This window comes from Erwinia aphidicola, assembly GCF_014773485.1.
Lineage (GTDB): Bacteria > Pseudomonadota > Gammaproteobacteria > Enterobacterales > Enterobacteriaceae > Erwinia > Erwinia aphidicola.
The window spans coordinates 115,343-346,028 of the sequence record NZ_JACXBP010000003.1 but is presented as its reverse complement, the minus strand read 5'-3'; the positions used below and the strand labels follow the sequence as shown (position 1 = coordinate 346,028).

At 57.6% G+C, this 230,686-nt stretch carries 180 protein-coding genes, 1 tRNA gene, 2 pseudogenes and 2 riboswitches (2 of these 185 cut by a window edge); of the genes and pseudogenes, 93 read left to right on the top strand and 90 right to left on the bottom strand.

Features of this window, described 5'->3' with window-relative positions; genetic code table 11:
• A protein-coding gene (locus ID864_RS08830; RefSeq protein ID WP_191149794.1) for a sugar ABC transporter ATP-binding protein crosses the window boundary here: on the bottom strand, positions 1-913 show its 5' portion. 587 nt of this gene lie to the left of the window's left edge; only the first 913 of its 1,500 coding nucleotides appear in the window; it begins with the start codon at positions 911-913; its stop codon lies beyond the left edge, outside the window.
• Positions 914-964: 51 nt separating this feature from the next.
• Positions 965-1,951 (bottom strand): autoinducer 2 ABC transporter substrate-binding protein, encoded by a 987-nt coding sequence (locus tag ID864_RS08825; protein ID WP_048915407.1) that lies wholly within the window; start codon positions 1,949-1,951, stop codon positions 965-967.
• A 541-nt stretch (positions 1,952-2,492) separates the two neighbouring features.
• Here ID864_RS08825 and ID864_RS08820 point away from each other — a divergent pair.
• Positions 2,493-3,686, top strand: a complete 1,194-nt coding sequence (locus tag ID864_RS08820) for an MFS transporter (protein ID WP_191149730.1) — start codon at positions 2,493-2,495, stop codon at positions 3,684-3,686.
• Here the strand turns inward: ID864_RS08820 and pdxR (ID864_RS08815) are convergent.
• Entirely contained in the window at positions 3,646-5,094 is a 1,449-nt protein-coding gene (gene pdxR, locus ID864_RS08815; protein ID WP_191149729.1) for a MocR-like pyridoxine biosynthesis transcription factor PdxR, read from the bottom strand. The two genes, ID864_RS08820 and pdxR (ID864_RS08815), sit on opposite strands and share 41 nt — an antisense overlap.
• A gap of 88 nt (positions 5,095-5,182) precedes the next feature.
• Between pdxR (ID864_RS08815) and ID864_RS08810 the strand changes: the two genes are divergently transcribed.
• Together ID864_RS08810 and ID864_RS08805 are read left to right on the top strand one after the other, a co-directional pair.
• A complete protein-coding gene (locus tag ID864_RS08810; RefSeq protein ID WP_191149728.1) occupies positions 5,183-5,635 on the top strand; it encodes a rhodanese-like domain-containing protein in 453 nt (150 codons plus the stop codon).
• Positions 5,636-5,756: 121 nt separating this feature from the next.
• Positions 5,757-7,205, top strand: coding sequence for a sugar porter family MFS transporter (locus tag ID864_RS08805; RefSeq protein ID WP_048915410.1), 1,449 nt, complete (start codon positions 5,757-5,759; stop codon positions 7,203-7,205).
• A gap of 48 nt (positions 7,206-7,253) precedes the next feature.
• Here the strand turns inward: ID864_RS08805 and flk are convergent, their stop codons facing one another.
• The 6 genes from flk to ID864_RS08775 all read right to left on the bottom strand — a co-directional run bounded on the left by flk (position 7,254) and on the right by ID864_RS08775 (position 14,839).
• The gene (gene flk, locus ID864_RS08800) at positions 7,254-8,291 is read right to left on the bottom strand and encodes a flagella biosynthesis regulator Flk (RefSeq protein WP_048915411.1); all 1,038 of its coding nucleotides are present in this window, start codon (positions 8,289-8,291) and stop codon (positions 7,254-7,256) included.
• Positions 8,292-8,436: 145 nt separating this feature from the next.
• Entirely contained in the window at positions 8,437-9,462 is a 1,026-nt protein-coding gene (locus ID864_RS08795; protein WP_191149727.1) for a fimbrial protein, read from the bottom strand.
• A gap of 12 nt (positions 9,463-9,474) precedes the next feature.
• Positions 9,475-12,030 carry a fimbria/pilus outer membrane usher protein gene (locus tag ID864_RS08790; protein ID WP_191149726.1) on the bottom strand — a complete coding sequence of 852 codons (2,556 nt, stop codon included), beginning with the start codon at positions 12,028-12,030 and terminating at the stop codon, positions 9,475-9,477.
• A 28-nt stretch (positions 12,031-12,058) separates the two neighbouring features.
• A complete protein-coding gene (locus ID864_RS08785; RefSeq protein ID WP_053110528.1) occupies positions 12,059-12,811 on the bottom strand; it encodes a fimbrial biogenesis chaperone in 753 nt (250 codons plus the stop codon).
• 64 nt (positions 12,812-12,875) lie between these two features.
• Positions 12,876-13,406 carry a fimbrial protein gene (locus tag ID864_RS08780; RefSeq protein ID WP_191149725.1) on the bottom strand — a complete coding sequence of 177 codons (531 nt, stop codon included), beginning with the start codon at positions 13,404-13,406 and terminating at the stop codon, positions 12,876-12,878.
• A 539-nt stretch (positions 13,407-13,945) separates the two neighbouring features.
• Positions 13,946-14,839, bottom strand: coding sequence for a DMT family transporter (locus ID864_RS08775; RefSeq protein ID WP_191149724.1), 894 nt, complete (start codon positions 14,837-14,839; stop codon positions 13,946-13,948).
• A 99-nt stretch (positions 14,840-14,938) separates the two neighbouring features.
• Here ID864_RS08775 and ID864_RS08770 point away from each other — a divergent pair, with 99 nt between their 5' ends.
• From ID864_RS08770 to hisP, 15 genes are all read left to right on the top strand, one after another.
• Complete coding sequence (locus tag ID864_RS08770) at positions 14,939-15,715, top strand: AraC family transcriptional regulator (protein ID WP_191149793.1); 777 nt, start codon at positions 14,939-14,941, stop codon at positions 15,713-15,715.
• Between the two features lie 104 nt (positions 15,716-15,819).
• Positions 15,820-16,947 (top strand): 4-phosphoerythronate dehydrogenase PdxB, encoded by a 1,128-nt coding sequence (pdxB, locus tag ID864_RS08765; RefSeq protein ID WP_048915415.1) that lies wholly within the window; start codon positions 15,820-15,822, stop codon positions 16,945-16,947.
• A gap of 115 nt (positions 16,948-17,062) precedes the next feature.
• The gene (locus tag ID864_RS08760) at positions 17,063-18,073 is read left to right on the top strand and encodes an aspartate-semialdehyde dehydrogenase (RefSeq protein WP_099753362.1); all 1,011 of its coding nucleotides are present in this window, start codon (positions 17,063-17,065) and stop codon (positions 18,071-18,073) included.
• Positions 18,073-18,888 (top strand): tRNA pseudouridine(38-40) synthase TruA, encoded by an 816-nt coding sequence (truA, locus tag ID864_RS08755; protein ID WP_099753363.1) that lies wholly within the window; start codon positions 18,073-18,075, stop codon positions 18,886-18,888. The genes ID864_RS08760 and truA overlap by 1 nt, the downstream gene beginning before the upstream one ends.
• Positions 18,889-18,918: 30 nt before the next feature.
• Positions 18,919-19,578 carry a DedA family protein gene (locus ID864_RS08750; protein WP_048915419.1) on the top strand — a complete coding sequence of 220 codons (660 nt, stop codon included), beginning with the start codon at positions 18,919-18,921 and terminating at the stop codon, positions 19,576-19,578.
• Positions 19,579-19,751: 173 nt separating this feature from the next.
• Positions 19,752-20,660: an acetyl-CoA carboxylase, carboxyltransferase subunit beta gene (gene accD / locus ID864_RS08745; protein WP_048915420.1), complete on the top strand. Its 909-nt coding sequence runs from the start codon at positions 19,752-19,754 to the stop codon at positions 20,658-20,660.
• Positions 20,661-20,725: 65 nt separating this feature from the next.
• Positions 20,726-21,988: a bifunctional tetrahydrofolate synthase/dihydrofolate synthase gene (gene folC / locus ID864_RS08740; RefSeq protein ID WP_191149723.1), complete on the top strand. Its 1,263-nt coding sequence runs from the start codon at positions 20,726-20,728 to the stop codon at positions 21,986-21,988.
• A complete protein-coding gene (gene dedD / locus ID864_RS08735; protein WP_048915422.1) occupies positions 21,978-22,727 on the top strand; it encodes a cell division protein DedD in 750 nt (249 codons plus the stop codon). The genes folC and dedD overlap by 11 nt, the downstream gene beginning before the upstream one ends.
• 299 nt (positions 22,728-23,026) lie before the next feature.
• Positions 23,027-23,512, top strand: a complete 486-nt coding sequence (cvpA, locus tag ID864_RS08730; RefSeq protein WP_048915423.1) for a colicin V production protein — start codon at positions 23,027-23,029, stop codon at positions 23,510-23,512.
• A gap of 36 nt (positions 23,513-23,548) precedes the next feature.
• Positions 23,549-25,066, top strand: a complete 1,518-nt coding sequence (gene purF / locus ID864_RS08725; protein WP_048915424.1) for an amidophosphoribosyltransferase — start codon at positions 23,549-23,551, stop codon at positions 25,064-25,066.
• A 63-nt stretch (positions 25,067-25,129) separates the two neighbouring features.
• Positions 25,130-25,699, top strand: coding sequence for a UbiX family flavin prenyltransferase (locus ID864_RS08720; RefSeq protein ID WP_048915425.1), 570 nt, complete (start codon positions 25,130-25,132; stop codon positions 25,697-25,699).
• Between the two features lie 284 nt (positions 25,700-25,983).
• Entirely contained in the window at positions 25,984-26,766 is a 783-nt protein-coding gene (gene argT, locus ID864_RS08715) for a lysine/arginine/ornithine ABC transporter substrate-binding protein ArgT (RefSeq protein ID WP_048915426.1), read from the top strand.
• A 141-nt stretch (positions 26,767-26,907) separates the two neighbouring features.
• Entirely contained in the window at positions 26,908-27,594 is a 687-nt protein-coding gene (locus ID864_RS08710) for a histidine ABC transporter permease HisQ (RefSeq protein WP_048915427.1), read from the top strand.
• On the top strand, positions 27,591-28,307 hold the full coding sequence (locus tag ID864_RS08705) for an ABC transporter permease (protein WP_048915428.1): 717 nt from the start codon (positions 27,591-27,593) through the stop codon (positions 28,305-28,307). Before ID864_RS08710 ends, ID864_RS08705 begins: the two co-directional genes overlap by 4 nt.
• Positions 28,308-28,315: 8 nt before the next feature.
• Entirely contained in the window at positions 28,316-29,089 is a 774-nt protein-coding gene (hisP, locus tag ID864_RS08700; RefSeq protein ID WP_048915429.1) for a histidine ABC transporter ATP-binding protein HisP, read from the top strand.
• Between the two features lie 41 nt (positions 29,090-29,130).
• On the opposite strand, the gene ID864_RS08695 is transcribed toward hisP, so the two are convergent.
• Positions 29,131-30,024 carry a TIGR01777 family oxidoreductase gene (locus ID864_RS08695; RefSeq protein WP_048915430.1) on the bottom strand — a complete coding sequence of 298 codons (894 nt, stop codon included), beginning with the start codon at positions 30,022-30,024 and terminating at the stop codon, positions 29,131-29,133.
• Positions 30,025-30,227: 203 nt separating this feature from the next.
• Here ID864_RS08695 and yfcF point away from each other — a divergent pair, with 203 nt between their 5' ends.
• Together yfcF and yfcD are read left to right on the top strand one after the other, a co-directional pair.
• Complete coding sequence (gene yfcF / locus ID864_RS08690) at positions 30,228-30,890, top strand: glutathione transferase (protein WP_191149722.1); 663 nt, start codon at positions 30,228-30,230, stop codon at positions 30,888-30,890.
• Positions 30,891-30,997: 107 nt separating this feature from the next.
• Positions 30,998-31,519, top strand: a complete 522-nt coding sequence (gene yfcD / locus ID864_RS08685) for an NUDIX hydrolase YfcD (protein ID WP_048915432.1) — start codon at positions 30,998-31,000, stop codon at positions 31,517-31,519.
• A gap of 56 nt (positions 31,520-31,575) precedes the next feature.
• Here the strand turns inward: yfcD and ID864_RS08680 are convergent, their stop codons facing one another.
• The 5 genes from ID864_RS08680 to ID864_RS08660 all read right to left on the bottom strand — a co-directional run bounded on the left by ID864_RS08680 (position 31,576) and on the right by ID864_RS08660 (position 37,381).
• On the bottom strand, positions 31,576-32,568 hold the full coding sequence (locus ID864_RS08680) for a TIGR04086 family membrane protein (protein WP_048915433.1): 993 nt from the start codon (positions 32,566-32,568) through the stop codon (positions 31,576-31,578).
• 278 nt (positions 32,569-32,846) lie between these two features.
• Positions 32,847-33,671, bottom strand: coding sequence for an ABC transporter permease (locus tag ID864_RS08675; protein ID WP_048915434.1), 825 nt, complete (start codon positions 33,669-33,671; stop codon positions 32,847-32,849).
• A gap of 10 nt (positions 33,672-33,681) precedes the next feature.
• Positions 33,682-34,941: an ABC transporter permease gene (locus tag ID864_RS08670; RefSeq protein WP_099754972.1), complete on the bottom strand. Its 1,260-nt coding sequence runs from the start codon at positions 34,939-34,941 to the stop codon at positions 33,682-33,684.
• Between the two features lie 84 nt (positions 34,942-35,025).
• Entirely contained in the window at positions 35,026-36,051 is a 1,026-nt protein-coding gene (locus ID864_RS08665) for an ABC transporter substrate-binding protein (RefSeq protein ID WP_048915436.1), read from the bottom strand.
• Between the two features lie 70 nt (positions 36,052-36,121).
• On the bottom strand, positions 36,122-37,381 hold the full coding sequence (locus ID864_RS08660; RefSeq protein WP_048915437.1) for a 4-aminobutyrate--2-oxoglutarate transaminase: 1,260 nt from the start codon (positions 37,379-37,381) through the stop codon (positions 36,122-36,124).
• A gap of 118 nt (positions 37,382-37,499) precedes the next feature.
• Between ID864_RS08660 and pdxR (ID864_RS08655) the strand changes: the two genes are divergently transcribed.
• Together pdxR (ID864_RS08655) and ID864_RS08650 are read left to right on the top strand one after the other, a co-directional pair.
• The gene (pdxR, locus tag ID864_RS08655) at positions 37,500-39,008 is read left to right on the top strand and encodes a MocR-like pyridoxine biosynthesis transcription factor PdxR (RefSeq protein ID WP_048915438.1); all 1,509 of its coding nucleotides are present in this window, start codon (positions 37,500-37,502) and stop codon (positions 39,006-39,008) included.
• A 246-nt stretch (positions 39,009-39,254) separates the two neighbouring features.
• Positions 39,255-40,340, top strand: coding sequence for an ABC transporter ATP-binding protein (locus ID864_RS08650; protein WP_048915439.1), 1,086 nt, complete (start codon positions 39,255-39,257; stop codon positions 40,338-40,340).
• Between the two features lie 101 nt (positions 40,341-40,441).
• Here the strand turns inward: ID864_RS08650 and pta are convergent, their stop codons facing one another.
• Both pta and ackA read right to left on the bottom strand, forming a co-directional pair.
• Complete coding sequence (pta, locus tag ID864_RS08645) at positions 40,442-42,586, bottom strand: phosphate acetyltransferase (RefSeq protein WP_099754969.1); 2,145 nt, start codon at positions 42,584-42,586, stop codon at positions 40,442-40,444.
• 121 nt (positions 42,587-42,707) lie between these two features.
• On the bottom strand, positions 42,708-43,910 hold the full coding sequence (gene ackA / locus ID864_RS08640; RefSeq protein WP_048915441.1) for an acetate kinase: 1,203 nt from the start codon (positions 43,908-43,910) through the stop codon (positions 42,708-42,710).
• Positions 43,911-44,242: 332 nt separating this feature from the next.
• On the opposite strand from ackA, the gene yfbV reads away from it, so the two are divergent.
• The 3 genes from yfbV (at position 44,243) to ID864_RS08625 (ending at position 45,985) form a co-directional block, all read left to right on the top strand.
• Positions 44,243-44,695 carry a terminus macrodomain insulation protein YfbV gene (yfbV, locus tag ID864_RS08635; protein ID WP_048915442.1) on the top strand — a complete coding sequence of 151 codons (453 nt, stop codon included), beginning with the start codon at positions 44,243-44,245 and terminating at the stop codon, positions 44,693-44,695.
• A gap of 122 nt (positions 44,696-44,817) precedes the next feature.
• Positions 44,818-45,312 carry a YfbU family protein gene (locus ID864_RS08630; RefSeq protein WP_048915443.1) on the top strand — a complete coding sequence of 165 codons (495 nt, stop codon included), beginning with the start codon at positions 44,818-44,820 and terminating at the stop codon, positions 45,310-45,312.
• Between the two features lie 13 nt (positions 45,313-45,325).
• Positions 45,326-45,985, top strand: coding sequence for a sugar phosphatase (locus ID864_RS08625; RefSeq protein WP_048915444.1), 660 nt, complete (start codon positions 45,326-45,328; stop codon positions 45,983-45,985).
• A 36-nt stretch (positions 45,986-46,021) separates the two neighbouring features.
• Here ID864_RS08625 and yfbR read toward each other — a convergent pair whose 3' ends face one another.
• Both yfbR and ID864_RS08615 read right to left on the bottom strand, forming a co-directional pair.
• A complete protein-coding gene (gene yfbR, locus ID864_RS08620) occupies positions 46,022-46,618 on the bottom strand; it encodes a 5'-deoxynucleotidase (protein ID WP_048915445.1) in 597 nt (198 codons plus the stop codon).
• 59 nt (positions 46,619-46,677) lie between these two features.
• Positions 46,678-47,895 (bottom strand): pyridoxal phosphate-dependent aminotransferase, encoded by a 1,218-nt coding sequence (locus ID864_RS08615; RefSeq protein WP_133623204.1) that lies wholly within the window; start codon positions 47,893-47,895, stop codon positions 46,678-46,680.
• A gap of 1,032 nt (positions 47,896-48,927) precedes the next feature.
• Here ID864_RS08615 and lrhA point away from each other — a divergent pair.
• The 14 genes from lrhA to nuoN all read left to right on the top strand — a co-directional run bounded on the left by lrhA (position 48,928) and on the right by nuoN (position 65,632).
• Complete coding sequence (gene lrhA, locus ID864_RS08610; protein ID WP_048915447.1) at positions 48,928-49,854, top strand: transcriptional regulator LrhA; 927 nt, start codon at positions 48,928-48,930, stop codon at positions 49,852-49,854.
• A gap of 669 nt (positions 49,855-50,523) precedes the next feature.
• A complete protein-coding gene (locus ID864_RS08605; protein ID WP_048915448.1) occupies positions 50,524-50,961 on the top strand; it encodes an NADH-quinone oxidoreductase subunit A in 438 nt (145 codons plus the stop codon).
• Between the two features lie 17 nt (positions 50,962-50,978).
• Positions 50,979-51,653 carry a NuoB/complex I 20 kDa subunit family protein gene (locus ID864_RS08600; protein ID WP_048915449.1) on the top strand — a complete coding sequence of 225 codons (675 nt, stop codon included), beginning with the start codon at positions 50,979-50,981 and terminating at the stop codon, positions 51,651-51,653.
• A 119-nt stretch (positions 51,654-51,772) separates the two neighbouring features.
• The gene (nuoC, locus tag ID864_RS08595) at positions 51,773-53,572 is read left to right on the top strand and encodes an NADH-quinone oxidoreductase subunit C/D (protein WP_099754448.1); all 1,800 of its coding nucleotides are present in this window, start codon (positions 51,773-51,775) and stop codon (positions 53,570-53,572) included.
• A gap of 2 nt (positions 53,573-53,574) precedes the next feature.
• A complete protein-coding gene (gene nuoE / locus ID864_RS08590; RefSeq protein WP_048915451.1) occupies positions 53,575-54,090 on the top strand; it encodes an NADH-quinone oxidoreductase subunit NuoE in 516 nt (171 codons plus the stop codon).
• Complete coding sequence (nuoF, locus tag ID864_RS08585; protein ID WP_048915452.1) at positions 54,087-55,427, top strand: NADH-quinone oxidoreductase subunit NuoF; 1,341 nt, start codon at positions 54,087-54,089, stop codon at positions 55,425-55,427. The genes nuoE and nuoF overlap by 4 nt, the downstream gene beginning before the upstream one ends.
• Before the next feature lie 50 nt (positions 55,428-55,477).
• The gene (nuoG, locus tag ID864_RS08580; RefSeq protein WP_048915453.1) at positions 55,478-58,204 is read left to right on the top strand and encodes an NADH-quinone oxidoreductase subunit NuoG; all 2,727 of its coding nucleotides are present in this window, start codon (positions 55,478-55,480) and stop codon (positions 58,202-58,204) included.
• On the top strand, positions 58,201-59,178 hold the full coding sequence (gene nuoH, locus ID864_RS08575; protein WP_048915454.1) for an NADH-quinone oxidoreductase subunit NuoH: 978 nt from the start codon (positions 58,201-58,203) through the stop codon (positions 59,176-59,178). Before nuoG ends, nuoH begins: the two co-directional genes overlap by 4 nt.
• Before the next feature lie 12 nt (positions 59,179-59,190).
• Positions 59,191-59,733, top strand: a complete 543-nt coding sequence (gene nuoI, locus ID864_RS08570; RefSeq protein ID WP_048915455.1) for an NADH-quinone oxidoreductase subunit NuoI — start codon at positions 59,191-59,193, stop codon at positions 59,731-59,733.
• 10 nt (positions 59,734-59,743) lie between these two features.
• Entirely contained in the window at positions 59,744-60,298 is a 555-nt protein-coding gene (gene nuoJ / locus ID864_RS08565; protein ID WP_048915456.1) for an NADH-quinone oxidoreductase subunit J, read from the top strand.
• Positions 60,295-60,597 carry an NADH-quinone oxidoreductase subunit NuoK gene (gene nuoK / locus ID864_RS08560; protein WP_048915457.1) on the top strand — a complete coding sequence of 101 codons (303 nt, stop codon included), beginning with the start codon at positions 60,295-60,297 and terminating at the stop codon, positions 60,595-60,597. Before nuoJ ends, nuoK begins: the two co-directional genes overlap by 4 nt.
• Positions 60,594-62,432 (top strand): NADH-quinone oxidoreductase subunit L, encoded by a 1,839-nt coding sequence (gene nuoL, locus ID864_RS08555; protein ID WP_048915458.1) that lies wholly within the window; start codon positions 60,594-60,596, stop codon positions 62,430-62,432. The genes nuoK and nuoL overlap by 4 nt, the downstream gene beginning before the upstream one ends.
• Before the next feature lie 215 nt (positions 62,433-62,647).
• Positions 62,648-64,168 carry an NADH-quinone oxidoreductase subunit M gene (gene nuoM / locus ID864_RS08550; protein ID WP_048915459.1) on the top strand — a complete coding sequence of 507 codons (1,521 nt, stop codon included), beginning with the start codon at positions 62,648-62,650 and terminating at the stop codon, positions 64,166-64,168.
• A 6-nt stretch (positions 64,169-64,174) separates the two neighbouring features.
• Entirely contained in the window at positions 64,175-65,632 is a 1,458-nt protein-coding gene (gene nuoN, locus ID864_RS08545) for an NADH-quinone oxidoreductase subunit NuoN (protein WP_048915460.1), read from the top strand.
• A 63-nt stretch (positions 65,633-65,695) separates the two neighbouring features.
• On the opposite strand, the gene ID864_RS08540 is transcribed toward nuoN, so the two are convergent.
• Entirely contained in the window at positions 65,696-67,351 is a 1,656-nt protein-coding gene (locus tag ID864_RS08540) for a glucan biosynthesis protein D (protein ID WP_099754451.1), read from the bottom strand.
• A gap of 331 nt (positions 67,352-67,682) precedes the next feature.
• Between ID864_RS08540 and elaB the strand changes: the two genes are divergently transcribed.
• From elaB to ID864_RS08500, 8 genes are all read left to right on the top strand, one after another.
• Complete coding sequence (gene elaB, locus ID864_RS08535; RefSeq protein ID WP_048915462.1) at positions 67,683-67,994, top strand: stress response protein ElaB; 312 nt, start codon at positions 67,683-67,685, stop codon at positions 67,992-67,994.
• Positions 67,995-68,120: 126 nt separating this feature from the next.
• Positions 68,121-69,377: an isochorismate synthase gene (locus ID864_RS08530; RefSeq protein WP_191149721.1), complete on the top strand. Its 1,257-nt coding sequence runs from the start codon at positions 68,121-68,123 to the stop codon at positions 69,375-69,377.
• Positions 69,378-69,449: 72 nt separating this feature from the next.
• Positions 69,450-71,141 carry a 2-succinyl-5-enolpyruvyl-6-hydroxy-3-cyclohexene-1-carboxylic-acid synthase gene (gene menD, locus ID864_RS08525; RefSeq protein ID WP_191149720.1) on the top strand — a complete coding sequence of 564 codons (1,692 nt, stop codon included), beginning with the start codon at positions 69,450-69,452 and terminating at the stop codon, positions 71,139-71,141.
• Positions 71,141-71,905 (top strand): 2-succinyl-6-hydroxy-2,4-cyclohexadiene-1-carboxylate synthase, encoded by a 765-nt coding sequence (menH, locus tag ID864_RS08520; protein WP_191149719.1) that lies wholly within the window; start codon positions 71,141-71,143, stop codon positions 71,903-71,905. Before menD ends, menH begins: the two co-directional genes overlap by 1 nt.
• A 9-nt stretch (positions 71,906-71,914) precedes the next feature.
• The gene (menB, locus tag ID864_RS08515) at positions 71,915-72,772 is read left to right on the top strand and encodes a 1,4-dihydroxy-2-naphthoyl-CoA synthase (RefSeq protein WP_191149718.1); all 858 of its coding nucleotides are present in this window, start codon (positions 71,915-71,917) and stop codon (positions 72,770-72,772) included.
• Entirely contained in the window at positions 72,772-73,746 is a 975-nt protein-coding gene (menC, locus tag ID864_RS08510) for an o-succinylbenzoate synthase (RefSeq protein ID WP_048915467.1), read from the top strand. Before menB ends, menC begins: the two co-directional genes overlap by 1 nt.
• A complete protein-coding gene (gene menE, locus ID864_RS08505; protein ID WP_191149792.1) occupies positions 73,734-75,122 on the top strand; it encodes an o-succinylbenzoate--CoA ligase in 1,389 nt (462 codons plus the stop codon). The genes menC and menE overlap by 13 nt, the downstream gene beginning before the upstream one ends.
• A gap of 103 nt (positions 75,123-75,225) precedes the next feature.
• Positions 75,226-76,416: a nicotinamide mononucleotide deamidase-related protein YfaY gene (locus tag ID864_RS08500; RefSeq protein WP_048915469.1), complete on the top strand. Its 1,191-nt coding sequence runs from the start codon at positions 75,226-75,228 to the stop codon at positions 76,414-76,416.
• Between the two features lie 87 nt (positions 76,417-76,503).
• Here the strand turns inward: ID864_RS08500 and yfaE are convergent, their stop codons facing one another.
• The 4 genes from yfaE to ubiG form a co-directional block, all read right to left on the bottom strand.
• Positions 76,504-76,764 carry a class I ribonucleotide reductase maintenance protein YfaE gene (yfaE, locus tag ID864_RS08495; RefSeq protein WP_048915470.1) on the bottom strand — a complete coding sequence of 87 codons (261 nt, stop codon included), beginning with the start codon at positions 76,762-76,764 and terminating at the stop codon, positions 76,504-76,506.
• A 5-nt stretch (positions 76,765-76,769) separates the two neighbouring features.
• Positions 76,770-77,900 carry a class Ia ribonucleoside-diphosphate reductase subunit beta gene (gene nrdB, locus ID864_RS08490; RefSeq protein ID WP_048915471.1) on the bottom strand — a complete coding sequence of 377 codons (1,131 nt, stop codon included), beginning with the start codon at positions 77,898-77,900 and terminating at the stop codon, positions 76,770-76,772.
• Positions 77,901-77,991: 91 nt separating this feature from the next.
• A complete protein-coding gene (gene nrdA, locus ID864_RS08485) occupies positions 77,992-80,277 on the bottom strand; it encodes a class 1a ribonucleoside-diphosphate reductase subunit alpha (RefSeq protein ID WP_048915472.1) in 2,286 nt (761 codons plus the stop codon).
• Positions 80,278-80,724: 447 nt separating this feature from the next.
• Positions 80,725-81,453 carry a bifunctional 2-polyprenyl-6-hydroxyphenol methylase/3-demethylubiquinol 3-O-methyltransferase UbiG gene (ubiG, locus tag ID864_RS08480; RefSeq protein WP_048915473.1) on the bottom strand — a complete coding sequence of 243 codons (729 nt, stop codon included), beginning with the start codon at positions 81,451-81,453 and terminating at the stop codon, positions 80,725-80,727.
• A gap of 192 nt (positions 81,454-81,645) precedes the next feature.
• Between ubiG and gyrA the strand changes: the two genes are divergently transcribed.
• The 3 genes from gyrA (at position 81,646) to ID864_RS08465 (ending at position 85,105) form a co-directional block, all read left to right on the top strand.
• A complete protein-coding gene (gene gyrA, locus ID864_RS08475; protein WP_048915474.1) occupies positions 81,646-84,282 on the top strand; it encodes a DNA topoisomerase (ATP-hydrolyzing) subunit A in 2,637 nt (878 codons plus the stop codon).
• A 156-nt stretch (positions 84,283-84,438) separates the two neighbouring features.
• Complete coding sequence (locus ID864_RS08470) at positions 84,439-84,924, top strand: hypothetical protein (protein WP_048915475.1); 486 nt, start codon at positions 84,439-84,441, stop codon at positions 84,922-84,924.
• Positions 84,905-85,105 (top strand): hypothetical protein, encoded by a 201-nt coding sequence (locus ID864_RS08465; protein WP_143355021.1) that lies wholly within the window; start codon positions 84,905-84,907, stop codon positions 85,103-85,105. The genes ID864_RS08470 and ID864_RS08465 overlap by 20 nt, the downstream gene beginning before the upstream one ends.
• A gap of 28 nt (positions 85,106-85,133) precedes the next feature.
• Here ID864_RS08465 and ID864_RS08460 read toward each other — a convergent pair whose 3' ends face one another.
• Positions 85,134-86,120 (bottom strand): alpha/beta hydrolase family protein, encoded by a 987-nt coding sequence (locus ID864_RS08460; RefSeq protein ID WP_191149717.1) that lies wholly within the window; start codon positions 86,118-86,120, stop codon positions 85,134-85,136.
• A 79-nt stretch (positions 86,121-86,199) separates the two neighbouring features.
• On the opposite strand from ID864_RS08460, the gene ID864_RS08455 reads away from it, so the two are divergent.
• Both ID864_RS08455 and rcsC read left to right on the top strand, forming a co-directional pair.
• Complete coding sequence (locus tag ID864_RS08455) at positions 86,200-87,174, top strand: helix-turn-helix domain-containing protein (RefSeq protein ID WP_048915477.1); 975 nt, start codon at positions 86,200-86,202, stop codon at positions 87,172-87,174.
• Between the two features lie 102 nt (positions 87,175-87,276).
• Positions 87,277-90,129 (top strand): two-component system sensor histidine kinase RcsC, encoded by a 2,853-nt coding sequence (gene rcsC, locus ID864_RS08450; RefSeq protein ID WP_048915478.1) that lies wholly within the window; start codon positions 87,277-87,279, stop codon positions 90,127-90,129.
• Positions 90,130-90,315: 186 nt separating this feature from the next.
• On the opposite strand, the gene rcsB is transcribed toward rcsC, so the two are convergent.
• The 3 genes from rcsB to ID864_RS08435 are packed head-to-tail and all read right to left on the bottom strand — an operon-like array spanning position 90,316 to position 94,795.
• Positions 90,316-90,963: a response regulator transcription factor RcsB gene (gene rcsB, locus ID864_RS08445; protein ID WP_048915479.1), complete on the bottom strand. Its 648-nt coding sequence runs from the start codon at positions 90,961-90,963 to the stop codon at positions 90,316-90,318.
• Position 90,964: 1 nt separating this feature from the next.
• Positions 90,965-93,625, bottom strand: coding sequence for a phosphotransferase RcsD (gene rcsD, locus ID864_RS08440; protein ID WP_048915480.1), 2,661 nt, complete (start codon positions 93,623-93,625; stop codon positions 90,965-90,967).
• 15 nt (positions 93,626-93,640) lie between these two features.
• Entirely contained in the window at positions 93,641-94,795 is a 1,155-nt protein-coding gene (locus tag ID864_RS08435; RefSeq protein ID WP_062818157.1) for an MFS transporter, read from the bottom strand.
• 804 nt (positions 94,796-95,599) lie between these two features.
• On the opposite strand from ID864_RS08435, the gene ID864_RS08430 reads away from it, so the two are divergent.
• From ID864_RS08430 to ID864_RS08415, 4 genes are all read left to right on the top strand, one after another.
• A complete protein-coding gene (locus ID864_RS08430; RefSeq protein ID WP_191149716.1) occupies positions 95,600-113,788 on the top strand; it encodes an Ig-like domain-containing protein in 18,189 nt (6,062 codons plus the stop codon).
• A gap of 371 nt (positions 113,789-114,159) precedes the next feature.
• Entirely contained in the window at positions 114,160-115,515 is a 1,356-nt protein-coding gene (locus ID864_RS08425) for a TolC family outer membrane protein (protein ID WP_099754253.1), read from the top strand.
• A gap of 37 nt (positions 115,516-115,552) precedes the next feature.
• Positions 115,553-117,712 carry a type I secretion system permease/ATPase gene (locus ID864_RS08420; protein WP_062818158.1) on the top strand — a complete coding sequence of 720 codons (2,160 nt, stop codon included), beginning with the start codon at positions 115,553-115,555 and terminating at the stop codon, positions 117,710-117,712.
• Entirely contained in the window at positions 117,709-118,878 is a 1,170-nt protein-coding gene (locus tag ID864_RS08415; RefSeq protein ID WP_062818159.1) for an HlyD family efflux transporter periplasmic adaptor subunit, read from the top strand. Before ID864_RS08420 ends, ID864_RS08415 begins: the two co-directional genes overlap by 4 nt.
• A 44-nt stretch (positions 118,879-118,922) precedes the next feature.
• On the opposite strand, the gene ID864_RS08410 is transcribed toward ID864_RS08415, so the two are convergent.
• On the bottom strand, positions 118,923-119,198 hold the full coding sequence (locus tag ID864_RS08410; RefSeq protein ID WP_143355004.1) for a hypothetical protein: 276 nt from the start codon (positions 119,196-119,198) through the stop codon (positions 118,923-118,925).
• 279 nt (positions 119,199-119,477) lie between these two features.
• Here ID864_RS08410 and ompC point away from each other — a divergent pair, with 279 nt between their 5' ends.
• A complete protein-coding gene (gene ompC / locus ID864_RS08405; RefSeq protein WP_099754255.1) occupies positions 119,478-120,584 on the top strand; it encodes a porin OmpC in 1,107 nt (368 codons plus the stop codon).
• 99 nt (positions 120,585-120,683) lie between these two features.
• Here ompC and ID864_RS08400 read toward each other — a convergent pair whose 3' ends face one another.
• On the bottom strand, positions 120,684-120,836 hold the full coding sequence (locus ID864_RS08400; protein ID WP_166643170.1) for a hypothetical protein: 153 nt from the start codon (positions 120,834-120,836) through the stop codon (positions 120,684-120,686).
• Positions 120,837-121,303: 467 nt separating this feature from the next.
• Here ID864_RS08400 and apbE point away from each other — a divergent pair, with 467 nt between their 5' ends.
• The 3 genes from apbE (at position 121,304) to ID864_RS08385 (ending at position 124,776) form a co-directional block, all read left to right on the top strand.
• Positions 121,304-122,353 carry an FAD:protein FMN transferase ApbE gene (gene apbE, locus ID864_RS08395; RefSeq protein ID WP_048915481.1) on the top strand — a complete coding sequence of 350 codons (1,050 nt, stop codon included), beginning with the start codon at positions 121,304-121,306 and terminating at the stop codon, positions 122,351-122,353.
• Positions 122,354-122,366: 13 nt separating this feature from the next.
• Entirely contained in the window at positions 122,367-123,008 is a 642-nt protein-coding gene (gene alkB / locus ID864_RS08390; protein ID WP_048915482.1) for a DNA oxidative demethylase AlkB, read from the top strand.
• A 97-nt stretch (positions 123,009-123,105) separates the two neighbouring features.
• Positions 123,106-124,776, top strand: coding sequence for a multidrug ABC transporter permease/ATP-binding protein (locus tag ID864_RS08385; protein WP_191149715.1), 1,671 nt, complete (start codon positions 123,106-123,108; stop codon positions 124,774-124,776).
• Between the two features lie 171 nt (positions 124,777-124,947).
• Here ID864_RS08385 and ID864_RS08380 read toward each other — a convergent pair whose 3' ends face one another.
• From ID864_RS08380 to ID864_RS08355, 6 genes and pseudogenes are all read right to left on the bottom strand, one after another.
• Entirely contained in the window at positions 124,948-125,742 is a 795-nt protein-coding gene (locus ID864_RS08380) for an amino acid ABC transporter ATP-binding protein (protein WP_048915484.1), read from the bottom strand.
• 2 nt (positions 125,743-125,744) lie between these two features.
• On the bottom strand, positions 125,745-126,647 hold the full coding sequence (locus ID864_RS08375; RefSeq protein WP_048915485.1) for an amino acid ABC transporter permease: 903 nt from the start codon (positions 126,645-126,647) through the stop codon (positions 125,745-125,747).
• Positions 126,634-127,158, bottom strand: a complete 525-nt coding sequence (locus ID864_RS08370) for a GNAT family N-acetyltransferase (protein WP_191149714.1) — start codon at positions 127,156-127,158, stop codon at positions 126,634-126,636. The genes ID864_RS08375 and ID864_RS08370 overlap by 14 nt, the downstream gene beginning before the upstream one ends.
• Before the next feature lie 11 nt (positions 127,159-127,169).
• A pseudogene (locus ID864_RS08365) lies at positions 127,170-128,120 on the bottom strand (ABC transporter substrate-binding protein); the annotation flags it as partial.
• Between the two features lie 41 nt (positions 128,121-128,161).
• Positions 128,162-129,292 (bottom strand): M20 peptidase aminoacylase family protein, encoded by a 1,131-nt coding sequence (locus ID864_RS08360; protein ID WP_191149713.1) that lies wholly within the window; start codon positions 129,290-129,292, stop codon positions 128,162-128,164.
• Positions 129,289-130,302, bottom strand: a complete 1,014-nt coding sequence (locus ID864_RS08355; RefSeq protein WP_048915489.1) for an MsnO8 family LLM class oxidoreductase — start codon at positions 130,300-130,302, stop codon at positions 129,289-129,291. The genes ID864_RS08360 and ID864_RS08355 overlap by 4 nt, the downstream gene beginning before the upstream one ends.
• A 203-nt stretch (positions 130,303-130,505) precedes the next feature.
• Between ID864_RS08355 and ID864_RS08350 the strand changes: the two genes are divergently transcribed.
• Complete coding sequence (locus tag ID864_RS08350) at positions 130,506-130,676, top strand: hypothetical protein (protein ID WP_166643171.1); 171 nt, start codon at positions 130,506-130,508, stop codon at positions 130,674-130,676.
• A 10-nt stretch (positions 130,677-130,686) separates the two neighbouring features.
• Here ID864_RS08350 and ID864_RS08345 read toward each other — a convergent pair whose 3' ends face one another.
• From ID864_RS08345 to ID864_RS08325, 5 genes are all read right to left on the bottom strand, one after another.
• On the bottom strand, positions 130,687-131,397 hold the full coding sequence (locus ID864_RS08345) for a 4'-phosphopantetheinyl transferase family protein (RefSeq protein WP_048915490.1): 711 nt from the start codon (positions 131,395-131,397) through the stop codon (positions 130,687-130,689).
• A 76-nt stretch (positions 131,398-131,473) separates the two neighbouring features.
• A complete protein-coding gene (locus ID864_RS08340) occupies positions 131,474-131,680 on the bottom strand; it encodes a hypothetical protein (RefSeq protein WP_048915491.1) in 207 nt (68 codons plus the stop codon).
• Positions 131,681-132,332: 652 nt separating this feature from the next.
• A tRNA-Pro gene (locus tag ID864_RS08335) sits at positions 132,333-132,409 on the bottom strand.
• A 75-nt stretch (positions 132,410-132,484) separates the two neighbouring features.
• Positions 132,485-134,236, bottom strand: a complete 1,752-nt coding sequence (yejM, locus tag ID864_RS08330; RefSeq protein ID WP_191149712.1) for an LPS biosynthesis-modulating metalloenzyme YejM — start codon at positions 134,234-134,236, stop codon at positions 132,485-132,487.
• A 20-nt stretch (positions 134,237-134,256) separates the two neighbouring features.
• Entirely contained in the window at positions 134,257-134,487 is a 231-nt protein-coding gene (locus ID864_RS08325; protein WP_048915494.1) for a YejL family protein, read from the bottom strand.
• A 156-nt stretch (positions 134,488-134,643) separates the two neighbouring features.
• Between ID864_RS08325 and yejK the strand changes: the two genes are divergently transcribed.
• Complete coding sequence (yejK, locus tag ID864_RS08320) at positions 134,644-135,648, top strand: nucleoid-associated protein YejK (RefSeq protein WP_048915495.1); 1,005 nt, start codon at positions 134,644-134,646, stop codon at positions 135,646-135,648.
• Between the two features lie 424 nt (positions 135,649-136,072).
• Here yejK and ID864_RS08315 read toward each other — a convergent pair whose 3' ends face one another.
• The 6 genes from ID864_RS08315 to ID864_RS08290 form a co-directional block, all read right to left on the bottom strand.
• Positions 136,073-137,338 (bottom strand): ATP-grasp domain-containing protein, encoded by a 1,266-nt coding sequence (locus ID864_RS08315; RefSeq protein WP_191149711.1) that lies wholly within the window; start codon positions 137,336-137,338, stop codon positions 136,073-136,075.
• Entirely contained in the window at positions 137,339-138,496 is a 1,158-nt protein-coding gene (locus tag ID864_RS08310) for an ATP-grasp domain-containing protein (RefSeq protein WP_191149710.1), read from the bottom strand.
• A 28-nt stretch (positions 138,497-138,524) separates the two neighbouring features.
• Positions 138,525-139,907, bottom strand: a complete 1,383-nt coding sequence (locus tag ID864_RS08305) for an MFS transporter (RefSeq protein ID WP_191149709.1) — start codon at positions 139,905-139,907, stop codon at positions 138,525-138,527.
• A 38-nt stretch (positions 139,908-139,945) separates the two neighbouring features.
• Positions 139,946-141,019: a TauD/TfdA family dioxygenase gene (locus tag ID864_RS08300; RefSeq protein WP_191149708.1), complete on the bottom strand. Its 1,074-nt coding sequence runs from the start codon at positions 141,017-141,019 to the stop codon at positions 139,946-139,948.
• A gap of 559 nt (positions 141,020-141,578) precedes the next feature.
• A complete protein-coding gene (gene rplY, locus ID864_RS08295; protein ID WP_048915499.1) occupies positions 141,579-141,863 on the bottom strand; it encodes a 50S ribosomal protein L25 in 285 nt (94 codons plus the stop codon).
• Between the two features lie 136 nt (positions 141,864-141,999).
• Positions 142,000-143,754: a DEAD/DEAH box helicase gene (locus ID864_RS08290; RefSeq protein ID WP_191149707.1), complete on the bottom strand. Its 1,755-nt coding sequence runs from the start codon at positions 143,752-143,754 to the stop codon at positions 142,000-142,002.
• 219 nt (positions 143,755-143,973) lie between these two features.
• On the opposite strand from ID864_RS08290, the gene rsuA reads away from it, so the two are divergent.
• The 3 genes from rsuA to ID864_RS08275 all read left to right on the top strand — a co-directional run bounded on the left by rsuA (position 143,974) and on the right by ID864_RS08275 (position 146,752).
• Positions 143,974-144,678, top strand: coding sequence for a 16S rRNA pseudouridine(516) synthase RsuA (rsuA, locus tag ID864_RS08285; RefSeq protein WP_048915501.1), 705 nt, complete (start codon positions 143,974-143,976; stop codon positions 144,676-144,678).
• A gap of 23 nt (positions 144,679-144,701) precedes the next feature.
• Entirely contained in the window at positions 144,702-145,904 is a 1,203-nt protein-coding gene (locus ID864_RS08280; protein ID WP_048915502.1) for a Bcr/CflA family multidrug efflux MFS transporter, read from the top strand.
• Between the two features lie 515 nt (positions 145,905-146,419).
• The gene (locus tag ID864_RS08275) at positions 146,420-146,752 is read left to right on the top strand and encodes a YejG family protein (protein ID WP_048915523.1); all 333 of its coding nucleotides are present in this window, start codon (positions 146,420-146,422) and stop codon (positions 146,750-146,752) included.
• Here ID864_RS08275 and yejF read toward each other — a convergent pair.
• From yejF to ID864_RS08235, 8 genes are all read right to left on the bottom strand, one after another.
• The gene (gene yejF / locus ID864_RS08270; RefSeq protein ID WP_191149706.1) at positions 146,744-148,327 is read right to left on the bottom strand and encodes a microcin C ABC transporter ATP-binding protein YejF; all 1,584 of its coding nucleotides are present in this window, start codon (positions 148,325-148,327) and stop codon (positions 146,744-146,746) included. The genes ID864_RS08275 and yejF overlap by 9 nt on opposite strands.
• Position 148,328: 1 nt before the next feature.
• Positions 148,329-149,354, bottom strand: a complete 1,026-nt coding sequence (locus tag ID864_RS08265) for a microcin C ABC transporter permease (RefSeq protein WP_048915504.1) — start codon at positions 149,352-149,354, stop codon at positions 148,329-148,331.
• Positions 149,354-150,445, bottom strand: coding sequence for a microcin C ABC transporter permease YejB (locus tag ID864_RS08260; protein WP_048915505.1), 1,092 nt, complete (start codon positions 150,443-150,445; stop codon positions 149,354-149,356). Before ID864_RS08260 ends, ID864_RS08265 begins: the two co-directional genes overlap by 1 nt.
• Before the next feature lie 11 nt (positions 150,446-150,456).
• Positions 150,457-152,265 carry an extracellular solute-binding protein gene (locus tag ID864_RS08255; RefSeq protein WP_191149705.1) on the bottom strand — a complete coding sequence of 603 codons (1,809 nt, stop codon included), beginning with the start codon at positions 152,263-152,265 and terminating at the stop codon, positions 150,457-150,459.
• A gap of 110 nt (positions 152,266-152,375) precedes the next feature.
• The gene (locus ID864_RS08250; protein WP_191149704.1) at positions 152,376-153,965 is read right to left on the bottom strand and encodes a cyclic di-GMP phosphodiesterase; all 1,590 of its coding nucleotides are present in this window, start codon (positions 153,963-153,965) and stop codon (positions 152,376-152,378) included.
• A gap of 228 nt (positions 153,966-154,193) precedes the next feature.
• Positions 154,194-154,766, bottom strand: coding sequence for a bifunctional murein DD-endopeptidase/murein LD-carboxypeptidase (mepS, locus tag ID864_RS08245; protein ID WP_048915508.1), 573 nt, complete (start codon positions 154,764-154,766; stop codon positions 154,194-154,196).
• A gap of 508 nt (positions 154,767-155,274) precedes the next feature.
• Positions 155,275-155,982: a phosphatase PAP2 family protein gene (locus ID864_RS08240; RefSeq protein WP_048915509.1), complete on the bottom strand. Its 708-nt coding sequence runs from the start codon at positions 155,980-155,982 to the stop codon at positions 155,275-155,277.
• A gap of 50 nt (positions 155,983-156,032) precedes the next feature.
• A complete protein-coding gene (locus ID864_RS08235; RefSeq protein WP_048915510.1) occupies positions 156,033-157,001 on the bottom strand; it encodes a CobW family GTP-binding protein in 969 nt (322 codons plus the stop codon).
• A 119-nt stretch (positions 157,002-157,120) separates the two neighbouring features.
• Here ID864_RS08235 and ID864_RS08230 point away from each other — a divergent pair, with 119 nt between their 5' ends.
• Complete coding sequence (locus ID864_RS08230; RefSeq protein WP_099754033.1) at positions 157,121-157,438, top strand: hypothetical protein; 318 nt, start codon at positions 157,121-157,123, stop codon at positions 157,436-157,438.
• A 78-nt stretch (positions 157,439-157,516) separates the two neighbouring features.
• Here ID864_RS08230 and yeiP read toward each other — a convergent pair whose 3' ends face one another.
• Complete coding sequence (yeiP, locus tag ID864_RS08225) at positions 157,517-158,089, bottom strand: elongation factor P-like protein YeiP (RefSeq protein ID WP_048915512.1); 573 nt, start codon at positions 158,087-158,089, stop codon at positions 157,517-157,519.
• A 228-nt stretch (positions 158,090-158,317) separates the two neighbouring features.
• Between yeiP and ID864_RS08220 the strand changes: the two genes are divergently transcribed.
• A complete protein-coding gene (locus ID864_RS08220) occupies positions 158,318-158,572 on the top strand; it encodes a YkgJ family cysteine cluster protein (protein WP_048915513.1) in 255 nt (84 codons plus the stop codon).
• 1 nt (position 158,573) lies between these two features.
• Here ID864_RS08220 and ID864_RS08215 read toward each other — a convergent pair whose 3' ends face one another.
• Positions 158,574-159,782: a sugar efflux transporter gene (locus ID864_RS08215; protein ID WP_191149703.1), complete on the bottom strand. Its 1,209-nt coding sequence runs from the start codon at positions 159,780-159,782 to the stop codon at positions 158,574-158,576.
• Positions 159,783-160,155: 373 nt separating this feature from the next.
• On the opposite strand from ID864_RS08215, the gene fruB reads away from it, so the two are divergent.
• Genes fruB through fruA form a run of 3 tightly spaced genes read left to right on the top strand, consistent with a single transcriptional unit; the run spans position 160,156 to position 163,935 of the window.
• Positions 160,156-161,289: a fused PTS fructose transporter subunit IIA/HPr protein gene (gene fruB, locus ID864_RS08210; protein WP_048915515.1), complete on the top strand. Its 1,134-nt coding sequence runs from the start codon at positions 160,156-160,158 to the stop codon at positions 161,287-161,289.
• The gene (gene fruK / locus ID864_RS08205; protein ID WP_048915516.1) at positions 161,286-162,224 is read left to right on the top strand and encodes a 1-phosphofructokinase; all 939 of its coding nucleotides are present in this window, start codon (positions 161,286-161,288) and stop codon (positions 162,222-162,224) included. Before fruB ends, fruK begins: the two co-directional genes overlap by 4 nt.
• A gap of 16 nt (positions 162,225-162,240) precedes the next feature.
• Complete coding sequence (gene fruA, locus ID864_RS08200; protein ID WP_048915517.1) at positions 162,241-163,935, top strand: PTS fructose transporter subunit IIBC; 1,695 nt, start codon at positions 162,241-162,243, stop codon at positions 163,933-163,935.
• 83 nt (positions 163,936-164,018) lie between these two features.
• Here the strand turns inward: fruA and nfo are convergent, their stop codons facing one another.
• Together nfo and ID864_RS08190 are read right to left on the bottom strand one after the other, a co-directional pair.
• Positions 164,019-164,861 (bottom strand): deoxyribonuclease IV, encoded by an 843-nt coding sequence (gene nfo, locus ID864_RS08195; protein ID WP_048915518.1) that lies wholly within the window; start codon positions 164,859-164,861, stop codon positions 164,019-164,021.
• Positions 164,862-164,926: 65 nt separating this feature from the next.
• Entirely contained in the window at positions 164,927-165,979 is a 1,053-nt protein-coding gene (locus ID864_RS08190) for a YeiH family putative sulfate export transporter (protein WP_062818164.1), read from the bottom strand.
• Between the two features lie 149 nt (positions 165,980-166,128).
• On the opposite strand from ID864_RS08190, the gene yieE reads away from it, so the two are divergent.
• The 4 genes from yieE to ID864_RS08170 all read left to right on the top strand — a co-directional run bounded on the left by yieE (position 166,129) and on the right by ID864_RS08170 (position 170,658).
• Positions 166,129-166,995: a DNA-binding transcriptional regulator YeiE gene (yieE, locus tag ID864_RS08185; protein WP_048915520.1), complete on the top strand. Its 867-nt coding sequence runs from the start codon at positions 166,129-166,131 to the stop codon at positions 166,993-166,995.
• Between the two features lie 193 nt (positions 166,996-167,188).
• Positions 167,189-168,655 carry an amino acid permease gene (locus tag ID864_RS08180; protein WP_048915521.1) on the top strand — a complete coding sequence of 489 codons (1,467 nt, stop codon included), beginning with the start codon at positions 167,189-167,191 and terminating at the stop codon, positions 168,653-168,655.
• 135 nt (positions 168,656-168,790) lie between these two features.
• On the top strand, positions 168,791-169,873 hold the full coding sequence (locus ID864_RS08175) for a FecCD family ABC transporter permease (RefSeq protein ID WP_133623249.1): 1,083 nt from the start codon (positions 168,791-168,793) through the stop codon (positions 169,871-169,873).
• A complete protein-coding gene (locus ID864_RS08170) occupies positions 169,873-170,658 on the top strand; it encodes an ABC transporter ATP-binding protein (protein ID WP_048915525.1) in 786 nt (261 codons plus the stop codon). The genes ID864_RS08175 and ID864_RS08170 overlap by 1 nt, the downstream gene beginning before the upstream one ends.
• Positions 170,659-170,833: 175 nt before the next feature.
• Here the strand turns inward: ID864_RS08170 and fghA are convergent, their stop codons facing one another.
• The 3 genes from fghA to ptrR form a co-directional block, all read right to left on the bottom strand.
• A complete protein-coding gene (gene fghA / locus ID864_RS08165; protein ID WP_048915526.1) occupies positions 170,834-171,676 on the bottom strand; it encodes an S-formylglutathione hydrolase in 843 nt (280 codons plus the stop codon).
• An 11-nt stretch (positions 171,677-171,687) separates the two neighbouring features.
• A complete protein-coding gene (locus ID864_RS08160) occupies positions 171,688-172,815 on the bottom strand; it encodes an S-(hydroxymethyl)glutathione dehydrogenase/class III alcohol dehydrogenase (RefSeq protein WP_048915527.1) in 1,128 nt (375 codons plus the stop codon).
• 62 nt (positions 172,816-172,877) lie between these two features.
• Positions 172,878-173,756 (bottom strand): putrescine utilization regulator PtrR, encoded by an 879-nt coding sequence (ptrR, locus tag ID864_RS08155; protein WP_048915528.1) that lies wholly within the window; start codon positions 173,754-173,756, stop codon positions 172,878-172,880.
• Between the two features lie 102 nt (positions 173,757-173,858).
• On the opposite strand from ptrR, the gene ID864_RS08150 reads away from it, so the two are divergent.
• The 7 genes from ID864_RS08150 to mglC all read left to right on the top strand — a co-directional run bounded on the left by ID864_RS08150 (position 173,859) and on the right by mglC (position 182,171).
• The gene (locus ID864_RS08150; protein ID WP_062818167.1) at positions 173,859-174,992 is read left to right on the top strand and encodes a YbfB/YjiJ family MFS transporter; all 1,134 of its coding nucleotides are present in this window, start codon (positions 173,859-173,861) and stop codon (positions 174,990-174,992) included.
• A 126-nt stretch (positions 174,993-175,118) separates the two neighbouring features.
• A complete protein-coding gene (folE, locus tag ID864_RS08145; protein ID WP_048915529.1) occupies positions 175,119-175,784 on the top strand; it encodes a GTP cyclohydrolase I FolE in 666 nt (221 codons plus the stop codon).
• Between the two features lie 80 nt (positions 175,785-175,864).
• Positions 175,865-177,025 carry a DUF418 domain-containing protein YeiB gene (yeiB, locus tag ID864_RS08140; protein WP_048915530.1) on the top strand — a complete coding sequence of 387 codons (1,161 nt, stop codon included), beginning with the start codon at positions 175,865-175,867 and terminating at the stop codon, positions 177,023-177,025.
• A gap of 152 nt (positions 177,026-177,177) precedes the next feature.
• Entirely contained in the window at positions 177,178-178,218 is a 1,041-nt protein-coding gene (gene galS / locus ID864_RS08135; protein WP_048915531.1) for an HTH-type transcriptional regulator GalS, read from the top strand.
• 319 nt (positions 178,219-178,537) lie between these two features.
• Positions 178,538-179,533: a galactose/glucose ABC transporter substrate-binding protein MglB gene (gene mglB, locus ID864_RS08130; RefSeq protein ID WP_048915532.1), complete on the top strand. Its 996-nt coding sequence runs from the start codon at positions 178,538-178,540 to the stop codon at positions 179,531-179,533.
• Between the two features lie 87 nt (positions 179,534-179,620).
• Positions 179,621-181,141 (top strand): galactose/methyl galactoside ABC transporter ATP-binding protein MglA, encoded by a 1,521-nt coding sequence (gene mglA / locus ID864_RS08125; RefSeq protein WP_048915533.1) that lies wholly within the window; start codon positions 179,621-179,623, stop codon positions 181,139-181,141.
• A gap of 19 nt (positions 181,142-181,160) precedes the next feature.
• A complete protein-coding gene (gene mglC, locus ID864_RS08120) occupies positions 181,161-182,171 on the top strand; it encodes a galactose/methyl galactoside ABC transporter permease MglC (protein WP_048915534.1) in 1,011 nt (336 codons plus the stop codon).
• 147 nt (positions 182,172-182,318) lie between these two features.
• Here mglC and sanA read toward each other — a convergent pair whose 3' ends face one another.
• From sanA to metG, 6 genes are all read right to left on the bottom strand, one after another.
• Positions 182,319-183,032 carry an outer membrane permeability protein SanA gene (sanA, locus tag ID864_RS08115; RefSeq protein ID WP_048915535.1) on the bottom strand — a complete coding sequence of 238 codons (714 nt, stop codon included), beginning with the start codon at positions 183,030-183,032 and terminating at the stop codon, positions 182,319-182,321.
• Between the two features lie 151 nt (positions 183,033-183,183).
• Complete coding sequence (locus ID864_RS08110) at positions 183,184-184,881, bottom strand: NAD-dependent malic enzyme (protein WP_191149702.1); 1,698 nt, start codon at positions 184,879-184,881, stop codon at positions 183,184-183,186.
• 134 nt (positions 184,882-185,015) lie between these two features.
• Positions 185,016-185,906, bottom strand: a complete 891-nt coding sequence (gene cdd, locus ID864_RS08105; protein WP_191149701.1) for a cytidine deaminase — start codon at positions 185,904-185,906, stop codon at positions 185,016-185,018.
• Between the two features lie 123 nt (positions 185,907-186,029).
• The gene (locus ID864_RS08100; RefSeq protein WP_048915538.1) at positions 186,030-186,722 is read right to left on the bottom strand and encodes a CidB/LrgB family autolysis modulator; all 693 of its coding nucleotides are present in this window, start codon (positions 186,720-186,722) and stop codon (positions 186,030-186,032) included.
• A complete protein-coding gene (locus tag ID864_RS08095; protein WP_191149700.1) occupies positions 186,715-187,110 on the bottom strand; it encodes a CidA/LrgA family protein in 396 nt (131 codons plus the stop codon). Before ID864_RS08095 ends, ID864_RS08100 begins: the two co-directional genes overlap by 8 nt.
• A gap of 82 nt (positions 187,111-187,192) precedes the next feature.
• Positions 187,193-189,274 (bottom strand): methionine--tRNA ligase, encoded by a 2,082-nt coding sequence (gene metG / locus ID864_RS08090; RefSeq protein ID WP_288497992.1) that lies wholly within the window; start codon positions 189,272-189,274, stop codon positions 187,193-187,195.
• A 132-nt stretch (positions 189,275-189,406) separates the two neighbouring features.
• On the opposite strand from metG, the gene apbC reads away from it, so the two are divergent.
• The gene (apbC, locus tag ID864_RS08085) at positions 189,407-190,519 is read left to right on the top strand and encodes an iron-sulfur cluster carrier protein ApbC (RefSeq protein ID WP_191149699.1); all 1,113 of its coding nucleotides are present in this window, start codon (positions 189,407-189,409) and stop codon (positions 190,517-190,519) included.
• 54 nt (positions 190,520-190,573) lie between these two features.
• Here apbC and ID864_RS08080 read toward each other — a convergent pair whose 3' ends face one another.
• The 4 genes from ID864_RS08080 to ID864_RS08065 all read right to left on the bottom strand — a co-directional run bounded on the left by ID864_RS08080 (position 190,574) and on the right by ID864_RS08065 (position 192,437).
• A complete protein-coding gene (locus tag ID864_RS08080) occupies positions 190,574-190,822 on the bottom strand; it encodes a hypothetical protein (RefSeq protein ID WP_062818168.1) in 249 nt (82 codons plus the stop codon).
• Positions 190,823-190,932: 110 nt separating this feature from the next.
• The gene (locus tag ID864_RS08075) at positions 190,933-191,358 is read right to left on the bottom strand and encodes a GNAT family N-acetyltransferase (protein WP_099754740.1); all 426 of its coding nucleotides are present in this window, start codon (positions 191,356-191,358) and stop codon (positions 190,933-190,935) included.
• 93 nt (positions 191,359-191,451) lie between these two features.
• Positions 191,452-191,775 carry an AzlD domain-containing protein gene (locus ID864_RS08070; protein ID WP_048915544.1) on the bottom strand — a complete coding sequence of 108 codons (324 nt, stop codon included), beginning with the start codon at positions 191,773-191,775 and terminating at the stop codon, positions 191,452-191,454.
• Positions 191,775-192,437 carry an AzlC family ABC transporter permease gene (locus ID864_RS08065; protein ID WP_048915545.1) on the bottom strand — a complete coding sequence of 221 codons (663 nt, stop codon included), beginning with the start codon at positions 192,435-192,437 and terminating at the stop codon, positions 191,775-191,777. Before ID864_RS08065 ends, ID864_RS08070 begins: the two co-directional genes overlap by 1 nt.
• A gap of 103 nt (positions 192,438-192,540) precedes the next feature.
• On the opposite strand from ID864_RS08065, the gene ID864_RS08060 reads away from it, so the two are divergent.
• Positions 192,541-193,089 (top strand): helix-turn-helix domain-containing protein, encoded by a 549-nt coding sequence (locus ID864_RS08060; RefSeq protein WP_048915546.1) that lies wholly within the window; start codon positions 192,541-192,543, stop codon positions 193,087-193,089.
• Positions 193,090-193,097: 8 nt separating this feature from the next.
• Here the strand turns inward: ID864_RS08060 and ID864_RS08055 are convergent, their stop codons facing one another.
• Entirely contained in the window at positions 193,098-193,829 is a 732-nt protein-coding gene (locus ID864_RS08055; RefSeq protein ID WP_048915547.1) for a carbonic anhydrase, read from the bottom strand.
• A gap of 195 nt (positions 193,830-194,024) precedes the next feature.
• Positions 194,025-194,122: riboswitch (TPP riboswitch) on the top strand.
• Between the two features lie 34 nt (positions 194,123-194,156).
• On the opposite strand from ID864_RS08055, the pseudogene ID864_RS08050 reads away from it, so the two are divergent.
• The 5 genes and pseudogenes from ID864_RS08050 to fbaB all read left to right on the top strand — a co-directional run.
• Positions 194,157-194,321 (top strand): annotated as a pseudogene (locus ID864_RS08050) (hydroxyethylthiazole kinase); the annotation flags it as partial.
• Between the two features lie 418 nt (positions 194,322-194,739).
• Positions 194,740-195,306 carry a hypothetical protein gene (locus ID864_RS08045; protein ID WP_191149698.1) on the top strand — a complete coding sequence of 189 codons (567 nt, stop codon included), beginning with the start codon at positions 194,740-194,742 and terminating at the stop codon, positions 195,304-195,306.
• A gap of 124 nt (positions 195,307-195,430) precedes the next feature.
• Positions 195,431-195,528, top strand: a riboswitch (TPP riboswitch).
• Between the two features lie 34 nt (positions 195,529-195,562).
• Positions 195,563-196,354, top strand: a complete 792-nt coding sequence (thiM, locus tag ID864_RS08040; protein WP_048915548.1) for a hydroxyethylthiazole kinase — start codon at positions 195,563-195,565, stop codon at positions 196,352-196,354.
• Entirely contained in the window at positions 196,351-197,151 is an 801-nt protein-coding gene (gene thiD, locus ID864_RS08035; RefSeq protein ID WP_191149697.1) for a bifunctional hydroxymethylpyrimidine kinase/phosphomethylpyrimidine kinase, read from the top strand. Before thiM ends, thiD begins: the two co-directional genes overlap by 4 nt.
• 154 nt (positions 197,152-197,305) lie before the next feature.
• Complete coding sequence (gene fbaB / locus ID864_RS08030; protein WP_048915550.1) at positions 197,306-198,358, top strand: class I fructose-bisphosphate aldolase; 1,053 nt, start codon at positions 197,306-197,308, stop codon at positions 198,356-198,358.
• 88 nt (positions 198,359-198,446) lie between these two features.
• On the opposite strand, the gene ID864_RS08025 is transcribed toward fbaB, so the two are convergent.
• The 14 genes from ID864_RS08025 to ID864_RS07960 form a co-directional block, all read right to left on the bottom strand.
• Complete coding sequence (locus ID864_RS08025; RefSeq protein WP_048915551.1) at positions 198,447-199,127, bottom strand: GntR family transcriptional regulator; 681 nt, start codon at positions 199,125-199,127, stop codon at positions 198,447-198,449.
• A 91-nt stretch (positions 199,128-199,218) separates the two neighbouring features.
• Positions 199,219-200,682 carry a mannitol dehydrogenase family protein gene (locus ID864_RS08020; RefSeq protein ID WP_048915552.1) on the bottom strand — a complete coding sequence of 488 codons (1,464 nt, stop codon included), beginning with the start codon at positions 200,680-200,682 and terminating at the stop codon, positions 199,219-199,221.
• A gap of 43 nt (positions 200,683-200,725) precedes the next feature.
• A complete protein-coding gene (locus ID864_RS08015) occupies positions 200,726-202,009 on the bottom strand; it encodes an MFS transporter (RefSeq protein ID WP_191149696.1) in 1,284 nt (427 codons plus the stop codon).
• A 93-nt stretch (positions 202,010-202,102) separates the two neighbouring features.
• Positions 202,103-203,113 (bottom strand): Zn-dependent oxidoreductase, encoded by a 1,011-nt coding sequence (locus tag ID864_RS08010; RefSeq protein ID WP_191149695.1) that lies wholly within the window; start codon positions 203,111-203,113, stop codon positions 202,103-202,105.
• A 10-nt stretch (positions 203,114-203,123) separates the two neighbouring features.
• The gene (manD, locus tag ID864_RS08005; RefSeq protein WP_048915555.1) at positions 203,124-204,338 is read right to left on the bottom strand and encodes a D-mannonate dehydratase ManD; all 1,215 of its coding nucleotides are present in this window, start codon (positions 204,336-204,338) and stop codon (positions 203,124-203,126) included.
• A 328-nt stretch (positions 204,339-204,666) separates the two neighbouring features.
• Positions 204,667-205,122 carry a hypothetical protein gene (locus ID864_RS08000; RefSeq protein WP_048915556.1) on the bottom strand — a complete coding sequence of 152 codons (456 nt, stop codon included), beginning with the start codon at positions 205,120-205,122 and terminating at the stop codon, positions 204,667-204,669.
• 181 nt (positions 205,123-205,303) lie between these two features.
• Complete coding sequence (gene yegS, locus ID864_RS07995) at positions 205,304-206,203, bottom strand: lipid kinase YegS (protein ID WP_191149694.1); 900 nt, start codon at positions 206,201-206,203, stop codon at positions 205,304-205,306.
• 368 nt (positions 206,204-206,571) lie between these two features.
• Positions 206,572-207,954 (bottom strand): prephenate-dependent tRNA uridine(34) hydroxylase TrhP, encoded by a 1,383-nt coding sequence (trhP, locus tag ID864_RS07990; protein WP_191149693.1) that lies wholly within the window; start codon positions 207,952-207,954, stop codon positions 206,572-206,574.
• 281 nt (positions 207,955-208,235) lie between these two features.
• Positions 208,236-208,943 (bottom strand): envelope stress response regulator BaeR, encoded by a 708-nt coding sequence (baeR, locus tag ID864_RS07985; protein ID WP_048915558.1) that lies wholly within the window; start codon positions 208,941-208,943, stop codon positions 208,236-208,238.
• A gap of 14 nt (positions 208,944-208,957) precedes the next feature.
• Positions 208,958-210,343 carry an envelope stress sensor histidine kinase BaeS gene (gene baeS, locus ID864_RS07980; RefSeq protein WP_099754688.1) on the bottom strand — a complete coding sequence of 462 codons (1,386 nt, stop codon included), beginning with the start codon at positions 210,341-210,343 and terminating at the stop codon, positions 208,958-208,960.
• Positions 210,344-211,753, bottom strand: coding sequence for a multidrug transporter subunit MdtD (gene mdtD / locus ID864_RS07975; RefSeq protein ID WP_099754689.1), 1,410 nt, complete (start codon positions 211,751-211,753; stop codon positions 210,344-210,346).
• A 1-nt stretch (position 211,754) separates the two neighbouring features.
• On the bottom strand, positions 211,755-214,829 hold the full coding sequence (mdtC, locus tag ID864_RS07970; RefSeq protein ID WP_048915561.1) for a multidrug efflux RND transporter permease subunit MdtC: 3,075 nt from the start codon (positions 214,827-214,829) through the stop codon (positions 211,755-211,757).
• Positions 214,826-217,945: an MdtB/MuxB family multidrug efflux RND transporter permease subunit gene (locus ID864_RS07965; protein WP_191149692.1), complete on the bottom strand. Its 3,120-nt coding sequence runs from the start codon at positions 217,943-217,945 to the stop codon at positions 214,826-214,828. Before ID864_RS07965 ends, mdtC begins: the two co-directional genes overlap by 4 nt.
• A complete protein-coding gene (locus ID864_RS07960) occupies positions 217,945-219,177 on the bottom strand; it encodes an MdtA/MuxA family multidrug efflux RND transporter periplasmic adaptor subunit (RefSeq protein WP_048915563.1) in 1,233 nt (410 codons plus the stop codon). Before ID864_RS07960 ends, ID864_RS07965 begins: the two co-directional genes overlap by 1 nt.
• Before the next feature lie 246 nt (positions 219,178-219,423).
• Between ID864_RS07960 and ID864_RS07955 the strand changes: the two genes are divergently transcribed.
• Positions 219,424-220,386 (top strand): aldo/keto reductase, encoded by a 963-nt coding sequence (locus tag ID864_RS07955; RefSeq protein WP_099755259.1) that lies wholly within the window; start codon positions 219,424-219,426, stop codon positions 220,384-220,386.
• A gap of 52 nt (positions 220,387-220,438) precedes the next feature.
• Here ID864_RS07955 and yegD read toward each other — a convergent pair whose 3' ends face one another.
• The gene (yegD, locus tag ID864_RS07950; RefSeq protein WP_191149691.1) at positions 220,439-221,791 is read right to left on the bottom strand and encodes a molecular chaperone; all 1,353 of its coding nucleotides are present in this window, start codon (positions 221,789-221,791) and stop codon (positions 220,439-220,441) included.
• 170 nt (positions 221,792-221,961) lie between these two features.
• On the opposite strand from yegD, the gene ID864_RS07945 reads away from it, so the two are divergent.
• Positions 221,962-223,353 (top strand): hypothetical protein, encoded by a 1,392-nt coding sequence (locus tag ID864_RS07945; protein ID WP_191149690.1) that lies wholly within the window; start codon positions 221,962-221,964, stop codon positions 223,351-223,353.
• On the opposite strand, the gene ID864_RS07940 is transcribed toward ID864_RS07945, so the two are convergent.
• A complete protein-coding gene (locus ID864_RS07940; RefSeq protein WP_187497161.1) occupies positions 223,346-226,684 on the bottom strand; it encodes a diguanylate cyclase in 3,339 nt (1,112 codons plus the stop codon). The genes ID864_RS07945 and ID864_RS07940 overlap by 8 nt on opposite strands.
• Positions 226,685-226,839: 155 nt before the next feature.
• Positions 226,840-227,469 (bottom strand): phosphatase PAP2 family protein, encoded by a 630-nt coding sequence (locus tag ID864_RS07935; protein WP_282469256.1) that lies wholly within the window; start codon positions 227,467-227,469, stop codon positions 226,840-226,842.
• A 189-nt stretch (positions 227,470-227,658) separates the two neighbouring features.
• On the opposite strand from ID864_RS07935, the gene udk reads away from it, so the two are divergent.
• The 3 genes from udk to asmA form a co-directional block, all read left to right on the top strand.
• Complete coding sequence (gene udk, locus ID864_RS07930) at positions 227,659-228,300, top strand: uridine kinase (protein WP_048915568.1); 642 nt, start codon at positions 227,659-227,661, stop codon at positions 228,298-228,300.
• 25 nt (positions 228,301-228,325) lie between these two features.
• Positions 228,326-228,907 carry a dCTP deaminase gene (gene dcd, locus ID864_RS07925; protein ID WP_048915569.1) on the top strand — a complete coding sequence of 194 codons (582 nt, stop codon included), beginning with the start codon at positions 228,326-228,328 and terminating at the stop codon, positions 228,905-228,907.
• 90 nt (positions 228,908-228,997) lie between these two features.
• Positions 228,998-230,686: the 5' portion of an outer membrane assembly protein AsmA gene (gene asmA, locus ID864_RS07920; RefSeq protein WP_191149689.1), read on the top strand. The gene runs 159 nt beyond the window's last position; the window shows 1,689 of its 1,848 coding nt (coding positions 1-1,689); it begins with the start codon at positions 228,998-229,000; its stop codon lies beyond the right edge, outside the window.

Below are 230,686 nucleotides of genomic sequence, written 5' to 3'. Positions count from 1 at the left end.
ACAGCGACAGGCAAAGCTCGGTGCGCCCGGCACCCAGCAGGCCGACGATGGCGGTGATCTCGCCGCGTCTTAGCTGCAGGTTAATCTGCTGATACTGGTTGCGCCGCGAGAGGTTGCGCACTTCCAGCAGCGGGGTTTCGCTGCGGTCGGCCCGCTCCGGCAGGTGGTTGAAGCTGAAACGCTGGCCGGTCATCAGGAACGCCAGTTCATCACCGTCCAGTTCACTGGCGGCATAGGTGCCGACCAGCTTGCCGTCGCGGATCACGCTGATGCGGTCCGAAACCTCCATCACCTCATCCAGCTTATGGCTGACGAACACCACGCAGATCCCGGCGGCCTTTAGCTCACGCACCACGCGCAGCAGGCCATTAACCTCATGGCGCGTCAGTGAGGCGGTGGGCTCATCCATGATCACCAGGCTGGCATCGGCGGCCAGCGCCCGGCAGATCGCCACCAGCTGCCGGTCGGCGATCGACAGTTTTTCTACTTTGCGCGCCGGGTCGAGACTAACGCCGATACGCTGCATGGTCTCCAGCGCCAGCTGGCGCATGGCACGGCGATTCACCCAGAAGCTGCCGCCCGGCAGATAGCGGTGGACCGCGATGTTCTCCATCACCGATAAATTGGGAAACAGCGACAGATCCTGGTAGATCACCTGCACGCCGTAATACGCCGACAGGGCAGGGCTGAGCTGGTTAAAGCGCTTGCCGTCAACGCTGATATGCGAGCCTTTGTCGGGGTGATATACCCCGGAAATGACTTTGATCAGGGTACTTTTGCCACAGCCGTTTTGCCCGGCCAGGCAGTGTACTTCGCCGCGGTTCAGCGTCAGCGTGACGTTATCCAGCGCACGCACGCCGGGAAACGATTTGCTGATTTTTTCCAACGATATAAAAGGAGTTTGTGTGGCCATCATTCATCGCCCTGGAGTGGGTGAGGGCCGACAGTCGCCGGCCCGAAACAATCAAAAACCGAGGGATTTAGCGTTATCTTTGGTCACTTCCAGAATGCGGTTGAAGCGGATAACGTGATGCTGCATATCAACATCCGCTTTGCCCAGGCCGTCGATGGTCAGGTCAGGCGTCACCTGTTTGCCATCCAGCAGCTGATCCGCCAGGCTGACCAGGGCGAAACCGGCATCTTTTGGATCCCACAGCAGGGCTTTTTTGATATCGCCACTCATCAGATAAGGCGCAGCCTGAGCTGGCATCGCGATACCCACCACGGCGATCTTGTTTTTCGCCCGTTTACTTTTCACCGCCTGTCCGGCACCGATTGGGCCAAGCGAGCCAAAACCGATGATGCCCTTGAGGTCAGGGTAGGTGCGCATCAGGTCGAGCGTAGTGGCATAGGATTTGTCGATGCTCTCCGCCACCGGCAGGCGCGCGGTCACTTCGTGCATTTCCGGGTATTTCTCTTTCTGGTATTTGATGGCCGCATCGGCCCAGGCATTGTGCAGCGGCACGGTCAGTGAGCCAACGTAAATGGCGTATCCGCCCTTGCCACCCATCGCGCTCGCCAGCTCATCCATATTCTTTTCGGCATATTTGGTGCTGTCGATGGTTTCAATATCCCACTGACCAATCTGCTGGTCCGGGGATTCATGGGTCAGCACGACGATGCCCTGGTCACGCGCTTTTTTCAGCACGGGCTCAAGGACTTTGGCGTCATTGGGCACCACGATGATTGCGTCGACTTTTTTGGCGATCAGGTCCTCAATCACCTTTACCTGCTGCGCCGGATCGGCCGTGGAGCCGCCAACCTGGTAAGCATTGACGTCGAGCTTTTTCGCCGCTTCGTCCACGCCCACCGCCATCCGGGTAAACCACGGAATGCCTGTGACTTTTGCCACGACGGCGATATCATGTTTTTCTGCTGCCAGCACGGGTGTTGCTAATAACATGCAGGCGGATACGACACATGCATTGAGTAACGCGAGGTTAAATTTCATAGCAGTACCTTGTTATCCAGATCGTTGTTTTCGTCAGGTATGAAGGTGGATTTCACCACCGGCTCACGATAGCAATAAGATTTTGGCGAAGAAGTGGGCAATGATAGAAAGTGTGATCGGTGACCTTTAAAGTTAAATTATGTAGTCAATTATGTTAATAGCTTGTTATTTTAGGCGTGATTGTAGGAAGTTTACTGAGATCTTATTGTTTCTTAATTGTTAATTTTTTTTCCTGTTATCATTTTGGTAACAATTACCTGCAGGGCGCATCCCGGCCTGAGTGAAAGTGGTACTCTAATCTCAAACAGCCGCTATTTTTGTCAGCGAAATGCGGCGCATATCGCGATTTTATGCCTGAGCCTGGTCTGGTTGTTTAGCTACCGCAGGTAATAAGGCACGTAACTGGGTTACATTCCAGCGCGGGCGGTTAATTGCGTTGACGATTTGAAACTATTTAGCCACTCTGGTTGCCTTTGAAAATAAAATTCCATAACCATCTGTGGCACAGGCCGTGCCCCGGTTCTCTCAGGAGGAGTTAACGATGTCCAGCCGTATCGACCAACGCCCGGCGCAGGCCACGACTGCGCTGGCGCGCATCTCATTTGCCGTATTTCTCACCTACCTGACGGCGGGCCTCGCGCTGCCGGTGATCCCGCTTTATGTGCACCAGGTGCTGGGGCTGAACAACTTTCTGGTGGGCGTTGCGGTAGGCATCCAGTTTTTTGCCACGCTGCTAACGCGTGGCTATGCCGGAAGGCTGGCCGATCAGCGCGGGGCAAAACGCTCAACGCTACAGGGCATGCTGGCGCTGGCGCTGGTTGGGGTTGCCTATCTGCTGGCGGCACTGCTGCCGCTGCCGGTAATGGCTAAATTTGCCCTGCTGGTGGCCGGGCGCCTGCTGCTGGGCTTTGGTGAAAGCCAGCTGCTGACCGGCAATCTGACCTGGGGCATGGGGCTGGTGGGCGCGACGCGCGGCGGCCAGGTGATGTCGTGGAACGGCATGGCCATTTATGGCGCGCTGGCTGCAGGAGCACCGCTCGGGCTGCTGTTATACAGCCACGGCGGTTTTGCACTGCTGGGCATTGCCACTATTCTGCTGCCGCTGGCGGCGCTGCTGTTCAACCTTGGCGTGCGCACCGTACCGGTACACGGTGGTGAGCGACCGTCACTGTGGAAAGTGGTTGGGCAGATTGCACAGCCGGGATCTGCGTTGGCACTTCAGGGGGCAGGCTTTGCGGTGATTGGCACCTTCACCTCGCTCTATTTCGCCGATCGCCAGTGGGGCAATGCCGGGTTTGCTTTAACCGCGTTTGGCGTAGCCTTTGTGCTGGTGCGCGTGCTGTTTGGCGGCCTGCCGGATCGGCTGGGTGGTACGCGCGTGGCGCTGATTTCATTGACGGTGGAAGCGCTTGGCCTGCTGCTGCTCGGCATGGCCCCGAACGGCTGGATAGCCCTGGCAGGGGCGGCTTTGACCGGCTGCGGCTGTTCGCTGGTGTTCCCGGCGCTGGGAGTTGAGGTGCTAAAACGGGTGGCGCCGCAGGTGCGTGGCACCGCGCTAGGCGGTTTTTCGGCGTTTCAGGATATCGCTTATGGCATCACCGGCCCGCTTACCGGGCTGCTGGCCACCGGTCTCGGCTACGGTTCGGTGTACATTGCCGGAGCGGTCTGCGCCGCGCTGGGTATTGCCGTCACCTTCAGCTTTGCCCGCGCGGGGCTGACCAATCCAGGCGGCTAAGCCGGGTCACTGCCTGGACGATCTCCGCCGGCTGCAGGGCTGAATATCCCAGCATCCAGCCCGCCTGCGCTGGCTGCTGCTGATAAAGCGGCGACAGGCGCGGTAGCAGCAGGCCGTGCTGTGCTGCCTGCTGCGTCAGCTGCTGTTCACTGCCCATTTTCAGCCCGACCGCCAGCTGTAAACCGCCCTGATGTGGGAATAGCGTAAGGCGATCGGCGAGTTTATCATTCACCTCATTGACCAGCAGATTGCGTCGGCTGGCATACAGCTGGCGCATCAGGCGCAGGTGCGCGGCAAAGTGACCGTGGTGAATAAAATCTGCCGTCACCGCCTGCATCAGCTGCGCGCTGTGCCCGTCGATAATGCTGCGCAGGCGGCGTAATGGTTCGATTAATGCATCGGGCACCACCAGATACGCCAGCCGCAAAGAGGGAAACAGCACTTTGGAGAAGGTGCCGAGATACAGCACCCGGGCATCCTCTTCCAGACCCTGCAAGGCGGGCATCGGGCGCTGGTCGTAGTGAAATTCGCTATCATAATCATCTTCTATCAGCCAGCACTGCTGTTGGCGGGCAAAAGCCAGCCACGCCAGGCGCCGCTCCAGCGCTAGCGTCACGCCGGTGGGATATTGATGGGATGGCGTGAGATACACCAGCTTTGGCGCATCTCCGCCCGGAATCATCGCGCCACTCTCATCGCAAGCGATGCCGCGGACCTGCGCGCCGCTGCTGCTAAACGCCTGCCAGGCCCCGAGATAGCCCGGATCCTCCATCCAGACGCTGTCACCGCTATCGCACAGCAGCAGGGCGATCATCTGCAGTGCCTGTTGGGAACTTGTGAGGATCACCACCTGTTCAGCGTGGCAGCGCACCCCGCGAGACTGCGCCAGATAGTGCGCCACCGCCTGGCGCAGCGCCGGCAGGCCGAGCGGATCGCCATAGCGCATCAGGCTTTCGCCATCCAGCCGCAGGCGCTGCTGCGTCAGTCTGCGCCATATCCGCTGAGGGAACGCGCGCAGGTCTGGCGATCCGGCTGCAAACGCTTGAGGAAACAGCGGATCTTCACAGCCGCCGTCGGCGACGATCTGCTGCCCGCGCAGGGAAAGAAGCGGGGCAACCGCGGGCGGGCGGCGGCGCGTCGACAGCACGGGCGCAACAGCGACAAACGTTCCGCGCCCGGTCTGGCGCGTCAAATAGCCTTCACTCTCCAGCTGGCTGTAAGCTGCTTCAACCGTGATGCGCGACAGCGACAAATCCCTGGCCAGCACGCGAGAAGAGGGCAGGCGTACCGCGGTTGGCAGTGAGCCGTCGACGATGGCCTGACGCAGCATCGCGCACACTTTCTCGCGCAGGGTGGTGGCATTCTGACGACTAAATAGAGCAGGAAACGGCACGGTAACAGTGGGCATATTGGCCTTATCGTAGTGGCTTAATGGGTCTTATGGTTAAGACCCATCTGCATTAAGATAACACCATTAACCCGAACCGGAGCATGAGATGACCCCCTTTTCAGCCGTTTTACAGTTTCCCCCGCCATCCCCCGCGCAGAGTGAAGCGTGGCTGCGTGACAAACTGGCGCATTACGCCGATGCCTGGGATGTGGCGCAGGACCTGGCTGCGGGCGTCGCGGCAATTGTAGTGCTGGATGTGCGCTCCGCAGAGCAGTACCGCGCCGGCCATATAGCCGGGGCGCTCAGCTTTCCCCATCGCACCATGACGGCAGAAACCCTGGCCGAACTGGCGCGCGAAAAGGTGTATATCACTTACTGTGACGGCATTGGCTGTAACGGTTCGACTAAAGGAGCCTGGAAGCTGGCTGCAGCGGGTTTTCAAGTGAAAGAGCTGATTGGCGGGCTGGATTTTTGGCAGCGCGATAGCCATCCGATCGTGACAGGAGATAATGCGGGGCAGTGGCCCGCCGCTGCCGCGCTAACCGACTGCGGATGTTAAATGACTTTTGAATTTGTCGAAAACTGTGACGGAGTCTACACTTTTTGCGCGACTCACCGTTTAGCGCCTTTTTCACAATAAATGTGAGCGCCACAGACTTTTCTTCTTATTCAGGGATCATATGAACATAACCTCCCCAGACTCATCTGAAGCCGATGGGTCTTCGCGCGCGACGATTGTTAAACAGCGAATTTTCTTTGTGGTGCTGGTCGCCACAATGGGTGCGCTGGCCTTTGGTTACGACACCGGTATTATCTCCGGGGCTTTACCCTATATGTCCGCGCCTGCGGCACAGGGCGGGCTGGGCTTAAACTCGTTTACTGAAGGGCTGGTCGCCTCTTCACTGGTGTTTGGCGCCGCGCTCGGTTCCTTCCTCAGTGGTTTCTTCTCCGACAAGTTTGGCCGCCGCATCACGCTACGCAGCCTCGCCGTGCTGTTTGTTGCCGGCTCCCTCGGTACCGCTCTTGCACCGTCGATTTCGGTGATGGTGGCGATGCGTTTTCTGCTCGGTATCGCCGTTGGCGGCGGGTCGGCCACCGTGCCGGTGTTTATTGCTGAGATCGCCGGTCCGAAATTAAGGGCTCCACTGGTGAGCCGTAATGAGCTGATGATTGTCACCGGCCAGCTGGTGGCCTACGTTGCCAGCACGCTGCTCAGCTATCTGCTGCATGACGAACACCTGTGGCGCTATATGCTGGCCATCGCCATGATCCCCGGCCTGCTGCTGTTTATCGGCACCTTCTTTGTTCCGGCATCCCCGCACTGGATGGTGGCCGAAGGGCGACTGCAGGAGGCAAAAAACATCCTGAAGTACCTGCGTGAAACTCCGCGAGAGGTGCGTAAGGAGATGCGCGAGATGAAAAAGCAGGCGCGTAAGGCCGAGCGTGGGCCGGACGTAATGACCCTGATTAAGGAAAAATGGGTGCTGCGCCTGTTGATGATCGGCATCGGGCTGGGTTTCGTTATCCAGTTCACCGGGGTCAATGCCTTTATGTACTACACGCCGATTATCCTGAAGTCGACCGGGCTGGGAACCAGCGCCTCTATCGCCGCCACGATTGGCAACGGTGTGGTTTCCGTGATTGCCACCTTCGTGGGTATTTGGGCGGTTAGCCGCTTCCCACGCCGTAAGATGCTGATGACCGGGCTGTTCTTTGTTATCGCCGCTCAGCTGCTGTTAGGGCTGGTGATGACGCTGGTGCCAGCCGGTCTAACCCAAAGCTATCTGGCGCTGGCCTTTATTCTGATGTTCCTGTTCTTTATGCAGATGTGCATTTCACCCGTCTACTGGCTGCTGATGTCCGAACTGTTCCCGATGCAGCTGCGCGGGGCGCTGACGGGCACCGCGGTGTCATTACAGTGGATTTTTAATGCGCTGGTCGCTTTCTGCTTCCCGCCGCTGATGGCGTTTGCCGGCAGCAAAACTTTCTTTATTTTCGCCATCATTAACATCGGCTCACTGGCCTTTGTGGCGCTGATGCTGCCGGAGACAAGAGGTAAGAGCCTGGAGGAGATCGAGCAGATTATGCGCGACCGCTTTGGCGGCAAGCCGGTAGAGGAAGTGGCCTGAGAAGAAGAGCTGGCGCCGCGTTGGTGCCAGCCCTGATAAGGCGCTAAATCAGAACAGCATCCACAGCACCAGAACCAGCAGGATCAGCATGGCAAAGGCGGTAAACACCGGACGATTCGCCAGCGGCTGCAACATTGGCGGCAGCGTACCCCAGATTGGCGCTGCAATCGGTTTTGGATTCAGCTCGCTGTCGGCCAGCGGCTGTTCCTGCAAACGCTCTGCGCGGCGGCTGAACAGTAGATTGAGCAGGTCCTGTGCCTGAGTCGGGCTGAGCACCGTTTGTGGCGCAATGCTGAAGCGCTGCTGGCTGTAATCCTCCAGCATACGCTGCTCGCCCACATCCGGCGGCTGCTTCAGGGTGGCAATCAGCTGAGTCAGCGTCGGCGCGCTATGCTGGCTAAGCGTCTGGCTTGCCTGCAGATACTGGTTGAGCAGCGGGAAGGCGCGCGAGGGGATAGGATCACCGCTGTGCAGGTTCATCACCTTCAGTACGGAAGCCCACAGTTTGACCGGCTGCTCGCCGGTGGCGGCGGCAAGGCGCGAAATCTGCTGGTTAAGCGTCTGATGCTCGGCTGGCAGCAGGCTGCGATCGCTGCTGCGCGTCTGCTGCGGCTGTGGGATCGCCATCTGCCCGTTCTGCAGCATGGTCAGCACCTGACGCAGCTGGTCAGGGTTGAGCGAGCTTAAGACCGTATGACCAAACTGCTGACGGATAAAGTCGCTCACCGCCTGGCGGTTATTTCCGGTGGGCAGCAGGTCGGTCAGCTGCTGTAACAGCTGGCGCGTGGCGTGGGTGTTTTGCACCTGTGACAAACGCGTATTGAGAAACTGTTCCGCCGGTGGAAAATGGCGCGCCAGCAGGCCAGCATCATTTTTTACTCCGACCTCATGGCGCAGGCCAGCCCACAGCTCGGGGGATTTCAGCGTGCTGAGCGACATGATCTTGACGATCAGGCGCTCCAGCGTGGTGCGCTGTGCAGGCGTAAGAGGTTGATCGCCAGGGCCGGGGCGCGATGTGCCCTTTTGGGCATCGATCGTCGGGCGATCGCCGGGAATCGGCGCACCAGGGCCACTCAAAGGTTGCATGGCGAAGTCCTTCAGTCAGAGTCATTATCCGGGGCGCGCCGGACCACAGAGGGTAATAGATCATGATAACAATCCCGGCCGGGGATAGGTAGAGGAGTGGAGGGGAATCAGCCCGCATTACGACATTTTTTTGTCTTCTCCCTGTTTACAGATAGTCCACCGTCCATGTCAGCGTGGCTTCAGCGCTGCCGGGCGTGATAATCGAACCTGTCTGATAAAAACGAACCTGCATCGGCACGCTCACCATACTGTCAGAGAGTGGATAGCTGGCGATTTGCCATGACTGCCCGATATCAACGGGCGTGGCATTGCTGGCATGGACAATTTGCATTGCTACCCCGCTTGCCCCGCCGTCCTGGTGATTTAACCTAATCAATCCTTTTGCTGATAGACCTTCAGGGGCGCGGCCATCGAGCCGCAGCATCACATTAAAACTACCCGAAACATCGCGCTCGCAAAGAAAATTAAGCGCAAAGGGCTTACCGGTACTGGTCGAACCGATGCGGGAGCCTAATCCCTGTTCGGTCGAAATCCTCACTGGACCCAGCGAGACGTTAAACGAAGCCGGCCCCTGAATCCGGCAGCTGCGTGCAATAAACGTCAGGCCGGTCGTCGCATCCAGCATCAGATAACGGGCAGGTTTGCCCCCGGTATCGGACCCCAGTTCAAACAGGGGGATTCTCGCGCTGACAGGCTTTACCAGTTCGGGCCGCTCAGGTGTGGCGGCAGTTTTTACTATCTCCACCGCGACATTCAGTTCCAGCCGTTGCCAGGTGCGTGGCGGCATTCCCGCTGCGGCGTTGTGGTTATCAATCATCACTCCCGTAGCGACCCGGCTATGCGTATCGCTGCCGCGATCGCCATTGAGCGTGGTGAATAGCGTCAGGCCGTTGCCAAGGGTCAGGGGGCCCGTCAGGCGAGTAAACCATGCCATTTCCTCTGCGCTTTGCAGGGGATCGCTGATGCTGCACCAGGCGGTGATGTGATAGCTTTGGTTAAACACGCTGCGGCCAATAGGTAGCGAGGTGGAGAGTTTAAGGGCATTCTCTGCGGTAAAAATCACCACGGGAGAGGGCCCCGATCGCTCAGTACGGCAATGGAGTGAACCGGCACTGACAGCCTGACTAAGCAGGCACAGCAGGCAGATCATCAGGGATAAGAACAGGTTCATTATGAGGGTTCCTCAGGTTCCGGGTTGGCAGGGGAGATGAAATTGGGCAAAACCGTTGGGTGACGCGGACTTTTTGCTGAGCGACAGCTTCATCATGCAGATACTCCGCCCGGCGGACATCACCTCGAGGCGAGAGTCCCCCTCTGGCAGGCGAACGTAAATCATGTCTCCCTGTGCAACCATGCCGAGATCCTGCCCCTGCGCATCGCGCACGCTGGCACCAAAGGGCAGACTCTGGCCCGCAGGCAGCGCCACGTGGATCAGCACCGCGCGGCCAACGCGGGTAGCGAAATCCACTTTCACCAGCGCGCCGGAGTGGGGCACCGTCTGACTGAGCGTGCTCTTTAACTCCACATCCTGCGGTAGCCCCTGCGGGTTAAGAGCGATCTCATTCTGACGGTAGGCAACAAGATAGGGCACCAGGGCGTGGCCCTGAGCATTAAGCTGTAGTCCGGAATGACCTTCCACATAAGCTCCTGAAGCGCCGGGCGCGCTGACCAATGCCATGGTTTTGCTGTACCAGGGGCTGGCAACGATGCCCTCTGAAACCACCGCCCCCGCACCATTCATTCCTGCCGACCAGGCGTCGCTATGGCTGCCCCTCTCATAGCTGCCCTGCAGGGTAGTGACCGGCGTATGCCAGCTAGCAGCCGCACTGGCGCTGCTGTGCTGCTGGCGGTCGTGGCTGGCGCCCAGGGTGTATTCGAGCTGCTGACCCTCCCCTAGTGAACTGTTGATATTCGCCAGGCTGGCCAGCCCGTCATTGCTGTAGTTGACGTTCACATTCAGGCTGGTGTGGCGGCTGCCGGAGCCGAGCGGTACTGACAGGCCAAGGGTGTACTGCGTCTCTTCTCCCTGGCGCGAGTGAACACGGTTGACCGACAATGACCCGTTCACTGAGCCAAAGTTGTTGCTGTAACCGGCCTGGAGCTGATTATTATTACCGCTACCCTGCCAGTAACTTTGCCTGATTGCACTGAGGTACAGCTGCCCCCACCCCTCATGGAATCCCTGCGACAGGCTAACGGAGATGCGGCTGCGCGGGGTGGCATAAGCAGAGAGGGTCTCATTGGGATGAGCGCGCCGGGCATCCTCACCCCAGCGCACCGCATTATTCAGGCTCAGGTATCCAGACGAAGAGACGCGCCACGCGGCCACTGAAACCGTGCTGTTGCTGGCGTTAAAGAGTTTGCTCCACGTTAGCCGGTAGCTTTGCCCCTGGCGATGCTGACGCTGACTGGCTGCATGGGTTTGGGTTGCATCCAGCGCGATGGCACCGTATGGCGTGCCCAGCGCGCCCCCCAGCAGCAGCGCATGATAATAACGGGTGCTCAGCAGACCACCATAGCCCGTGAGGTGGTTACTGATACCGCGCTGCAGCGTAGCCTGAGCCACTTTTTCACTGCGTGACAAATTGATGTTACGCAAGGTGCCTGCGGTCAGGCTGTAAAGCATCATCCCTGGCCTGACCAGCTGTGCTATGGCGGCATAAGGAACCGTAAACTGATTTTCCCGGCCATCAGATTCTCGCACGGTAACGCTAATATCGCCGCCGTAGCCGGTGGGGTAGAGGTCATCAATACTGAAGGGGCCGGGGGGAACGGTGGTTTCGTACAGCAGGCTATTATTTTGCCGTACCGTGACATGGGCATTAGTCTGCGCGACGCCACGTATTATCGGAGCATACCCGCGCTGTGAATCTGGCAACATATTATCATCGCTGGCAAGCATAATGCCGCGAAATGAAAAACTATCAAAAAGATTACCGCTGGTATCGGCATCACCCAGGGTCACGCGAGCTTTTAGCGGGGCAATATCATGCTCAACATAGTTGCGCTGGCTGCGATAATGTTTTCCACTATTCTGCTGCCAGTTGAGAGATCCGCGATGCCGGAGCATAAATCCGTGCAGATTGATGCCAATGTTGTCACCATTATAGAATGACTTAAAATCACCCTCTTTTTGACTGGATTGATAATAATTAGCATCATAGCTGAACAAAAGTGCATTAATACCCCTGTCCCATAATGAGGGATCAATATCATTGGATGTTCGCCGACTCAGCGCTGCCTGCGGGATAGAAATAATGAGCTGCTGAGTGGCGATATCGATATGAGCTTGAGCTGCCGGAACTAACTGCTCAATAGTCTGACAGCTGCTGTGCCGGTCGGATTTTTTAAAATGATAGTCACTAAGATACTCTGATTTGATGTGAAGCTTTTCAACTAACTCTGGTGAAAGACAGATGGTTGAATTTTTCTCAATTTTCTTGACCACAACCTGAGACATACTGATTTTTCTTTCATTCAGGATGACACCGAGAAGATAGTTGCCCGGCTGTAATGGGGTAGAGTGATTGAACACGGATAAATCCAGCGGAGTATCGGAGCTGGTATGCAGGAAATGCGGATCGAAAATAGCTTCATCACCTGTCGCAGCACGGCTGATATTTTGGCCTATTTCAGAGGTGGTGAAACTGAGAAATAGAAAAATGAAAAATTTATTATTGGATTTTCTGCGCGTGGGGTAGGGGGCGACAGGAATTAAAGTGAAATTGTTTCGTTGCATTTTAACCCTCCGTCATGTTGATCTGGTTTTACATCGGTGCATTTTGGTTTTTCAGGACGATAAGGGTGCCGAAGTCGTTCACTACCTCATAGGTTAATTTCGAGTAATCGGGGCGGTCTAAGATTGAGTTAAATGCTATTTCTCCTGTGCTAAAGGGTGGGATCATCTCCCCGTTAAGACTTTTTATTTTTCTGTCTCTATTCTCCAGGGTGACGCTGGCAATATTAATAAAATAGGGGGTTGGGTTTTTTACCGGCATTATTTTAGGTGAAGTGCTTTCAGGATAACCCCAGATCAACCTAGCGTAAGAATTTCGCGCTCCTGCCATATCCAGCCCGGGAGGGCGAAAAAATATTTTTATTCGACTGCGTATCGCCATCTTTAAAACGTTCTCACCTTTTAGATTAAGATCTTTGGGGGGGATATCCAGAACGTTAAGCCAGTATATGGACTCCCGATCCTGCGGCTGGGCAATCCCTGTCCATGTTAGCCTCAGCGTTTGCCCTGCATGAGGCTCAATGCGGAAAACCGGCGGCATCAAAACGAAAGGAACTGAAATATTGCTGATTTTTTCGTCGGGATCGCCGATATCAAGCCACGCCTGGACCAATGCAGGCTGGTCGCCATCATTACTGAGTTGAATGCTGACTTCTTGCTGATCCTGCGGGTAGATAACGCGAGTACCATGAATAATGACATTAGCAAAGGCCAGCCACGGTATCATGGCCGTCAAAGTGCATAGTGAAAAATGATGCCGCTTTATTCTTTCTAAAAGGAACATAGATAATGCTCTGAATTCAATAAACAAGAGTGCAAGGACATTGTCCTTGCACCATGGCTACATATTAGAAATAGCTTAATGAGTAGTTAACCAGAGTATCCACCTCACCTGCAGTGACTGCATCTGTGGCATAATATCGGGCGAAATAATTGAGGGTGGCCATATCATCTTTAATCGTGAATGCCGGGCTATTGGATTGAGATCCGTCAGCCAGATTGATGGGCTGGTGTGAGCTGTCAAGTAACTGCACCTGGACGTTACCGGCCGAGCCGTTAATGTTTTTCAGGTTACCTGTGGTATTATCGGTTGCGGCACTTTCGAACAACGCCCGAACATTCTGACTGGCATTTTGACAGTTGGTTAAATTCATATTGACAGGTTTTTCACCTGCTACCTCGCCCTGTTTGGAGAGTGCGCTTATTGAAATGGGATCAAACCTGACCGTTGTGCTTTTATTGCCACCGTTGACGCTGACGTTGCAAGTGGTGTTGGTAATGGTTCCGTTAAATGTAATGGTGCCATCATAAGCGCTGGCAGAGAAAACGGGCAGCGCAATTGTGGCAGTCAATGAACTAATAAGTAATATTTTTTTCATTGCTACTTCCTTTTGAACGAAAAGTAATTTTTGATAACGCAAGGCATTAATCACTCAAAATATGGGTTAATGTTTTCCTGCGGTCCATGAATCCCTTAACGGCATTGAATGCGGATAATAATGATTCAGAACGAGGTTCGCTGGTGTATAAAAAGCAACTGCAATTATGCCGCCCGTTGCATAGCGATTTTTATAATCAGAGGTAATGAAGGGATGTGGTATGGCGTACCCGCGAAGAACGACGAGTTCTTCTCATCCATGAGTCATTAAATAACATTTTTATCCTCCCGTCTCGCCAGGGAATTATCTCTTATTAAATTCTGTGGTGATAACTCTAGGTGCATTCTTAGGTGTAGTATTAGATCTCTAGATTAAATCGTAAATAGCAAATCAGCCATAATAATACTTTATGGCCGTGAGTTTTTTTATGTGATTTTATTGGAGTTAATTGAGGTGTTGAGCGGGGGAATAAATACGGTGTTAGAATGATCTTAATCGGCCACTATACTCATGTGGCCGGTAAGTTTCCTAATCTTAAATTATTTGAGTTTATCTGCTCTATTTGCAGTCAGTGGAATACGCAGGCGCTGGGCGAGAGCAACGCCTAAAATCGCGATCCCACCGCCGATATAGTGATAGGCATGCAGCTGCTCATGCAGGAACAGTACGGCAATAATTGCGGTAAAAATCGGCACCAGATTCATAAAGATGCTGGTGGTGCTGGCTCCGAGTCGTGCCACGCCCTGGATCCACAAAAACGGTGCAATGACCGAAGCAGGAATGCCGGCAAACAGTACCAGCGGAATATTGTGCGCATTGAGCGAGACCTCCGGCGCCATTAGAAAACCCGGCGTCAGGAGTAGCACGCCAAAGAAGATTTGTACCCACAGGCTCTGCCAGTTGGGCAGTGGCAGCGCCCAGCGTTTGGTGAGCACGCCGTACAGCGCGTAAGAACCTGATGCGGCGAACATCATCAGCTCACCTTTACCCAGCCCGTGCGACAGCAGCTGCGCGGGGTTACCCTGGCTGACCAGCCACACCAGCCCGCAAAAGGAGAGCAGGCTGCCGAGCAGAATACCGACGGTCGGAGCCAGGCGCAGCAGCAGCAGGCTTAACAGCACCGTCAGCAGCGGGATCAGCGCATTGAGGATCCCCATAAACAGCGCGCTGACGCTGTGAGCGGCATAATAGGCCAGGCTCTGATACAGCACCATGCCGAGTAACCCGAGCACCAGTAACTTCCAGCCATTTTGTTTCACCTGCTGACGATGGCGCCAGACGCCGGGCAGGGCAAACGGTGCCAGCACCAGCAGGGCCAGCAGCCAGCGGTAGAAGGAGATGGCGGCGGGATCGATTGCCGTGGCAGACATCTTGCTGACCACGGCGTTGATCGACCAGATCAGCACCGCAAACAGGGGAAACAGAAAATTCATCGGGGTTCTCTTATGTTCAGGGAAAGCGCAGCAGTGTAATCTTGTCGGTTTTGAAACAGATAATCATAATCAGACAAAAGTATGACGCAATCGGACAAGATGATTCGGCAGTTAACCTACAGCGCACCGGCGGATGCTGAAGCGCTGCGGTTGTTTTTCCGCTATGAACAGGCCAATGCGCGTACCGAATATCTGCCGCATCAGCACCGCTGGGGCCAGGTGATTTTCGTCAAGTGTAATGTGCTGGAGATGCAGGTGGAGGGCGAGCGTCTGCTGACGCCACCCGATCTGCCGATCTGGATCCCCCCTTTGCAGCAGCATGCCAGCTATAACCACAAGCAGGCGCATTTTCGCACGCTGAATATCGCCGCAGAGGATTGCGCGTCGCTGCCGCCGCGTGCCTGCCTGCTGCGCGTCAGTTCGGTGGTACATGCCATTATCGATGTGTGTGCTGCTCGCCAGCTGCTGGTGCCGGAAAGTGCAGAAGATCGTCGGCTGTGCGCGGTGCTGCTCGACCAGCTGCGGCAGGCGGAAAGCCAGCAGAGTTATCTGCCTTCTACCCAGGATAAAGCGCTGGCGCCGGTATTGCAGGCGCTGGAGCGTAACCCGGCGGACAACACCACGCTGGCACAGTGGGCGCAGCGGGTTTACACCACGGAGCGCACCCTGTCGCGGCGCTGCCAGGCGCTGCTTGGCATGTCATTCAGTGAATGGCGTCAGCGGCTGCGTTTTTTGCACGCTATTTCGCTGCTGGAGCAGGGTAAAAGCGTGCAGGAGGTAGCGCTGGACCTGGGGTACAGCTCGGCGTCAGCGCTGATTGTGATGTTTCAGCAGCAGTCGGGCACCACCCCGGAACGTTATCGTAATCGTGCCTGAAGTTAGCGGGCGCGGTAAGCCGCGCCCTTCACCAGTCTGAGGATGCCTCCCGGCTGTGCTTGTGGCAGAATAATGCCCCTCACCCAGCCGACTGGAATCAGACTGTGAAAATCCTCGTTGATGAAAATATGCCGTACGCCCGCGAACTGTTTAGCCGCACCGGTGATGTGGTTGCCGTGCCGGGTCGCCCCATCCCGCAGGCCGAACTGGACGATGCGGACGGTTTGATGGTGCGTTCGGTAACCAAAGTGAATGCTGAACTACTGAAGGGTAAGCCGGTGAAGTTTGTTGGCACCGCCACGGCGGGCACCGACCATATTGACGAAGAGTTCCTGGGCGAGCAGGGCATCGCGTTCTCCGCCGCGCCCGGCTGTAATGCCATCGCCGTGGTTGAATATGTCTTCTCCGCACTGCTGCTGCTGGCCGAGCGTGATGGTTTCCAGCTGGCGGACCGCACCGTGGGTATCGTCGGCGTGGGCAATGTCGGTGGTCGCTTGCAGGCGCGGCTGGCAGCGCTGGGCATTCGTACGCTGCTGTGCGATCCACCGCGGGCCGATCGCGGTGATGAAGGTGATTTCCTTGCGCTCTCTGAGCTGGTAGAGCAGGCCGATATCCTGACCTTCCATACTCCGCTGTTCAAGCAGGGGCCCTATCAGACCCTGCATATGGCCGATGAAGCCCTGCTGCTGGCGCTGAAGCCGAATACTATTTTGATCAACGCCTGCCGTGGCCCGGTAGTAGATAACGCGGCGCTGCTGAAAGTGCTGGGGCAGCGCGACGACCTGAACGTGGTGCTCGACGTCTGGGAGCCGGAGCCGGAACTGTCGCTGCCGCTGCTGGACAAGGTGGATATCGCCACCGCCCACATTGCCGGGTATACGCTGGAAGGCAAAGCGCGCGGCACCACGCAGGTATTTGAAGCCTGGACGCAGTTTATCGGCCAGCCGCAGCAGGTGGCGCTGGATACGCTGCTGCCCGCGCCGGAATTTGGCCGCATCACGCTACATGGCCCGCTCGATCAGGCAACGCTAAAACGTCTGGTGCATCTGGTGTATGATGTGCGCCGCGATGACGCACCGCTGCGCCACGTCGCGGCGATAGCCGGTGAATTCGACCGTCTGCGTAAGAATTATCAGGAGCGCCGCGAATGGTCTTCACTGCAGGTTGAGTGTGATAACGCCGAGGCCGCAGCGCTGCTCAACAGGCTGGGCTTTAACGCCTTTAGCCATTAAGTCTTTATTAATTCATCTCATTTAAAATCTCGGTTTCATGAAGGGATTTTTCTGAATCTTAAGGCGATGAAGTCATCGTCTTCTACTTTTGTGTCATTGTCTGGAGTAAACCAACATGTCTGACGGCTGGAATATCGCGCTTTTAGGTGCGACAGGCGCAGTAGGGGCAGCTTTACTGGAATTGCTGGCGGAACGCCAGTTCCCGGTTGGTGAGTTATACGCGCTGGCAAGCGAGCGTAGCGCGGGTGAAGTACTGCGCTATGAAGGGAAATCGGTCCAGGTCACCGATGCGGCTGACTTCGACTGGTCACAGGCGCAGCTGGCCTTCTTTGTCGCCGGGCGTGACGCCTCGGCACGTTACGCGGAAGATGCGGCCAACGCCGGCTGCCTGGTGATCGACAGCAGCGACCTGTTCGCGCTGGAGCCGGACGTTCCGCTGGTGGTGCCTGACGTCAATCCCCAGGTGCTGGGCGACTATCGCAACCGCAACATTATCAGCGTGGCCGATGCATTAACCAGCCAGCTGCTGTGCGCCATCAAACCGCTGGTGGATAACGCCGGTCTCGGGCGTTTGCAGGTGACCAACCTGCTGGCCGCCTCTTCACACGGCAAAGCGGCGGTGGATTCGCTGGCCGGTGAAAGTGCGCGTCTGCTGAACGGTTTGCCGGCTGAAGAGGGATATTTCGGCCGCCAGCTGGCGTTCAACATGCTGCCGCTGGTCGCTGATGCGGAAGGCAGCGTCGCGCAGGAGCGCCGCCTGGTGGATCAGGTGCGTAAAGTGCTGCAGGACGACGGTTTGCCTATCGCGGTCAGCACCGTGCAGGCGCCGGTGTTCTACGGTAACGCGCAGATTGTGCATATTGAAAACCTGCGTCCGGTCTCGGCCGAAGAGGCGCGTGAAGCGCTGCAGCAGGCGGAAGATATCAACCTGACCGATGAAGATGACTTCCCGACTCAGGTCGGTGATGCCTCCGGCAGCGCGCATCTCAGCATTGGCTGCGTGCGCAACGATTACGGTATCGCCGAGCTGTTACAGTTCTGGTCGGTGGCCGATAACGTACGCTTTGGCGGCGCGCTGATGGCGATCAAAACCGCTGAAAAACTGGTGCAGGAGTATCTGTACTGATGTCCGACAGCACTGTGCCACAGCCGCTGACCAAGCTGGCGCTGGGCATTGAATATGACGGCAGCCGTTATTACGGCTGGCAAAAACAGAACGAAGTTCGCAGCGTGCAGGAAAAACTGGAAAAGGCGCTAACGAAAGTGGCCGATCATCCGGTGGTGGTGTTCTGCGCCGGGCGCACCGATGCCGGGGTCCACGGCACCGGACAGGTGGTGCATTTCGAGACCAGCGCGCAGCGTAAAGATGCCGCATGGACGCTGGGCGCTAACGCCAATTTACCGGCGGATATTGCGGTGCGTTGGGTTAAAACGGTGGCGGACGATTTTCACGCCCGCTTCAGCGCCACGGCGCGCCGTTACCGCTATGTGATCTACAACCAGCGGCTGCGCCCGGCGATCCTGTCGGGGGGCGTTACGCACTTCTACCATCCGCTGGATGTGGAAAAGATGCAGCGTGCCGGACAGTGCCTGCTGGGCGAGAACGACTTCACCTCGTTCCGCGCCGTGCAGTGCCAGTCGCGCACGCCGATGCGCTACGTGATGCACCTCAACGTCAGCCGCTTTGGCGCTTACGTGGTGGTGGATATTAAAGCTAACGCCTTTGTGCACCATATGGTGCGCAATATCGTGGGCAGCCTGATGGAAATTGGCTGCGGGAATCAGCCCGAAGGCTGGATGGCTGAGCTACTGGCGGCGAAAGACCGAACGCTGGCAGCAGCAACCGCGCGTGCCGAAGGTCTTTATCTGGTCGCCGTGGATTATCCCGCACGCTTTGAATTACCCCGTCCACCGATGGGACCACTGTTCCTCGGGGATTAACCCTGGCCTGGAGTATTAAAGGAAGCCTGTATGGAATTGATTCGTTTTGTTGTCGACTTCATTCTGCATATCGACGTCCACCTTGCGGAACTGGTGGCACAGTATGGTATCTGGATTTACGCCATTCTGTTCCTGATCCTGTTCTGCGAAACCGGGCTGGTGGTGACACCGTTCCTGCCGGGGGATTCCCTGCTGTTTGTTGCCGGTGCGCTGGCCGCACTGCCGGGCAATGACCTGAACGTGCACACCATGGTGGCGCTGATGGTGGTGGCGGCGATCCTCGGCGATGCGGTTAACTACACCATTGGCAGATTGTTTGGCGATAAGCTGTTCAGCAACCCGAACTCAAAAATCTTCCGTCGCAGCTATCTCAATAAAACCCATGAATTTTACGAGCGCCACGGCGGTAAAACGATTATTCTGGCGCGCTTCGTGCCGATCGTTCGTACTTTCGCGCCATTCGTGGCTGGAATGGGCAAAATGTCCTATCGTCATTTTGCGCTGTACAACGTCGCGGGCGGGCTACTGTGGGTGCTGCTGTTTACCTATGCGGGTTACTTCTTCGGAAACCTGCCTGCGGTGCAGGAGAACCTTAAGTTATTGATTGTGGCGATTATCCTGCTGTCCATTATGCCGGGTGTTATCGAAGTATGGCGTCATCGCCGTGCGGCACGTCAGCAAAAACAGTAATATGAGAGATCATCAGACTGTCACCCCCTTACCAGATTTTTATCCACAGTGACGGGCGGTTATGGTTTAATGAGCGACAATTTATGGTTTGCGTTGCCGCCCGGCGTGGCAACGTAGAAAAGAAAAACTGGCACTTCCCAAGAGAAGGCCAGGTTCAAACAGAAAGGTCATCAATGAGCTGGATTGAACGAATTCTCAACAAGAGCACAACTGCCCCATCGCGTAAAGCAAGCATTCCTGAAGGGGTTTGGACCAAGTGTGATAGCTGCGGGCAGGTTCTTTACCGTGCCGAGCTGGAGCGCAATCTCGAAGTCTGCCCGAAATGCGACCACCACATGCGTATGCACGGTCGCGACCGTCTGCACAGTGTGCTGGATGAAGGTTCAATGACTGAACTGGGCAGCGAGCTGGAACCGAAAGATCTGCTCAAGTTCAAGGATTCAAAAAAATACAAAGATCGCTTAGTCGCTGCTCAGAAAGAGACCGACGAAAAAGACGCGCTGATCGTGATGAAAGGCACCCTGCACGGGATGCCGGTTGTTGCTGCGGCGTTTGAGTTCTCCTTTATGGGCGGCTCAATGGGTTCCGTGGTCGGCGCGCGCTTTGTGCGTGCTGTTGAGCAGGCGCTGGAAGATGGTTGCCCGATGATCTGCTTCTCGGCCTCAGGCGGTGCGCGTATGCAGGAAGCGCTGATGTCGCTGATGCAGATGGCGAAAACCAGTGCAGCCCTGGCGAAGATGCAGGAGCGTGGTTTGCCCTATATCTCCGTGCTGACTGACCCGACCATGGGCGGGGTTTCTGCCAGCTTCGCGATGCTGGGCGACCTCAACATCGCTGAACCAAAAGCGCTGATCGGCTTTGCCGGCCCACGCGTGATCGAGCAGACCGTGCGTGAAAAACTGCCGCCGGGCTTCCAGCGCAGTGAGTTCCTGATCGAGAAGGGTGCGATCGACATGATCGTGCGCCGCCCGGTGATGCGCTTCAAGCTGGCCTGCTTGCTGGCTAAGTTCATGAATCTGCCTGCACCGCAGGAAGAAGAGATCGCTGAAGCTGCTGCTGTTCCACAGAGCCCCGAGGCCTGATCGATGATGAGAAAGGGACCACGGGTCCCTTTCACCAATGAACCGTAACTTTGTGAACGGGACACATGGATAATCTTCCTCAAGCCACGTCGCCTCTTGCCACGTGGCTTTATTATCTTGAGCACTTACACTCTCAGGCTATCGAACTTGGGCTGGATCGTGTCCAGCGCGTTGCCACCTCACTCGACCTGCTCAAACCTGCCCCCATGGTCTTCACCGTTGCCGGAACGAATGGCAAAGGCACCACCTGCCGAACTCTGGAAACTGTGCTGATGGCCGCAGGCTTTCGCGTGGGCGTATACAGCTCCCCGCACCTGGTGCGCTACACCGAACGCGTGCGCATTCAGGGGGCAGAACTGGCCGAGTCGGCACACACCGCTTCGTTTGCGGCAATTGAAGCCGGGCGTGGCGCAACCTCGTTAACCTATTTTGAATACGGCACCCTGTCGGCGCTGTGGCTGTTTAAGCAGGCGCAGCTGGACGTCGCGATCCTCGAAGTTGGCCTCGGCGGGCGCCTTGACGCCACCAACATCGTGGATGCTGATGTAGCCGTGATCACCAGCATTGCGCTGGATCATACCGACTGGCTGGGGCCGGACCGTGAAAGCATTGGTCGCGAAAAAGCGGGCGTGTTCCGCGGCGGCAAACCGGCCATTGTCGGTGAACCGGATATGCCGCATACCATTGCAGATGTGGCGACGGAGAAGGGCGCACTGCTGAGCCAGCGCGATCGTGACTGGTCATATCAGGCAAGCGCACAAGGCTGGTCTTTCCAGGATGCTCAGGGCCGCGTCGACCAGTTACCGCTGCCGCAGGTGCCGTTGCCCAATGCCGCCACCGCGCTGGCCGCGCTGCGTGCCTCCGGGCTGAAGGTCGATGAAACGGTGATCCGCACGCATCTGCATCAGGCCATTTTGCCGGGCCGTTTTCAGACGGTGGCAGAGTCACCGCGGGTGATCCTCGATGTGGCGCATAATCCCCATGCGGCGGCCTATCTGGCTGGCCGACTGGCAGAATTAGCGCACGTCGGGAAGGTCCATGCGGTGGTCGGTATGCTGCACGACAAAGATATTGCCGGTACGCTGGACTGCCTCCGTCCCCAGGTTGATGCCTGGTACTGTGCGCCGCTTGACGGCCCGCGCGGTGCCAGCGCAGAGCAGCTGATGGCGTATCTGGAGGGCGCGCAGGCCTTCAGTTCGGTGACGGCGGCGTATCAGCAGGCGCTGCAGCAGGCAGCAGAACAGGATATTGTGCTGGTGTGTGGTTCATTCCACACCGTAGCGCAGGTCATGGAAACGATGGAAACGGAGAACGGCAGTGGCCAGTAAGTTTCAGAACCGTTTAGTCGGAACCATCATCATTGTCGCGCTGGGTGTGATCGTGCTGCCCGGCGTGCTCGATGGTAAGAAAAAACATTACAAAGAAGAGTTTGCCGCAATCCCGCTGGTGCCGAAACCGGAAGATCAGCAGGAAACGGATCTCGTACCGCCTGTCACGCAGTCGTTGCCCGCTCAGCCGCCGCAAGGCGCAGCGGCCACGGCACCGGGCAGCAGTGAAAATACCTCACAGGCGGACAGTGGTTCCACCGTGCCGCAGTCGCGCAATCAGCCGACTGTCGTTACGCCGCCGCCGGTGCAGCAGCAGCCGCCGAAAGTGGTGGAGAAACCGCTGGCGAAACCGAAGCCGGTAGAGAAACCGGTAGAAAAACCGGTTGAGAAAGCGAAGCCGGTTGAGAAGCCGAAAGCGGTAGAAAAACCGGTCGAGAAGCCAGTTGAGAAAACGCAGCCGAAAGAAGAAGCACCGGCAGCGGAAGCCGCACCAGGCGGTCAGGCCTATGTTGTTCAGCTCGGCGCGCTGAAAAATGCCGCTAAGGTGAATGAGATTGTCGCCCAGCTACGTCTGTCGGGCTATCGCGCCTTTACCGTGCCTTCAACGCCGGTGCAGGGGCAGATCACCCGGATTTACGTCGGCCCGGATGCCTCCAAGGCGAAAATGCAGGCGTCAGTCAGCCAGCTGCAAAGCATCTCCGGCCTCGGCGGGGTGGTGAAGCCTTACAGCGCCAGATAGTGTTGTTGACCCGTGCGCAGCAATGGCACGGGCTATGATTGCGATAGCTTTTATCGTCTCACGCCCGGAACGGCAGCACTGTCGTTCCGGGCGTACTACGTGATGATACTGGCAAATCAAGGTATTGCGTTGCGGCGTGCTGACGGCCGAAATCGTGGCCCGTCTGTAGATTTTTTCCACGTCGGCGATTATTTAAATCGACGTGGGAAAACCCTACGCAAACGTTTTCTTTTTCTGTTAGAATTCGCCCCGAACGAGCTGGATGGCTGGATTCAGGGGCATTGTCACTGGAAGAGTTCATGGTCTGGATAGATTACGTCATTATTGCGGTTGTTGGTTTTTCGGCTCTTGTCAGCCTGATCCGTGGGTTTGTTCGGGAAGCTCTTTCTCTCGTCACCTGGGGTTGCGCATTTTTTGTCGCCAGTCATTACTACTCCTTCCTTGCCGTCTGGTTTACAGGATTTGAAGACGAACTGGTTCGAAATGGAATCGCCATTGCGGTGTTGTTTATTGCCACGCTGATTGTCGGGGCAATCGTCAACTATGTGATCGGGTCGCTGGTTGAAAAAACCGGCCTGTCGGGTACCGACAGAGTACTGGGAGTCTGTTTCGGGGCATTACGTGGTGTGCTGATTGTTTCAGCGATGCTGTTCTTCCTTGATACTTTCACCGGTTTTTCCAAAAGCCCGGACTGGCAGCAGTCTCAGCTTATTCCCCAGTTCAGTTACATCATCAGGTGGTTTTTTGATTACCTGAAAAGCACGTCGAGTTTTTTGCCCCAGTAATCGCACTGGGGTTGCGGCTTATGAGGAAATGTCACTATGTGCGGTATTGTCGGGATCGCCGGATTCATGCCGGTCAACCAGTCGATTTATGATGCGTTAACGGTGCTTCAGCACCGTGGGCAGGATGCCGCCGGCATCGTTACCATTGATGCATTGAATTGCTTCCGTCTGCGTAAAGCAAACGGCCTGGTCAGCGATGTATTTGAAGCCCGCCACATGCAGCGTATGCAGGGCAATATGGGTATCGGCCACGTGCGCTACCCAACGGCAGGAAGCTCCAGTGCTTCTGAAGCCCAGCCTTTCTATGTGAACTCCCCTTACGGTATTACCCTTGCCCACAACGGCAACCTGACCAACGCCCACGAGCTGCGCAAGGCGCTGTTCGAAAGTGGCCGCCGTCATGTGAATACCACGTCGGATTCCGAAATCCTGCTGAACATCTTTGCGCAGGAAGTGGACCGCTTTCAGCACTACCCGCTGGAAGCCGAAAACATCTTCTCCGCCATTGCTGCCGTTCACCAGAAGGTGCGCGGGGCTTATGCCTGTGTGGCGATGATCATTGGTCATGGCCTGGTGGCATTCCGTGACCCGAACGGCATCCGCCCGCTGGTTATCGGTAAACGCGGCATGGCCGACGGCCGCACCGAGTATATGGTCGCTTCCGAAAGCGTGGCGCTGGATACTTTAGGCTTTGAGTTCCTGCGCGATGTGGCACCTGGCGAAGCGGTGTACGTCACCGAAAAAGGTCAGCTGTTCACCCGCCAGTGCGCGGAGAACCCGAAATACAATCCGTGCCTGTTCGAGTATGTCTACTTTGCGCGCCCGGACTCTTTCCTTGATAAGATCTCCGTGTACAGCGCCCGCGTGCGCATGGGTACCAAGCTGGGGGCGAAAATCGCCCGCGAGTGGGAAGATCTCGACATCGATGTGGTTATCCCCATTCCGGAAACCTCCTGCGATATCGCGCTGGAGATGGCGCGTATTCTCGATAAGCCCTACCGTCAGGGTTTTGTGAAAAACCGCTACGTAGGCCGTACCTTTATCATGCCTGGCCAGCACCTGCGCCGCAGTGCGGTTCGCCGCAAGCTGAACGCTAACCGTGCTGAGTTCCGCGGTAAAAACGTGCTGCTGGTGGATGACTCCATCGTGCGCGGCACCACCTGTGAGCAGATCATCGAGATGGCGCGTGAAGCCGGGGCGAAAAAAGTTTACCTCGCCTCTGCGGCCCCGGAAATTCGCTTCCCGAACGTTTACGGTATCGATATGCCGAGCGCCACTGAGCTGATTGCTCACGGACGTGAAGTGGAAGAGATCCGCCAGCTGATTGGTGCTGATGCGCTGATCTTCCAGGATCTGAGCGACCTGATCGAAGCGGTGCGTGAAGAGAACCCCGATATTGCCCAGTTTGAATGCTCGGTATTTGACGGTATCTACGTGACCAAAGACGTCGATCAGCAATACCTGGAGTATCTGCAGTCGCTGCGTAATGACGATGCGAAGGCGATGCAGCGTCAGAACGAAGTTGAGAACCTGGAAATGCATAACGAAGGCTAAGCCCGGGTAAATACGCTAAGATGGGCCGGAAGTGATTCCGGCCCATTTTTTTTAAGGATTTTTATGAAGCGACTCATTATTGGTATCTCTGGCGCCAGCGGGGTGATTTATGGCATCCGCACGCTGCAAATTTTGCAGCAGGTGAGCGGGGTAGAGACCCATCTGATAATGAGCCAGGCCGCGCGTCAGACGCTGGCGCTGGAGAGTGATTACACCGTGCGCGAGGTTCAGGCGCTGGCCGATGTGGTGCATGACGTGCGTGATATCGCCGCCAGTATCTCTTCCGGCTCATACAAAACCGACGGCATGGCTATTCTGCCGTGCTCAATGAAAACCCTTTCCGGGATCGTTCACAGCTATAGCGACGGCCTGCTAACGCGCGCGGCGGATGTGGTGCTGAAAGAGCGTCGCCGTCTGGTGCTGTGCGTGCGCGAGACCCCGCTGCATCTCGGCCATTTGCGCATGATGACCACGGCCGCTGAACTGGGGGCGATTATTATGCCGCCGGTGCCGGCTTTTTATCATCGTCCGCAGAGCGTGATGGACATCGTTGACCAGACGGTAAACCGCGTACTCGACCAGTTTGATATCGAGTTGGACAACGATCTGTTTACGCGCTGGCAAGGTGCATAGCGCCAATGGGCTGCACTGATTAAGTGCAAATGTTGGTGCTGAATCGCTTTTCGTGCAAGTTGTGCACCAATATGAAACATAGTTGCTTCCTGCCGCTCACAAACCTGCTATACATTTTCCTGCAAACTGAGTAATCGCGGTGCTTTTACCTTGCGTAATATAAACAGGGCCTTGCCACAAAATGTGGCACGGAATCTGCTATCAGTAAGGGGTGAAGCTGTTTTCAACGTACCGCGCAGACACATCACGAACCACATAATAATACTGAAACTCGAGGGTAATTTATGAAAAAGCAGGTCCTGGTTCTCTCCCTGTTGATGGCAACACTGGCTGCGGGCAGCGCATTTGCAGCTGGCCCAAAAACGCTGCGTATCGGCACCGACCCGACCTATGCACCGTTCGAAATGAAGAATGCGCAGGGGCAGCTGGTAGGCTTTGATATCGATCTGGCCAACGAAATCTGTAAGCGCATGGAAACCAAATGTACTTTCGTGGAAAGTGATTTTGATGCGCTGATCCCTTCGCTGAAAGCGAAAAAAATTGACGCGATCATCTCTTCTCTGTCGATTACCGAAAAGCGTCAGCAGGAGATCGCCTTCTCAGAAAAACTGTACGCGGCAAACTCACGTCTGATCGCGCCTAAAGGGTCGAAAATTCAGCCAACGCTGGAGTCGCTGAAAGGTAAAACCATCGGGCTGCTGCAGGGCACTACGCAGGAAACCTACGCCAACGACAACTGGCGTCCTAAAGGCATTACTGTGACCCCGTACGCGAACCAGGACCTGGTGTATCAGGATCTGACCGCGGGCCGCATCGATGCCGCTTTCCAGGATGAAGTTGCCGCCAGCGAAGGCTTCCTCAAGCAGCCAGCCGGTAAGGAATATGCGTTTGCCGGCCCGGCGGTAAAAGATGAGAAGATCTTCGGCGTCGGTACCGGTATGGGCATGCGTAAAGATGACCCCGCGCTGAAAGCCGCTATCGATAAAGCATTCGACGAAATGCGTAAAGATGGCACCTACGACAAATTAGCGAAAAAATATTTCGATTTTGATGTGTACGGCGGTTAAGTAAAAACCTGTCTGCAGGCCCCACCGTCTGGCACGGTGGGGCTACTGCCCGCAAAATGATGATATATGCCTGAATAGCTCGAGCAGCAGACAACGCATCTGCGGCTTGAAGTATGACGGTAGAACGACAGGATATTGCTTATGCTGTATGGCTACTCTGAAGTCATTTTTAAAGGTGCTATGGTCACCCTCGAGCTGGCAGTCAGCTCTCTGGTGGTTGCCGTTGTACTGGGTTTAATTGGCGCCGGGGCCAAACTTTCTAGCAGTCGCCCACTGGTGGCTGTATTTGAAGGCTACACTACGCTGATCCGTGGCGTGCCTGATTTGGTTCTGATGCTGCTGATCTTTTACGGTCTGCAAATTATTCTTAACCAGGTTACCGATTTCCTGGGTCTGTCGCAGTTCGACATTGACCCGATGGTTGCCGGGATCATCACCCTCGGCTTTATCTACGGAGCTTACTTCACTGAGACCTTCCGCGGGGCCTATATGGCCGTACCGAAAGGGCAGATTGAAGCGGCGACCGCCTTTGGTTTTACCTCATCCCAGACCTTCCGCCGCATCCTTTTCCCAGGCATGATGCGCTACGCGCTGCCGGGCATTGGCAACAACTGGCAGGTTATCCTGAAGGCCACCGCGCTGGTGTCGCTGCTGGGGCTGGAAGATGTTGTGAAGGCCACGCAGCTGGCCGGGAAATCGACCTGGCAGCCGTTCTACTTCGCCGTGGTCGCGGGCGTGATCTATCTGATTTTTACCACGCTCTCCAACGGCGTGCTGTGGTGGCTGGAACGACGTTATACGGTAGGCGTGAAAAGGGCTGACTTATGATCGAAATTATTCAGGAATACTGGAAAGCCCTGCTGTGGACCGACGGTTATCGCTTTTCCGGCGTGGCGATCACGCTGTGGCTGCTGGTGATCTCCGTGGTGCTGGGTGGCTGTCTGGCCGTGCTGTTGTCCATTGCCCGCGTTTCGCCAATTAAAGCGATCCGTTTCCCGGTGTGGCTGTTTACCTATGTGTTTCGCGGTACCCCGCTGTATGTGCAGCTGCTGGTGTTTTATTCCGGCATGTACACGCTGGAGATTGTGAAAGGCACCGAGCTGCTGAATGCCTTCTTCCGCAGCGGGCTCAACTGTACGCTGCTGGCGCTGACGCTGAATACCTGTGCCTATACCACCGAGATTTTTGCCGGGGCGATCCGCTCGGTGCCGCACGGTGAGATTGAGGCCGCACGCGCTTACGGTTTCTCCACCTTCAAGCTGTACCGCTGCATTATCATGCCTGCGGCGCTGCGCACCGCGCTACCGGCTTACAGCAACGAAGTGATTCTGATGCTGCACTCGACGGCGTTGGCGTTTACCGCCACGGTGCCGGACCTGCTCAAGGTGGCGCGCGACATTAACTCCGCAACCTACCAGCCGTTTGTCGCGTTCGGTATTGCTGCGGTGCTGTATCTGATTATTTCCTATGTGTTGATTAGTCTGTTCCGTAAAGCGGAAAAACGCTGGCTGGCGCACGTTAAACCTTCATCTTCACATTGAGTGACACTATGGCTGAGAATAAATTAAACGTCACCGAACTGCACAAGCGTTACGGTGAGCATGAAGTGCTGAAGGGCGTCTCTCTGCAGGCGAACGCGGGCGATGTGATCAGCATTATCGGCTCGTCCGGTTCCGGGAAAAGTACCTTCCTGCGCTGCATCAACTTCCTTGAAAAGCCGAGTGAAGGCACAATTTCTGTTAACAATGAGAGCATTAACCTGGTGCGCGATACCGACGGCCAGCTGAAAGTCTCCAACAAAGAGCAGCTGCGCATGCTGCGAACCCGCCTGACGATGGTATTCCAGCACTTTAATCTCTGGAGCCATATGACAGTGCTGGAGAACGTGATGGAAGCCCCGATCCAGGTGCTGGGCCTGAGCAAGAGTGAAGCGCGTGAGCGCGCCATTCGCTATCTGGATAAGGTGGGGATTGATGAGCGGGCGCGGGCGAAATATCCGGTGCATCTCTCCGGCGGTCAGCAGCAGCGCGTTTCCATCGCGCGTGCGCTGGCAATGGAGCCAGAAGTGCTGCTGTTTGATGAACCGACCTCCGCGCTGGATCCTGAACTGGTGGGCGAAGTGTTGCGCATCATGCAGAAACTGGCGGAAGAGGGCAAAACCATGGTGGTGGTGACTCACGAGATGGAGTTCGCCCGCCACGTTTCCAGCCATGTGATTTTCCTGCATCAGGGGAAAATCGAGGAGGAGGGCGCGCCTGAAGAGTTGTTTAACAACCCGAAGAGCGGCCGCCTCCAGCAGTTTTTGTCTGGCGCGTTAAAGTAATATTCGGTAGGGCCAGGCATGCCTGGCCCCTACGCAGTTGTTTACACCACATCCGCTAACGCTTTATCTAACTCATACCATTTAAAACTGAATCCCGAGGCTTCCAGCCGCTGCGGGATAACATGCTGCCCGCCTAATACCAGCACCGCCGATTCGCCCATCATCAGCTTGATGGCGGCGGCAGGCGTGCGCATAAACGCCGGACGATGCAGGGCATGGCCGAGCGCGGCGGCGAACTGCTCGTTGCGAACCGCATAAGGTGCCACCAGGTTAAACGGCCCGCTGAGCTGCGGATGTTCCAGCAGCCAGATGATGCCGTTCAGGGCGTCTTCCAGATGGATCCACGGCATATACTGCTTACCGTTACCGAGCGGCCCGCCAATGCCCAGCTTAAACGGCAGCTTCATTTTTGCCAGCGCACCGCCCTGTTTTGCCAGCACCACGCCGGTGCGCAGCAGGCAGACGCGGGTGCGTTCGCTTTCCGCGCGCAGTGCCCGCTGCTCCCAGCCTGCACAAAGCCGGTGGGTGAACTCGTTATGGCCCGGATCGTCCTCGGTCAGCACTACTTCGCCGGCATCACCATAGAAGCCAGTGGCGGAACCGGAAATGAGCAGGGCAGGCGGCTCGCTGCTGGCTTGAATCAGCGCGACCAGACGTTCTGTCAGCAGCCAGCGGCTGTCGCACAGCTGGCGCTTTTGTGCCTCATTCCAGCGCTTATCAGCAATCGGCTCCCCGGCCAGGTTAATCACCGCATCAATACCGTTCAGATCGCGCTGCTGGTCCAGCCCCGACCACAGATTAACCTGTTCGCCCAGCAGGTGGCGGGCGGCGGCGACATCGCGCGTCACCACGCTAACCTGGTGACCGGCCTGCAGCAGGCGTGCCGTCAGCGGTCGGCCAATCAGCCCGGTGCCGCCAGTGATCAATATATGCATGTTGTTTTCCTTCAAAGTGATGGGTATCCACATCCTGTGTTTAGCATAGGTGAAGTTAGCGAGTTTGCGTGTGAGCGATGCCGCGTCAGGCCGCGATGGTAAGCGTTTCTGAAAACCAGCAGGAAGCTGTTCAGGTGATTGCCTTTAGGCTAAAAAACAGCTAAACAGGAGGTTCAAGTTGATGAACGTCAGAGGACGTCCGGATGAGTATTCCCACTCTCGTTTTATGGTCAGATGCCAATTTCTTCAGCCCCTATGTAATGTCGGTTTACGTTGCCCTCAGTGAAAAAGGCATTCCTTTTACGCTGAAGCGTGTCGACCTTGCCAGCCAGGAGCATCAGCAGCCAGCCTATGGCGAAGTGTCGCTCACCCGCCGCGTTCCCACCCTTGCGGTAGACGGTTTCCAGCTCTCTGAGTCTTCAGCAATTACTGAGTATCTGGAAGACCGTTTTCCGGCACCGGAATATGAGCGCCTTTATCCGCGTGACATTGAAAAGCGCGCCAAAGCGCGTGAAATCCAGGCGTGGCTGCGCAGCGACTTTATGCCCATTCGCCAGCAGCGTCCGACCGAGGTGCTGTTTGCCGGCAAGCGTTTTGCCGCGCTGGATGAAGCGGCGCAGCAGTCAGCCGCCAGGCTTATCGCTGCTGCCGATCGCATGTTGCCGGAAGGCCAGCAGAATCTGTTTGGCGAGTGGTCGATTGCCGACACCGATCTGGCCGTGATGCTGAACCGCCTGGCTCTGCATGATGACCCGCTGCCGCAGCGGCTGGCTGACTACGCCCATTTCCAGTGGCAGCGTGCTTCGGTGCAGCTGTGGCTTGCCGAGTCGTCAAAAACAGCAGAGTGCGGGATGAGCACAAATTGATGATTGCGTCATACGGCGTTAAACATTAATTTAAGCGCAGCGCGAAGGCGCGTAAAAACGTTTGATTCAACTGAGCGCCAGGCGCCAGAACAATAAAAGGGTTACGGATGGTGGAGCAAGATCAGGGCACGGAGTGGGTGGATATCGTTAACGAAGATAACGAGGTTATTGCACAATCCAGCCGTGCGCAGATGCGAGCGCAGTGTTTGCGCCATCGCGCAACCTACATCGTGGTTCACGATGGCAGGGGTAAAATTCTGGTACAGCGCCGCACAGAAATTAAAGACTTTATGCCGGGCATGTTAGATGCCACGGCCGGTGGCGTGGTGCAGAGCGGTGAGGAGATGCTGGCCTCCGCGCGCCGTGAAGCGGAAGAGGAGCTGGGCATCGCGGCGGTGCCGTTTGCCGAGCACGGCCATTTCTACTACGAGGATGAGCACTGCCGCGTATGGGGCGGGCTGTTCAGCTGCGTTTCTCATGGCCCGTTCGCCATGCAGGAAGAGGAAGTGGATGAGATTTTCTGGATGACGCCGGAAGAGATTACCGCCCGCTGTGACGAATTCACCAACGATTCGCTGAAAGCGCTGTCGCTGTGGCTGACGCGTAACAACGAGTCAGGCACTCTCTAATAAAAAGGGATGCACATCACTGTGCATCCCTGTTCATTAACTGGCAGCAATTGCGATTAATTCAGCACTTTAGTTTCCGGCTGAGTATTACGGCCAATTTTACCTACCACGCCCGCGATAACCGCTTGCACCAGCAGGATCAGTAACAGATACCAGCTGGCTTTTGCCGTCGCCGCGGCCGCCTTCTCGGCTGCCTCACGCGCTTTCTGCTCGGCTTCTGCTTTCAGCTGCTGATACTTTTGATAAGCCTGCTCATAGCTTTTCTGTACCTGAGCGACCATTTGGTCGACTTCCTGATCGCTTTTCCCGGTACGCGCTTTAATAATATTTTTCAGCGCATCAACGTCGGCGGCCTGCAGGGTAGCCTGATTACGTTCAACCACACCTTTAAACCAGTTGCTTAAATCACTGTCCGCGGTTTGCGGATGATTTGCGGTATCCTGCGCCTGATTTTGCGCATTATTCGCTTCGCCCTGGGCATCGTTTTTAAGATTCTCAGGCTGCAACTCCGGCTTGCCGGTTTGACGCAGCGTTTTTTCCAGCTCGTTCTGAACATTACCCAGATCGATATTGCTCTCTTTCAGTTTATCTTTGGCTGCCTGGGTCACCGACGGGGCGACGGCAGAAATACCTTGTCCCATCAAATTAAAACCGGAACCGATCACGCTTGCGGTGCCGCTCACTGCTGAACTCAGTACAGAGACCACAAGCCAGACGCAGATCAGCGTGTTAACTGCCCACATCAAAATACCGTGCAGCGCGCCTTCACGCTGTGCCAGTCTGCCGCTGACGAAGGCGCCAACCGCTATGGAAATCAGCATGCTCAGCCCGCTCCAAATCAGCGCGCCTTTACCCAATCCATCCAGTGGATTTTGCTCCTTCAGCGGGTCGATAGTGGTTGTACCAATAGCGGTGCCTAATATCGAAAGCAGCAGATAGATGACAATCGACAAAATAACGCCGGCAAAAACAGCGCTCCATGAAATACGTTTTAATGGTACGCCAGTGTAATTTTCACGATAAACCGGTTGAGTAAAGTTTTCGCTCATAACATTATTCCTTTGATTAATCTCTGGTTGCTAATTGAACCTTGCTTTGACAGTTATTCAAGTAAACGCAAGTCCTGATGCGTTCGAAGTAAGGTTAGTCACGAGAAGTGATTTCCACCAGAAAATAAATTTATTGGAATTACTGCAAAAGCAGACTAGCGAATGCGGAACATTTTTAATGTTTAGCGTTTAATCAATAAGCATTAAAGGGTAATTCAAATACCTGTTTGCGAGAGCGTATTTGAATTACCCCGGTACTGTTTAATACAACCTATTGTTCAGGCCTGCGCGGGCTGACGCATTTTTTCCCCACGGCGGCGTAAAATTTCCATCACGATTAACAGGATCAGTGATGCGCCAATCATCAGGCTGGCCGCGGCAGCGATGGTGGGATCAAGGTTTTCCCGGATCCCGGCAAACATCTGGATCGGCAGCGTGCGCTGGCCGGGGCTGGCAAGGAATAGCGTGACCACCACTTCATCGAACGAGGCAGCAAAGGCAAATAGCGCACCGGAAAACACTCCGGGGGCAATCAGCGGCAGCGTTACCTTGCGGAATGTCAGGAACGGCGATGCGCCCAGGCTGGCCGCCGCGCGTGACAGGTTAGTATCGTAGCTCTTCAGCACCGCCACCACGGTGATCACCACAAAGGGCACCCCCAGCAGCGCATGGGCCAGAACCAGACCGAGATAACTGTTGAGCAGCGACAGCCTGGCGAAGAAGAAGAACATTCCCACGGCGATGATCACCACCGGCGCAACCATCGGCGAAATGATAATCGCCATCACCAGTCCTTTGCCGCGAAACTCACCGCGCACCAGCCCCATCGACGCCAGCACGCCCAGCACCGTCGCCAGCAGGGTGGCCAGGGGGGCAATAATCAGGCTGTTGCCCAACGCGCTCAGCCACTCCTGCGAATGAAAGAAGGTCTGATACCAGCGCAGCGAAAAGCCGCTCAGCGGGTAGCTGAGAAATGAACTGGCATTAAACGAGAGCGGCACTATCACCAGCACCGGCACAATTAAAAACAGCAGTACGGCAGCGCTGTAGAAATTGAACAGGCCTTTCCATAAGCGCAGGATCAGGGTTCCCTGTTGTCTCATCATCATCTCCTTAGTGAGCTGCCGCTTCGGCAGAGGTGCGGGTGACGCGGATATATACGATGTACAGCAGCATGACAATGATCAGCAGCTGGCTGCCGAGTGCGGCGGCCATGCCCCAGTTCATGGTGCTGTTAGTAAAGAAGGCGACGAAATAGCTGACCATCTGGTCATCCGGGCCGCCCAGCAGGGCAGGGGTCACGTAGTAGCCAATCGCCATCATAAACACCAGCAGCGCTCCGGCAGCAATCCCGGCCCAGGTCTGCGGCACATAGACGCGCCAGAAGGCAAGAAACGGATGAGCCCCAAGCGATACCGCAGCACGCACGTAGCTTGGTGAAATCCCCTTCATCACCGCGTACAGCGGCAGCACAATAAATGGCAGCAGGATGTGGGTCATGGAGATGAACACCCCGACGCGGTTAAACACCAGCGTGAGCGGATGATCGATGATGCCGACCGCCATCAGCGCCCGGTTGATCAATCCGCCGGACTGTAGCAGCACGATCCAGCTGGCGGTGCGGACAATCAGCGAGGTCCAGAACGGTAGCAGTACCAGAATCATCAGCAGGTTGGCGCGGTTTGATGGCTGTTTTGCCAGCCAGTAAGCCAGCGGATAGCCAATGCCCACGCACAGCAGCGTTACCACGGTTGCCATCCACAGCGTGCGCAGCAGCACATTGACATACAGCGCCTGGTCGGCGGGCAGGGCCTTAACTTCACCGCTTTGCACATCAATTTTACGGTCAAATACCGACAGCAGGTAATAGCTGGTCACCGGGCTGGAGACGCGCTTGAGCGTTTGCCAGGTGGAGAGCTCGCCCCACAAAGGCTGTTTGGCAATCAGCGCGTCTTTAACCCCCATGCCCGATTCCGGCACCTGCCGTGGCGCGGTGACGATCAGGCGGCGGAAAGCCGCGTTTTCATAGCTCAGGCGTTTAGCCACGGCAGCAATCTGCCCGCTTTCACGTGCGGCGATCAGCTCCTTGCCCAGCGTGGCGTACAGCGCTTCATCCGGCAGGTTTTTCCCCGACCACTGCTCAAGCGCACGGGAAGTCTGCGGGAGAGCGTCGTGGAATTCCGGATTCTCAACGCTTTTGCTCAGGATGGAGGCAATTGGAAACAGGAAACAGAGCACCACGAAAATCAGCAGCGGCGCAATCAGCAGCAGGGAGCGGCGGGTTTTAGTACCGTCGACCTGACGCAGGCGCTGGGTTAGCGACACCCCGGCTGGGGCCGAAGGGGTGGGGGTTTCCATTACGGTATGACTCATTGCTGTCTCCTGAAAGATATCTGGCAACGGGGTGTCGCCCCTACAGTAGGGGCGGACTTTTTGTTGCGGTCCGCCCGCAGGGTATTATTTTGCCGCCCAGGCGTTAAAACGCTGCTCCAGGTCTTCACCGTGCTCGAGCCAGAATTCGCTGTTGATCTGCATGGAAACGGCAAGGTTTTCCGGTGCCGTCGGCAGTTTGCTCAGCCGCGCCGAATCCAGCAGTTTGCTGGTATTCAGGTTGGTAGGGCCGTAAGGAATGTTCTCGGCAAACACCTTCTGGTTTTCAGGCTGGTTGGCAAAGGCAATAAACTGCTCCGCCAGCGCCTTGTGCTTCGACCCTTTAACGATCGCCCAGTTGTCGAGGTCATACAGCGCGTTGTCCCAGACGATCCTGAAGTTGTGGCCTTCATCCTGCGCGGCGCCGATGCGGCCGTTATAGGCGGAGCTCATCACCACGTCGCCGGATACCAGCCACTGCAGCGGCTGCGCGCCGGATTCCCACCACTGAATATTTGGCTTCAGCTGGTCCAGTTTCTTGAAGGCGCGCTCAACGCCAGCCGGAGTGGCCAGCACTTTATACACCTCTTCCCGCTTCACGCCGTCGGCCATCAGCGCAATTTCCAGGGTATATTTCGCGCTCTTACGCAGGGCACGTTTGCCCGGGAACGCCTTCACGTTCCAGAAATCTGCCCAGCTGGCTGGCCCTTTTTTCAGCTTGTCGGCGTCATAGGTCAGCACGGTTGACCAGACGAAAATGCCCGCGCCGCACTCGGTCACCGCAGCAGGGATAAAGTCCGACTTCTTGCCCAGCTTATTCCAGTCCAGCGTCTCAAACAGACCCTCTTCACAGCCGCGCTGCAGTTCCGGGGTTTCCAGCTCAACCACATCCCAGCCGATCTGACCTGTTTCGACCATCGCACGAATACGCGCCATTTCGCCGTTATATTCACCCGCTTCGAGGGTGCCTTTGCCTGCGGCGGTAAACGGTTTATAGAAGGCTTTGTCCTGTGCATCTTTATTGGTGCCGCCGAACGAAATCACCGTCAGGCTTTCCGCCTGCGCCTGGAGTGTGAACGTCGCGAGAATCAGTGCAGCTAATGTCTTTACCATGCCAAACTCCTGATTATTAATGTTTTATATGCAGTTTCAATGCCACTTCCCTGTGGCCGGGCGCAATCGGTCAGCCACGTAATAAAGTAGAGAGCAGTGCGAGCGCGCTTTTGAACTGTGCGTCTGGGATCGTCAGCGGGTAGAGGAAGCGGATGACGTTGCCGTGCACGCCGCAGGTCAGCAGGATCAGGCCCTGCTCGAGCGCACGCTGCTGGATGCTGCGCGCAATCTCTGCGGACGGTTTACCGGTGGCAGGGTCGTTAAATTCGGCGGCCACCATGGAACCGCGCGCGCGGACTTCGACCAGCGCCGGGTTGTTGCTGCTATTCAGCGTTTCGACCAGCTCAGCGCCGAGGCGCAGCGCGCGGGCGCACAGCTGCTCTTCTTCGATCACCTCTAACACCGCCAGCGAGGCCGCCACCGCTAGCGGATTACCGGCGTAAGTGCCGCCCAGACCACCGGGTTCTGGCGCATCCATCACCGCAGCGCGGCCGGAGACGGCAGAGATAGGCAGACCGCCGCCGAGGCTTTTCGCCATGGTCATCAGATCGGGTTTTACCTCATAGTATTCACTGGCAAACAGCTTGCCGGTGCGGGCAAAACCGCTCTGGATCTCATCGGCAATCAGCAGGATGCCGTGCTGGTCACACAGCTTACGCAGGGCGCTGACAAACTCGGCGGGGGCGATGTTAAAACCCCCTTCGCCCTGAATTGGCTCATAAATGATTGCCGCGACCTGCTGCGGGCTGATATCACATTTGAACAGCGTTTCCAGGCTCTCCAGCGCATCATCCACGCTGTAGCCGTGCAGCGCGTTCGGATAGCGGGCGTGGAATACGGAGCCGGGGAAGGGACCGAAGCCGGTTTTGTACGGCGTGACTTTACCGGTCAGGCCCATGGTCATCAGCGTGCGGCCATGGAATGCACCGGTGAAAGCAATAACGCCAGGGCGACCGGTGGCAGCGCGGGCAATTTTCACCGCATTTTCTACCGCTTCGGCACCGCTGGAGAAGAAGGTGGTTTTGCACGGACCGCTGACAGGAACCCGGGCATTAAGCTGTTCGGCCAGAGCGATGTAGTTCTCGTAGGGGATCACCTGGTACGCGGTATGGGTGAAGCACTCGAGCTGTTGGCTGACGGCGGCCATCACTTTTGGGTGCCGGTGGCCGGTGTTGAGCACTGCTATCCCGGCGGTGAAGTCGATATATTCGCGGCCCTGATGGTCCCACAGCGTGGCATTTTCGGCCTTAGCGGCGAAGAAATCACACATCACACCGACACCGCGCGGGGTGGCATTCAGACGGCGCTGTTGTACTTCACTGTGACTCATGGTGTTACCTCGTCAAATTTTAGGTATAAACTTCACACATTCTCAGCTCTCCCTGTTTTGTAGCTTTTTCGGGGGTTTATAAACCAGATCCAGTTTTTTTTATTTCAAGGAACCAATTTTGCGAACGTTACTCGGAGACCTGCTTGCACACCGCTTAGCCCGGAACCCTAATGGGGCGCTGGGCAAACGTTTGTACGACGTGCTGCAGTGTGCGATTCAGGATGGATCCATTGCCACCGGCAGCCGCCTGCCCGCCACGCGCGACCTGGCGCGCGAGCTGTCGGTCTCACGTAATACCGTGCTGGCAGCCTACGAGCAGCTGCAGTCCGAGGGCTATCTGCAGACGCGCACCGGAAGTGGTACCTTCGTCAGCGACTCACTGCCGGAAGCGGTGCCGGAAACCGATGAATTACCGGTCAGCGCCGGCAAGCCATTTAACTTTGTGCGCTTCTCCAGCCGTGGTTCACGGCTGCTGACGCGCAGCGGGGCCGGGCCGCATCAGTGGGGGGCGTTTATGCCCGGAGTGCCGGATGTCAGCCATATGCCGCACGACATCTGGCGCAAGATCCACCTGCGGCTTAGCCGCCGTATGCCGGTGGAGGCGCTGAGCTACTCCAGCCACGGCGGCTGCCTAGAGTTGCAGCAGGCGTTAGCCGACTATCTGCGGGTAATCCGCTCGGTCAACTGCACGCCGGAGCAGATTCTGATCACTGCCGGAACGCACCAGGCGCTGGACCTGCTGGCGAAAATGCTCTGCGACCCGGGCGACCGCGCGTGGATTGAGGAGCCGGGCTATTGGGGGATCCGCAACGTGCTGGCGGTCAACGGTATCGACCTGCTGCCGACGGCGGTGGATGAGCAGGGCATGACGCTGCCGGACCTTAGCGCGGAGCTGCGCCCGCCGCGCCTGATCTGCGTCACGCCTTCGCACCAGTATCCGCTCGGTTCGGTGATGAGCCTGCAGCGGCGGCACCAGCTGCTGGCGCTGGCGCAAAGCGCGGGCAGCTGGGTGGTGGAGGATGATTACGACGGTGAGTTTCGCTTTGCCGAGTCGCCGATCCCGGCCTTGCAGGGGCTGGCACCGGATGCACCGGTAATTTATCTCGGTACCTTCAGCAAAACGCTCTACCCCGGGCTGCGCCTGAGCTACATGGTGGTGCCGAAAGCGCTGGCGGCGCGCATGAAGATGGCTCACTCCGAACTGTATCGCGGTGGCAATGGGCTGGTGCAGTTGACGCTGGCGGAGTTCATTCGCGAGGGGCATTACGCGGCGCACGTGCGCAAGATGCGCCAGCTCTACAGCCGCCGCCGCGCGGAGCTGGTGCGGGTCATCAAGGAGAGCCTGGGGGAGAGTTTTATCGCTCAGCAGAGCAATGCCGGGCTGCACCTGATCCTCTCCCTGCCCGATAATATTGACGATGTGGCGCTCAGCGCCGAGCTGGAGCAAAACGGCGTGCTGACCCGCCCGCTCTCGGCCTATTACCTGCTGGGTACCACGCGGCGCGGGCTGTTGTTGGGTTATGCCTGCGTCGAGGAGCAGCAGATGGCGGAGAAATTTGCCCCCGTGCTCGCCTGTCTCAACCGTCGCCTGCAGTCGGCGCAATTGCACCAGCGCAGTGCGGACTGAGCGAATAGCCTGATTCTGCGGGTTATTTGTATGACCTGATCTGGTGCAAAGATAAAAAACAATATAAAACAATAGCCTGGGAGATCTGCTCTCAGGCTTTTTTTTTGTGATTTTGTCAAATTCTGCTTGTCGAAGCGAAATTCGTTGTGGTAGAGCTAAAAAAGAGCCACCCGACAGATGCGCCCGGTGCAGGTAATGCACAAAGCGTGCCTGAGAGGTTTTTCCCCCGCTTGACGAGAGAATACTATGAGATCCCTGGTGAGTTTTAAGAACATCAAAAAGAGCTACGACGGCGAAAAGCTGGTGGTTCGCAACCTGAATCTTGAGGTGCAGGAGGGTGAGTTTTTAACGCTTTTAGGGCCATCTGGATCTGGAAAAACCACCAGCCTGATGATGCTCGCTGGCTTTGAAACTCCGACCGATGGCGAGATTTTTCTACGCGAGAAACCGCTGCATACCCTGCCGCCGCACCAGCGTGATATCGGCATGGTATTCCAGAATTATGCGCTGTTTCCCCATATGACCGTGGCGGAAAACCTGGCATTCCCGCTGTCGATCCGCCGCATGAACAAGGCGGATATCAAAGATCGGGTGTCGCGCATTCTCGATATGATTAAGCTGACGTCGCTGGCCGATCGCTATCCGGCGCAGATGTCGGGTGGGCAACAGCAGCGCGTGGCCCTGGCGCGTGCGCTGGTGTTTGAACCTAAGCTGGTACTGATGGATGAGCCGCTGGGTGCGCTGGATAAGCAGCTGCGCGAGCATATGCAGCTGGAGATTAAACAGCTGCACGAAATGCTGGGTCTGACCATCGTCTACGTTACGCACGACCAGAGCGAAGCGATGACCATGTCGAACCGGGTGGCGGTATTCAACGACGGCATGATCCAGCAGATGGACAGCCCCGGCACGCTTTATGAGCAGCCGGCGAATGCTTTCGTCGCGCAGTTTATCGGCGAAAATAACAACCTGCTGGCGACTCAGGTCTCGGTGCAGGGCGACTACTACCGCGTGAAGCTGGACGATGGCGGCGAGCTGGATGCGCTTAAGGTGCGCCCAAGTTCGCCGGGTAAGAAAATCCAGCTCAGCATCCGCCCGGAGCGCATTAACGTCAATGCGCCGGAACAGGGCGATCAGCAGGTGAAGGCGCGGGTTCAGCAGTTTATCTATCTGGGGGATCACGTGCGGATGCTGACGGAAGTCGCAGGGCAGGGGAACTTTATGGTCAAGCTGTCACCCGCCAAAATGGACAGCCGCTGGCAGCCTGGTAGTGAAGTGCTGCTGTCGTGGCAGCCGCAGCATCTGCGGGCGCTGGATGTGGTGCTCCAGTAAATTCAGTCAATAAAAAAGGCGAGGCATGCCTCGCCCCTGCGGGGTAACGACGATGTGTAAAAGGGCCGGGTAGGGACAGGCTGCCTGACCCGGCTGCGCGATTACCCTTCCGCCTGCTTCGACTGGATCGCCGTCAGCGCGATGGTGTAGACGATATCGTCGACCAGTGCGCCACGCGACAGGTCGTTGACCGGCTTGCGCATCCCCTGCAGCATTGGCCCGATTGAGATCAGGTCCGCAGAGCGCTGTACCGCTTTGTAAGTGGTATTACCGGTGTTCAGATCCGGGAAGATGAACACGGTCGCACGGCCGGCAACCGGGGAGTTTGGCGCTTTAGATTTCGCCACGTCGGCCATAATCGCTGCGTCATACTGCAGTGGACCGTCGATCACCAGGTCAGGGCGTTTTTCCTGCGCGATACGCGTCGCTTCACGCACTTTCTCAACGTCGCTACCGGCACCTGAGTTACCGGTGGAGTAGGAGATCATCGCCACGCGCGGCTCGATGCCAAACGCCAGCGCGGAGTCGGCGGACTGAATCGCAATCTCTGCCAGCTGTTCCGGATTCGGGTCCGGGTTGATGGCGCAGTCGCCATACACCAGCACCTGCTCAGGCAGCAGCATAAAGAACACCGACGAGACCAGCGAGCTGTTCGGCGCGGTTTTAATCAGCTGCAGCGGCGGGCGGATAGTGTTGGCAGTGGTGTGAACCGCACCGGAAACCAGGCCGTCCACTTCGCCACGCTCCAGCATCATGGTGCCGAGCATCACGTTATCTTCCAGCTGCTCCTGCGCGACCACTTCGGTCATGCCTTTGCTCTTACGCAGCTCTACCAGGCGCGCCACGTAGTTTTCACGTGCGGCTTCCGGGTCAACAATCTCAATGCCTTTACCCAGCTCAACGCCCTGAGCTGCGGCCACGCGCTGGATCTCTTCCGGGTTGCCCAGCAGGACACAGGTGGCGATGCCGCGTTCGGCACAGATAGCCGCCGCTTTCACGGTGCGAGGTTCGTCGCCTTCCGGCAGCACGATGCGCTTGCCCGCTTTACGCGCCAGCTCGGTGAGCTGGTAGCGGAAGGCCGGAGGAGAGAGGCGACGGCTGCGTTCGGAAGCGGCGGTCAGCGACTCGATCCAGTCTGCGTCAATGTGGCTGGCCACGTACTCCTGCACGCGCTCAATACGCTGGGTATCGTCGCTGGGTACTTCCAGGTTGAAGCTCTGCAGGCTAAGGGAGGTCTGCCAGGTGTTAGTGTCGACCATAAATACCGGCAGGCCAGTCTGGAAGGCGCGTTCACACAGCTTCTGAATGGGGGCATCAATCGCGTAACCACCGGTCAGCAGGATGGCACCAATCTCAACGCCGTTCATCGCCGCAAGGCAGGCTGCAACCAGCACGTCAGGGCGGTCGGCAGAGGTCACCAGCAGGGAACCCGGACGGAAGTGCTCCAGCATGTGGGGAATGCTGCGTGCACAGAAGGTCACGGATTTCACGCGGCGGGTGGCGATCTCACCTTCGTTAATGATGCGGGCGTCAAGGTGACGGCACATATCAATGGCGCGGGTGGCGATCAGCTCGAAGCTCCACGGCACGCAGCCCAGAACCGGCAGCGGGCTGTTAGCGAACAGCTGCTTGGGATCGATATTCGCGACGCTGGCTTTGGTGGAGTCGTCGAAGATCTCGGAAAGATCCGGGCGCGTACGGCCCTGATCGTCAACAGGTGCGTTCAGCTTGTTAATGATCACGCCGGTGATGTTTTTATTTTTGCTGCCGCCGAAGCTGCTCTGGGTCAGTTCGATACGCTCTTTCAGCTGCGCCGGCGAGTCATTGCCCAGCGACATCACGAAGACGATTTCCGCATTCAGGGTTTTGGCGATTTCATAGTTTAGCGCCGAGGCAAACTGATGTTTGCGCGTCGGCACCAGGCCCTCGACCAACACGACCTCTGCGTCTTTGGTGTTTTCATGGTAGTTGGCGATGATCTCTTCCATCAGCACGTCCTGCTGATTGGAGCCCAGCAGGGATTCCACGCGGCTCATGGCCAGCGGCACGGCGGCGGGAATGCTGGAGTTTTTACGGATGATAGTGGTGGTCTGATCCGGGCTGTCGCCACCCGCGCGCGGCTGGGCGATAGGCTTGAAGACGCTAAGACGCACGCCTTTACGTTCCATAGCACGAATAACGCCGAGGCTGACGCTGGTCAGGCCGACGCTGGTGCCGGTAGGGATGAGCATGATTGTACGGGACACAATAACTCCTCATGACTTTAGCCTGCACACGTAGAGCAGCTGCTCCAGTAGCAAGGGCTATACAAATTTCTTGGTGTCTAAAACAACTCCGCCAGCCTGAGCTGACGGAGAGAATCGTTTATTATGCGGTGAGACGGTCTGCGTCCTGCGCGATGACCAACTCTTCGTTGGTTGGGATAACCAGCGCCGGGCGGGTGCCCTCTTTGTTGATGAAGCCGGATTTGCCGAAGCGCGCGGCCAGGTTGCGTTCGTGGTCCACTTCGAAGCCCAGCAGGCCGAGCTTCGCCAGCGACAGCTCGCGCACCATCGCGGCATTCTCACCAATCCCGCCGGTGAAGATCACCGCGTCCAGACGGCCATCCATCAGCGCGGCATAAGAGCCGATATATTTCGCCAGGCGGTGGCAGTAAACGTCCATCGCACGTTTGGCATCGGCTTTGGTATCGTAGTTATCTTCCACATAGCGGCAGTCGCTGGTGACTTCGGTCAGGCCCAGCAGGCCAGACTCTTTGGTCAGCATCTTGTTGATCGCATCCACGTTCATGCCGAGCGTATCGTGCAGGAAGAAGATAATCGCCGGGTCGATATCACCGCTGCGGGTCCCCATCACCAGGCCTTCCAGCGGGGTCAGACCCATGGAGGTGTCAACGCACTCGCCGTTACGGATAGCGGAAACCGAACCACCGTTACCCAGGTGACAGGTGATGATGTTCAGCTCGGACACCGGCTTATTCAGCACTTTGGCCGCTTCCTGCGTCACGTAGAAGTGGCTGGTACCGTGCGCGCCATAGCGGCGAACGCCGTGCTCTTTGTACAATTTGTACGGCAGGGCATAGAGATAAGACTCTTCCGGCATAGTCTGATGGAAAGCGGTGTCGAAAACAGCCACATTTTTATCTGACAGGTGCGGGAAGTTTTTCAGCGCTTCGTCGATGCCGATCAGGTGCGCCGGGTTGTGCAGCGGTGCAAATGAAGAGGCGTCTTTGATACCCTGGATGACGGATTCGTCAATCACTACGGACTGCGTTAACTTTTCGCCACCGTGAACGATGCGATGACCGATAGCAACGATTTGTGCCGACAGTTCTGGTTTTTGTGCCAGAATAGTTTTAACCATGAAGTTCAGTGCTTCGCTGTGCGCTGCGCCTGCACCCAGAGCCGCTTCTTGTTTAGCGCCTTCCAGTTTCCACTTAATGCGGGCTTCCGGCAGGTGGAAACATTCAGCTAAACCTGACAGGTATTCGTCGCCGTTTGCCGGATCGATAATGGCAAACTTCAGGGAAGAACTACCGCAGTTCAGAACCAGTACTAACTTACTCGACATGGAAGGTCCTATTTATTAAAAGTGGCGAAATAAAAGTCAAACAGACTATCAGCGTAGCGCATGAAAGCTGGTACATTAATGATGAACATCATGCTGCCGGAAAGTTTTGTCCGAAAGCAAAAAATTTTGGAAACTTTACGATTTTTTTTAAATCTGATGCGCTTTTTCATGGCTTGGCCGAATGTTGACCAGGATTGCTCGCTGTCCAGGGCCTAAAACGCGCACAGGATAACCAGTGTCACCCTTAAAGACAAAATATTTTGAATGATGTTAGGTAAAGTTGGTGAGTTGTAATTTTTTTTTAATATTTATCTCTGAAGTTGAGGTTAGCCATGGCTAATGAATCCGGCAGTGTCGGTTGGTTTAAGCTGTTCCAGCATGGTCAGCACTACATGAAGACATGGCCTGTCGATAAACGCCTTGCGCCTATGTTTCCAGAAAATCGCGTCACGCGTGCGACACGATTTGCAATCCGCATTATGCCGCCCGTGGCTGTTTTCAGCCTCACCTGGCAGATCGCCCTTGGCGGGCAGCTGGGCCCGGCCGTCGCCACCGCGCTGTTCGCCTGCAGCCTGCCGATGCAGGGTCTGTGGTGGCTGGGCAAGCGCTCGGTAACGCCATTACCGCCTTCTTTATTGGGCTGGTTCCATGACGTGCGTGAAAAATTGCAGGCCGCAGGCCAGGCCATTGCCCCGGTGGAAGGCAAGCCAACCTATCAGTCACTGGCTGACGTGCTGAAGCGCGCCTTCAAGCAGCTGGATAAAACCTTCCTCGACGACCTTTAATCGCGTTTGCGGGTTTTCTGTGACGATCTCACCGGAAACCCGCGCTGCGTCAAAGAAGCCTCTCCCCGCGCCGTGAGATCCTGCCGCCACTGACTATTTTCCCCGTGGCGGAGGAGCCCCAAATGGACATGACCCATGCCCAGCGTTTAATTCTTTCCAATCAGTACCAGATGATGGCGATGCTCGACCCGGATAACGCCGCGCGTTACCAGCGCCATCAGACCATTATCGAACGCGGCTTTGGCCTGCAGATGCGCGAGCTGGATAACGATTTTAGCCAGCTGCCGGAGGCGGAGTGCCGCACGCTGATCGCGATGATGGAGATGTATCACGCCCTGCATATCTCCTGGACTAATCTGAAAGAACCGCAGGGCATCGAGCTGCGTCGTCTGGTATTCCCTGGCTTTGATGCCGCTTCTGAAGGGCGATATCTTGGCTATGTGCGCTTTCTGGTGGAGGTTGAAGGGCGCTACACCCACTTTGATGCGGGCAGCCACGAGTTTGATACTCAGGTGCCGATGTGGGAAAAATACCAACGCATGCTCGCGCTGTGGCACAATTGTCCCCGGCAGTATCATCTGAGTGCGAACGAGATCGCGCAAGTTATCAACGCCTGAGAAGGAAGATGCGGTGAAGTGTAAAGGTTTTCTGTTTGATCTGGATGGCACGTTAGTTGACTCCCTTGCGGTAGTTGAACGTGCCTGGAAAAACTGGGGTAAGCGCCACGGGATCGCGCCTGAAGAGGTGCTGGGCTTCATCCACGGTAAGCAGGCAATTACCTCACTGCGCCACTTTATGAGCGGAGCTTCAGCGGAGGAGATTCAGCAGGAATTTATCGCGCTGGAAAAGCTGGAAGCTGAAGATATTGACGGCATTGTTGCCCTGCCCGGTGCGGTTGAGCTGCTAAGCCAGCTGGACGAGCTGGAGATCCCCTGGGCGATCGTCACTTCAGGTTCCGTACCCGTTGCCAGCGCGCGCCATGCGGCGGCAGGTTTACCGGCCCCGGCGGCATTTGTCACCGCCGAGCGCGTTGAGCGCGGCAAGCCGGAGCCGGATGCCTATCTGCTTGGCGCCCAGCTGCTCGACCTGGAGCCGGAGGAGTGCGTGGTGGTGGAAGATGCCGCTGCCGGGATCCTCTCCGGTCTGGCTTCCGGCAGTCATGTGATCGCGGTTAACGCGCCGGCAGATTCGCCACGGCTGGAAGATGTCGATATGGTGCTCAGCTCGCTGGAAGAGTTGGTCATCAACAAGAATCCGGACGGCAGCGTCAACGTCCACCGTAAACACTAAAGTGCTTAAAGGGCGTGGTTCGCCACGCCCTGCTGGTTACAGCGAATCCTGACTGATCTCATCCAGCGACAGGCTAAAGCTCGGAACAAATACCTCTACAAAGTAGTCCATCTCCGGGCTGTGGCGCTGTGCCAGCGTCTTTTCCAGGCGCGCTTTGGCCAGCAGAAACTCATTATTGCCCGCCGACAGCTCTTCGAGACACTTCAGATAGGCACAGAGCGCGTCGGCCTGCTTCACCACCGCCGTTTCGGCTTCGCTGTGCTGATGCTCGTCAATCAGCGGAGCATAGGCGGAGCGCAGCTCCTCCGGCAGCATCTCAATCAGCTTACGCTGGGCTATCTTTTCGATTTTCTTATATTCGTGGGCGATCTGCGCATTGTAATACTTCACCGGGGTGGGGAGATCGCCGGTAAGTACTTCGCTGGCATCGTGATACATCGCCATCATGGCGATGCGTTCAGCATTGAGATTGCCATTAAACTTTTTGTTCTTGATGACCGCCAGCGCATGGGCAACCATCGCTACCTGCAGGCTGTGTTCGGAAACGTTCTCCGTGCGCACGTTGCGCATCAGCGGCCAGCGGTTGATTAACTTCAGGCGGGAGAGGTGGGCGAAGAAGTGGCTTTGGGTCATGATTATTTTCCCTGGTACAAAATGCGAAGAGCGGCCTGAGCCGCTCTTTGGGGAGAACATTACAGCTGGCGGTAGCCACTGAGGAAACGACCAAACTTGTTAATCGCCATATCCAGTTCATCAACGCGCGGCAGCGTGACAATGCGCACGTGATCTGGCCACGGCCAGTTAAAGGCGGTGCCCTGAACCAGCAGCACTTTTTCCTGCAGCAGGAAGTCGAGCACCATCTTCTGGTCATCGTGAATATTGAACTTCTTGCTGTCAATTTTCGGGAACATATACAGCGCGCCGTCTGGCTTCACGCAGCTCACGCCCGGAATGTCATTAATCAGCTCCCATGCCCGGTTGCGCTGCTCATAGAGGCGGCCGCCAGGCTGGATAAATTCGCTGATGCTCTGATAGCCACCCAGCGCGGTCTGAATGGCGTGCTGTGCCGGAACGTTGGCGCACAGGCGCATGGAGGCCAGCATCTCCAGACCTTCAATATAGCCTTTGGCGTGCTTCTTCGGCCCGTTGAGGACCATCCAGCCCTGGCGGAAGCCCGCGACGCGATAGGTTTTAGACAGACCGTTAAAGGTGATTGTCAGCAGGTCCGGCGCCAGCGCGGCAATAGAGTGGTGCTGTGCGGCATCGTAAAGGATTTTGTCGTAGATTTCGTCGGCGAAAATAATCAGGTTGTGCTGACGCGCCAGCTCGACCACTTCCATCAGCAGCTCTTTGCTGTAAACGGCACCGGTCGGGTTATTGGGGTTGATAATCACAATGCCGCGGGTGCGCGGGGTGATTTTGCTGCGGATATCATCAAGGTCCGGGAACCAGCCTGCGGACTCATCACACAGGTAGTGAACGGCTTTGCCACCCGAAAGCGAGACGGCCGCAGTCCACAGCGGATAATCCGGCGCCGGAACCAGCATTTCGTCACCGGTATTCAGCAAGGCCTGCATCGACTGTACGATCAGTTCAGAGACGCCGTTGCCGATGTAGATATCTTCAACGGTGATATCACGCATGCCGCGTGCCTGGTAGTGCTGCATGATCGCTTTACGCGCCGAGTACAACCCTTTGGAATCGCAGTAGCCCTGAGCGCTTGGCAGATTGCGGATCACATCCACCAGAATCTCATCGGGGGCTTCAAAACCAAACGGCGCCGGGTTGCCGATGTTCAGCTTGAGGACTTTATTACCTTCTTCTTCGAGGCGCTTAGCTTCTTTCAGCACCGGGCCGCGAATGTCGTAACACACATTATCCAGTTTGCTGGATTTATCAATTGGGGTCATTTTTGTCGCCTTGACTGGCAGAACTGCGTTCCTGCCGTGGAAAACTAAACATTGCACAATGTACTCCTCTCCTCTGAGCTTTTGAAGGGCGACAGCGGGCTTTGGTGAGTTAAAGGATGTTTTTTCACTCAGCTGGCAGGGGGGCGCGTCAGGGCCGAATATTCTGATATTTCATGCTGCATAATGGGTGTAATCCGATACTAACATCTGTGCAATGATTCTACGCTGTCAAGCGCCTGCATGATTAGTCGTTCCACTAAAGGGACTCTGTTAGCTGATTCAGTAAAAAACGGTGTACTGATGCTTTAAGAAACTGTGAAGATAAACTTATTTCACTGTCTGTTTTTTAATCAGTCGGGGCGATAGCTGAAGAACAGGCAGCATCTGAGGGGTGAGGGGGGAGAGAAGGATCGCAACTTGAGGCTACCCGTGTGACGATAAATTTTTTAGGGCCAGGCCCGGTATTGCGTGCTGTCGCCGATAAAATCTTGCTTTAGTGATAAGTTTAATTGCTTTTGGGCTTAAAAAGTAAACGACAGTATGTCAGGATAATGCTCAGGAGACTTTGCACCGTGCGTGCAGGTACTCCGGGTGATAAAAAAACGCTTTTTATTACCCTAAATAGTAAGTTGTACTTAACATTTTGCGCTGTAACTACAGCGATCTGGCAATTCAATTTTCAATGGTTGTTTTAGACTTGCGGCACCACAACTCATCCTTTTTTGAGTTTCGTCGGTGTTAATTAACTATAACGACGCGGCTTCCTGCAACTTATGGGTTAGTGCAGCGTGCATTAGTGATGTATCAGACGGAAGAACCTATTTAACTCTGGCAGTAAATCCTGGCTCAAGCGGGATCGATGGCTGGAGGTGAAGAGTCTTTATCGTCTGCAAATGTAAGTAATGCATCGGGTAATTTTTAATTGCTAAACACTGTAGCCATTACGCAATTGTTATCGTCTTATCCCTTTGATAAGACTGGTAATAACACCAGGGTAGCTGTTTGTAAAAAACTTATAAAGTGAAGAAAAACATGACTAGTGCAAATCGTCCGATACTTAATCTCGACCTCGATCTGCTGAGAACTTTCGTGGCTGTTGCCGACCTGAACACTTTTGCCGCTGCTGCGGCCGCCGTGTGCAGAACGCAGTCCGCCGTGAGCCAGCAGATGCAGCGTCTGGAGCAATTGGTAGGCAAAGAGCTGTTTGCCAGGCATGGACGCAACAAGTTATTGACGGAACATGGTATTCAGCTGTTGGGCTACGCCAGAAAGATACTGCGCTTCAACGATGAAGCCTGTACTTCTCTGATGTACAGCAACATTCAGGGGGTGCTCACCATCGGTGCCTCCGATGATACTTCTGATACCATTTTACCGTTCCTGCTCAATCGTGTGACCTCGGTATACCCGAAACTGGCCATCGACGTTCGCGTGAAGCGCAATCCATTTATGATGGAAATGCTTAACCAGGGCGAAGTTGACCTGGTGGTGACCACCTCCAGCCCGATGAATTTCACCTGGCAGGTACTGCGTACGTCGCCGACCCTGTGGTACTGCGCGGCTGATTACATCTTCCAGCGTGGGGAAGCGATTCCTCTGGTACTGCTGGATGAGCCAAGCCCATACCGCGACATGGCGATCGATCACCTTAACGAAGCGGGCATCCCGTGGCGTATATCGTACGTGGCCTCTACGCTGGCTGCGGTACGTGCTGCGGTGAAAGCGGGCTTAGGTGTGACTGCGCGCCCGGTGGAGATGATGAGCCCGGAGCTGCGCGTAATGGGTGCTGCAGAAGGCCTGCCAATGCTGCCGGATACCGAGTATCTGCTGTGCCGTAATCCGGACAGCGATAACGAGCTGGCGCTGGCAATCTTCAACGCGATGGAGTCCAGCAACGATCCGTACAACCTGATCACTGCAGGGCAGAGCGCCGCAGGCTTCGCCGACGAAGATGAATAACCGTCCAAACGCAAACGATTACTTTTATCATTAAAAGTCGATTGTTTTCGAAATGAGTGGTTAAAAAAGGCCTTTCAGTTAGAAATTAAGCTGAAGGGCCTTTTTGTTGCAAATTTATATGCCAGCTCAGGCCATTTTTTGGCATTAATCTGGCTATGCGCGTTAAAAAGCACCCATTCAGCTTAAAACCTAAAAATCCTCCCTCACGCTCCACTCTGGTCCGATCAGTGAATTGATTCTGCTCAAAAAAAGTTGCCTGTTTTACCGGCATAAAACCCCAAAGTGTGTTCTGGATCAAAAAAATAACCCCAATAAGGGGCAGGAAAACCGGGTGAATCCTGCCAAAATAGGCGTTGTTAAATACCCGATCCAAACAAGGTTTTAGCCGCTACACTAACTTCACATGATGCTACTGACTCGATTTAGCTCACTTATTGAGCATCATATGTTAAATTCGTGTTGTGGGTGTAAATTAATGTGCGGATAGTTTTGTCAAAGTTGACAAAAGGTTAGTTAAAGGAGTAAAAAACCACATAAAATTACTGCCTAATCGCGAAAGACAGTAAGATTTATCAGGTTTTTCATTCTTCCCTTGAATCGATGTGGTGTGTTAACTGCCAATTATCAGAGCAGGACGCGAAACGCCACTTTTGGTGAGTAAGCAAGAGTATGTCAACAACCACAGAAGTCGTCGCCCATCATTGGGCATTCGCTGTTTTCCTGATCGTCTCTATTGGCCTTTGCTGCGCAATGCTGGCCGGAGCATGGTTCCTGGGCGGAAAAGCCCGTGGAAGGCATACAAATACACCTTTTGAATCCGGTATTGCTTCGGTGGGCAGCGCTAAACTGCGCCTGTCTGCCAAGTTTTACCTGGTTGCCATGTTCTTCGTCATCTTCGACGTTGAAGCCCTCTATCTCTACGCATGGTCGACGGCGATCCGCGAAAGCGGTTGGGTCGGCTTTGTGGAAGCCGCTATTTTCATTTTGGTTCTGCTAGCTGGTCTGTTTTATCTGGTTCGCATTGGCGCGCTGGATTGGGCTCCTGCCCGTCGTCAGTTTGACGTCAAACCAACCACCATCTCGCACGCCAACCGTCACAAGCAGTAACAGCGAGGCAAAAACACATGGACTATACGCTCACCCGCATAGACCCGAACGGTGAGAACGACCGTTACCCCCTGCAAAAACAGGAGATTGTTACCGATCCCCTGGAAAAGCACGTTCATCAAAACGTCTATATGGGCAAGTTGGAACACGCTCTGCATGACATGGTGAACTGGGGTCGTAAGAACTCCCTTTGGCCGTTTAACTTCGGCCTTTCTTGTTGCTACGTCGAAATGACTACCTCGTTTACGGCGGTACATGACGTGGCGCGATTCGGGTCGGAAGTTATTCGTGCTTCGCCTCGCCAGGCTGACTTTATGGTGGTAGCGGGAACCTGTTTCACCAAGATGGCTCCGGTTGTTCAGCGCCTGTATGACCAGATGCTGGAACCAAAATGGGTGATCTCAATGGGTGCCTGCGCGAACTCCGGCGGTATGTACGATATCTATTCTGTGGTGCAGGGTGTGGACAAGTTCCTGCCGGTTGACGTGTATATCCCAGGTTGCCCTCCGCGTCCTGAAGCCTATATGCAGGCACTGCTGCTGCTGCAGGAGTCGATTGGCAAAGAGCGCCGCCCGCTGTCGTGGGTCGTCAGCGATCAGGGCGTGTATCGCGCCAATATGCAGTCGGAGCGCGATAGAAAGAATGCCGAGCGTATCGCCGTGACTAATCTGCGCACGCCTGACGAAATTTAAAAACAGCAGTTTATGGATGTGGTCAGCAACAGCGCAAAAAAAACACAATGTAACGTGCGCCGACCCACCTGACGCCAACACTGAGCGCCTGGATAACAGGCCAGAATGGTGAACCACTTATGACAGATTTAACCACGCAAGATCTCGCTCAGCCGTTATGGCAAACCCGAGATCACCAGGATGACCCGGTGATCGGCGAGCTGCGTAATCGTTTTGGGCCTGATGCCTTTACTGTGCAAGCAACCCGTACCGGCATTCCGGTAGTCTGGGTGAAACGTGAGCAGCTGCTTGAGATTATCCATTTCCTGCGCAAGCTGCCAAAACCCTATGTGATGCTGTATGACCTGCATGGCATGGACGAGCGTCTGCGCACTCACCGTGCGGGTTTACCCGCGGCGGATTTTTCCGTTTTCTACCACTTCATCTCCATTGAACGCAATCGCGATATCATGCTCAAGGTGGCGTTGTCTGAAAACGATTTGAATGTGCCGACCATCACCAAAATCTTCCCGAATGCCAACTGGTATGAGCGTGAAACCTGGGAGATGTTTGGTATCAATATTGAGGGCCACCCGCACCTGACGCGCATCATGATGCCGCAGACGTGGGAAGGGCACCCGCTGCGCAAAGATTATCCGGCGCGTGCGACCGAATTCGATCCTTTCGAGCTGACCAAGCAGAAAGAAGATCTGGAGATGGAATCGCTCACCTTCAAGCCTGAAGACTGGGGCATGAAGCGCAGCACCAACAATGAGGACTTTATGTTCCTCAACCTCGGCCCGAACCACCCGTCGGCGCACGGTGCGTTCCGTATTATCCTGCAGCTGGACGGCGAAGAGATCGTCGACTGCGTGCCGGATATCGGTTACCACCATCGCGGTGCGGAGAAGATGGGCGAGCGTCAATCCTGGCACAGCTACATTCCTTACACCGACCGCATCGAGTATCTTGGCGGCTGCGTAAATGAAATGCCGTACGTGTTAGCGGTTGAGAAACTGGCCGGTATCAAAGTGCCAGAGCGCGTGGATGTCATCCGCGTGATGCTTTCAGAGCTGTTCCGTATAAACAGCCACCTGCTCTACATCTCAACGTTTATTCAGGACGTCGGTGCGATGTCTCCGGTGTTCTTTGCCTTTACCGATCGCCAGAAAATTTATGACGTGGTGGAAGCCATTACTGGTTTCCGTATGCACCCGGCCTGGTTCCGCATCGGCGGCGTGGCGCATGACCTGCCGAAAGGCTGGGAGCGCCTGCTGCGCGAGCTGCTGGACTGGTTGCCAAAACGTCTGAAATCCTACGAACAGACCGCGTTGAAAAACTCCGTGCTGATTGCCCGTTCGAAAGGTGTTTCTGCCTACAACATGGAAGAGGCACTGGCCTGGGGTACCACCGGCGCAGGTCTGCGCGCGACGGGTCTCGACTTTGACGTGCGTAAATGGCGCCCTTACTCCGGTTATGAAAACTTCGATTTCGACATTCCAATCGGTGACGGGGTCAGCTGTGCTTACAGCCGCGTGATGCTGAAGATGGAAGAGATGCGTCAGAGTATGCGCATCCTGGAACAGTGCCTGAAGAATATGCCGGAAGGCCCGTTCAAGGCTGACCATCCGCTGACCACGCCGCCGCCAAAAGAGCGCACGCTGCAGCATATCGAAACCCTGATCACTCACTTCCTGCAGGTTTCATGGGGCCCGGTGATGCCGGCCAATGAGTCCTTCCAGATGATTGAAGCGACCAAAGGGATTAACAGTTACTACCTGACCAGCGACGGCAGCACCATGAGCTATCGCACCCGCGTGCGTACGCCTAGCTTCCCGCACCTGCAGCAGATCCCTTCAGTGATCAACGGCAGCCTGGTATCCGACCTGATCGTATACCTCGGTAGTATCGATTTTGTTATGTCAGACGTGGACCGCTAATTATGCACGATCAAAGAATTGCGATCGAAACGATCGATGAATCCGGGGCTTTTGTGCTGAGTGCCACCGAGCGCGACGCCATCGAGCATGAAAAGCACCATTACGAAGATGCGCGTGCCGCTTCAATTGAAGCGCTGAAAATTGTTCAGAAGCATCGCGGCTGGGTGCCTGACGGCGCGATCAACGCCATTGCGGGCGTGCTGGGCATTCCGGCCAGCGATGTGGAAGGGGTGGCAACATTCTACAGCCAGATCTACCGCACGCCGGTTGGCCGCCATGTGATCCGCTACTGCGACAGCGTGGTGTGCCACATCACTGGCTTCCAGGGCATTCAGGCCGCGCTGGAAACCAATCTGAACATCAAGCCGGGCCAGACCACGGCTGATGGCCGCTTCACGCTGCTGCCGACCTGTTGCCTGGGTAACTGCGACAAAGGGCCGGTGATGATGGTGGATGAAGACACTCACGTTCATCTGACGCCGGAAGGCATCGCCAACTTACTGGAGCAGTATCAATGAGACAGATCGTGCGTACTGCCGAAATGCATCCGCTGACCTGGCGCATGCGTGAAGACAAACAGCCGGTATTTCTTGAGGAATATCGCAGTAAGAATGGCTATGCCGGTGCTGAGAAAGCCCTGAAATCCATGGCGCCGGAAGAGATCGTCGCGCAGGTTAAAGACTCTGGCCTGAAAGGGCGCGGCGGTGCAGGCTTCTCCACGGGTTTGAAGTGGAGCCTGATGCCGAAAGACGAATCCATGAACATCCGTTACCTGCTGTGTAACGCCGATGAAATGGAGCCAGGCACCTATAAAGACCGCCTGCTGATGGAGCAGATGCCGCACCAGCTGGTGGAAGGCATGTTGATCGCCGCTTTCGCGTTGAAAACCTATCGTGGCTATATCTTCCTGCGTGGCGAATATATTGAAGCGGCCGCTAATCTGCGCCGCGCCATCGCGGAAGCAACCGAAGCGGGTCTGTTGGGTAAAAATATCCTCGGGTCGGGCTTCGACTTTGAGCTGATCGTGCACACCGGCGCTGGTCGCTATATCTGTGGTGAAGAGACCGCGCTGATTAACTCCCTGGAAGGGCGCCGCGCTAACCCGCGCTCCAAGCCACCCTTCCCGGCATCAGCGGGTGCCTGGGGCAAGCCGACCTGCGTGAATAACGTTGAGACGCTCTCCAACGTGCCGGCCATCATTGCTAATGGCGTTGACTGGTACAAAGGCATTTCCACCAGTGAAGATACCGGCACCAAAATGATGGGCTTCTCCGGCAGGGTGAAAAATCCTGGCGTCTGGGAACTGCCGTTTGGCACCACCGCCCGCGAAATTCTGGAAGAGTATGCCGGTGGCATGCGCGACGGCCTGAAATTCAAAGCCTGGCAGCCGGGTGGCGCAGGGACTGACTTCCTGACCGAATCCCACCTCGACCTGCCAATGGAATTTGCCAGCATTGGTAAAGCCGGTAGCCGTCTGGGTACGGCGCTGGCAATGGCTGTTGACCACGAGATCAACATGGTGTCGCTGGTGCGCAATCTGGAAGAGTTCTTCGCCCGTGAATCCTGCGGCTGGTGTACACCCTGCCGTGACGGCCTGCCGTGGAGCGTTAAAATTCTGCGCGCGCTGGAGAACAAGCAGGGGCAGCCAGGGGATATAGAAACCCTGCTGCAGCTCTGCCGCCAGCTTGGCCCGGGTAAAACATTCTGTGCGCATGCGCCGGGTGCAGTAGAGCCACTGCAAAGTGCCATTAAATACTTCCGCGAAGAGTTTGAAGCGGGAATGGCACCCCAGGTATACAGCAACGCACACGCGATTAGCGGCATCCAGCCAAACCTGTTAAAGGCGCGCTGGTAAGCAAAGTTTAACGCCCGTGTTCGCACGGGCCTTACGGAAGCATGTTCACTATGGCTACAATTCATGTAGACGGTAAAGAATATGATGTTGATGGTGCAGACAACCTGTTGCAGGCATGTCTCTCCCTCGGCCTTGATATTCCTTATTTCTGCTGGCACCCGGCGCTCGGTAGCGTCGGTGCCTGCCGCCAGTGTGCGGTAAAGCAGTTCCAAAATGCCGAAGACACCCGTGGCCGCCTGGTTATGTCCTGCATGACCCCGGCGTCCGATGGCACGTTCATCTCCATTGATGATGGTGAAGCGAAAGAGTTCCGCGAAAGCGTGGTGGAGTGGTTAATGACTAACCACCCGCACGACTGTCCGGTCTGTGAAGAGGGCGGTAACTGCCACCTGCAGGATATGACAGTGATGACCGGCCACAGTTTCCGCCGTTATCGCTTCACCAAGCGTACTCACCGCAATCAGGATCTCGGTCCGTTTATCTCCCATGAGATGAACCGCTGTATCGCCTGTTATCGCTGCGTGCGCTACTACAAAGATTATGCCGATGGTACAGACCTCGGCGTTTACGGTGCGCATGACAACGTCTACTTTGGCCGCCCGGAAGATGGCGTGCTGGAGAGTGAATTCTCCGGTAACCTGGTAGAAATCTGCCCGACCGGCGTGTTCACCGACAAAACTCACTCCGAGCGATATAACCGTAAGTGGGATATGCAGTTTGCGCCAAGCATCTGCCAGCAGTGCAGCATCGGCTGTAACACCAGCCCGGGCGAGCGCTACGGTGAACTGCGCCGCATCGAAAACCGCTATAACGGTACGGTAAACCACTACTTCCTGTGCGACCGTGGCCGTTTCGGCTATGGCTACGTTAACCTGAAAGATCGCCCGCGCCAGCCAATGCAGCGCCGCGGCGACGACTGGATCGCGCTCAACGCTGAGCAGGCGATGCAGGGAGCCGCAGATGTGCTGCGCCAGGCGAAGAAAGTGATCGGCATCGGTTCACCGCGCGCCAGCGTGGAGAGCAACTTCGCCCTGCGCGAGCTGGTGGGAGCAGAAAACTTCTCTACCGGTATCGCGGCGGGCGAGCAGGCGCGTCTTGAGCTGATGCTTAACGTGCTGCGCGACAGCGGCATTCACACCCCGGCGCTGCGTGATATTGAGAGCTACGATGCGGTGCTGGTGCTGGGTGAAGATCTGACTCAGACCGGGGCGCGCGTTGCGCTCTCCGTGCGTCAGGCCGTGAAGGGCAAATCGCGTGAAATGGCCGCCGCACAGAAAGTCGCGGACTGGCAGATTGCTGCGATTCTCAATATCGGTCAGAACGCCAAACATCCGCTGTTCGTGACTAACGTGGATGAAACCCGCCTGGATGATATCGCCGCCTGGAGCTATCGCGCCCCGGTTGACGATCAGGCGCGCTTAGGTTTTGCCATTGCCCATGAGCTGGACGCCAGCGCACCGGCAGTCAGCGATCTCGATAAATCACTGGCGGGCAAAATTGATGTGATCGTGCAGGCGCTGGCCGGTGCGAAAAAACCGCTGATTATTTCCGGCACTCACTCCGGCAGTGAAGCGATGATTCAGGCCGCCGCCAACGTGGCGAAAGCGCTGAAAGCGCGCGGTTCTGATGTGGGGATCACCCTGATTGCGGGTGCCACTAACAGCGTTGGCCTTGGCATGATCGGCGGTCACTCGCTCGACGTCGCCCTGGCCGAGCTGGAAAACGGCGCGGCAGATGCGGTGATCATTTTGGAGAACGATCTCTATCGTCACCTGCCGAAAGCCACCGTCGATGCCGCGCTGAGCAATACGCCAAACGTGATCGTGCTCGATCACCAGCGTACTGCCACCAGCGAAAAGGCCGGTCTGATCCTCTCTACCGCCAGCTTCGCCGAAAGCGACGGCACCGTCGTCAACCAGGAGGGCCGCGCACAGCGTTTCTTCCAGGTTTATGACCCGGCTTACTACGACGAAAAAGTTCAGATGCTGGAAAGCTGGCGCTGGCTGCACTCGCTACAGAGCACCATCAACAGCCGCGAAGTGGACTGGAGCCAGCTCGATCACGTCATAGATGCCTGCGTGGCGGTACTGCCGCAGCTGGCCGGAATTAAACAAGCGGCACCGGATGCCAGCTTCCGTATTCGTGGTCAAAAGCTGGCGCGTTCGCCGCATCGCTCAAGTGGACGTACCGCGATGCGCGCCAATATCAGCGTGCACGAACCGCGTCAGCCGCAGGACAAAGACACCATGTTCTCCTTCTCAATGGAAGGGAACAACCAGCCGGGCGCTGCGCGCTCGCAGATCCCATTTGCATGGGCTCCAGGCTGGAACTCACCGCAGGCATGGAACAAATTCCAGGCGGAAGTGGGTGGACATCTGCGTAACGGCGATCCAGGCGTGCGCCTGATCGAAGCGGGTGAGTCTCAGCTGGGCTGGTTCGAAAATGTGCCGGCTGCCTTCAGCGGTAACGCCGAAAGCTGGCGCGTGGCGCCATACTTCCACCTGTTTGGTAGTGAAGAGATGACGCAGCGCGCTCCGGTTATTCAGCAGCGTATGCCTGAAGCTTACGTGATGGTGAACCCGGACGATGCGGCAAAACTGGGCGTCAATGCCGGTGCTGCGGTGGAATTTAACTGCCAGGGTGAAGTCCTGCGTCTGCCGGTGCGCTTCTCCAGCAACCTGCAGGCAGGGCAGGTTGGTCTGCCAATTGGTTTGCCGGGTGTTCCACCGTTCCTTGCCGGAAGCGACATTGAAAATCTGCGGGAGGCTGCACAATGAGCTGGCTGACACCGGAAGTTATCGACGTCATTATCGCCGTCGTAAAAGCCTTAGTGATTCTGTTTGTCGTGGTGGGCTGCGGCGCGTTTATGAGCTTCGGCGAACGTCGCCTGCTCGGGCTGTTCCAGAACCGTTACGGACCAAACCGTGTCGGCTGGGGCGGCTCGCTGCAGCTGGTGGCGGATATGATCAAAATGTTCTTCAAAGAGGACTGGATCCCACCGTTCACCGACCGCGTGATCTTTACTCTTGCGCCAATGATCGCTTTCACCTCGCTGCTGCTGGCGATGGCGATTGTGCCGGTGACTTCCACCTGGATGGGCGCGGACCTGAACATCGGTCTGCTGTTCTTCCTGATGATGGCAGGCCTGGCAGTGTATGCCGTGCTGTTCGCGGGCTGGTCGAGTAATAACAAATACTCACTGCTCGGTGCGATGCGTGCCTCGGCCCAGACGCTGAGCTACGAAGTGTTCCTCGGCCTGTCGCTGATGGGCGTGGTCGCTCAGGCTGGCTCGTTCAACATGGTCGACATTGTGAACAGCCAGCAGCATCTGTGGAACGTGATCCCGCAGTTCCTGGGCTTTATCACCTTCTGCATCGCCGGTGTTGCCGTGTGTCACCGCCATCCGTTTGACCAGCCAGAAGCCGAGCAGGAACTGGCCGACGGTTACCACATTGAGTATGCCGGGATGAAGTTCGGCCTGTTCTTCGTCGGTGAATACGTTGGTATCGTGACCGTATCGTCACTGATCGTCACGCTGTTCTTCGGTGGCTGGTATGGTCCGTGGCTGCCGCCGATTTTCTGGTTTGCCATCAAAACGGCATTCTTCATGATGATGTTCATTCTGATTCGTGCTGCGTTACCGCGCCCGCGCTATGACCAGGTGATGTCGTTCGGCTGGAAAGTCTGTCTGCCGTTGACGCTGTTGAATCTGCTGGCGACCGCCGCAGTGATTCTGTACACGGCGCAGTAAGGGGTTAAGAACATGACATTAAAAGACCTTGTCGTTGGTTTCGGGACAACCGTACGCAGTATCTGGCTGATAGGTATGAATGCCTTCGCCAAACGCGAAACCATGATGTACCCGGAAGAGCCGGTTTACCTGCCGCCACGTTATCGTGGGCGTATCGTGCTGACGCGCGATCCGGACGGCCAGGAACGCTGCGTTGCCTGTAACCTGTGTGCCGTCGCCTGCCCGGTGGGCTGTATCTCGCTGCAAAAAGCAGAGATGGCCGACGGCCGCTGGTATCCAGAATTCTTCCGTATCAACTTCTCGCGCTGCATCTTCTGTGGCCTGTGTGAAGAGGCTTGCCCGACCACTGCGATTCAGCTTACCCCAGATTTCGAACTGGGTGAGTTCAAGCGTCAGGATCTGGTGTATGAAAAAGAACACCTGCTGATTTCCGGCCCGGGCAAATACCCGGAATACAATTTTTACCGGATGGCGGGTATGGCGATCGACGGCAAAGACAAAGGCGACGCAGAAAACGAAGCCAAACCCATCGACGTCAAGGGCTTGTTACCTTAAGGAGCCAGGCATGGAATTTGCGTTTTATCTTTGCGGACTGGTAGCGGTGCTGGCGACGTTGCGCGTTGTCACCCACACAGACCCGGTACATGCGTTGCTGTACCTGATTATTTCTCTGCTGGCTGTCGCCGGTGTGTTCTTCTCGCTCGGCGCTTACTTTGCCGGTGCGCTGGAGATCATTGTGTATGCGGGTGCCATCATGGTGCTGTTCGTCTTCGTGGTGATGATGCTGAACCTTGGCGGCCAGGAGATCGAGCAGGAGCGCCGCTGGCTGCAACCTTCTATGTGGATCGGGCCTGCCGTGCTGTCGTTTGTCCTGCTGGTGGTGCTGGTTTACGCCATCCGTAGCATTAATGACCAGGGCATTGACGGCACGATGATCGATGCAAAAGCCGTCGGCATCAGCCTGTTTGGTCCTTATGTTCTGGCCGTTGAGCTGGCTTCCATGCTGCTGCTGGCAGGCCTGGTCGTGGCCTTCCACATCGGTCGCGAGCAGCGCCCTGGTGAGGTGCTGAGCAACCGCCCGGCGGACAAAGTGAAAAGTAACAAGGAGGAGCAGGTATGATCCCTCTGCAGCATGGACTTATTCTGGCGGCCATTCTGTTTGTCCTCGGACTCACGGGCGTGGTTATTCGCCGTAACTTGCTGTTTATGTTGATTGGTCTCGAAATCATGATTAACGCCGCAGCACTGGCGTTTGTGGTGGCGGGGAGCTACTGGGGTCAGGCAGACGGTCAGGTGATGTATATCCTGGCAATCAGCCTGGCTGCGGCTGAGGCCAGTATTGGCCTGGCGCTGCTGCTGCAGCTGCATCGCCGCAGTCAGACCCTCAACATTGATAAAGTGAGTGAGATGCGCGGATGAACCTTCTCTATTTAACAATCCTGTTTCCGCTGATTGGCTTCTTACTGCTGGCATTTTCCCGTGGTCGCTGGTCAGAAAATCTGGCCGCTACCGTCGGGATGGGCTCTGTCGGTCTGGCCGCGCTGGTCACGCTCTATGTTGGCATGGACTTCTTTGCCAACGGCCAGCAGGTATTTAATCAGCTGCTGTGGACCTGGATCCACGTAGGTAACTACAACATCAGCGTCAGCCTGACGCTGGATGGGCTGTCGCTGACTATGCTGTCTGTGGTCACCGGTGTCGGCTTCTTCATCCATATGTTCGCCTCCTGGTACATGCGTGGGGAGGAGGGCTACTCGCGCTTCTTCGCCTATACCAACCTGTTTATCGCCAGCATGGTGGTTCTGGTACTGGCCGATAACCTGATGCTGATGTATCTCGGCTGGGAAGGCGTGGGTCTCTGCTCGTACCTGCTGATCGGTTTCTACTACACCGAAGCGAAAAACGGTGCGGCGGCGATGAAGGCCTTTATCGTGACCCGCGTGGGTGACGTGTTCCTGGCATTTGCGTTGTTCATTCTTTACAACGAGCTGGGTACGCTGAACTTCCGCGAGATGGTCGAGCTGGCGCCGGCACACTTTGCTGCCGATAACCATATGCTGATGTGGGCAACCCTGATGCTGTTAGGTGGTGCGGTCGGTAAATCAGCCCAGCTGCCATTGCAGACCTGGCTGGCCGACGCGATGGCGGGCCCAACCCCGGTATCTGCACTGATCCACGCGGCAACCATGGTCACCGCAGGTGTCTATCTGATTGCCCGTACTCACGGCCTGTTCCTGATGACGCCGGAAGTGCTGCATCTGGTCGGTATCGTTGGTGCGGTGACGCTGGTGCTGGCTGGCTTTGCGGCGCTGGTGCAGACCGATATCAAGCGCGTATTGGCTTATTCGACCATGAGTCAGATTGGCTATATGTTCCTGGCGCTCGGCGTTCAGGCCTGGGATGCGGCGATTTTCCACCTGATGACCCATGCGTTCTTCAAAGCGCTGCTGTTCCTCTCCTCGGGTTCGGTGATCCTTGCCTGCCATCATGAGCAGAACATCTTCAAAATGGGCGGCTTGCGTAAAAGTATCCCACTGGTGTATGTCTGCTTCCTGGTCGGGGGCGCCGCGCTGTCTGCTCTGCCGCTGATCACTGCGGGCTTCTTCAGTAAAGATGAGATTCTGGCAGGGGCACTGGCTAATGGTCATCTTAACCTGATGATTGCCGGTCTGGCCGGGGCGTTTATGACCTCGCTCTACACCTTCCGTATGATCTTCATTACTTTCCACGGGAAAGAACAAATTCACGCTCACGCCGGCAAAGGGATTACTCATCATCTGCCGCTGATCGTGCTGTTAATTCTCTCAACCTTTATTGGCGCGATGATTGTGCCGCCGCTGAAAGGCGTACTGCCGGATACCGCTGAACTGGCGCACGGCAGCGTGCTGACGTTGGAGATTGCCTCTGGCGTAGTCGCGATTGTCGGCATTCTGCTGGCTGCCGCGCTGTGGCTGGGCAAACGCACGCTGGTGACTTCGATCGCCAACAGCGCGCCAGGCCGTTTCTTCTCGACCTGGTGGTTTGCTGCCTGGGGCTTCGACTGGCTGTACGACAAAATCTTCGTCAAGCCTTACCTTGGCGTGGCCTGGCTGCTGTCGCGTGACCCGTTAAATGCCCTGATGAACATCCCGGCACTGTTGGCGCGTGGCGCTAACAAAGGCCTGGTGATCAGCGAAAACGGCTACCTGCGCTGGTATCTGGCCTCAATGAGCATCGGCGCCGTGGTGGTGCTGGCTCTGCTGATGGTGATGTAAAGGTTCGTGAGTGGGGTGGGGCTGGTTGGCCCCGTCCTGAGTTTAAGAATGTTGAAAATTACCTGAAGGTTGGGCGTCATCGGCGCAGTCAGTTTTGTCACCGCCAGCGCAGAGCAAGCGCAGCATACTGAAGTATGTGAGCATTGCGAGCACTGCCGGGGGCAAAAATGGCAAGCAAGATAGCCCATTCAGGCTTATAAAGGGAACAAATCGCCATGTTATTACCCTGGCTTATATTAATCCCGTTTGTCGGCGGCTTGCTGTGCTGGCAGCTTGAGCGCTTCGGACCCAAGCTACCGCGCTGGATCGCACTGATCGCAATGGGGCTGACGCTGGTGCTTTCGCTGCAGCTGTGGTTGCAGGGAGGCTATTCACTGACTCAGGCTGCGGGGATCCCGCAGTGGCAATCTGAGTTCTCCGTTCCGTGGATCCCGCGCTTTGGTATTGAGTTCCATCTGGCGCTCGACGGCCTGTCGCTGCTGATGGTGGTGTTGACCGGGTTGCTTGGCCTGATGGCGATCCTCTGCTCGTGGAATGAAATCGAGAAATGGCAGGGCTTCTTCCACCTTAACCTGCTGTGGATCCTCGGTGGCGTGATCGGCGTGTTCCTCGCCATGGACATGTTCCTGTTCTTCTTCTTCTGGGAGATGATGCTGGTGCCGATGTACTTCCTGATCGCGCTGTGGGGCCACAAAGCCTCCGACGGGAAGACGCGTATTTCTGCCGCGACCAAGTTCTTCATCTATACCCAGGCCAGCGGCCTGGTGATGCTGATTGCGATTCTTGCGCTGGTGTTTGTGCACTACAACGCGACCGGCGAATGGACGTTCAGCTACGAACGACTGCTGAAAACGCCAATGTCGCACGGCGTTGAATACCTGCTGATGCTGGGCTTCTTTATCGCCTTCGCGGTAAAAATGCCGGTGGTTCCGCTGCACGGCTGGCTGCCGGATGCGCATAGCCAGGCACCCACGGCAGGTTCGGTAGACCTTGCCGGTATTCTGTTGAAAACCGCCGCTTACGGTCTGCTGCGTTTCGCGCTGCCGCTGTTCCCAAATGCTTCGGCCGAGTTTGCTCCTATTGCGATGTGGCTGGGGATTATCGGTATCTTCTACGGCGCGTGGATGGCTTTCTCGCAGTACGATATCAAGCGCCTGATTGCTTATACCTCTATCTCCCACATGGGCTTCGTGCTGATTGCTATCTACACCGGTAGCCAGCTGGCGTTCCAGGGCGCGGTGGTGCAGATGATTGCGCACGGCCTGTCAGCTTCTGCGCTGTTCATCCTTTGTGGTCAGCTGTATGAGCGTTTGCATACCCGTGATATGCGTCAGATGGGTGGCCTGTGGGCACGTATCAAATGGTTACCGGGCCTGTCGCTGTTCTTCGCGGTAGCAAACCTTGGGATGCCGGGTACGGGTAACTTCGTCGGGGAGTTTATGATCCTGACGGGCAGCTTCCAGACGGTGCCAGTGATCATCGTCATCGCGACCTTCGGTCTGGTGTTTGCTTCGGTTTACTCACTGATTATGATGCAACGCGCTTACTACGGTGCGCCAAAGTCAGATACTCCTCTGCGCGGTATGTCAGCGCGTGAGTTCCTGATGATTATGGTGCTGGTGGTCCTGCTGGTGCTGCTGGGTGTTTATCCTCAGCCGATTCTGGATACCTCGCATGCTGCGATGAGTAATATTCAGCAGTGGTTTACTGCTTCAATTTCAACTACAAGGCCGTAATTCGCCATGACAATAACTCCTCAACAATTGATCGCGCTTCTACCGCTGCTGATCGTCGGATTGACGGTGGTAGTTGTGATGCTGTCCATTGCGTGGCGACGCAATCACTTCGTTAATGCGACGCTGGCCGTCATCGGTCTCAACCTGGCGCTGTTCTCGCTGTACTTTGTCGGCCAGGCTGGGCCAATGGATGTCACCCCGCTACTGCGCGTGGACAGCTATTCGATGCTGTATACCGGGCTGGTTATCCTTGCCAGCCTGGCAACCTGCACCTTTGCCTACCCGTGGCTGGCGGGCTACCCGGATAACCGCGAAGAGTTTTACCTGCTGGTACTGATTGCGACGCTGGGCGGTGTGATGCTGGCCAGCGCGAATCACCTGGCTTCGCTGTTCCTTGGTATTGAGCTGATCTCCCTGCCGCTGTTTGGCCTGGTGGGCTACGCCTTCCAGCAGAAACGCTCGCTGGAAGCGGCGATCAAGTACACCATCCTGTCGGCTGCCGCATCATCATTCCTGCTGTTCGGTATGGCGCTGGTGTATGCAGACTCGGGCAACCTCAGCTTTGTTTCGCTGGGTAAGAGCCTGAACGATGGTGTCCTGCATGAGCCGCTGCTGATGGCGGGTCTGGGTATGATGATCGTTGGCTTTGGCTTCAAGCTGTCGCTGGTTCCGTTCCACCTGTGGACGCCAGACGTCTATCAGGGGGCTCCGGCTCCGGTGTCGACCTTCCTGGCTACCGCCAGCAAAATCGCCATCTTTGGCGTGCTGATGCGCCTGTTTATGTATGCACCGCTGGCCGATAACGAAGGCGTGCGCAGCGTACTCGGCATCATGGCGGTGCTGTCGATGCTGTTCGGTAACCTGATGGCGATTTCGCAGACCAACATCAAGCGTATGCTGGGCTACTCGTCAATTGCTCACCTCGGCTATCTGCTGGTGGCGCTGATTGCCGTGCAGACTCACCAGCTGTCGATGGAGACGGTTGGCGTTTACCTGGCCGGTTATCTGTTCAGCAGCCTTGGTGCTTTCGGTGTCGTCAGCCTGATGTCCAGCCCTTACCGTGGCCCGGATGCTGACTCGCTGTACTCCTACCGTGGTCTGTTCTGGCACCGTCCGATCCTCGCCGCGGTGATGACCGTGATGATGCTGTCACTGGCGGGTATCCCGATGACGCTTGGCTTTATCGGTAAGTTCTACGTCATTGCGGTCGGTGTGAGTGCGCATTTGTGGTGGCTGACCGGCGCCGTGGTGCTGGGCAGTGCCATCGGCCTGTACTACTACCTGCGTATGACCGTCAGCCTGTACCTCAACCCGCCAGAGTTGATGCAGCGTGATACCCCGGCGAACTGGGCGTTCACCGCCGGTGGTGTGGTGGTCCTGATTTCAGCAATCCTGGTGCTGGCGCTGGGTATCTACCCGCAGCCGCTGATCTCGCTGGTAAAACTGGCGCAGCCGCTAATGTAATTCAGCACGCTGCCAATAAAAAATCGGGCCATGTGGCCCGATTTTTTTTTACCTGTAATTTGATTAACCCGCAGTCATCACGCGGTCATCAATATACTTACGCTTGTCAGGCGGCGGTGGGAAGTACTGATACAGCCAGGTTTCGCTCAGCGTCTCATCCTTGGTTCGCAGGAACAGGCGCATATTCACCGGCGCGGTGGCGTCGCTGTCAGGATACCAGTCGAACAGGATGCGGTAGCCATCGATAGGCTCAACGTAGAGGATCTCAACCTGCTTAAGGGTGCCGCTACTGACGTTGATCACCGGCTCAATCCCTTTCGGGGCTGCCGCTTTCAGATCGCCACCCACGAAGTCGACCGCAAAACGGCGCGCCCAGACGTCGGGATAGTGTTCGCCCGGCGCCCAGCCCTCCGGGAAGCCGCCCATACCGGTGCGCGTCGCATTCACCCGTGACAGACCGCTACGAACCGGCGGCAGACCGCTCCAGTAAAGCTTGTAGGAGAAGCTGTGCTCGCTGCCCGCTTTGATGGCGTCGGCAGGCTGCCAGAAGCAGACGATGTTATCCAGCGTTTCACCCGTGGTCGGGATCTCCATCAGATTAATCGCCCCTTTACCCCACTTGCCGACCGGCTCAACCCACAGGCTCGGCCGCTTGTTATACCAGCCAATCACGTCCTGATAATCCTGGAAGTCATGATTAAGCTGCAACATGCCGAAACCGCGCGGGTTTTCGTCCTGATAAGCGTTAAAGGTCAGGCGCTGCGGGTTGTTCAGCGGGCGGCAGATCCACTCACCGCTACCGGTCCACATCGCCAGACGGTCGGAGTCGTGAATTTGCGGATGGATGGTGTCACACATGCGGCGTTCGTTATTGCCGCAGCTAAACATGGTCGTCATGGGAGAGATACCCAGCTGCTGAATATCTTTACGCGCATAAATGTGGTTTTCCACTTCCATCACCACGCGTTTCTCTTCGCAGTGGATGGTGAATTTAAATGCGCCGGTGCAGCTTGGGCCATCCAGCAGGGTGTACATCACAAACGTGGTGTCGTCTGCTTTTGGCGTTTCGAACCAGAAGGCAGTGAAGTCCGGGAACTCTTCTTTGCTGGTAAAGGTATCGATCGCTACGCCGCGTGCCGACAGCCCGTACTGGTAGGTTTCATCTACCGCGCGGAAATAGCTGGCGCCAAGGAACGAAACGATGTCGCGTTTTGCCAGTTCCGGTTTTTTAAACGCGCGGAAACCGGCAAAGCCGAGGTCGTTTTTGCCTTCCAGCTGCTGAGTATCCACGTGGGCATTGTTGTAGTTGAACAGCTCCGGGCGGAAGTGGATTTCACGCGCCTCACGGCTGGCGCCGTCAACGGAGAACATGCGGATACGGCGTTTAAAGCCCATACCCACATGGAAGAACTGAACGTCGAGCTGACGATTGTCGATGCCGTTCCACAGCGAGTGGTTTGCATCGTACTGGATTTCGTTATAAGCCTGCGGAGTCAGCGTTGCCAGGGTTTCCGGCAGCGGTGCCGGAGCACCACCATAGGCCTGTTTTGCCATGCCGGCAGCCATTTTTTTCAGGACGTCAAAGTCAAAACGCTTAGCGGTTCCGTCGGCAATCCCATCTTCCGCCCAGGCAGCCTGGGAGAATAACGCGGAGAGTCCTGACATCCCACTTACGGTAGCGAATGCCATTGACGCTTTCATAAACATTCTTCGATTCATGCCGGAAATAATTTCCTCAGGTGAACGGAGTTTGTAGTGACTGTCGTGCGTTTGCACGCATTCGCTTGGCCGGATTTAGCCCGGTTACAGGGAGTTACGACAGCGAGCCGGGTTGATAATTCAGTTCACGCAAAATTTATCAGATAAATCTAACTGCCGCAGTGATTTCCCGTGTTTATTCGTTGGTTTACCGCGCCTGAAGCACAAATACACGCGCCTTATGGCAACCTTCTGCGCGATTCTCAGCGCATTCCTGGTCGCTTTAGCCAGGCAGAGCGGCAAATACTGTCTATAGTTATCAACGTATGTTATTCGCCCAAGGAGAATGGAAATGGCAACAACAACTGAACCACATGAAACTCGACTGGATGACGACCTGGCGTTACTGACTGAAACGCTGGAACAAGTACTGAAATCATCGGGCGACCCGGCAGACCAGAAATACATGGAGCTGAAAGCGAAAGCGGAAAAATCACTGAATGAAGTGAAATCCCGCGTCAGCAACGCGTCTGATACCTACTATGTGCGCGCTAAGCAGGCTGTCACGCGCGCCGACGAGTATGTGCATGATAAACCGTGGCAGGGTATTGGCGTCGGTGCCACCCTTGGCCTGGTCGTCGGGCTGCTATTGGCTCGACGCTAAGCGTTAATTGCTCGTGATTCAGGCGCCGCTTCGGCGCCTGTTTTCATTCTGCCCCACTGAGATCAATATTCCCCGTTTTTCCCTTCATTAAAATGTGCGCCTGGCCCGTTTACTGCCGAGGTTCCCTTGCCGTTCGTCCGTGCGCTGCATCAACTGCGTGACCAGCTTATTGAGATTTCGAGTGATGCCCCCGGCGCGCTGCAGCTACGCGTCTCTCTGTCAGGGGAGGTCGACGCGCTGGCGTGGCTGGGTACCCAGCGCTGCTGGCCGCAGTTTTACTGGCAGTCACGCTGCGGGCAGAGCACCTTAATGGCGCTTGGGGCGCGGGATGTTTGCCGCTCGATGGATCGGGCGACCGCACGACTTCACGCACTCCCGCCGCACTGGCAGCTGGTCGGGGGGAACGCCGTCGATGGCGACAGCTACCTGTTTCTGCCGATCCTCAGCCTGCGACAGGACGACAGCGGGCAGTGGCTGAGCCTTAACTTACTCAGCGACACCTCCCTGTATCAGGAAGCCCGGCACCTGCTGGCCTGGCTCGACGGCCTGCTGCCGTCACAGCCGCTGCCACCGTTACCCCGTGCAATCAGCGTCAATACGCTGCCGGATAAATCCGGCTGGTGCCAGCAGGTTGAGCGCGCCCTGCAGGCCATTCGCGCTGGCGAACTGGATAAGGTCGTGCTGGCCCGCGCCAGTGATTTCACCTGCGCGCAGCCGCTCTCAGCTGCAGCGCTGCTGGCCGCCAGTCAGCGGATCAACCCGCGCTGTTATCACTTTATGCTGGCCACCGCCGAAGATCGGGCACTGGCAGGCTCCAGCCCGGAAAGGTTATATGCCCGGCATGGCACGGAACTGTGGAGCGAAGCCCTGGCGGGTACCGCCGATATTGCTGAGGCTGGCCTGCTGACCGACGGTAAAAATCAGTGGGAAAACCAGCTGGTGGTTGAGGATATCCGCCAGCGGCTGGCCGATGAGGTGACGGCGCTCGACGTCGCGGCTGCGGAACTGCTGCCGCTGCGTCAGCTGCAGCACCTGCGGCGCAGCATTCACGCCACGCTGCGCCACAGCGATGACGCACGCTGCGTGTCCCGCCTGCAGCCGAGCGCCGCCGTCTATGGCTTACCGCGCCGCGCGGCCGCCGCGTTCATCCATCAGCATCAGTCATTTCAGCGCGGCTGGTACAGCGGGTCAATTGGCTATCTCTCCCTGCACCACAGTGAGTTCGCAGTGGTGCTGCGCTGTGCCGAAGTACGGGGGAATCAGGCGCGGCTGTATGCCGGAGCGGGCATTGTCAGCGGCTCCGATGCGCAGCGGGAGTGGCAGGAAGTTGAGCATAAGGCAGCGACGCTTGGCTGCTTATTCAGTGGTGAAAACCCGGCGTAATACGGGTTCAAATCAAAAAGGGCGCAGAACAGCTGCTTATAATAGCAGCAGGGTTTTTGATGCGGAGTGGCTATGCAGCAAACGAGGTCGCAGGGGAGTTCACAGGCAGCGTTTAATCGCTGCTGGGCAGAGGTGCTGCTGGAGACGCTCACGCGCCACGGCATCCACCACGTCTGCATTGCACCCGGTTCACGCTCGGCGCCGCTGGCGCTGGCCGCCGCGGCAAACCAAAAGCTGGTGTGCCACACCCATTTTGACGAGCGCGGGCTGGGCTTTCTGGCGCTGGGTCTGGCGAAATCAACCCGCCAGGCGGTGGCGATTATTGTCACCTCCGGCACGGCGGTGGCGAATCTGCATCCGGCGGTGGTGGAAGCACAGCTGACCGGAGAAAAACTGGTGATTATCAGCGCCGACCGCCCGCCAGAATTAATCCACTGCGGCGCCAATCAGGCGACCGAGCAGCCTGGCCTGTTTGCATCTCACCTCGCAGGCTCCCTCAATTTGCCGCGCCCGACGGCGGAGATCCCGGCGCGCTGGCTGGTTAGCGCGCTGGATACGCTGCTGGCAAACCCGCGTCACGGTCCGGTTCATATTAACTGTCCGTTTGCCGAGCCGCTGTACGCTGAGCAGAGCGATGATTTCCCTGGCTGGCAGCAGGCGCTGGGCGACTGGTGGCAGAGCCGGGATCCCTGGCTGCATTACGCTCGCACTGTGAATATCCCGACCGAAGCCGACTGGTTGTTCTGGCGGCAGAAGCGTGGCGTGGTGATTGCGGGAAGAATGACGGCGGCCGAGGGCCTGCTGGTGGGGCAGTGGGCCGCAGAGCTGGGCTGGCCGCTGCTGGGTGATGTGATTGCGCAATGTGGGCAACCATTACCGGCCGCCGCGCTGTGGCTGGCACATCCTGATGCACAGCGGGCGCTGGATGCCGCGCAGATTGTGCTGCAGTTTGGCAGCAGCCTGACCGGGAAAAACCTGCTCGGCTACCAGGCCAACTGCCGGGCGCAGAGCTACTGGCATGTTGATCCTCTGCCCGGCCAGCGTAACCCGGCGTGCCCGCGCGGGCGGCGGATGGAAGTGCAGATTGATCGCTGGTTACAGCACCATCCGGCCCAGCCGCGCCAGCCCTGGTGCCCGCAGCTTGATGCGCTGGCGCAGCGCACCCGGCGCTATCTTCATCAGCATCTGCACCACTTCGGCGAGGCGCAGCTGGCCCATCGTCTGTGCGAACTGCTGCCGGAAAAAGGCGCGCTGTTTCTCGGTAACAGCCTGTCGATCCGGCTGGTGGACGCCTTTGCCTCGCTGCCGGCCGGATATCCGGTGTACTGCAATCGCGGTGCCAGCGGTATTGATGGCCTGCTGGCGACGGCGGCGGGCACCCAGCGCGGCAACGGCCAGCCGCTGCTGGTGCTGCTGGGCGACCTCTCCACGCTGTACGATCTTAACAGCCTGGCGCTGCTGCAGCAGGCCCCGGCTCCGGTGGTGATCCTGGTGGTCAACAATCAGGGTGGGCAGATCTTCTCGCTGCTGCCGACGCCGCCTGCGCAGCGCGCTTCGCTGTTTGCCCTGCCGCCGCAGGCGGACTTCAGCCATGCGGCGGCGCTGTTTGGTCTGCAGTTCCGGCGCGTAGCCAGCTGGCTGGCGCTGCAACAGGCGGTGCAGCAGGGCTTTAACGGCGGCGTCACGCTGGTCGAAGTGGTGGTCAATGGCGACGACGGCGCGCAAACCCTGGACTGCTGCGCCAGAGAAGTGGTGACCCTGTGATGCTCCATGCGCACTGGCAGGGGCATCATCACAGCACGCGCCCGGTGCTGGTCTGGCTGCACGGTTTTCTCGGCAGCGCGCAGGAGTGGCAGCCGGTACAGCGCTATTTCAGCCACTGGCCGCTGCTCAGCGTTGATCTCCCCGGGCATGGTGGTTCGCGCGCGCAAAGCGTTAACGGCTTTGATGAGCTGTCGCAGCGGCTTAACGCCACCCTGGATTATCACCAGGTTAAGCGCTACTGGCTGATTGGCTATTCGCTCGGCGGACGGCTGGCGCTTTACCACGCCTGCCGCCATGCCGGGAAGGAACTGATGGGGTTACTGGTCGAAGCCGGACATTTTGGCCTCGCTTCGCCCTCAGAGCGCGCGATCCGCAGGGAGCACGATCTCTGCTGGGCGCAGCGCTTTCGCCAGCAGCCGCTGGAGCAGGCGCTGTGCCAGTGGTATCAGCAGCCGGTCTTTGCCGAGCTGACCCCGATTGAGCGCCAGCGCCTGGTGGCTCGCCGCCTGGATAATCGCGGTGAAGGGCTGGCCGCGATGCTGGAGGCCACGTCGCTGTCGGCGCAGCCCTGGCTCCTGCCGGAGCTAAGGCAGAAAAGTTTCCCGTTCCGCTATCTGTGCGGTGAGTGGGATCAAAAATTCCTGCAGCTGGCGCTTCAGGCCGCGCTGCCCCCGGCGGTGATCCCCGCTGCGGGCCACAACTCTCACCTGGCGAACCCGCTGGCTTTTGCCCATCAGCTCGCTCGCGTGCTCAATTATCATTAAGGAACTTCGATGATCTACCCCGATGAAAGCCTGCTGACGGCACCCGTCGAATGGCACGACTGCGGAGCGGACTACCGCGATATTCGCTATCACAAGTCGAGCGACGGCATAGCAAAAATTACCCTTAACCGCCCGGAGGTGCGCAACGCTTTTCGCCCGCTGACCATTAGCGAAATTCAGCAGGCGCTGGATAACGCGCGGCGCGACCCGGCGGTCGGCGTGATTATCCTCACCGGCGAGGGCGAACTGGCGTTTTGCGCGGGCGGCGATCAGAAAATCCGCGGCAATTACGGCGGTTATCAGGATGATGCCGGGGTACATCACCTCAACGTGCTCGACCTGCAGCGCCAGATCCGCACCTGCCCGAAGCCGGTGGTGGCAATGGTAGCCGGCTATGCCGTCGGCGGGGGGCACGTACTGCATATGATGTGCGATCTGACTATCGCAGCGGATAACGCACAGTTTGGTCAAACCGGCCCGAAGGTCGGTTCATTCGACGGCGGCTGGGGCGCAGCCTATATGGCGCGCATTGTCGGGCAGAAGAGAGCGCGGGAAATCTGGTTCCTGTGCCGCATGTACAGCGCACCGCAGGCACTGGCGATGGGGCTGGTGAACACCGTCGTCCCGCTGGCGCAGCTGGAGCAGGAAACCGTGCGCTGGTGCCGCGAAATGTTGCAGAACAGCCCGATGGCGCTGCGCTGCCTGAAAGCGGCGCTCAATGCCGACTGTGACGGCCAGGCCGGGCTGCAGGAGCTCGCGGGCAACGCCACCATGCTGTTCTACATGACCGAAGAGGGGCAGGAGGGGCGCAACGCCTTCAATGAAAAACGCCCGCCCGATTTCAGCCACTTCCGGCGCAATCCCTGATGCGTGCGGTCGCACTGTATCGCTATCAGATCCCGCTGGAAGCGGGGGTTGTGCTGCGCCATCAGCGGTTAACAGCGCGCCAGGGCCTGCTGATCCAGCTGCGTGACCAACGCGGTGAGGGCTGGGGTGAGATCGCGCCGCTGCCAGAGTTCAGCGTGGAAACGCCCGCGCAGGCGGAGCAGGCCTGCCGTGCCTGGCTGGCGGCGTGGCGCGCCGGTTCTCATCCCGCAGAGAGCGATCTGCCTTCCGTCGCATTTGGCATCAGCTGTGCGCTTGCCGAGCTGGATGGCACGCTGCCCACCGCAGGCGAGTATCGTACCGCCTTACTGTGCAGCGGCGACCCGGATGAGCTGTTCCAGCGGCTGCGCCAGCTGCCGCAGCCGCTGGCAAAAATGAAAGTTGGGCTGTATGAAGCGGTGCGCGACGGGATGCAGGCCAACCTGCTGCTGGAGGCGCTACCCAACCTGACGCTGCGGCTGGACGCGAACCGCAGCTGGAGCCTGGAAAAAGCGCTGCAGTTTGCCCGTTACGTCTCACCCGAGCTGCGCGGGCGCATCGCCTTTATCGAAGAGCCGTGCCGCAACATGGCGGAAAGCCTCACATTTGCCCAGCAAACATCCATCGCTGTTGCCTGGGATGAGAGCCTGCGCGAGGGGCCGCTGGCAGCAGCACCGGGCGTCAGCGCGGTGGTGATCAAACCGACGCTGACCGGCAGCATTCAGCGCGTGCAGCAGCAGGTGGCATGGGCCAAATCCCAGGGATTAACCCCGGTAATCAGCAGCGCGCTGGAGTCGAGCCTCGGTCTGACCCAGCTGGCACGGCTGGCACACTGGCTCACGCCGGGCATCATCCCCGGGCTCGACACGCTGCAGCTGATGCAGCAGCAGCTGTTGCGCCGCTGGCCCGGCAGTGCGCTACCCGTGGCGGTGCCTGTGACCGACAGGGAGGTTTTAACATGTCTGTGGCAGCACTAACTGACTGGCCGTGGCGTCACTGGGCGCGCAGATGCCCGCAGGCGCAGGCCATCGATGCGGGTGACGTCACGCTCAGCTGGCAGCAGCTGGAGCAGGAAATTGTCCAGCACGCCCAGGGGTTTCGCCAGCAGGGCGTGCAGCCGGGTAACCTGGTGATACTGCGCAGTGCCAACAGTCTGCAGGCGGTCGTGAGCTGGCTAAGCCTGCTCGCCTGCGGCGCCCGGGTGCTGGCGCTTAATCCCCAGCTGCCGGACAGCCAGCTGGAAATGCTGTTACCCAACCTCCGCGCCGATTTCAGCGTCGGCAGCGCAGGCACTGGCTGCCTGAACCCGCCTGCGCTGCTGAACCTGCGGCGCGCAGGCCATGTTATTCACCCCTGGCAGCCGGCAGCGCTGGCAACCCTGACGCTGACCTCGGGTTCCTGCGGGTTGCCAAAAGCCGCAGCGCACACGATTGCGGCCCATCTGCACAGTGCTGCAGCGGTGATCGCACTGATGGAGTTCAGCGCGCGCGACCGCTGGCTGCTGTCGCTGCCGCTGTTTCACGTTTCCGGGTTGGGCATTCTCTGGCGCTGGCTGGTCAGCGGGGCGACATTAACGCTGGCGGACAGTACCGGGTTTAGCGCCGCGCTGGCGCGCAGCAGTTTCGCTTCGCTGGTGCCAACCCAACTGTGGCGACTGCTGCGCCAGCCGGAGCGTCCGGCAATGCTGCGCTCGGTGCTGCTGGGAGGCGCAGCTATCGCCAGCGAGCTGGTGCAGCGGGCGGAGGCAGCGGGCATCCGCTGCTTCTGCGGGTATGGCATGACGGAAAGCGCCTCGACCGTCAGCGCCAAACGTGCAGACGACCGTCCGGGCGTCGGGAAGCCGCTCGACGGGCAGGAGGTCAGGATTGTCAACGGTGAGATCTGGCTACGCTCGCCCACGCTGGCGCTCGGTTACTGGCAGCAGGGTCAGCTGCGTCCGCTGACGGATGCCGACGGCTGGCTGCACAGCGGCGATCTCGGTGCGTGGCGCCTGGATGAACTCTGCGTTCTTGGCCGGCGGGATAACCTGTTTTTTTGTGGCGCAGAAGCCGTGCAGCCGGAAGTGATTGAGCGCCTGCTGCTGCGGCATCCGCAGGTGACGCAGGCAGTCGTGGTCGCGCTGGAAGATGATGAATACGGCAGCCGGCCGGTGGCGCTGGTGAATGACGGGGTGGCAATGGCACCGTTGGCCGCATGGGCGCTGCCGCAGCTGGCTGCCTGGCAGCGCCCGGTTAAGTGGTATACGCTGCCAGCGCTCGGCTGCGGTGGCATCAAGCCATCGCGCCGCCGGCTGATGCAGTGGGTGGCGCAGCAGCAGGAAATTGACGTTGTGTTTCCGCAAAGGGCTTCCTAGACTGTGTCCCATAACTGTGCGTGAGTTTGGCACTGCGACGGCACCACGACCAGTTACGGGACACAGCCCACCGTGTTATGCCCTGAGTACACCGGAGAACAACATGATAAGAGTGGAAATGCTCGCAACCGGCGATGAAGTGCTGCACGGCCAGATCGTCGATACCAACGCGGCCTGGCTGGCGACAGTGCTGTTTGAACACGGTTTACCGATGACCAGCCGCCAGACGGTGGGCGACAGCCTGCAGGAACTGGTTACGGTGCTGACTGAACGCAGCAAAGTGGCTGACGTGCTGATCGTCAACGGCGGCCTTGGCCCGACCAGCGACGATTTGAGCGCGCTGGCCGCCGCGACCGCCGCCGGTGTGGCGCTAAAAATTCACCCCGAGTGGCTGGCTAAAATGGAAGCTTTCTTCGCCAGCCGCGGCAAGGCGATGGCCGCCAGCAACCGTAAGCAGGCGGAGATCCCGGAAGGGGCCGAGATGATCGACAATCCGGTCGGCACCGCCTGCGGTTTCGCCATGCAGCTTAACCGCTGCTGGATCTTCTTCACCCCCGGCGTCCCTTCCGAATATAAAGTGATGGTGATGGACCAGATCCTGCCGCGCCTGAAAGCCCGTTATCAGCTGCCAGAGCCGCCGGTCTGCCTGCGCATGACCACTTTTGGCCGTGGCGAGAGCGATCTGGCATCCGACATTGAACCGCTGCCGCTGCCGGAAGGCGTGGTGATGGGCTATCGCGCCTCGATGCCGATTATCGAACTGAAGCTGAACGGCCCGGCGGAAAAACTGCCGGAAATGGAGCAGTTCTGGCAGCAGGTGCGCGAGATAGCAGGCGACAGCGTGATTTTCGAAGGATTTGAGACCTTACCGCAGCAGCTGGCGCGCCGTCTGCAGGCGCGCAACCTTACGCTGGCCGTCAGCGAACAGTTCAGCGCCGGGCTGCTGCAGTGGCAGCTGATCTCCGCCGGCGCCGCGCTGGCCGCAGGCAACATATTGCCGAATCAGGCCGAGCCGCTGCAGAACATGGCCGAGCGTGCGCGCCAGCTGGCAGCCAGCAGCGGTTCCGCTGTGGCGCTGCTGGTGGGCGGCATTGAGGACGATCGTTTAGGCTTTGCGCTGCACACGCCGGATGGCACTTTTGCCCAGAAGGTGAAGTTCAACGTCAACCGTCACGATCTGAAGGCACGGCAGGATATGGTGGCCATGCTGGCGATGAATATGCTGCGCCGCTGGCTGAACGGTCAGTCCGTCAGCACCGGGCATGGCTGGATAGATGTGGTGGAAACGCTATAAGATTTGGGCGTTTCAATACGGGCTGACCGAAAAAGAAGGTCAGCCCCTACGCCAGATCGTGTAGGGGTCGGGCATGCCCGACCCGTTCTACAGCTCGATCTCAATATCACCCTCGGCCTTACAGCAGCATGGCAAGATCTCACCCTGCTGCACAAAGGCCAGCGGTTTCGCGCTGTAGCTCACTTCCCCTTTCAACAGGCGCATCCGGCAGGAGCCGCAGTAGCCTTCGCGGCACTGATACTCCACGCAGACGCGGTGCGATTCCAGCGCAGCCAGCAGGGAAGGGTGTTCATCATGGCATTCAAGCTGCGCACCGGTGGTCCGCAGCGTAATGGTAGAGCGTGCCATCAGAATTACAGTTCGAAGTCGCTGAGGTCGTCGGCGTTGACTTCAGAGTCGATCTGTCCGACCAGGTAAGAGCTGACTTCCACTTCCTGCGGAGCAACCTGCACGTTATCGGACACCAGCCACGAGTTGATCCACGGGATCGGGTTCGAGCGGGTTTTAAACGGCAGATCCAGACCAACAGCGTTCATACGGATGTTGGTGATGTACTCAATGTACTGCCACAGAATATCTTTATTCAGGCCAATCATTGAACCGCCGCTGAACAGATATTCCGCCCACTCTTTCTCCTGCTCGGCAGCCAGCACGAACAGATCGTAGCACTCTTGACGGCACTCTTTAGCAATCTCGGCCATTTCCGGATCGTCTTCCCCACTGCGCAGCAGGTTCAGCATATGCTGAGTGCCGGTCAGGTGCAGAGCTTCATCGCGGGCGATCAGCTTAATGATTTTGGCATTGCCTTCCATCAGTTCGCGCTCGGCAAAGGCGAAAGAGCAGGCGAAGCTGACGTAAAAGCGGATCGCTTCCAGCGCGTTGACGCTCATCAGGCAGATATAGAGCTGCTTTTTCAGCGCGCGCAGGCTGACGGTCACGGTTTTGCCCGCAACCTGGTGCGTGCCTTCACCCAGCAGATGCCAGTAGTTGGTCATTTCGATCAGATCGTCGTAGTAGCCAGAGATATCTTTGGCGCGTGACAGGATCTGCTCGTTGGTGACGATATCGTCAAAGACCAGCGCCGGGTCGTTAACGATATTACGAATAATATGGGTGTACGAACGCGAGTGGATAGTCTCGGAGAACGCCCAGGTTTCAATCCAGGTTTCCAGTTCCGGGATCGAGATCAGCGGCAGCAACGCCACGTTCGGGCTGCGTCCCTGAATAGAGTCCAGCAGAGTCTGATACTTCAGGTTGCTGATAAAGATGTGTTTTTCGTGCTCTGGCAGCGCCTGATAGTCAATACGATCGCGCGAGACGTCCACTTCTTCCGGGCGCCAGAAGAAAGAGAGCTGCTTTTCGATCAGCTTTTCAAAGATGTCATATTTCTGCTGGTCGAAACGCGCCACGTTTACCGGCTGTCCGAAGAACATCGGTTCTAACAGTTGGTTATTTTTATTCTGCGAAAATGTGGTGTAAGCCATGATTCAGTCCAAATGCTTCAGGGTCGGGCATGCCCGACCCCTACAGAGTCAATGTTGCGCATAGGGGCCAGGCATGCCTGACCCACCGTTATCAGATTTTGCAGGCGCCGCTTTCACAGCCGTCATCCTGAATCGATGGCGCCAGATCTTCCTGCGTATCTTCCGCACCGTCACGGGTGTTTTGGTAGTAGAGCGTTTTCACGCCAAACTTATAGGCAGTCAGCAGGTCTTTCAGCAGCTGCTTCATCGGCACCTTACCGTTGGCGAAGCGCGTCGGGTCGTAGTTGGTGTTGGATGAAATGGCCTGGTCGATAAATTTCTGCATCAGGCCGACCAGCTGCAGGTAACCGTCGTTATTTGGCATATCCCACAGCAGTTCGTAGTTATCTTTCAGGCGCTCATACTCTGGCACCACCTGACGCAGAATGCCGTCTTTCGACGCTTTAATGCTGATATGACCGCGCGGTGGTTCAATACCGTTGGTGGCGTTCGAGATCTGGGAAGAGGTCTCAGACGGCATCAGGGCAGAGAGCGTAGAGTTGCGCAGGCCGTGGGTTTTCACCGATTCACGCAGCGCTTCCCAGTCCAGCAGCAGCGGCGTATCACAGATCGCATCCAGGTCCTTCTTATAGGTGTCGATCGGCATAATACCCTGCGCATAGGTGGTTTCGTTAAACCACGGGCAGGCACCCTGTTCGATAGCCAGATCGTTAGAGGCTTTCAGCAACCAGTACTGAATGGCTTCAAAGGTCTGGTGCGTCAGGACATTAGCGCTGCCGTCGGAGTAACGCACGCCGTTCTTCGCCAGGTAGTAAGCGTAGTTGATCACGCCAATACCCAGAGTACGGCGACCCATTGCGCCACGCTGCGCGGCCGGGATTGGGTAGTCCTGGTAGTCCAGCAGGGCATCCAGCGCACGCACCGCCAGGGTTGCCAGCTCCTGCAGGTCGTCCAGGCTCTCAATCGCGCCGAGGTTAAACGCCGACAGCGTACAGAGCGCGATTTCGCCATTTTCGTCGTTAACATCCAGCAGCGGTTTGGTCGGCAGTGCGATCTCCAGGCACAGGTTAGACTGGCGCACTGGCGCGATTGCCGGGTCAAACGGGCTGTGGGTGTTGCAGTGGTCAACGTTCTGAATGTAGATACGGCCGGTAGAGGCGCGTTCCTGCATCATCAGCGAGAACAGATCTACCGCCTTCACGCGCTGCTTGCGGATGCTGTCGTCTTTCTCGTATTTGGTGTACAGGCGCTCAAACTCATCCTGATCGGCGAAGAACGCGTCATACAAGCCAGGCACGTCGGACGGGCTGAACAGAGTAATCTCTTCACCCTTCAGCAGGCGCTGATACATCAGCTTGTTCAGCTGCACGCCGTAGTCCATATGACGCACGCGGTTGCCTTCAACGCCGCGGTTGTTCTTCAGCACCAGCAGGCTTTCCACTTCCAGATGCCACATTGGGTAGAACAGGGTCGCTGCACCGCCGCGCACGCCGCCCTGAGAGCAGGACTTCACCGCGGTCTGGAAGTGCTTATAGAACGGAATGCAGCCGGTGTGGAATGCTTCACCGCCGCGGATCGGGCTGCCCAGCGCACGGATGCGACCGGCGTTAATGCCGATACCGGCACGCTGAGAAACGTACTTCACAATCGCGCTGGAGGTGGCGTTAATGGAATCAAGGCTGTCGCCGCACTCAATCAGTACGCAGGAGCTGAACTGGCGCGTCGGGGTGCGCACGCCGGACATAATTGGCGTCGGCAGCGAAATCTTAAAGGTGGAGATCGCATCGTAGAAACGCTTGACGTAATCAAGACGGGTTTCACGCGGGTAGCCAGAGAACAGGCAGGCGGCCACGAGGATATACAGGAACTGCGCGCTCTCGTAGATCTCACCGCTGACGCGGTTCTGCACCAGGTATTTACCTTCCAGCTGCTTGACTGCCGCATAGGAGAAGTTCATGTCGCGCCAGTGGTCGATAAAGCCGTCCATCTGCTCAAACTCTTCCGCGCTGTAATCTTCCAGCAGGTGAGGGTCATATTTGCCCATATCGACCATGCGTTTGACCTGCTCGATCAGTTTTGGCGGCTCGAACTGGCCGTAGGCTTTTTTACGCAGGTGGAAGATGGCCAGGCGGGCGGCCATGTACTGGTAATCAGGTGCATCACGCGAGATCAGGTCAGCGGCAGACTTGATCACCGTTTCATGAATGTCGGAGGTGCGAATACCTTCGTAGAACTGGATGTGTGAACGCAGTTCAACCTGCGAAACGGAGACGTTTTGCAGACCTTCGGCAGCCCAGTCGAGAACACGGTGGATTTTATCGAGATCGATGCGTTCGGTGCGGCCGTCGCGTTTGGTTACAAGCAGACTCTGATTCATGTCGCGTTTTACCTGTCCTTAACAAATAATCCCCACGTTTATACACAGCTTGCTCGTTGTGAGTAACTCTGTGGATAAACACTATATATAGGGGGTGAGGGAAGACTGACTAACAATATGGTGAGTATTCTAGTAATTTCCGCGTGCTTAACAAGGCTTGATTTTCAGGTGAAACTACTGTCGCAGGGTGGGTATTTTTCCTAAGTCCACGTTTCTCAAGGCCCACAGTCGATGTCAATGGTTTGAGAAATTTTTTAGAAATTTGATCGAGCGCGGGTTTCTTGTTCATCCCCGATATTTCCTGAATTTCTTTGCTGAAAAATGCGGCGTATTGAGACGCCTCACAGCAATAATTGTCGTGATGGGGTAACCCTAACTCAGCCGTGATGACAGTTGTAAGACGAAAAAGATCTGGCAGGGGTGGAGCGGTATCCACCCCCTGATGGGTCAGTCAATCGCGCGGTGCGTGTGAACCATGTAGTTCACATCAACGCCAGGGGCCAGCTTGAAGTGGTTGGTCAGCGGGTTGTAGTGCAGGCCAATGATATGGCGCTCGCGCAGTGGGGTTTCGTCAACCCAGTTCAGCAGTTCGCCGGGGCGGATGAATTTTTTGATGTCGTGCGTTCCGCGCGGCACCATGCGCAGCACGTACTCAGCGCCGATAATCGCCATCAGCCAGGCTTTACTGTTGCGGTTCAGCGTAGAGAAGAACACTTCGCCGCCGGGTTTCACCAGCCTGGCGCAGGCGTGAACCACAGAGCGCGGGTCCGGCACGTGCTCCAGCATCTCCATGCAGGTCACCACGTCATACTGCCCGGCGAACTGTTCGGCGTGCTCTTCAACCGTTTGCTGCACGTAATCAATGGTCACACCGCTTTCCAGCGCGTGCAGACGGGCGACCTGTAACGGCTCCGCGCCCATGTCCAGCCCGGTGACGTTAGCACCTTCACGTGCCATGCTCTCCGCCAGGATGCCGCCGCCGCAGCCGACGTCGAGGATCTTTTTACCAAACAGCCCGTCGCAGTGCTGAGCAATCCAGCCGAGGCGCAGGGGGTTAATCCGGTGCAGCGGCTTAAATTCGCCATCCAGGTCCCACCAGCGTGTTGCTACTGCTTCAAATTTGGCGATCTCGCCGCGATCTACGTTCTGCGCGCCCGCGTTTTGTTCTGCTTTCATTGGGGTATGACTCCGGCCAAAGTTTGCCGCAGTATACAAGTTTCCCGCCCCTGACAGCCAGGGTTGTTGCCTGCGCTAAAAACAGAATGCAATAAAGCGGCCAAAGCGATGCTTTCCATTCAACACATGCCCGCGATGTGATATACTTTCGCACCTTTGAATCCGGGAATAAGACAGAAGGAAAGCGCGTCCATGAGCGACCTCGCCCGCGAAATTACACCGGTCAATATCGAAGAAGAGCTAAAGAACTCTTATCTGGATTATGCAATGTCGGTCATCGTTGGCCGTGCGCTGCCAGATGTCCGTGATGGTTTAAAGCCGGTTCACCGCCGTGTGCTTTACGCTATGAACGTGCTCGGTAACGACTGGAACAAAGCCTATAAAAAATCCGCCCGTGTTGTCGGCGACGTCATCGGTAAATATCACCCGCATGGTGATACCGCCGTGTACGACACCATCGTGCGTATGGCGCAGCCATTCTCGCTGCGCTACATGCTGGTCGATGGCCAGGGTAACTTCGGTTCCGTCGACGGCGACTCGGCTGCGGCGATGCGTTATACCGAAGTGCGCATGTCCAAAATTGCTCACGAACTGCTGGCGGATCTTGAAAAAGAGACCGTCGACTTTGTGCCAAACTACGACGGCACCGAGCAGATCCCAGAAGTGATGCCAACCCGCGTACCTAACCTGCTGGTTAACGGTGCTTCGGGGATTGCAGTCGGTATGGCGACTAACATTCCGCCGCACAACCTGACCGAAGTGATCAACGGCTGTCTGGCGTATATCGACGATGAGAACATCACCGTTGAAGGCCTGATGGAGCACATCCCAGGCCCGGACTTCCCCACCGCTGCTATCATCAACGGTCGTCGCGGCATCGAAGAAGCTTATCGTACCGGTCGCGGCAAAATTTACATCCGCGCCCGTGGCGAAGTGGAAGTGGATGCCAAGACCGGCCGTGAAACTATCATCGTGCATGAAATTCCTTATCAGGTGAACAAAGCGCGCCTGATTGAGAAAATCGCCGAGCTGGTGAAAGAGAAGCGTCTGGAAGGCATCAGCGCCCTGCGCGATGAGTCCGACAAAGACGGGATGCGCATCGTCATCGAAGTGAAGCGCGATGCGGTGGGCGAAGTGGTGTTAAACAACCTTTACTCGCTGACGCAGCTGCAAACTTCTTTCGGCATCAACATGGTGGCACTGCATCAGGGCCAGCCGAAGATTATGCCGCTGAAGGATATTCTCGAAGCCTTCGTGCGTCACCGTCGTGAAGTGATCACCCGCCGTACCATCTTCGAACTACGTAAAGCGCGCGACCGTGCCCATATCCTTGAAGCACTGGCCGTGGCCCTGGCAAACATCGATCCGATTATCGAGCTGATCCGCCAGGCTGCGACCCCAGCCGAAGCAAAAGCGGGCCTGATTGCCCGCCCATGGCTGCTGGGCAACGTTTCAGCGATGCTGGAACGTGCCGGTGACAACGCCGCCCGCCCTGAGTGGCTGGAAGAGCAGTACGGTATTCGTGACGGCCAGTACTACCTGACCGAGCAGCAGGCGCAGGCTATCCTGGATTTACGCCTGCAGAAACTGACCGGCCTTGAGCATGAAAAACTGCTCGACGAGTATAAAGATCTGCTGGCGCAGATTGCCGAGCTGCTGCGCATTCTGGGCAGTTCAGAGCGCCTGATGGAAGTGATCCGTGAAGAGCTGGAGCTGATCCGCGATCAGTTCGGCGACGCGCGTCGTACCGAGATCACCGCCAACAGCGCCGACATCAATATCGAAGACCTGATCAACCAGGAAGACGTTGTGGTGACCCTGTCGCACCAGGGCTACGTGAAGTATCAGCCACTGACTGATTACGAAGCGCAGCGCCGCGGCGGTAAGGGTAAATCGGCAGCGCGTATTAAAGAAGAAGACTTTATTGACCGCCTGCTGGTGGCCAACACCCATGACACCATCCTCTGCTTCTCAAGCCGCGGTCGTCTCTACTGGATGAAGGTCTACCAGCTGCCGGAAGCGAGCCGCGGTGCGCGTGGGCGTCCAATCGTCAACCTGCTGCCGCTGGAAGCGAATGAACGTATTACCGCGATCCTGCCGGTGCGTGAATACGCCGAGGGCTGGAACATCTTTATGGCGACCGCCAGCGGTACCGTGAAGAAAACCGCGCTGACCGAGTTCAGCCGTCCGCGCAGTGCCGGTATTATTGCCGTCAACCTGCGTGACGATGACGAACTGATCGGCGTGGCCCTGACTAACGGCACGGATGAAACCATGCTGTTCTCTGCCGCCGGTAAAGTGGTGCGCTTCGCTGAAAGCGCGGTGCGTGCCATGGGCCGAACCGCCTCAGGCGTGCGCGGTATCAAGCTGGCAGAAGGTGACCGCGTGGTTTCCCTGATTGTGCCGCGTGATGACGGCGCCATCCTGACGGTGACGCAGAACGGTTATGGTAAGCGTACCGCCAACAGCGAATACCCGACCAAGTCGCGTGCGACTCAGGGGGTGATCTCGATTAAAGTCACCGAGCGTAACGGACCGGTTATCGGTGCGGTACAGGTGGTCGACAGCGATCAGATCATGATGATCACCGATGCCGGTACGCTGGTGCGTACCCGCGTTTCTGAAGTGAGTGTGGTCGGGCGTAACACCCAGGGTGTGATCCTGATCCGTACCGCGGAAGATGAAAACGTGGTTGGCCTGCAGCGCGTGGCCGAGCCGGTAGCGGAAGAAGAGCTCGATGCTATCGACGGCAGCGTGGCGGAAGGGGATGATGATATCGCACCTGAAGTCGACAATGACGATGAAGCGCCAGAGGCCGATGACGAGTAATCGTTAAGCCCTGATGAAAAAGCCGGTTCAGCTGAACCGGCTTTTTTTTGCCTGAAATCTGGGGATCTGGAAGACGCTACGCAGGATGCAGCGCCAAATCTGACCAGCAGAGCAGAGAGTGATACAACCAGCGGGTACCCAAAAGGAAAGGTGGCCATGGATATTACTGTTAAGGCGTTCTCATCACCGCTATTAGCCAACGCGCTGAGTTATCTGGTTTCGGTGAAAAAGTCAGGGGGAAGAGACAATGAATATGTTGTTGAGATAAAAAGATTACCAACGATGATCCAGAACTGCTTTGGTTGTTACTGGTCTGGTTATTACCTACAGAATTACTGCTGGTTGGTTGATTTTTATCCATATGACGCGCTATTCTCGTCGGAACCTGGTGCCCGCTACAAAGTCGACCGCCGTATGGCATTTAGCTACAGTGAGTTGATACGGTTTTTGGCAGAAGGGGTCGGCCAGGCGGTGGAGAGTTTTCTTCAGCATCAGCTTGTAGCCTCTCTTCTGGCTATGCCAATCCATCCGGCATTAGGAAAAATGTACCATCGGTTACTGCGGCGTTACGCCGCCGAAAAAGGATTTATCTATAATCAGACGTGGTTGCAGGAGGCAGTATATGTCATTGAAAAAAAATAATGCTATGGATATGAACATCATAGCCACCTCAAAGCGGCGGGAAGCGATTGGCGCAGCGATGGACCAGATGTTTTTGGAAAGCAGTGCGAGAATACGCCAAATCCTGCTCGAGTATGGATCGCTGGAGCCTTTCCTTGGCCCCGACCTCTCTGCCAAACCTGAACTCAAATCGAAACGCTGAGTTCACTCAATATTGAAACTCCCGCTGCTCAGCTGCGCTGAATAAACGCGCTGACGGCGGTAATTGTCTGCTGATGTACCTCCTCACGCTTTTCCCGCGATGTTTCGCAAATAAATGCTTCCCCTTCCTCTGCCAGAATCGCTTGTGCCGCTGGCTGACATAGCGGCAGGAAGTCATAGTGCCCGGCCTGTGGCAGGCGCAACAGCGGTAGCGGCAACCTATCCACCCCCAAATTAATCTCCGGCTGCGCGCGGATATAATAGCCCGCGGCAATCACCAGCAGTGGAAGGGTAATAGAGTGCAGGTTGGCGGGAGTGAAAACATCGCTCATTCCCGGGTCGATAGCGACGACAAACTTCACTCGCGGGTCACGATAGCTGGCCGCCAGCGTGGCCGCCGATCGCTGTGCCAGCGGCAGGTGCCCGCGCTGGTAAAACAGGCAGTCCGGCATCTGCGGTTTGCTGCGGCAGTACTCAACCAGCCTTGCCAGGGTTATCCGCGCTCCGGCCAGTGCCAGCACGCTGTAACCGCCCTTTGAATGCCCGATAGCGCCAATCCTGTCGGCGTCAATGGCAGGCCGCCATCTTGCGTCATCAAGATAGTGGGTGATTAAAAACGACAGGTCGCGCGTCTGCAGGGTGAGGTCGGTATCGGGGCTGGAATCGCCGGTGGTGCTGCCCGGGTGATTAGCGGCAATCACAATGGCCCCTTGGGCCGCCAGCGGCACGGCCAGCCAGGCGAGGCTGCTGTTATTACCGCCGCTGCCGTGGCTCAGCACAATCAGGGGAAACTTGCCCGCAGCAGGCTGAGCCTGTTCTATCGCATAAAATCCAGTCAGCACCGGTCTTGCTGCCTGCAAGGTCGCTGCCTGATGGCTTTCGCTGGGGTAGAAAATACGGACATTAAGCGTGCGCTTCAGGACAGGATTACTGAGCGTTTCCTGTTGCGTAGCAACGGAATAGCTCCAGCTCGAGAAACTGATTAACATCAGTGAAAACAGAAAAATCAGCGGCATCTTATTTACTCCTCACGTATAAAAGTCCCATTATCAGAACTTTACAGACGCCTGGCGTCCTCGATCGCGATTGAGTCCTATGCTAATACCGATAAATTTTCTCCTTAGCTTTGCCTGCCTGCTGCTGCTGGTGCAGAAACGTCAGGCGGGCGCGTTCTTCCGTCTGCTGCTGCTGGTTTTCCTGCTGCACACGGTGGTTGCCGGTTTGGGGGCACTGCCGCAGTTTAATCAGCTGCGCATAATACAGCCGCTGACGGCAGTTGCGCTGCCGCTGTTTTGCTATCTGGCACTGTGCCAGGCCACCGGGCAGAGGCTGCATCTTGCGCTTAGCGTGCTGGCGCTACTGTTAATGGCTGGCAGTATCCTGTGGCTCCCGCAGGCGATTGATGGGCTGATGGCAGTCATCTGGATGAGTAGCGCAGCAGCGATGCTAATAACATTGCGTCAGGGCAGGGACACTTTCTGCCAGCTGCCGCTGGAGAGCAGTGGCCTGAGCGTAAATGGCTGGCGTCTGCTGGCCGTCTTGCTAATCGCGGTCGCGCTGATCGACATCAGCGTTGCGGGGCTGCTGGAATACAGGGCGGGCAGCGGGGTTCAGCTATTAACAGCCTGCGGTAATTTACTGGTCTGCCTGCTGGTGGCGCTGACGCTACTGCTGACGCCTGCCACCGCCAGCACGGCGGTAAAATCGCGCAAGGTGAAAGAGGGCGACGCCGCCGTGCTCGAACGCATCGATGAGCTGATGCGTAGCGGTATTCATCGCGAGACCGGACTGAACCTGGAGCAGCTGGCGCGTAAATCAGGAATTCCGAGTCGTCAGGTCTCCGCCGCCATCAATGCACTCCACCGCCAGAGCGTATCGCAGTATGTTAACAGTTGGCGAATTGCTGAAGCCTGCGAGCACCTTTGCCGCAGTCAGAGTACGATCATTGAGATCATGGAAAACGTCGGTTTCCAGACCAAATCAAACTTTAATCGCGAGTTTCTGCGCATTACCGGAAAAACCCCCTCGCAGTGGCGTAAAGAGTCCGGGGAACAAAGCAGAATTAGCTGAAATAGAGCGGGGGCGGGGCGGGGATAACTGGCTTTTTCAGCAGGTGAACGCTACTGTATCGGCACTCTGTTTTATCACTGCTGATGGCTGCGTGGGTCCCGTTTGAAATATCTTGTCTCTTTCCGTACAACGTTAAAAATCTCGCGCTACCTGTTCCGTGCGCTGGCGCTGATGCTGTGGATGCTGGGTGCCTTGCTGACAACGTTCTACATTATTAACGTCCTGCACGAGAGAGAGTCCCAGGTTCGCCAGGAGTTTAATACCAGCTATGATCAGACTCAGTGGTACGTGCGTCACTCCGCAGACGTGACGCGCGAGCTGAAGTTTATTGCTGAAAACCGCCTGAATACCTCGTCCAGCGGGCTTGATGTGCTGAACGGCGTGTTTCCCGGTAAGAGTACGCTGCCGCAGTTCTACCCGCTTTATGCCGATTCAGACTGTAGTGCGATGAGCAACACCTGGCGTAATTCGCTGGAATCGCTCAGCTATTTTCTCAATTACTGGAAAGTGAACTTTGCCTCGGCCTATGAGCTGAACCGGGTGTTTTTCGTCGGTGGCGAGAGCCAGTGCCTGGCGGACTTCGGGGTGGGGAATGCTTCCGTCGACCGTGAGCGGGCGCTGAAATCACTGCATGAACGCATCCTGAAGTACCGCAGCGGCAACGAAGAGGAGCGCAAAAATAGCCTGTTCTGGGTGTCGCCGACCGCGCAGCCGGGGGTCGGTTATTACTATATGATCACCCCGGTTTATGTGGCGAATAAGGTAGCGGCGCTGCTCGGTATTGAGCAGAGCATTCGTATGGAGGACTTTATCACCCCGGGCAACCTGCCGGTGGCGGTGACGCTGGTCGATCAGAACAACCAGCGGGTGCTCTCTTCCGCCCGCGGCGCGCTGGCCTTTTCCGCCGACGATCTCCCTGATGACGCCAGCTGGTTTGGCTATGTTGCCGGGTACAAACAGCTGGTGATGAAAAAAGAGCTGCCGCCTTCGTCCCTGAGCGTGGTGTACTCGGTGCCGACCAGCGCGATGATTGAGCCGCTAAAAATGCTGCTGATCAACGCCATTCTGCTGAATATTATCAGCGCGATTATCCTGTTTACCCTCGCCTGGCTGTTCGAGCGCCGCATGTTTCTCCCCGCCGAGGATAATGCACACCGGCTGGAAGAGCATGAGCAGTTCAACCGCAAAATTGTCGCTTCGGCGCCGGTCGGGATCTGCATTCTGCGCACCAGTGACGGCACCAATATTCTGAGTAACGAGCTGGCGCATAACTACCTCACCATGCTGACTCAGGAAGACCGTCTGCGCCTGACCGAGATTATCTGCGGACAGCAGGTAAACTTTGTCGACGTGCTGACCGGTAGCAATACCAACCTGCAAATCAGTTTTGTGCATTCACGCTACCGCAATGAAAACGTGGCGATCTGCGTGCTGGTGGATGTCAGCGCGCGCGTGAAGATGGAAGAGTCGCTGCAGGAGATGGCGCAGGCCGCAGAGCAGGCCAGCCAGTCGAAATCGATGTTCCTCGCCACCGTCAGCCACGAGCTACGCACCCCGCTGTACGGCATTATTGGTAACCTCGACCTGCTGCAAACCAAAACTTTACCCAAAGGCGTGGAGTCGCTGGTGACGGCGATGAACAACTCCTCCAGCCTGCTGCTGAAAATCATCAGTGATATCCTCGATTTCTCGAAAATCGAGTCTGAGCAGTTGAAGATTGAGCCGCGTGAGTTTTCCCCGCGTGAGGTGATAGCGCATATCACCTCCAACTATCTGGCGATGGTGGTGAAAAAGCGTCTGACGCTGTGGTGCTTCATCGACAGCGACGTGCCGGTGACGCTGGACGGCGATCCGATGCGTTTGCAGCAGGTGATCTCTAACCTGTTGAGCAACTCCATCAAGTTTACCCATACCGGCGGCATCGTCCTGCACGCCTACGTCAAGGATGGCTACCTGGCGTTCCGCGTGCGCGACAGCGGCGTGGGGATCCCGGCGAAAGAGCTGACCCGGCTATTTGACCCGTTCTTCCAGGTCGGCAGCGGCGTGCAGCGGAATTTCCAGGGAACCGGACTCGGGCTGGCAATCTGTGAGAAGCTGATCAACATGATGGACGGCGATATTGAGGTGGACTCCGAGCCGGGGATGGGCAGCCAGTTTATTATCCGTATACCGCTCTATAACAGCCGGGTGATGACCCCCGAGCTGCATGACGGCTTGCAGGATAAACAGTGCTGGCTGGCGGTGCGTAACGATCAGCTGGCGGAATTCCTCGACAAAATGTTGCGCGGTCATGGCATCCAGGTGCGGCGCTACGAGGGTGAGGCTGAAGCGGAGGACGTGATTATCTGCGATTACGACTGTCAGCCGGAACAGAACGTGCGCGCTGTGATACGCTTCGACAATCGTCATAATGACGGACCGCGCGAAGTGCTGCCGGGGCGCTGGCTGTGCGCCACGACCACGCCGCACGAGCTGCCGGTGCTGCTTGGGCGCATCTATCGCGTGGAAGTCGCGATGCCGGAAGGATTACCGGCCACGCTGGTTGAGCAGGAGAGCGGCGTCAGCAATGACGATATCCTGATTCTGGTGGTTGATGACCATCCGATCAACCGCATGCTGCTGTCAGATCAGCTCGGCTCGCTGGGTTACCGCGTCAAAACGGCGCAGGACGGTATTGATGCCCTCAATGTACTGAGCCGCAGCGAGATTGATATTGTGCTGACCGATGTCAATATGCCGAATATGGATGGCTACCGTCTGACGCAGCGCCTGCGCGAGCTGGGGCAAACTTTCCCGGTGGTCGGCGTGACCGCGAATGCGCTGGCCGAAGAGAAGCAGCGTTGTATTGAGGCCGGAATGGATAACTGCCTGTCGAAGCCGGTGACGATGGATACGTTGCAGCAGGCGCTGGCGTTTTATGCGGAGCGGGTGAGAAAGGGCAGAGGTAGCGTTTAAGTAGTAAGGGCTGACCGGAAAAGAAGGTCAGCCCCTACAAATTCCCATGTAGGGGGCGGCCATTTTTCCGGTCGACCCGTTACACATTCCCTCGTAGGGGTCGGCCATTTTTCCGGTCGACCCGTTGCACATTTCCTCGTAGGGGTCGACCATTTTTTCCGGTCGACCCGCCAGGTGAATATTGGCTTAATCTACGGAAGGAGACATGCTCACTGAAGAGAGATAGTTCAGCAGGGCAATATCGTTATCAACACCCAGCTTCATCATCGCTGATTTCTTCTGGCTACTGATGGTTTTAATACTGCGGTTCAGCTTCTTGGCAATTTCAGTCACCAGGAAACCTTCAGCAAACAGGCGTAATACTTCGCTCTCTTTCGGCGACAGACGTTTGTCACCGTAGCCACCCGCGCTGATTTTCTCCAGCAGTTTTGCCACGCTATCCGGAGTATATTTCTTACCCTTCTGCAAGGCTGCCAGCGCTTTCGGCAGGTCGGTTGGTGCACCCTGCTTCAGGACAATACCTTCGATATCCAGGTCCAGTACCGCGCTCAGGATCGCCGGGTTATTGTTCATGGTCAGAACAATAATCGACAGGTCGGGATAGTGACGCTTGATGTATTTAATCAGCGTAATACCGTCGCCATATTTCTCACCTGGCATAGAAAGGTCGGTGATCAGCACGTTCGCATCAAGCTTAGGCAGGCTGTTAACTAAGGCCGTGGAGTCTTCAAATTCGCCTACAACGTTGACCCATTCAATCTGCTCAAGCGACTTACGAATGCCGAACAGAACAATAGGATGGTCGTCGGCAATAATGACATTCAGGTTATTCATATTATTGGTTACCTTGCTGCAGCAGTTCATCGACGTAAGTGTCAACTTCACTGGTGGTATTTTTAATGTTTGAATCGTCACATTCTTTAATGTGCAGTTCTAACGTTTCACAAAGCTGCTTGCCGGGTAGCAAATTTAACATGGCAAACACGCCTTTCAGCCGGTGTGCGGTCTGAGCCAGCGCACTGTAATCCCTGTCTGCGGCTTCATTATACAGCCTCTTTACATCATCTGGTACTGTATCAACGAAAAGCTGGAAATAGCCACTGGCGAAAAGTTGAGCCGTATCCTGCGGGTCCATATTTTCGTCAGTCAACTCGTCCCGGGCAAGCTGTTGTTCAATCAATGTCAGCAGCGCATCCTGCATCGCACTGCTGATATTGAAGTTCACGCGGTACTGATTTGCAGCCAGCTGGCTGAAACCGGGTTCATCATCCGTGAGCAGTAGCGACCATGGCGTTAAACGCTGTGGATCGTCAGTCACCAGCACATCATGTTCCTGGCCGGAGAAGCGCTCGTCTGGCGTAATGCAGTTCGCGCCCCAGTTTTCCAGTTGATGCACCACGATTTTACGCACGTCATCAACGGTAATATCAATCAGGGCGTTAACCCCTTCCAGCAGTTTCTCTTCCTGATCCTGCTGCGGCTCCAGCGGGGCGTGTAGCTGAATACTGTAGCGCGAGCCAATGTCCGGGCGCGCCGCAATGTCCAAATGCCCGCCAAGCTGTTTACACAGCTGCTTGCAGAGGAAGAAGGCCATACCGGATGCTTGACCAAAACGATCCTGGTGCGTCTCTCCGAGGAACGGGAAATCGGTATTTGCCATCTCATCGGCGGACAGCCCCGCGCCGGTATCGACAATCTCAATCGACAGGCGGTCGGCGCGCTCTGGCGGTGCGCTGATGGTGATGCTGACGCGGCCCCAGGTGGTGGTGGTCACCGCGTAATGCACCAGCGTTGAGAGAATTTTAGCAATGGCCCGGCGGTCACCGAAACGCATCTCATCGCTGCTAAGGGTGTTGTTAATCATCAGCGTCAACCCTTTGCGGCGCATTATCGGCAGGATCTCTACCGCCAGCTCATCCAGCAGGGTTTGCAGGCTGAAGCTGCAGGCGTCCGGCGCCCAGTCGAGAGTTTCCAGCTGGTTCAGCAGCACGATATCATCCACCAGGCGGCTCAGAGCCTTTGACGCCTCCAGCGAATCTTCGAGCTGCTCAGGCTGGTGTTCCGCCCCGAGCGACTGCAAACGGCCGATAACATCATGCAGCGGGCGCTGCAGGGCATGACCCAGGTTCTGTAACAGCTGCTGACGCGACTGGTGGTTTTTATCCAGCACCTGCTGCGCTTTCTGCAGCTTCTTGTTGACCAGTAATTCCCGGTCCTGATCGCGCATCATAAACAGCTGGGTATGCGGAGAGATGACGCTGCGCGCATGGCGGATCTCATACACTTCGTTGTTCACCGTGGCCTGCAACACGCCCTGATGCTGATCGGACATATTGATAATCTTTTGCAGGTTAAGATGCGGCAGCAGATGTTCGGCAATCTTGTTACTGATAATCGTGCGGTTGTTGGCGAAGTCATACACCAGCAGACCGACTGGCAGCGTGCCAACAATCTCTTCGTTCAGCAGGCGCAGTGACTCCAGCTCTGCGCTCTGATTCTCGCTCGGGCGCAGCGACTGCTGGCGCAGCAAAAACAGCCCAGCCAGCGACATGATCAGCAGCGCGAGGTTTGCCAGCAGCGGCCACAGCAGATTGTGCAGGGTATCAATGACCAGGCCGGTGATCGGTACGCGATAAACCAGCTGTAGCGGGGTGCTGGCCAGCGAAGCGGCAATTTCAATATTCGGGTTAACCCAGTCAATGCGCGTGCTGCCGTTGCTGTCCTGATTGTCATCCCCTTCCGCCACCGGTGCGGCATCCTGCTTCAACTGGAAGTTTTCCAGCGGCATATTGAGCGGGACCAGGTCATTCACCGGCAGGTCAAACGCCACCACGGTTGCCAGATGACCCGGCTGATTAAAAGTGGTGCGTACCGTAAAGTAGTGGTCGTTCTGCCAGCTGAAGCGGCGCAGCGGCGAGAAGCTCTCTCGCTCGTCCAGGGCGTTGGCCTGCTGCAGCATCTCCGCGCGGCGTGCCTCAACGATATTGCTGATGGCGCTCTCTTTGTAGCGCGTGGCCATATCCTTCAGCGGCAGGGTAGAGACCAGGATCATGCTGTTATCCTGGCCGTTCAAAAAGTACATCGACCAGGTGCTGTTTTCCGCGCCCCACAGCGTATCAAGGTAGTTGCTCATGCGCAGGGTCATATCCAGCGTGCCGCTATCGTGAGAACCAAAAATCAGCGCTTCGGTTTTACGACGGGTTTTTTCCAGATAGTAGACGTCCGGGCGCAGGCGCGTTTCCTGCAGACTGTTCGATGGCATACCGGCCGCGCTGGCCGCCAGGTTTTCATAGATCTGCCAGGTGGCGAAGCGATAGGTATCAATGCGCTTTTGCATGGCATGGGTGATATCCGCCATCGCATAACGTTTTTCCGTCAACCAGGCGTTTACCGCGTTGTGGATCATAAATCCTGATGCCAGAAGCAGCACCACGATAAACATCACAAAAAAGCGCGTAACATTGCCGGATGTCAGCGGAAATTTATATGGCAACATGCAATGAAACCCCAGTTAACGTGTAATCAGTCGGGCGCTGGCAGCCACGACTAAAAGCAGCGCGGCAATGGCACTGAAGGCCACCGACAGGCTGGACAACTGTGAGATAAATCCGACTAAAGCCGGGCCTGCCAGAATACCTGCATAACCGATGGTTGTCATGGCCGAAATCGCCAGATTGACCGGCATCACCTGCTGTTTACCCGCAGCGGTGAACATAATCGGTACGGCATTGGCACCACCAAAACCGATCAGCATAAAACCCAACAGCGTCACCAGCGTACTCGGCACCAACACCGCCAGCAGCATCCCGGCGGCGGCGCAGAGCGTGCCGCAGAATAGCGTCGCGGTGCGGCCAAAATAGTTAACGATTCGGTCGCCGGTTAAGCGGCCAATGGTCATCGCCACCGAGAATACCGCATAGCCCAGCCCGGCCTGAGCGGCAGGCAAGTCACGCGCCTGGTTGAGGAACAGCGCCCCCCAGTCGAGGATTGCGCCTTCGGTTAAAAACAGAATAAAGCACATCACTCCGAGGAACAGTACCCAGCCACGCGGCATCACAAACAGCGGTGTATCCGGCTGGTGCAGGCGCTGGTTCATCAGGTGACGCTGGCAGCCCAGCCACAGCAGGACCAGTAATAAATCGATAAACAGCACGCCAACTAACGGACTGGCGCCAAGGGCGAGGGCCGCGCTGACCAGACCGGCACCGACTATCCCCCCCGCGCTGAAAAAGCCATGAAAGCCCGACATCATGGCCTTATCTGCGGCCTTTTCGACCTCCACGGCCTGGATATTCATCGCCACGTCGATTAACCCGATCGCAGCACCAAATACCATCAGCGTCAGCCCCAGCGAGAGGGGCGTTGAGAGCGATGCCAGCAGAGGCAGCAGGACCAGCAGTAGAGCACTTCCGGTGGCCATCACCCGCTTGCAGCCGAAGCGGCCGACCAGCACGCCGGTGAGCGGCATGGCGATCAGTGAGCCTAAACCCAGGCACAGCAGCAGGGTACCGAGTGAGCCGTCACTCAGCTGAGCACGCTGTTTAGCGTAGGGGACCAGCGGGGCCCACGACGCCATCCCGATACCGGCGATCAAAAACGCTATTCGCGTTGCGCGCTGTACTGCTCGCGCTTGAGTATCAGAGGCTTGCGCATCCACTGTCGTCATTTTATCCCTATTGCCAGCCACAAAAATTAGCCCCAATTTTTACCACATCTGACCTGTTTTAAGAAGCTAAACCCTGGCGGAATGAGGTTAAAAGCGCTGGCACCAATCCAGCTAGATTAGGGTAGAGGAGTTAATAACCTGAAAAAATGCGGCTGTTAATCAGAATTGTCGCTTAAGGGCAAATTTCCAGAGGAGTCCTGGAAAGCGTGACGGGGATCACTCCTTAAGCCAAATCACTGGAAAAGCGTAAAAAAATTCTGCTGGCAGTGACTTTATGACCGTTCCTCACCAGACGTTTGTCTTGGATAAAACTTGTGCTGAATGTCACGAATCAACATGAAATTTTCGCGAAACTCACCGGGCGGTATTACCTGTTTTTACTCCACTCTGACGTAATGAATTGCCCATTCCTCTCGCTGCTGATTAGGATTTTTCTTGGATTTAAATCAAATCATTACTGTCAGCTGAATAGTAATTATCTGGCATTTTTTGCCGCTCTTCTCAGCTGTAGAGTACGATTAGTAATTAAATAAATTTATCCTTCCGATAAATAAACATCAAACAACACATTCACTTTATTAATTATATCTGTTAGTGAAATTAACAAAATAACAGTCTCTATTAGCCAGTTTTGGTCCTATATTTTCGCGGGGAAACTAACCTCCGTCCGTACATCAGGTGAAAAGCGCTGCCGGTAGTTGGCACTGCTCAAAATTTTGTCCAACGCATAAAAGTGAAATTTATTTTCACTTTTATGCGTTGGACACTTAATCCCTGTTATCTGGTGTACACGAGGTTATGACCATGGCACAGCTCAATAATGGCAGCGTAGAAATCCTTTCACGCGACGACGGAACGATCCTCTCTCAGGCCACTTCGGGCTCCTCGAAAACGGTTCTCCTCAATCAGCCTAGCGTGGTGAAAATCCACGGCACGCGCGAGATGGTGGCTGAATACGAACGCCAGGGTAACGACCTGATCCTGCACATGAAAGATGGCACTACCGTGCGCTATCAGCAGTTCTTCTTTGACGATGTGGACGGCGAGCACAGCGAACTGGTGTTTGACGATGGGGTTAACCGGCCGGAGCACGTGCTGTTCCCGGTGACCAACGAACTTGATGCACAGACCGCGATGGTCCTGACCCCGCAATATGAATCCCTCGGCAGTATTGAACCGCTGCTGCTGGCTGATACGGGGGCCGGTAACGGCGTGATGACCGCTGCCGGTATCGGGGCGCTGGGATTAGTCGGCGTGGGCATCGGCGCCTTAGCGGGCGGTGGCGGCGGTGGCGGGGGCGATGACAACAACGGCGGCACAAATCCGCCTGCCACCACGCCGACGCTGACTATCGGCAACTTCGCCGGGGATAACATTCTTGACGGCAGCGAAAAGCAGACCAGTCAGCTGCTGAGTGGCACCACCACCAACGTGCAGGCCGGGCAGACGGTGACTATCACGCTTAACGGCGTGAATTACACGGCGGTGGTGCAGGCCAACGGCAGCTGGAGCGTTTCCGTGCCTGCCAGCGCGCTGCAGGCGCTGGCGAGCGGGACTGCCACTTTCTCCGCCACCGTCACCAACGCCAGCGGCCAGACGGCGACCGACACGCATAATTTCACCGTTGAGCCAACGGTGGTACCCGGCGTACCCACCCTGACCATCGGCACTTTTGCCGGGGATAACGTGCTGGACGGCGCGGAAAAGCAGACCAGCCAGCTGCTGAGCGGCACCACCACCAACGTACAGGCCGGGCAGACGGTCACCATCACCCTTAACGGCGTTTCCTACACCGCCAGCGTGCAGGCCAACGGCAGCTGGAGCGTCTCGGTTCCTGCCAGCGCGCTGCAGGCGCTGGCGAGCGGCACCGCGACCCTCTCCGCCACCGTCACCAACGCCAGCGGTCAGACGGCGACCGATACGCACAATTTCACCGTACAGCCCGATGCCACCGGCAGCATCAGCATCACTGCGCCTGTCAGCGGCGATGGCTATCTTAACGCCACGGAAGCACAAAGCGCGCTGACCATTTCCGGTACGGCCAGCGGTCTGCCAGCCGGCACGGCGATTTCCGTCACCCTCGGCGGCCATGCTTACACCACCACCACGGCAGCGAACGGCAGCTGGAGCATCAGCGTACCGTCTGCCGATCTGCAAAGCCTGCCGCAAGGCTCAAACCTGATCGTGGCGACCGCCACGCTGGCCAACGGCACCACTTTGCAGAACAGTACGGTCGTGACGGTTGACGTCCACACCACGCTGCCAAATGGCGGGATCGATCTGCCGTTTGGCGACGGGGTGCTGAGCGGCGCGGAAGCGGGCAGCAGTCAGACCATCACCGGTAACACCGGCGTGAGCGGGGCGGGCCAAACCGTCACTGTGACGTTCAACGGCAACACCTACACCGGCACGGTTAACAGTAACGGCAGCTGGAGCGTCACTCTGCCCGCCAATGCGGTCTCAACCCCGATTGAAGGGCAGCTGCCGCTGGTGGTGACCGTCACCGATCCCGCAGGCAACAAAACCACCACCACCACCCAGGTGAATGTCGATACCCAGCCTCCGGGGCTGGAGGTGAATATTCCTGATGCCCCACTCAACGCCGCCGATGTCGGCCAGGCGTTGACGCTGACCGGCATTAGCACCGGCGGCCAGACCGTCACCGTGACGCTGGATGGTCAGACCTACACCGCGACGGTGGGCGCGAACGGCAGCTGGAGCGTCAATATTCCGGCTTCCGCGCTGCAGCAGCTTGAGCAGGGGAATAATTCGCTGACGGTAACGGCCAGCGATAAATATGGCAACACGGTCAGCAGCGACCCGCTGAATCTCAACGTGGATACGCTGCCGCCTGCCGTTAGCGTTAACCCCGTCAGCGGCGATGGCTACGTCAGCGCCGCTGAACTGGCGGGTAACCTGACCATCAGCGGTCGGGCGGAAGCCAACAGCACTATTCAGGTGAAGTTTGGCGACGTGACGCTGACCACTACCACCAACGGTTCCGGCGACTGGAGCGTGGTGGTTCCGCCGGAAAGCAAAGCTACCCTCGTTGACGGCAGCTATCCGGTCACCGTGACGGCAACCGATGCGGCCGGTAACCAGGGCACGGCCTATACCGAGGTGACCTTTGCCGCCCAGCCAGCCAATCAGCCAACCATCACCTTCAACAGCTTCGCCGGGGATAATATTCTGCAGGGGGCAGAGCTGAATGTGGCGCAGGAGCTGAGCGGCACCGCCGCCCACGTGCAGGCCGGACAAACCCTGACCCTGACCTTCAACGGGGTGCAGTACACCACCACGGTGCTGGCGGGCGGGCTGTGGCACGTCTCCATCCCGGCCAGCGCCCTCAGCGGCCTGAGCGACGGCCAGACGGTAACGTACTCCGCCACCGTTGCCGATAGAGCAGGCAACGTCGCCACCAGCAGCGGTTCGGTCAGTGTGGCTCTCGATCCGGCTGCCGCCAGCCTCGCCATTGCTCCGATCAGCGAAGATAACTGGGTCAACGCGCAGGAGGCTCAGTCACCGGTTAGCGTGAACGGTACCAGCCTCAATCTGCCCGTGGGCGCGCCGCTCACCGTCACCTTTAACGGCCATACTTACAACACCACCGTGGCAGCCGATGGCAGCTGGAGCATCACCATCCCTCCGGCTGATTTCGCCGGAGTGGCTAACGGCAGTTATCCGGTGGTGGTCACCGATGCCAATAACAACTCGGTGACCAGCAGCCTCAATTTGGGCGTGCAGGTTAACTTCCCGAACAATATTGAATTTAATGCCGCCTTCGGTGGCGACAACATCCTCAACCTGGGCGAATCGACAACCCCGCAGGTGCTGAGCGGTAATACCGGGCTGGCGCTGCCGGACCAGGTGGTCACCGTGAGCCTGAACGGCGTGAACTACCCGGCGACGGTTAACCCGGCCACCGGCGAGTGGAGCGTAACGCTGCCGCCATCGGCGCTCAGCGGGCTACCGCAGGGGAGCAATACGGTCACCGTGACCGTCAGCGATGCCGCAGGCAACCAGATCGTCAGCAGCACCACTGTCAGCGTGGATACCACCCCGCCAACCCTTTCTGTCGGCACCATTGCTGGCGACGGCGTGATTAACGCCAGCGAGCAGAATCAGCCGCTGGCGCTGAGCGGCCAGGCAGAGGCGCTCAGCACTATTACCGTGGTGATCAACGGTGTGACCTACCACAGCGCGGCCGATGCCAGCGGCAGCTGGAGCGTCAATGTCGACCCGGCCACCCTGCAGGGGCTGAGCGATGGCAAATATGACATCAGCATTACCGCACGCGACAGCGGCGGCAATGAAACCACCGTGCAGGCGCCGATCGTCATCGATACCGCGCCTCCGGTTGTGACCGTCGCGCCGGTTTCCGGCGATGGCTATCTTAATGCTGCCGAGCATAACGCGGCGCTGGCGATCGTCGGCACCACCGAGCCGGGTGCGGGCGTGGTCGTGACCATCAACAATGTCGACTACACCGCTACCGTGGCTGCCGACGGCAGCTGGAGTGCGAATATACCGGCCAATGTGGTTAGCGGCCTGGCGGACGGCAGCTACACCGTGACGGTGACCGCTACCGACAGTCTCGGCAACATGGGCAGCAGCAGCCAGCCGCTGACCGTGATTGCCAGCGCTGCCTCGCTCCCGGTGATTACCGTGGGCGCGTTTGCCGGCGATAATATTGTGGATGGCGCCGAGAAAGGGCTGTCGCAGCTGATGACCGGCAGCACCAGCAACGTACAGGCCGGGCAGGTAGTGACCGTGACGCTTAACGGCAACCAGTACACCGGGCTAGTGAACGCCGACGGCAGCTGGAGCGTGCTGGTTCCGGCAGCGGCGCTGGCTAACCTCGCGAACGGCACCGACAGCTACACCGTTAGCGTCAGCGACGTTGCCGGTAACCCGACCAGCGCCAACGGTAGCTTCACCGTTGATAACACCTTCAGCGCCATCGCCATCGGGGTGATCAGCGATGACAATATGCTGAGCCACAACGAGTCGCTGTTGCCGATGGCGATTCACGGCTTCAGCCGCTTTGTTGCCGCAGGCAGCCGCGTCGCGGTGACCTTCAACGGCAAAGAGTATCTGACCACGACCAATAGCGACGGTAGCTGGACGGTGAATGTGCCGTCTGCCGACCTGGTGGCGCTGCCCAACGGCAACCTGACCGTGACCGCCACTGCCACGGATATCAATGGCAACACCGTCACGGCTCAGCACTCGCTGGACAGTTCCGTGACCTCTGAGCTCGACCTCAGCATCAATCCGCCGTTTGGCGATGCCTTGCTCAACGCGGCGGAGGCCGGCAGCGAGCAGACCCTGAGCGGCAGCACCGGGGTGGAGGGGGCAGGCCAGACCGTCAGCGTGGTGATTGCGGGGATTACCTACACCGGGACGGTGGACGCGCAGGGCAACTGGAGTGTTTCTCTGCCTTCCGCCGTGCTGCAGTCTCTGCCGCAGGGGGCCAACTCCCTGAGCGTCACGGTGGCTGACAGCGCGGGCAACACCAGCACGGCGACCGGCAACTTCACTGTCGACACCGTGGCGCCGCAGGTCAGCGTGGAAGCCCTGACCGGGGATAACCGCATCAACGCCGCAGAGAGCGGCGAGCTGCAAACCCTCAGCGGCTCCGGTGAGGTCGGCGACCGCATCACCGTCACGCTGAATGGCGAAACCTACACTACCACGGTTGGCGGCACCGGCAGCTGGAGCATCGATCTGCCGGCAAACGCACTGACGGCCCTGACCAATGGCAGCTACCCACTGCAGGTCACCAGCACCGATACGGCGGGCAACAGCACCACCGTCACGCGCACCATCGAAGTGGACCTGACGGCCCCAGCGGTCAGCGTTAATCCGGTCTCTGACGGCGTTATTAACGCCGCGGAATCCGGCCAGCCGCTGGTCGTCACCGGCAGCGGGGAAGCGGGTAACGTCATTAGCGTTGAGCTGAACGGTACCGCCTTCAGCGCGGTGGTCGGCACCAACGGCCAGTGGACGCTGACCATTCCGGGAACTTACGTGGCGGGCGTAGCCGATGGCAGCTATACCCTCAACGTCACCGCAACCGATCCGGCGGGCAACACCAGCAGCACCAGCACGCCGCTGGCTATTGATACCGGGGTTCCGGCGATCTTTGTCTCTAATGTCACCGCCAATAATATCGTTGATGGCGCAGAGCAGCAGGTGGCGCAGATTATCAGCGGCACCGTGACCAATGCCGAAGCCGGGAATACGGTTATCGTTACCCTGAACGGCGAAAGCTACACCACCATGGTACAGGCGGGCAGTCCGGGCAGCTGGCAGGTGGAGCTGCCGGCATCGGCGCTGAGCGGGCTGGCGAATGGCTCTTACACCCTGACGGTCAGCATTACTGACCAGGCAGGCAACACCGGCAGCAGCAGCAAAACCTTCACCGTGGATAACACCCAGCCGGCGATTGCCTTCGACCCGCTGAGCGACGACGGCTATCTCAACCAGCAGGAAGCCGAAAACGGGCTGGCTGTGAGCGGTAGCACCCTCAATATCGCGGAAGGCAGCACCGTCACCTTCACCTTCAATGGCAAAACCTACAGCGCACAGGTGCAGGCGGACGGTTCGTGGAGCACCACCATTCCGGCGGGCGATCTCACCGTACTGGCCGACGGTCCGTTTACCGCCACCGCCAGCGTGGTGGCGCCAAATGGCACTGAGGTGACCAGCAGCAGTACCCTCAATGTGCATATCAACACTCTGCCGCAGCCAACGCTGGAAGCGCCGTTTGGCGACAGCGTGCTGACCAATGCTGAAGCAACCGCTGCCGCGGGCCAGACGCTGAGCGGCACCACTGGCGAAACCGGCAACGGCCAGACGGTGGTGGTCAACATCGGCGGCACGGACTTTAACGCGACCGTTAACAGCTCCGGCGTGTGGACGCTGGCGCTGACGCCGGAACAGCTGCAGGCGCTGCCCACCGGGCAACAGAACATTACCGTCACCGCGACGGACGTGGCCGGAAACAGCACCACCACCACGCCGGTTCCGGTGAATATTGCCACGGAGCTGCCGCCAGTGACGGTTGGCCCGGTGGCGGAAGATGGCATTATCAACGCGGCGGAACATGCGCTGCCGCTCGACATTAGCGGTACCACCACGGCGGGCAATAGCGTGGTGGTCAGCCTGAATGGCAAAACCTATGAGGCGGTGGTCGACGGTGACGGCAACTGGAGCGCCACCATCCCGGCCAACGACGTGCTGGCGCTGCAAAACGGCGGCTATCCGCTGACGGTCACGGTTTCTGACCCATCGGGCAACCAGACGGTTAACAGTGAAGTCGTACAGGTGCAGCTTACCGCGCCTACTTATACCCTCGATCCGATTGCCGGAGACGGCATCATCGATCGCGCTGAAGCCGCGCAGCCGCTGGATATCACCGGGACCGGCACCAACGGTGATACCGTCAGCGTCACCATTGGTGGCCAGACGCTGACCACCACGGTGGTGAACGGCGCATGGTCGGTGACCGTTCCGGCAGAGACCCTCGGGGCACTGCCGCAGGGCGACAACACGGTAACCGTAGTGGTGACCGCGCCGAACGGTAACAGCGCCAGCCAAAATGCGACGGTCGATGTGGATACCAGTATCAGCAATCAAGTGTTGGTGAATCCGGTTGCGGGCGACGATCTGATCAATGCGGCAGAAGCGACCGCCGGGTTTAACGTTACCGGCAGCGTGCCGGACGGCAGTACCTCGGTGGTAGTGAACTTCAATGGCACTAACTACCCTGCCACCGTCGGGCCTGATGGCCTGTGGAGCGCCACCATTCCGGCCGGCGCGCTGAACGGCGTGACCGATGGCAGCTACACGCTGACCGTGACGGCCACTACAACGGCGGGAGATGTCGCGACCGTGACTCGCCCTGTCGGGCTGGACACCACGCCGCCGGACTTTACCGTGGCGCCAATTTCTACCGATGGCTATCTCAATGCCGCCGAGCAGGGGCAGCCGCTGACCATCAGCGGTACCGGCGACAGCAATGACAGCGTGCGCGTGACGCTGAACGGCAAAGTCTACACCGCTACCGTTGACGGTGACGGCAACTGGTCGGTCAGCGTTCCGCCAGCCGATCTCGCTGCACTGAACAACGGCGACTACACCGTCAGCGTGGCGGTGAAAGATGGCGCGGGCAATATCAGCACGCAGACCCCGGCGCTGACGGTGGACGTCGCTGCACCAGCGCTGACGCTCAATCCGCCAGCCGGGGATAACATCCTCAACGCCGCCGAGCAGCAGGAGGGCATTACGCTGAGCGGCAGCGGCGAGCGCGGGGCCAGCATTTCCGTCACGCTAAACAATGAAACTTACACCACCACCGTCGGGCCAAACGGCCAGTGGTCGCTGCCGCTCAGCGCTGACGATCTGGCTGCGCTGACCAACGGTAACTATCCGCTCAGCGTGACCGCTACCGATGCCGCAGGTAACGTCACTACGCAGACCACCACGCTGGCGGTCAGTGTGGACGCGGCAACGCTGCCGACCCTGACGGTGAACACCTTTGCCGGTAATAACATCGTTGACGGCGCGGAACAGCACGTCAGTCAGGTGCTGAGCGGCACCACCACTAACGTGCAGGAAGGGCAGCTGGTTAGCGTCACGCTGGGCGGTGTGACTTACACTGGCGTAGTGCAGGCCAGTGGGGCATGGAGCATGACCATTCCGGCCTCCGCGCTGGAGGCGCTGAGTAACGGCCAACAGAGCTACAGCGTGGTGGTCAGCGATGCGGCAGGCAATCCGGCCACGGTCAGCGGCAGCTTCGAGATCAATAATCAGCTCTCCGGCCTGGCGATTAACCCGGTCAGCGTGGATGGTTACCTGAATGCGGAGGAAGCGGCGCAGCCGCTGACCATCAGCGGCACCTCGGCGAATTACACGGCGGGAACCCAGCTGACCGTGGCGATTGGCGGGGCGTCTTACCTGGCAACCGTACAGGCAGACGGCAGCTGGAGCGTGACGCTGCCGCAAAACGTGGTGGCGGATTTCACCGACGGCACGCTGCCGATTGTGGTCAGCGGTCCGGATGCGGCGGGCGTAACCCAGACCAGCAGCAGCAGCCTGGTGGTGATTGTTGATACCCTGCCGGTGGTCGCCGTTAACCCACCGTTTGGCGACGGCGCGCTCAACGCGCAGGAGGCAACGGCGACACAAAATATTACCGGCAGCACCGGCGTGACGGGCGATGGTCAGACCGTCACCCTGACGCTGAACGGCACCACCTATACCGGTATCGTAGCGGCTGACGGCAGCTGGAGCGTGGCGGTACCTGCCACCGCGCTGGCGGGCCTGGCCCAGGGGGATAACAGCTTCAGCGTGGTGGTCAGCGATGCCGCAGGTAACAGCGCCAATACCACCCAGCCGTTTACGGTCGACACCGTGGCACCAACGGTAACGGTAGCCCCCGTGGCGGGCGATGGCATCCTGAATGCTGCCGAACAGGGCGCGGATCTGGCCGTCAGCGGTCGGGGCGAAGCCGGGGACACGATTGTCGTCACGCTGAACGGCGTCACCTACCAGGGCGTGCAGGTCAACGGCAACGGCGACTGGACGGTATCTGTTCCGAGCGCCGATTTGCAGGCGCTGGCTGACGGCAGCTACACGCTGAGCGTTATGGCGACCGATGCAGCAGGCAACAGCAACACCACCAGCAGCCCGCTGGAGGTCAAGGCGGCGGCCGCCGATCTGCCGACCATCAGCATCAATACCTTTGCCGGCAACGATATCCTGGACGGGGCGGAGCAGCAGAGCAGCCAGCTGCTCTCCGGGACCACCAGTAATGTGGAAGCCGGGCAGACGGTCAGCATCACCCTTGGTACGGAAGTATACAGCGCGCTGGTGCAGGCGGACGGCAGCTGGAGCGTCTCTATTCCTGCCTCCACGCTGCAAGGGCTGGAGAACGGCACTACCACCATCGCGGCGGCGGTCAGCGATGCGGCCGGAAACCCGGTCAGTGCCAGCCATGATGTCACGGTAAACAGCCTGGCATCCGGCATCAGTATCGACCCGATCTCCAACGACGGCTATCTCAATGCCAGCGAAGCGCAGGAGCCGCTGATCGTGACCGGGCACACCGCCAACGTTGACGCGGGCAGCCAGCTGACGCTGACCATCAACGGCCAGACTTTCCAGGCGACGGTCGGCAACGGCGGCGCATGGAGCGTGGTGGTTCCGGCTGCCGCGCTGGCAGGGCTGCCTGATGGCCCGGCAACCGTCGGCGTCAGCGTAACCGACGCCACCGGTAACCTCGTCAACAGCAGTGCGAGCCTGAATGTGGTGGTCAACACGCTTCCTGCCGTCACTGTCGACGTGCCGTTTAACGACGGCGCGCTCAACGCGAGTGAGGCCGCGCTGACCCAGACGCTGAACGGCACCACCGGCGTCAGCGGTAACGGCCAGACGGTGAGCGTCACCATTGACGGCACCCAGTACAGCGGCACCGTCGACGGTAACGGCAACTGGAGCATCAGCCTGCCTTCTGCGGTACTGCAATCCTTCGAACAGGGCAGCAATACTCTGCAGGTGACGGCAACCGATGCGGCGGGCAACGCCAGTACGCAGCCGGTCAGCTTTAACGTTGATACCGTGGCTCCGGCCATTACGCTGAACCCGATTGCCGGCGACGGTATTATTAACGCCAGCGAAGCGGGCCAGCCGCTGACCATTAGCGGCAGCACCGATAACGGCAGCGGTCCGGCCCTGGAAGGGCAGACGGTCACCGTTAACTTCAACGGCCAGACCTGGACTACCACCGTGGGTGCCGACGGCAGCTGGACGCTGGATATTCCGGCGGCGGCATTGACGGGCGTCACCGACGGCAACTACACGCTGACCGCCACGGTCACCGACCAGGCGGGCAACCCGGGCAGCAACAGCGCGGATGTCACCCTGGCGACCGCAGCGCTGCAGCCGACCATCAACACCCCGTTTGGCGATGGCTACCTCAACCAGGATGAAGCAGGCGCAGGTCAGACGCTGAGCGGGACCACCGGCACTGTCGGTGCAGGCCAGCAGGTCAGCGTGAACATCGGCGGCACGGACTATCCGGCCACGGTGGATAACAACGGCAACTGGACGCTGAATATCCCGGCGGCCACGCTGCAGGGGCTGAACGAAGGCAATCTGCCGATTACGGTGACGGTGACCGATGCCGCGGGTAACAGCGGCACTGTCAGCAGTGCCGCCATCGTGGACCTGACGCCGCCGGATCTGGTGCTGAATAACGTGGCGGGTGATAACGTCATCAACCCGACCGAGATCCAGCAGACGATTACCGTTTCCGGCAGCACTTCGCCGGATGAGGTGGGCCAGCAGGTCAGCATCATCTTTAACGGCATCCAGCCTGCTTACATTGCTATCGTGCAGAGTGACGGCAGCTGGAGCTTCGATCTGCCGGGCAGCGTGACCAAAACGCTCGCCAACGGCGATTACACCGTGACCGCCACGCTGACCGACAGCGCGGGCAACCAGACGGTACAAACTGAAACCGTCACCGTGCGCGCTACCGCTGCTGACCTGCCGTTAATCACCATTGCTCCGGTCTCCGGCGATGACTACATCAACAGCACCGAGCATAATCAGCCGCTGCTGCTGAGTGGCACCACCAGTGACGGCGTGCCGGACGGTCAAACGGTCACCATCACGCTCGGCGGCCAGACTTATACCACTACGGTAACAGGTGGGGAATGGCGCTTCAGCGTACCGGCTGCGGATGTACAGCAGCTGGCGGATGGTGCTCAGCAGGTGAGCGTTTCCGTCACCGACCGCGATGGCAATATTGCCAACGACAGTCAGGACTTCACCGTGGTGGCGCAGCCTGGCAACCTGCCAACCATTACCATCGATCCCGTGACCAGCGACGATATGGTCGACTACCAGGAGTCGCGCAGTGACCTGACGATCACCGGGAGCAGCCAGCATATTCCGGCGGGGCAGACGATTACCGTCACTCTGAACAATAAAAACTACACCGCGACGGTGGATGCCGACGGCAACTGGCAGGCCACCGTGCCCGCTGCGGATGTGCAGGCGCTGCCGCAAGATGGCAACACCGTCACCGCGACCGGCAATGATGTGGCGCAGAACGTGGCGACGGACAGCCAGGAGTTCACCGTTCACACCGTGCCGCCGCTGCTGACGGTGGATGTCGGCGTGGGTGCGGATAATATTCTCAGCCTGGCCGAAGCGCTGGCGGGCCTGCTGATTGAAGGCACCACCCTGCCAAACCTTAATCTGACCATCACGGTGGGGGCCAAAGTTTACAACGTGCTGGCCGATGCAGACGGTAACTGGAGCACCACTATTCCAGCCGCCGATCTGCTGGCGCTGGTGGACGGCAACGTCACGGTAGGCGTGTCCGTTACCGATACCAACGGCAATACCACCACCAGCAACGTCGGGATTGTGGTGGATGTTCACGATACGCCAACGCTGACGCTGGATCTGCCATTTGGTGACGGTCTGGTGAGCGGCGTGGAGGCGGCGCTGGCGCAGACGCTGACCGGTACGGTGAGCAATCTTGAGGTCGGCACGGCGCTGGTGGTGACGGTCGGTAACCTGACCTTTGCCGGTACGGTGGGCGCTGACGGTACCTGGTCGGCGAATATTCCGGCGGGCGCGCTGGTCGGGCTGGGTAACGGGGCGGTGCAGGTCACTGTCAGTACCGAAGCCGGGCTGGTGAATCCGGCCAGCGCTACCGCCAGTGCGGAACTGGTGCTGACCACTACGCTGAACCCAACCATCAATCTGCCGTTTGTTGACGGCTTGCTGAATGTCGCTGAGGCGGGCGTCGCACAGACCCTGACGGGCACCACCGGCCTGATCGGGGCCGGGCAGACCATCAGCGTCACCATTGGCGGCACCGCGCTGACCGCGACGGTCAATGATAATGGCGTATGGAGCGCCACGGTGTCACCGGCGCAGCTGCTGGCGCTGGGCAATGGCAATCATGAAATCGTGGTGACGGCGGGGGATGCAGCGGGCAATAGCGACAGCGCCACGCTGAACTTCGACGCCATCGTTACCGCACTGCCAACCGTGTCCGTTGGCGGCCTGCCGCTGTTCGGCGACGGCGTGCTGAACGCGGCGGAAGCGGCGCTCGGCGGCACCCTGAGCGGGGCGATCACCCATGCCGGTGGTCTGGCGGGGCTGACGGTGACGGTCAACGTCAATGGCGCACTGCTGCCTGCCACCATCAGTGCCGACGGCACCAGCTGGTCGCTGCCGCTGTCGGCTGAGGTGCTGCAGGCGCTGCCGGACGGTAACTGGCCGATCTCGGTGACCATCACCGATGCGGTTGGCAACAGCAGCTCTGCCAACACTTCGCTGGTGGTGGCGGTGCATGATATTCCGGCCGTGACGCTGGTTACGCCGTTTGTCGATGGCCTGCTGAGCATTGCCGAGGCGGGCGTCGCCCAGCTACTCAGTGGCTCTACCGGCGTGACCGGGGCGGGGCAGAGCGTGCTGGTCAGTATTAACGGCGGTACGGCGATTGCCGCCACGGTAAACGCCAACGGCGACTGGTCGCTGAACCTGACGCCCGATCAGCTTGCCGGGTTTGGCAACGGGACGAAAACCGTGGTGGTGACCGCTACCGACAGCTACGGCAACGAATCGGTGCTCAACGGCAGCTACACCGCCGTGCTGACCGCCCCGGTGCCGACCATCACCAATCCGTTTGCTAACGACGCGCTGGGCATTACTCAGGCCAACGGTGCGATCACCATCACCGGGAATACCGGCGTGACCGGCGCCAATCAGGGCGTGGTGCTGAAGGTCGACGTCAATGGCATCAGCTATACCGGCACGGTGAACAGCGACGGCAGCTGGTCGGTGGCGCTGCCTGCCGGGGCGCTGAGCGGCCTGGCGAACGGCGAACACAATCTCAGCGTGACGGTAACCGATGCGGCAGGCAACAGCGCCAGCCAGACGCTGGGCTTCTACGCTTACCTGACGCTGCCGCTGCCGACGGTTGGCGTGGCGTTTGGTGACGGCTACCTTAACCTGAACGAGCTGACCAACGGCGGGACGCTGACCGGGACCACCGGTGCAGTGGGGGCAGGCCAGACGGTCTCCGTCACCCTCAACGGCCAGACCCATGCAGCTACGGTGGGGACCAACGGCAACTGGACCCTCGCGTTGACCAACGCCGAACTGAGCGGGATTGGCCAGGGGTCGCAGAATCTGTCGGTGACCGTGACAGACCCTGCGGGCAACAGCAACACCATCAGCGAAGGCTTTATCGTTGACACCGTGGCGCCAGCGATCTCCGGCCTGACCTTTGCCGGGGATAACACCCTGAGCTATCTGGAAAGCCTGACCACTCAGACGCTGACCGGGACCACCAACGCTGCCGACGTCGGCTCCACCGTAACGTTGACCATCGGCAGCCAGACCCTAACCGGCACGGTGCAGGCCAACGGCAGCTGGAGCGTCAATGTCTCGGTCGCCGCGCTCGCCGAGCTGGCAACCAACCTGGGCGCTTACAGCGTGTCGATTACCGACGCGGCGGGTAACACCGCCACCGCCAATGGTTCGGTGATTCTTGACCTGACCGTGCCGCTGACGCCGTCAATCACGCTGAACCCGGTAACCGGCGACAATATTATTAACACAGCGGATGGGGCAACCACGACCCTGAGCGGTGCGTTGCAAAATGCCACCCCGGGTGTCGGAGGCACCATCACCATTACGGTGAATGGCACCTTAGTCAGCACGGTGACGGTTAATGCAATCCGTGCGGATAACAACTGGACCTCTGCTGCACTCTCCACTGCGGAATTCCCGCAGGGGACAGATACGGTGGTTGTCACCTATACCCCAACCGTTGGCTCTCCGGTAACCACCACCACCACGGTGCTGGTCGATACGGTGGTGCCAACCCTGACTATCGGTGACTTTGCCGGTGCGGATAATGTACTGAATGCCAGCGAAGCCGCGGTTTCGCAGGCCATCAGCGGCACCGCATCGCTCACTGAAGTGGGGCGTACGGTGACCGTCACGCTGGGCGGAAAAACCTACACCACCGTGGTGCAGGCGGGCGGTACCTGGTCACTCAACGTGCCGTCGGCGGATCTGCAGGCGCTGGGGCAGAATGCGCAAACCATTAATGCCTCTATTAGCGATGCAGCGGGCAACGTCGGGACGGCAACGCATGGCATCGTGGTGGCTACCACACCGCCGCTGATCGCGCTTAACGTGCTGGCGCAGGACAACATCATCAATGGGGTGGAAGCAACGCTACAGCAGCTGCTGACCGGGACAGCGACCGGCGCGGATGGGCAAACCGTTGGCGTTTATCTGGGCAACACGCTGCTGGCCTCGGCCGTGGTGACTGACGGGGTGTTCAGCATCCCGCTGGCCGCTGCCGAGATTGCCCTGTTAGCCAGCGGCACCAACGTGCTGTCGGTCCGAGTCAATGATGTCAACGGCAACCAGGGCAGCGCCGCGCTGACCGTCAGCAAAGTGCTGAACACCCTGGCGCTGGCGGTTGACCCGCTGTTTGATAATGGCTTCCTGAGCAAAGCCGATCTGCTGGTCGATCACGTGATTACCGGTACCGGCACCATTGGCGCAACGGTTTCCCTGTCTCTGGGGGGACAAAACCTGACCGCCACCGTGGGCCAGGATGGTAAATGGTCGCTGGCCATCCCATCCTCCGCGCTGAGCGGCGTGACCGATGGCAATCTGGCGCTCAATGTAGTGGTGAGCGACGCGGCAGGTAACAGCAAAACCCTGGCGGAAAACGTCACGGCGATTATCAACAACGTACCGGTAGTTCCGGCGCTTACCGGCCTGTTTGGCGGGGATAATCTGCTGAACCACGCTGAGGCGCTGCTGGGCCAGACCATTGGCGGTACGCTGAATGCGGTGGCCGGTTCAACCGTTACCGTCACCCTCGGCACTAAAACCTATACCACCACGGTGCAGGCGGGCGGGGCGTGGAGCGTGAATATTGGCGCCACGGATCTGCTTAGCCTGGCCACCGGGAACGCCACGCTGGGCGTCAAAGTGGTCGACCCGGCGGGCAACACCGCCAGCAACAGCGTCACCGTGGGCCTGCTGACCGCAGAACCGAGCATTACCCTTAACACCATCTTCGGTGACGGGGCGCTCAACCTTAACGATGTCACTAACTTCGCCAGCCAGCTGATTAGCGGTACGGTGAAAAACGTGGCGGCGGGCACTATCGTCAATCTCAACGTGGGGAATATTGTCTCTGCCACCGCCACGGTGAATGCCGATGGCACCTTCAGCACCAACCTGACGCAGGCGCAGCTGCAGCTGCTGACCGGTAACCCGAACCTGACGGTGACCGCTTCGCTACAGGATGCGGCGGGCAATACCGCCAGCGCCTCGGGCGGGCTGGCAGTTAACCTCACCGCGCCGTCGCTGGTGCTCAACCAGCTGCAGCTGTTCGGTGATGGCGTGCTGAACGCGGCGGATGCGCTGCTGACCCAGACCATCAGCGGCACCACCACTGCCGGAGCGCGCGTGGTGGTAAGCGTAAACAGTACGCAGCTGGTAGCGACCGCAGACAGCGACGGGAAATTCAGCATTGCGCTGACCCCGGCGCTGCTGGCAACGCTGACCGACGGCAACCTCAATGTTGGCGTCAGCGTTACCGACGCGGCGGGCAACACCACCAGCAACTCGCTGAGTGCGATTGTTGGCATCAACAACCTGCCTTCGGTCACGCTGAATCCGCTGTTTGGCGATGGCGTGCTGAGCGTGGCGGAAGCGCTGCTCGGCCAGACGCTGAGCGGGCATGTGAATAACGTGGCGGCGGGAACCAGCGTCCGAATCAATGTGGGTACCACCACGCTGACCGCCACCACCGATGCCAACGGTAACTTCACCGCCGCGCTGGCGCCTTCGCTGCTGACCACGTTGCTGACCGGCAATCTTACCGTGGGCGTGGCGGTGACCGATGCCTATGGTAACAACGCCAGTGCCAGCGTGGGCGTCATCATCGGCGTGCAGAGCGCCCCCACTATCGCGGTCAACACTATTTTCGGTGACGGCGTGCTGAGCGCGGGCGATCTCGCCAACGCCCAGCTGATCAGCGGGACCTCCACTAACGCGGTGGCGGGTTCAACGGTCACGGTGGTGCTCGGAACGCATACCTATACCACCACGGTGGGCAGCGGCGGTGGCTGGAGCCTGAGCGTGCCGAAAGCGGACCTCGCGACGCTGGCGAACGGTACGCAGACGGCGCAGGTCACGCTTAGCGACCCGTATGGCAACAGCGCGACCACCAGCGGTACGGTCAGCGTGATCGCCCAGAATGCCCCGACTATCACTATCGGCACGCTGTTTGGCGACGGCGGCCTGAATGCGGTCGAGGCGCTGTCGGCACAGACTATCTCCGGTACCGCCACCAATGCGGAAGGTTCAACCATTGCGGTGAAGGTCGGTGCACTGACCCTTAACGCCATTGTTGCCGCCAACGGCAGCTGGAGTGTCTCAGTCCCCTCTGCCAGCCTGCTGGCGCTGGCGGACGGTACGCAGACCATTACCGCCAGTCTGGTCAACGGCGCGGGCAACACGGCAAACGGCTCGGCATCGGTGATTGTCGGTACGCACGTCACGCCAACGGTCACGCTGACCAACGCCTCGGTTTTTACCGACCACTACCTCAACCTGGCGGAAGCGGGGGCGGCGCAGACCCTGAGCGGCACGGCAACCAACGCGGTGGGCGGAACCGTGGCGGTCAACATTGCCGGTACGGTCTACAACACCACGGTGGGCAGCAACGGCAGCTGGAGCGTCAGCGTGCCGAGCTCGGGCCTCAGCGCGATTGCCGATGGCAGCCACACTGTCGCGGTAACCGTGACGGACCGGGCGGGCAACAGCGCCAGCACCAGCACCAGCTTCACGGCGGTGACCCACAGCCTGCCGGCAGTTGGGGTCGATGCGGTTACCAGCCTGGTGAATGTGCTGTTAACCGGTCTGACCATCTCCGGCGGCACGCTGCGCCTGGCAACGGGCACCACGGTCAGCATCACGCTGTCGCAGAATGGCCAGTCGCAAACGCAAACGGCAGTGATTGACGCCAATGGGCGCTACAGCGCCAAGTTCACCGGGGGGCTACTCACCACGCTGAACCTGGGTGCGCTGGTGACGGTCGCGGCGGTGGATGCGGCGGGCAACCCGGCGACGACCTCTACCACGCTGCTGCTCGGCTCGCTGTTGCCGGTCAGCTCAACGGTGGCAGCGGCATCGCTGATGGCGGTCGCGGCTGATGACTCGCTGGCGGTGGCCTCAACCGATACCTCCAGCACCAGCAGCAAAACCAGCACCACCACGGAGGAGAGCAGCAGCACGGCGCATGCCGTCGCGGCAGTTCACTCGACGCTGGTGACCGACAGCGACACCAGCAGCACCGATGCCGCCACAACCAGCACCAGCGCAACGACCAGCACCGCGGCAGCGGCGACCACCCCCGTCGAGGCTGACAGCGATGCTTACACCATCGGCGGCGTCACCATTACGCTGGCGGACGGGCAGGTGCTGCATGGCGACTCGGTGACGGGCAGCAGCGGTAACGACACCATCTCGGTTGGCTCAATGGACTTTAGCCATATCGACGGTGGCGCAGGGACCGACACCCTGGTGCTGAACGGCGAGCATCTCACGCTGGATCTCACCTCGCTCGGGCTGAAGGTGGAGCATATCGAGATCATCGACCTCGGCTCGGCGGGCAATAACAGCATCAAGCTGGACCTTAACGAGGCGCTGAACATCACCGACAAGCAGACGGATGATTTGTTGATTAAAGGGACGCTGGGTGACCAGGTGACGCTGGCCAACGGTGATGGCGGCATCTGGGCTACCACCGGGCAGCGCACGGTCGGCGGGCAAACCTATGACGTCTACCACAACTCGGCGCTGTCGTCAGAGAACACCCTGGGCGACGTGTTGATCCAGCACAATCTGCAGGTCCATGTCATATAACAAAAAAATAACCCCTGCGCGGTTCGCATTCCCGTGCAGGGGGTCTAAAGTTAAGAGGAAGTGATGGGTTGGTAAAAATAATGACCAGCAGCGGCTTCGGCCGCTGTTGGTCGTTGTGGCGCCAGTCAACCCAGTATAGAAACTGGCACTCAACGACGCCGGTATTGATAACGTCATGAAAATTATTTGCATTTTTTTGGCGCTGAGCCAATTTATTCTTGTTACGGATTACATGGTAATCCTTAAGCACACCGGGTAAAGCCTGGCATCATGGTTGTGATGCTGGCCAACGTGATACGTGGGAAGAAACAGCACAGCTTGTGTTTTTCCGCGGGCGTTTTTCATTTTTCCGGGGTATTAAGGAGAGATCAATGGCTAATTCCGCCCGTGGCGCGGTTATTATTCTTGCCACCTGCCTGAGTAGTCAGACGGCGCTGGCCGCGCAACAGCAGCCGGTCGCGGCATTTAACTGGCGCGCGGCACCGACCGAAGAACAGATTGCTACCCTGACCCTGCGCGATGCCATCCTGCGCGCTTTTGCCCGCAACCCGAAAATTTCTGAAGCTGCCGCACAAATCCGTGTTGGCGACGCCGATCTCGATGCGGCGAAAAGCGCGTGGTATCCGCAAATCTCGCTGGCGGCCAGCGGTGGGCGCTCGCAGCAGACCGACTCCGCAGGCAGCCTGAACAACAGCGCTTCGGGCGGCATCACCCTCAGCCAGCTGCTGTATGACTTTGGCCGCACCGGCGGGGCGATTGATGAACAGCACAAGCTCTCTGAAGCCTATCAATATGCCCTGTACGACACCATGACCACCGTGGCGCAGGACACGCTGCAAGCCTATCTGTCGGTCAAGCGCTACCAGGCGCTGGTGGAGGCCGCGCGCGCCAACATTCGCTCGCTGGAGCGGGTGCGCGACATGGCGAAACTGCGCGCCGATGCCGGGCTTAGCTCGCAGTCCGACGTATTGCAGGCGTCAACGCGCATCGCCGGGATGAACGCCAGCATGGAGCAGTACCGTGCGCAGGAGCGCTCGGCGCGCGCGCAGCTGACGGTGCTGACCGGAGTGATGTCCGACAATCTGCCGGAACTGCCGCAGGCACTGCTCAACCAGCAGGTAACGCTGGATAAGATTGCCTATGAGAAAAGCGCTGCGGTGCGCAGCGCGCAGGCCAAGCAGGAAGCTGCGATGGAGCGCGTGCGCCAGGCCTCCTCCAACCACTGGCCGACCATCAAAGTGCAGGCGGGGCGCACCCGCTATGAAAACCAGAGCCGCTCTTACTGGGACGACGAGCTGCAACTGCAGGTCGAAGCGCCGCTCTATCAGGGCGGGCTGGTTAATGCCAAAACCCGCGCCGCCGAGGGCGACCGCGAAGCCGCCGAAGCCGCCATCCAGCAGTCAAAGCTGCAAATCAACCAGAATGCCTCCACTGCCTACGCCGACATGATCGGCGCGCAGCAGCGCCAGCAGGCGGGTGAGATGCAGCTGGACAGCGCGGATCATACGCGTTCGGTCTACGCCGATGAGTACAAACTGAACAAACGCAGCCTGAATGACCTGCTCAGCGTGGAGCAGGATGTCTTTCAGGCCGACAGCGGCCGCCTGACGGCGCTGTACGACGGCTGGGATGCCACGGTCCGCTACGCTGCCGCAGTCGACAATCTGCTGGATATTTTAGGCATCGATCGTGAAGCAAACAGTGGGCAAACGCTGCCGTCGCTGTAAAGCGGCCGTGTGCATGACAACCAGATAAGGCAGTTCTATGACGAAACAAACCGCAACCACCGAAAACTGGATCGATGCCATGCTGCGCGTGGCGGCGCGCTTCGGTAAGCCGGCCGATGGAAAAACCCTGCGTCAGCAGATGCGCTGGTTCGAACACCTCAGCCCGCCTCAGCAGCTGGAGCGCCTGGCCGGGCTGCTCGGTCTGCATCTCACCATGACCCCGCGCGATAAGATCCGCTGGCGTCAGGAGGTCACGCCGGTGGTGCTGATCATGGAGAACGGCAGCGTGGTGGTGCTGGAAGCCATCGACGGCGAAGGTAATGCCCGCTACTGGCTGAGCGACGGCGGCGACGTGGTACGCGAAAGCGAGCTGGCGCTGCTGCTGGCCCAGAGCCAGCAGGAGGTCGGCATCGTTGGCGTGGCGGCGCGCGGGCGCGATGCGCGCATCGATGAATTTGTTCAGCCGTATAAAGAGCACTGGTTCTGGCACAACTTCAAAGGAATGGGGCGCCGAATTGGTGAGATCTCACTGGCCTCGATTGTTGGCAACGTGCTGGCGCTGGCCGGGATCCTGTTCTCGATGCAGATCTATGACCGGGTGATCCCCGCACAGTCCGAATCGACGCTGTGGGTGCTGTTCGGCGGCGTACTGATCGCGGCGGTGATTGAATATCTCATCCGCCTGATGCGTACCCAGGTTTCCGATCTGATGGGGAAGCGCATCGACCTGAAAGTCTCCTCCATGCTTTTTGCCAGGGCGATGAACATCCGCAACGAGGCCAGGCCCAAATCCACCGGTTCGTTTATCTCCCAGCTGCGTGAGATAGACCAGGTGCGCGAGCTGTTGACCTCCACCACCGTCGGGGCGGCAGCGGATATGCCGTTTGTCATCCTGTTCCTGTTTATCATGGCGTTTATCGGCGGCCCGCTGGTGATTGTGCCGCTGCTGGCGATCCCGCTGATCGTCATTCCTGGCCTGCTGATCCAGATCCCGATGGCGAAACTGGCAAAAGAGGGGCTGCGCGAAGGGGCGCTGCGCAATGCGATCCTTGTGGAGACTATTGAAGGGATTGAGGATATTAAATCGCTGCAGGCGGAGCCGTACTTCCAGCGCCAGTGGGAGCAGACGCATGAAGTGAGCGCCGCCATCGGCATGCAGCAGCGACTGTGGGGCGCCCGGCTCACCGGCTGGGCCTCCAGCGTGCAGCAGCTGACCTATGCCAGCATGCTGGTATTCGGCGTCTATCTGGTGCTCGACGGCGCAATTACTACCGGTACCCTGGTCGCCAGCAGCATGCTCTCCTCACGCACCATTGCGCCGCTGATGCAGCTGACGATGGTGTTCTCGCGCTGGCAGCATGCAAAAAGCGCGATGAACGGCCTGGACGAACTGCTGAAAAAGCCGCTCGACCAGCCGGAGGAGGGCGAAATGGCGCACTGCCCAACGCTGACTGGGCACTACGATCTGCGCGGCGTGCAGTACAGCTATGAGGAAGAGAACCCGAAAAACGTGCTGACCATCAATCAGCTGCAGATTAAACCGGGGGAGCGCATCGCCATTCTTGGCCGCGTCGGTGCCGGAAAATCGACGCTGCTCAAGCTGCTGGCCGGCCAGGCACTGGCCAGCCAGGGCAAAGTGATGGTCGATGGCGTTGATCTGCGCCGTATTGACCCGGTGGATCTGCGCCGTCAGCTCGGCTGGCTGTCGCAGGATTCACGCCTGTTCTTCGGCACGCTGCGCCAGAACCTGATGCTGGGGAATCCCCACGCCAGCGAGCAGGATATGCTGCAGGCGCTACGCGTCAGCGGGGCGCTGAGCCTGATCCAGCAGGATGCCGCCAGCCTCGACCGCATTATTAATGAGGGCGGGCGCGGGCTGTCCGGCGGGCAGCGGCAGATGGTGATGCTGAGCCGTATGATCCTGCGCCAGCCGCAGGTGGTACTGATGGATGAGCCGACCGCTTCAATGGATGAACAGCTGGAAGAGCATGTGATTAAGCAGATGCAGGGCTGGCTGAGCGGACGCACGCTGGTGCTGGTCACCCACCGCCCGGCGCTGCTGAAAATGGTCGATCGCATTATCGTGATGGACAACGGGCGGGTCATCGCCGACGGCCCGAAAGATGAGATTCTTAAGCGTGCCACTGCTGCCAGCACCCCGCCGGCCGCCACGCCCGCCCGGGGAGATGCCGCATGAGCCTGGTATTGATCGACCGCAGCCTGAAAAAAAATGAACGGCGCACCTCCGCCATTATCTGGATCTGTACCGCTGCGCTGGTGCTCTTTATTGTCTGGGCGCACTTCGCCATTCTTGACGAAGTCACCGTCGGTACCGGCAAGGTCACCCCGCTCAGCCGTGCGCAGGTGATCGAAAGCCTCGACGGCGGCATCGTCGATGAGCTAAACGTGCACGAGGGCAACATCGTGGAGAAGGGGCAGGTGCTGGCAAAGCTCGACCCGACCCGCTTCCAGTCGAACTTTGGCGAGGCGGCCTCCAAAGCGACCACCCTGCGCGCCTCGGCAGAGCGCCTGCGCGCGGAGCTGACCGGCGCACCGCTGCAGTTCAGTGCAGCCACCCTGAAAGAGCCGGACCTGGTGGCGCGTGAGACCCAGCTCTATCAGTCACGGCGCCAGAACCTGACGGAAACCGTTAGCAACCTGCAACAGTCGAAAAAGCTGGTGCAGGACGAGCTGCGCATGACTGAACCGCTGGTGGCTAAAGGTGCAGCCGGTCAGGTAGAGGTGATCCGCCTGCGGCGTCAGGTCACTGAGCTGCAGGGAAAAATTGACGAAGCACGCAATGACTACGCGGTACGCGCCCGTGAAGAGCAGGTAAAAAATAACGCCGACCTCGACGCTCAGCTGCAGGTGATGACCGGTAAAGAGGATCAGCTCACCCGCGCCACAATCTATTCGCCGGTGCGCGGTATCGTGAAGGATATCCAGGTCACCACCGTAGGCGGCGTACTGCAGCCTGGCGGCAAGCTAATGGAGATTGTGCCGTTAGAGGATCAGCTGCTGATTGAAACGCGCATTAACCCGCGTGATATCGCCTATATCCGCCCCGGGCTACCCGCCACGGTGAAGGTGACCGCCTATGACTCTTCGATCTATGGCGACCTGCACGGCGAGGTGGAAACCGTGTCGCCGGATACCTTACAGGATGAGGTCAAACGCGATCAGTACTACTACCGCGTCTATGTACGCACCGACAAAGCCGAGTTGACCAATAAAGCAGGGCGCAAATTCCCTATCGTGCCGGGCATGGTCGCCAATGTTGAAATTAAAACGGGCCAGAAATCCGTCATGGATTACCTGATTAAGCCGCTGAATAAAGTCAAAGAGTCGCTGCGTGAGCGTTAGATATTACGGCCAGGCTTACTGAGAGGGGCAGTTATTTTCGGCGCTTAATTGATTGGCAATTTAGAGAGGAGCACGCCGGATATTTCAGTTATCTGGCGTAAATTCCCGGCAAAGCGGGGACTTATTTTGTTGCCGTGGTTAACTTTACCGTTATTGACATTTTTTGACGCTGGGTGAAAAAAAGGCAAAAAAATGCCGGGAACTAAGCCCGGCGGGAATACTAAATGTGGCAACTCATTCGGGGTGAATGAAGGTAATACTGAAATAAAATGATGATAGCGGGGTAATAATACATCCACATGGGTGAAAATTTTTATCATTCAGTGCGCAAGGATAGGTTTCCAGTTAAGTTGATGTAATTATGGAATTATCTTATTTTCTTGTCTTTAGATGCCATAATTTTTATCTATTTGTGCTGTATAAAAGTTCCGCTTAAATTACATTTTGTAATATTTTTACCTTAAATGAAACACTTTCGGAAATTCAGTATCATTTTCCTGATAGATTATTACTCACCTCGGCTTAACATGACACTTCGTGCTCAAATCCATATTCAGCACGCAGTGGCAAATAAGACTTATAATCGAGAGGGTAATAAAATGAAACTTCGCGTTCTTTCCCTGATGGTCCCGGCATTGCTGGTTACAGCATCGGCTGGTGCAGCAGAAATTTATAACAAAGACGGCAACAAACTGGACCTTTTCGGTAAAGTTGACGGCCTGCACTATTTCTCTGACGACTCCGGCACCGATGGCGACCAGTCTTACCTGCGCTTTGGCTTCAAGGGCGAAACTCAGATTTCAGACCAGCTGACCGGTTACGGCCAGTGGGAGTACCAGGCTGCGCTGAACACCGCAGAATCTCAGGGTACGGCAAACAGCTACACGCGTGTTGGCTTTGCTGGTGTGAAATTTGGTGATGCTGGCTCTTTCGATTATGGTCGTAACTATGGCGTAGCCTATGACATCGGCGCATGGACCGACGTGCTGCCAGAGTTCGGTGGCGATACCTACGGCGCGGACAACTTTATGTTCCAGCGCGGTAACGGGATGGCGACCTACCGTAACAACAACTTCTTTGGTCTGGTTGACGGCCTGAACGTCGCCGTGCAGTACCAGGGTAAAAACGACAGCGATGCAGAAGTCGCCGGCAACCGCAGCGCCACCGCGCAGAACGGTGATGGCTACGGTCTGTCTGCCACCTACGACTTCGGTCAGGGCTTCAGCGCCGGTGCGGCCATGTTCTCCTCCGACCGTACCAACACTCAGAACAGCGCAGCGCTGCTGGGTAACGGTGACAAAGCTGAGGCTTACACCGGTGGTCTGAAATATGATGCCAACAATATCTACCTGGCCGCGATGTACACCAAATCGTACAACGCCACCCGTTTCGGCAGCACCGACAACCCAGCCGCCTACGGCTTTGCGGATAAAGCAGAAAACTGGGAGCTGGTTGCTCAGTACCAGTTCGACTTCGGCCTGCGCCCATCTCTGGCATACGTGACCTCACGCGGTACCGACATTCAGAACTGGGGCACCCAGAACCTGAAGCAGTACATCGACGTGGGCGCCACCTACTACTTCAACAAAAATATGTCTACCTATGTTGATTACCAGATCAACCTGATGGACAGCAACGACTTCACCGAAGCCGCCGGTATCAACACCGACGACGTGGTGGCAGTGGGCCTGGTTTACCAGTTCTGATCAAAAGGGTCGGCCCGACTGTAGGGGCCGATCGTCTTTTCCGAACGGCCCATCGGGGCGACCTTTTTTTCCGGTCGCCCCTGTTCAATATCAACCTGTCTACGCGGCAATCACGCCCGCTTTCTTCTCACTACTCTGATCTTTCGTTGGCAGGTAACTGCCTTCCAGCCCCATCCCACCGAGCGTAAACAGCGAAAAACGCAGCAGGCGACGACGTGCCTGGTTCTCTTTAACCGAATTTTTGTTGCGCATCGTAGTATCCCTCGCGGTCAGCAGAAAACATTTTCTGTCTCCAGCCATGCTTGCAGAAAACGTGCCAGCTAAGCGGGGGCGATTGAGGCGGGATTAAGGTGTGGCAGGGCAGAATAGCTGCGCTAATACGGTGCAGCGCGCACGAAGAGAGTGCCGCAAGGGCAACTCCCCTGGCCAACAGGGGAGCCGGGTTAGCATCAGCGATAGCGCGGGCGATGCAGCTGGCGGGTGTGTGTCTGCTTGTAATGCTTATAGCCCGCAAAGATAATCAGTGCGGTGGAAATCATGAGAAGCGCGAAATAGATCATTATGGCTCTCCTGTTAAGGGTGAAAAAAGGGGGCGGGGATCGGCCCTGTTCAGCCACTATCCTGGTGAGAGCACGCCGCAAGATCAAGGTCTCGAATCTGAGTTTTTCCTGCGCGATAACCCGGATCGGACCAGTTTTTAATTAAGATTACAGGCAAATATGAAGAGTAATTGGCGGTGTTTTTTAAGTTTTATGGTGGTTTGCTTGCTGGCAGCCTGTGACGCGCCTCAGCCATCGAAAGGTCCTGATGGTATGGTACTCGAAGGGCGCACTATGGGAACATTCTGGAGAGTTAGCCTGGCCGGAGTGGCAGCGGATCGGCGCGCGGCGCTGCAAACAGCGGTGCAGCAGCAGCTGGACAACGACGACCATGAGCTGTCGACCTGGAAAAATGACTCGGTGCTGTCACGGTTTAATCAGTATCGCGGTACTGACCCGCAGCCGGTGAGCAACAATATGGCGGATATCGTCACGCTGTCGCTGCGCATTGGCCAGCAGACGCAGGGCGCGATGGATATCACCGTCGGGCCGCTGGTGAATTTGTGGGGCTTCGGGCCGGATAAGCAGCCGGTGAAAACGCCGGACGCGCAGCAGATCGCCGCCGCACGCGCGCTGACTGGCCTGCAGCACTTGCAGGTGATCAACCGCGCCGGGCAGGCCTGGCTGCAAAAAGATCTGCCCGGGCTGTATGTTGATCTCTCTACCGTCGGCGAAGGCTTCGCCACCGATCACCTGGCGCGCCTGATGGAGCGGGAAGGGATTAACAACTATCTGGTATCGGTCGGCGGGGCAGTGCTGACGCGCGGGAAAAACGCGCAGGGCAATGCCTGGCAGGTGGCGATCCAGAAACCGACCGATAAAGAGAATGCGGTGCAGGCAATTGTCGATTTACAGGGCCACGGCATCAGCACCTCCGGCAGCTATCGCAACTATTATGAACTGGACGGTAAGCGCATCTCGCACGTCATTGACCCGGCAACCGGGCAGCCGATTCAGCACAAGCTGGTTTCTGCCACGGTGATCGCCACAACCGCGCTGGAGGCCGATGGCTGGGATACCGGGCTGATGGTGCTGGGTACCGAGCGCGCGAAAGCGCTGGCGCTGCGTGATAAACTGGCGGTGTATCTGATCTACAAGCAGGGGGATCGCTTTGAGAGCTGGATGTCGCCGCAGTTTGCTGCCTTTCTTACCCCGTCCTCCACGCACTGATTAAGGAGAGCCGATGCTCGATCTGTTTGCCGAAGATAGCCCATGGCAGGAGCCGCTGGCAGAAGGGGCGGTGATCCTGCGCCGTCGCGCCCGCGCACGTTCAGAAGAACTGATGACGCTGGTGGAGCAGGTCGCGGCAGAGAACCCGTTTCGTCACCGCATCACGCCCGGCGGCCACCGCATGTCGGTGGCGATGACCAACTGCGGTGATTCCGGCTGGACCACCGATTCACGCGGCTATCAGTACAGCGAGCAGGATAACCTGAGTGGGCAGCGCTGGCCCGCGATGCCGCCGCTGTTTCGCCAGCTGGCGGTAACCTGCGCGCGCGAGGCGGGGTTTAACGGCTTCAATCCCGATGCCTGCCTGCTCAACCGCTACCAGCCGGGGGCGAAACTGACGCTGCATCAGGATAAAGACGAGCGCGACCTGCGCCAGCCGATTGTTTCTGTCTCGCTGGGGTTACCGGCGATATTTCTGTTCGGCGGCTTCGAACGCGGTGATGGCTGCCAGCGCGTGCTGCTGGAGCATGGCGATGTGGTGGTGTGGGGCGGTCCGTCGCGCCTGCGCTATCACGGCATTTTGCCGCTTAAGCCGGGCATTCATCCGCTGGCCGGGGCGTTCCGCTTTAATCTCACCTTCCGCCGCGCCCGCTAATTTCCCCCGCGGCACTCTCCCGAATGAGAATTGTTATTGATATCGTCTTGCTTCTCATTAAACTGCAAGCTGCTTTTTTACCTGCCGGGATGTTTTCATGGAGTTGCTTCACGTCGTTTACAAGCAGTACCGCTGGCCGTTTATTCTGGTGATTGTGCTCAGCCTGCTCAGCGCCGCGCTGGGGATCGGGCTGATCGCGTTTATTAACCGCGAGCTGATCGTCACCTTAAATTCCTCGCTGATGGTGCTGCCACAGTTTCTCGGCCTGCTGCTGCTGCTGATGGCGGTAACGCTTGGCTCGCAGCTGGCGCTGACGCTGCTCGGCCACCACTTTGTCTACCGCCTGCGCGGCGAGTTTATCAAGCGCATCCTCGACACCCGCGTAGAGCGCATTGAGCAGATCGGCAGCGCACAGCTGCTGGCCGGGCTGACCAGCGACGTGCGCAATATTACTATCGCCTTTGTGCGCCTGCCGGAGTTAATCCAGGGGATTATCCTGACCGTCGGCTCTGCGGCCTACCTGGCCTGGCTGTCGCCGAAAATGCTGGTGGTGACCGCCGTCTGGGTGGCGATCACCATCATCGGCGGCTGGCTGCTGGTGGCGCGGGTTTACCGCCATATGGCAATCCTGCGTGATACCGAAGATAACCTGTACGCTGACTTCCAGACCATTATTGAAGGGCGTAAAGAGCTGGCGCTCAACCGCCAGCGCGCGCAGCAGATCTTCGACGAGGTCTACAGCGTGGATGCCAAAACCTACCGTCATCACATCGTGCGTGCCGATACCTATCACCTCAGCGCGGTGAACTGGTCGAATATTATGATGCTCGGCGCCATCGGGCTGGCGTTTTACCTCGCCAACAGCCTGGGCTGGGCCGATACCGCCGTGGCGGCAACCTACTCTCTGACGCTGCTGTTCCTGCGCACGCCCATGCTGTCAGCAGTCGGCGCGCTGCCGACGTTACTCACCGCGCAGGTGGCATTTGACAAGCTGAACAGGTTTAATCTGGCGCCGTATCAGGCGGAGTTCCCGCAGCTGCCGGCGGCAAAAAGCTGGCAGACGCTGGAGCTGCGCAATCTGATATTCCACTACGGCGACCACGGTTTTGCCGTTGGCCCGGTGAACATGACGCTGAAGCGCGGCGAGCTGGTGTTCCTGATTGGCGGCAACGGCAGCGGTAAGTCAACGCTGGCGATGCTGCTGACCGGGCTGTATCAGCCGGTTTCCGGTGAGATCCTGCTGGATGGCAAGGTGATTGATAGCGCGGCGATGGACAGCTACCGCCGCATGTTCTCGGCGGTGTTTACCGACGTGCATCTGTTTGATCGCCTGATTGATGACCAGGGTAAGGCGATCGATCCGGCGCTGGTGCAGCGCTGGCTGGAACGCCTGAAGATGCAGGACAAGATCAAGCTGGAAGGCAACCGGGTGCTGAACCTCAAGCTGTCGAAGGGGCAGACTAAGCGCCTGGCGCTGCTGCTGGCAACCGCCGAACAGCGCGACATTCTGCTGCTGGACGAATGGGCGGCGGATCAGGACCCGCACTTCCGCCGCATCTTCTATCGCGAGCTGCTGCCGTGGTTAAAGGAGATGGGGAAAACGGTGTTTGCCATCAGCCATGATGACCACTACTTCCTGCATGCCGACCGCCTGCTGGAGATGCGTGACGGCGTGCTGAGCGAGCTGACCGGCATTGAGCGCGATGCCGCCACGCTCGATGCGGTGAAACGCACCGATACCGATACCGCAGCGGGTTCCCCCCCGTAGGGGGCGACCATTTTTTTCGGTCGCCCCGTGCCGCAGGTTTGCACCGGCCGCAATGAAGACCATTTTTTCCGGTCGCCCTCGACGCGGTGAAACGCACTGGTACCGCAACGGGTTGACCGAAAAAGAAGGTCAACCCCTACAAAGCAACGTGTTCGCCCCGTGCCGCAGGTCCTACAATACTTTCGCCAGAAAACGCCGGGTGCGTGGGTGCTGCGGCTGGTTCAGCACCTGCCGTGCACTGCCCTGTTCGACAATCTTTCCTTCCACCATAAACACCACCTGGTCCGCCACCTCGCGGGCAAAACCAATCTCGTGGGTCACCACCACCAGCGTGGTGCCGGAGCGCGCCAGCTTTTTAATGGTGTCCAGCACTTCGCCCACCAGCTCCGGGTCCAGCGCTGAGGTGGGTTCATCGAACAGGATCACCTTCGGGTTAAGCGCCAGCGCCCGGGCAATGGCCACGCGCTGCTGCTGGCCGCCGGAAAGGTGGCGCGGCCAGGCATCGGCCTTATGGCGTAGCCCGACCGCTTCCAGCAGTTCCAGCGCCCGCCGTTCCGCTGCCTCGCGGCTGAGCTGCTTATGCGCCAGCGGCGCTTCAATAATATTTTCCAGTACCGTCATGTGCGGGAACAGATTGAAATTCTGGAACACATAGCCGACGCCGGTGCGCTGACGCAGGATCGCTTTCTCCTTCAGCTCGTACAGCCGGTTGCCGCGCCGCTGATAGCCAATATAGTCGCCGTCAATGCGGATAAAGCCCTGGTCCACGCGCTCCAGATGATTAATCGCGCGCAGCAGGGTGGACTTGCCGGAGCCGGACGGGCCGATGATCACCGTCACGGAACCCGGCATCAGCTCCAGTGAAACATCGTCCAGCGCTTTAAATTTGCCGTAACTTTTACTCACCCCGGCGATGGAGATATGGCCAAGGGTCGGGACGTTTTCCAGTGCAATCGCTTCAGACATGGTTAGCTCCTGATTGGGGTGATGGCGGCGGCGCCCGGCGCAGTGGTTGCGGTGCGCGACCCGGATTCACGCGTGGCGCCGCGTGCCAGCCAGCGCTCAACATAGTGCTGAACGGCGGACAGAACGGTGGTGATAATCAGATACCAGACCGCCGCCACCATCAGCAGTGGGATCACCTGCTGCGTGCGGTTGTAGACCATCTGAATGGTGTAGAACAGTTCCGGCATCGCCAGCACGTAGACCATCGCGGTGCCTTTGGCGAGGCTGATAATCTCGTTGAAGCCGGTCGGAATAATCGCCCGCAGCGCCTGCGGCAGGATAATGCGATAGGTGCGGCGTGAGGCGGGCAGGCCGAGCGCCGCAGCGGCTTCAAACTGCCCCTGATCGACCCCGAGAATGCCGCCGCGAATAATCTCCGCGCTGTAGGCCGCCTGCACCAGCGTCAGGCCAATCACCGCAGTGCTGAACTGGCCGAGCACGTCGATAGTGTGGTACTCAGCCAGCGTTAGCGCGGTAAACGGAATGCCAATCGACAGCGTGTCGTACAGGTAAGAGAAGTTATAGAGAATAATCAGCACCACAATCAGCGGCAGCGAGCGGAACAGCCAGATATAGCTGAACGCCAGCCCGGAGAGCAGCCAGGAAGGGGAGAGGCGCGCCAGCGCCAGCCCGACGCCGAGCACGATGCTCAGTACGCTGGCAATCAGCGTCAGCAGCAGCGTCTGCCCCAGCCCGCTGAGGATGGCCGGGTGGAAGAACCAGTGGGCAAACACCGACCACTCCCAGCGTGGATTAAACGCCACCGACTGGATCACCACCGCCAGAATAAACAGCGCAATCGCCGCACCCACCAGCCGCAGCGGATAGCGGGCGGGCACCACGCGCAGGGTTTCAGTCGATTTCATGGGGGGCTCCTGTTGTGGCATGCTGATGCAGCGCTTTGGTAAAGCGCAGGCGGCCATCGTAAGGGGCGCGGCTGTACTCTTCCGGGTCGCGCGTGGTGTCAAACTGCGGCTGATAGCCGTGCGACAGATAGAGGCGCACCGCCTCCGGCTGGCGGAAACCGGTGGTGAGATACACCTGACGATATCCAGCCTGCAGTGCCAGCCGCTCCAGCTCCTGCAGGATTTTCAGCGCCAGCCCCTGGCGACGCAGATCGCCGCGCGTCCAGATACGCTTCAGCTCGGCGGTTTCCGCATCCAGTGGCTTATAGGCGCCCATGGCAATAATCTCGCCGTCGCGCTCCAGCACCACAAACATGCCGCGCGGTGGCAGATACCATTCGGTCAGTTCAACCTCGGCATCGCGCGCAAAAAAGTCGCCGTAGCGCGCGCTGTATTCACCGAAAAGCCCGTCGATAATCGGTTCCAGCTCCGGGGCTTCCGGCGACAGCTGGCGAAATTGTTCATGGCTCATGCGGACCTCCGTTAATCGCCCAGACCGGCCGGGTTAATTTCTGAGTGGTCAAGGCGCTCAATGCCTTCGCCCCAGCGGTTCAGCACTTTGTCGTACTCGCCGCCTTTGATCACGCCGTTCAGCGCGGCATTCACCGCCGTCACCAGACCGCTGCCTTTCTTCAGCGTCACCGCGATGTGCGCCGCTTTTGGCCAGCCGCCGTCTACGCTGCCGACCAGTTTGGTTTTGCCGGTCAGCGCCGCTTTCCATGCGCCAATCACGTTCGGGCCGAAGTAAGCGTCGGCGCGGCCGGACTGGATTGCCAGCGTCTGCGCGGCATCATCCTTGACGTAGATCGGCGTGAAGGCCTTCAGGCCGTTTTTCTGGTTCTCTTCATCCCACGCCAGCAGGATCGCTTCCTGATTGGTGCCGGAGCCGACAATAATCCGCAGCCCGGCAATATCCGGCGCTTTGGTCAGTGAGGTGATTTTGCTGTCAGATTTGACGTAAAAACCCAGCGAGTCCTTGCGGTAGGTGGCGAAGTCGAACTTCTCTTTGCGCGCTTTGGTCACCGTCACGTTGGTGATGGCCGCATCATATTTTCCCGAGCTGACGCCCAGCGGCCAGTCTTCCCACGAGGTAGGTACCACATTGAGCTCCAGCCCGAGGCTGTCGGCCACAAGGCGGGCGATGTCTACCTCGCTGCCCTGCAGGGTTTTATTGTCGTCGGAGAACAGCGTTAACGGCGGAGAGTTAAGCGCGGCAACCGCCACGGTAAACTTGCCCGGCTGCGCCAGACGCAGATCCTTCGGCAGCAGCGCGACCGCCTGCGGGTTGACCGGCGCATGGATTGGTGCGGCGTTGGCTTCGACGCTGATCCCGGTGCCGTTCACGGTGACGGTTTCGGCGCGTGCCGTGATGCTGAGTAACAGCGAAGCGCTGAGCAGGCTGAGGAGCAGTGTTTTTTTCATAGTGAGTGACTCTTATTATGTGTGCAGATGAAAGTTCGGCAGTTCCCTGCCGGTTAAGCGATCTCGTGTAATGCATCCTGCGCCAGCTGGCTGAAATAGTGCGCAGCGGGGGAGAGCAGGGCCTCGTCCGGGTTAAAAGCGGGATGATGCAGGCCAAACTCGCTGGCGCTGCCGATGCTGACAAAGGTGCCGGGGGTATCATGCAGATAGAAGGCAAAATCCTCGCCGCCCATCTGCAGTTCGGCGTGCTGCACCTCGTACCCGGCGCGTGCCGCCACCCGTTTGCTGAACTCGGCCCAGCGCTCGGTGTTGACCACGGCGGGCGGACCCGGGTGCCAGTTGAGTTCGCTGCGCGCGCCAAATCCGGCGGCAACGCCCTCAATCAGCTTCGCGAGGCGCACCGGCACATCACGACGTATGGAATCGCTGTAGGTGCGCACGGTGCCTTCCAGCACCACTTTTTGCGGCAGCACGTTCCAGGTATTTCCGCCCTCAATACGCGTGACGCTGACCACCACCGTTTCCAGCGGGCTGTAGCTGCGGCTGACCAGCGTTTGCAGAGCCGTGACGATCTGGCTGGCAGTGACAATGGCATCGACCCCTTCCTGCGGGCGGGCGGCATGTGCCCCTTTGCCGTACACCTCAATTTCAAAGCGGTCGACGTTGGCGTAAAACGGGCCGCCGCGCGTGGCGAAGGTGCCGACCGGCAGCTCCGGAGCGTTATGCATGCCGAAGATTGCCGCGACGTTTTGCAGCGCGCCGGCGGCGATCAGCGTTTTGGCCCCGCCGAAGCGCTCTTCCGCAGGCTGGAACAGCAGCCGCACGCGGCCGGGTAAGGTTTTTTCACGCGCTTTTAGCAGCCGCGCCGCGCCGAGCATCACCGAAGTATGCACATCGTGACCGCAGGCATGCATCACTCCGGCGTTGCGCGAACGGAACTCGACCGCTACCCCCTCTTCTATCGGCAGGGCATCGATGTCGGCGCGCAAAGCAATCAGCGGCTCGCCCTGACCGATTTCCGCCACCACGCCGGTCGCGAGATCAAACGGCAGCGGGGTTATGCCGTCGGCCCGCAGCCAGTTTTTAATGCGTTCGGTAGTGGCGAACTCCTGATTGGAAAGCTCGGGAAACTGATGCAGCTCGCGGCGCCAGGCGATCAGCTGTTGTGCAAAATCGTGGCTCATAATACGGCCTCCTGCGCGATGGCGGGCTGGCGGCTGGCGAGCAGGCGCAGGGAGTTGAGGCGCGGTACCGCGGCGTTGAGCGGCGTATCGATGATAAATTCCTCGACGCCAAACTGCTGGTGCAGCTGCGCCAGCCGGGCGTGAACCTGGGATGCAGTTCCCTTTAGCACCGCCGATTCACGCGGTTCGATGCGATGCCGGGTAGCACCCGACTGGCGAATAAACGCCTGCGCCTGCTCAAGGTTGCCCACGGTGACGCTCTGGCCGTTATCCACATGCACCCGGTATTGCTGCAGGTCCGCTGCCAGCAGTTCGGCTGCGGCCGGGGAGTCGGCGACAATCACCTGTACCGCCAGCAGTGCGGATTTGCCGCCGCTCAGGTCGCGATACGCGGCCAGCGAGCGCTCCAGCTCCTGACGGTCACCGTTCAAATGCGCGGCGAAAACAAACTGCCAGCCCAGCTGTGCCGCCAGTCGGGCGCTGGCTTCGCTGGCCCCCAGCAGAAAACGTTCGGCGGGGCGGGCGGGCAGCGGCGTCGCCAGCAGCTGGTCCTCCTCTTTGCCCGTGGGTCTGGCATTCAGCCAGCTATCCAGCAGCTTGAGCTGGCTGGCAAAATCGCCTTTCTCTTCAGCATGCACGCCAAGCTGCAGGGCTTTGGTCGACAGCGGCAGGCCGCCCGGCGCTTTACCGACGCCAAGATCCACCCGGCCCGGGGCCAGCGCGGCCAACAGGTTAAAGTTTTCCGCCACTTTATAGGGGCTGTAGTGCTGCAGCATCACGCCACCGGAACCGACGCGCAGGTGGGTAGTGTGCGCCAGAATCCAGGCGATCAGCACTTCCGGCGACGGGCTGGCCAGCGCCTGAGTATTGTGATGCTCGGCCAGCCAGAAACGATGATAGCCCAGCGCCTCCGCCTGCTGTGCCAGGGCTACGGTGCGGGCCAGCGCGGCAGATGCGCTCTCGCCTTCGGCCAGCGGGCTTTTATCCAGTAAGCTCAGTCGGTAAGCCATAATGCATCCTTGTTCAGTTCAGATGCGGGCAATTATTGAAGGGCTGAAGGGGGGCTGTAAAACAACAAATCTGGCTTAAAACAGTCGCCAGACGGGAATGGCGGCCTTTGCCGGAAAACGCAAATAGCTGTGAGAAATGGGTATTTTGCCGCAGGGCGATCGTCAGGTTTAATCAGGGTTCACTGAGCAGAGGAGAACAGAGTATGAAAGGGTTCTGGCAGCACTTTACGCGTTATTTTGAAGGCCCCTCTGGTATGGCAACCTTTGACAGCTGTCGCGTGGTCGAGGCGATGATACCGATGATCGAACTGTACGGTGTCGATCTCTATGAGCTGACCACGCCGGAGCCGCGTGGACAGGATGAAAACCGCTAACGCAAGCTTATCACTGCTGCCCGACGACCCAGGTTAACACCTCGTCGGGCTGCACCTGCGCTCTGCCAGTAAACTCCCGCCCGGCCACCATCTCTGTTGAAAAAGTGTGCGTCAGCCGCAGCGTAAGCTGTTGCAGATCGTCACTGCAGGCCACCACTTGCGCCGCGCTGAAATCCATAAACTGCAACAGCTGCGGATAGAGCGCTTTATACAGGCTCTCCTTTAGCGAGAACACCACCGTCAGAGCCAGGTTAAATGGCAGGCTGCACTGCTCCAGCATGCGCTTTTCTGCCGCGTTGATTAACATATGCTGGGTTTCGGCGGCGGTTTCCGCCGTCATCAGGCGTTCGCAATCCACCCCCAGCAGCAGTCCGCGCTCCCGCGTCAGCAGCGCGCATACCCGATGCTGCGTATGGGACAGCGACCCACCGATTCCCTCAGGCCAGACTGGCGCGCGATCTTCCCCGTTACGCAGCACAAAACCCTCAATCCCCAACGTCTGCATCGCCTGCTGAATGCAGTAGCGGCTGACCAGATATTCAGCGCGGCGCTTTTTCACGGCGCGAATGAGATGCGCGGGTGGGGTGATGTTCAAGGTGCTGAACAGGGATTCCGCAAACTGGCTGGCGTCGAAATGCACATCAAGTAGCAAAATAGCCGGATAGTCGTCGAGGGGGCGCAGGGTGTAGTTACTGAACAGTGGGGTGCTTAGGGCAGACATAGCCACTAACCTGTTTAAAAAAGAAAAAAATATTTAAACAGGTTAATGGCCGGATATCAAAAGCTACTTTAACGCATCAGTGATTTGGCGGTATCGCCATGCTTTTCAGAGAGACGACGAAGTGATCGTCACCCTTGGAGATTTTAGCGCCGCGGTCACACCACTGGCTGGCCAGGCGAAAGAAATCATCGCTGCCGATGTCGTAAGCCAGTTCTACTTTGCTAATCCCGGAGTACAGCATTTCTTCTGCATCTTTAAGGTTTTTTGCTTTGATCGTCGCCATGGGTTTGATCCTGTTTACGGATTGCCGGGAAAGTGTAGCGACAGCCTATGATATTACTGTGACAGTTTTGTTGCAGGGTTGAAAATTGAGAAGATCGCCACAATTTTACGACCAGTGAAAACTTTAGCTACAGTGAAAAAAAACTGTAAAGAAGCGCCTTTTTTCCTCCCCTTTTTCGCCGCGTTAACTACACTTTTTAGCCTTTTCCGGGCAGGAAATTCTGAAAATCGATGAAAGACGCCAGTCTTAACATCAATTTCGCCGCTTCGAGCTAATGTTAATAAGGTTATAAAAACAACAAAACGATAAGGGTCTGTAGATGTTTACTTTTTATTATATTAATAAACTACCACAGCAAAATGGCCTGTACGGCGTCCATATTAAGGGCTGTCGCCACCTTCCTCCCGTGCAGCAGCGCGAGTTTCTCGGCAGTTTTTTCTCCGCAAGCGATGCATTAAGAGTGGCCAGGCTGCGATTCGGACCGGTGACCCGCTGCCAGTCCTGTCTGCATCCCCAGGGAACCCCGCCGGCTCGCCGTCAGCGTCAGCAGACAGGTAAAATACAGCCGGGCAGTGGCAAGCACTGCGGGCAGTAGCCCTGAAACAAAAAAGGAGCTAATCGTAAGATTAGCTCCTTTTCAACTGGAGTATTTTGGTCGGCACGGAGAGATTTGAACTCTCGACCCTCGCCACCCCATGACGATGCGCTACCAGGCTGCGCTACGCGCCGACAGATGACGTTATATTACTCAACTTCACTTCGATTGCAAGCGGCTAACATCTTGACTGCGCAGGATTTGTGCAGTTAATTGGCGATAAAGCGCTTCTCGTCGGTCAACACCTGTAATAGCAGTGCCAGCTGCGGCTTATGGTCTTTCAGACTATTGCCCTGACTATCCCATGCGGCATAGCTGCCGTTATTATCCAGCGCCAGCGTCTCCTGTGGGGTGGTGATCAGCAGCTGATGGTTGGTGCTGCTGGCAACCCAGTTATGACGTCGCTGAGCGGCAAACAGATCCTCGCCCTGCGAGTAATCCACCGCAGGGGTGCTGACGTGCAGCAGCCGCTGCATCAGGGTGGTCATGATGTCCTGATGATCGGTGAGTTTATTCACGGTTTGCGCCGGCGTGTTTGGCCAGTGTACTACCAGCGGCACCTGCAGCATTTCACGATTCCCCGCTACGGCTTCGCCATCCAGCACTACGCCGTGCTGGGCGGTGATCACCACCACGGTATTCGCCAGCAGACCTTTCTGATCGAGCGTGGTCAGCACGTTCTGAATCTGTTTATCCGCGTTACCGGCTGCGCGGTTGTAGCGGCGCAGCGTAGTTTTATCCGCACTGTTGCTGTCATCTGCCGTCGACAGGGAAATATAGGAGAACCACGGGCTGCTCTCATTTTTATGGCTGTCCAGCCAGCGCTGCCACTGGCTGGTGGTATCCGCGTTGGACTGATTTTGCGCGCTCGGCAGTGAGAAGTCGGACAGCAACGCCTGACGATACAGCGGCGAATTAAAGCCGTCGCTGGCAAACAGGCCAAACTGGTAACCCTGCTGGCTTAGCGCATTGATCAGCGTTGACGGCACGCGCGACGACAGCACACCGTCCATATAGCTTGGTGAGATACCGTAGAACAGGCCGAAAAGACCGCTGTCTTCTGAGCTGCCGGAGCTGAAGTGCTGGCTGAAGCGCACGTTGTCGTCGGCGAAGCGCATCAGATTGGGCAGCGATTTCGCCATTGAGGCTTCATTCAGGGCATCAACGGTGATCACCAGCAGATTATTACGCGTGCCTTTATCGCTGAAGGTGATGTCGTTAAGCGGGTAAGCCACCGATACCGCTTCTGGATTGCCCTGCTGGACCAGACGGCGCTGGTACTCCTGCGCATCCAGCAGCCCGTGTTTTTCCAGGAAGCGACGCGCGGTCATTGGATAGGAGAGCGGCAGGTTAGAGCGCTGCATGGTGATCGGGCGATAGAAGTTAGCATCTGCCCAGATATACATCAGATGGCTGGTAAAAAACGCGGTGATAAACAGCCCGGCCAGCGGTTTACCAAAGCTGCGCCGGTTGAGGCTGCGCAATTTCTGCCAGCTCCACGTCGCGAATAGCATCTCAACGAGGAAAATCGCCGGCACGCTGATAAACATCAGCTGCCAGTCGCGCGCCATCTCACTCTGGTCGGGGTTAACGACCAGTTCCCAAACCACCGGATTCAGGTGCAGGTGGAAGCGGGCGAACACCGCGCTGTCGATGAGGATCAGCGTCAGCCCGGCGGTGGCAATAATCGCCGACAGGAAACGCAGCAGGCGTTGCGACATCACCATAAAGGTGAGCGGGAAAACAATCAGCAGATAGGCGGCAAAGACAATAAAGCTGAAGTGACCAATCCAGCTGCTGAAAGAGTAGATACGTCCGGCCAGCGAGGCTGGCCAGTCGGAGACAAACAGGTAACGGCTGCCGAGAATAAAGGCAAAAATGATGTTAAACAGGGCGAACCAGTGCCCCCAGCTAATCATCTGGGAGACTTTTTCTCGGTAGCGCTGTCGATTTGTTACCATAGCGGGATCGGGGCGTCTCTTTAGTGGGCTTTGTCGTTGTTGATCACGGAAGCCTGCAGGGCTTCGGCAAACGAACGAGCCATATGCTGGCGCTGCGCAGGTGCCACGCTGGTATTAAGTAGATTGGTCACCATATTTCCCAGAACCATCAGGGAAAGATCGGTTGGGGCCTGGTTTTGTTCCAGAACCTGCACCATTTCTGCGAGGATGCGTTCCACGCGTTCGTTACTGTAGCGAGATGATTGGGCCATGAGGTCAATTTTACTGAGATTTAAAAGGCGCTATCTTACCGTAAGAGCGCATTTTTTTCTGCATTTTTATCGTAATCATCCGCGTAAACTTGTTGCAGTTGATCGTAAAGGCGCACAGTGATTGAATACGCGCCTGTGCTTAAAGGAGAGTTTACCATGAGTCTGGATATCGACCAGATTGCCCTTCACCAGATGATCAAACGTGACGAACAAACGCTTGAGCTGGTCCTGCGCGATTCCCTGCTGCCGTCCAATGCGACCGTGACGGCGATGATGGAAGAGCTGCATCGTGTTTACAGCGCCAAGAGCAAAGCCTACGGCCTGTTCAATGAAGAGAGCGAGCTGGCCGATGCGCTGCGTAACTGCCGCAAGGGTGAGAATGACTTCCTGGCGTTCAGCCGCGCGGCCAGCGCACGCCTGCGCGATGAGTTGGGCAAGTATCCGTTTGCGGAAGGCGGCATTGTGCTGTTTGGCCATTACCGCTATCTGGCGGTTGAGTACCTGCTGATTGCGGTGCTCAGCAGCCAGAACAGCATGCGCGTTAATGAAGAGCTGGATATCAGCAGTACGCACTATCTGGATATCAACCACGCGGATATTGTCGCGCGTATCGATCTGACCGAGTGGGAAACCAACCCGGAATCGACGCGCTATCTCACCTTCCTGCGCGGGCGGGTAGGGCGTAAAGTCTCCGATTTCTTTATGGATTTCCTCGGTGCTAGCGTCGGGCTGGACACCAAAGCGCAGAACCGCGGCCTGTTGCAGGCAGTGGATGATTACTGCGAAGAGGCGAGCCTGGATAAAAACGAGCGTCAGAATTATCGTCAGCAGGTCTCGGCCTACTGCAACGAGCAGCTGAAGTCCGGTGAAGAGATTGAACTGGCCGGGTTGTCGAACGAGCTGGCGCCGCTGGGGGAGAAAACCTTCCAGGCATTTACCCAGGAGCAGGGCTACGAGCTGGAAGAGAGCTTCCCCGCCGACCGCAGCACGCTGCGTCAGTTAACCAAGTTTGCCGGCAGCGGCGGCGGCTTAACCATCAACTTCGATGCGATGCTGTTAGGCGAGCGTATTTTCTGGGACCCGGTGACGGACACTCTGACCATCAAAGGCACGCCACCGAACCTGCGCGACCAGCTGCAGCGCCGCACCAGCGGGAAGTAGCCGCAGGGAAGAGGGGGGCCATAACGGGTCGACGCTACCACTCTTTTTAGAGGCCGACCGCGAAGGTATCCTCTGAAATGCCCCCCTCGCTATACGCCTGCTAACCGGTCTGAGCTCAGCCTGAGCACGCCGGAACGGCAAAAGACGCTCCCTGCGGGCCTCGTCACGCGGCATCCCTGCCGCGTGACGTCCGGCTTACCTCAGGCTGAGCTCAGCTCCCGCTATCATTATGCTCGCTGTGGGTTTACAACTACGACGATGAGGCTATGTCGAAAGCAGCCTTCCTCCTCAAACCGACAGCTGTCATCCCGCGATAATATTCAGATCAATTTTTATGGGGATACCTCAGGGGCCGACCTTATTACTGAAGAAATTCCAGTAGGTAGAAGTTTTCGGAAGTTCGTCCAAGATGCTTAATCTCAACCTATGCTGGCTCGGCAGGCATATGAGGTAGTGAAAAGTAATCTTTTTCAATTTTCCTGATTTCTTTCCAGTCCGTATCCAATTGTTCGAATTTCTTATAAAACAATCCGACCATACCGATGGCTGTCTGTAAGCCTGTAGTGACCTGCAGTATGTCACCGGGCTTCACCCAGCGCTTTACACTGACAAAAGACGGGAGGTTTTCAATTCTGTCCCACGGAAAGTCCCTGAATTCACGATCTGAGACTGGCGAAACCAACAGTATATGACCGCAGAAGCCGCTGAATACGGGGTCCTGACTGATGCTGTCGATAAAATGTGACGTATTAACAAAGGCGTTTACTGTAGCGGAAACATGGTTTTCGCCCGTAACGGCTGTGGTCAATAAAGGGTCGAGGCTTCCATGGAGGCGGGAATTCAGCTCAACGATGACCGGGCCTTCACTGGTTAACATAACTTCCATGTGTGATGGGCCATAATTTAGCCCCACCACATTCAAAACCTTTTTAGCGTAATCAATAAGCTGTGAGTAACTCTGTTGCGTATGATCAACCACCATCATTTTTTCAAGCCGTGGCGACTCGCGGCGGTCGCGATCAACTTGCCATACGCTGACAACTTTGTGAATTCCCTTAAAAGATACGATGTCAACAATAAATTCCTGACCTTCTGTACAGGATTGAACCAGAATTTCATTCTGATCTTCATTATAATAAGATTTAGAGTTGAGAATGCTTTCAGAAGCCTCCCGGACCTGAGAAAGGGTGTGGCATACCTTTACTCCGCTTACACCTGCTCCGCGTGTAGGTTTCACCACTACCGGCAGGATCAGATGAGTACGTGTCCATCTCATAATCCCAGCAACCTGATCTGACTGATACTGTTTTGGCGTGAGTAAACCGCTACGGTGCAAAATTTCAATCTGTTCATATTTATGACGGCGGGCTTTTGCCAGATGGCCGGGGTTTTTATAGGGGACGTCAAGCGTATCAGCGAGTTCGGAGGCAAGCTCAATGCCACTCCCCCCGCCTGGTAAAACCACATCGATTTGCAAATCTTTCAGCATATTAGCCAGAACATTAATGTCGCCCTGGTAAACGACACTACGTATATAGTCTGAATGAATGATTTGCACTTTAAGCCTATCTGGCAGTGACTCACTGCTGAGTACGTGCACACATTTAATGCCATAAGAACGAAAAGCAGGCGCCAGATAAGCGCTGGTTGATGCACCATCCACAATGGCTACAGTACTTATTAATTTCATTTAATCATTCTCGAGTTGTTTATTTCGCATTAAATTTCTTATATAAACGTATGCCCTGCGACTGCGGTTCCTCAGGTGCTGTGGGCCATAGGTGATGTGTATAATGTCATTCTTCAATTCTCCACTTTCAGCAAACTTCCAGGGCAGCGGATCGCTTTCTAGAAAAAAAATAACGCAGGCATAGGCGTCGGGAAGAAATTTTACGGGGACAGTAACGTCTTTTTCCTGAAGTTTATTAAGAAGGTGATCAACCATATCGAAGCTATAAGCATCGTGTATAATATCACAGATAAAACTGCCTGCAATTCTGGGGTTCAATTCAATAATGCCGGCGAGACCATCATTAACAATGCAGTCAATGTGAACCGGACCCCAATTCAACCCTGCTGCTTCGACTGCTCGAGAACCTGTTTCGATGAGATTGCGTAGGGCTTTTTCATCCATATCAAGTTCTGATGTGTAGCCGCGTTCAAAAAAATCATTGCCGAAACGTTTAGATTTGCGTATGGCTCCTACATAATTCCCGTCAAAATATTCAACGCAGTATTCTGTTCCCGGTAAATATTTTTCCAATAGAACAATATCGCTGGGAATCAAGTCGGGCCTTAATTTTTTCTGATCGGCAAGAAAATCAAGATGGCTGAAGACTTCAGAATAAAGAGTGCATCTTTTTACACCATTACTGGCAGTCCCTTCTGAGGGTTTTATAACTATCGGAAATTCAAGTTGGCCGAGCATTGCTTCCTTTTTTTCAATATTTGAAAGGTTGAATTCCCTGAATTCGGGAGTAGGGATTTTTTTGGCGACAAGTATTTTCTTTTGTTGATTTTTTGACACTGCACGGGAGACGCAGAAGACGTCTGGCCCTGGAAGATTAAGCGCCGAGCTTACCTGGGCTGTAATACATGCGTACACATCGTTTAATGTTGTGATTCTCAGAGTGGATTGAGGAGTAGGATAATTTTCTTTAATCCAGTTGATGATGAAACTGACATCTGAGATCATGTACTTTATTACGACGCATGAAGAAAAAACTCCGTCTATTCTGTCCTCGGGGTTGCTTATTATCGTTACGTCAATCCCCCTGCTTAGCGCTGCATTAACCAGTGCAAGGCTAGTTCCTGTTTTTCTGATGCCAATAATTACAAGCCTCATCATATTGCCTTTCCTCTTCGAAATAATTTCTTTACAGAAACAATATGGCCAAAATGACTCCGGCCATCCTTAGTACTGCTGAAATATCAAAGGCGAGACTGGCACCCTCTGTCATATTATCAATTGTACCTCTCATCATGGCTCCTAACAGCACCACGCCCAGCGCACTCCCTACCTGACGTGACGCATTGAAGATGGCCGATGCGGTTGCAGAGCGGGTTGCAGGGACATTGCTCAAAATGGCTGATGTGAGAGCAGGCGTGCTTATTCCAGAGCCTATCGCCAGTAACATCATGCACAGCATGATAGAATAATAAGGCGTATTCTGCTCCAGACCGTGTAAAAGCAGGAAGCTGAGAACTGATAAAACTCCCCCGCCAATAACTGTCATGCGGGGTGTGAAGTGTCTGGCAAGCCGACTGCTTGCTACATTGGCAATTATAATCACGGTAAAAGGTAATAAAGCCAGCCCTGCCTCAGTCGGCGTATATCCTTTTACACTTTGAAAAAAAATACTCAGAATAAATATCAGGGCATAAAAACTCAGGTTTGAAAGTAGTCCTAAAATAACTGAAATTGTCAGTACAGGGCTGCGAAATAAAGTGAGCGGTAACATTGGGTTTTCAGCCCGTGATTCCCTGGCCAGAAACAATAATGCAGTGGTTAGTGCCAGGATAAAACCAGTCCATATTGCCGTGGAAAACCATCCTTTTGCCCCGGCTTCAATAACGGAGTAGGTGAGTAAAAACAGAAATAAAATTGCCAGAATCTGGCCGGGGGTATCGAAGCTTTCACTTTTAGTTGCCTGTGTTTCAGCCACAAACCGGTGGGTTGCCCACATGCTTAATAAACATACGGGAAGATTTACCAGGAAGATGGCGCGCCATCCAAAACCTGTTATGAGAAGCCCCCCTGCGACCGGTCCCATGGCGCTTACACCTCCCCCGATAGCACTCCACCATCCGATTGCATGGCTTCTCGCTGCTGAATCTTCTGCGCACGCGTGTGAAAGTAGCGCTAAAGAGGTTGGAAGTATAAGCGCCGCGCCGGCCCCCTGAAGGCAGCGAGCAGCGATAAGTAGGTCGACCGACTGTGCAAGCGCACATGTCAGGGAGGCCATACAGAATAGTAAAAGACCGGCATTAAAAACATTGCGGCTTCCAAACCGGTCTCCGGCAGATCCGGCTGTAAGCAGCAGGGCAGCAAATGAAAGGGTATAAGCGTCAACCACCCACTGAAGCCCTGATACACCTGTCCGTAAGCTGCTGCCAATTTCCGGAAGTGCAACATTCACTATTGTGACATCCAGTTGGACGACAATGAAACCGAAGCTGGTTGCAAGTAAGGTTCCCGTTATATTACCGGCGCCACCCGGAATGTAGCGCTTGAGGGATGTCCGACTGGCTGGTTTCATTAACATTCCTTTTTGGCGTTAGCGGTGTCGTAAAGGCTTTACGCTGCTGATGATGCAGTTTTAAGATTTGTCTTTTCAGACGCTGCTATTTTGTTTGTGGGGTCAAATACGCGATCTTCTACAGCAGTGAACTCTCTGAAGTTCCACAGGTTTCGGGCAACGAAAACTCTCTGGACCCAGCGAAGTGCACGATCATTTTCATCAAAATTGGGTTTAAAACTATCACGGGAATGCAAAGTGAAACTGTTATTGATGAGTATCAGTCTGCCAGGGTTTATCTGAATGCCAAATGAGACTTCACGTACCGCCTGATAAAGGTTTTCAAGAGCCTGTTTGGCGCTTTGATTAACTGCAAGCACCATATCAGGGTAGAAAGCCACGGTGACACGTGGAGCAGAGATAGGGCCTGAAAGAATTGGGCTTAAATCCGTATTATCGCGTGGTTCAGCAGAAGCGCCACGCCAACGGTAGGGCACGCGAATAATAAAATTTTTGCCATAAAGATGTTTTATATCTTCCTCAGAAAGTTTTTCTAACGCCCGGCGGCAGTCTGAAATACGGGTCTGTGGGCCCCCGTGAAGTTCACCACGTACGCCAAGTAATATAAGAGCAAGAGGTGAGGTGTCACCTTCTGGCATATACGCTTGTGCGGCATTTTCGATATGGAAATCAAGCTCAACTTCAGATCCAAGACCGGTAAATTCTTTTGCGGCCTCTTTATGTGGTGTAAGATTATTTACCAGCTCATGACCTTCATGAGCAATAGAATATGGTTCACCAGTAAGTACACCCATCGTCACCAGCACATTTTCGCTTAATACGCCATTTTTGAATGCATTGCCGGTTTCTCTGTGGCGGGGGCTTCCAGTGACACCCTTGTCTATTGGAAGATTATCAATTTGTAAGTAACCGAGAGCGCTAGATGAAAAGCTTTTAATTCGATTGATTGCTGTTATTACACGTTCAGGAAATGTCGCATAAGCCACCTTACGGATTTCGTTTAGATACAAATCTGAACCCGATGGGTCGTAAGCAATATTTTCAAGAACTGAACGAATATATTCTGATTCTTTCGTGCTGAGAAGAATATTTTGATCTTCATTTAGCTTCATTTGATAAATCCTCTCCAGGGTGAGGTTTGGTTGGTATCCTTATAAAACGATACAAAAGCTACTTTACAAGACCTGAAGGGATATATTCTGGTTCAACCGTGCTGAGAAAAATATTTTATCCTACTTTAAGCTTCATTTGATAATCCTCATCCAGGATGAGATTGGGGGATGTCTTTACAGGATTATATTGAACCTACTGGCGTAAAATATTTTAGCTAAACCTTAGTTAATGAATGATTGTTAACAGTTTTTCATATGCATGAAATGTAGTGATGTGATGAACCTTTCATGAAGTAGCCCCACAAAAATTGATCTGAATATCATCGCGGGATGACAGGTGCCAGGTATCAGGAGGGATGCCGAATGCCGAGGCCCGCAGAGAGCGTCTTTTGCAGCTCCTGTTGGCTCAGGCTGAGCTCCGGGGGGGTTACCGAGAAGTGATTGATAGGGGCTCAGGGGCCGAACCTTCTGGTCGGCCCGCCCCCAATCACCACAATATTCAGACGAAAAAAAACGCCGCAGATGCGGCGTCTCTTTTACATCATTTTCACTCGGGCAATTAAGCGCGAACGAAGTCGATGTGGTGCAGTTTTGGCTTGAACGGGTGACGCTGAACAGCCTGCACTTTAACTTTGGTTTCTTTACCATCTACAACCAGAGTCAGCACTTCTTCGTAGAAACCAGGCTTAGTCTGCTGGTTCAGTACGGAGTCGTGGTCCAGTTCGATAGCTACAGCTGCTTCGTTTCCGCCATAAATGATTGCCGGGAATTTGTTAGCTGTACGCAGGCGGCGGCTCGCACCCTTGCCCTGCTCTTTACGAGTTTCTGCTTTAATAGTGAACATTGTTAAGTCTCTTCAATTTTTAATCCTGCTACAGGCGACCCAGCAGCAGTCTGGATTGTTCAGCTTTGACCGGGTGAAACCCGGCAAAAGCGGGCGGGATTATAGCCGAATACCATCCCCCAGGCAATGCAATAACTCAGCGCAGCTCGTTGGCGCGGCGAAAACGCCCCTGGTAATCAAACACTTTCTCGCGAATTTGCCAGAAATGGCGCTGTTTGCGCGCCACCACAAAATCCGGGTGGCGCAGTAACGGTTGCAGGGCGATCACATCGGCGGCGGTTTTCCAGCCGAGCGGCACGCCGGGAGCACGCTGATGCGGGCGCAGGAACAGCTGCTCAAAGGCGGTACGCTGCGCCGGGGTTTTCAGGCGAAAACGCTCGCTGACCTCGGTAGCATCTTCATCGTAATAGCGTGCTTTCAGCCACTCGCCGTGTTCGTCGCTGCCGCTCTCCAGCACCATTGCGGCACAGCGCAGCACCAGCGCATCCTTCAGCTTTAGCGCGGCTTTCAGCATATCATCCGGGTCAACCAGAATGGTGTCGCACTCGCGGCAGCGGCGGGCGGCGATATCGTTTTCGGCATTGCACTGCGGGCAGTTTTTAAAACGGAAGCGATAATCGCACTGCTCACGCAGGCCGTCATCATCCTCCAGCACGCCCTGACAGCGGCGGCCAAAATGCTCAATAATGGTGCCGTCAGCGGTGGTCTTCCCCCAGAAGGTATTGGCAAAGCCGCAGCCGGGGCAGAACACCTGCACCGGCTGGTTATCACTTTTACCCTTCGGTGCGCCCACTTCCGGGGTGAACAGATCGTGAGGATTGCCCGCATAGTCGAGGATCAGGCAGTCGGTTTTACCGGGGCTGAGGCGCAGGCCGCGCCCGACGATCTGCTGATACAGGCTGACGGACTCGGTCGGGCGCAGAATGGCAATCAGATCCACGTGCGGGGCATCGAAGCCGGTGGTCAGCACTGCCACATTGACCATGTAGCGCAGCTCGCGGGCTTTAAAGGCGGCGATCAGCGCGTCGCGTTCGGCGGCCGGGGTACCTGCACTGATCAGCGCCTTACTGCCGGGCAGCAGGCCGAGCACCTCACGCGCGTGTTCAACGGTGGCGGCGAAGATCATCACGCCCTCTCGCTGTTCGGCAAACTCGACAATCTGCTGAATAATATGCGGCGTGATGCGCTGCTGCTGTTTCAACTCGCGATTGAGATCGGCTTCGCTAAACAGGCCGTTTTCCTGCGCCTGCAGGCGGCTAAAATCATACTGCACCACCGGCATATCCAGCCGCTCCGGCGGCACCAGAAAGCCGTGTTTGATCATGTAGCGCAGCGGCAGCTCATAGATGCAGTCGCGGAACAGCGCCCGTTCATCGCCGCGCACCATGCCGTGATAGTGGAACTGGTAAATCCAGCCTTTCCCCAGACGGTAAGGCGTGGCCGTAAGCCCGAGCAGGCGCAGCTGCGGATTATGCTGGCGCAGCTGGTTGATAATCTGCTGATACTGGCTATCTTCGGCGTCGCTGATGCGGTGGCACTCGTCGACAATCAATAGTGAAAAATCGGCATCGAACAGCTCAAGGTTGCGTGCCACCGACTGCACGCTGCCAAACACCACTTTGGCGCGGCTCTCTTTGCGCTGCAGCCCGGCGGCGAAAATGTCGGCGCCCAGCCCGTAGGCCTGATACTTGGCGTGGTTCTGCGCCACCAGTTCCTTAACGTGCGCCAGCACCAGCACGCGTCCGCGCGCCACGCGTGCCAGTTCGGCAATCACCAGGCTTTTTCCGGCACCGGTCGGTAGCACAATGACGGCGGGCTGGCTGGAGCGGCGGAAGTAGCTGATGGTGGCATCCACTGCTTCCTGCTGATAGGGGCGTAGGGTAAACGACATGAACACTCGTAAAGCAGCAACAAAGGCATATTATGCCACGAAATTACTTTGCGAGTACGATCCCCTCTGTGCCTTGTGGGTTTCTATCGCTATAATAGGCCGTGACTCGTAATTATGCGCGAGACGCAGCCTATTTTTCCATTCTGGATGAGCGTCCAACGCCACATCTCAAGACCTATTTTTCCGTTTTCACCCCAAATAACAGGCAGTGCAGAGTTAATGCGACTTGATAAATTTATTTCCCAGCAGCTGGAAGTCAGCCGCGCCATCGCCGCACGCGAACTTCGCGCCAATAAAATCACCGTTGATGGTGAAGTGGTACGCAGTGGTGCCTTTAAACTCAGCGCGGAAAGCGCAGTAGAATATGACGGCAACCCGCTGCACGTTCAGGTGGGGCCGCGCTACTTTATGCTGAATAAGCCGCAGGGCTATGTCTGCTCAACGGATGACCCGGATCACCCGACGGTGCTCTATTTCCTCGCTGAACCGACCGCTTACAAACTGCACGCCGCCGGGCGTCTGGATATCGACACCACCGGGCTGGTGCTGATGACCGATGATGGTCAATGGTCGCACCGCATTACCTCTCCACGCCATCACTGCGAGAAAACCTATCTGGTGACGCTGGAATCGCCGCTCTCTGACGATACTGCCCGGCAGTTTGCCGACGGCGTGCAGCTGCATAACGAGAAGACCCTGACCAAACCGGCGACGCTGGAAGTGATTGACCCGCAGACGGTGCGCCTGACCATTAGCGAAGGGCGCTACCACCAGGTTAAGCGTATGTTCGCCGCCGTCGGCAACCACGTGGTGGCCCTGCACCGTGAGCGCATCGGCGCGATTGCCCTGGATGCGGATATGGAACCGGGTGAATACCGTCCATTAACAGAAGAAGAAATTGTCAGCGTCGGTTTGGCGCGTTAAGACTTTTTTTAAAGGGTGGGTGCGTGGCTAAGGATAAGAATTCCTCTGTGGGTCTGGTGGTGATCCTCGGACTGCTGGCGATGTTAATGCCGCTGTCGATTGATATGTATCTTCCGGCGCTGCCGCAAATCGCCCGCGAATTCTCGGTCTCTGCGGGCAGCGTACAGATGACGCTAAACGCCTATATTCTTGGCTTCGCGCTCGGTCAGCTGGTATATGGCCCGCTGGCGGACAGCTTTGGCCGCAAACCGGTGATTGCCGTTGGCACGCTGATCTTTGCGATTGCGGCCGGGGCCTGTGCCATGGCGCAGACCATCGATCAGCTGATCGTCCTGCGCTTTATGCATGGCCTGTCGGCGGCGGCGGGCAGCGTGGTGATCAGCGCCCTGATGCGTGACACCTACTCGAAAGAGGAGTTTTCACGCATGATGTCTTTCGTGATGCTGGTCACCACTATTGCACCGCTGCTGGCACCGATTGTCGGCGGCTGGCTGCTGCTGATTTGGAGCTGGCACGCGATTTTCTGGACCATTTCAGCCGCGGCCGTCATCACCACCGTGATGGTGGTGACCCAGATCAAAGAGACATTACCGCACGATAAACGCCAGAAGTTTAACCTGCGCACCACCCTGCGTAATTTCCTGTCGCTGTTCCGCCATAAGCGCGTATTCAGCTACATGCTGGCGAGCGGCTTCTCGTTTGCCGGGCTGTTCTCGTTCCTCAATGCCGGTCCGTTTGTTTACATCGAACTGAACCACATCTCGCCGCAGGATTTCGGCTATTACTTTGCGCTTAACGTGGTGTTTCTGTTCCTGATGACGCTGCTTAACAGCCGCTGCGTGCGCCGTTTTGGGCCGCTGGTGATGTTCCGCCTTGGGCTGCTGATCCAGTTCACCATGGGCGTCTGGATGGTGATCGTTAGCGCGCTGAACCTCGGCTTTCTGCCGCTGGTGTTTGGCGTGGCGATGTTTATCGGCTGCGTCGCGATGGTGTCATCCAATGCAATGGCGGTGATCCTGGAAGAGTTTCCACATATGGCCGGTACTGCGTCTTCGCTGGCGGGCACGCTGCGCTTTGGCGTGGGGGCGCTGGCTGGCGCACTGCTGTCGCTGATCACCTTCAACAGCGCATGGCCGATGGTGGGCGCGATCTTTATCTGCGCGACCGTGTCGATTGTGCTGTTTACCTACGCTTCACGGCCACGTAAATCGGATAGGGTGGGCTGACCCCGGGCTGACCCCGGGCTGACTCCGGGCTGACCGAAAAAGAGGGTCAGCCCCTACAGTGTAATCGCCCGCCGTAGGGGGGCGACCATTTTTTCCGGTCGCCCCGTGCCGAGGATTTGCACCGCTCCCAATGAAGACCATTTTCCCGGTCGCCCCGTGCCGAGGATCTGCACCGTCCCTGATGAAGACCCTTTCTCCGCTCGAGCCATATCATCTGGCTTCCCCACTAAAACCCTGCTCAATATGTTGATTATTTGTAAAAATATTTCGCAAGAAGTAACCAGAATGCAGCGAAATTGGTTGTGATTGGCCGGCGAACGCGGTAAATATAACGAATAAATGAGAGGTAGCTCTCAAAAAAACCGCCGAATGCAGGATTTATCCCGCTGAAGGGTAAACAGTTGCAGGGTAAATAGTGCCAGTTATTAATGAGTTGCTTTGCTGGCGCCAATTGATGATTTACCTTGTGAATTATTTGTGAAAATATTGTTTAAAATTCGCTCTGGGGAACCCTGTTGAATACGTTACAACATTCAGTAGTACATCGTTTGCCGCAAAGCTATCGCTGGTGCGCCGGGCCTGTTGGCATGGCTGTCGAACCACGCGCACTCAACCTCCTGAACAGCGATGACGATTTAATCGGGCTGCGCCTGCTCAGCCACAGCGGGGCTTCTGCGTGGGAAATTATGCAGAAGATTGAGGCCGCGCTGGCTGAAATTCAGCTCAGCTGTTCGGTGCTGGAGTGGGAAGGGGAGCCTTGCCTGTTCGTCCAGCGCGAAGACGAATGCGCCACCACCTGCCGTCTGAAAAACTTTGGCGTAGGCATTGCCGAGCCGTTCTCAGGCTAACGCCAGCAGCTGGCGCGTATACTCCTGCGCTGGCGCGCTAAACACGCTTTCGCACATGCCCTGTTCCACCACCTCTCCCTGCCGCAACACCACCACCTGATGGCATAACGACCGCACCACGCGCAGATCGTGGCTGATAAAGATATAGGCCAGCCGGTGCTGCTGCTGAAGATTTTTCAGTAGTGCGAGGATCTGCTTTTGCACCGAACGGTCGAGCGATGAGGTCGGTTCATCCAGGATGATCAGCTGCGGCTGCAGGATCAGGGCGCGCGCAATGGCAATACGCTGGCGCTGACCGCCGGAAAACTCTGACGGATAGCGCTGGCGCGTAGCCGGATCCAGCCCAACCTCTTCCATTGCGGTTATCACGCGCGCCTCGCGCTCGGCTTCATTCAGCTCGGGATGGTGCACCTGCAGACCCTCGGCGATAATCTGCAGCACGTTGAGGCGCGGGTTGAGCGATGAGTTAGGATCCTGGAACACCACCTGGATCTGACGGCGAACCGGCAGCATCTTTTTACGGTTCCACAAATGCAGCGGCTGCTGTTTAAACCAGATCTCACCCTGCGAATGCAGCAGGCGCAGCAGGGCCAGCCCGGTGGTGCTTTTGCCAGAGCCGGATTCCCCCACCAGCCCAAGGCTCTCACCCGGGCGCAGCGTAAAGCTCAGTGACTTCAGCGCATGGTGATAGCCCACAGTGCGCTTCATCAGTCCCTGTTTGATTGGGAAGGCCACCTGCAGATTCTCTACCTGCAGCAGCGGCTCCGCAGCACTGTCAGCCGGGTCAGGCTGGCCTTCTGGCTCTGAGTCCAGCAGCTTTTGCGTATAGGGATGCTGTGGTGCGCTGAACAGCTGCTGGGTGCGATTATGTTCGACCGCCTGACCGTTGCGCATCACCGTGACGCTGTCCGCCAGCTGGCGCACGATATTCAGATTGTGCGTGATAAACAGCAGGCCCATATTCATCTCCTGCTTCAGCTCTTTCAGCAGCACCAGGATCTGCGCCTGCACCGTCACATCCAGCGCGGTGGTTGGTTCATCGGCGATCAACAATTCAGGCTGGGTCAGCAGCGCCATGGCGATCATCACGCGCTGACGTTCACCCCCGGAAAGCTGATGCGGAAAATCACTCAGGCGCTGCGCGGCATTGCGGATGCCCACGCGATCAAGGCAGCTGAGCATCTCGGCCCGGGCGGCTTCACGGCGCATGCCGCGGTGCAGCGACAGCACCTCGTACAGCTGCTTTTCGATATTGTGCAGCGGATTAAGCGACACCATCGGCTCCTGAAAGATCATCGCGATGCGGTTACCGCGCAGGCCGCGCAGCGTGCGCTCATCGGCGTGCAGCACGCTCTGCCCGGCAAACAGAATATCACCCTGCGGATACACTACCGGCGGCGTTGGCAGCAGGCGCATCACCGACAGGGCGGTGACGCTTTTTCCGGAGCCGGACTCGCCGACCAGCGCCAGCGTCTCTCCGGCATCGACCGACAGCGACAGCCCCTCGACCACGCGGCGCTCTTGCGCGCCCTGACGAAAGGCAATGCTCAGATCCTGAATCGAGAGTAGTGCCATATCAATACACCTTGCTGGGGTCAAAGGCGTCGCGCACCGCTTCGCCGATAAATATTAACAGCGACAGCAGAATCGCCAGCGAGAAGAAAGCGGTCAGGCCAAGCCACGGCGCCTGCAGGTTGTTTTTGCCCTGCAGCAGCAGCTCACCCAGCGACGGCGAACCCATCGGTAAACCAAAACCGAGGAAATCGAGCGAAGTCAGCGTAGTGATTGAGCCGCAGAGAATAAAGGGCAGGTAGGTGAGCGTGGCGACCATCGCATTGGGCAGCATATGGCGCGACATAATGCGCCAGTCGCTGACGCCCATCGCCTGCGCGGCGCGGATATAGTCAAAGTTACGCGTGCGCAGGAATTCGGCACGCACCACCCCCACCAGGCTCATCCAGCCAAACAGCACGGTAATGCCCAGCAGCCACCAGAAGCCGGGCTGGATCACGCTGGAGAGCAGGATAATCAGGAATAGCGTCGGCATGCCCGACCACACTTCAATAAAGCGCTGGCCCCACAGGTCGACCCTGCCGCCGAAATAGCCCTGAATCGCGCCGGCGAGGATGCCAATCACGCTGGAGGCCAGCGTCAGCATCAGCCCGAACAGCAGCGAGATGCGGGCGCCGTAAAGAATGCGCGCCAGCACGTCGCCGCCATTGGCATCGGTGCCCAGCCAGTTCTGCGCCGAGGGGGGGGAAGGGAAGGGAACATCGGTGGCAAAGTTAATGGTGTCGTCACCAAAGCGCACCGGCGCCCAGATTGCCCAGCCGTTTGCTGCCAGCCGCGATTTCAGCCACGGATCCTGATAATCCGCCGGGGTCTCCAGCGGGCCGCCGAAGTCGCTTTCGGTATAGTTCACCAGCAGCGGGAAATAGGTGCGGTCGTGATAGTGCACCACCAGCGGCTTATCGTTGGCCAGCAGCTCTGCGCCCAGCGACAGGGCAAACAGCACGGCAAAAATCCACAGCGACCAGTAGCCGCGGCGGTTATGGCGGAATCGCGCCCAGCGCGCCTGATTAATCGGGTTTAAACGGCTCATTAGCGGCCCTCAAAATCAATACGTGGGTCGACCAGCGTATAGGTGATGTCACTGAGAATATTGAGCAGCAGGCCGATCAGGGTGAAAATATACAGCGTGCCGAACATCACCGGGTAATCGCGCTGGATGGTGGCGTCATAGCCCAGCAGCCCGAGGCCGTTGAGCGAGAACATCACTTCTATCAGCAGCGACCCGGTAAAGAACATGCTGATAAAGGTGGCCGGGAACCCGGCAATCACCAGCAGCATGGCATTGCGGAACACGTGGCGATAAAGGATCTTTTTCTCGTCCAGCCCCTTTGCGCGTGCGGTCACCACATACTGCTTGCGGATCTCATCCATAAACGAGTTTTTCGTCAGCATGGTCAGCGTAGCGAAGCCACCAATCACGGTTGCCAGCACCGGCAGGCAGATATGCCACAGATAATCTGTGACCTTGCCGTACCACGGCAGCGTGTCGAACTGCGGGGATACCAGGCCACGCAGCGGGAACCAGTCGAGGTAGCTGCCGCCGGCAAACAGCACGATCATGATGATACCGAACAGGAAGGAGGGGATGGCGTAGCCGACAATGATCAGCGTGCTGCTCCAGATATCAAACGCGCTGCCGTTGCGCACCGCCTTTTTGATCCCCAGCGGGATCGACACCAGGTAGATGATCAGCGTGCTCCACAGCCCTAACGTCACCGAAACCGGCAGGCTCTCTTTAATCAGCTGGATCACCGAGCTGCTGCGGAACAGGCTGTCACCGAAGTCGAAACGAATGTAGTTCCATAGCATGGTGAAGTAGCGCTCGTGCAGCGGCTTATCAAAGCCGTAGCGTTTGGTGATCTCCGCGATCACCTCCGGGTCCAGCCCGCGCGAGCCGCGATACTGATTGTCGCCCGGTGAGGCATTGAGCGAACTGCGCCCGTGCGCCGCGCCCTCTCCGGCGGCGCCAGGCATGCCGGTGGTCTGGCCGAACTGAATATTGGCAATCGCCTGATCGACCGGGCCGCCGGGGGCAATCTGCACAATAAAGAAGTTGATAGTAATAATCGCCCACAGCGTGGGAATAATCAGTAATAAGCGACGAATTAAATAAGCACCCACAGTCTGGCTCCTTAACGACGTTGCGCCGGCAGCTGTGCGGCTTTATTGACATCGTACCACCAGTTGTCGATGCCCTGCGCATAGGTCGGGCGCGTGGTCGGCATCGAGAACTTGTTCCAGTACGCATAGCGATCGTTGGCGGCATACCACATCGGGATCATGTAATAGTTCCACAGCAGCACCCGGTCCAGCACGCGGCCCAGCGGCAGCAGGGCATCTTTGTCGCCCTGATGCTGCACAATCTGCGCAATCAGATTATCCACCAGCGGGCTGGTCACGCCCGGCGTGTTCCATGAAGAGTCGATATAGGCGGAAGCCCAGACAATCTGCAGCTGCGCATCCGGGGTGGCAAACGCCAGGTAGCGCGTAGGCAGCATATCGAAATCGCGCTTGCGCAGGCGCGCCAGGTACTGTGAGCTGTCAACCTGGCGCACGTTCATCGTAATACCAATACGCGCCAGATTATGCTGGAACGGCAGCACCCACTGGTCGTTGCCGCCGCTGCGCAGCAGCAGTTCGAAGCGGAATGGCTGGCCGGTTTTCACATTCACCAGCTGCTGATTTTTCAGCTGCCAGCCCGCCTGCTTCAGCAAATCCAGCGCCTGCATCAGTTTGCTGCGGTCATAGCCTGAAGCGTCCGACTTTGGCGGCTGATAGATCTTATCAATCACGTCCGAAGGATACTGGCCTTTTAACGGCCCTAAAATTTCCAGCTCTTTGGCATCCGGGTAGTTGCGCGCAGCGTATTCGGTGTTCTGGAAATAGCTGTCGACGCGCTGGTAGGCGTTGTAGAACAGCGCTTTGTTCATCCATTCAAAATCAAACAGCAGGGAGAGTGCTTCACGCACGCGGCGGTCGGCAAACTGCGGCTTCTGGATATTAAACGCCAGCCACTGGGTATCGGTGCTGACGGTATTTGGAACCTCTTCCTTAACGATATAGCCGCGTTCAAAGTTATTGCCGCTGTACTGCGTCGCCCATTTTTTTGCCGACCCTTCGGCACGGAAATCAAATGCCCCGGCCTTAAACGCTTCAAAGGCGACATTATCGTCCAGATAGTAGTCATAGCGCATGGTGTCGAAATTGTAGCGGCCTTTATTCACCGGCAGGTTTGCAGCCCAGTAGTTTTTCACCCGTGTATAAGTGACTGACTGGCCCACTTTATAGGCAGTGATGCGGTACGGACCGCTGGACGGTGGCGGTGACGGCAGCGGGTCGGCGAGGTTGTGATCTTTCCAGAAGCTTTTCGGAAAAACTTTCGACGACAGCAAGGAGAGCATCTGATCACGGTCCGACTTTGGCAGCTCAAAACGTACCGTCAGGCGCGAAATGGCTTTTGCCGTTACGCCCTTATAGATCACGCGATATTGGGGCACGCCCTGGGTCATAAACATATTAAAGGTGAAGGCCGCATCTTCAGCGGTAATCGGCGTACCGTCGTGGAAACGCGCGCGCGGATTGATACTGACCTCAACCCAGCGGTAATCATCCGGATAGCGCGCGAACTCGGCCACCAGCGGGTAAAGGCTGCCGGTTTCATCATCCGAGGAGGTAAACAGCGTGTCGTACAGCGACTCCGTTCCTACGGCCGGGTTGCCGCGCATGGCGTAGCGGTTAAAGTTGTCGTAGGTGCCAATGGCGGAGAGGGTAATGCTGCCGCCTTTCGGTGCGGCCGGGTCGGCATAATCAAAGTGGTTGAAACCGCTGGCGTATTTCGCTGTACCCAGCTGAGCAAAGCTGTAGCTCACATTAATCTTTTCCGCCTGGACAACGCTGGCGGTCAGGGTAAATAGCGTCAGGGCAACAATACGCGCAATCATGGTTTCATCGGCTCCCACCTGTGACGGGTCAGTAATCTGCTTAAGCCTGACACCATTAGCCGGGCGGAGCAATGATATTAAAGGCTTTTTACCCGCTTTGACAGTATCTGCTAGAGGTTGACGCTGAGAATTTTAGCCGGTACCTGCTGCTGCAGATAATATTCGATCAGCTGCGCCACGCCGCGCGGACGACTAAACAGATAACCCTGCATATGGGTCACGCCGCGGTTAATTAACCATAGCGCCTGTTCTCCGGTTTCCACCCCTTCGGCCACGGTTTTAAGATTAAGCTTTTTCGCCAGGCTCAGCACGGTGTCCAGCACCGGTGAGTTTACCGTCTCCATGCCGATGCTCTGCACAAAGCCACGGTCAACCTTCAGGTAGTCAAACTGGAACTTTTCCAGATAGATCAGGGCACTGTGACCGGTGCCGAAATCATCAATGGCAATTTTAATTCCGCGCTCGCGGATCCAGTCGAACACCTCATCGGCATTTGCCTCAGCCACCATGGAGCGTTCGGTAATCTCAAACATATACCCAAAGTGGTCTGCAGGCATCGCGCTAATCCAGTCGTTGACGTCCTGACGGAAGGTCGAATGAACCAGATGAGCGGGGGAGAGATTAACACCCATTTTGGTGCCCTTAGGCACGGCGTGACGCAGGCGATGGGCATCGCGCGCCACCAGGCGAAACAGATGGCGGGTCAGTGGGACGATCAGGTTCTGCCCTTCGGCGTAGCTGATAAAGGAGTCCGGTGGAATGCGTCCCTCGGTCGGATGCGTCCAGCGTAGCAGTGCTTCGATCGCGTAGGGTTTGCCGCTGCTGGCATCAATGACCGGCTGGTACTCAACGTGAAACTCGCCGCGCTTAATCCCCAGCAGGATCTCCTTGCCGGGGCGCAGGCGCAGGGTCAACAGCAGGAAGCAGCCGCAGGTAATCAGCACGCCCAGCAGTAGCCCGGCCAGCAAAATAATATGAACATCGCGCCCCGGCAGCACTTCGCCATACAGATAGAGCGTGAGTGGATAGCCCGGAATGGCGATTTTACGCAGCGGGCTGGCGGGCAGCTGACTGCGGTTGACCACTTTGTCATTCCAGGTGGTCAGCGCCCTCTGCCCGGCGGCAATCGCCATACCGCTGATCTCCTGCTGGCGCGAAGCGAGCAGCAGGTAAGGGGTCAGGTTGATATTCAGCGTGGTAAAAATCCCACTGCCGGGCTGGGAAGCATTCTTCAGCCACAGCACGATAGCGGGTGTGTTGCGCACCATTGGCGTTTCGGGGATCAGGCGAATATCAACGGCACGGCTGGCGTCGGTTTCGGGTGAGATTTCATCGATATCCAGCGCCATGGGGCCGGTGGCGGATGAACAAAAAGCGCTGTGATCTTTCACCAGCAGGATGGCGCGAATATTGGCTGCAAAGGCCGCGCGCTGGGTTAAATCACTGCGAACCTGCTCACAGGGAGCCTGCGTCGCGCCCTGCAAGGGCAACAGGGTGGTTTTCAGCTCATCGAAAACGTTGATGACATAAGACTGCGTATATCCGGCAAGCCGGTTATGGCCTTCGGAGCGCCGATTCCAGGTCAGGATCAGCGTGATAGCAACAAATAACAGAAAAAAGAGCAGCCCCATTGCCGCACTCAGGCAGATTATCCTGCGCGGATGCGTCACATGCCGCCTGACGGTGGTGGTGAGTGGCATTGGGTGTTTTCTCCCGTTTTCGCCGGTTCTTATTATGTTGTCGTCAAATACTGCTCTCTGGTGAAGCCCATGAGAATATAACGGCGCTGGCCGTTCTGTCTCTATGATTATTGATGTGTACCAATCCTTTTTCAGCGCCGCTATTTGCGCTGAAAATCAGGCAAAAAAAAACGCTGCCTGGGCAGCGTTTTCATATCTCGTGTTTCGCGAACTTCAGGAGATCGGAAGTTAGCTTTGCGTATGGCTCAGTACGCGACGTGCATCGCGGTAGCGATTTTTCCAGTATGAGTCATTCAGGTTAGAAATCATCACACCGCTGCTGGTGGAGGCATGAACGAAGTTATCATTACCGATATAAATACCGACATGACGACCCGTAGAGCCTGCACGGAACAGAACTAAATCACCCGGGCGCAATTTCGTGCGCTGAATACTTTTACCGGTATCTTCCTGCTCATAGGTCGAGCGGGGCAGATCCAGGCCAAACTGCTCACGGAACGTGTTCTGTACAAAGGCGGAGCAATCAACGCCGCGCTTGCTGGTACCGCCTAAGCGGTAACGCACACCTTTCCAGTCCGCGTACTGGTCCATCAGGCGGGATTTGATATCCACATTCTGAACCATCTGTTCGAATTCATCCTGAGACGCTTGAAGTAAAAAACCGTTCTGGCTTTTAACTGCATGAGTATCAGTTTGTACATTGTGTCCGCTGTTCGAACTACATGCTGACAACAGCGCCGCTAACGCGACAGCGGGGAGCGCCCGCAAAACATATCTCAGAATAGGTTGAGACTTGACCATTATGTTTGTGATCCCTTGAAGTCCTTAACGACCAAGTCGTTAGAAAAGTGACGGAGCGAAACGAGATTAATTAGTCCGGTGAGCTAAGACAATTCGGAAAACGTTAAAATGTGTGATTTAGCACACTTTAAAATGTAACTTACCGAAATACTTTAGCCAGATCGTCTAATTGAAAGTGAGGTTAACCGATTACAAGCCGCATGGCGAGGGGTTTTAAGCAGTTTTTTATAGGTTTTTGTGATGTGAAATCATTACGCAACGAATTGATTACATTATCGTCAATTTGCAGCGCAACCGTGTGCACCTAAGTGCAATTTTGCAACAACGCGCTCATAGTCAAGTTAAAATCAGAATTATCGGGCTGGACGGATGGGAAAATCAGAGGATTTTGTGCGGGCCAGGGCATAATAAATTCTATTTATCACGCTTCGTTAGCAGACTAATTAATTTCAATTATCGCAGCAGCAGGCGAGGAAATATTCCCCGCCGTTTCGCTACTGCCGATAAATTATTTCCGCGGCTTATATTTTCCCGGCAGGTTTCGATCCAGCCAGTTAACCAGATAATCACTCGCCGGAGTGATCAGCCACCAGCTCATACCAACCAGCACTATCGATAACGAGCCTACGGCGATATCGGTAAACCAGTGGGCGCCAATCATTACGCGCGGCAGAGCAAATACCAGCACGATAACCACAGCGACGGCAAACGCGCGCCGGGTGAAATAACGCAGCATAAAGCAGGCGAATATCATCAGCATCATGCCGTGATCGCCCGGGAAGCTGTCCGCAGAGGAGTCTTTAGTCGGGATGCCGGTCAGCCTGGTCACGTGGTTGACGTCCGGGAAGAACTTCGTCGGGCTGCCGTGAGAGACCGGGATCAAATGCCCTAACTGGTTCAGACCGACCGCGGTAATCAGCATCGTGATGCCAATCGCCAACATCCGGCGGCGCCCCTGTGGGGTTTCACGGCGCCAGAAGTGCAGATACAGCGCACCCATCGCCAGCAGCGACACGCCGTCAAACGCGCGGAAGTTGGTGATGGCTACCAGCCACAGCAGGGCCTGGTTAGTCACCAGATGCTGGTTAAACCAGTAGAAAATCGTCTTGTCGAGGATAAACCACTGGCCATGATTCTCCGGCAGATACCACGAGAAGAACAGCGCAAAGCCCGCAGCGTTCAGGGCCAGTATTGTTAGCAGGCGTTTAGTTGTCATTGTGATTAAGGATTTATTAAGAAATGTCGCGGCGTAGAGTATGCCTGACATTATAAACGAAGGCTCAACAAAGCACTTTGTAAAATATTCCAGTCGGACTGTTCCTGGTGAATAAGCTCAATCCGACTGTCCGGCGGCGGCAACTGGCGGGTTTCGATATGGAAGTCGGCGCCCTGGCGGTTAATGCTCACCTGGCCCTCGGCGATCCGCAGCACGCCCTTTACGCGCGAAACGGGCGCCAGTCGCGCCCATTCAAGCAGGCCGATGGTGTCGAATACGGTGTCACTGTCGAAAATCCAGCCCGCCGCATAGTAGCCCTGGCCCTGATTAAGCGCGCGGCGCCAGCGGGAATTTTCATTCAGCCGCAGCGAGGCCAGCGGTGAGGGGGCGCCGTGATGGTGGTGCAAAGGGGAGGGTAATACCTGCTGATTGCTGCGCGGCCGATCGAGCAGGGCGGCGTCGATGGTGCCTTGAGAGGTGCGCACCAGCGGCCGCGCCTGGCCGAAATCCTGCTGCCACTGGCTGAGCGCCGTTTGCGTGACTTCGTCCCAGCGATCCTGCTTATTGGCAATAATGATATCGGCGGCGGCCAGCTGATCGCGGAAGTTTTCATTTTCTACTACGCGATTATCCGCCAGCTGGCGCGGATCAAGCAGGCAAAGCGTGGCGCGCAGATCGATCCACGGCTGATATACCGCCGCCGATAACATATCCAGGATCTGTTTAGGGTGGCCAAGGCCGGTGGGTTCAATCAGCAGGCGGTCGGGCCGGGTCTGCTTGAGCAGCATATTTAGCCCGACCTGCATTGGCAGGCCGTTGACGCAGCACATGCAGCCGCCAGGTATTTCCTTCAGAACCGCGCCGCTCTCCGCCAGCAGGGCACCATCGATACCGATTTCGCCGAACTCATTTACCAGCACCGCCCAGTTTTCACCTGCAGGTTTGCTGGCCAGCAGATGGCGCAGGGTGGTGGTTTTTCCGCTTCCCAGAAAGCCAGTAATCAGATTTACGCGGGTCATCGGCACTCCTTGAAGAAACTTTAATGATATTTATCGTTCTTTACCGTGATTTGTTTTCATCATGTAACTAATTGTAATTGGCTATCCTAATAAGGAACACAATAAACGATGAGGTGAGCATGAAAAGCATTCTTTCGGCTGCGGCCGTGGTGCTATTCGCCTCATGGACGAGCAGTGTTATGGCAGGGAATAGTCAATCAACGAGCGGTACGGGTGTTATTAATTTTCAAGGCAGTATCGTTGAGTCTCTCTGCGATTCCGATGTGAATAAAACCCAGGTTAATGTCTCCTGTCAGCGCAACGGCAAGACAAAAGTCAGCACGCTGGCACTGAACAGCACGACCGCACAGCAGTTGCCCTACAATATCGGCAGCAGCAAAATCCACTGGATTGATGCGCAGCGAAGAGTGGGGATTGTCACGGTAGAGTATCAGTAGTCACAATCAAGTTGTTATAACATAACATCAACGGCGCCGTCATCAGACCGCGCCTTTTTTTATGGTCGCAGGCGAAGGCTAGTCAGCGCGGCTCATGTAACGGCGTTCCGGGATGTGAATGCGGATTTTGTCGCCGTTGCTCAGGTATTCCGGCACCTGCACCACCAGGCCGGTACTCATTTTGGCCGGTTTGGTGCGGGCGCTGGCGGAAGCGCCTTTAATGCCAGGTGTGGTTTCAACGATTTCCATGTCCACCGTTTGCGGCAGCTCCAGCGCCAGAATCTGGCCGTCCATGGTCAGCACCTGAATACCCGGAATGCCGCCTTCCGGCAGGAACAGCAGCTCATCTTCAATCTGCTCCTGTTTAAAGTTGTAAGGGGTGTAGTCTTCGTCATCCATAAACACGTACTCGTCACCGTCAATATAGGAGAAAGTGACCTGACGGCGGCTTAGCTGGATGGTGTCGAGAAGGTCATCGCCTTTGAAGCGCTCCTCGACTTTCAGGCCGGTACGCACATCGGTAAAGCGCATCTTATAAAGGGTAGACGCGCCACGGGCGCTGGGGCTTTGTACATCAATATCTTTGACTAACAGCAGCTTGCCGTTGTAATTGATCGCCATGCCCTTTTTAACTTCGTTCGCTCTTGGCATAAAACAGGTCTCGTCGTGAAGAGGATAAATTATCGCGACACGTTACTCGCGCCGCTGCCGCCAGGCAAGATGGCGCAGTGAAAATATCTGGTCGGAAGATCATCAAAATCTCGGGAGATCGCAGGGGGCGACCTTCTTTTTTGGTCGACCCGATCGGGCCATCGTTAAACAATAGTATTCAGCAGGGCGAGCTGCTATTGTCGCGATCTTATTACAGGGGGGTCAGTGATGGAATGTCGTGCCGGATGTGGTGCCTGCTGTACAGCACCGTCAATTTCATCGCCTATTCCCGGCATGCCGAACGGCAAACCGGCAAACACACCCTGCGTGCAGCTCGACAGCCAGTCGCGCTGCAAAATATTCGGCTCCCCGCTGCGGCCCAAAGTCTGTGCCGGGCTGCAGCCGGAATTGACGATGTGCGGCAGTAGCCGCCAGCAGGCGATGGTGTTTCTGCTGGATCTGGAGGCGCAAACCGCGCCCTGAATTACCCTTGTGCCACTTCACAACTCTGCACTTTTGGTTCCGGCACGCGTAACAGGCAGGCGATTGCTGCCGCCATCATCACCACCGCAAACCACAATACGCCATGATAGCTCCAGAACTGCGCCACGGCACCCGCCAGCGCGCCGCCAATAATCCAGCCCATCCGCGTTGAGTTGGTGAACAGCGTAGTGGCCGCTCCGGCCTGGCCGGGCATCATATCCTGGAAGTAGATCATGCCAATACCCGCGAGGATACCGATAAACACCGCATTCAGCCCCTGCAATACCAGCATCTGCATCTCACCATCAAACAGCAGCGTGCCGGTGTAAAACAGCAGCCCGGCAACGGCGGCGATGCGCATTAACAGGCGTTTGCCAAAGCGCTTAGCGTAATAGCCCGCCAGCAGCATGATCGGGATCTCCAGCCCGGCCGCCAGCCCCATCATGATCCCCGCCAGCTTGTCCGGCAGATGCAGTTCATTGACTACGTATAGCGGCATGGTAATCAGATACAGTCCGTTGCAGGACCACATCAGGGTGCAGGCGATAAACAGCGTCAGGGTAGCGCGGCGGTGCTGGCGCGGCGCCTGAATGGGTTTTGCGGTCACCTGCGTCGTTTTGCGCATTGACGGCAGCAGGTAGCGAACAATGACCGCGCATAGCACAAAGGCAATGGCGGCGGTGAGATACATGGTGCGGAAACCATAGCCTAGCGCCAGCGCAAAGGCTAAAGGTGGGCCTATCATCCACGCCAGAGAAATCTGTGCGCGCATCACCGAGCTGAACATCACGCTCTCGCGCCCGGTTTTATCGGCGTGCTCACGCGCCAGCGCAAACATTTGCGAGGTCGCGCTGCTGCCAAAGCTGGAAAGCAGCACGCCAGTGAGTAGCAGCACGAAGTAGTTGCGGTTCCAGGCAAACAGCAGGGAAGCCAGCGCACCGAGCAGGCAGCAGTAAAGGATCAGCGTTTTTCGGTCGCCTTTACGGTCCGAGTAACGCGCCAGCAGCTGGCTGACCAGAATGCCAATGACCGCATTAAAGGTGAAAAACAGCCCAACCATAAAAGGCCGCACCTGCACTTCGGTGGTGAGAAACAGGCTGAGGGTCGGGGTCTGCAGCGCCCCGGCGAGGCCAGAGATAAAAGCCACCACGAGGAAGGCCAGCGAGCGGTTGCCGGGCAAGGTTCTGGCGGGTGCAGCGGGTATTTGCATGGGGTAATCGGGCCTGATAAGGAAAAACGGCGAGATTTTACGCCGTTATCCAGCGGGCGGGAATGCTTTTGCAATCCTTTGCGCAAGTGTGTGGAATTAACGCACTTTTTGCACAATAAAGCCCTGTATCGTCTGGCTTCAGCAGGCCTTCAGCTATTTGAGTTAAGGGGCTCTTTTTCCGAAAAACCTTGATGAAATGTGCGGGACATCAAAAATCTGCTACGCCGTTCACAGTAAAACTTGCAACGGATCCGCTAACGGGACCAAACTCATTGAAACGTTTCAGCGTTGTCGCTTCAGGTTGTTATCAAGGTGATAGCGCTTTTTTTCTCAAATTAGCTGAAACGATTCAAATTCAGCAGCGAGGAGAACCATGTTCCAGTTAGAACTCAACGCCATTAAGCCTGGTGCCCAGGCCGGCGACAAACAGGATGCCATTCGTCAGGTTGCTGCCGCGCTGACCGCAGCAGGTAACGTGGGCGAAGGCTACGTAAACGGCATGCTGGCGCGTGAACAGCAGACCTCTACCTATCTGGGTAACGGCATCGCTATTCCGCACGGTACCACCGATACCCGCGACCTGGTGCTGAAAACCGGTGTGCAGGTATTCCAGTTCCCGCAGGGCATCGCCTGGGGTGACGATCAGACCGCCTATGTGGTGATCGGCATTGCGGCGAAGTCTGACGAGCATCTGGCACTGCTGCGCCAGCTGACGCACGTACTGAGCGATGATAGCGTAACGGAACAGCTGAAAACGGCCGACTCCGCCGAAACTCTGCGCAGCATCCTGATGGGTGAGAAGCTGGCCGCCGAATTCAAATTTGATACCTCGCTGATTGCCACCGACGTTGCAGCCAGCGATCTGATGACCCTGCAGGCGCTGAACGCCGGGCGTTTACAGCAGGCGGGCGCGGTAGATGCCTCATTCCTGACCTGCGTGATTGCCGGTAAGCCGCTGAACCTCGGGCAGGGCATCTGGCTGAGCGACAGCACCAGCGGTAACCTCGCCAGCGCCGTGGCAATCAGCCGCGCTGCCGCACCGTTTGATGTTAATGGTGAAACTGCACAGCTGCTGATCACCGTATCCGTCGCCGATGACCAGCCGTTAACCGTGCTCAACTATTTAAGCGATCTGCTGATCCAGCAGAAAGCCGATCGCCTGCTGAGCGCCGATGCCGCCGGGATCCTCGCGCTGTTAACCAGCGAAGTGTCCGAACAGGCAGACGTGCTGACCGAAGAGTTCAGCATTCGTAATGAACATGGCCTGCATGCCCGTCCGGGCACCGCCCTGGTCAGCGTGATCAAGCAGTTCAACTGTGATGTCACCGTGACTAACCTCGACGGCAGCGGCAAGCCCGCTAACGGCCGCAGCCTGATGAAAGTGGTCGCGCTGGGCGTGAAAAAAGGCCACCGTCTGCGCTTCACCGCCAGCGGTGAAGATGCCCGCGCCGCGCTGGATGCCATCGGCGCCGCCATCGCTTCCGGCCTGGGTGAGGGGGCAGCATGAGCAGACGCGTAGCCACCATTACCCTCAACCCGGCCTATGACCTGGTCGGGTACGTGCCGGAAGTTGAACGCGGAGAAGTCAACCTGGTAAAAACCACCGGGCTGCACGCGGCGGGCAAGGGCATCAACGTGGCCAAAGTGCTGAAGGATCTCGGCATCGACGTCACCGTTGGCGGCTTCCTCGGCAAAGAGAATCAGGACGGCTTCCAGCACCTGTTTAGCGACCTTGGCATCGCCAACCGCTTCCAGGTGGTGGAAGGGCGCACGCGAATCAACGTGAAGCTGACTGAAAAAGACGGCGACGTGACCGACCTGAACTTCTCAGGTTTTGAAGTCACTGCTCAGGACTGGGAGCGCTTCACCGCCGACTCGCTGACCTGGCTGGGTCAGTTCGACATGGTCTGCGTCAGCGGCAGTCTGCCAGCAGGCGTCGATCCGGATGCGTTCACCGAATGGATGACGCAGCTGCGTACCCACTGCCCGTGCATTATTTTTGACAGCAGCCGTGAGGCGCTGGTCGCTGGCCTGAAAGCCGCGCCGTGGCTGGTCAAGCCTAACCGCCGCGAGCTGGAAATCTGGGCGGGGCGTAAACTCCCGACATTACAAGATGTGATTGAAGCAGCACATGCGCTGCGTGAGCAGGGTATCGCACACGTGGTGATCTCTCTCGGTGCCGAAGGGGCGCTGTGGGTGAATGCTTCAGGCGAATGGATTGCAAAACCACCTGCCTGTGAAGTTGTAAGCACCGTGGGTGCCGGTGATTCGATGGTTGGCGGGCTGATCTACGGCCTGCTGATGCGCGAATCCAGCGAGCATACACTGCGTCTTGCAACGGCAGTGGCGGCGATGGCCGTCAGCCAGAGCAACGTGGGCGTTACCGATCGTACCCAGTTGGCCGCGATGATGGCGCGTGTCGACCTACAACCCTATAACTAACAGCAGGAGAAGCTAAATGAAAACGCTGCTGATAATCGATTCTTCGCTGGGACTGGCAACGGGCTATCTGGCAAAAAATATCACCACTGCGGCTGCTGCAAAAGCCGGTCTGACGCTGACGGATAATCCGGCAGAGGCGGACCAGGTCATTGTTGCAGGTAAAAATATTCCAGCGGACAGCACGCTGAACGGTAAAGCCATCTATCTGGCGGATATCGAGCAGCTGATGCGCGAACCTGCACAAGTGCTGGCGAAAGCGCAGACTGACGCCCAGCCGTACACTGCGCCAGCGGTGAGCGCGGCACCGGCACCGGCTGCGGCCGCCAGCAAAGGGCCAAAACGCATCGTGGCCGTCACTGCTTGCCCGACTGGCGTGGCGCACACCTTTATGGCGGCGGAAGCCATCGACACCGAAGCGAAAAAGCGCGGCTGGTGGGTGAAGGTGGAAACCCGTGGTTCAGTGGGCGCGGGTAACGCAATCACTGCGGAAGAAGTGGCAGAGGCCGACCTGGTGATCGTCGCGGCGGATATTGAAGTGGATCTGGCGAAGTTTGCCGGCAAGCCGATGTACCGCACCTCTACCGGACTTGCGCTGAAGAAAACCGCGCAGGAACTGGATAAGGCCGTGGCGGAAGCCAAGCCATACCAGCCGCAGGGCGGCCACTCTTCCGCTACCGAAGATAAGAAAGAGAAAGCGGGGGCTTATCGTCATCTGCTGACCGGCGTCTCTTACATGCTGCCGATGGTGGTCGCAGGGGGTCTGAGCATCGCGCTGTCGTTTGCCTTTGGTATCACCGCGTTTAAAGAGCAGGGTACGCTGGCTGCGGCGCTGATGCAGATCGGGGGTGGCAGTGCCTTCGCCCTGATGGTGCCGGTGCTGGCAGGTTTTATTGCCTTCTCGATTGCCGACCGTCCGGGTCTGACCCCGGGGCTGATTGGCGGGATGATCGCCACCAGCATTAACGCCGGCTTCCTTGGTGGGATTATCGCCGGTTTCATTGCCGGCTATGCCGCGAAGTTCCTCAGCTCGAAGGTGAAACTGCCGACCAGTATGGAAGCGCTGAAGCCGATCCTGATCATTCCGCTGGTTGCCAGCCTGATCACCGGTCTGCTGATGATCTACGTCGTGGGCACGCCGGTTGCCGGCATTATGTCCGGTCTGACCGCGTGGCTGGCGAACCTGGGTACCGCCAACGCGGTCGTACTGGGGGCGATTCTCGGCGGCATGATGTGTACTGATATGGGCGGCCCGGTGAACAAAGTGGCCTACGCGTTCGGCGTTGGGCTGTTAAGCTCACAAACCTACGCTCCTATGGCAGCGATTATGGCCGCCGGTATGGTGCCACCGCTGGCGATGGGCCTGGCGACGCTGGTTGCGCGTAAGAAGTTCAACAAGGGTCAGCAGGAAGGCGGCAAAGCGGCGCTGGTACTGGGACTGTGCTTTATTTCTGAAGGTGCGATTCCGTTTGCGGCGCGTGACCCGATGCGCGTCCTGCCTTGCTGCATCATCGGTGGTGCGGTAACGGGTGCGATGTCGATGGCGATTGGTGCCAAACTGATGGCGCCACACGGCGGTCTGTTTGTACTGCTGATCCCTGGCGCTATCACCCCGGTGCTGGGCTACCTGGGGGCGATTATCGTCGGTACGCTCATTGCTGGCCTGGCTTACGCGGTGCTGAAGCGCCCGGAAGCAGAAGCACTGAAAGTGTAATCTTATCACCGTAGGGGCGGGGCATGCCTCGCCCTGGTAACAGGTTATCAAAAGGGGTCAGGCATGCCTGACCCCTACTTTTTTTAACGCTGTTCCGACTTCAGCCACGCAATCTCATCTTTCCAGATATCCGGGTTAACGGTTTCCAGAATCATCGGGATCCCGTCAAAACGCGCATCCTTCATTAGCCAGCTAAACACCGTTTTACCAATGTTGCCTTCGCCAAGACTGTGGTGACGGTCGACGCGGCTGTTAAACTCGCTCTTGGCATCATTGAGGTGCATCCCGCGCAGATACTGGAAGCCAACGATACGCTCAAACTCGGCAAAGGTTTTCACACACTCATCTTCCGTGCGCAGATCGTAGCCCCCGGCAAATGCATGGCAGGTATCAATGCAGACGCCGACGCGGGATTTATCCTCAACGCCGTCGATAATCGCGGCCAGATGTTCAAAGCGGAAGCCAAGATTGCTGCCCTGACCGGCGGTGTTTTCGATCACCGCCGTCACCCCTTCGGTTTTATCCAGCACGATATTGATCGACTCGGCGATACGCTTCAGGCAATCCTCTTCGCTAATCTGATGCAGATGGCTGCCGGGATGGAAGTTCAGCAGCGTCAGGCCGAGCTGCATGCAGCGCGTTACTTCATCATGGAAAGCTTCGCGCGACTTCTCCAGCGCTTCACTCACCGGGTGGCCGAGGTTAATCAGGTAGCTGTCGTGCGGCAGGATCTGCCCGGGCGTGTAGTGATACTTTTCACAGGCGAGGCGAAAGGCGGAAATCACTTCATCAGTCAGCGGAGACGCGCGCCACTGGCGCTGGTTTTTGGTAAAGAGCGCGAAAGCAGTCGCTTCCAGTTCATATGCGCGTTGTACCGCCTGATCCACACCGCCAGCCGCGCTGACGTGGGCACCGATATATTTCATGCCGTTCTCCTGTTAATGATTCTGCGCAGTGCAGGCGCATCATCATAACCGGAAAACGGCAGGAATTATGCCATCAAATGCGCGACCGCCAGATTGATCGCACCGCCACCGACAATCAGCCAGACAAACAGCATCAGTCCGAGCAGCAGGGGTTTCAGGCCCGCCTTTTTCAGTGAGCCAGCATGGGTGGTCAGGCCAAGCGCCGCCATTGCCGTTGCCAGTAAGATGTTATCCAGCTGATTGATATAACTAATCACCACCGGCGGCAGCAGATGCAGCGAGTTAAACAGCGTGACCACAATGAACATCAGCGCGAACCACGGGAAGGTAATCGGTCCGCTGCTTTTGCTGCTGTCACTGCGGCGCACCTGCGCTGCCAGCAGCACCAGGAACGGCGCAAGCATCATCACGCGCAGCAGTTTGGCGATGACCGCTGAGTTCTCCGCATCCGGGCCAATCGCGTGACCGGCGGCCACTACCTGCGCCACTTCATGCATGGTGGAACCGGTATAGACGCCGAATTCACTGGCGCTGACCTGCGGCAGCCAGTGGCTCACCAGCGGCCACATCAGCGGATAGATAAAGATTGCCAGCGTGCCGAAAATCACTACCGTCGCAATGGCGACCGCGACTTTGGCCGGGTCCGCTTTCACCACCGGCTCGGTCGCCAGTACCGCCGCGGCGCCGCAGATGCTGCTACCCGCGCCGATCAGCCAGCTGGTATCACGGTCCAGCCCCAGCACGCGCTGCCCCAGCCAGCAGGCAAGCACGAAGGTGGAGCTGAGCGTCAGCGCATCGATAATCACACCGCTAATGCCGACATCGGTAAGCTGTTGCAGAGTTAAGCGAAAACCATACAGCACGATACCGGCGCGCAGCAGGCGCTGTTTGGCCAGCACGACGCCGCTGTCACAGCGCACGGCAATGCGCGGATAGACGCTATTACCGACCACGATCCCGCCGATAATCGCCAGCGTTAACGATCCCAGGCCCAGCGCGGCGATATGCGGTTGGTTGCCCAGCCAGATCGCCGCAGCGGCAATAACCAGCGCCAGCAATACGCCGGGTGCAAAACGCGTTGGACGCGGATGATGATGAGTAATATTCAGTTCAGCCATGATCTCTTCTCCTTATGCAATATCCACATAATGAGGGGGGCTGGTATAAAAGAGAAATTGATTATATATTTATAATTAACCACTATAAGTGTTAACGCGTCATCGTCTGATCGAGGCCCGATGCGCCGCAATAACAGTAAGGAACGACTATGCATATCACGCTGCGCCAGCTGGAAGTTTTTACCGAGGTGCTGAAAAGCGGATCGACCACCCAGGCATCTCAGGTGCTGGCGCTGTCGCAGTCGGCCGTCAGCGCCGCCCTCGCCGATCTGGAGGGGCAGCTCAGCGTGCAGCTGTTTGACCGCGTCGGTAAACGGCTGGTCATTAACGAGCATGGCCGCCTGCTGTATCCGCGCGCGGTCGGATTGCTGGAGCAGGCGCTGGAGATCGAGCAGCTGTTTCGTGAAGATAACGGCGCGCTGCGCGTGTCGGCCAGTAGCACCATTGGCAACTATCTACTGCCGGGGATGATCGCTAACTATCGCCGCGATTTCCCGGCGCTGCCGCTGGAGATGAGCGTCGGCAACAGTCAGGATGTGATCACCGCCGTGGCGGATTTTCGCGTCGATATTGGCTTAATTGAGGGGCCGTGTCATATGGCCGAGCTGATCACCGAGCCGTGGCTGGAAGATGAGCTGGTAGTGTTTGCCGCACCGGGTGCCGCGATCCTCAGCCAGCCGGTCTCACTGAAAAGCCTGGCGGCTGCGCCATGGATCCTGCGTGAGCATGGTTCCGGCACGCGTGAGATTGTCGATTATCTGCTGCTGTCGCACCTGCCGCAGTTTGAGCTGGCGCTGGAGCTGGGCAATTCGGAGGCGATTAAAAATGCGGTGCGCCACGGCATGGGGATTAGCTGCCTGTCGCGGCGGGTGATTGCCGAGCAGCTGGAGATGGGAACGCTGGTGGAAGTGTCGATACCGCTGCCCGCGCTCAAGCGCACGCTGTACCGCATTCACCACCGCCAGAAGCATATTTCGAAAGCGCTGAGCCGTTTCCTGAGTTACTGCACCGAGTAACCGGGCCGACGATCCTCCGCAGGGGGCGACCATTTTTTCGCTCGCCCCCTGCTGAGGGTTTACACCTGACGTACCCGCGCTAATAATCCGCCGCCGATCATGAAGCTAACTTATAACGTGGCGTTATCGCTATACCGGGATGCCCATGTTGCTATAATCGCGCCTCATTTTTTGCAAGGCGCAGCGTTAAAACATGGATCATGACACAAAAACAACACAACCGCCTGGGTTAAGGCGTGAGCTTAAAGCTCGTCATTTAACGATGATCGCCATTGGCGGTTCAATTGGTACCGGTCTGTTTGTCGCCTCTGGCGCGACCATTTCGCAGGCTGGCCCGGGCGGGGCGCTACTCTCATACGCGCTGATCGGCCTGATGGTTTACTTCCTGATGACCAGCCTCGGTGAGCTGGCGGCGTTTATGCCGGTCTCAGGCTCATTTTCTACCTACGGCGCAAAATACGTCGAAGAGGGCTTCGGCTTCGCGCTGGGCTGGAACTACTGGTACAACTGGGCGGTGACCATCGCCGTTGACCTCGTCGCCTCACAGCTGGTGATGACGTGGTGGTTCCCGGATACCCCTGGCTGGATCTGGAGCGCGCTGTTCCTCTGCCTGATCTTCCTGCTTAACTACATCTCGGTGAAAGGCTTCGGCGAAGCGGAATACTGGTTCTCGCTGATCAAGGTCGCCACCGTGATCATCTTTATTATTGTCGGTGTGGCGATGATCGTCGGCATTCTGCGCGGCGGTGAGAGCGCGGGCTGGCACAACTGGCAGATTGGCGATGCGCCATTCTCCGGCGGGTTTGCCGCCATGATCGGCGTGGCGATGATTGTCGGCTTCTCCTTCCAGGGCACCGAGCTTATCGGCATCGCCGCCGGGGAGTCGGAAGATCCGGCGAAGAACATTCCGCGCGCGGTGCGCCAGGTGTTCTGGCGTATCCTGCTATTCTACGTGTTGGCCATTCTGGTGATCAGCCTGATCATCCCGTACACCGACCCGAGCCTGCTGCGCAACGATGTGAAAGACATCAGCGTCAGCCCGTTCACCCTGGTGTTCCAGCACGCAGGCCTGCTGTCGGCTGCGGCGGTGATGAATGCGGTGATCCTGACGGCAGTACTGTCGGCGGGTAACTCCGGCATGTACGCCTCCACGCGTATGCTCTACACCCTGGCGTCTGAAGGCAAAGCGCCGCGCATTTTCGCCAGGCTGTCGAAAGGCGGCGTGCCGCGTAATGCGCTGTATGCCACCACCGTGGTCGCGGGAATGTGCTTCCTGACCTCAATGTTTGGTAATCAGACCGTCTACCTGTGGCTGCTGAATACCTCGGGCATGACCGGCTTTATCGCCTGGCTCGGGATTGCTATCAGCCACTACCGCTTCCGCCGCGGTTATGTGGCGCAGGGGCACGATCTGGCCGATCTGCCTTACCGCTCCGGCTTCTTCCCGCTGGGGCCGATCTTCGCCTTCGTGCTGTGCCTGATTATTACCCTCGGCCAGAACTACCAGGCATTCCTGTCCGACACCATCGACTGGGGCGGCGTGGCGGCAACCTACATCGGTATTCCGCTGTTCCTGATTATCTGGTTCGGCTTCAAGCTGACGCGCAAAACGCGTTTCGTGAAGTACAGCGAGATGGAATTCCCGAAATTCGAGAAATAAATCGGGCGGAAAGTTAACTCAGGCGCGGGCTCTCCGCGCCTTTTTTTATTCTGAAATCTGGGATTACAAATATTACTGATACGTATTATCATTTGCTCTATTTTATCGCACCTGAACACAAAAACAGGGATTCAAATGAGTGTAACCCACGAACCGCTGGCGACCTCTGCCGCGCAGCCTCCTGAAGGCGTGATGGGGCGCTACCATCAGCTGCTGCGCCACCGCCTGCTGATGATGGCGATTCTGCTGCTGGCGATTGTCGCCTCGCTGGTGCTTGACTTTACCCTTGGCCCTTCGGGCCTGTCGCTCTCCACGCTGTGGCAAACGCTACTGTCGCCGGAAACGGTTGATGCCGGCACCCGGGTGATCGTTTGGGATATTCGCCTGCCCTATGCGCTGATGGCGGTGGTGGTTGGGCTGGGGCTGGGGCTCGCCGGGGCTGAGATGCAAACCATCCTGAATAACCCGCTGGCCAGTCCATTTACCCTTGGCGTCTCCTCCGCCGCCGCGTTTGGCGCCGCGCTGGCGATTGTGCTGGGCATCGGTATTCCGGGCATTCCCGATCAGTGGTTTATCTCCGCCAATGCGTTTGTCTTTGCGCTGTTTGCCGCGCTGATGCTGGATGCGGTAACGCGCTGGACGCAGGTGGCAACCTCCGGCGTGGTGCTGTTCGGCATTGCGCTGGTGTTCACCTTCAACGCGCTGGTGTCGATGATGCAGTTTATCGCCAGCGAAGACACTCTGCAGGGGCTGGTATTCTGGACCATGGGCAGCCTGGCGCGCGCGTCGTGGGATAAACTGGGCGTGCTGTGCATCGCGCTGCTGGTGCTGGTGCCGTTTTCGCTGCTCAGCAGCTGGAAACTGACCGCGCTGCGCCTTGGAGAAGATCGCGCCGTCAGCTTTGGCATCGACGTGCGCCGCCTGCGCCTCGCGACGCTGCTGCGCATCAGCATTATCTCCGCGCTGGCGGTGGCGTTCGTCGGGCCCATTGGCTTTATCGGCCTGGTGGCACCGCATATCGCTCGAATGCTGTTTGGCGAAGATCACCGCTTCTATCTGCCTGCCAGTGCGCTGACCGGGGCGCTGGTGCTGTCGATGGCCTCGGTGGTGTCGAAGAATTTGATCCCCGGTGTGATCATTCCAGTGGGCATTGTGACCTCGCTGGTGGGCGTGCCGTTCTTCCTGAGTATTATTCTGCGCCACCGAGGAAGTGTCTGATGCAGGGGTTAAAAATCAGCGGCTTTAACGCCGGTTATCCGAAGCGCCAGATTATCAGCGACCTCAATGTGCCCATGCTGCCACGCGGCAAAATCACCGTACTGCTGGGGCCGAATGGCTGCGGTAAATCGACGCTGCTGCGCTCGCTGGCGGGGCTTAACCGCGCCTCCGGTGAGCTGTGGCTCAATGGTGAAGAGCTGATGGCGCTGCCGTTTGCCCGCCGCGCCAGCCGCGTGGTCTACCTGCCGCAGTCGCTGCCCGCCGGGGTGCATCTGCACGTGCTGGAGTCGATTATCGTGGCGCAGCGCGCCAGCGGCGGGCGGAGCAGTGCTGCCAGCGAAGCGGAAGTGATGGCGCTGCTGGAGCAGTTGGGGATCGCTCATCTGGCGCTCAGCTATCTTGACCAGCTTTCCGGCGGGCAGAAGCAGCTGGTGGGCCTGGCGCAGTCATTGATCCGCCGCCCGGAGCTGCTGCTGCTGGATGAACCGCTTAGCGCGCTGGATCTGAACTACCAGTTCCACGTGATGGATCTGGTGCGGCGCGAAACGCGGCTGCGCAATATCGTCACGGTGGTAGTGGTACACGACATCAATATCGCGCTGCGCCACGGTGAGCATGTGCTGATGTTGCAGAACGGCGAGCTGATAGCGGATGGATTGCCAGAAGAGGTGATCACGCCGCAGAGCCTGGCACGGGTTTACGGCGTGAAAGGGCGCATTGAGCGCTGTTCGCAGGGCACCCCGCAGGTATTAATTGATGGATTAGTTGAATCACCGGCGTTTTGATTATGGGCCGACCGGAAAAAAAAGGTCGGCCTCTGGGCGCAATGTGATTATGGGCCGACCGGAAAAAAAAGGTCGGCCTCTGGGCGCAATGTGATTATGGGCCGACCGGAAAAAAAGGTCGGCCTCTGGGCGCAATCATGTAGGGGCCGACCCTCTGTTTCGGTCGGCCCGTTTTTTATGCCAGCAGATGCTGCGCATGAAAGCGCAGGTGATCCTCAACAAAACTGGCGATAAAGAAGTAGCTGTGGTCGTATCCCGGCTGCTCACGCACCGTTAACGGATACTTCACCTCCAGCGCAATCTCTTCCAGCCGCTGCGGCCGCAGCTGATCGGCGAGGAACTGATCGCTGTCCCCCTGGTCGATCAGCATCGGCAGCACCGCACCGCCGTTACGCATCAGCCAGCAGCTGTCGTATTGACGCCACGTCGTCTCATCATCACCCAGATAAGCGCGGAAGGCTTTTTGCCCCCACGGCACTTCCAGCGGATTGACGATAGGGGCAAATGCCGACACCGAGCTGAATTTCCCCGGATTACGCAGCGCAATCATCAGCGCGCCGTGGCCGCCCATCGAGTGCCCCATTATCGCCTGACGATCGCTGACGTTGAAATTACCGGAAATCAGTGCCGGTAGCTCATCGTTGATGTAGTCGTACATACGAAAATGGCTGGCCCACGGTGCCTCGGTGGCATTGAGGTAGAACCCGGCGCCCTGGCCGAGGTCATAGCCCTCGTCATTGGCAACGCCTTCGCCGCGCGGGCTGGTATCCGGCATCACCAGCACCAGCCCCAGTTCGGCGGCTACGCGCTGCGCCCCGGACTTAACGCTGAAGTTCTCATCGCTGCAGGTCAGCCCCGCGAGGAAGTACACCACCGGCGGCGGGGTACTGCCTTTTGGGCCAGGCAGGAATACGCTAAAGGTCATCGCGCAGTTGAGGCTGGTTGACGGGTGGCGATAGCGCTGCTGCCAGCCGCCAAACAGGCGATGTTCTTCTAAAAGCTCCAGTGTGGATGGCATCCTTTCCTCGCTTATTTTTTGTTGAAATGAATCACAGAGCGAATGGATTTGCCTTCGTGCATCAGGTCAAACGCTTCGTTAATCTCTTCCAGCGGCATGGTGTGGGTAATAAAGTCGTTAAGCTGGAACTCACCGTTCATGTAACGCTCAACAATGCCCGGCAGCTGCGAACGGCCCTTCACGCCACCAAAGGCGGAACCGCGCCATACGCGTCCGGTCACCAGCTGGAATGGACGGGTAGCGATCTCTTCGCCTGCACCGGCCACGCCGATAATCACTGACTCGCCCCAGCCCTTGTGGCAGCACTCCAGTGCGGAACGCATCACGTTGACGTTGCCAATACATTCAAAGGAGAAGTCGACGCCGCCGTCGGTCATTTCGACAATCACGTCCTGAATCGGCTTATCGAAATCTTTCGGGTTGATCAGGTCAGTGGCACCGAGCTTGCGCGCCAGGTCGTATTTGCTGGTGTTGATATCGATACCAATAATGCGCCCAGCCTTGGCCATTTTAGCGCCGATAATCGCCGACAGACCGATGCCGCCCAGGCCGAAGATCGCCACGGTATCGCCTTCCTTCACTTTCGCGGTGTTCATTACCGCGCCCATGCCGGTGGTCACGCCACAGCCCAGCAGGCACACTTCTTCCAGCGGCGCTTCTTTACTGACCACCGCCAGCGAGATTTCTGGCACCACGGTGTACTCAGAGAAGGTAGAGGTACCCATATAGTGGAAGATCGGCTGGCCGTCTTTAAAGAAGCGGGTGGTGCCGTCCGGCATCAAGCCCTTGCCCTGGGTGGTGCGGATTGCCTGGCACAGGTTAGTTTTACCGGACAGGCAGAATTTACATTTGCCGCATTCCGGAGTGTAAAGCGGGATAACGTGGTCGCCAACCGCGACGCTGGTCACGCCTTCACCGATGGCTTCCACCACGCCGCCGCCTTCATGGCCGAGGATCGCCGGGAACACGCCTTCCGGATCTTTGCCAGAAAGGGTGTAGGCATCGGTGTGGCATACGCCGGTGGCGACGATGCGTACCAGCACTTCGCCTTTTTGCGGCGGCATCAGATCCACTTCTTCAATCTTCAGCGGCTCACCGGCGGCCCAGGCTACGGCGGCGCGTGTTTTAATCATCTGCATATATTTTTTTCCTGTCAGTCGTGGAGAGAGTTAAGCGTAACCAGGGTTGAGGAAAAGCGCCGCTAATCGCTGGACTTCTCGTCAAATTGTTCAATAATCAGGTACTTCAGCGCTTCCACGTTGGGGGTGAAAGCATCGCGACGCCACACCAGCCAGGTGTCGGTATCACGTAATTCAGCGGGGATGGGGTGCTGGCGCACGCGCTCGCGACCGGGCATCTGCTCCAGCACGGCGGCGGGTAACAGTGCCAGGCCGCCACCGCTGGCCACGCAGGCCAGCATGGCATGATAGGACTGGATCTCCATCACGTTGCCGGGCTGTACCCCGGCGGCGCGGAACCAGTTCTCAAAGCGCACGCGATAGGAGCAGCTGGGACGAAAGCCAAACAATGTACAGCCTGCGGCGTCAGCCGGCTGGGTTATCAGGGCATGCTCGGTGCTTGAGATCAACACCATCTGCTCAGGAAACGCTTTACAGCTGTTCAGCTCATCAACGTTAATTGGGCCGTCGACGAGCGCGGCGGCCAGCGTACCGGCGCGCACGCGCTCAATAATATCGCCGGAAGTGCCGGTACTCAGCGCCAGCGATACGGCCGGATAGCGCTGATGAAACTCGGCCAACAGGGTGGGCAGGCGAGTGGCGGCGGTGCTTTCCATCGAACCGAGCGCGAAATTACCCGCTGGTTCGCCGCCTTTCGCCATATTGAGCGCTTCCTCGCTCAGCGCCAGAATGCGCTGGGCATAGCAGAGAAAATTATGCCCCATCGGCGACAGGCGCAGGCGCTGTTTTTCGCGGATAAACAGCTCGGTGCCCAGCTCTTCTTCCAGCTGGCGCAGGCGAGTGGTGAGGTTGGACGGGACGCGATGAAGCTGCTCCGCCGCGCGCACCACCGATCCGCTTTCGGCCACGGCACAGAACATTTTTAGCTGGGTCAGATCCATGTATTCTCTTATTGTAAGTAACTTGATTACTATTATTCACTTTTCGTGAGTTTACTCATCCCCCATGCTGGTGGCAACTGAAAAGCAGAATCTGAGGTAAAAATGGCTGTGCGCGTCGCGTTTAGCGCCTTTCTGGCGCTGGTAGTAGCAATGGGGATTGGGCGTTTTGCCTTTACGCCGCAGGTGCCATTAATGATAGCCGAACATCAGCTGTCGCTGACCAGCGCGGCGGTGGTGGCGGCCTTAAACTATCTGGGATATTTGTGCGGCTCGTTTGACGCCATGCGCGCCACGCGCCGGGTAGAGTGGCGCTTACAGGCCGGCATCTGGGGCGCCGTGCTGCTGACGCTGCTGTCGGCCTGCGTCTCCGGGCCGTGGCTGCACGGCGTGGTACGCTTCCTGATCGGCTGGGCCAGCGGCTGGGGGATGGTGCTGATCGCCGCCTGGAGCAACGAGCAGCTGCACCGCTACCAGCGCCCGGGCCTCAGCGCCGCCGTTTTTGCCGGCCCCGGCACCGGGATTTTTATCAGCGGCATGCTGGCGGTCGGGCTGCACAGCCTACAGGTTTCTGCGGCCTGGGCGTGGGCCGCTTACGGCGTGCTGGCGCTGATTCTGGTGGCGCTGATCGCCCGCACGCTGCCACGCACCGGTCAGCTTCATCGCCCGGATATTGCGCCGGAGCCGCTGCGCCTGACGACGGGCCTGAAGCGGCTGGTGTGGAGCTACAGCCTGGCCGGGTTTGGTTACATTCTGCCCGCCACCTTTCTGGCCCAGATGGCGACCACCCGCTTCCCCGGCCTGATCAGCCAGTTTGTCTGGCCGGTATTTGGTGGGGCAGCGGTGATCGGCATTGTGATTGGCATCCTTACGCGTCATCTGGGCAGCAGTAACCGCCGCCTGGCGCTGGTGCTGTGGGTGCAGGCGTTGGGCGTATTTGCCTCCGATCTGCTGCCCGGACTGGGCGGGCTGGCGCTGGGGGCCGCACTGGTCGGCGGCGGCTTCCTCTGCGTGGTGCAGCTGTCGCTGCAGTACGCGCGTGAACTGGCACCGCAGCATACGCGCTATCTCGCCGGGCTGCTTACCACCGGCTATGCGGTAGGGCAGTTGGTCGGGCCGCTGCTGTCGGCTGCCTCCACCGCGTTAACGCACCGGCTGGAACCGGCGCTGTATGTGGCAGGCGTAGCGCTGCTGATCGCCGGCCTGCTGGTGTGGCAGCGTGACGCGATGGCTGAATGAAGCAGTTTCATCGTCAATTGCTCTGATTCACTGGATTACACCGGCAATGTGTACCAAAATAGCGCCTCAGAATTTTCGCCAGGACTGTTTATCCTGGCAAGTCACACCTGCCGGAGAAAGAAAATCATGGCGACGTTGAGTCAGGAAGCCACACTCGTTCACGAAGCACTGCTTGCCCGTGGTCTGGAAACCCCGCTGCGTTCACCCGTGCGCGACATGGATGATGACACGCGTAAAGCGCTGATCGCCGGTCATATGACCGAGATCATGCAGCTGCTCAATCTCGATCTCGAAGATGACAGCCTGGCGGAAACCCCGCAGCGCATCGCCAAAATGTACGTTAATGAAGTGTTTTCCGGCCTGGATTACGCCAACTTCCCGAAAATCACCCTGATTGAAAACAAAATGAAAGTGGACGAGATGGTAACGGTGCGTGATATCACGCTGACCAGCACCTGCGAACACCATTTTGTGATTATCGATGGCCAGGCGACCGTGGCGTATATTCCGAAAGATAAGGTGATTGGCCTGTCGAAAATCAACCGCATCGTGCAGTTCTTCTCCTCGCGCCCGCAGGTGCAGGAACGATTGACGCAGCAGATCCTGCTGGCGCTGCAAACGCTGCTCGGCACCAATAATGTGGCCGTATCGATCGATGCCGTTCACTATTGCGTGAAAGCACGCGGCATTCGTGATGCTACCAGCGCCACCACCACCACTTCACTGGGTGGGCTGTTCAAATCGAGCCAGAACACTCGCCAGGAGTTTCTGCGCTCCGTACGCCACCGTTAACTGATTATCCCTCTCAGGGGCGGACCCCTGTTTATCGGTCCGCCCGTAATGGTCTCAGCATCCCTGATGTGGAACCTTTTATGCCGCGTATTGTTCCGCTGGATTTTGTGCGTGGGATGGCGATCCTCGGCATCCTGCTGCTGAATATCACCGCCTTTGGCCTGCCGAAGGCCGCCTATCTTAATCCTGCCTGGCAGGGGCTACCGTCCGCCAGCGATTTCTGGGTATGGGCGAGCATGGATCTGCTGGCGCAGGCGAAATTCCTCACGCTGTTTGCCATTCTGTTCGGTGCCGGGCTGCAACTGCTGCTGCCACGCGGCAAGCGCTGGATCCAGTCGCGCCTGTCGTGGCTGGTGATCTTCGGTTTACTGCATGCGCTGCTGCTGTGGGAGGGCGATATCCTGCTGGCCTATGGGCTGGTGGGGTTAATTGCGTGGCGCATGATCCGCGACGTGCCGGGTACGCGGCAGCTGTTTAACACCGGCGTGATGCTTTACCTGATCGGTAGCGCGGTGCTGGTGGTGCTCGGGTTGGCGTCCGGACCCACGCCTAACAGCTCCTGGCTGCCGGGTGCGGCCGAGGTGCAGTATGAAACCTTCTGGCGGACTCAGGGCGGTGGGGAAGCGGCGTTTAATCGTCTTGATATGCTGGGTTCGGCGCTGATGGCGCTGGCGGCGCAGTATGGCTGGCAGCTGGCGGGGCTGATGATGCTGGGCGCCGCGCTGATGCGCAGCGGCTGGCTGCAGGGCACCTACAGCTTGCAGCACTATCGTCGCAGCGGACTGATCCTCATCACCGCAGGCCTGGCGATTGAGCTGCCGTCGATCGTCATGCAGTGGGTAACGCAGTGGGATTTCCGCTGGTCCGGCTTCTTCCTGCAGGTGCCGCGTGAAATCAGTGCGCCGCTGCAGGCGCTGGGCTATGCCGCGTTATGCTTCGGTTTCTGGCCGCAGTTACAGCGTTTTCGCATCACGCACGGCATTACCGCCGTAGGACGGATGGCGCTGAGTAACTACCTGTTACAGACGCTGATCTGCACCACGCTATTTAACCACTTTGCGCTGTTTAATCAGCTGGACCGCCTGCAGTTATTGATGCTGGTGCCGGCGATCTGGCTGATTAACCTGTTGTTTTCCACCCTGTGGCTGCGCGTTTTCCGCCAGGGACCGATGGAGTGGTTATGGCGGCGTTTAACCCGCTCTGGAACGAAAATCGAAGATAAGTCCCTCGACGGAAGATGACATGCATCACAAAGGTTACAAATTTGTATGTAACCGTTTTCAGCGCTGTGACGGAATTCACGTAGCCCCCCGCTGCACACTGACAGAATAGACGCCAGAATGCGTCTGTCAGGAAGGGTTATGCAAAACTTATACTTCAGCGGTAATCGCTCATGATTACTATTCGTGATGTGGCACGTGAAGCGGGCGTGTCGGTAGCGACCGTGTCGCGCGTGCTCAACAACAGCGCATCGGTCACGGGCGACACGCGGGATACGGTGCTGAAAACCGTGGAACGGCTGGGCTACCGGCCCAACGCCAACGCGCAGGCGCTGGCCACCCAGGTTAGCGACACCATCGGTGTTGTCGTGATGGACGTTTCCGATCCCTTCTTTGGCGCGCTGGTCAAAGCGGTGGATACCGTGGCCCAGCGTCTGCACAAGCATGTCCTTATCAACAACTCCTATCATCAGGCGGATAAAGAGCGCCACGCGATTGAAGTGCTTATCCGTCAGCGCTGTAACGCCCTGATCGTCCATGCAAAAGCGTTGTGCGATGCCGAGCTGGGGTCCCTGATGCAGCAGGTGCCGGGCATGGTTCTGGTCAACCGGATTATCCCCGGTTTTGCTCACCGCTGCGTCTGCCTCGATAACGTTAGCGGGGCGCTGATGGCGATGCGTATGCTGCAACAGCATGGTCATCAGCGCATTGGCTACCTGGGTTCTGCCCACCCCATCGAAGATAACGATCAGCGCCGTGAGGGCTGGTCGCAGGCGCTGACAGAGCAGGGGATTGTTCCGGTCGACAGCTGGTGCGCCAGCGGCGAACCCGACTTACAGGGCGGGGAAGCGGCGATGGTGGAGCTGCTGGGGCGTAATCTGCATCTGACCGCCGTCTTCGCCTATAACGACAGCATGGCCGCCGGAGCTTTAGCCGCGCTGAAAGACAACGGCATTGCGGTGCCGCAGCAGCTTTCAGTGGTGGGCTTCGATGATATTCCTATTTCGCGTTACACCGACCCGCAGCTGAGCACCGTGCGCTATCCGATTGTTTCCATGGCAAAACTGGCCACCGAACTGGCGTTAAAAGGGGCAGCTGGCGAGCTGGATAGCAGTGCTGAGCACTGCTTTATGCCTACTCTTGTGCGTCGCCATTCGGTGGCCGTGCGGCAAAATGTGGCGGCCGTCACTAACTCAGGCGAATCTGGGATGTAACCGTTTCCAATCTGTGAGTAAATTCACAGTTAATTAACAGGGCCTTCTCTATGATGGCAGCGTCCTGCAGGGTTTGAAACATTATGTAACGGCGAGAGCGCCCCTGATAGCTCTCTTCTTACTGCCCTGTGAAACATTTTCACACACAGTAACTGGAAAGCATTTCCGTACAGGGAAGTCGGGTTTGATGTTTTAGAACGTCGGCTGTGCGCAACATCGATTTAACACTATCGCCGCGCCGCCACCAACTGGATGCTGCGTGTTGTACTGATAGCCGACACGCGGCGTTGAGTACTACCCTACAAAAACCGGAGATACCATGAATAAGAAGGTTTTCACTCTCAGCGCCCTGGTGGCCACCATGCTGTTTGGCGCCACTGCTCATGCTGCTGACACCCGTATCGGCGTAACTATTTATAAGTATGACGACAACTTTATGTCGGTGGTGCGTAAGGATATCGAGAAAGAAGCCAAAAACAGCCCGGACGTTCAGCTGTTGATGAATGACTCGCAGAACAGCCAGTCTACCCAGAACGACCAGGTCGACGTTATGGTTGCTAAGGGCGTTAAGGCGATGGCCATCAACCTGGTTGACCCGGCTGCGGCTGCGGTGGTGATTAGCAAAGCGAAAGCTAACGATATCCCGGTGGTGTTCTTCAACAAAGAGCCATCGGCAAAAGCACTGGCCAGCTATGACAAAGCCTATTACGTCGGGACTGACTCCAAAGAGTCTGGCGTGAAGCAGGGCGAACTGATCGAGAAGCAGTGGAAAGCGAACGCGGCATGGGACCTGAACAAAGATGGTCAGATCCAGTTCGTGCTGCTGAAAGGCGAGCCGGGCCACCCGGATGCTGAAGCGCGTACCAAGTATGTGATCGAGACGCTGAATAAAGATGGCCTGAAAACTCAGCAGCTGCATATGGATACCGCGATGTGGGATACCGCTCAGGCGAAAGACAAAATGGACGCCTGGCTGTCCGGCCCGAACGGTAACAAAATCGAAGTGGTTATCGCTAACAACGATGCAATGGCAATGGGTGCGGTAGAAGCGCTGAAAGCCCACAACAAATCTTCTGTACCGGTGTTCGGTGTAGATGCGCTGCCAGAAGCGCTGGCGATGGTGAAATCCGGTGCAATGGCCGGTACTGTGCTGAATGATGCTGAAAACCAGGCTAAAGCCACCTTCGATATGGCGAAAAACCTGGCAGCGGGTAAACCTGCTACCGAAGGCACCAACTATAAGCTGGACGGCAAAGTGGTTCGCGTTGCCTATGTTCCAGTCGATAAAGAGAATCTGTCTCAGTTCGTCAAATAAGTATCACCTGATGCGGGCGCTGCGGCGCCCGTATTCAGGCGTTGAGTCAGGGTGACCTGACTCTACACCACTCATCCAGGTAGACATATGGGCAGTGATAACGTGCAAACACAGCGCGAATATTTGCTGGAAATGACTGATGTCAGTAAGTCATTCCCCGGTGTTAAAGCGCTCGATAATGTAAATTTAAAAGTCCGTCCACACTCTATTCACGCCTTGATGGGGGAGAATGGCGCGGGGAAATCGACGCTATTAAAATGCCTGTTTGGCATTTACAGTAAAGATACGGGGAGCATTCTTTTTCAGGGTGAGGAAGTTAATTACAAAAGCTCTAAAGAAGCGCTGGAAAATGGCGTTTCAATGGTGCATCAGGAATTAAACCTCGTTCTGCAACGTACCGTTATGGACAATATGTGGCTCGGGCGTTATCCGAGAAAAGGCTTTTTCGTCGATCAGGATAAAATGTATCGCGATACCAAAGCCATTTTCGACGAGCTGGATATTGATATCGATCCGCGCGACAAGGTGATTAATCTCTCTGTATCCCAGATGCAGATGATCGAAATCGCGAAAGCGTTCTCCTATAATGCCAAAATTGTCATTATGGATGAGCCAACGTCATCGCTGACCGAAAAAGAAGTGAACCATCTGTTCACCATTATTCGTAAGCTGAAAGATCGCGGCTGCGGCATTATCTATATCTCGCACAAGATGGAAGAGATTTTCCAGCTGTGTGACGAAATCACCATCCTGCGCGACGGCCAGTGGATTGCCACTCAGTCGCTGGAAGGGCTGGATATGGATAAGATCATCTCAATGATGGTTGGGCGCTCGCTCAATCAGCGTTTCCCGGATAAAGCCAACGTGCCGGGGGAAACCATTCTTGAGGTGCGCAACCTGACATCGCTGCGCCAGCCGTCGATCCGTGATATCTCCTTTGACCTGCGTAAAGGTGAGATCCTCGGCATTGCGGGCCTGGTTGGGGCGAAACGAACCGATATCGTGGAAACGCTGTTTGGTATTCGCGAGAAGTCCGGCGGTACTATTCGCCTGCACGGTAAAGCGATCAATAACCACAGTGCCAATGAAGCGATCAACCATGGTTTTGCCCTGGTGACCGAAGAGCGCCGCTCAACCGGAATTTATGCGTACCTGGATATCGGTTTCAATTCACTGATCTCCAATATTAAGAAATATAAAAACAGTATTGGCCTGCTGGATAACAGCCGCATGAAGAGCGATACCCAGTGGGTGATTGACTCCATGCGGGTGAAAACACCGGGGCACCACACGTCCATCGGTTCTTTATCCGGTGGTAACCAGCAAAAGGTCATTATCGGCCGCTGGTTATTAACCCAGCCGGAAATATTGATGCTCGATGAACCTACGCGCGGTATTGACGTGGGGGCGAAATTTGAAATCTATCAGTTGATTTCAGAGCTGGCGAAGAAGGATAAGGGGATTATTATTATCTCTTCTGAAATGCCAGAGTTGTTAGGGATTACCGACAGGATTCTGGTAATGAGTAATGGCCTGGTTGCAGGCATTGTCGAAACAAAAACGACTACGCAAAACGAAATATTGCGTTTGGCATCGTTGCACCTTTAATGATGTAAGGGCTGTTACTATGAATGCAGTGAATAAGAAAAGTGCGCTCACCTTTTTAAAAGAGGGCGGGATTTATGTGGTGCTGCTGGTATTGCTGGCGATCATTATTATCCAGGATCCAACATTCTTAAGCTTAATGAATCTGAGTAATATTCTGACTCAGTCTTCCGTGCGCGTGATTATCGCACTCGGTGTGGCCGGGCTGATTGTTACTCAGGGCACGGACCTGTCAGCAGGGCGTCAGGTTGGCCTTGCAGCGGTGGTGGCAGCAACGCTGCTGCAGGCGATGGACAATGCTAACAAGGTGTTCCCGCACCTGGAAACTCTGCCGATTGCGGCGGTGATTGCGATTGTCTGCGCCATTGGTGCGGTGATTGGCCTGGTTAACGGCCTGATTATTGCCTACCTGAAGGTGACACCGTTTATCACCACGCTGGGCACCATGATTATCGTTTATGGTATTAACTCACTGTATTACGACTTTGTGGGTGCTTCGCCGGTGGCGGGCTTTGACGAGAAGTTTTCAACCTTTGCTCAGGGCTTCCTGCGCTTTGGTGACTTCAAGCTCTCTTACATAACCTTCTACGCGATTATCGCCATCTTCCTGGTGTGGATCCTGTGGAACAAAACGCGCTTTGGTAAAAACATCTTCGCTATCGGCGGTAACCCGGAAGCGGCGAAAGTCTCTGGCGTTAACGTACCGTACAACCTGATTCTGGTGTACGCGCTGTCCGGCGTGTTCTACGCCTTCGGCGGCATGCTGGAAGCCGGGCGCATCGGTTCTGCTACCAACAACCTCGGCTTTATGTATGAGCTGGATGCGATTGCGGCTTGCGTGGTCGGCGGCGTGTCGTTTGCCGGTGGTGTGGGTACGGTAGCGGGCGTGGTAACCGGGGTTATCATCTTTACGGTGATCAACTACGGCCTGACCTATATCGGCGTTAACCCTTACTGGCAGTACATTATTAAGGGCGGCATCATCATCTTCGCCGTGGCGCTGGATTCGCTTAAGTACGCACGTAAGAAGTAATTCTCCTGAGCTGACGGGTTGACCGAAAAAGAAGGTCAACCCCTACAAGTGGCAGAAGATCGCGTAGGGGCCGACCGCTTTTTGGGTCGGCCCTTTTTATTTCGGAAATAGGCTGATAACTCGCACAGTGGATTTAACGCTTAAGTCCTATCTCTTCTGCTGAATCTCCAGCAGCTGCTCTGGCGTCACCGCCGGGTAGCTCTGCGCATCTTCCGGCACTTCGTGTACGGCGGGGATCGGCACCAGCGGTCCGAGGAAGCGCGGTTCACGCTTCATCAGGTACAGGTCCGCCAGCGCGCCGAGGCGGGCGCCGACTTCACGCATACGCACGCTCAGCATATTCTTGGGTGATGGCACCGCATAGCACTGCGCCTGAATGCCCATATGGAGGGCGATAAACAGCGCACGCTCGCAGTGGAAGCGCTGGGTGATGATAATAAAGTCGTTGGTATCAAAGACCTTACGCGTGCGCACAATCGAATCGAGGGTGCGGAAACCGGCATAGTCCAGCACGATATCGGATGGTTCAACGCCTGCGGCGATCAGGTCGCGGCGCATGGTCATGGGCTCGTTGTAGCTCTGTAAGGCGTTATCCCCGCTCAGCAGCAGATAGTTCACCTTGCCGCTGTTGTAGGCGTTCAACGCGCCCTGCATGCGGTAGAGATAATACTGATTGATTACCCCGGTGCGATAATATTTCGCGGTGCCCAGGACCACGCCAACCTGACGGTGCGGCAGCGTTTTCAGATCGTCATATATATAGGGTGCCGTTTTCCAGCTGATCCAGCGGTCCAGGCCAAGCGCGGCCATCACCATCAGGGCGACGATGATAATCAGACCATAAATCAGGCGTTTCAACATGCTGGACGGCGCTCGGGTTGGCAATCAAAAGAGAATTCAAGGCTACTTGAGGCAGGGGAGTGAAGCAAGTGACAGTGCGTCGGATGGCGGGATTTCGCACAAATAACCGGGCGCAATGCTGCACCCGGCTATCAAGTGAGGGGTTAGACGATCAAATTGAGGTGCGGCGGTAATTACGATACTGCGGCAGCCAGAAGTTGGCGGCGATGGCTTTCGACAGTACATCTTCAGAAGTCACCACGGCAACGCCGGCCAGCTGTGCGGCTTTACCGACCGCCATTGCGATCACTTTCGACACGCCCTGAATGTCCTTCACTTCAGGCAGCACCGGGCCGCTGCCCTCGTTCGCCAGCGGGGAACAGTCGGCCAGCGCGCGGCTGGCCGCCATCAGCATGCTGTCAGTGACGCGGGTCGCGCCAGAGGCAATCACGCCAAGCCCAATACCCGGGAAGATATAGGAGTTATTGCACTGTGCGATAGGATAGGTTTTATCCTTCCAGCTCACCGGGGAGAACGGGCTGCCGGTGGCGACCAGCGCATTGCCGTCGGTCCACGCCATAATATCCTGCGGCGTTGCTTCCACGCGTGAAGTCGGGTTCGACAGCGGCATAATGATCGGGCGTGCGCAGTGCTTATGCATCTCGCGCACGATCTCTTCGCTGAACAGGCCCGGCTGGCCGGAAACACCGATCATAATACTTGGCTGCGCGTTACGCACCACGTCGAGCAGCGACAGCGAATCGCTGCTGCTGTCCCAGCCGCTCAGGCCGTCGCTCTTCTGCACCAGCTTGCTCTGGAAGTTAAGCAGATTTGGCAGTTTGTCGGTCAGCAGGCCAAAGCGGTCGACCATAAATACGCGCCCGCGCGCCTCTTCGTCGCTGAGCCCTTCAGACTTCATCTGCGCGACGATCTGCTCGGCGATGCCGCAACCCGCGGAACCGGCACCAAGGAACACCACCTTCTGCTCGCACAGCCTGCTGCCCGCGGCGCGGCTGGCGGCGATCAGCGTACCCAGCGTCACCGCTGCGGTGCCCTGGATATCATCGTTAAAGCAGCACACTTCGTCGCGATAGCGCTCCAGCAGCGGCATGGCATTCTTCTGCGCGAAGTCCTCAAACTGCAGCAGCACGTTCGGCCAGCGGCTCTTGACGGCGTTGATGAACTCGTTGACGAACGCGTCATACTCTTCGCCGATGATGCGCGGATGGCGCCATCCCATATACAGCGGGTCGTTCAGCAGCTGCTGATTGTTGGTGCCGACATCCAGCACCACCGGCAGGGTATACGCCGGGCTGATGCCGCCACAGGCGGTGTACAGCGACAGCTTACCGATAGGAATGCCCATGCCGCCGATGCCCTGGTCGCCCAGGCCAAGAATGCGCTCGCCGTCGGTGACCACGATCACCTTTACGTTTTGCTTGGTGGCGTTTTGCAGCATGTCTTCAATGCTGGAGCGGTTCGGGTAGGAGATAAACAGGCCGCGCGCGCGGCGGTAGATTTCGGAGAAGTGCTCACAGGCCGCGCCCACGGTCGGGGTGTAAATAATTGGCATCATCTTTTCCAGATGATTGTCCAGCAGGCGGTAGAACAGCGTTTCGTTAGTGTCCTGAATATTGCGCAGGTAGACGTGCTTATCGTTATCGTTTTTAAAGTCCTGGAACTGGCGCCATGCACGCTCAGCCTGCTCCTCAATGGTTTCCACCGTTTCTGGCAGCAGACCATTCAGGTTGAAGTCATTACGCTCTTCAATGGAGAACGCACTGCCTTTGTTCAGAAGGGGAAATTCCAGCAGGATAGGGCCGGCATAAGGGATATACAGCGGTCGTTTACTTTCGTATTCGAGTTCCATGCAATTAATACTCTGTCAGGTGTCAGGATCGGAAGTGTCGTGGCGCCAATCCTAAAATAATTCATCTGAAAGTACAGCTTTTGTTAACAAGTAATAACAAAAGCTGCGATCCTCCTCGACGAACAGAGGCTTTGTTACGCTTTAACCAGAGCAACGACGTTGAGATTACCGCAGCCGAGGGCAGCCAGGGTGGCGGCGGTGGCATTCTGCTGGCTCAGCTTCGCCTGCGGGGATTCAGCCAGTACTGCACGCTGGATGGTATTCAGGCTGTGCCCTGCCAGGTTCAGCAGGTTCAGTGCCCCCTGCAACGGCGGCAGGCCAGGGTTAAAGGCGGCATTTTCCGCGTAGCTTCCGGCGAAGATACCCCCCTCAGCCGTCTCCAGCGCCACGCCGCTGTAAGCCTGGCTGTAAGGGGCATGGCTGCGGTTGGCGGCATTCAGGGCGGCCTGCTCCAGCGTATCACCCGAAGGGACGATGCCGTGGTCGACGGCATCCATCAGCAGGGTGGTGATCGCCAGGTCACGCGGGCCGAAAGAGTCAGGCAGATAGTGGCCCAGCGTTGCGGCAGCGCGGCCGGGCAGTTCAATCGTCAGCTGCGTTCCGCTGTTCAGCTCGTTCATAAACTGACGGCAGTGGCCGCACGGCGTGTAGTTGACGGTTATCGAGGCCAGCGCGCTTTCCCCGCGCATCCAGGCATGGGTGACCGCGCTCTGCTCGGCATGCACCGTCTGCTGCATGGTGGCCCCGGCAAATTCCATATTGGCACCAAACCACAGCGTGCCGCTGGCTCCGCGGGCAATCGCCCCCACTTTAAAATCAGACAGGGTGGCCACGGCGCAGGCCGCCGCCAGCGGCAGCAGGGCAAAGGCCAGCTCGCTGTCACTGTAACCGCAGTGCTGTTTTAACTGGTGTGCCTGGCTGGCAGTGATAAATCCGGCAAAGTCGTCAGCGGATAATATCGGCTGCAAAGCGCTCTGTAACAGGGTAGGCAGCGTGGCAAATGCCTGCTGATAACGTGGGTGCATAGTAAGCCTCTCGCAAAAAGCCGCCCGTGCTAGCGGGCCGGCAGCCATTTATATGTGATCTGAATCGCTCTATCAATGCAATACATGAAAACGATCAACAAATTGCGAGACTTATCGCAAGTTTTACCCCCACAGCGCCATCAGCAGCGGGAAAATAAACGGCGCCAGCAGGGAAGTGATAATCCCGCACAGTACCAGCGCCAGCGAACTGAATGCGCCCTCCTGATAGTCCACTTCAGCAGCGCGAGCGGTGCCAAGAGCGTGTGATGCATTACCAATCGCCAGCCCGCGCGCCGCTTTACTGCGCACCTTCAGCAGGTTCAGCAGCATATGGCCGAACACCGCGCCGAGCACCCCGGCCAGCAGCACGCAGATGGCGCTGATCGCCGGGATGCCGCCCAGCGTGCCGGAGACTGCCATCGCAATCGGCGTGGTGACCGATTTCGGCAGCAGGGTAGCGGCGATCTGCGGCGTTGCGCCCAGCCACAGCGCAATCGCGGTGCCGGAGATCATCGCCGTCAGGCTACCGATAAAGCATACGCTGATAATCGATTTCCAGCGTGCGCGGATCTGATGCATCTGCTCATACAGCGGCAGCGCCAGCGCTACCACGGCCGGTTGCAGCAGGTCATTGAGCAGCTTGCTGCCCTGAAAGTAGCGCGTATAGGGCAGCTGCAGCAGCAAAAGTAGCGGAATAATCACCGCCATGGCGATCAGCAGCGGATTGACGATCGACACTTTCACTTTTGCCGCCAGCCTTCGCGCCGCGAAGAACACCGCAATGGTCAGCGGTAGCGACCACCAGATATCACTCATTTTCGCCTCCCGCCCGCTGGATGTGGCGATCGTTGAGGCGCTGCGAAATCAGGCCGACGGTCACCAGTACAATCAGGGTGCTGACAATGCAGGAGAGCACAATTGGGGCAAACTGGGCGGTGAGAATATCCATATCGTTCATCACGCCGACGCTGATCGGCACGAACAGCAGCGCCATATAGCGGATCAGCAGATGACAGCCGGGTTTCACCCAGTGAACGGGCAGCAGCTGTGAAGCGAGCAGGGCAAACAGCAGCAGCATACCGAGAATGCTACCGGGGATGGCGACGGGCAGCAGGGTTTCAATGCCGCGACCGGCAAAAAGACAGAGGTAGATTATGAATAAGGCGCGGAGGTATTGCCATAAAACAAGCGGAACGTTGCGCATGGTCGGCCCCAGGATTGAACGACAATCGCCGTAGGGGTCAGGCATGCCTGACCCGGGCGGGGCATGCCCCGCCCCTACGAAGTTACTTAACCGCCTGGCCTGGCTGTGCGCCGCTGTCAGGGCTGAGCAGGAAGATATCCTTCCCGCCAGGACCGGCTGCCATCACCATTCCTTCCGAGATGCCAAAGCGCATTTTACGCGGCGCCAGGTTCGCTACCATCACCGTCAGGCGGCCGACCAGCAGCGCAGGGTCAGGATAGGCGGCGCGGATGCCGGAAAACACGTTGCGCTTCTCGCCGCCGAGATCCAGCGACAGGCGCAGCAGCTTGTCAGAACCTTCAACGAACTCGGCATTCTCAATCAGCGCGATACGCATATCAACTTTGGCGAAGTCGTCAAAGCTGATGGTTTCAGCGATCGGGTCGTCCGCCAGCGGGCCGCTAGCCGGTGCTTTTGCCGCCGCGGCATCTTCTTTCGAGGCTTCAATCAGGCCGTTAACCTTGTCCATTTCAACGCGGTTATACAGCGCCTTGAACGCCGAAATGTTGTGGCTCAGCAGCGGCTGCTGAATGCCGTTCCAGCTCAGTTCCTGATTCAGGAAGGCTTCGGTGCGCTCGGCCAGCGAAGGCATCACCGGCTTCAGCCAGGTCATCAGCACGCGGAACATATTGATGCCCATTGAACAGATCGCCTGTAGATCGGCATCGCGGCCTTCCTGCTTCGCCACTACCCACGGAGCCTGCTCGTCAACATAGCGGTTGGCTACGTCGGCCAGCGCCATGATTTCGCGGATGGCACGGCCAAATTCACGGCTGGTCCAGGCTTCGCCAATGCTCTCAGCGGCATCAGTAAAGGTTTTGTACAGCGCCGGGTCGGCCAGTTCAGCAGACAGCTGGCCGCCAAAGCGTTTGTTGATGAAACCGGCATTGCGCGAGGCCAGGTTCACCACCTTGTTTACGATGTCCGCATTGACGCGCTGCACGTAATCTTCCAGATTGAGGTCGATATCGTCGATACGCGAAGAGAGCTTGGCCGCGTAGTAGTAGCGCAGGCTGTCGGCATCCAGGTGCTGCAACCAGGTGCTGGCCTTAATAAAGGTGCCGCGCGATTTAGACATTTTCGCGCCGTTGACCGTGACATAGCCGTGCACAAACAGGTTGGTAGGCTTGCGGAAATTGCTGCCTTCCAGCATCGCTGGCCAGAACAGGCTGTGGAAGTAGACGATGTCCTTGCCGATGAAGTGGTACAGCTCGGCGTCCGAATCTTTCTTCCAGAAGTCGTCAAAGTTGATGTCGCCACGCTTATCACACAGGTTCTTGAACGAGCCCATGTAACCGATGGGGGCATCCAGCCAGACGTAGAAGTATTTGCCCGGCGCACCGGGAATTTCGAAGCCGAAGTAGGGGGCATCGCGCGAGATATCCCACTGCTGCAGGCCGGATTCAAACCACTCCTGCATCTTATTCGCCACCTGCTCCTGCAGCGCGCCGGAGCGCGTCCACGCCTGCAGCATGGCGCTGAACTCAGGCAGGTCAAAGAAGAAGTGCTCAGAGTCACGCATCACCGGCGTGGCGCCAGAAACCACCGATTTCGGGTCGATCAGTTCGGTCGGGCTGTACGTGGCCGAGCACACTTCACAGTTGTCGCCGTACTGATCCGGAGATTTACATTTCGGGCAGGTGCCTTTAACAAAACGGTCCGGCAGGAACATGCCTTTTTCCGGATCGTAGAGCTGAGAGATGGTACGGTTCTTAATAAAACCATTCTCTTTCAGACGAGTATAGATCAGCTCAGACAGCTCACGGTTCTCTTCGCTGTGCGTCGAGTGGTAGTTGTCATAGCTGATTTCGAAACCGGCAAAGTCGGTCTGATGTTCCTGACTCATCTCGGCAATCATCTGCTCCGGCGCAATACCCATCTGCTGAGCTTTCAGCATGATTGGCGTACCGTGTGCGTCATCGGCACAGATGAAGTAAACCTGATTGCCGCGCATTCGCTGGTATCGGACCCAAATATCTGCCTGGATATGCTCGAGCATGTGGCCGAGATGGATGGAGCCGTTAGCGTACGGCAGTGCGCACGTTACCAAAATTTTTTTCGCGACTTGAGTCATAGTGAGACTTAGCTCATACCTGTTGAAAAAGGGGTTTAGATGGTAACCGATTGCCGGACCCTGCGTAAACAAGGGCTTCTACTGCCAGAGGATTTTTCCAGCGGCTAAGGTCAGCACATGGCAGATCTGATATGCTTAAACGCAGATATCGAACAAAACCACCAGCAATATCAAGGAACCGAGATGACTTCACAATCCAGGGGGCATCACTCCCCCGAGGCGCTGCGTGCTATCGTGATGGGCGTGCTGACGACGTTTGAACACCCCACTCTGCAGCACAACCTCACTACGTTGAAGGCGTTACGCCACTGCGCGCTGATGGATAACACGCTGCATATCGAACTGAGCATGCCGTTTGTCTGGCAAAGCCCGTTTGAGGAGCTGAAAGCTTCGCTCAGCGCCGAGCTGCTGCGCCTGACTCAGGCGAGTGCGATAGCCTGGCGCTTAACGCTGGATGTTGCCACTCTGCAGCGGGTGAAAAACCGCCCGGGCACCAACGGCGTGAAAAATATTATCGCCATCAGCTCCGGTAAGGGCGGGGTGGGGAAATCGACGACGGCGGTGAATCTGGCGCTGGCGCTGGCCGCGGAAGGGGCGAAAGTGGGTTTGCTGGATGCGGATATCTACGGCCCGTCGATCCCGGATATGCTCGGCGTGGAAGATCAGCGCCCGACCTCACCGGACGGCACGCATATGGCGCCGATCGTGGCGCACGGCCTGGCAACCAACTCGATTGGCTACCTGGTCAGCGAAGATAACGCCATGGTGTGGCGCGGCCCGATGGCCAGCAAGGCGCTGATGCAGCTGCTGAATGAAACGCTGTGGCCGGAGCTGGATTACCTGATCCTCGATATGCCGCCAGGCACCGGAGACATCCAGCTGACGCTGGCGCAGAACGTGCCGGTGACCGGGGCGATAGTGGTCACCACACCGCAGGATATTGCGCTGTTGGATGCGCGCAAGGGTATTGTGATGTTCGAGAAGGTCAACGTTCCGGTACTGGGCGTGGTGGAAAATATGAGCATGCATATCTGTAGCCAGTGCGGCCATCATGAACCGATCTTTGGCACCGGCGGGGCGGAGAAGCTGGCGGCGCAGTATCACACCCGGCTGCTGAGCCAGATGCCGCTGCACATCAGCCTGCGCGAAGACCTCGATGCTGGTGAGCCAACCGTGGTGCGCCGACCGGACAGTGAGTTTACGCGCCTTTACCGCCAGCTGGCGAACGCCGTGGCGGCCCAGCTTTACTGGCAGGGCGACGTTATCCCGCAGGATATCGCCTTCCGCGCGCTGTAATTCTCTATCTTTATAGGGGCCGACCTTTATTTTGGTCGGCCTGTTTAAGATATTTCACACTAAACGCACGTGCCGCTGCTGGAAGCCATCCACCATCGAATAATCAAAATCGATTTTCCCACCGTCAAACAGCTGGTTAATCAGGGTAAAGTCATTATCCGGCGTCACGTTGCAGCGGTGGTTGAGCAGGGTGTCCTGGATAGTAAAGGCCTTGTCGCCACGCGCAATGCGCTTCAGATATTGCAGCATCTCATAAGCGTTTTTGCTTACGCCCGCCTGTTCGTGAAGAGGTCTGTTGGTCATCGTCGGTTCTGGCGCCATTCTTAGAGCTAAAACCGCATTATAGTCGGTTGTGTTCGACAGGCGGCAAGCCGATTTTATATTTCAGTGCAGGTGTGATGCTGCGGTGGCGGCTATTTCAGCACGTAGTGCATTAACAGGTATTCACCCTGGTCGCTCTCGCCCTGCGCCACTACCCGCCAGCCGTGCTTTTTATAGAAGCTCTGCGCCTGTAAGTTTTCCGCCAGACACTTGAGCGCCCCGGTAGAGGTAAAGCTGTTCTGTACCGCCTGCAACAGCGCGCTGCCCGCGCCGCTGCCCTGCCAGGCCGGATCAATAAACAGGCTGTGCAAAAAGTTATCGTTATCCAGCACCGCGGCAAAACCCACGCGGTGCCCGTCCTCTTCTGCCACCAGCACGCGCTCGCCGAGCGTCACGCGGTCAAAATCCTCTAACTGCCATTCGGCGTCGTCCAGCCAGGTCCAGTTCACCTTGCGCGAGGCGAGAAACAGCGTGCGCAAAAATGGGCGGTCAGCTTCGGTAAACGGACGAATATTCATGATGAAACTCCTGCAGCAAAACGCCGTGTGGCAACGGCGCAGAGTTTATCGCAAAACAGCCGTTTCTGAAGAAGAAAAAGCGCGCAAAGGAGGTTAGCTGACCCCGGCATAACGCAGCAGGGCGGTGACCAGCGCCGCCGCGAAGATCACGACGATCAGCGGCGCCTTACGCCAGGCCAGCAGCACGGCCACGGCCACCCCGGCCACGCGGGCAATCCCGGCAAAATGTACCCCTTCATAGAGGGTATTCGCCAGGGCAACGGCAAACAGCAGCGTGGTGGCGGCATCGGAGAGCAGCGTGCGCGCATTTTCTGACAGCGCCATGCGGTTACCGAGTTTTGCTCCGGCAAAACGCATCAGCCAGGTGCCGAGCGCCAGAATCGCGATACCGCTGATGATCAAAGAGTGAGCGGGCATTATTTCCTCCTCGCCAGTAGGCCGGCCATCGACAGCAGCACCGGTAAGCCGACCGGAGTAAACGGCACTGCCAGCAGCGACAGCGCCGCGCCGCAGGAGGCGCGCGTCAGGGTGGTACGAGACTTAAACGCCGGGATCACCAGCGCCAGCAGGATCGCCGGAAACACGGCATCCAGCCCAATCACGCTGGTATCGGGCAGCAGGGTGCCAATCAGGCTGCCGATCAGCGCCCCAAGCGGCCAGACGATCGCCACCCCTAGCCCGCACAGCCAGAATGCGGCCTTACGCTGCTGCGGCGTGGACTGCGATAGGCCAAATACCACGCTCTCGTCATTCATAATATGGCAGCCAAGCAGCGCGGAGAGGCGTGAACCGACCAGGTCGCGCACCGCAATGCCAAATGGAAAATGGCGGGCATTGACCAGCAGCCCGGCGGCGGCGGCGGCTAACGGATTGCCGCCGCTGGCAATAATGGCGATAAACATAAACTCTGACGCCCCGGCCAGCACAAACAGCGAGGAGAACAGCGGCACCCACAGCGGAAAACCGTAAGCCGTTGCCAGAGAACCGTAGGAAACACCCACCACGCCAACGGCAAGGCAGATCAGGTAGATCGCCTTACGCGTGGCGGGCGTCAGCGAGGAAAAATTGTGGCTAAACATGCTTTTCTAACCCTATCGAACGAAACTGCCATTATAATGAACGCATTAGAATAGGTTATCAAGACGAACGTTTCGTTCGTTTTAACGAACTGTGAGGTAAGGCATGACCCAGCCAATCGCCCTGATTGCCCAAAGCCTGGTGCGCGAGCGGACGCGTGCAGGGCTGTCGCTGGCCGAAGTCGCCCGGCGGGCAGAGATCGCTAAATCCACGCTGTCGCAGCTGGAGGCGGGTAACGGCAATCCCAGCCTGGAAACGCTGTGGGCGCTGTGCGTGGCGCTGAATATCCCGTTTGCTAAACTGCTGGAGCCGGAGAGCAATAAGACTCAGGTGGTACGGCGTGGAGAGGGAAGTAAAGTGGTGGCCGAGCGCGGCAACTATGAGGCCATCCTGCTGGCCAGCTGTCCGCCGGGCGCGCGGCGGGATATCTATCTGCTGATCACCCAGCCTGGCGAGGAACGCCTCTCACAGCCCCATATTCCCGGCTCTGTTGAGCATATTATCATCACCCAGGGGCGGGCGCTGGTGGGGCTGAAAGAGTCGCCGGAAGAGTTATTTCCCGGCGATTACATCTGCTATCCCGGCGATCGCCCGCATATCTTCAAGGCGCTGGAGCCGGATACGCTGGCGCTGCTGGTGGCGGAGCAGGGATAGAGAAGCCTTTACTCGACCACCATACGGCCATTCAGCGGCTGCACCGGGCGATTGTTGCTCTGTGCCAGCGCTTTCTGGAACTGCGCCAGCTGTGCTGCGGACAAGGTGACCGGATTTTTCATCACCAGCCAGCGCAAGCCCTCTGTGCAAGGTGGTGTGGTCAGCGAGCCGCTGAAACGGTAGTAGTGTAGATCGGTCGGGAACAGGGGTTTCAGGTCATAACGCTCATCCAGCTTCACACTCTGGTTTAACTCAGCCGGAATGTGCTTAAGGATAGGGTTGAGGGCACTGTTTTCCGCACCCACGTCAAACATCACCGCCACTACCGCCAGTGAGCCCTTAGCATCGGCATGTACAAAATGCACTTCCAGCGGATAACGTTTACCGTTAATCAGGTTCTCGCTTGGCGCGTGGAAGTGATACTGGCGCAGGGTGAACACACGGTTATCCAGTTTAAACTCATCTTCATCATCAACGGTGACCTGCAGGGTGTGACCATTGTTTACCAGGCTCTCGGCCTCGGAGTGATAATCCATTTTGAGCGCGGGAAGGTTAGCTTTGGTCACGAAACGGATATCGATAGGTGACTGGAACTGGCCCAGTTTACAGGTAGCGAACTTTTCGCTCAGGTTTCCCCAGTTTTCTGGTCCAGCCTGGCCTTCATAGCTCCAGTGTGGTGCTGACTCTGCGCAGGCTGATGCAGAGAGGGCGAGAAGTGTTGCGGCAATAAAAAGTTTCATTTCTGTCTCTGTTATTTGGATGTCATTGTGGTGTTGGCACGGTTAAAGAGGGGGGATTATCGGCGTTGCGCAACCTGTCACCTACGAGATGCGTCTCGTATTCGGATGCATGACAAATGGGTTTACAAGATAGCACCATCCCCCGCATTCTGTGACTTCGCTGCAGGCGTAATGAATTCGAAAATTTAAAGATTTATCAATGACTCGGTGTGCCAGGCCAACCGTCCGGCTGAGAAAAACCCGCATAACCTGAACTGGATAATGCCAGCGTAGGGAAGTCAGATGCCCGACCGGCATCGCCTCCTTGATCGCCGGTTGGGAGTCATCATGATCCAACCTCAAAGCCTCAGCCACGCCGACGTGGCGCAAACCTTTACTGCCAATGAGCTGCTGGCACTGGGCGCTTCCCCGGCGATGGTTATCGACCCGGAAGTGGCCGCGCAGTTCAGCACGATTGCCGATGGGCTGCTGATCAACGTCGGTACGCTGACGCTGCCGGTGGCGGAGCAGGGGTAGAATTGCCCTGAGTGCAACACTCAGGGCAGAGATTAAACCAATAAATGCGGATTTAATTATTTGATGCTTTAACTATTAAATTCGTGAAATGCTATTGAAAAAACGGCTGGTATATCTATATTCTTTGTTTCGAAGAGCATGCTATTTTTAAACGGATTTTTATCGCAACGGATGCAACGATGCCAACTAAATCATTTCGTTTTCATCAGTTTTCTGTTTTACCTGCAGAGGGTGTGGGAGTGCTGCATGCCTCTTTCGAGTTAAAGATATCGACTGCCATCTTTGGAAGTTAAAGCTGGTTACGTATTAGATACTGGCTATACAGGATTAATTAGACCAGTACCGGGAGATACAACCAATCATATTGACTTACATAAATTTAAATAGAGATGTTATGAATACTTTATCCAAAAGAAAAATTCTCTTTTTTTATGTTTTTATGTTTTTTTCTTTTTCAACTATGGCGGTTGAAGAAATTCATCATATGGACAAAAGCACTCAGCAAGCTAGTGACCTCACCAAGCGAATGACGATTGCCGATCCTGCTGAAAAGATTATTCTCTTAGAGAAATTAAAAATCCTTGTTACTAAAAACCCCGATAATATATGGGTGAGGAAAATGTACGTCAATAACCTGATTGCTGAAAAACATTATCAACAAGGTCTTGCTGGTCTTGAAGTAATCATTAAACAGCGCTTTAGCCGAATTGATCTGCTGACTGAGTGCATGTTAAAAGAGCGTTTAGGGCACAGAGATGAAGCATGTTATCAAAAGGTTATCCAACTTTCTGAGAAGGATAATCTCGTCGATTCCGACTATATTACGGCACTTTTCTTTACTGACTCCCCTAAGTTTGAAACGTTAAAATCTACCCTAATCAAAGAAAAACAGTTTAGCGAGAGTGATTTTTTAGTCTTTACCCTAGGTAAAGAAAAAATGCTGCACGAATTCTTCCCATGATTGTGCGCGAAAATCGACAAGCATCCTGTAAAAAGTGAATGACAAATGGGTTTACAAGATAGCGCCATCCCCCGTATTCTGTGACTTCGCTGCAGGCGTAATGAATTCGAAAATTTAAAGATTTATCAATGACTCGGGGTGCCAGACCAACCGTCCGGCTGAGAAAAACCCGCATAACCTGAACTGGATAATGCCAGCGTAGGGAAGTCAGATGCCCGACCGGCATCGCCTTCTTGATCGCCGGTTGGGAGTAATCATGATCCAACCTCAAAGCCTCAGCCACGCCGACGTGGCCCACTCTCTGGCGCTGTTTCGCCAAAAATCACCGTTAATCCACTGTATGACCAATGACGTGGTGCAAACCTTTACTGCCAACGTGCTGCTGGCGCTGGGGGCCTCCCCGGCGATGGTGATCGACCCGGATGAAGCCGCGCAGTTCAGCGCCATCGCCGATGCCTTACTGGTCAACGTCGGCACGCTAACGCATTCGCGCAGTGACGCGATGCGTGCGGCGATCGGCGCGGCGAATGGCGCCGGACACGCCTGGACGCTGGACCCGGTGGCGGTCGGCGCGCTGGATTTCCGCAGTGAATTCTGTCAGCGGCTGCTGGCGAGCAGGCCCGCCGCGATCCGCGGTAATGCTTCCGAAATTATGGCGCTGGCAAAACAGGCGGTCAGCGGGCGTGGCGTCGACAGCCTGCATCCGTCGGATGCAGCGTTACAGGCCGCCGAAACCCTAGCGCTTGCCAGCGGCGCGGTGATTGCTGTAACCGGCGAGGTCGATTTTGTCACCGACGGGCAGCGCACGCTAAGCGTAAGCGGCGGTTCGCCCTTGATGACTCGCGTGGTGGGTACCGGCTGTGCACTGTCGGCGGTGGTGGCCGGGTTTGCCGCGCTGCCGGGCGACCGTCTGGTGAATGTCGCCAGCGCCTGCCGCGTGGTGTCGCTGGCTGGCGAGCGTGCTGCCGCGCAGGTGAAGGGGCCGGGCAGCTTTATCCCGGCGTTTCTCGATGCCCTGTACCAACTCAATCCGGAGGCGCTGGTATGAAACGTATTAACGCCATGACTATTGCCGGTACCGACCCGAGCGGCGGGGCGGGTATTCAAGCCGATCTTAAGGCGTTCTCCGCGCTGGGCGCTTACGGCACCAGCGTGATCACCGCGCTGGTGGCGCAAAACACTACCGGGGTGCATTCGGTGTATCGCATTGAGCCGGATTTTGTCGCCGCGCAGCTGGATTCGGTGCTGTCCGACGTGCGCATCGACACCATTAAAATCGGCATGCTGGCGGAAAGTGCCATCGTCGACGTGGTGGCCGATCGCCTGAAGGGTGCCAGCGCACCGTGGGTGGTGCTGGATACGGTGATGCTGGCGAAAAGCGGCGATCCGCTGCTCTCGGTGGAGGCCGTTGCCACGCTACGCGAACGCCTGCTGCCGCAGGTAGCGTTGATCACCCCAAACCTGCCTGAAGCCGCGGCTCTGTTACAGTGCCAGCCCGCGCGCAACGAAACCGAGATGCGCGCACAAGGGCGGGCGCTGCTGGCGCTCGGCTGCCAGGCGGTGCTGATGAAGGGCGGCCACCTCAGCGAAGAGGAGAGCCCTGACTGGCTATTAACCCGCGAGTTAGAACAGCGCTTCACCGCACCGCGTATTAACACGCGCAACACCCACGGCACCGGCTGCACGCTCTCGGCGGCGCTGGCAGCGCTGCGTCCGCGCCATGATAACTGGGTAACGACGGTGCAGGCCGCCAAGCAGTGGCTGCAGGGGGCGCTGGAGCAGGCTGACTCGCTGGAGGTCGGCCACGGGCACGGCCCGGTGCACCATTTCCATCAGTGGTGGTAGCGCACAGCCCCTCACGCTTTTTAGTGCGGATCCTTCTGAAAAATGGAGTCAGCAATTTGCCTTAATGGCCGTTTTGGGTTCACCCTGTTGAGGTCAGTCAGTCTGACCCGCGGGCCGCTTCGCTGCGGCCTCCACAACTTTGACAGGAGTTACCATGACGGACATCGTACAGTTATTGGGCAAAGAAGCAGACTCTCTTTTGCAACATCGCTGCATGACTATTCCAGCGGACAGCCTCTATCTCCCGGGCGCGGATTATGTTGATCGGGTGATGGTGGATAATAACCGCCCGCCTGCGGTACTGCGCAATATGCAAACCCTGTACAACACCGGACGTTTAGCCGGGACAGGTTACCTCTCTATCCTGCCAGTCGATCAGGGCGTTGAGCACTCTGCGGGCGCCTCCTTCGCCGCCAATCCCCTCTATTTTGATCCGAAAAATATCGTGGAGCTGGCGATTGAAGCCGGATGCAACTGCGTGGCGTCCACCTATGGCGTGCTGGCGTCGGTATCGCGCCGCTATGCCCACCGCATTCCGTTTATGGTCAAGCTGAACCACAACGAAACCCTCAGCTACCCAACGCAGTACGACCAGACCCTGTACGCCAGCGTCGAGCAGGCGTTCAATCTTGGTGCGGTGGCGGTCGGTGCCACGATTTATTTCGGTTCTGAGCAGTCGCGTCGCCAGATTGAGGAGATCTCCGCCGCGTTTGAGCGCGCGCATGAGCTGGGAATGGTCACCGTGCTATGGGCCTACCTGCGCAACGATAGCTTCAAGAAGGAGGGGGTGGATTACCACGCCAGCGCCGATCTGACCGGCCAGGCCAACCATCTGGCCGCCACCATCGGGGCGGATATCGTTAAGCAGAAGATGGCGGAGAATAACGGCGGCTACCAGGCGCTGAAGTTCGGTCATACCGACGAGCGCGTTTACAGCAAACTGACCAGTGATAATCCTATCGATCTGGTGCGTTATCAGTTGGCGAACTGCTATATGGGCCGCGCCGGGCTGATTAACTCCGGTGGTGCAGCAGCAGGGGAGACGGATACCGCCGAATCGGTGCGTACCGCGGTGATCAACAAACGTGCGGGTGGCATGGGGTTAATCCTTGGCCGCAAGGCGTTTAAGAAGTCGATGAAAGAGGGCGTGGCGCTGATTAATTCGGTGCAGGATGTGTATCTGGCGAAGAACGTGACTATCGCTTGAGGTAAAACGGGCTGACCGAAAAAGAGGGTCAGCCCCTACAAAATTCCGTAGGGGTCGACCATTTTTTCCGGTCGACCCGTGACAGATTTCACAGCGCTTCAAACCACTCGCTGTTCTGCTCGGCAATCGGAGTGATGGAGAAGATCATCTCCTGCAGATGACGGCGCAGCGCACTTTCGGCGGCATCGGCATCGCGCGCGCGCAGCGCCTGATATATCAGCTGGTGCTGCTCAATCAGGCTTTCGGGCGGGGAGACTTTGCTCAGCGTCAGGAAGCGCACACGGTCCATGGTGGCTTTGATATTTTCCACCGTCTCCCATGCCAGCTCACAGTGAATACTTTGCGCAATCAGGCGATGAAACTCATCATCCAGCAGCAGGAACGCCTGGCTGTCATGGCGCTCTGCCGCCAGTCTTTGCAGCTGCAGATTGTGCTCCAGCGCCGCCAGGCCGTCTGCACTTGCTTCGACGGCCGCCCGCCGCACGACTGCGACTTCCACCGCCTCACGAATAAATCGCCCATCGGCCACGCGCTGCGCGGAGATTTTACGCACGAAGGTGCCACGCTGCGGCAGTACCTGCACCAGTCCAGCTTCCGCCAGTTTGATAAAGGCTTCACGCACCGGCTGGCGCGAGACGTTGAAGCGCGCAGACACCTCTTTTTCCGACAGCAGCGAACCGGGGTGAATGGCGCAAGTGACGATCTCCTGGCGCAAAAAGCGGTAGATTTGCTGGTTGACCGGTTCACTGGCGGTAATGGTATACGACATTCGGCAACTTCCTTTTGCGGCAGACTCAGCAGCCTGCCTGCGAGCGACGGGAAAGCACCAGTCTAATCAGCATGGCGTTTATGCGCTACCGTTAAACGTCAGCAACCCGCTGATGTACCGTCAGTTTGGCACCCTGGCTGAGCAGCTGCTGGTAAAAATGGTTGACCCGGCTGACAAACTGCGCGCTGGCGGGTAAATCTTCACCAAATACGTTAGTCATCGCCAGTAATGCACTCACGCGCTCCTGACCTTCGCTGCTGGATGCCACACGCTGCGCCAGATCGTCACGCAGCGGGTCGTTAATCGCGATGGGCTCTCCCCGTTCGTTCTTGCCAGCGACATAGCGGATCCAGCCCGCCACGCCAAGCGCCAGCAGGTCAAAGTTGCTGCCGTTGGCGAGGTGCCAGCGAATACTGTCCAGCCAGCGCTGCGGCAGCTTCTGACTGCCATCGTTGGCAATCTGCGCGGTGCGGTGCTTAATTGCGCGGTTGCTGTAGCGGGCTATCAGGGAATCGGCGTAGGCCGTCAGGTCCACGCCCTGAGTGCGCAGCGTCGGCGCCTGCTGGTCGAGCATCAGCTGGCGTGCGGCCTGTTTAAATTTGGCATCGGCCATACAGTCGCTGATATGTTCATAGCCCGCCAGATTGCCGAGGTAAGCGAGAAAAGAGTGGCTGCCGTTCAGCATGCGCAGCTTCATCTCTTCGAACGGCAGTACGTCGGTAACCAGCTCTGCTCCAGCCAGCTCCCAGGCCGGGCGCCCGCTGACAAAATTATCCTCAATCACCCATTGGAAAAAGGGTTCACAGGCCACGGCTACCGGGTCTTCGCAGCCCAGCTTATCGTGCAGGGCGCGGTGAGTGTCATCCGTCATCGCCGGAACGATACGGTCAACCATGGTCGACGGGAAAGTCAGGTTCTGCGCAATCCAGTCGGCCAGTTCGGGCTGCTGCTGGCGGGCCAGTGCGCTGATAACCTGGCGCGTGACGTGGCCGTTTTCTGGCATATTGTCACAGGACATCACGCTGAAAGGAGCCAGCCCCAGCTCGCGGCGGCGGCGGATGGCGGCAAGAATAATGCCCGGCAGCGACTCAGGCGCATCCGGATGGGCCAGATCGTGCACGATAGCCGGGTGTTCAAGGTTCAGCTTGCCGCTGGCCGGATGATGGCAGTAGCCTTTTTCCGTCACGGTCATCGAAACAATCGCCACATCCGGCTGGCACAGTGCATCCAGCACCGCACTGATGCCGTCGGACTGGCCGTGCAGAGCGGCGGTCACCACGCCAATGACCCGCAGATTGAGGCGGTCATCGGCCATCTCTGCCACGCTGTAGCACAGCTGCTGCTGGCGCAGAGCCTGAATCAGCTCGCCGCTGTTGAGATTGATTTCACAATAGCCCCAGTCGCTGCCCTGCTCGGCGGCGAGGCGGTCACTGCATACCGCCTGATGAGCGCGGTGGAAAGCACCAAAACCGATATGTACCATGCGGGTGCGCAGCGCCTTACGGTCATACTGCGGGCGCTGTACGTCTTGCGGAAGCTTATCGAGGGAGAGCATAAAACATCCTTAGTTTAGGGCGGGTTATCCCCGCCCGCAGGGGTCACACTGAAACCGGGGTGTTATGGGTTTTCGGCGGTTTAATCACCAGTAGTACCAGCAGCGCGCCCAGCGCGGCCACGCAGCCGGCGAGGATAAAGGCGCTGTCAAACTTGCCGGTGTGCTGCACGATATAGCCGGTGACAATCGGGCCAACGATACCGGACAGGCTGCCAATCAGATGGATAAAACCACTGATACTGCCTACGCGGCTCTTATGCACCACGTCCTGAATAATCGCCCAGTAAATGGCCCCGGTGATATACAGGAAGAAGATGGAAACCGACATCAGGCCAACCGCCGACGTTACCTCTTTTACCGTACCCGCCAGGCCGACACAAATCGCCGCTGCCATTAACGAGACCACCAGCACAATTTTGCGGGCAAGCAGTAACTTACCGGTGACTTTAAAGATCTTGTCTGAAATGATCCCACCCAGCGCCAGGCCGACGAAACCGACAATCCACGGGATCATGGTGGTGATGCTCATCGCCTTAATATCCAGCCCGTGCGCCTGTACCAGATAGGCCGGGAACCAGCTCAGGAAGAAGAAGAGAATATAGTTGTAGCAGAAGAAGGCGAACGCCGTGACCAGAATGATCGGCTGGCGCAGGTAGTAGCCGAGCCCGTGCTGCGACTGCGACAGCTCCTCTTCCGCACTGAGCTGCTCATCTTTCATCTGCGCAATCAGGGCGCGCTCACGCTCGCTGATGATTTTGCTTTTTAGCGGGTTATCCGAGGCGATAAAGAACCACACCACCATCCAGACGATGCCGATGCTGCAGATAATGGCAAACGCCGGGCGCCAGCCAAAGGCGAGGGCGAGGTAGCCAATAATCGGCCCCGCCACGGCCCCGCCGAGCGGAGAACCCGCGCTAAGCAGCCCCATCGCGGTTGCCGCCTGTTTTTTCGGGAACCAGCCGTTAATGGCCTTGTTAGCCGAGGCGCAGATAGGCCCTTCCGCCATGCCGAACAGCACGCGCAGGATCAGCATCGACCAGAAGCCGGTCGCCAGCGCGGTGAAGCCGCAGAACAGCGACCACATCCCGACGGCGACGCCGAGGGTCAGCGTTGGGCCGAATTTGTCGGTCGCCAGACCGCCGACAAAGTTAAAAATGGCATAGCCGAAGAAGAAGCTGCCGAAAATCAGGCCAAACTCTTCGGCGTTCAGCATCAGGTCTTTTTCAATCATCGGCACGGTCAGCGACAGCGCGACGCGGTCGAGATAGTTGATCATGTAAACAAGGAACAGTAATAAGACTATCGTCCAGCGCAGGTTCTTAAACATAGTAATAACTCCGCTTGTTATATTTTTAGTGGGTAGGGTTTGAGGTATTGATATTGACCGCAGGCCGGGAACCGGGCCTGCGGCGTTCTGGTGTTAGCTAACCTGTAAAATCACTTTGCAGCAGCTGCGCGGATCCTTTTCGAACAGCGTCATCGCCTGCTCAATCTGAGTGAGCGGCAGCGTATGGGTAACCAGTTTTTCCGGCTGGATCAGCCCCTGCTCCATCCAGGCAATCACCTCGGGGAAGCGGTGGCTGTTCAGGCGCGAGGTGAACAGCGACAGCTCTTTGCTGGTCAGGCTCTGCTGCGTCACGGTGCACGCCTCGCCGGAGAATCCAAGCAGGCCGATGCGCCCGGCGGGGGAGGCGAGCGCCGCCGCTTCCGCCAAAATCGACGGATGGCAGGCGGCATCGATAATCAGCGTAGGCTGCACGCCATTCAGCTGTTCTGCCAGCGGCGTTTCGCCATTATTCAGCACCAGGTCCGCGCCATTGGCTTTGGCCATCGCCAGTCGCTCATCCAGCCGATCGGCGACAATCACTTGCCTGACCTTATACACGCCTTTCAGCACCTGAATGGCGGTCAGCCCCATCGGACCGGAGCCGTAAATCAGCGCCACGTCATCCGGCTGCGGCTTAAGGAACGCGGTGATATTGGCGGCGATGGTAAACGGCTCAACCAGGCTGGCCAGCGTATCAGGGATGGCTGCCGGCAGAGTGTAAGCATTGCCCGCCGGGGCCAGCGCATACTCGCTGAAGCCGCCGTCGCGATGTACGCCAATCACCTGCAGCTCGCGACAGACGTTAGGGCGGCCGATGGAGCAGGGGTAGCAGTGGCCGCAGCTCACTACCGGGTCCACCGCCACACGTTCGCCGATGCGCGCAGCATCCACCCCGTCGCCGACGGCGTCAATTACGCCAAAAAACTCATGGCCGATAACGCGCGGATAGCGGGCAAAGGGGTTGTGGCCGTGCCAGATATGCACGTCAGAGCCGCAGATGCTGGCGTAGCGCACCTTGACGCGCACTTCACCCGTGGACGGGGCGAGCAGCGGGCGCTCCTGCAGCTGCAGTTCGCCCGGGCGTTCAATCACCACACTTTTCATTGTTCTCTCCTTACCAGTTCCACAGGGTGCCGTCTTCCAGGCGTGCCACCGGCAGATACGCAGGTTCGTAGGGATATTTCGCCGCCAGCTTCTCATCAAACTCAATGCCGAGGCCCGGCTTGTCGCCCGGATGCATATAGCCGTTGTCGAAGCTCCAGCTGTTCGGGAACACCTCCAGCATCTGCTCCGAATAGCCCATATACTCCTGCACGCCAAAGTTAGGCACCCAGAGGTCAAAGTGCAGCGCCGCCGCCATGCAGATTGGCGACAGGTCGGACGGGCCGTGTGAGCCGGTACGAACCTGGTAGAGCGAGGCAAAGTCGGCGATACGGCGCATCCCGGTGATGCCGCCCGCGTGGGTAATAGTGGTGCGGATATAGTCGATCAGCTGCTCTTCAATCAGCTGCTTGCAGTCCCAGATGCTGTTAAACACCTCGCCGACGGCAATCGGCGTGACGGTGTGCTGGCGGATAAGGCGGAAGCTCTCCTGGTTTTCGGCCGGGGTTGGGTCTTCCATCCAGAACAGGCGGTACGCTTCCACGCTTTTGCCAAAGCGCGCCGCTTCAATCGGGGTCAGGCGGTGATGCATATCGTGCAGCAGATGCTCGTTGAAACCAAACTTGTCGCGGATCGCCTCAAACAGCTTCGGCGTGAAGTCGAGGTATTTCTCGGTCGACCACAGCTGCTCTTCCGGGCGGGCACCTTTGGTGGCGGGTTCATAAGCTTCACCTTTCCCCTTCGCCATGCCGTAGGTGGTTTTCATCCCCGGCACGCCGCACTGAGCGCGGATCGCCTTAAAGCCCAGCTCCTGGTGCTTGGCATAGTCGTCCATCACTTCATCAATGCTATGGCCGGTGGTATGGCAGTAAACCATCACCCCGGTGCGTGATGCGCCGCCCAGCAGCTGGTAAACCGGCATATTCGCCGCTTTCCCTTTGATATCCCACAGTGCCTGGTCCACGGCAGAGATCGCCGACATGGTGACCGGGCCACGACGCCAGTAAGCGCCCTTATAGAAGAACTGCCAGATATCTTCAATCTGGTGCGCATTGCGGCCAATCAGCTGTGGGCAGACGTGATCTTTCAGGTAGGAGGCAACGGGCAGCTCACGCCCGTTGAGTGTGGCATCGCCGACGCCGGTCAGCCCCTGGTCAGTGGTGATTTTAACGGTGACAAAGTTCCTGCCTGGGCAGGTAACAAAGACTTCTGCTTTAACAATTTTCATTCTGAGTTCGCCTTGTGCGCTGACAATGGTGAAAAAATACGCTCTTAGCGTACTACCATACAAGTTGCTCATGCAGAATTCGCGAAGGGGATCACATTTGCTTAACATGGGTGGCGTGAGAGAAAAGCGCCGGTTGGCGCTTATCAGATAGTGGAAAATCGGTTACTTGCTGGCAGAGGAGTTAGCCTGCGCGGCGGCGGCTGCCTTCGCCGCTTCTTCGGCCTGCCAGGCATCCCAGGCTTCTCCGGCCCGCATCATCATCGCAGTGAGAATCCTGAGAGATCTTTGCGCCGCCTCTTCATCTTCTTTTCGCTCAGCTTCTTTTTGCTCAGCGGTAACAGTATTTTGTCCGTATAACATATCCCCTCCCGATGGGTTTAAAGCCTGATTCCAGAGTATTTCCCCTGGCGTGGTGTTTTTTAATGATGCGTTGATAAATCGCAGCCAGCTTAATATCGCTGGCGGCGAAGATATACATACCAGCATTAAATTCCTCAAGGTGTGCAATTAATGCTTTCTCAATCTGGCGAATAACCTGTATTGCTGACACCTGGCCAGGCAACGCCCGTGCATATAACTGCTTCGCTAAGCGGTTCGCTTTAATATCAAAGCTAACTTCATACGCGCCATTTTTACTCAGGATAAAGCCTTCCTGCAGGCTGATACTGGCCTGATCGGTACGGGTGACCTGCTCGATATTTATCTCATATTCAATCCCCCGCGAGGCGAAATGATAAATATAGGTTATCCGGTTAGTGTGATAGTAAAAAGTCTTAAATTCCATTCTTGCAATCGGCCCTGTCGTCCGCAGAATAATAACGCCTGCTCATCTACAACGAATAATAACGATTACAACTTACCGGTCTATTTAAAGTTTTGATGAAAGGAATAAAACGGAAGGCGTGCCGCAAAATAATGATCGGTAATGATATTAGGCCGACCGTTTTGCGATCGGCCTTCAGGGGTTAGGCTAACAGTTCGCAGGAAGGTGGCAGGCGGCACTCCAGCGCGTCCGGCATCACCTCAATACGGAATTCCGTTCCGCTCAGGGGTTCGCCGTCGAGATTAAAGGTCATCTCATTTGGCGCACGGATAGTCAGCCACGGCAGGGAAGCGGTGATCAGGTTCGGGTTTTCTTCGTCGCTGGTCAGCTTGTGAATGAGGGTGGGCAGCAGCTCCTGCGAGGTGGCGATGCTCAGCTCCAGCCTGCCGTCATTAATCAGCGCGGTCGGGCACAGGCGCTGCCCACCCCCGGCCTGGCGCCCGTTACCGATGCCAATCACCAGCGCGTCACCCTGCCAGTGAAAATCCGGGCCTTGCAGCGTGCAGCTGTCGGCTTTTAGAGTATCCATGCGCATCAGACCATGAATAAAGTAGGAGACGCCGCCGAGTGCCGACTTTAGCTTTTCCGGGGTTTCGGTGGTAATGCGCGTACCGAAGCCGCCGGTCGCCATATTGATAAAGTAGCGGTCGTTATTGACGCGGGCGATGTCGATAGGCGTGGCTTTACCAAGAATGGCCAGGCGCAGCGCATTTTCCATCTCCAGCGGGATACCCGCACTGGTGGCGAAGTCGTTGGCCGTACCCAGTGGCACCAGGCCCAGCACCGGCCGGTGTTGCGGCGCCAGACGGGCCAGCGCGGTGGCGATCTCATTGATGGTGCCGTCGCCGCCCGCGGCAATCACGGTGCTGGCCTGCAGCGCTACCGCTTCGTGCACGTAGCGTTCGCCGTCGCCGTGTTCCCAGGTAACGCGTACCTCCAGCGGGAAGCCCTGCTGGCGCAAAGTGCTAATCGCCGCGCGCAGCTCTTCATTACCAGCGCTTTTACCGTTGAGGATCGCCAGGGTAAGTGAATGTTTTTCCATTTTTAATTCCTGATGGCGTTTGCAGTTTGCATCAAGATATAGCATATCCTGGCGCCTGGGGGTAACGCAGGGGGACAACGTCTGAAAAATTTGGGCATGAAAAAAAGAAATGGCCCGCACGGGGGAGCCGGGCGAGCCAAATGAGGTGGTTTCTGACCACTATCTTTCAAGCCGCAGAGGCGTTAGCGGCGTTCTCTCATCCCAGTCACTTACTGGTGTAAGCTCCGGGGGATGCGTTCGCTTGCTGCCTTCCTGCAACTGGAAATCTCTGGGTCAGAGGGTGCTATTTGGATTTGTTCGTTAGGAGCGGGAGCATCATAACCAGGAATGTCCTGAGGTTATGTGACCAGATTCTAATATCAGTAACATTATGTGACTTCTTTTGCCAAGTCGACCGCATGGGGGGAGCGGGTAGTGGTGCCTGACAGATTGCGCATCAGCAGGGCGTATTGCAGATCCACCGCCTCCGGAAGCGGCAGCCACACCAGATGACCGTTGCCCGGAGCAACCTCAATCGGCTGCGCCTTGCCGTTTTCCATCTGTGCCAGGGTGAAATTGATATTGCCCGCCGGGGTCATCAGTTCCAGGCTATCGCCCACGCTGAATTTGTTCTTCACATCGACCTGGGCCAGCGCACCGCGCCGCTCGCCGGTAAATTCCCCGACAAACTGCTGACGGTCGGAGACGGAGTACCCGGCATCATAGCTTTGGTAGCTATCGTGCGTGTGGCGGCGCAGAAACCCTTCGGTATAGCCGCGGTGCGCCAACCCTTCCAGCGTTTCCAGCAGGGCAGGGTCGAACGGTTTTCCGGCGGCTGCGTCATCAATCGCCCGGCGATAAACCTGAGCGGTGCGGGCGCAGTAGTAGAACGACTTGGTGCGCCCCTCGATCTTTAGTGAGTGGACGCCCATCCGCGTCAGGCGCTCAACGTGCGCCACCGCGCGCAGATCCTTTGAGTTCATAATATAGGTGCCGTGCTCATCTTCGAAGGCGGTCATATATTCGCCGGGGCGCATCGCTTCTTCGATCATAAACACTTTATCGGTTGGCTCACCGACGCCCAGCGTGGGTTCAGCGTTGCGCACCGCAATCGGCTGCTGGCGATGAACGATATTGCCGACGGCATCCTCTTTACCTTCCTGCACGTTGTATTCCCAGCGGCAGGCGTTGGTGCAGGTTCCCTGGTTCGGGTCACGCTTGTTGATGTAGCCGGAGAGCAGGCAGCGGCCGGAATAAGCCATACACAGTGCGCCATGTACGAAGATCTCCAGCTCCATCTCCGGCACCTGCTGGCGGATCTCGTCAATCTCTTCCAGCGACAGTTCGCGCGACAGGATTGCCCGCGTCAGCCCCATCTGCTGCCAGAATTTCACCGTTGCCCAGTTGACGGCGTTGGCCTGCACCGACAGGTGGATATCAATCTGCGGGAAGGCTTCGCGCACCAGCATAATCAGCCCGGGATCGGACATAATCAGCGCATCCGGCCCCATCGCCACCACTGGCTGCAGGTCGCGAATAAACGTTTTTAGCTTGGCGTTATGTGGGGCGATGTTCACCACCACGTAGAATTTTTTACCGAGCGCGTGGGCTTCATTGATGCCGATGGCGAGGTTGTGATGATTAAATTCATTATTGCGCACGCGCAGGCTATAGCGAGGCTGACCGGCATACACTGCGTCTGCGCCATACGCAAAAGCGTAACGCATATTTTTCAGGGTGCCGGCCGGAGAAAGCAGTTCCGGTTTATGCATGATGTCTCAGTCTGATGTCAGGTCAGAAATTGCAATTAAGTGATTTAGGTGCGGGTCAGGCATGCCTGACCCCTACGGGCTGACGCAGGTCTGCGTAATCGCAGCGGCGAGGCATGCCTGACCCCTACGGGCTGGCGCAGGTCTGCGTAATCGCAGCGGCGAGGCATGCCTGACCCCTGCGGGCTGGCGCAGGTCTGCTTAATCGTAGCGGCGAGGCATGCCTCGCCCGATGTGTTGCCCGGCGGGGGATTGTACTGGCGGGAATCGCGGCGGGATTTGATCTAAATCAAACGACAGACATCGGCTTCCCAGCGATAGCCCATGCCGTACACGGCGCGGATAAAGGGCTGGTCGGCGTCGAGCGACTCCAGCTTGCGGCGCAGATTTTTAATATGGCTGTCGATGGTGCGGTCGGTCACCACGCGATAATCGTCGTACAGGTGGTTTAGCAGCTGTTCGCGGGAAAATACCTTGCCCGGCTCCTGCGCCAGCGTTTTCAGCAGGCGGAACTCCGCCGGAGTGAGGTCGAGAGGTTTTTCGTCCCAGCTGGCCTGAAAGCGGTTTTCATCAACCTTCAGCAGCGAGACTGCCTGTGCTTCTTCCGGCGTTCGCTGGCAGCGTTTCAGAATGGTTTTCACCCGCGCCACCACTTCCCGCGGGCTGAAAGGCTTACAGATGTAATCATCCGCGCCAATCTCCAGCCCCAGCAGGCGATCAATCTCTTCAATTTTTGCCGTAACCATCATCACCGGCAGCTCGGAGAAGCGGCGCAGCTCGCGGCACACTGACAGACCATCCAGCCCCGGCAGCATCAGATCGAGCAGCACCAGGTCCGGCGCATGCTGCTTAATCCAGTCGATGGCTTCATCACCGCGCATCAGATGGTGGGTGCGATAGTTGGCGGCCTGCAGATAATCCACCATCAGCTGGCCAAGTTTCGGTTCATCTTCAACGATTAAGATCAGCGGAGCAGCGTTGTCCGGAAGCATTAAATGAGTCCATATCAGTGAGTCTTATACGGTAAGTGTACCGTAATTCTCACGCCGCCGGCATCGGAGTGCTCCGCAACGATGGTGCCGTCGTGGGCTTCGACAATGTTCTGGCAGATAGCCAGCCCAAGACCAGAACCGCCGCTGGCTCGATTACGCGATCCTTCCGCGCGATAAAAACGCTCAAAAATCTGGCTCCGCTGCTCATCGCTAATACCGGGCGCGCTGTCGTCAAAATGAAGTAAATTGCCGTCCGGCAGGGGTTGCAAACTGATATGCAGCGTGCCGCCGGGGTCGGTATAGCGCAGGCTGTTCTCCATCAGATTGGTAAAGAGCTGTATCAGGCGGTCCGGATCGCCAAACTGCGGCGCGGTCGCCGGCAAATCCAGCGTCAGGGCCAGCGGATGGCGGGCAAAGCGGTGGGAGAAGTTACCGGAAACCAGCTCCAGCAGCGACGCCAGATCGATCTGGCTTTTGCGGTAAGCCAGCGCCCCCTCGTCGGACAACGAGAGCTGGTGCACATCGTCGACCAGCTTGGTCAGCGTCGCGACTTCACCCTGAAGTGAGACAATCGACTCCGGCGTCAGCTTGCGCACCCCGTCCTGAATCGCTTCCAGCTCGCCGCGCAGGATCGCCAGCGGCGTGCGCAGCTCGTGCGAGATATCGGCCATAAAGGCGCGGCGCATGCTTTCGTTTTTCTCCAGCGTGCTGGCAAGGCGGTTAAAGTCCTGCGCCAGCCGCCCAAGCTCATCGCGGCTGGAGGACTCAACCCGGGTGGCGAAATCCCCGGCGGCGAGGTGATGGGTACCGTCGACCAGCCGTTTTACCGGGGCCAACAGGCCGCGCGACATTAGCCAGGTTACCGCTGCGGCCAGCAGCATCGTCAGCCCGACGATCATCCAGCTGGTGCGCTTCTGCTGCTGGTCAAAGTTGATATCGGCGCTGCGCGTCAGGCGCTCGGGCGGCGAGCCAATCACCCAGCCGACCACTTTGCCACTGCTGGTGGTGATATTGCGCCGCGAACCTTCCGGCGGCACTGGCGCGCGCGGCCCCATCATCACGTGATACTGCTGGTCGATAATCCAGAATTGCGTGCGCCAGCCGTGCGGCGGCAGCTGATTACTGGCGTCGGGATTCTGCTCCAGCGAGCGCAGAATATTAAACACCAGCTTATTGTTGTTGCGCAGGAAGTCCCAGTTGCCGTGCTGTTCGTACTGGTCCGCCAGCGCATCGCTCAGCATCATCAGCCGCTGCTCGTTGCCGCGTTTAATGTAATCGATAAAGCCGTGCTCAAAGCTGAGGCGCACCCCCCAGTGCATGGTGATCAGCACCAGCATGCAGGTGGAGAAGATCGCCGCGAACAGCTTGGCGGTGATGCCGATACGTAATTTTGCCAACATTTAATGCTTTCTCCTGCGCGCCAGCAGCGCATTAGGGCCAGTTTCCGCAGGCACGCGCCAGAACACCAGCGCGGGCAGGGCGATAACCAGCGCCATGCAGAAATAAGTGTAAATAAAGGCCTGGTGCACCGTCGGGCTGTCGGTCACCGCCTGGTGGGCAAAGGTGCCGAGCAGCAGCCCGGCGATGGTCACGCCGATACTCATCGACAGCTGCATCACCATCGACAGCAGGCTGTTGCCGCTGCTGGCCAGCTCATCGGGCAGCTCTTTCAGCGTCAGGGTGTTCATCGCCGAGAAGCGGATAGCGTTGACCATGCCCTGTAACAACAGCACCAGCGGCAGCAGCAGGTTCCAGCCCAGCAGCGCTACGGCGGGGAACAGCAGCACCACCAGCGCCAGCCCGAGGGTGGATCCGACCAGCACGTTGCGATAGCCGAAGCGATTAACGATCTGCACGATAATGCGCTTCATGCCCATATTGCCGAGCACCATCGGGATCATCATCAGCCCGGCGTGAAACGGGCTGTAGCCCATGCCGATCTGCAGGAAAATCGGCGTCATAAACGGCAGCATCCCACTGCCAATGCGCCCGGTCAGGCTGCCGAGCAGCCCAATTGAGTAGATGCGGTTGTCAAACAGCTTCAGGCTGAACAGTGCGCGCTCGTTATTGCGCGCATGCAGCAGATAGAACAGCAGGGCGAATACTCCGGCGAGGATCAGCAGGCACAGCAGCAGCGGTGAAATACCTAAGCCGCGCTGGCCGTCAAGCGCCAACGTCAGCGTGGCCATCCCCGCCGCGAGCAGAAAAAAGCCGCTAAAGTCGAAGCGCCGGGTTTGCAGCGTGAAGTTGGGCAGCAGCATCAGCGTGGCGATCGCGCCAACAATGCCCACCGGAATATTAATCAGAAAGATCCAGTGCCAGCTGGCGTACTCGACCAGCACGCCGCCAAGCGCCGGGCCGAGCAGCGGGCCAATCTGCCCCGGCAGCGTGACAAAGGTCATCGCCGCCATATATTGCGCGCGCGGCACCAGCTTCATCACCGTCAGCCGCCCGACCGGCACCATCATTGCCCCGCCGATGCCCTGTACCACGCGCGACAGCAGCAGCTGATCCAGCGTGGCGGAGATCGCGCAGCACAGCGACCCGATGCTGAACAGGATAATCGCGCTAAAGAAGACGTTGCGTACCCCGAAGCGGTCGGCCAGCCAGCCGCTGACCGGCAGCATCACCGCCACCGTCAGCACGTAGGAGACAATCACCGAATGCATATGCAGCGGGCTGACGTTGAGGCTGGCGGCCATCGACGGCAGCGCGGTATTCACGATGGTCGTATCCAGCGCCTGCATAAAAAAGCCGAAGGCAACAATCCACAGCTGCCAGCGTACCGAAGCGGGGGGCGCGTTAGCCATCTCAGGCTCCTTCGTGTGCCGGTTGCGGCTTAGCTTTACGCCGCAGTTTATCCATATACAGATACACCACCGGAGTGGTGTAGAGCGTCAGCAGCTGACTCATGACCAGTCCCCCGACGATGGTGATCCCCAGCGGCTGGCGCAGTTCGGCCCCGTCACCGCTAGTCAGCACCAGCGGCAGTGCACCCAGCAGGGCTGCCAGCGTGGTCATCATAATCGGGCGGAAGCGCAGCAGGCTGGCCTGGAAGATCGCCTCACGCGCCGTGAGATTGCCGCTTCGCTGCGCTTCGAGCGCAAAGTCGACCATCATAATGGCGTTCTTCTTGACGATCCCGATCAGCAGCAGGATCCCTATCAGCGCAATCAGGCTGAACGGCGCGGAGAACAGCTCCAGCGCCAGCAGCGCGCCGACGCCCGCCGAGGGCAGGGTAGAGAGAATAGTCAGCGGGTGGACGTAGCTCTCATACAGGATCCCCAGCACGATATACACCGTGGCGATAGCGGCAAGGATCATCCACAGCTGGCTGCTCTGCGTCTGCTCAAACACCGCCGCGGTACCGGCAAAGCTGCCGCGCACGCTGGAAGGCACACCCAGCGAGGTCATGCTGCGGTCAATCGCGGCGGAAGCCTCGGACAGCGATACCCCTTCCGGCAGGTTAAAGGACACGGTTGAAGCCGCAGAAAGCCCCTGATGATTCACCGACAGCGGTGAGTTCTGCGGCTGCCATTTGGCGAAGGAGGAGAGCGGAATGGACTGCCCCTCACTGTTGATCACGTACATCTGGTTAAGCGCGCTGATATCCTGGGTGTAGCGCGGGTCAACCTCCATGACCACTTTGTACTGGTTGAGCGGCTGATAGATGGTGGAGATCTGGCGCTGGCCGAAGGCGTTATTTAGCAGGCCGTTGGCGTCCGCCACGTCAATCCCTAGCCGCGCCATAGTCTCACGGTCGTAGGTCAGCGCCATCTCCGAGCCTTTGTCCTCCTGGTCGGAGTTGACGTCGGCCAGCTCCGGTAGTGCGGCAAAGGCGCGGCGGATTTTCGGCTCCCACTCGCGCAGGTCGTCGAGGCTGTCGGACAGCAGCGTGTACTGATAGCCGGCGTTGGACTCGCGCCCGCCGACGCGCAGATCCTGCTCGGCCATCAGGTAGAGATTGGCGCCCGGCTCTTTCGCCAGCTTGCCGCGCAGGCGGGCAATCACCTGCTGGGCGGTTTCCGTGCGCTCGCTCAGCGGTTTCAGGGCGATAAACATCGAGCCGCTGTTGGTGCGTGACCCGCCGGTAAAGCCCACCACGCTGTCAACCGCCGGGTCGGCATGGACGATGCGCATAAAGTCTTCCAGCTTGCCGCGCATCGACTGGAAGGAGATGCTCTGGTCGGCCTGGATAAAGCCCATCAGCCGCCCGGTATCCTGCTCCGGCATAAAGGTTTTCGGGATCGAGACGTAGAGGTACAGGGTCAGGCCGATGGTGGCGAGAAAAAGCAGCAAGGTATAGCGTGCATGATTCAGCACCAGATTGAGGGTGCGGCCGTAGCCCTGCTGTACGGCCAGCAGCAGCTTACCAAAACCGCGAATGCGCGGCTGCTGGTGGCGCGGCTTGTTGCGCAGCAGGTAGGCACACATCATCGGCGTCAGGGTAATCGACACCAGCAGCGATATGGCGATCGATACCGACAGCGTGACGGCAAACTCGCGGAAGAAGCGGCCTATCAGCCCGCCGAGCATCAGCAGCGGAATAAATACCGCCACCAGAGAAATACTCATCGAGACCACGGTAAAGCCGACTTCACGCACCCCCTGCAGCGCCGCCGCCAGCGGTTTCATCCCCGCTTCGACGTGGCGCGAGATATTTTCCAGCACCACAATTGCATCATCGACAACAAAGCCGGTCGCCACGGTCAGCGCCATCAGCGACAGGTTATTGAGGCTGAAGCCGCACAGGTACATCGCGGCGAAGGTGCCGATCAGCGAGACGGGCACGGCGACTGCCGGGATCAGCGTGGCGCGCCCGGAGCGCAGGAAAGCAAACACCACCAGAATAACCAGCCCGACCGAGATCGCCAGCGACTGCTCGACCTCATGCAGCGATGCGCGGATGGTCGGTGAACGGTCCTGCGCCACCTCCAGTTTGATCGACGCTGGAATGACTTTGCGCAGTTCGGGCAGCTGGGCGTTAATCCGGTCGACGGTATCAATGATATTGGCTTCCGGCGCTTTGCGGATCAGCGCCAGAATAGCCGGGCGGGCGTTGGACATCCCGGCGTTGCGCACGTCCTGCACCGAGTCCGAGACGGTAGCGACATCCTGCAACCGCACCGCCGCGCCATTGTTGTAATGCACGATCAGCGGCTGATACTCGGCAGCGGTTTGCAGCTCGTCATTGGTTTTGAGCCACCAGCGCTGCTGCTGATCCTCGATCGCACCCTGCGGTTTACGCACGTTGGCGTCGGCAATGGCGGTACGCACCGCGTCCAGCGACACGCCCTGATTAAACAGCGCCTGCGGATTGAGGTCTACGCGCACCGCAGGCAGCGAGCTGCCGCCAATGGTGACATCGCCTACGCCATCAATTTGCGCCAGCTTCTGCGCCAGCTGCGTTGAGGCATAGTCGTACAGCTGGCCGGGGGAGTAAGTGTCCGAGGTTAGCGTCATAATCATGATCGGCGCATCGGACGGATTCACTTTGCGATAGGTCGGGCGGCTTGGCATCCCGGTTGGCAGCAGGCTCTGGGCGGCGTTAATCGCGCCCTGCACGTCACGTGCCGCGCCGTTGATATCGCGCTCGAAGTCGAATACCAGTATCACCCGCGTGCTGCCGAGCGAGCTGGTAGAGGTCATTTCACTCACCCCGGCAATGCGTCCCAGCGCCCGTTCCAGCGGGGTAGCAACCGAGGAGGCCATGGTTTCCGGCGAGGCACCGGGCAGCGAGGCGCTGACCACAATCACCGGGAAATCGACCTGCGGCAGCGAGGCCACCGGCAGCAGGCGAAAGCCGAGCATGCCCGCCAGCAGGATCGCCACCGTCAGCAGAATGGTGGCGACCGGGCGATGAATAAACAGCGCGAAAAATTTCACTCTGCCTCCTGCTTGCTGAAGCGGCGGCGCGTGGCGAGCGCCAGACGGTCAAACAGCAGGTAGATCACTGGCGTGGTGAACAGCGTCAGTACCTGGCTGACGATCAGGCCGCCCACCATCGCGGTGCCCAGCGGGCGGCGCAGTTCGGCACCGACGCCGGTGCTCAGCATCAGCGGCAGCGCACCGAGCAGTGCCGCCAGCGTGGTCATCAGGATCGGACGGAAGCGCAGCAGACAGGCCTGATAAATCGCCTCATACGGCGTCATGCCCTGTTCACGCTCGGCCGCCAGCGCAAAGTCGATCATCATGATGGCGTTCTTCTTGACGATGCCGATCAGCAGAATAATGCCGATAATGGCAATCACGTCCAGCTCGCTGCCGCTGATCAGCAGCGCCAGTAGCGCACCCACCCCGGCGGTCGGCAGCGTCGAGAGAATGGTGACCGGGTGAATAAAGCTCTCGTACAGCACGCCGAGCACGATATACATCGCCACAACCGCCGCAACAATCAGCCATACGGTACTGGAGAGCGCCGCCTGGAAGGCGAGGGTGCTGCCCTGGAACTGGGTAATGATCTCCGTCGGCATGGCCAGATCCTGTTCCGCCTGGGTTATCGCATTCACTGCCTGCTCCAGCGAATAACCGTCGCTGACGTTAAACGAGAAGGTGGTCGACGGGAACTGATCGAGGTGGTTAATGCTCAGCGCGCCGTGGCGCTGTTCGATGCTGGCAATGGCGCTGAGCGGCACGCTGCCGCCATCGGTGCTCTTCAGCCGGATACTTTGCAGCGCAGCCAGCCCCGGCGTGGCGGCGGTGTCGTGCTCCAGCACCACGCGATACTGGCTGGCCTGGGTATAAATCGTTGAGATCAGCCGCTGCCCGAAGGCGTTATACAGCGCGTTATCGACGTCAGACAGGGAGATGCCCAACCGGCTGGCATTGTCGCGATCGACGCGGATATAGGCTTCCAGCCCCTGGTCCTGCCAGTCGCTGCTTACCTCTTTCAGCTGCGGTAATTTGTTCAGCTCGGCCTGCAGTTTCGGCACCCACAGGCTGAGCGAATTGAGCGAACCTGCCTGCAGGCTGAACTGATACTGCGTGCGGCTGGCCTGGGTATCAATCGTCAGGTCCTGCACCGGCTGCAGATAGAGGTTAATGCCCGGCAGCTTCGCCACCTCCTGCTGCAGGCGGGCGATCACCACCGGAATGCGGTCGTCACGCTGGTCAAGCGGCTTGAGGTTGATCTGCAGGCGGCCGCTGTTCAGCGCCTGGTTGGTGCCGTCCACGCCGACGAAGGAGGTCAGGCTCTGCACCGCCGGATCTTTCATAATGATCGAGGCCACTTCCTGCTGGCGCTGCGCCATATTGCTGTAGGAAACCGACTGCGGCGCCTGAACGGTGCCCTGAATAATGCCGTTATCCTGCAGCGGGAAGAAGCCTTTCGGGATCGCCAGCCACAGCAGCACGGTGATTGCCATGGTGCTGAGCGCCACGCCCAGCGTCAGCCACGGATGGCTGAGCACCTTTTGCAGCATGATGCCGTAGCGCGCAATCACGCGCTCAAAGAAGGCTTCGCTGGCGCGGGAGAACCGGTTCTGTTTGCGCAGCGACTCGGCCTTCAGCATGCGCGCGCACATCATCGGCGTTAGCGTCAGCGACACCAGCGCGGAGATCAGGATAGCCACCGCCAGCGTTACCGCAAACTCGCGGAACAGGCGGCCGACGATGTCGCCCATAAACAGCAGCGGGATCAGCACGGCAATCAGCGAGAAGGTCAGCGAGATAATGGTAAAGCCGATCTCACCCGCCCCTTTCAGCGCCGCCGTCAGCGGCTTTTCGCCTTTCTCGATGTAGCGAGTGATGTTTTCAATGACCACGATAGCGTCATCGACCACAAAGCCGGTGGCGATGGTCAGCGCCATCAGCGTCAGGTTATTCACCGAAAAGCCGAGGAAGTACATCACCGCGAAGGTGCCGACCAGCGACAGCGGTACCGCCACCGCCGGGATTATGGTCGCCGCCACGTTGCGCAGGAACAGATAGATGATCATCACCACCAGCGCAATCGCCAGCAGCAGCTCAAACTGCACGTCGTGCACCGAAGCGCGAATATTGGTGGTGCGGTCGCTCAGCAGCTGCACGTTGACCGACTTTGGCAGCGATGCGGTGAGGGCAGGCAGCATCTGGCGGATATTGTCAGCGGTGGCAATAATATTGGCGCCCGGCTGGCGCTGCACGTTCAGCACAATGGCCTGCTGGCGGTTAGCCCAGGCGCCGAGCCAGCTGTTTTCCGCCCCCTGTTCAACCGATGCCACATCGCCCAAGCGCACCGGTGCACCGTTGCTGTAGCTGACGATCAGCTGGCGGTAGCCTTCGGCGGTTTTAATCTGGTCGTTGGCGGAGAGGGTAATCGAGCGGTCAGGGCCATCCAGGCTGCCTTTGGCCGAGTTGACGTTGGCGTTGCTGATGGCGGTGCGCACCGTTTCACTGGTGATACCGAGCGCCGCCAGCGCCTGCGCGTTGAGCTTCACCCGCACCGCGGGCCGCTGGCCACCGGAGAGCGTCACCAGCCCGACGCCGGACACCTGGGAAATTTTCTGCGCCACGCGGTTCTCCACCATATCCTGCACCTGGGTCATTGGCATGCTGGAGGTGGTGACGGCAAGGGTCATAATCGGCGGGTCGGCCGGGTTAACCTTGCTGTAAACCGGCGGATTGGGCAGATCGTTAGGCAGCAGGTTGGTGGCGGCATTGATCGCCGCCTGCACTTCCTGCTCGGCAACGTCGAGCGGCAGCGCCAGCTGGAACTGCAGCGTGACTACCGATGCACCGCCCGCACTCTGCGAGGCCATCTGCTTCAGCCCGGACATCTGCCCGAACTGGCGCTCCAGCGGGGCGGTAATCGCCGAGGTCACCACGTCCGGGCTGGCGCCCGGATAGAGCGTGACGACCTGAATGGTGGGGTAGTCGACTTCCGGCAGGGCCGAAACCGGCAGCGAGCGGTAGCCAATGATCCCCGCCAGCAGGATAGCGATCATCAGCAGGGTGGTGGCGACCGGGCGCAGAATAAACAGGCGGGACGGTCCGCCGCCTGGCGTTGGGGGCATCACCTGCATCAGTCGCTGGCTCCCTTGCTTGGCAGGGCGCTTTTCCCTGAGGTCAGCGGCGTGGCCTGCGCAGCCACCACCTCCACCTGCGCGCCTTCGGTCAGGCGGTCAATCCCGTCGGTGACCACTTTCTCCCCGGCTTCCAGCCCGGCCTTAACCACGACTTTTTCACTGTCCTGGAAGCCTACGCTGACAATTTTCTTGCTGACTTTACTGTCGCTGTTGACCACCCAGACGAAGCTGCCTTCGTTGCCCATCTGCAGCGCGGCGGTCGGGATAACAATCGCATCCTGCAGCGTGCTGACCTTCAGACGCGCATTAACAAACTGATTGGGGAACAGCCGATCGTCTTCATTGGTAAAGCGCGCCTTCAGCTTGACGGTGCCGGTAGTGGTATCAATCTGATTGTCCATGCTCAGCAGCTGGCCGGTGGTGAGCAGGTTTTTGTTGTTGCGATCCCAGGCTTCGACCGGCACCGCGCCGCTTTTCTGCGCGCTGAGAATGCTGGAAATATCGTTTTCCGGCAGGCTGAACACCAGGTCAATCGGGTGTGTCTGGGTGATCACGACAATACCGTTGGTATCGCCACTGGTGATGTAATTGCCGATATCGACCTGTTTCAGCCCGACGCGGCCGGAGATGGGCGCGGTGACGCGGCTGTAGCTCAGGTTGAGCTGGGCGCTGGCCACGCTGCCTTCGTCGGCTTTAAGGGTGCCGAGGGTTTCACTGACCAGCGAGCGCTGCGTATCCAGCTCCTGTTTTGACACCAGGCTGGTTTTCGCCAGCTTTTCATAGCGCGCCAGGTCGCGGCGGGCGTTGGCTAATGTCGCCTGATCCTTCGCCAGCTGTCCCTGAGCCTGCATCAGCGCGACCTGGTACGGGCGCGGATCGATTTCGGCCAGCAGCTCACCGGCTTTGACTTCCTGCCCTTCGGTGAAGTGAATCGCCATTAAATCGCCGTCCACCCGGCTACGCAGCGTCACGGTATTGGCCGCGGTGACGGTCCCTAATCCGGAAAGGTACTGCGGCACGCTCTGACGTACCGCCTCTGACGCCTGCACGGGAGCCATCGCTGCACCCGCGCCGCCGTGTCGCCCACCTTTGCCACGCGGTTGCTGAGTGCCGGCTTTTGGCTCAGCAGTGGATGAGGCGCTGTGGCTGTGCCACCAGTAAGCGCCACCACCGATCAGGGCAACGAGGATAATCAGGGGAATTAGCGGAACGCGGCGCTGCGATTTCATGGTTTTTTTGCTCTCCGGTAGCAGGGCCTGAAGCCCAGGCGGGACAAAACAGTATCCCGAATATAGTCACAATAGCGGATTTCAAGCGCTGAAAAATGAAGGAAATAAGGATAACGGGTTAGTTTTGTTCTGTCCCGCGTTCATCGGGCCGAATACGCAAATCTTTTGCCACAAATTAGCGCAGCGCGAAAAGCTTAGTTTGCTAAGCTTACAGGCTGTTGCATCCTTCATATCAGGAGAATGATCATGAGTAATTTAGAACATCGCCAGCTGGGCCGCAGCAAGCTTCAGGTTCCGGTGCTGACTTTTGGTGGCAACGTATTTGGCTGGACCGTCGACGAAAAGACCTCGTTTTCGCTGCTCGACGCGCTGGTGGAAAAGGGACTCAATTTTATTGATACCGCCGATGTCTATTCACGCTGGGCGCCGGGCAACAAGGGCGGCGAGTCAGAGGTGATTATTGGTAACTGGCTGAAGCAGAGCGGCAAGCGCGACAAAATTATTCTCGCCACCAAGGTTGGCATGGACCTCGGTGATGGCAAAACCGGCCTCGCGCCGCACTATATTCGTCAGGCGGTTGAGGCATCGCTCAAGCGCCTGCAAACCGACTATATCGACCTCTATCAGGCGCACCGTGACGATGCCGATACGCCGTTGCAGGAGACGCTGGCGGCGTTTGATGCGCTGATTAAAGAGGGCAAGGTGCGGGTGATTGGTGCCTCTAACTACTCCGATGAACGTCTGGAGGAGGCGCTGAAAGTCAGCAGCGACAATGGCCTGGCGCGCTACGAGACTCTGCAGCCGGAATATAACCTTTACGACCGTGAAGGCTATGAGAGCGGGCTGGAGAAAGTCGCGAAAGATCACGGGCTGGGGGTGATTAACTACTATTCGCTGGCCAGCGGTTTTCTCAGCGGGAAATACCTGAGTAAAGAGGACGCTGCGAAAAGCGCGCGCGGGCAGGGCGTGGTCGAGAAGTATCTTAACGATCGCGGGCTGAAGATTGTGAAAGCGCTGGTAGAGGTGGCGGAGAAACATCGCGCTACGCCGACGCAGGTGGCACTGGCATGGCAGATTGCCCGCCCGAGCATCACCGCCCCGATCGTCAGCGCAACATCCCTGGCACAGGTTGAAGAGCTAAGCAAAGCGGCGGTGCTGAAGCTGAAGGATGACGATTTGCGCCTGCTGTCGGAAGTGAGCAGTTATTAAAAAAAACGGGTCGGGCATGCCCGACCCCTACGAGGGATTTCAAGTGCTGAAATCAGCGGAACATCACCTGCGCCCAGCGTGCCAGCCCGGCGGTGACCGAGCCGAAATCATCGCCGCTGGCCAGCGGGATATCCGGCAATTGCTGCTGCAGTGCGGCACGCAGTACCGGGGATTTGGCGCTGCCGCCGGTGAGATAAATGACGTCAGGACGGGTGCCGCTGGTATTTAACGCCAGCGTCACCTGCTCCTGGATCCGCTCTAACGGCTGGCTGATAGCCGTCTCTAATCCCGCCACGCTAATCCCGGTTTCCAGCCCGCTCTCGATAAAGTCCAACGCGGTCAGCACCTCTCTCTGCTGCGACAGGGCAATTTTGCTCTCTTCCGCCGCGCGCACCAGGCGATAGCCGAGATGCTGTTGCCACACTTTCAGCAGACGCTGCACCTTTTGCGGCTCGGCCGCGTCGCGGATCAGGTCCTGCAGCAGCTTGCGCGAAGCTGCGGCGTAAAAATCACTCTGCGCCGGAACGTCGTTAATCGCCACGGCATTCCACCACGGCAGCGCGGGCAGGCCGGTGCCCTTCACGGTTTCCCCACCAAGGCCCAGCAGCGGCATCAGCTCTTTAAACGCCAGCATAATGTCGAGATCGTTTCCGCCAACGCGGCAGCCGCTGTGGCCCAGCAGGCTCTGCTTACGGTCGGCTTTATCATGCCACTGCGGCCCCATTAGCAGCATCGAGCAGTCGGTGGTTCCCCCGCCGATATCCACCACCAGCACGCGCGTCTCTTTGCTCAGTGTGGCTTCAAAATCCAGCCCGGCAGCGACCGGTTCAAACTGGAATACCACATCGCTAAACCCGGCGCGGCTGGCAGCGCGTGCCAGAATACCTTCAGCCTGCTGGTTGGCATCATCGCCGCCCAACCCCTGGAAGTTGACCGGGCGGCCAATCACGGCCTGCGTCACGCTGTCATTCAGCGCGCTTTGCGCAGAATGGCGAATTTGCAGCATCATCGCGCACACCAGGTCCTCAAAGAAGGCCACCTGCTGAGGTTTCAGGCCGCTGGCACCGAGGAAGGATTTTGGTGATTTAACAAACCACACCTCCTCAGGGTCATCCATATATTGCGCCAGCGACGCCAGCCCGAATTTCACGCTGCCCGGCAGCACTTCGATATCTTCCTCACGGTTAAAGGCGAGGGCACGGCGCAGCAGCGCCTGGTTTTCCGCCTGCGGAGTCGGCACCTGGTGGTGACGGAACAGCCATTCACTGACGGCATCGCGGGTCGGCGCACACAGCATTGAAGGTAAATAAGGCGAGCCCTGCTCTAACGGCAGCAGCTTTGGTGCGCCGTTTTCCATGATGGCAACCGAGCAGTTTGCCGTACCGTAGTCGAAACCGATAAACATCGTTTCCTCCGCTGAGTGTGAAAAAAGGGGGCGACTTTAGCCTGTGTGCGGGGGCGGCGCAAGCGGCAAATCCCGCTTTGAATATCGCGGCTTTCAAATATCAACCGACTGCATATAGAATCGGCAGCGCTGAACGGAATCGTTCTTTATTATTTTGCAGGGGGCATATTGTGCACTTAACGCTGTCAGTGGCGCTGCTGTTGCTGATTATCATGCTGGGGCCGCTGTTGCTGGCTATCGGCGCACTGGTTCTGGCCGTCAAATGGCAGCGGCCTGCGTCGCGGCGGCTCCTTCTCTTGCTGCTCTTGCCGCAGTGCCTGATTGCCGCGGTGATGCTGTGGCAGGGCCTGAATGCTGTCGGGCTGGCGCTGCCGATGATGGCCTGGCTGGTGCTGTTCTGCGCGCTGCTGACGTTGCTGTTTGGCCGCTGGCGACCGCAGGCGTGGCCCCAGGCTCTGGTGAGCGGCTGGGCGCTGTTTATCCTGCTGGCGGCGGCATTCTGGTTCTACCCACAGCATCAGAGCGCCATGGAATGGGCGCGCCATCAGCAGCAGGTGCAGCATAATCTGGGTCTGCTGCAGCGACAGGCATGGGCAGATCTCGACCGCCTGCCGAGCGGGCAACAGCGCGAGCTGTTTTTCCGTGCAGTCGAGCAGGATTATCCGGTTGAGAGCTACCACTACTTTATTCGTCAGGGGATCTCCCCCCTCGATCGGCAGGAGTTGGGCTTTACGCCGTTCAGTAATGCGATTGAACACCATAATCCGGTCGCCCTTGATCTGTTCTTAACATTGATGACTCCGGCGCAGATTCAGGCGCTCACCTTCGATCACGATCCGCTGCGCGACCTGCGCCTCGAACCGCCTTATCACGATGCCGAAAGGAAAAGGTTTTACCGCAGCATGGCGCTGTTACTGAAGGCACGTCCGGACTGGATCCATCCGCGCAGTGGCTCTTCGCCATCTTATTTCACCACCGCCATCTTTAACGGCTACACCGAAAGTGCCAACTTTTTACTGGCGTGGCTGCCCGCCCCGCAGGGGGTCTGGCAGCTGGCGCTGCTGGCGTTAAATGGTCAAACGCAGCCGCTGATGACTGCGCTGCACCAGCAGCCGGCGCAGCTCGAAGAAACCTTGACGGAGGGTGAGGGGCGCAGTATGAGTTTGATGGAGTGGCTGATTAAATACGCCGCTCAACCCACCCGTCAGGCCGTACTGGAGAGCAACCTGATAGCGTGGGATCGCTTTCAGCACGCGTCAGCTGACGGGAAAGTAGAGAATACGCTGGTGAATGAGGCGCGCGGGAACTGGCGTTTTCGCGATGAAAACCCCACGGTGCTGCAGCAGGTGCTGGTCAGCGCGGTGCGCCAGCGTGCCACGCTGCCAGCAGCGCAGCTGGCAGATATTTTACGCTACGACGAGCAGGGGGTAACGCTGGCGATGCTGATCGAGGCGGGGCTGCCGTGCTCCCGACTGCTCTCCGTCAGCGCGCTGCTGAAAGAGGATGACAACGATATTCGCGCTCGTCAGCGGATTGCGCAGCGGTGTTCTGCCCCTACTTAATCGCAAAATAGCTGTTCACCAGCAGCGTAGATAATGGCTGGGGTGCGGCGATGGCATCGCCCCACACGGCATCAATACCGATTGATGACAGAGTATTAAGCGCGGCGGGCAGGTCGACCGGTCCGGCCAGCGTCAGGATCCCCTGGCGCTGGGCGTGACCGTGAATAATTGACACCATCATTTCGTCCATCAGATTACAGTGGACGTTACTGACCAGTTCCGGGGCGAGGATCAGGTAATCAATCTCATCAGCGGGCAGCTGATTGAAGGCGTCAAGATTGCGGCCAAAATCGCGCAGCACGATGCGGCAGCCGGCAGCGCGCAGGCGGCCGATATTAGCATGCAGGCGCTCGTCCGGCTGGCTGAGCACATCGGCATTGATGGTAAACCACAGCAGATGATCCGGAACGTTATAGCGCCCTATCATCGCCAGCGCGTCACTGATAAAGGCATCCTCACGCAGCCCGAAGCCGGAAAGCGGCAGGGCCAGCGTCAGCGACTTGCCGATCACTCCCTGCGCATAGTGCTGGAAAAACTCACTCATCAGCTTGCGGTCGAGCGCAACGAACAGCTCACCATCCTGTAAGCCAGCGCGGAAGCTGGCCTCATCAATCTCATAACCTTCCGGGGTAAACAGCTGCATCTCCGCCAGCCAGAAGCTGACCGCATGAATTTTGCGCGGCGGGGCGGCGGCGCGGATCTGCAGGCGCATCGGCTGCTGGGTGATAATCTGCTCATTTTCAATGCGGCTCATCACTGGCTTCAGGCGCTGGTGCAGGTGATTTTCATACACCGACAGCTGACCCCGGCCGTTATGCTTAGCGTTATAGCAGGCGAGGTCGGCCTGGGCCATCAGCTCGCTGGCGCTGGCATTCTCCCGGGTAATCACGGTTAACCCGGCGCTGGCCCCGACGCGGTGCAGGCGGCCCTCCCAAAGAAAGCGATGCTGGTTAACGGCATCAACGATGCGGCCGACCGCCTCACTGGCTTTCTCCATGCTGCACTCCGCCAGCAGCACGCCGAATTCGTCGCCGCCGAGGCGGGCAAGGAAATCCGTGCCGCGCAGGTGATGCTGCATCACCCCGGAGATTTCGCGCAGCAGCGCATCGCCCGCCGCGTGGCCTGCGGTATCGTTCACCGCCTTAAAGCGGTCGAGGTCGATAAACACCAGCGCATGCTGCACCTGATGCTCGCTGGCGCTGGCGATCAGGCGTTTTAGCTGACGCTCGAAGCTGACCCGGTTCGGCAGGCGCGTCAGCATATCGTGCGAGGCGCTGTAGCTCAGGCGCTTCATCATCTCCCGCGACTCGCTGACGTCCTGAATTACCATCACGCTGCCGATTTGCTCGCCTTGCAGTGTGCTCAACGGCGACAGGCTGTAGTGAATGGCGTACTGCTCGCCGGAGCGGTTATGCAGCACCAGCTCGGCGTCAAAGTCGCCCGGTGTTTTTTCCTGCGGCACATCGCACTGCAGCAGATTATCCATGCGGGGGCCATGGCTGCCGTGGGTGATGCGCAGAATATCACTTAGCGGCCTGCCGGAAGCCTGATGCTGCAGCCAGCCGCTCATCTTCTCGGCCACCGGGTTCATAAAGATGACCCGCATCTCTTCATCGGTGCTGATCACCGCTTCGCCGATGGCGTCGAGCGTGATGTGCATCCGCTCTTTTTCCTGATACAGCGCGTCGGTCAGCAGGCGCATAGCGGTGACATCCTGGTTAATACCCAGCATGCGTTCGACATTGCCTTTCTCATCCAGCACGATGCTGCCCTGGCTGCGGATGTAGCGAATGCCAGTGGCGGTTTCAATACGAAATTCCACGTCCGCCGGGGTGCCATTTCTGGCAGCATCATCAAAGACTTTAATCGCCATCTCCCGGTCGGCGGGGTGCAGGCTGTTTACCCATGTCAGATAACTGGCCTGCATCGCACTGGGTAACTGATAGATCTGGAACATGCGCTTATCCCAGCTCATGGTGCCGCTATTAAAATCCCACTCCCAGACGCCAATCCCGCCCGCCTCATTCGCCAGCGTGATGCGTTCCATCAGGCGCTGGTTGACCTTTTCGGTCTGCTTCAGGCCGGTGATATCTTCGATCTGTGCGATGAGATACAGCGGAGTGTGCTCGCTGTCGCGCACCAGCGACACCGCCAGCAGCGTCCAGACAATCTCGCCGTCCTTGCGCAGATAGCGTTTTTCCATGCTGTAGTTGTCGACCTCTGCCGTCAGCAGCGCATGCAGCTGCGTCAGGTCGGCGTTGAGGTCGTCCGGATGGGTCAGCTGCTGGAAGTTAAGCGACAGCAGCTCTTTCGGGGTGTACCCCAGCAGTTTGCACAGGGATTTATTGACCTGTAACCACTGGCCGGAGGGGGAAACCAGCGCCATGCCGATGGCGGAAAACTCCATGGCATGGCGGAAACGCGTTTCGCTCTCCGAGATATGTTTGCGCTCTTCGCGGAAGGAGTGCATCACCAGCGTCATCATATGGCTGGGGATCAGCGCCAGCAGGAAGGGGACCCAGGGCATGGAGAGCAGCTGGCGCGCGGTGGTGTCGGTGGGGATCAGCTGGAACACCAGCATCAGCGACATCATCGATACGGTGGCGAGATAGACCACAAAAGCTTCAAGGCGCGGCAGGCGCACCGCGCTGTAGAACAGGATCACAATCACGAAGGTAAATGGCCAGGGCGCATAGCGCAGCGTGACCCAACACAGCGCCAGCGTGGCGGTCAGCGTCAGCAGGGCTTCAAACAGCACATTTTGACGCAGGTGGCGGCGCACATAATCGCGCTGCCACAGCAGGCAGACCGGTCCGATTGCCAGCATGCCGACCACTTCAGACATGACCCAGGTCGTAAAGAAGCGCAGCGAGGCATGACCATGAATGTCCAGCAGCCAGCTGGCCAGCAGCCCGCCGACCAGCGGGGTGAAAATCCCCACGGCCACCAACATTTTACTCCAGCTTAATAACGAGCTAAGCGGCGCATGGCGATCGAGCAGCAGGCGCAGCAGAGCGCCGCCGAGCAGCGCCTGGATCAGGTTGATCAGCGGGAAGAGAAGGTTAGACAGAGCCGGGCCAATCACCAGCGCATTGGCGCAGGCAACGCCCAGCACGCAGCCGAGTAACAGCAGCGGCAGCGTGCGGCGTGGGTTGCGGAACACCACGATGGTCATCAGGGCGGTAGAGAACCAGAGCGGGGAGATCTGCCCGCTGACCTTAATCAGTTCCAGGCAGTAAAACGTGACGACAAAACTCAATACCCCCAGCAGCCCGGCGTTAAGCCAGGGTTGGGGAGAGGTCTCGGGGCGGGGCAAAGTTTCTATCGTCATCACACATCCAGCACGGCGCCGATATAGGCGTAATCTTAATAACTTTTGCCATGCTAGCATAAGAAATAAGCGATGCAGCGCGCGAAATACAAAGATGCCTGTATTCGGACGATTGACAGGCGATTGTGGCCGCGCGGGGCGGCCAGTGAATCCTGTTACTGGCGCAGCTTCAGCAGCTCTTCGCGCGTCCAGGCATGGTCGATGCCGGCTATCTGCACCGACAGACGCTGTAAAAATTGCTGAGTGGTGGCGATGCGCCCATGACCAATCAGCAACAGCGGCAGCAGCAGGGCAATGCACAGCTGGACGGGGGAGAATCCGTGCGGGCGGATGCGGCGCTGGCTGACGAGGAAGGCGGTGCTGAGGGTGAAACCGAGGATCAGACCGCAGATGACTTCGCTGGTGGAGTGGTAGTTAAGCACCAGGCGTGAAATCCCCACCATCAGCGGGATCAGATAGCCGACAACCAGCGCCAGCCCGCGCCAGAAGTTGCTAAGACGGCCGCTCAGCAGCCACAGCATCACCGGCCACAGGGTGGCAGACATCGCGCTGTGGCCGCTGAACCCGGTAAAATTAAAGCGTGCGCTGCCGATGCCAAATCCGAGAAAGGCAATTTTGGACAGACTAACCACTGCACCCGCCGCGCAAAACGCCAGCACCCAGTACCACGCGGTGCGCTTATCGTCACTTTTCCAGTGCAGCAGCAGCGCCATAATAATGGCGGTCGGGATCAGCAACATGCTGTCGCCAAAGTAAGTCAGGAGATGAATGAGATGCCAGGACACGCTGTTTCCTTTTGCTGTTTTTCTGCTGTCCAGTTTAACGGTGAAAGCATTTGTCGCCTAACGGGAAAGTCCGAAAACAGCAAGGGCGCTTTTCTCTGGCATCAGAGCGGCTAACTCCCTATAATTGCGGCGTTCCATCCAGGTGTATTCATACTTTTTAATATCGTCTCAAAATCAGGTCTTTAATATATGACTGACAAGTCACACCAGTGCGTCATCGTAGGTATCGCGGGCGCATCTGCCTCGGGAAAAAGTCTTATTGCCAGTACGCTGTATCGTGAAGTGCGCGATCGGGTAGGTGATGAAAACATCGGCGTTATCCCAGAGGATGCCTATTACAAAGACCAAAGCCATTTAACCATGGAAGAGCGGGTCAAAACCAACTACGACCACCCGAGCGCCATGGATCACAGCCTCCTGCTGCAACATCTGCAGATGCTGAAAGCAGGGCAGCAGATTGAACTGCCGGTCTACAGCTACGTTGAGCATACCCGCACCTCGCAAACGATTATTCTCAAACCGAAGAAAGTGATTATTCTTGAAGGCATTCTGCTGCTGACCGATGCGCGCCTGCGCCAGGAGATGAACTTCTCCATCTTCGTCGACACGCCGCTGGATATCTGCCTGATGCGTCGTATGAAGCGTGATGTTAACGAACGCGGCCGCTCGATGGATTCGGTCATGGCACAGTATCAGAAGACAGTGCGCCCGATGTTCCTGCAGTTTATCGAACCGTCCAAACAGTACGCCGATATCATCGTGCCGCGCGGCGGTAAAAACCGCATTGCTATCGATATCCTGAAAGCAAAAATTAATCAGTTCTTCGAATGATCGAAGCGTCAGCTGGAGTAGCGCAATGAGATTATGTGACCGCGATATAGAAGCCTGGCTCGACAACGGCAAGCTGGGCATTGAGCCGCGCCCGCCGGTTGAGCGTATCAATGGCGCAACCGTTGATGTGCGTCTGGGCAACCAGTTCCGCACCTTTCGCGGCCATACGGCCCCCTTTATCGATTTAAGCGGTCCTAAGGATGAAGTCAGCGCAGCGCTTGACCGCGTGATGAGCGACGAGATTGTGCTGCCGGAAGGGGATGCTTTTTATCTTCATCCTGGCGAGCTGGCGCTGGCGGTGACGTTTGAATCCGTCACGCTGCCTGACGATTTAGTCGGCTGGCTGGACGGGCGCTCTTCGCTGGCGCGCCTTGGCCTGATGGTGCACGTTACGGCGCACCGCATCGACCCTGGCTGGCAGGGACGCATCGTGCTGGAGTTCTATAATTCAGGTAAGCTACCGCTGGCGCTGCGCCCCGGGATGCTGATTGGCGCACTCAGTTTTGAGCCACTTTCCGGGCCGGCTGCTCGTCCTTATAACAGCCGCCAGGATGCCAAGTACAAGGGGCAGCAGGGTGCCGACGCCAGCCGGATAGATAAAGACTAGCGGACAGATGTCAGGCCCAAAAGATTTCAGGTTGCAGGAAGGCAGCCAACACACCTGCAATTTGAAAGATGAAGGGTTTAAGGAGTAGGCATGAAAAGATTGATAACCACACTGGCCATCCTCCTGGTGGTGATGGTGGCAGGAATGACTGCGTTAGTGGTGCTGGTCAATCCGAATGATTTTCGCGCCTATATGATCCGTCAGGTCGAGCAGCGCAGCGGCTATCAGCTGGCGCTGAACGGTGAGCTGCGCTGGCACGTCTGGCCGCAGCTCAGCATTCTTTCCGGCCCGATCACCCTGACCGCACCCGGTGCGGCCCAGCCGATTGTCCACGCAGACAATATGCGCCTCGACGTCAACTTACTGCCGCTGCTCTCCCATCAGCTTTCCGTTAAGCAGGTGATGCTGAAAGGGGCGGTGGTGCGCCTGACGCCGGACAGCGAAAGCCAGCGCCCGGCAGATGCACCGATTGGCCCAGCCAGCGACAACAGCGAGCTGTCGGTGGATGAGGTGACGCGCGGCTGGCGCTTTGATATCTCCCGCCTGCGTATCAACGACAGCCTGCTGGTCTGGCAGCAAAATAACGGCGAGCAGCTTAACGTGCGCGATTTTAATCTGTCGCTCGATCAAACTCAGCCGCGCCAGGCACACATTGAATTCAGCAGCCGCATCAACCGCGATCAACGTGAACTGCAGCTGCACTTTGATGCCGATCTCGATATCACCGATTACCCGAAGCACCTCAGCGCGTTGGTTAACCAGCTTGATTACCAGCTGAAAGGGGCCGATCTGCCGCAGGAGGGCATCAAGGGTAAAGGGCAGATGAAAGCGCGCTGGGCGGCAACCGCTCAGCGTTTCGAACTGAGCGATTTCAGCCTCAGCGCCAACGACAGCACGCTGGCCGGTACCCTTTCGGGCACCCTCGGCCAGCGGCCGCAGCTGTTGGCCGATCTGCACTCGCCCAGCCTGAATCTTGACTCGCTGTTCGGATTTGTCGCCGATGCCGAGGACAGCACCAGCGGGTCAGATCAGCGCAGCGGGCGCGGGCCGGTGATCTCCAGCACTCCTGAATCTGATAATGCCGATTCGGTGCTGAACGCGATGGACGGTGAACTAACGCTGGCGGTAGATCAGCTGCGCTGGCGCGGTATGCCGTTCAGTAAGGTTACGGTGCATGGCGTGAGTAAAGACGGGCTGCTGACGGTGGACAACTTTAAAGGGCAGTCTGAAAACGGCAGTTTCTCGTTGCCCGGGACCGTTGATGTGCGTACCGCCACGACGCGCGTGACGCTGGCTCCTGAACTGCATCAAATCAATCTGCCACCGCTGCTGAAAAGTTTCGCCATGCCGGACACCGTCAGCGGCGTTCTGTCACTCAACGGCAATTTTACCGGCAGCGGCCTGAGCGTGGATGACTTTAAACGCCAGTGGCGGGGCAAAGCCCAGCTCAGTGTGGAGAATGCCCAGTTCGCCGGGCTGAATTTCCAACAGCTGATTCAACGTGCGGTGGAAAATAGCAGCAGCAAAGTGCACGGCCAGGGCGATGAGAATATTCCGGACCTGCAGTCAATTACCGGCAGCGCCACCCTGAACAATGGGGTGATTGATTTCGGCACGCTGGATGCCCGCTCGAACCTGCTGAACTATACCGGTGCGGGCAGCGTTGATTTAGTTAAGCGGGCGCTGGATGTGCGCTTTGGCGTCACGGTGACGGCGGGCTGGAGCGGCGACGACACGCTGGTTAAACGCCTGCAGCAGACGCCGGTGCCGCTGCGCATT

Bases quoted from the DNA above. Each gene is read 5' to 3' on its own strand.
- ID864_RS08375 (WP_048915485.1), bottom strand. From the start codon at position 126,647: ATGAAATCGACTGAAACCCTGCGCGTGGTGCCCGCCCGCTATCCGCTG.
- ID864_RS08680 (WP_048915433.1), bottom strand. From the start codon at position 32,568: ATGAGCGAAAACTTTACTCAACCGGTTTATCGTGAAAATTACACTGGC.
- ID864_RS08820 (WP_191149730.1), top strand. From the start codon at position 2,493: ATGTCCAGCCGTATCGACCAACGCCCGGCGCAGGCCACGACTGCGCTG.
- menH (WP_191149719.1), top strand. From the start codon at position 71,141: ATGCTCCATGCGCACTGGCAGGGGCATCATCACAGCACGCGCCCGGTG.
- nuoG (WP_048915453.1), top strand. From the start codon at position 55,478: ATGGCTACAATTCATGTAGACGGTAAAGAATATGATGTTGATGGTGCA.
- ID864_RS08075 (WP_099754740.1), bottom strand. From the start codon at position 191,358: ATGAATATTCGTCCGTTTACCGAAGCTGACCGCCCATTTTTGCGCACG.
- ID864_RS08255 (WP_191149705.1), bottom strand. From the start codon at position 152,265: ATGATTGCGCGTATTGTTGCCCTGACGCTATTTACCCTGACCGCCAGC.
- ubiG (WP_048915473.1), bottom strand. From the start codon at position 81,453: ATGAAAGCAGAACAAAACGCGGGCGCGCAGAACGTAGATCGCGGCGAG.
- elaB (WP_048915462.1), top strand. From the start codon at position 67,683: ATGGCAACAACAACTGAACCACATGAAACTCGACTGGATGACGACCTG.
- alkB (WP_048915482.1), top strand. From the start codon at position 122,367: ATGCTCGATCTGTTTGCCGAAGATAGCCCATGGCAGGAGCCGCTGGCA.
- ID864_RS08770 (WP_191149793.1), top strand. From the start codon at position 14,939: ATGATTCGGCAGTTAACCTACAGCGCACCGGCGGATGCTGAAGCGCTG.
- flk (WP_048915411.1), bottom strand. From the start codon at position 8,291: ATGCAACCTTTGAGTGGCCCTGGTGCGCCGATTCCCGGCGATCGCCCG.
- ID864_RS08415 (WP_062818159.1), top strand. From the start codon at position 117,709: ATGAGCCTGGTATTGATCGACCGCAGCCTGAAAAAAAATGAACGGCGC.
- ID864_RS08100 (WP_048915538.1), bottom strand. From the start codon at position 186,722: ATGAGTGATATCTGGTGGTCGCTACCGCTGACCATTGCGGTGTTCTTC.
- ID864_RS08215 (WP_191149703.1), bottom strand. From the start codon at position 159,782: ATGCAAATACCCGCTGCACCCGCCAGAACCTTGCCCGGCAACCGCTCG.
- ID864_RS08060 (WP_048915546.1), top strand. From the start codon at position 192,541: ATGACCCAGCCAATCGCCCTGATTGCCCAAAGCCTGGTGCGCGAGCGG.
- yieE (WP_048915520.1), top strand. From the start codon at position 166,129: ATGCATATCACGCTGCGCCAGCTGGAAGTTTTTACCGAGGTGCTGAAA.
- mglB (WP_048915532.1), top strand. From the start codon at position 178,538: ATGAATAAGAAGGTTTTCACTCTCAGCGCCCTGGTGGCCACCATGCTG.
- fghA (WP_048915526.1), bottom strand. From the start codon at position 171,676: ATGCCATCCACACTGGAGCTTTTAGAAGAACATCGCCTGTTTGGCGGC.
- ID864_RS08235 (WP_048915510.1), bottom strand. From the start codon at position 157,001: ATGACCCGCGTAAATCTGATTACTGGCTTTCTGGGAAGCGGAAAAACC.
- ID864_RS08150 (WP_062818167.1), top strand. From the start codon at position 173,859: ATGGCTGTGCGCGTCGCGTTTAGCGCCTTTCTGGCGCTGGTAGTAGCA.
- ID864_RS08460 (WP_191149717.1), bottom strand. From the start codon at position 86,120: ATGCCGCTGATTTTTCTGTTTTCACTGATGTTAATCAGTTTCTCGAGC.
- pdxR (WP_191149729.1), bottom strand. From the start codon at position 5,094: ATGCCCACTGTTACCGTGCCGTTTCCTGCTCTATTTAGTCGTCAGAAT.
- ompC (WP_099754255.1), top strand. From the start codon at position 119,478: ATGAAACTTCGCGTTCTTTCCCTGATGGTCCCGGCATTGCTGGTTACA.
- ID864_RS08500 (WP_048915469.1), top strand. From the start codon at position 75,226: ATGATAAGAGTGGAAATGCTCGCAACCGGCGATGAAGTGCTGCACGGC.
- rsuA (WP_048915501.1), top strand. From the start codon at position 143,974: ATGCGACTTGATAAATTTATTTCCCAGCAGCTGGAAGTCAGCCGCGCC.
- ID864_RS08470 (WP_048915475.1), top strand. From the start codon at position 84,439: ATGGATATTACTGTTAAGGCGTTCTCATCACCGCTATTAGCCAACGCG.
- truA (WP_099753363.1), top strand. From the start codon at position 18,073: ATGTCCGACAGCACTGTGCCACAGCCGCTGACCAAGCTGGCGCTGGGC.
- ID864_RS08710 (WP_048915427.1), top strand. From the start codon at position 26,908: ATGCTGTATGGCTACTCTGAAGTCATTTTTAAAGGTGCTATGGTCACC.
- yegD (WP_191149691.1), bottom strand. From the start codon at position 221,791: ATGTTTATCGGTTTCGACTACGGTACGGCAAACTGCTCGGTTGCCATC.
- ID864_RS07940 (WP_187497161.1), bottom strand. From the start codon at position 226,684: ATGACGATAGAAACTTTGCCCCGCCCCGAGACCTCTCCCCAACCCTGG.
- fruK (WP_048915516.1), top strand. From the start codon at position 161,286: ATGAGCAGACGCGTAGCCACCATTACCCTCAACCCGGCCTATGACCTG.
- ID864_RS08675 (WP_048915434.1), bottom strand. From the start codon at position 33,671: ATGAGACAACAGGGAACCCTGATCCTGCGCTTATGGAAAGGCCTGTTC.
- ID864_RS08095 (WP_191149700.1), bottom strand. From the start codon at position 187,110: ATGCGCAACGTTCCGCTTGTTTTATGGCAATACCTCCGCGCCTTATTC.
- ID864_RS08315 (WP_191149711.1), bottom strand. From the start codon at position 137,338: ATGAAATTAATAAGTACTGTAGCCATTGTGGATGGTGCATCAACCAGC.
- ID864_RS08760 (WP_099753362.1), top strand. From the start codon at position 17,063: ATGTCTGACGGCTGGAATATCGCGCTTTTAGGTGCGACAGGCGCAGTA.
- ID864_RS08795 (WP_191149727.1), bottom strand. From the start codon at position 9,462: ATGAACCTGTTCTTATCCCTGATGATCTGCCTGCTGTGCCTGCTTAGT.
- ID864_RS08605 (WP_048915448.1), top strand. From the start codon at position 50,524: ATGTCAACAACCACAGAAGTCGTCGCCCATCATTGGGCATTCGCTGTT.
- ID864_RS08110 (WP_191149702.1), bottom strand. From the start codon at position 184,881: ATGGAACTCGAATACGAAAGTAAACGACCGCTGTATATCCCTTATGCC.
- ID864_RS08325 (WP_048915494.1), bottom strand. From the start codon at position 134,487: ATGGCCCAATCATCTCGCTACAGTAACGAACGCGTGGAACGCATCCTC.
- mglC (WP_048915534.1), top strand. From the start codon at position 181,161: ATGAATGCAGTGAATAAGAAAAGTGCGCTCACCTTTTTAAAAGAGGGC.
- fruA (WP_048915517.1), top strand. From the start codon at position 162,241: ATGAAAACGCTGCTGATAATCGATTCTTCGCTGGGACTGGCAACGGGC.
- menD (WP_191149720.1), top strand. From the start codon at position 69,450: ATGCAGCAAACGAGGTCGCAGGGGAGTTCACAGGCAGCGTTTAATCGC.
- ID864_RS08345 (WP_048915490.1), bottom strand. From the start codon at position 131,397: ATGTCTGCCCTAAGCACCCCACTGTTCAGTAACTACACCCTGCGCCCC.
- ID864_RS08175 (WP_133623249.1), top strand. From the start codon at position 168,791: ATGAGTGTAACCCACGAACCGCTGGCGACCTCTGCCGCGCAGCCTCCT.
- ID864_RS08805 (WP_048915410.1), top strand. From the start codon at position 5,757: ATGAACATAACCTCCCCAGACTCATCTGAAGCCGATGGGTCTTCGCGC.
- nuoJ (WP_048915456.1), top strand. From the start codon at position 59,744: ATGGAATTTGCGTTTTATCTTTGCGGACTGGTAGCGGTGCTGGCGACG.
- ID864_RS07965 (WP_191149692.1), bottom strand. From the start codon at position 217,945: ATGCAGGTGATGCCCCCAACGCCAGGCGGCGGACCGTCCCGCCTGTTT.
- sanA (WP_048915535.1), bottom strand. From the start codon at position 183,032: ATGTTGAAACGCCTGATTTATGGTCTGATTATCATCGTCGCCCTGATG.
- thiD (WP_191149697.1), top strand. From the start codon at position 196,351: ATGAAACGTATTAACGCCATGACTATTGCCGGTACCGACCCGAGCGGC.
- ID864_RS08080 (WP_062818168.1), bottom strand. From the start codon at position 190,822: ATGACCAACAGACCTCTTCACGAACAGGCGGGCGTAAGCAAAAACGCT.
- ID864_RS08010 (WP_191149695.1), bottom strand. From the start codon at position 203,113: ATGAAAAGTGTGGTGATTGAACGCCCGGGCGAACTGCAGCTGCAGGAG.
- nuoE (WP_048915451.1), top strand. From the start codon at position 53,575: ATGCACGATCAAAGAATTGCGATCGAAACGATCGATGAATCCGGGGCT.
- ID864_RS08070 (WP_048915544.1), bottom strand. From the start codon at position 191,775: ATGCCCGCTCACTCTTTGATCATCAGCGGTATCGCGATTCTGGCGCTC.
- nuoK (WP_048915457.1), top strand. From the start codon at position 60,295: ATGATCCCTCTGCAGCATGGACTTATTCTGGCGGCCATTCTGTTTGTC.
- yfcF (WP_191149722.1), top strand. From the start codon at position 30,228: ATGAGTATTCCCACTCTCGTTTTATGGTCAGATGCCAATTTCTTCAGC.
- ID864_RS08300 (WP_191149708.1), bottom strand. From the start codon at position 141,019: ATGAAGCTAAATGAAGATCAAAATATTCTTCTCAGCACGAAAGAATCA.
- ID864_RS08410 (WP_143355004.1), bottom strand. From the start codon at position 119,198: ATGATAAAAATTTTCACCCATGTGGATGTATTATTACCCCGCTATCAT.
- ID864_RS08045 (WP_191149698.1), top strand. From the start codon at position 194,740: ATGAATACTTTATCCAAAAGAAAAATTCTCTTTTTTTATGTTTTTATG.
- yegS (WP_191149694.1), bottom strand. From the start codon at position 206,203: ATGGAAAAACATTCACTTACCCTGGCGATCCTCAACGGTAAAAGCGCT.
- ID864_RS08305 (WP_191149709.1), bottom strand. From the start codon at position 139,907: ATGAAACCAGCCAGTCGGACATCCCTCAAGCGCTACATTCCGGGTGGC.
- nrdB (WP_048915471.1), bottom strand. From the start codon at position 77,900: ATGGCTTACACCACATTTTCGCAGAATAAAAATAACCAACTGTTAGAA.
- yejF (WP_191149706.1), bottom strand. From the start codon at position 148,327: ATGGCACTACTCTCGATTCAGGATCTGAGCATTGCCTTTCGTCAGGGC.
- lrhA (WP_048915447.1), top strand. From the start codon at position 48,928: ATGACTAGTGCAAATCGTCCGATACTTAATCTCGACCTCGATCTGCTG.
- yeiB (WP_048915530.1), top strand. From the start codon at position 175,865: ATGCCGCGTATTGTTCCGCTGGATTTTGTGCGTGGGATGGCGATCCTC.
- ID864_RS08780 (WP_191149725.1), bottom strand. From the start codon at position 13,406: ATGAAAAAAATATTACTTATTAGTTCATTGACTGCCACAATTGCGCTG.
- ID864_RS08160 (WP_048915527.1), bottom strand. From the start codon at position 172,815: ATGCAGATGATTAAAACACGCGCCGCCGTAGCCTGGGCCGCCGGTGAG.
- ID864_RS08055 (WP_048915547.1), bottom strand. From the start codon at position 193,829: ATGAAACTTTTTATTGCCGCAACACTTCTCGCCCTCTCTGCATCAGCC.
- ID864_RS08350 (WP_166643171.1), top strand. From the start codon at position 130,506: ATGAAAGGGTTCTGGCAGCACTTTACGCGTTATTTTGAAGGCCCCTCT.
- mglA (WP_048915533.1), top strand. From the start codon at position 179,621: ATGGGCAGTGATAACGTGCAAACACAGCGCGAATATTTGCTGGAAATG.
- ID864_RS08750 (WP_048915419.1), top strand. From the start codon at position 18,919: ATGGAATTGATTCGTTTTGTTGTCGACTTCATTCTGCATATCGACGTC.
- yfcD (WP_048915432.1), top strand. From the start codon at position 30,998: ATGGTGGAGCAAGATCAGGGCACGGAGTGGGTGGATATCGTTAACGAA.
- ID864_RS08065 (WP_048915545.1), bottom strand. From the start codon at position 192,437: ATGTTTAGCCACAATTTTTCCTCGCTGACGCCCGCCACGCGTAAGGCG.
- ID864_RS08310 (WP_191149710.1), bottom strand. From the start codon at position 138,496: ATGATGAGGCTTGTAATTATTGGCATCAGAAAAACAGGAACTAGCCTT.
- ID864_RS08380 (WP_048915484.1), bottom strand. From the start codon at position 125,742: ATGTCTGAAGCGATTGCACTGGAAAACGTCCCGACCCTTGGCCATATC.
- yfaE (WP_048915470.1), bottom strand. From the start codon at position 76,764: ATGGCACGCTCTACCATTACGCTGCGGACCACCGGTGCGCAGCTTGAA.
- ID864_RS08825 (WP_048915407.1), bottom strand. From the start codon at position 1,951: ATGAAATTTAACCTCGCGTTACTCAATGCATGTGTCGTATCCGCCTGC.
- ID864_RS08705 (WP_048915428.1), top strand. From the start codon at position 27,591: ATGATCGAAATTATTCAGGAATACTGGAAAGCCCTGCTGTGGACCGAC.
- ID864_RS08665 (WP_048915436.1), bottom strand. From the start codon at position 36,051: ATGGTAAAGACATTAGCTGCACTGATTCTCGCGACGTTCACACTCCAG.
- ID864_RS08790 (WP_191149726.1), bottom strand. From the start codon at position 12,030: ATGCAACGAAACAATTTCACTTTAATTCCTGTCGCCCCCTACCCCACG.
- apbC (WP_191149699.1), top strand. From the start codon at position 189,407: ATGACTTCACAATCCAGGGGGCATCACTCCCCCGAGGCGCTGCGTGCT.
- ID864_RS08250 (WP_191149704.1), bottom strand. From the start codon at position 153,965: ATGCCACTCACCACCACCGTCAGGCGGCATGTGACGCATCCGCGCAGG.
- yeiP (WP_048915512.1), bottom strand. From the start codon at position 158,089: ATGCCAAGAGCGAACGAAGTTAAAAAGGGCATGGCGATCAATTACAAC.
- ID864_RS08650 (WP_048915439.1), top strand. From the start codon at position 39,255: ATGAGATCCCTGGTGAGTTTTAAGAACATCAAAAAGAGCTACGACGGC.
- nuoM (WP_048915459.1), top strand. From the start codon at position 62,648: ATGTTATTACCCTGGCTTATATTAATCCCGTTTGTCGGCGGCTTGCTG.
- ID864_RS08435 (WP_062818157.1), bottom strand. From the start codon at position 94,795: ATGACGACAGTGGATGCGCAAGCCTCTGATACTCAAGCGCGAGCAGTA.
- nuoI (WP_048915455.1), top strand. From the start codon at position 59,191: ATGACATTAAAAGACCTTGTCGTTGGTTTCGGGACAACCGTACGCAGT.
- ID864_RS08220 (WP_048915513.1), top strand. From the start codon at position 158,318: ATGGAATGTCGTGCCGGATGTGGTGCCTGCTGTACAGCACCGTCAATT.
- cvpA (WP_048915423.1), top strand. From the start codon at position 23,027: ATGGTCTGGATAGATTACGTCATTATTGCGGTTGTTGGTTTTTCGGCT.
- rcsD (WP_048915480.1), bottom strand. From the start codon at position 93,625: ATGTTGCCATATAAATTTCCGCTGACATCCGGCAATGTTACGCGCTTT.
- ID864_RS08660 (WP_048915437.1), bottom strand. From the start codon at position 37,381: ATGAGTCACAGTGAAGTACAACAGCGCCGTCTGAATGCCACCCCGCGC.
- thiM (WP_048915548.1), top strand. From the start codon at position 195,563: ATGATCCAACCTCAAAGCCTCAGCCACGCCGACGTGGCCCACTCTCTG.
- ID864_RS08810 (WP_191149728.1), top strand. From the start codon at position 5,183: ATGACCCCCTTTTCAGCCGTTTTACAGTTTCCCCCGCCATCCCCCGCG.
- fruB (WP_048915515.1), top strand. From the start codon at position 160,156: ATGTTCCAGTTAGAACTCAACGCCATTAAGCCTGGTGCCCAGGCCGGC.
- nuoF (WP_048915452.1), top strand. From the start codon at position 54,087: ATGAGACAGATCGTGCGTACTGCCGAAATGCATCCGCTGACCTGGCGC.
- ID864_RS08540 (WP_099754451.1), bottom strand. From the start codon at position 67,351: ATGAATCGAAGAATGTTTATGAAAGCGTCAATGGCATTCGCTACCGTA.
- ID864_RS08385 (WP_191149715.1), top strand. From the start codon at position 123,106: ATGGAGTTGCTTCACGTCGTTTACAAGCAGTACCGCTGGCCGTTTATT.
- ID864_RS08785 (WP_053110528.1), bottom strand. From the start codon at position 12,811: ATGTTCCTTTTAGAAAGAATAAAGCGGCATCATTTTTCACTATGCACT.
- ID864_RS08170 (WP_048915525.1), top strand. From the start codon at position 169,873: ATGCAGGGGTTAAAAATCAGCGGCTTTAACGCCGGTTATCCGAAGCGC.
- mepS (WP_048915508.1), bottom strand. From the start codon at position 154,766: ATGGTCAAGTCTCAACCTATTCTGAGATATGTTTTGCGGGCGCTCCCC.
- nuoL (WP_048915458.1), top strand. From the start codon at position 60,594: ATGAACCTTCTCTATTTAACAATCCTGTTTCCGCTGATTGGCTTCTTA.
- galS (WP_048915531.1), top strand. From the start codon at position 177,178: ATGATTACTATTCGTGATGTGGCACGTGAAGCGGGCGTGTCGGTAGCG.
- ID864_RS08600 (WP_048915449.1), top strand. From the start codon at position 50,979: ATGGACTATACGCTCACCCGCATAGACCCGAACGGTGAGAACGACCGT.
- menC (WP_048915467.1), top strand. From the start codon at position 72,772: ATGCGTGCGGTCGCACTGTATCGCTATCAGATCCCGCTGGAAGCGGGG.
- hisP (WP_048915429.1), top strand. From the start codon at position 28,316: ATGGCTGAGAATAAATTAAACGTCACCGAACTGCACAAGCGTTACGGT.
- baeS (WP_099754688.1), bottom strand. From the start codon at position 210,343: ATGTTGGCAAAATTACGTATCGGCATCACCGCCAAGCTGTTCGCGGCG.
- ID864_RS08015 (WP_191149696.1), bottom strand. From the start codon at position 202,009: ATGTTTAAGAACCTGCGCTGGACGATAGTCTTATTACTGTTCCTTGTT.
- dcd (WP_048915569.1), top strand. From the start codon at position 228,326: ATGAGATTATGTGACCGCGATATAGAAGCCTGGCTCGACAACGGCAAG.
- ID864_RS08355 (WP_048915489.1), bottom strand. From the start codon at position 130,302: ATGGCTTACCGACTGAGCTTACTGGATAAAAGCCCGCTGGCCGAAGGC.
- purF (WP_048915424.1), top strand. From the start codon at position 23,549: ATGTGCGGTATTGTCGGGATCGCCGGATTCATGCCGGTCAACCAGTCG.
- argT (WP_048915426.1), top strand. From the start codon at position 25,984: ATGAAAAAGCAGGTCCTGGTTCTCTCCCTGTTGATGGCAACACTGGCT.
- apbE (WP_048915481.1), top strand. From the start codon at position 121,304: ATGAAGAGTAATTGGCGGTGTTTTTTAAGTTTTATGGTGGTTTGCTTG.
- udk (WP_048915568.1), top strand. From the start codon at position 227,659: ATGACTGACAAGTCACACCAGTGCGTCATCGTAGGTATCGCGGGCGCA.
- ID864_RS08370 (WP_191149714.1), bottom strand. From the start codon at position 127,158: ATGAGCCATGAACAATTTCGCCAGCTGTCGCCGGAAGCCCCGGAGCTG.
- ID864_RS07955 (WP_099755259.1), top strand. From the start codon at position 219,424: ATGAGTAATTTAGAACATCGCCAGCTGGGCCGCAGCAAGCTTCAGGTT.
- ID864_RS08265 (WP_048915504.1), bottom strand. From the start codon at position 149,354: ATGAGCCGTTTAAACCCGATTAATCAGGCGCGCTGGGCGCGATTCCGC.
- ID864_RS08190 (WP_062818164.1), bottom strand. From the start codon at position 165,979: ATGGCTGAACTGAATATTACTCATCATCATCCGCGTCCAACGCGTTTT.
- nfo (WP_048915518.1), bottom strand. From the start codon at position 164,861: ATGAAATATATCGGTGCCCACGTCAGCGCGGCTGGCGGTGTGGATCAG.
- rcsB (WP_048915479.1), bottom strand. From the start codon at position 90,963: ATGAATAACCTGAATGTCATTATTGCCGACGACCATCCTATTGTTCTG.
- ID864_RS08430 (WP_191149716.1), top strand. From the start codon at position 95,600: ATGGCACAGCTCAATAATGGCAGCGTAGAAATCCTTTCACGCGACGAC.
- accD (WP_048915420.1), top strand. From the start codon at position 19,752: ATGAGCTGGATTGAACGAATTCTCAACAAGAGCACAACTGCCCCATCG.
- ID864_RS08775 (WP_191149724.1), bottom strand. From the start codon at position 14,839: ATGAATTTTCTGTTTCCCCTGTTTGCGGTGCTGATCTGGTCGATCAAC.
- ID864_RS08340 (WP_048915491.1), bottom strand. From the start codon at position 131,680: ATGGCGACGATCAAAGCAAAAAACCTTAAAGATGCAGAAGAAATGCTG.
- ID864_RS08230 (WP_099754033.1), top strand. From the start codon at position 157,121: ATGAAAAGCATTCTTTCGGCTGCGGCCGTGGTGCTATTCGCCTCATGG.
- ID864_RS08465 (WP_143355021.1), top strand. From the start codon at position 84,905: ATGTCATTGAAAAAAAATAATGCTATGGATATGAACATCATAGCCACC.
- ID864_RS08720 (WP_048915425.1), top strand. From the start codon at position 25,130: ATGAAGCGACTCATTATTGGTATCTCTGGCGCCAGCGGGGTGATTTAT.
- ID864_RS08180 (WP_048915521.1), top strand. From the start codon at position 167,189: ATGGATCATGACACAAAAACAACACAACCGCCTGGGTTAAGGCGTGAG.
- ID864_RS08000 (WP_048915556.1), bottom strand. From the start codon at position 205,122: ATGGAATTTAAGACTTTTTACTATCACACTAACCGGATAACCTATATT.
- ID864_RS08020 (WP_048915552.1), bottom strand. From the start codon at position 200,682: ATGCTCTCCCTCGATAAGCTTCCGCAAGACGTACAGCGCCCGCAGTAT.
- ackA (WP_048915441.1), bottom strand. From the start codon at position 43,910: ATGTCGAGTAAGTTAGTACTGGTTCTGAACTGCGGTAGTTCTTCCCTG.
- yejK (WP_048915495.1), top strand. From the start codon at position 134,644: ATGAGTCTGGATATCGACCAGATTGCCCTTCACCAGATGATCAAACGT.
- folC (WP_191149723.1), top strand. From the start codon at position 20,726: ATGGATAATCTTCCTCAAGCCACGTCGCCTCTTGCCACGTGGCTTTAT.
- cdd (WP_191149701.1), bottom strand. From the start codon at position 185,906: ATGCACCCACGTTATCAGCAGGCATTTGCCACGCTGCCTACCCTGTTA.
- folE (WP_048915529.1), top strand. From the start codon at position 175,119: ATGGCGACGTTGAGTCAGGAAGCCACACTCGTTCACGAAGCACTGCTT.
- nrdA (WP_048915472.1), bottom strand. From the start codon at position 80,277: ATGAATCAGAGTCTGCTTGTAACCAAACGCGACGGCCGCACCGAACGC.
- gyrA (WP_048915474.1), top strand. From the start codon at position 81,646: ATGAGCGACCTCGCCCGCGAAATTACACCGGTCAATATCGAAGAAGAG.
- ID864_RS07960 (WP_048915563.1), bottom strand. From the start codon at position 219,177: ATGAAATCGCAGCGCCGCGTTCCGCTAATTCCCCTGATTATCCTCGTT.
- baeR (WP_048915558.1), bottom strand. From the start codon at position 208,943: ATGCTTCCGGACAACGCTGCTCCGCTGATCTTAATCGTTGAAGATGAA.
- ID864_RS08240 (WP_048915509.1), bottom strand. From the start codon at position 155,982: ATGACAACTAAACGCCTGCTAACAATACTGGCCCTGAACGCTGCGGGC.
- ID864_RS08290 (WP_191149707.1), bottom strand. From the start codon at position 143,754: ATGTCGTTTACCCTACGCCCCTATCAGCAGGAAGCAGTGGATGCCACC.
- yfbV (WP_048915442.1), top strand. From the start codon at position 44,243: ATGGCTAATGAATCCGGCAGTGTCGGTTGGTTTAAGCTGTTCCAGCAT.
- nuoN (WP_048915460.1), top strand. From the start codon at position 64,175: ATGACAATAACTCCTCAACAATTGATCGCGCTTCTACCGCTGCTGATC.
- ptrR (WP_048915528.1), bottom strand. From the start codon at position 173,756: ATGGATCTGACCCAGCTAAAAATGTTCTGTGCCGTGGCCGAAAGCGGA.
- ID864_RS08425 (WP_099754253.1), top strand. From the start codon at position 114,160: ATGGCTAATTCCGCCCGTGGCGCGGTTATTATTCTTGCCACCTGCCTG.
- nuoC (WP_099754448.1), top strand. From the start codon at position 51,773: ATGACAGATTTAACCACGCAAGATCTCGCTCAGCCGTTATGGCAAACC.
- ID864_RS08400 (WP_166643170.1), bottom strand. From the start codon at position 120,836: ATGCGCAACAAAAATTCGGTTAAAGAGAACCAGGCACGTCGTCGCCTG.
- ID864_RS08670 (WP_099754972.1), bottom strand. From the start codon at position 34,941: ATGAGTCATACCGTAATGGAAACCCCCACCCCTTCGGCCCCAGCCGGG.
- rplY (WP_048915499.1), bottom strand. From the start codon at position 141,863: ATGTTCACTATTAAAGCAGAAACTCGTAAAGAGCAGGGCAAGGGTGCG.
- ID864_RS08695 (WP_048915430.1), bottom strand. From the start codon at position 30,024: ATGCATATATTGATCACTGGCGGCACCGGGCTGATTGGCCGACCGCTG.
- ID864_RS08420 (WP_062818158.1), top strand. From the start codon at position 115,553: ATGACGAAACAAACCGCAACCACCGAAAACTGGATCGATGCCATGCTG.
- trhP (WP_191149693.1), bottom strand. From the start codon at position 207,954: ATGCATAAACCGGAACTGCTTTCTCCGGCCGGCACCCTGAAAAATATG.
- ID864_RS08630 (WP_048915443.1), top strand. From the start codon at position 44,818: ATGGACATGACCCATGCCCAGCGTTTAATTCTTTCCAATCAGTACCAG.
- ID864_RS08455 (WP_048915477.1), top strand. From the start codon at position 86,200: ATGCTAATACCGATAAATTTTCTCCTTAGCTTTGCCTGCCTGCTGCTG.
- ID864_RS08025 (WP_048915551.1), bottom strand. From the start codon at position 199,127: ATGTCGTATACCATTACCGCCAGTGAACCGGTCAACCAGCAAATCTAC.
- manD (WP_048915555.1), bottom strand. From the start codon at position 204,338: ATGAAAATTGTTAAAGCAGAAGTCTTTGTTACCTGCCCAGGCAGGAAC.
- mdtD (WP_099754689.1), bottom strand. From the start codon at position 211,753: ATGGCTAACGCGCCCCCCGCTTCGGTACGCTGGCAGCTGTGGATTGTT.
- yejM (WP_191149712.1), bottom strand. From the start codon at position 134,236: ATGGTAACAAATCGACAGCGCTACCGAGAAAAAGTCTCCCAGATGATT.
- menB (WP_191149718.1), top strand. From the start codon at position 71,915: ATGATCTACCCCGATGAAAGCCTGCTGACGGCACCCGTCGAATGGCAC.
- fbaB (WP_048915550.1), top strand. From the start codon at position 197,306: ATGACGGACATCGTACAGTTATTGGGCAAAGAAGCAGACTCTCTTTTG.
- yfbR (WP_048915445.1), bottom strand. From the start codon at position 46,618: ATGACCCAAAGCCACTTCTTCGCCCACCTCTCCCGCCTGAAGTTAATC.
- ID864_RS08615 (WP_133623204.1), bottom strand. From the start codon at position 47,895: ATGACCCCAATTGATAAATCCAGCAAACTGGATAATGTGTGTTACGAC.
- nuoH (WP_048915454.1), top strand. From the start codon at position 58,201: ATGAGCTGGCTGACACCGGAAGTTATCGACGTCATTATCGCCGTCGTA.
- ID864_RS08360 (WP_191149713.1), bottom strand. From the start codon at position 129,292: ATGAGCCACGATTTTGCACAACAGCTGATCGCCTGGCGCCGCGAGCTG.